Genomic DNA, 230,686 nt, shown 5'->3' with positions numbered 1-230,686 from the left:
TGGTCCTCCGCATATTTGGTCATGGTTTCGTCGAGCAATATCTGTGTCGCTGACGTATAGGTCGAAGGTGCGGTCAGCAGATAAGCGACCGCCAGTGCGACGAAGATGACCACACCGGCGAGGATGGTGCGGATGCGACGGGTGATGACCGCCATCAGCCGGTCTAGGTCAATGAAACCATCCTGCTCCTCCTTTGGAAGAGCGCTGTGGAAGGTGAAATTCTTCTGATGCATGGCGACCACCTTGTCGGAGAAGCCTAAATGAATAGCGGCAATGGCCTGCGGCCATCGAGGCCGCAGGCGAAAGTGTGAAGCGGCTTAAGCTGCGGTCATCTGCGCTTCGTGCGAGAGAACCAGGCTTCGGATCGAGTCGTAAACGAGACCGCCAATGTCCGCGCGTGCCAGCGCGAAGGCGACGTTCGCCTCGATAAAGCCTTGCTTCGATCCGCAATCGAAAGTCCGTCCGCTATAAGCCTGGGCATGGAAGTCCTGTGTTTGAGACAGGCGCAGCATGCCGTCGGTTAGCTGGATCTCGTTGCCAGCGCCGCGTTCCTGCCGCGCCAGGATGTCGAAGATCTCAGGCTGGAGAATATAGCGCCCATTGAGGTAAAAGTTAGAAGGCGCCTCCGACGGATGCGGTTTCTCAACCATTTTGGTCACACCGAAGCCGTGGCGAACCGGCGCTCCACGGCCGATAATGCCGTATTTCGAGGTCTCTTCCGGCGCACATTCCTCGACCGCGACGATATTGCCGCCGACTTCGTCATAGAGTTCCATCAGCCCGGCCATGCAGCCGCGCAGGCCATGGCAGACCATATCGGGCAGCAGCAGCGCAAACGGCTCATTGCCGATCAGGTCTCGAGCGCACCATACGGCATGGCCGAGGCCGAGCGGCGCCTGCTGGCGGGTAAAGCTGACCGAGCCGGCCCGCGGCAGAAGACGCTCCAGTTCGGAAACCTGCTTTGTCTTGCCCGCTCTATGCAGCGAGGAGATCAGCTCCGGCGTATCGTCGAAATGATCCTCGATTGCCGATTTGTTGCGGCTGGTGACGAAGACGATGTGCTCTATGCCGGCCTCGATGGCCTCGTCGACGGCATATTGCACCACCGGACGATCGACAATTGTCAACATTTCCTTGGGCATCGCCTTGGTGGCCGGCAGGAAACGGGTTCCGTTGCCAGCAACTGGGATGATTGCTTTTCTCACACGATGCTTAGGGTCCATAGCTCTATCCTTTGTTAGAGTGAGGGCCTGCGCCCAAACTGGGGAGGGAGGGGGAGATCGGGGACGCCGACGCGACTTCGCCGCCGCCCTGCAGGACGGTTGTCTCGCCGTTGCCCCGAAGAAGGGCGGCAAGACGACGCAGACGGGCCGCGATCGGCATGCGCAAATGACGAACCGCGCCCGGATTGCAGCAGGCAATTTTCAGCGCGTTCGGTAAGGAACCGTCCTTGATGCTGTCGACAAGCATTAGGAAGGATAGTGTTTCTTTCAGGTTGCGCGTCCGTCGCCGTTGGGCGGCCAGAGCGGCGGCACCGAAAGGATGTGTAGAGAAAAACTTCTGGTCGGCGGCAATCATCGCCTCGACATCTTGCCGCTTCAGCACGCGCGAGATCGAACCTTCGCGAATGTAATAGAGATAACCGGCTGTCGGTTCGACAGCGCAGACGCCGCCTTTAGCCAATGCGGAGGCGAGAAAAATATAGTCCTCGCCGATCCTGAGGGCCTCGTCGAAGCGCAGGTGGTGCTTCTCGAGAAAGGCGCGCTCGAAGACGGGCTTCATGTAGCCGAAATTATGCTCGGAGCGGAAAATCATGTTCGACATGATGAATTTCTGCAGCGTCAGAACCGGCAGGCGCGCGAGTACGGCTTCCGGAAACATCATGCCCGCCGCCTCATCCGCTCCCCTGATAACATCGAGATTGTCGACGACGATCTGGGCCTCGGCCTTTTCGGCCCGTGCAATCAGCCGTGCCATGCGGTCCGGGCGTAGCGCATCGTCGGAATCAAGCACGGCAACCCAACGGCCGCGAGCGGCGTCAAGGCCGGCATTGCGTGCCGCGGCGGGACCGCCGTTACGGGGCATGGCAACGAGCCGAACGCGCGGATCGGGGTGGTTGCCGGCAATCGTCGGGGTATTGTCGCTGGAACAATCGTCGACGACGATCACCTCCATGCTGACGGCACCCTGCGCCAACGCGCTGTCAATGGCGCGCTCCAGAGTGTCCTCGGCGTTGTAGGCTGCGATGACGAAACTGACATCAGGGATGAAATCCGTCATTGCGGTGCTTTCTCCAAACTTCCGTATTGTTCGATTTCGCGGACACCGAACAGGCCGCTGACGACGCCGGCGTGCATGATGCCACGCAGGCCGTAGCGATGGCGCTGCACGGGAAAAGCGGCGAGAAGCGCGGCGGCGGCAAAGCAATAGCCGGATTTGGCGCCAGCCAGCGCGATCGCCTTCCACCGGCGAAGACCGGCCGACGTCTCCAGCAGCATCCGCCCATGCGTCTGCCCCATGCGGAACCGTCGCTTCGTGAGCCAGGCAACCGTTGCCCGCCCACTTGGCACGGGTTCGTAGACCATGGCATCCTCAGCAAAGGCGATCTTCCCGCCCGCCCTATGCATGTGGGCGAAAAATTCCGTATCTTCGCCACCGCTGCGCCCCAGCGCGATGTTGAAGCGGCGGCCGGCAAGCGACGGCGCGTTGCGTCGCAGCAGGGCATTGCAGGTATAGCCCGTGCGGATATCGCCGGAGACCCAGACCGGCAATGTCGAATGGAAATCGCCGCGCCGCATCCAGCCCGGCGCGACGTTCGGATAGACGGCGCTGACGGGGCCGAGCACCGCGTCGGCTCCGGTGGTATCCGCGGTCACCAGCAATTCGGCCAGCCAATCCTCGGATGCGGTCTCGTCGTCGTCGATGAAAGCCACGAAATCGCCGGTCGCATGCTCGAGGCAGGCGTTGCGAGCGATCGAAATGTTCGAAGCGGGGCAATGCACATAGGCAATCTCGAAAGGCACCGCCGAACGCATGGCTTCGACGCGGTGGCGTGCACTTGGCGTCACGTCATTGTCGGCAACGATGATACGGACAGTAACGCCCACAGGAACGGTCAAGACCGCCAGCGACAGCAGCGTCTGATCCAGCTCGGCGCGGCGATAGGTGCAAACGGCGATATCGATCCTCACGGATCGGCGCTCCGGGTTTCGCGTCATGACACCACCTTGCGTGCACGGAAGCTGAAGACTTCCATCCAGAAACCCATCGACCAGGCAAAATGCATAACCATGGCCGAGACGGCGGCGAGAGGTCCGTACGGATTCCGCTCGCCGAGCGCGATCCAGAAGCCGTAGGCAACGCATGCAAAAGCCCAAAGGCTGATGGGAACGACCGCAATCCAACTGAGGATCGCCAGAAACGCGCCGACGGAGATCGGCACCACGGCCAGCGGCAGCATCTGGCGGACGCTCGGCATGCTGCGGTGCTTGAGGATATTGCGGGCACGGCCGCGGCCGTAGCCAAGATACTGTCGGAAAAGCGTCGGAACGCTGGAGCGCGGATAATAGGTCATCGCCGTCTTGTCGGTGAGCCAGATGCGGTAGCCGGCCTTCCGCAGGCGATAGTCGAGCTCGGCATCCTCATTGTGGCTGAAGGCTTCGTCATAGCCGCCGACGGCGCGGAAAGCAGTGATGCGCATCAGCGCATGATGACCGTGATCGGCCCAATGCCCCTTGGCGCCTTCGCGGTGCTTTGAGCCGCCATTGCCGAGCTTGGAATTCTGCGCCACCGCCGTCGCCTTCTGGAAAGCGCTAAAGCCCATGGTACGCATGGCGACGACAACCGAATCCGCCCCAGTCGCCTGCGCCTCCTGCGCGAGGATCTGGCAGTAGTCGCTGGGATAATCGCCATGGGCGTCGATGCGAATGAAATAATCGTAGTCGCGGCCAAAGGTTTCGATGGCAAGATTGATCGCAGCACTTTGTAGCCGCTTCGGGTTGTCGAGCAGGAGAATGCGCGGATCGGCTGCGGCGATCTCCTTGACGATGTCGCGCGTTCTATCCGTGCTACCACCATCGGCAACCACGATCCGGGCATCAAGTTCGTCCAGAGCACTACCGAGCTTGGCAATCAGCGGCTCGATATGCTTCTCCTCATTGAGGCAGGGAATAACGATTAAGCAACGCATATCCATGGGAATTCCGGTCTTCATTGCAATCCACCTCTATTGCGATGCATTTGTGGGAGGGCTTTTAATTCGGCGGTTTGGCCACTGGCGCGGGTAAGGGAGGCCAGCCGCTGCACCAATCCTTGGCATTCGGCGCGGTCGGTCATCCATTGCCTGCGGTCCTGCGCGGCCAAGGCGTTGAAAGCGGCGAGGTAGCGCTCCTTATTTATGTCGCCCAGGAGGGCGACAAGGTGCGCAGCATCCGCCTTCTCGAGCGTCAGCCCAATTTTTCGGTTTGCCAGGAACCGTGCGGTTTCAGTGCCATTGAAGGCGATCGGCACGGCGCCATGCAGGCCGCCTTCATAGAGACGGTTCGGCAACAGCCAATTGGAATTCAGCCCTTCTTCGAAGAAGTCGATCGCCCACGAGAACTGCACCTCGCCATAGATCGCCGCGAGATCCTCGGGATTTTTGTAGGGGCCACCGAAGCGCATGAAAGGCGCATCGCGCACGAAGCCATCGAAATCACTGAACTCGGAATAGGCCGGCCGGCCACGCAAGACGATCTCGAAGCGGCCTTCCATCTGACGTGAAAATTCAGCAAGCATTTCCAGTGATTTGCGACAGCGAAGCGCGCCGAACCAGCCGATCTTCCAGGGCTCGTTGGCGGCCGGCAATCGCGGCGCAACGGTAATTTCAGCCCCGATACCCTCGATCGCCAGGACTTTGTTCTCGAGAAGGAGGATCGGCAGGTCGAGGCCCGAGCGAGAGCGGAAATAATGCTCGACAAAGGCCGGCGAACTGGTCAGCAGCAGCGCCGCATCCGCGCCGAAATGGCGCTCGATGCCACGAAGGGCGCCGCCGAAGGCGTCCTTGCGCAGCAGCAGTCGGTGAATATCGAGGCACTCGTAGACAACGGGCATATCGCCGCCGAAGATCGACTTGGCGCGATTGGCCACGGCCAGCATTTCAAGATTGCGGCCGATGATCACGTCTGGCTTTTCAATCGAACGCAGCAATCCGCGCAGTTGCAGAGCAGACTTGGCAACGGCAGCGATACGCTGTGCGAACTGCGCATCACGCGTCCGCCCGAGTTCGATCGGTTCGACACCGTGCACGGCAGCCAACGCGTTGTCATCGCGCCGAAAGCCTGCCAGCGTTACTTTCGCCCCACCCGCCTGCAGCATCAGCACCCGCCTGCGGACGGCGGGGTCGGCGAGATCGTGGACGAAATAGAGAATATGCAGCATGAAAACTTCCGCTCTCGTACCCGGTCGGATGCCAGGTGCCTCGTTTCGTTCGTGTTGCACCACGTTCATTGCTCCGGCTGCGAAATCCGCTTCGCAGCCGGAATGTTTCAGTTGATCTTGCAGGCGACCGATTCCGGGAACTGGCACTTATCGCCCGCTGCCGTGAAGGCAACGCGATCGATCTGCATGGTCGCCGGCCCACCGCCATAGGCGAACTTGCCCATCCAGCCGCTCAACGTGTCTGTGCCCCAAAGGCTGAAGAAGATCTTCTGCGCATGCGTCGGGATCTTCGACGGATCGGTAACCTCCTGGACGAGCTTGCCGTTCAGGTAGTAGCGGAGCCGATCCTTTTCCCAGACGAAGGCGTAATCGTTGAAGCCTTGATCGGCGCCGCCGGCGACCGGGACGAGTTTCTCATTGCCGCCTTTGGCGCCAATATATTGATTGACCTGAACCTGTCCGAGGTTCTTGCCGAGCACTTCGAAATCGATCTCGTCGTGCGGTTTCTTGTCGGTCGGACCTATATAGGTGAAGAAAGCCGAATTAAGGCCGGAGCCGGTCGCGGTGCGATAACGCGCCTCATAGGTGCCGTAGCCATAGGTCTTGGTCGTCTGGATCTCGCCGCAGGCATAGTCCCGTTGGCCGGTCTTGGCCTGGGTGAATTGAAGCTGCAGCATGCCGCCCTCGACACTGACCTCCTTCTTGGACCAGGTGCAGTTCTGGTGCGGGCCGTTGTTCCAGCCATCCGAAACGAACCACCGGCCGCTGTCGATCCGGTCGAAATTGTCGACGAAAGACTTGCCGTTCGGCTGATCCTCCTGCGCGGAAACTGCGCAAGGGATGAGACCGACGCTCAAGACTGCGAATGCAACAAGGTTAAGTCCCCGGGAATGGAAGATCGGTTTCGTCATGTGTCACCTTTACTCGGAGGTTGCCCGCCGGCCATCGGCCAGGGCTTCGACACGCGGCCGCATGCGGCTGCCGGTCAGTAGATTGTAGAAAGAGGGCAGGGCGTTGCGCGCCATGCCGTTGGTCAAAGGCAGCACCGTCAGGGTGATGGCGGCGGCCAGCAGGTAGAAGACGGGATAGAGATCCACGCCGGTTCGGTTCCACAGAATCCAGAGGCTCAGCAGCAGCGGGTGATGGGCGCAGAAGATCCAGAAGCTCAAGCCGCCGGTTTCCGCCAATTGCTGACCAACCTTGCTCTTGATCAGGATTGCCGACAGCGCCCAGAAGCCTGGAATACCGGCGAGCACCATCATATCCCGGCTGAATTCCAGCCATACTGGCGGTTCCGGCGCGGTCAAATAAGCCACTGTCGCCCACAGAATCGCGAGTGCGAGAAAGGCTGCGCCGATGGGGGCCGCGTATCGGTCGATGATGGTTAGATCGATGCGATAGAGGCTGAGATAGATGCCGAAACTGAAGCTGAAGAGGATGGAGTTCCTGAGCACGATGCCAAGCGGTACCGGCAACGCCGCGAGCATCAGCAGAAATACCAGCGTCGGCAGCGGGTAGCGGCGGATCAGTATCGCCAGCAGCGGCGAAAGCAGGATGCAAACGAAGAGATCGCGCAGAAAATAGAGGGGCAAATCAATCGGCGCGCCTTCGGTGGCAAACAGAAGTGTAGCGAGGGTGCGCGGGCTGGCATTCGTCAGATCCGGCAGATAGCCATCGCCGATACCGCTGGCCTGCAGGATCAGCACAAAAAGAAAAAAGGCGCTGTTCCATAGCAGAAATGGCAGGAGAACGGTCCTTGTCTTGCGGCGGACGGTCTTGCCGTAGTCCAGCGAGGCCGCGCCGTGGCGGAAAAGCAAATAGCCGGAAATGGCGCTCAGGCAGGGAACGCCCACGCGAAATAGGCTGTCGCGCAGGAAGACCCGAAGCCAATCAAAGAGGCCATAGGCGCCGTTGAATGGGCTGGAATCCGTATCAAACGGGATATGTACAAATACGATGCCCGAGATGAGCACGATGCGCATGAGATTGATCCGCGAAGACACGTTGGCAGTCACATTCACGATAGCTGTCACCCCTTTTTCGGACCGCTCCCCCCTTGCAGCCGTTTCAACCAGAGCAGACTAGAGCCCGCAGACGTAAGCTAGGGCGATCTGGCGAAAGGAAATATGGCACTGCAGCAAAAAACCGGGGTATATGGCCTCACAGACGTGTCCTGGCGCGATGAAAGAGATGAAGAAACATCTAATTCAATCGGATTAATACCTATGGAAGTGGTTGGTTTAAAACGATTTTAAGAGTGGTATAATGTTAACGCGATAGCGTGGAATTACACGCTGCGGCAGCACCAAATTTTTTTCCACCGGCCGAGGATTTTTTTGCATTGCCGCAGATCGCACGATCAATCGTGATCAAAATAGGGCGATGATGCAAGCTTATTGAGAAAATGCGAATAAGATCACTCACTTATGGGTTGCGATTTCGTTTTCGACCTTCTGCTTGAGCCGACGAAGGTTACGATGTCGACGATGGCAAATGCTCTCGTTCTCGATAAAACGCACTCTCCGTCATTGTTCGGAACAGATCGGGCACTAACTGTTGAGGCCACGGCGACATCCTGTCTTTCGGGACCGGCTGAAAATTCAGCGATGGAGAGTGTCGAAAAGCGCATGGCGGTCCCTATGAAAAGGGGCCACAAACTCTTTATTGAAAACCGTAAAGGCTCGAAAATGGCGTCGATCACGATTGTTATTCCCTTCTACCAGAGGCAGACAGGCATTTTGCAGCGTGCATTGACATCGATATCCAAGCAGGTGTTTCAGGATTTCGATATCCTCATTGTCGACGATGAATCGCCGCTTCCGGCAGAAAACGAGCTTCAGGCGCTTAGCGAAGAAGAGCGGGCGCGAATTACGGTTATCCGTCAGGCCAATGCGGGACCGGGTGGCGCACGCAATACCGGCCTCGACAACGTGCCGGCTTCAAGCCGTTTTGTCGCCCTCCTGGATTCCGACGACGAATGGGCGCCGCAACATCTCAGCAACGCCTTCGAAGCACTGACGCGGCACGATGCTGATTGTTATTGGGACTCGATCGAAGGGGGCGAGGAGTTCTCCTACCATTTCAGCATGGCGGAACTGGCAAAATCAGTGAATGCCACCCGTCTCTCCCAAACGCCGTCGCTTATCGAAGTTCCTGATATCGCCAGCGTCATGCTGAAAGATTGGAGCTTTCTGCATCTCTCCTGCATGGTGATCGGCCGACCACTGTTCGAGAAAATCCGTTTCGAGGCCGCATTGCGGCTGGCGGCAGAGGATGTGTTGTTCTTCTGCGACTGCATCCTGGCGGCCAAACGCGTGTTGTTGTGTGAAGATACCGGCGCGCTGCGTGGCGAAGGCATGAATATCTTTCACAGCATTGATAATGATTCACCGCAATTCCTCCGGCAGCAATTCAACACCTGGACCGCGCTTAATACGCTGGAACAGCGGTTCTTGCGCCGGCCGCAGGATATAGCGGCCATTCGCGCCTATAAAAACCGCGCCCGCAAACAGGCGCTGTGGAGCCAGGCGCGGCAGTTGCGGCGCAAGCGTTTGCCGCAACTTGGGCTACTGGCGCAATGGGCGTGGAAAGACCCGGCAATATTGCAGAGTGCGGTGCAGCTTGCCGCGGGCAAGTTGGCGCCCTAGTTTTCGCACCTGCAGCAAAGCTGTCCATACCTGTTACTGAAGAGCCAACGTATGTTCAGCTATTATCTACATCACCAAGGAGACCTGCATGAAGCCGTTCCACTGGGAATCCACCCATGGTAATTTCGGTGACGATCTCAATCTCTGGCTCTGGGATTTCCTGCTTCCCGGCCTGCGCGACGTTCATAAAGAAACACTGCTGGTCGGTGTCGGAACCGTACTCAACACCCTGATCCTGCCGCTCGACGGCCACAAGCTCGTGATTGGCAGCGGCTTCGGCTACGGCTCGCTTCCCGACATGAGCGACAGGACCAAGTGGGATATCCGCAGCGTTCGCGGCCCGCTGACGGCGGAAAAGGTAGGCCTTCCGCAGGACATGGGCGTCATCGATCCGGCCGTGATGGTGACCGAAATGCCGGAATTCAAAAACCTGCCGAAAAGTAATCGCCGCACCTTCGTCCCGCATTGGGAGTCGGCGGCAGCGGGCCTATGGCCGGAGATCTGCAAGACCGTCGGCCTCTCCTATCTCGACCCCCGCGGCGAGGCCAAGGCCGTGATCCGCGAGATTGCGACCTCCGAGCTGATTGTCGCCGAGTCCATGCATGGCGCAATCCTGGCCGATGCCTTCCGGGTACCGTGGATCGCCGTCAGTACGTCACGGGCGATCAATAGCTTCAAGTGGAACGACTGGGCTCGCTCGCTCGGCGTCACCTATGCGCCAAAACACATTCCGGTTTCCACCCGCGCGGAAGCGATTGCCAAGGGTGCCCGGTTCTGGGGCGTCGGTTTCGAACGGGACGAGCACGCCACCGAAGAGCTGGAGAAGCACCGGCATGGGGGAACGGTGGTCCTTGCCGATCCCGAACAGACCCGCCTCAGGGTGATGGCGAAGCAGGCGCTTGCCGTGCCCTCGGCGCTCGCGCTTTGGCAGGCCAGCAAGGCGAAGCCGCAATTGAGCGCCGACGCCGCCCTTGCCAGCCGCAAGCAACGCTTCTTCGACGTTATCGAAGGCGTGCGCCGCGACTACTTCTGATAGCGAGAAGCATTATTCAGGAGCGGCCTGCAGCAGATAGCGCAGGCCGTTCGTTCCCGAATGCGCGATCGGCACCCCGCCGCCCTTCCGGAAACGTTCCGTTTTGTCGGCAAGAATGCCGCCGGCAATGGCCGGAATGGCGGTGGGCTTGCCCAATGCGTAAGAGGCGGCCGCTGCCAGGCCCGATTGTCCCTTGATATCGAGAAAGCGCCGCAGCTCATAGCGGCTGCGAACATGCTGCTCATGGCGGCGGATGGCGGCTGCGTCGGCCGGGGAAAGCCCGCCGGCTGACAGGATCGCCCGATCGGCTTGGTAAAGCCGATGCAGATCCTCGGTGCGATGCTGGCCGCTCAGGGAGTTGCTGCGCACCACTGCGCCATAGCCGCAGCTATGGATGACCTTGTAGCGTGCAGCCTTTGCAAGCGCCCGTACGTAGAGATCGTAGTCCTCACCGAGGCGCAGGGCTTCGTTGTAGCGCAGGCCATGAGCATCCAAAAACGATCGGCGCATCAACGGCTTCAGGAAGCCGATCTCGCCGCGCCGGACGCCGCGCTTGGAAATGTTGCCTTCGACAAAGGCGACCAGATCGAGAAAACGCGGCTTCGGATCGAAATGATCGAGCATTGTAATCGCATCGGGAACCGTATCGGCATTGACGAAAGCGATGTTGTCAGCGACGAAATCCCAATCGTCGCTTGCGAGCAACGGCTTGAACCGCCCTGGAAAAAAGAAATCATCGGCATCGAGGATGCTGATCAGGGGAGCGCGCGAAACCTCGATCGCATGGTTGCGTGCTGCCGCTGGGCCGCGATTTTTCTCGAATTCATGGATGATCAGACGCCCGCTGCCGTCGTCCGCGAGGCCGGCGGAGGCGGCGGTGCCATCTATCGAGCCATCGTCGATAACAACGACTTCTGCCACTTCGGGCTCGCGAAGTGCAGAAGCGACGGCAAGGCCAATGGTGTCGCTGGCATTCTTCGCGGCAATAATTACACAGACATTGTTTTCGGCACTGTCAGTCACATCAGCCTCCATTATTCCGCGGGAGACTTAGGACGACATCAGCCATAGGCAAGCACGTCACCGTCAAAAGATCCGCTGGCGGCGACCTCAGGGGTTGAAGCGTTCGGAGCGATTGAGATTTGAAGCGTGTAGGCCGGTGACCTTTTCGTCATCACGCAACGATGTGGCAGCCGTGTTTTGACGCAGCAATGCCTGTCGCGCAGTCCGCTCCTTCCATACGAGGAAGAGGATGCCAATAAAGTAACCGATCTGCAGTAGCACGGCGCAAATTACCGTTTCGACCAACGTGGTCGAAAAAGAATGCGTCAGGAAGTAGGTCGCGATGGCAAATACCGCCAGGGCGCCGAGCATGCTGATGAAAACGCGTGGCGCATACATGGCGTTACCTCGCGCACACAGTCATCAGGAAAAGAGCGATCAAGGCCTTGCCTCCCTTAATAAGACCCACAAGCCAAATATATTTAATGAATCTTTTAGATTCAACTAAATGACCGCGGTCCGTTTACGATTTTGAACGAATACGACTTTAGCGCATCACCTGTTAAAACTACTCCTCCATAATACGTGCAATTGCAGCCCATATGTTTTCTCTTTCTCCATATTTCTTATTAAAGTTGTCCAGTTTGTAAATATATACAATTTTAATGACCTTAGTGATCGGACGCGGCCGAGCCAGAATTTAATCAATTCAATCAACTTTTATTACAAAGTTCGGCCGTCGCGAGCGGCAATATGTGCGCCGCAATATGGTGTTGCAACGCAATATTTTCGGTGAAAAATCAAGATTGCGCATGAACGCTCAAGAGTGAGCAAAGCCTATTCCAACAAGACCGGATGAACAAATCCGCGCTATAGCCGTTAACATTCTCTCCCATCGCCATCCGTAACGTAAGATGCGCATTTTTTAGCCGTCTATACAATACATTCTTTAGTATAAATATTATATAAGGAATGTCTAAACTTAAGAAATCTAATGCATCGGGGGTAAAACCCGACCCCGATTCCGTGTCGCCACAAAAATTTGGCTTAAAAAATCATAATCGCCACCTACACTCCTCACTGCATAGCCCTAACTAGGCGACCGAGACATTTCCGACCAATTCGCCAACATGAATGGAGTCATCTCTATGAAGTCTGCGACGAGATCGGCCACATCGGCTTTTTTCAGCGCTCCGGAACGTGACGTCTTTCCGCCAACAGGTGGATTCTTGAAGAGGACGTTCGACGTCACCACTGCATTAACGGCGCTGATTTTCATCAGCCCCATCTTCCTTATGCTTATGCTCCTGGTAAAGCTTTCGGATCGGGGTCCCGTTTTTTACGGACATCGCCGCATCGGACACAACGGCAAGACCTTCCGTTGCCTGAAGTTCCGTACCATGGTCGTCGATGGCGACAAGGTTCTGAAGGCCTATCTGCAGGCCAATCCCAGAGCAATGGAAGAATGGCGTGCAACACGCAAACTGCAGGACGACCCCCGCGTCACCCTTGTCGGCGCGGTGCTTCGCAAACTCAGCCTCGACGAGCTGCCGCAGCTTATCAATATCATTCGCGGTGAAATGAGCGTCGTCGGCCCGCGTCCTGTCGTCGAAGACGAACTGGAGCTCTACGAACACGCAGCGATCTACTACCTCCAATCCCGCCCGGGCCTGACAGGCCTCTGGCAGGTGAGCGGTCGTAACGACGTGTCCTATGCCAGCCGTGTTGCCTTCGACACCCACTACGTCAAGAACTGGTCTCTGAGCAGCGACGTGGTCATCATCGCCAAAACCATTCCCGCGGTCTGCCTATCGCGTGGCAGCTACTGATGGCGAACGCAGATACCGCAGCGAAGCGCCTGCGGTTTTCCCGCAAGTGCGGGCTGCATCCAATAACTGGAAAGATCCTGCATGATTGAAATTCAGTCTCCTGGTAAGTCCGTTGGCACGGCTACACCTTTTCGTTGCGCAGCTCTTATGCTTCTCAGCCTCTGCATGCTGTCGGGTAATGCCGGTGCCGATAATCTTCCGGGATATCACCTGGGAGTCATGGACAAGCTGCACATTCGCGTTGCCGAATGGCAGACGGCGGAGGGCTCGGTCCGCGATTGGTCGATGATATCAGGTGATTACACCGTCGGCCCCTCCGGCTCGGTTTCCATCCCCTTCATCGGTGACATGCCGGCCAGCGGCAAGACGACGGACGAAATCGCCGAAGCGATCGGCGTCGGGCTGCAAAAACAATTCGGCCTGCGCGATCGCCCCTCGGCTTCCGTAGAGCTTTCGCAATTCCGGCCCATCTATCTCACCGGCGAGGTTCAGAATCCGGGCCAATATCCTTTCGTGCCCAACCTCACTGTCCTTAAGGCGGTCAGTCTTGGCGGCGGCCTGCACCGCGCCGATGCCGGCCAGCGCTTTGCCCGGGACTACATCAATGCCAAGGGCGATGCCGTCGTCCTCATGGCCGAGCGTGGACGCCTGTTGATCCGCAAGGCGCGTCTTCTGGCAGAAGTCGCCGGCAAAGATCAGATCGATGTTCCGCCGGAGCTGCAGAAATTGCCACAATCGGCCGACCTGCTCGCCAGCGAAGAAGCCCTGATGAAAACGCGCGGCGAGCGCATGAAGACGCAGTTGCAGGCGCTGGCAGACTTGAAGGTGCTGCTGCAAAGCGAAGTCGAGGCGCTGGGGAAGAAGACCGATACGCTAAGCCGCCAGCTCGACCTGGCCAAGGCGGACCGCGACAAGGTCGAAAGTTTGGCCGAAAGAGGGTTGGAACTTGCCTCCCGCAGGATTTCGGCCGAACAGCGCGCCTCCGACGTGGAGACCAACCTGCTGGATACCGACACGGCATCGCTGAATGCCAAGCAGAGCATCAGCAAGGCCGACCAGGATGAAAATACGCTGCGCAACGACTGGCAAAATTCGCTCGCGCAGGATTTGCAGGACACCGATACCCAATTGGAAACACTGCAACTCAAGCTCTCCACCAGCCAGGCATTGATGCAGGAAGCGGTCGCGCAATCGGCCGATGCCAGCAATCTCGATGCCAACGGGCATAGCGTCAATATCGTCTATGCCATCGTGCGGGATGATAACGGGCAGCCGAAGGAAATTCCGGCCGATGAGAACACCCAGGTCCTGCCTGGCGACCTCATCAAGGTCAGCGCCGGTCTTGCCATGCGTTAAGGAGGGTCGATGCAGATCGCGAAATCGACCTTTATTCGTCCAGGGAGCAACGCCACCTACGGTATGGTGGCGGTTGCGCTCTCTTTCTTCGTCTTCGCTTATTCCTCCCGCTTCGGGCAGGCCTCTATTCTTGCCTACTATGGCCTCTGGTTTCCGCTGGTCCTGATCGGCTATCGCAGCACGCTCGGCAACTATCAAAAGCAGCTCTGGCTCTTCGCCTTCGGCGTGTTTACCTGCCTGTCGATCTTCTGGTCTGCCGTGCCATCCATTACGGCACGCGCTGCGATCCAGTACATGACGCACATCATCTGCGCATTGATCGCCATGCGCACGCTGGATATTCGCACTCTCACACGCGGCGGGATTGCCGGCGTGGGCCTCGTGCTGCTCTATTCGATCCTCTTCGGCTATTACGCCTATGACCCGCTCGACGGCACCTACAGCTTCGTCGGCGCCTTCGACTCGAAGAACCAGCTCGGCTTCTACGCCTCGCTCGGCATTTATTTCGCCTTCGCCGCCGTCTTCATCCTCGGCGAGCGCCGCATCTGGCTGCTGGGCGGTGGCATTGCCGGCCTGCTGTCCGCCTATTGCCTGCTCGCCTCGCAATCGGCGACCTCGGTTTTGACCACAGGCTTGGTCGTCGTGCTCAGTATCGGCATGCGGGGCATCCTGTTCCTGTCGCCTCGGCAGCGTAAGAGGCTCTTTGTCGTTTTGGCCGTAACCGGTTTGGCGGTCGCTGTCGCCGGTGTCAATTTCGGTGGCGTTGACCTCGTCCTCGGTGCCTTCGGTAAGGACTCGACGCTGACGGGTCGCACCTATTTGTGGCAACAGGGCATCGAAGCAATCTGGCAGCATCCCTTCTTCGGCGTCGGCTACCAAGCCTATTGGGTACAGGGCTTTTCAGAGCCGGAGCGCTTGTGGGACGAATTCTACATCGCCTCTCGCGCTGGCTTCCATTTCCACAACACCTTCATCGAAACGACCGTCGAGACCGGCCTGATCGGCGTCTGCCTGCTCATCGCGATCCTGCTCACCGCCGTCATCGGCCATATCAAGCGGTTCCTGAGCGACATTAGAAATGATGAATCCTATGTTCTGCTCGGCGTTGCGACGCTGCTTCTGATCCGCGCCTTCGTCGAGATCGACATTCTCAATCCATACCATGTCGGCTCATTCCTGTTTTACTTCACCGCGGGCAAGCTGACGATGAAGACGCGGGCGCCGAAGGCCGCCCCGCTCATTCCCGACGATCGGATGGAGTTTACGCCATCGATGAATTGGGAGCCGCGGATCAGCAGATGAAGACCCTCTACGGCATTCAATATCTGCGCGGCTTTGCCGCTCTCGCCGTGGTCCTGTTCCACGCCGCAGAGCGCACCGGCAGCCATTTCCGCATTGGAGCGGCTGGCGTCGACGTCTTTTTCGTCATCAGCGGTTTCATCATGTGGACGATGAGCGAGCGCCGGCCGGTGACGCCATTGCGTTTCCTGCTCGATCGCTTGCAGCGCATCGCCCCGTCTTACTGGATCGTCACCAGCATCATGATCGCGGGTGGGCTTGCCGGCCTGTTTCCGAATATGAAGCTGACGGCCGGGCATGTCTTAGGCTCGCTGTTCTTCATCCCCGTGCGCTCGCCGAGCAATGGAGAGATCTGGCCGGTTCTCGTGCAGGGATGGACGTTGAATTTCGAGATGTTCTTCTACGTCATCTTCGCCGCGACCTTGCTGTTGTCGCGCCGTCTGCAGCTTGCCAGCATGGCCGGCGTCTTCCTTGCGTTCGTCATCGCCGGCAACATTTTCAATCCGCAATCCTCCCTGTTTATCACCTATACGCAGCCAATCATCCTTGAGTTCGTCGCCGGTGCAGTCCTTGGCCGGCTGTGGCTAGCGGGGAGGACGCCGGGCGCCGGCCTTGGCCTTGCCTTGGCGATCGCCGCGTTGTCGGGTTTTGCCGCCATCGAGCTTATCGGCCTCGACTTCAATGAAGTGACATGCGCACCGCTCGCCGTGGCGCTCGTGCTTGGCGTGGTATCGCTGGAGAGAAGCGGTAAGCTGCCAAATATTCCGCTGCTCACCTATCTCGGCAACAGCTCCTATTCGATCTATCTCTGGCACACGCTGGCGATCTCGGTGGTCATCAAAATGGTTGCATCCACGCAGATGCCCTACGACGTCGCGACGTTCCTCGGCGTCATCTCGGGTACCTTACTCGGCATCTGCGCCTACGAAGCGGTCGAAAAGCCGCTCCGCAATCTGTTGAGGAACTTGAGCTGGCAAAGGTCACGCCCATCGCCGGCGTGATCGATGCTCAAACCTTGGTCTCGATCTGATGCCGGATGTCATTCGCTAGGGGATGCAAATCCCTCGATGTCGAGGGGCCGACGAGGCTATAGCCATGCCGTCGCTCGCCCAGGTGACGCCGGTAGCCGCATCTTCGAAATGTTTGACCACGTGATGCCAACGTGAATCGGCGAGCCATTTCGGCCCGCCGACATCGTCATTCGATTTTGATAGTCCTCAGAGACGCCGCCGCCGCAACTGATCGAAATAGACGATCACGATGATCAGCACGCCGGTGATGATGCGCTGCCAGAAGGAATTCAGGTTCAGCAGGTTGGCGCCGTTGTTGATGGTGGCGAGGATGAAGGCGCCGATCAGTGGGCCGTAGACGGAGCCGACGGCGCCGAAAAGGCTGGTGCCGCCGATGACCGAAGAGGCGATTGCCTGCAATTCCCAGCCATCCGCCTGCGTCGCATTGCCGATGGCGATGCGCGAGGCGAGCAGGACACCGACGAAAGCGGCGCAGGTGCCTGACAGAATATAGGCGAGGTAGATCATCCAGGTGACGTTGACGCCGGAGAGGCGCGCGGCTTCGCGGTTCGAACCGACGGCGAAGAGATAGCGGCCCCAGCGGCTGAGATGCAGGAAGATGAAAGCCGGTATCGCCACGAGGATGACCATCCAGAACAGGCTCGGAATCCCCAAGAAATCGGCGACGGCGAAATTGGTGAAATCGTCGTTGACGATATTGATCGTCGAGCCGTTGGTGATGAGCAGGCCGATGCCGCGCAGGGACGTCAATGTCGCCAGCGTGATGATGAACGGCGGCAGGCCCATGCGGACGATGCCGAAGGCGTGGAATGCGCCGATCAGCACGCCGAAAGCCAGCGTAATGAGAATGGCGGCGGAAACCGGAAATCCGGCCTGCAGCAGCCAGGCGATGATAACGGTGCAGAAGCCGACAATGGCGCCGACGGATAGGTCGATGCCCGCCGTGATGATGACGAAGGTCTGGCCGAGGGCCAGGATCGCCGTCATCGAGCCCTGGCGCATCAGGTTGGTGATGTTGAGCGGCGTCCAGAATTTGTCTGTCCAAAAGCCCAGGACGACCCAAAGAGCAAGTAGAAGAAGGATCAGCGTCAAGCTGAAGAGGATATTCATCTTGCGCCGCGGTGCGACGGTGGGGCCTTCTGTAGTATTGGCGGCCATTGTTGTTCTCCCTCTTTCTATCCTTATCTTATGTGTCGTTCAGACGCCGATCGCCTCGCCGAGGACTTCCTCATGCGTGGCAGCGTGAAAATCATGGCTGGCGACGAGCTGGCCGCGGCGGAAGACATGGAGCCGGTCGGCGAGCTCGTAGACTTCCGGTAGGTAGGACGAGATGACGATGATGCCCGCGCCACCCCGCAAGAGCTTGGCGAACAACCGGTAGATCTCCGCCTTGGTGCCGACATCGACGCCCACGGTCGGCTCATCGAAAATGAAGAGCTTGGCGCCGTGGCTGAGCCACTTGCCAATGACGACCTTCTGCTGGTTGCCGCCGGACATGGCCGAAACGAGAACCCGCCGGCTCGGCGTCTTGATGCTGAGATCGCGTATCTGCCGATCGGCATTGGCCGCTTCGCTGCTATTGTTGATGATCGGCCCCTGGCTCAGTCGCTTAAACACCGGCAGGTTGATGTTGAGTCCGATCGGCAGGTTGAGGCAAAGCCCCTGATCGCGGCGGCTTTCCGGCGCGAGCGCAATGCCGAGGTCCATGGCATCCCGCTCGCTGCGAATATCGACCTTCCGGCCCTGCCAGTAGATCTCGCCCGCAGACAGTGGCTGACGGCCGTAAAGCCCAAGCGCGAATTCGCTGCGGCCGGCGCCGATCAAGCCATAGAGCCCGACGATCTCGCCGGCCCGGACGCTCAGGGAGACATTTTCAAAGCCGGGGCCGGAGAGACCGCGGGTTTCCAGGATGGTCTCGCCGATCGGAATCTCTTCCTTATGATAGATCTGCTCGATCGAGCGGTTGATCATCAGCTTGATCAACTCGTCCTCATTGGTCTCGCCGACCGCGCGCGTGCCGACATGGGTGCCGTCACGCAGGACCGAGACACGGTCCGCCAATTCGAAGACCTCTTCCATACGGTGGCTGATATAGACGATGGTGACGCCCTCGGCCTGCAGGCGGCGGATCAGCTTGAAGAGCTGCGCGGATTCTTTGCGGGTAAGGTAAGCCGTCGGCTCGTCGAAGATCAGGAATTGGGTACCGCGCATTGCGGCGCGGGCGGTGGCTACGAGCTGCTGCTGGCCGATGGTGAGCGAGCTTAGCAGCGCGGCTGCCGGCAGGCCAAAGCCAAGATCGTCAAGCACGGTCTGCGCCAGCTTCTCCATCTGCTTCTTGCGCATCAGCCCTAAGCGATTGACCTCGTCGCCGAGAAAAAGATTGGCCGCGACGGTCAGATGGGGGCAGAGCACCACCTCCTGATGCACGGCATTGATGCCGCGGGCGATCGCCTCGTTCGGATTGGAAAGTCCGACCGGATGACCGCACCAGAATATTTCACCCGCCGTCCTGGTGATGACACCGGTCAGGAGTTTGATAAGTGTCGACTTGCCGGCGCCGTTTTCGCCGACGATGGCGTGGATTTCGCCCGCCAGAAAGGTGATCGTCGCGGGCTTCAGCGCCTCGACATAGCCATAGCGCTTCTGCAGCCCCCTGAGTTCGAGGATGGGCGAACCCGCCGGAACGCGGTTTGCTTCCGTCCGGATATTGTCATCGTGTCGATGACTGATCTCTTCGAGGTTCGTCATGGCTCTCCTCCCTTAACCGATCACTCGCTCCGTTCGTCTCCGCAAACGAAGCTGGAATGAAAACAGGCCGCGCCCGGCCTCCCAGGCGCGGCCCTCAGCTCGTTACTTGACCTTCGGATTGATCAGGGCGTCGATCTTCGGATCGCTCATATTCGCCTTGGTCACGAGGTTTGCGCCGGTGTCGACATTAGCCTCGACCTTTTCCTTCTTGGAGGCGGCTAGCGCCGTCTTGATGCCGTCATAACCCATACGATAAGGGTCCTGGACGACGAGGCCGGCGAGAACGCCGGACTTCAGGAAGCCGACGGTCTTGTCGTCATTGTCGAAGCCGATGACCTTGATCTTGTCGCCGAGCTTGTTTTCGGCAATCGCTTGGCCGACGCCCTGCGCCATGATCAGGTTCGAGGCGAAGACGCCGACAAGCTTCGGATTGGCCGTGATCAGGTCGGTCATGATGTTGAGGCCGGTCGTGGCCTGACCGTCGGCATATTTATCGGCGACGACCTTCAGGCCAGGATACTTGCTCTTGATCTCGTCCAGAAAGCCCTGGCGGCGCTGATCGAGTGAGCCGACACCCGGCAGGCTGGTGATGATGGCGACTTCGCCTTCTTCCTTGCCGGTCATACCCTTGATCGCTGCGGCAAGACCGTCAGCGGCGATGCGTCCGCCGGCCGTATTGTCGGTCGTCAGGAAGGATACGAAGGCTTTGGAATCGGCGGCCGAGTCGATACCGACCACTGGCACGGACTTCGCGGCCTCATCCACCGGCTTGCCGAGTGCTTTGCGTTCGGTCGGCGCGATAACGACGGCTGCCGGTTTGCCGGCAACGGCGTTTTCGAGAATGCTGATCTGACCGTTGATGTCGGATTCCGACTGGGCGCCGAGTTCCGGCACCTTGACGCCAAGATCCTTGCCCGCCTGGCGAGCGCCGGCAAGAACGATCTGCCAGTAGAAGGATGTCGTATCCTTGACGATGATCGGGATGGTCACATCGGCCGCGAAGGATTGCACCGGCATGGCGACGGCAATGATCGCCGCGCCGGCAAGACCGGCAAAAGTGCGGCGGGACAGAAGGGATTTGGCGATGTTCATTGATTTCTCCTCTCAACGCGCTCTGCTCCTGCACACCGGCCGTTGAACGCTTGCGGCTCGGTATCGTGAGCCCTGACGGGCTCACGCATCGCGGAGATGTTTGTTGCGCAATCCTCATATTTTTCGGGACCACGCGGTACCATCCACGCCAAAACAGGCTTTCCTCCTCCTCGGAGCCGCCTCTCGCGGCGGCCCGATAGCTCCTTATTCTTTTTCAAACCCGGACAGCTTCGTCTCCCAAGGGTGGCGCGACCAGGGTCAATCCTTCGAATTCCGCATAGAGGCTGGCCGGAAGCTCAGGCTCCACGAGCTGCATATTGCGGATGAGACTTTCCGGTTTCGCTGTGCCGATCAGCACCGAAGCCACGGACGGATGGCGAAGCGGAAACTGTATTGCCGGTGCGGCAAGCGGCAGGCCATGGCGCTGGGCGATATCTTCCATCGCCTTGACCTGGGCCAAAACGTCCGTTGTCGCCGGAAGATAATCGAAATGCGCGCCGGGCACGGGGCCGGTCGCAAGAATGCCGGAATTGAAGACGCCGCCAACCACAAGCGACGTGCCTTTCCTCTCGCAGAGCGGCAGCAGCTCAGCCACCGCCGAACGGTCGAGTAGGGTATAGCGGCCAGCGAGCAGGATACAGTCGATGTCCGCCTCACGCATGACGTCGAGGCAGATCGGTACCTCATTGACGCCGAGACCATAAGCCTTGATCGCGCCCGAGGACTTCAGCTCCTCCAATGCCTTCAGCCCGGAGCCCAGGAACTGGCCGAGATGGTGCTCATTCAGCGCCTTGCCATGGGTGTAGCCGCCGATATCGTGAACGTAGAGAATGTCGATGCGGTTGAGGCCGAGGCGGGCATAGCTGAAGTCGACCGACCGCATGATGCCGTCATAGGAATAATCATAATCCGCATCGAAGGGCAGGGGGTCGACATAGCCGTAGTTCGGGACCTTGTCGCTCGCAACCGGCCGCATCAGCCGCCCGACCTTGGTCGAAAGGACATAGCTGTCTTCCGGCTGGTCGCGCAGGAAATCGCCGACGCGGCGTTCACCGAGACCGAAGCCGTACCAAGGCGCAACATCGAAATAGCGGATACCGCTATCCCACGCCGCCTGCAGGGTGTTCATGGCCTGGTCACGTGGGCAGGTGCGGTAAAGACCGCCGAGCGCTGCGGCCCCGAAACTGAATTCGGTGACCTCCAGGCTTGTCCTGCCGATTCTTCTCCTCTTCATCACCTCTCCCTTGTGATGGCATGCATTACCTATTTAAAGCGTCGCTCCGAGGTGCCAGGGAACGAACTCGTTGTCGCCATAGCCGAAGGTTTCGCTTTTCGTCTTCTTGCCCGACGCAATCTCGATGATCAGTTCGAAGATCTCGCGGCCTTTGCCCGATATCGTCGCCTCGCCAGTGGCTATGGTACCGCAATCGATATCCATGTCCTCTTCCATAGATCGGTAAAGCGCCGAATTGCTCGACAGCTTGAACGAAGGCGCTGGGCGAGAGCCAAAACAACTGCCGCGACCTGTCGTGAAGGCGATCATATTCGCTCCGCCTGCCACCTGGCCGGTTGCCGAAACTGGATCATAACCGGGCGTGTCCATAAAGACGAGGCCATGGTCCGTTACCCGTTCGGCGTAGCTGTAAACGGCTGTCAGGGGCGAGCGACCGCCTTTGGCCACAGCGCCGAGCGACTTTTCCAGAATGGTCGTAAGCCCGCCGCGCTTGTTGCCGGGTGAGGGATTATTATCGAGCGAGGCGCCGTGCATGGCGACATATTTTTCCCACCAGTCGATTTTCGCATCGAGTTTGGCGGCGACCGCGTCGCTGATCGCGCGGCTGCGCAGCAAATGCTCCGCACCGTAGATTTCCGAGGTCTCCGACAGGATTGCCGTGCCGCCCGCAGCCGCCAGCAAATCGGCGGCAGCACCCAGCGCCGGATTGGCGGTGATGCCAGAGAAACCATCGGAGCCACCGCATTGCAGGCCGACGATGATCTCGCTGATCGAGATGGGCTCGCGGCGAGCCTGACCGACTTCCTCAGCGATCTCCTTCAGGACACCCATGGCGAGCGCCACGGCGCGGCGCGAGCCACCGGCATCCTGAATGTTGAAATGCCGCTTGCTGGCGCCGGCGCCGCTCTGGCCATAAAGCGTGAGCTGGTTGACCTCGCAGCCGAGGCCGATCATCAGCACGCCACCAAAATTCACATGACGGGTGTAGCCGGCAAGCGTGCGATGCAGCGTCTGCATGCCGTCGCCGGTCGAACTCATGCCACAACCCTGGTCGTGGACGATCGGCACGAAACCATCGATGCCGTCATAATGGGGCAGGAGCGTCCGGTTTGCCTCTTCTGCAATGGCGCGGCAAACCGTGGTGGAACAGTTCACACTGGCAATGATGCCGATATAGTTGCGCGTTGCCGCCCGGCCGTCGGCACGGCGAAAGCCCATGAACGTCCGAGCCTTGTCGGCCTCAGTTGCTGCTTCCGGCGCCGCGTTGGCGGTCGCAGCAAGGCGGTCATTTTCGAAGTGAAGGTTATGGCTGTGGACATGATCGCCAGCCTTGACCTCGGCTGTCGTGCGGCCAATCGCTTGGCCGTATTTCACGACGGGCATGCCGATGGCGATGTCTTGAATGGCGAACTTATGGCCGGGATCGATCTTGTCGCGTGTCACAACCCCATTGGCGACCGTAGCACCAGCCGCAATCGCCGCCGTCGCCACCGCAACATTGTCGCCTTCCGACAGAAGGATCCAAGGTTGGCTGTTCAATGTCCTCTCCCTGAACAATCTTGTTTTTCGGCATTGGCTTGGGGACCATTGCCGATTGATTTTGTTTTTTATCTACAATAAACATTTTGGTGTCAACGAGGAAATCGCTCACCAACCTGGGAGGAGGTCGGGCGCGACAGGAGAGGACACAATCGCGGCGCATCCGGCGGCATTCCCGAATTTGACTGCCACTCGATCATGGGTCAGACATCGCCGTCGACGTGGGGCCGCGGACTATAAAAGAGGGGGAAAATGGCGAGACAAAACACGCTCTTCAAGGATGCGTATAATCGCTATGTCGCCGGACTGAAGCTGGACGCCGCCTTGCCGACCGAGCCTGAAATCGCTGCCGAACTTGGCATTAGCCGCAGCACGGCGCGCGCCATTCTGCTGCGTCTAAGTGACGCTGGCATCATCCGCTGGAACAAGCGGCAGAAGACCGTGCTGCGTCAGCCGACCGAAGCCGATTTCTTTCCGGAAGAAGAGACCAATTCGCTGCACGACATCATCGAACGCAGCTTCATGCTGCGCATCCTCTCCGACGAAGCGCAGCCCGGAATGCAGATCAACGAATTGGAACTGGCGCGCGAGATCGGCACGGGAACGTCTGTCGTGCGCGAATTCCTCATCCGCTTCAGCCGCTTCGGTCTGATCGAAAAGCGACCGAACAGTCATTGGATCCTGAAGGGGTTTACCAGCGAATTCGCTCTGGAGCTTGCCGAGGTGCGCGAAATGTTCGAGCTGCATTCGGCTGCCGAGTTCGGGCGCCTGCCGGCAGGACATCCGGCCTGGACCGCTCTGGCGGCCATCAAGCAAGAGCACTATGACTTGCAAGAGGATTTCGAGGCGCGTTATCGCGATTTCTCGCAGCTCGACGAGCGCTTTCACCTTCTCATCCATCGCGCCTCGAACAACCGCTTCATCGCCGATTTCTACGACGCGATCGCCATCGTTTTTCACTATCACTATCAGTGGAACAAGGCCTTCGCCCGAGAGCGCAATGCGCGCGCCATCACCGAACATCTCGATTATATCGAGGCGTTGCAATCCCGCGATCCGGAGTGGATCGACAGGGCTTGCCGTACCCATCTTGCCTCAGCGCGACAGACGCTGCTGCAATCCATTCCGCAGAATGCAAGCGAGGCTGCAGGTTCAAGCATTCCGAATATTCGAGGTTAAAAAGTATTTCGCCAGCGCCGCGTTTAAACGGCACCGGCGAAGCTTATTGGCACAAAGCTGATACTATCTCACGAATTCCCTGATCTTGTAGGCGACTTCCGTCCGGTTCGTCGCATTCAGTTTCTTCATGATATTGCGGATGTGTACTTTGACCGTGCTTTCGCAAAGGTCCATTTCATAGGCGATAATCTTGTTGGCCTTGCCGCGCCGAAGAGCTTCGGCGACGACGACTTCACGCGGCGTAAACAGACTGTCGGCGCAGCGTGTTCCGCTGGTTACAGAGGCGATGACCTCCTTGGCAGCGAGAATGCTGCTGGCCGGCACGAACACGCCGCCTGCACGGGCGAGCGCTACGGCTTCGGCGGCGACATTGATTCCGACGCTGGTCGGGATGTAACCGCGAGCGCCGCATTCCAGCGCTTTGAGAAGTTGCGCAAGTTCGTCGCTCTCAGCCCCGACAATAACGGGGCTTGCCTTGAACCTCTCCGCAAGGGCGGAGATCTTATCGCAGACGTCTGCATCCGAAACCTTGCGTCCGCCGATCATGAAAAGAATTGCGGACGGTTCGCTCTGCATACGGCGCTTCTGCCATTCTTCGAATGATCCGACGGTGACGATATTCATGCTTTCGTCATATTCCGTCAGGCTCCGGGACAGGCATTCCCTGTCCAAAGCTCGGGCATCGATTAGGAGAAGATAGTCCTCGCATTCGTCGGTACTTACCGCGCCTGCCGCGGTGAAAGCCCGCAATGAATCCGACGCGCGGACTGAAATAAGACGGGTTGCTGTTTCTGTCCCAAATTTCTCATTCGCTAAAGACTGCCTGTCCATGGCCGTTACTCCTTACTCCACACTTGGCCTCTATTCTTCAGAATCCATATGAGTAGGTATTATTTCAAAGTAACTGAATAGATATACCGAACCAAACCGATAAATTTCGTGTTGACTCATAGCATTCCTCCTGTCCTTGAAATGTAACTTACCTGATCACAAGAAGGATAATCGCTGATTCTATTTAGTCGGACATTAACATATGTTAATAAAGTCTAAAAATATTCGCCTCACGATTGTTATCGACTTGAAATAACGCGAGCGCGCTCGCGCCGGACTTTAAATCATATGCGGCGTGAAATAGGTTTCGTCGAAATCGACGAGTTCCGCGAGCTTGTGGCGGTCGAGAAATTCGACGATGCCATTGCGGAACGACAAAAGTCCGCCCAACCTCATATCCCTGAGGACGCGGTTGATATGTACCGTCGACAGGCCGACGGCATCGCCGATATCGGCTTGCGTCAGCGGGCATTCGAAACCATCGAAGTTCGGCTTTAGCCGCGACGGACCAAGCCGGGTCGCCAGCTCGAGCAGCAGGTGGCCAGTGCGCTCCAGAGCGTCACGGCGGCCGATATTGGCGAGCCGCTCGGACATGCGCGCCTGCCGCCGCATCATCTCGGTGAGTACGATGCGATAGAGTCGCGAAGAAACGTCCAGGGTTGTATGGGAGGTGAAATCCGGGAATTCCATGACGGTGACTTTGGAGAGAGCCTGTACCGTCTCGCGCGCCAGTTCTACCGAAGGAGTGGAGATCATGTCACCACGGAGCGCAAACTCGATGACGATGCGCGTGCCGTTCGGCAGCATCTTACTGGAAACCGCCCATCCGCTGACGAGAAAAAGCAGACGCGGCGTATCGTCGTCATAATCGTAGATGGTTTCACCGGGAGCATATGTGCGCGGAATGCCGCCCGTCAGTTCTGATTTCTGACGATATAGATCAGGACTAACAGTCTGTAGACGCCCTATGGAAACCTGCGTTGTCATACGTGCCCCCGAACCAAATACCATATCGGGAAGGTTCTCAATAACCTGTCCCTTGAAGGTATATCACGTTACGTATGGCAAGTATATAGCACGCAACTTTCGGCGTGGCTCGTAGTCTATATTGATTATGTGAATTCTCTTCGAAATCACACGGCGATTAATTTGCCTGTCATATGATTAAAGCATCTAACATCGCTCATTATACATGGTAATTACCCCGGAATTTCTTGGTATTAATTCGATGCCGCCGCGCGATGATCATTTCGTATTACGGAGGACATCTCGGCGGCGATATTCTGATCCCTCCGGGTGAGATTCCGACGCATATCGGCAATTCCAGCTTCTGCCTCGGCCATAATCACCCGATGGTGGTGCGATTCGATTCCTTCCGAATCGGCCGCCCTTAACAATCGAGCAATATCAGATACCGACGTCCCGCTGCCGTTGAGGAAGTAGGACTGCCGGCCAACCGATCGGAAGAAGCCCTCGACCTTCTTGTCCCAGCCCAGCCCGACATGAGGAATCCCCAGGGAATAGGCGGCGATACAGGCATGCAGCCGATGGGCGAGGATGACATTGGCCGACCGCAGGATCCGAATCAGCTCTTCCGGCGCGCGTGGACGCGGGGCGAGCTGCAGCGCGCCGGATAGGGCGAGACGGTGCATCAGGACCTCGTCCATTATTCGTTGGGCGAAGATCTGGTCCTCGCTGGCGCCGTTGCAGAACAAGCACACGCGATATCCATCCTGCACCAACAGTCGAATGAGATCCCGATATTCGGCGATGTCCTGCAGCGGAATGGCAGAGGCCTTCTGGCTGGCATGCCGTTGCAGAATGACCGGCTCCGTCACGCACAGGCCGATGATTGGCCGGCGCTTCGGCGACGCTGGACTGCAATCATCACTGACGAGCGTCCGTGCGAGCAATCCTGGATCGTGAACGATCTTCGCTTCCGGCCCATTAGGAAAGTGCCGGCGCCAACTGTCTTGGGCGAAGCTGTCGCGCACCGAGAGGTGGACGAGATTGGTCTGCTTCAGCCGGCCAAAGAGGCGCGCCGCCGGTGCGGACCAATGGCCGCTGACACCGACTGCATAGATCGCCAATGGCCGATTGTGGCGCCGGACGCTATCGAGCACGGTGCCGACTTTCAGGGGGAAATTGAGATCGTCATCTTGAAAGAGATTGCCGCCGCCAATCACCACCGCATCCGCGGCAGCGATCTTGGCATCCCATCGGCCTCGCAATTTCCGAAGCGAGCGTCCGAGAACATAGCCTACGGCCCAACGTCGTGCGAAGCCGGGCAGCCGGTGCAGCACCTTCAGCGCCTGCTGACGCCGGCCGCTTCCTCCGCTCGTCCCGAAACCTTCCCGTCCGGCGAGATCGATCGTCTCCACCTCGATATGGCCGCCTTCCTTGGTCAGCCCAGCCTCGACGCATTGCGCCAGCAGACCGTCTCCAAGATTTTCGCTGTATTTGACGTTGAATACGACAATCTTCACGGCAATCTCCCGACAATACCAATTTGCCGCATGCGCGCCGCCGGCGCGTCGTGCGCGCGAACCAGAGATGGGACCGTGAGGGCGGAGACGCTGCCTGCGAGAATGTAGAACATCAATCCGAGATCATAGACGGTGCCTGACGTGGCCGCGGACACCAGCACGGTGATGAACCCGGCCTTGGCGGCCCGGGCAACGGCCGCGGCTTCCCGGGATGGCAGGTTCCTCGGCCGGGTATCGGCTTTCAGGATCAGCAGCACGAAGAGCGCAAAGATCAGCGCGCCGGGAATGCCGAGATTGGAAAGCAGCACGAGGCCGAAGCTCGATGCACGCGCGCTGCCCAATCCCGCGCCGAAGCCTTGGGTGTCGATGAATGTCTGATAGGCCATGGAATTCCACATGAAGCGCTCGCGACCGGACTGGCTGTCGGCTTTCGAGAACAGCATCTCGTCGAGGAAGTCGTGCAAGCCGTTGGCAAGATCGGGCATGGCGATCAGGACGAAGAGAATGACAAGCGGCATTGCCGCCATGATGGCGACGATCATAACCGGCCGCCCGGTGCCTGGTTCGTTGCGCGAAGCCAGGAAAGATTGCAGGCAAAGCACCGGCAAGACCAGGCCAAGGCCGACGAGGGCTGTTGCCGATGTCGAGAGGATCAGGGCCACCAGAAGCAGGCCGGCGATAATGCCGGTGGCGCGGGATCTGATGCCGCTTAGCCATAGACTGGCCGTCATTGCAAAAAGTACGAGCGTGAAATCCGCAAAGGCCGACGCTTCAGGAAATGTCCCCGAGATCCGCTTCAGTCCACCTTTCTCGGCATTGGTCAGCAGCGCATAGTTGGCGGTTCGCACGAAACCGAGAAGGAATTCCGTGTGACTGAAATAAGTAATAATGTCAGCAAGGGCGAAGCCGAGATTGACGCTGGCGACCACCAGCATTCCATTGATCAGATTGGTGGGAGTGCCGCCTTTGCGAATGAAGGCAAAAGTGGCCGCAAAGCAGACGAGGCCACCAATCGCATAGACGGATTGGGTGATATTGTTTGACGAAAACTTCAGCGGCACCAGCGAAATGAAGTTGCGCCCGCCTACCGCCCGCTCGACGGTCATCGTCTCCGTCATGCCCTGGAACAGCCGCGGGAAAAAGACGGCTGTTGCCAAGCCGAAGAGGGTCAGCACCAGAAGGCAGAAACCGGGACGCGGCGGCGCCAAGGCAGCAAAAAGCGGTCCTTCGCCATAGGCCAGGAACAAGCGCACGCCGAAGAACAGCAAAAAAAGGCTCGGCACCAGAACCGATGCGCCGCCAAGGCCCGGCACGCTGAAGGCGGCAGCCGCGCCGAACACCGTAGACAGGATCATGACGGTAAACGACCATCGAACGGGCGCAGCCAGCATGGCCACGCCGACGACAAACGTTAGTAAACCCATGAAATTCATATGCCGTCCGCTCCGAAATATCGTCTATTTCATCAGGACAAAAACTATCACGGCGCCGGCTGGCTTGTATTTCCGCCGCGCTTAAGCCCTTTGGGGTACCGCATAAACCGAAATGGGTTCTGTACCGGATAGGCGCCGCCGCGTTAGCGTCAGAGTATGGATCATTTGTTCAAACATAGACGACCATGGTCGATCGGCCGCCGCGGATTTCTGCGTGCAGGCTTTGGCGCCACGCTTGCATTGCTTGGCAGCGATCTTGCCGCGCAAGCGGGCGACACGGGAGACGCGCTCGACATTAGCAATATGACGCTGACCTTCGAGGATAATTTCGACAGCCTCAGCGTCTCACCCTGGGGGCCGGGCACCCGCTGGATCGCGCACACACCCTGGAACGGTGATTTCGGCGGAGCGCGCTTTACCGACCCCAAGGGCGATTTCCCCTTCAAGACGGAAGACGGCATGTTGCGCATCACGGCGGCGCGCGACGGCAAAGGCGAATGGCGCTCCGGTCTGCTCGCTTCGGTCGATGCGAAGGGCAATGGCTTTTCACAGGAATACGGCTATTTCGAAATGCGCGCCCGCTTGCCGGACGGCCCCGGCGTCTGGCCGGCCTTCTGGCTGATCGGGAAGGACCGCTCGAAATCCACGGCCGAAATCGATGTCATCGAATATTATGGCGACAAGCCGGGTGCCTATTCCTCTACCGTGCATGTCTGGCACCGCGGCGGCAAGCATGAGTCCGATTTTTCGCGCATCAATGTCTATGAAACGACAAGCCCGACGGACATGCACACCTACGGCGTAAAGATCGATACCGATTTCATACGCATGTATTTCGACGGCAAATTCGTTTGGAAGACCAAAGTCCTGCCGGAACATCGCCAGCCGATGTATATTCTTTTGAATCTGGGCATCGTCGACAGCGTCACCAAAATGGTCGCCCCGGATCCCTGCTTCATGTTTGTCGACTATGTCAGGGCCTATCAATTCAAATAGGCGCCTGGCCTTGGTGCATTCTCTCTGCAGAGGCGCCCGTAGTCTGCACTCCTTGATATGAGCGGAAATAAAGAAACTTCCTTTTGAGGCGGGGTGCGTTCGCACGACCCGCCCAATCTTCTTCACCCGTAATGCTTTTGGCCAGCTCGCGGCCGCCTCGGCGGCCTCCTCCGACGAAATGTCTACGTCGGCTAAGGCTTAAGACTTTCGTTGAGGAGGGCAGTCATCCCAATGATCAACTGGTGATTTTCCGGCAGCGTGAAATTCTGCAGGCGACGATAAGGCACAGATATCGTGCCGTCGCAGGCAGCAAACGTAGCCCGGAGCACAGCGATGATCGATTTCGATTCTGAAGAGAAAGCCAATTCTCCCGTAATCATGCATTACGACCGAGACCGCAACCTTCATGACATGGTGCATGAACAGGCCCTGGCCGCGCCGCACGCCACCGCTGTCGTTTTCGGCGATTCGGCACTCAGCTACCGCGAACTTGACCGGCTCTCCGACTCATTGGCGGCCTATCTCGTAAAACTCGGCATCCGCAAGGCCGACATCGTCGGCCTGTTCCTGCCGCGTAGCCTCAATGCCATCGTCTGCAAGCTCGCCATTCTCAAGGCCGGCGGCGCCTATCTCCCCCTCGATCCTGCTTTTCCGATCGAGCACCTCGATCACGTCATCGGCGAATGCGAGCCGAAGGTGGTCTTTGTCGATTCGGCCTATGGCGACAAGATCAGCATCGTTCCCAGCATGCGCGGCCGCGTCATCGAGGCGAGCGCCATCATTGCGGAAATGACCATCCGTCCGCCCCAGCCGCGGCCTTCCGTCAAGATCGGCGGCGATGATGTGGCCTATGTCATGTACACCTCCGGTTCGACCGGCCGCCCGAAAGGCACCGCGATCGCACATCGCAGTATCGCCCGCGTCGTCCTGGATCAGACCTATGTCGAATTTCGGCCTGATGATGTGGTCCTGCACACCGCAACGATCGCCTTCGACGCCGCGACCCTGGAGATCTGGGGGGCATTGCTCAACGGCAGCAAGCTTGTCGGCATGCCGGATACCAGCTTCTCCGTCGCTCGGCTCTGCAACCTCATACGCGAAACCGGCGTCAGCATCATGTTCCTGACGACAGGGCTCTTCAACGTCTTTGCCGACCACGCGGACGGCGACCTGCCGCAGCTTCGCCATGTCCTGTTCGGCGGCGACGTCGGATCGGCGGTTCATGCGCGCCGTTTTCTCGACCGCTTTCCTGGCTGCAAGCTCACAAATGCCTATGGACCGACCGAAACGACGGTTTTCGCGACAGCATTCGAAGTGCCTCCGAATTTTTCCGGGCAGGAATTGCCGATCGGCAGAGCCATCGCGCATACGGGCATTGCCGTTCTCGACGAGGAATTGCGGGAGGTCCCGTACGGGACCGAGGGGCAGTTGGCGATATCGGGCGACGGGCTTGCGATCGGCTATTTCAAACGTCCGGAGATGACCGCGGAGAAGTTCGTGACGATCGGCACGAACAATGGACAAAAGCGATACTATCTGACTGGCGATCTCGCCGTTCTGCATGCGGACGGCATGGTCGCCTTCAAGGGACGTCGCGACCGGCAGGTCAAGATCAATGGCAAACGTATCGAGCTCGATGAAATCGAGGCCACGCTAAGACGCGATCCGCGCCTTGCCGACGGCATCGTCCTTTGCCACGTCCAAAGCGCGACGCTGAAGCGCATCGTCGCCTACCTGTGCCCCCGTCAGGGGAGCGCAGGTCCCGATTTCGTGCCAAGCGTCATGGCAGCGCTACGCGCGGCACTTCCAGCCTACATGATCCCGAGCGCGGCCGTGGTCGTCGACGCATTTCCGCTGACGCCGGCCGGCAAGGTCGATCGCTCCAAGCTTCAGCCGCCGCCTATGGAGCAGATCGAGATTGCGCCTGATGCCATCGCCAAGAGCCAGACAGAGACACTTCTGACAAGGCTCTGGCAGGACGCGCTGGGCACGGGAAAAATCGACCTCGACAGAAACTTCTTCGACCTCGGCGGAACCTCGCTTCAGCTCATGGAAATCCATGCAGGCCTTGAGGCCGAGCTCGAACGTTCCGTCGACGTCGTTGCCTTGTTCAAGCATCCGACGATCCGCGAATTGGCGCGCCACGTCGACGGCAAGGCTTCGGGTTCGGCACGGGCTATCGCCGCCGCCCAGCGCGCAGCTCTTCAGAGAAAGACCATGTCCCAATTCCGCAGGAGTTCTTCATGACGAGAGATTATGAAACCGGTCATGCCAATGGCGATGAGAGTGATTTCGATAGCAATCAGGATTGGGACAATCAGGATTCGGGCGGTATCGCAATTATCGGCATGTCCGGTCGCTTCCCGGGAGCGCCTTCGGTGGAGGCGCTTTGGCAACTGATTTGTGAGGGGCGGAATGCCTTCTCGCAATTCTCGCCGGAAGAACTCGAAGATGCCTTTACCGACGAGGAGCGCGCGCAGCCGAATTTTGTTCCGGCCCGGCCGCATCTTCGCGATGTCGAGCTGTTCGATGCTGATTTCTTCGGAATGTATCCGCGCGAAGCGGCGCTGACTGACCCGCAGCACAGGGTCTTCCTGGAAATCTGCTGGGAAGCGCTCGAAGATGGCGGCTACGATCCGCAGCGTTACCCCGGAATGATCGGCGTCTTCGCCGGCTCCTCGATGCCGACCTATCTGATCAACAACGTTCTGGGCGATCGCGCCAAGGCGGAGGAATTTACCTCCAACTATCAGATCGGCTGCTTCCAACATCTTGTCGGCGCACTCAACGACACGCTTGCGACACGCATCGCCTATAAATTCAATCTGCGTGGCCCCGCCTTCACGCTGCAATCGGCTTGCTCCACTTCGCTGCTGGCCGTGTCGCAGGCCTGCCAGAACCTGTTGACCTATAGCTGCGACATGGCGCTTGCCGGCGGCGTCTCAATCACCATCCCGCAAAGGCGTGGCTATATCTATCAGGAAGGCGGCATGGCCTCGCCTGATGGCACCTGCCGTCCCTTCGATGCAAACGCTGCCGGGACAGTCTTCGCGAGCGGCGCCGGCGTCGTGCTTCTGAAGCGCCAGGAAGATGCGCTGCGAGATGGCGACCATATCTATGCGGTTATCCGAGGCTATGGCGTCAACAATGATGGCTCCGACAAGGTCGGTTTCGTCGCACCGAGCGTCGAAGGCCAGGCCGAAGCGATTTCGGCAGCCTTTGCCAATGCCGCCGTCTCACCAGCAAGCATCGGCTATGTCGAATGCCACGGCACCGCGACGCCGCTTGGCGACCCCATCGAATTCAGCGGCCTCAAGGGTGCCTTTTCGGAGGATCCGCCCGCGCCGGCAAGCTGCGCGCTTGGATCGGTGAAAGGCAACATCGGCCATACGGACGCCGCCGCCGGCGTTACCGGCCTCATCAAGACCGCGCTTGCGCTGGGCAAGGCGAAGATACCGCCCATGCCCAACTACGAGAAACCGAATCCGCGCATCGATCTCGATCACAGCCCCTTCTACATTCCGACAGAAATGATCGATTGGCCGGAAACGGAAGGGCCGCGCCGCGCCGGCGTCAGTGCGTTCGGTGTCGGCGGCACGAACATTCACGTCATCGTCGAGGAGCCGCCGGTTCTTCGCGACGAGCCTGTCGATGAGCGGGAAAGACCATACCTTCTGCCACTTTCGGCACCCAACGCAGCCGCTCTTTCAGCGATGCGCACCAATCTTGGTGACCATCTTGCCAAGAATCCCGGGCTGCCTCTAGCGCAGGTGACTCATACGCTGCAGACCGGCCGGCGTGAGTTCAATCATCGCCTCGCCATTGCCGCCAGCACCACGGAGGAGGCGATCGATCGCCTGACGGCGGAGCGCTACCAGCCGCTCGTTGCCGCGGATCAACCGCCCGTCGCCTTCATGTTTCCGGGGCAGGGCGCTCAATATGCCGGCATGGGCGCCGGTCTCTATAGCGCGGAGCCGGAATTCGCCCGCTGGATCGACCGCGGCGCCGAGCTCCTGAAGATGACGCTGGGCGTCGATCTGCGCGACTATATCTGCCACACCGGCCCGGTGACCCAGGCCATGGCCGACGAGCAGCGTGAGACGCGCATCGCTCAGCCCTGCCTCTATCTCGTCGAATACGCGCTGGCGCGGCTGTGGTTGAGCCGTGGCGTCAAGCCCTATGCGATGATCGGCCATAGCGTCGGCGAATTCGTCGCCGCAACGCTCGCCAATGTCATCTCCTTCGAAGACGGCTTGCGGCTGGTCGCCAACCGGGGGCGGCTGATGCAGAACCAGCCGCAGGGTGCAATGGTGTCGGTTCGCGCCGATGCCGAAACCGTCGCCATGCATCTGCGGGGCAAGGTCGAGATCGCTGCGATCAATGCGCCGAAACTCTCCGTCATTTCGGGGCCGTTCGAAGATATCGATACGGTCTGCACCGTGCTCGAATCCGCCGGCATTGCCTTCAGCCGGCTGCATACTTCGCATGCCTTCCACTCGGCGATGATGGATGACGCCGTTATTGCCCTGCGCGAAGAGACGGCAAAGACCACTTACGGCACGGCCACCATGCCGTATATTTCCTGCGTCACCGGCGACTGGCAGACCGGCGAACGCGGAACCTCGCCGGACTATTGGGCAACGCATTGCCGCGACGCAGTTCACTTCGCCGATGGGCTCATGACGCTCTGCCGTGGCCGCAAACCGGTGCTCTTGGAAGTCGGCCCCGGCCGAACACTATCGGTCTTTGCCGCGCAGACGATTGCACGTGACGGTGTTGCCGCCATCGTGCAGTCCTTGCCTGAGCATGACCGCGCCTTTGCCGCTTCCGAGACCCTGGCGGAAGCACATGGAAAGCTCTGGATGGCCGGCTACCCGCTGGAATGGCCGGCTCTGCCCGCCAGCGCCCAGCAGCGCCTGGGCCTGCCGACCTACCCGTTCCAGCGCCAGCGTCACTGGATCGATGCGCCGCAATCCTCCCGCCGCGCGGCGAGCCAACCGGCTCTGCCCGCTCAAGTTCCTGTGCCCGCTGCCTCTTTCGCAGCCGATGTCAACCTTGTCGATGAGAACAAAGCCATGAACGTCGTAACACCACTCTCTCTTTCCGATCGCGTCCTCACACTTGAAACCTCCCTGTTGACCTTGCTCAGCGAAATGTCAGGGGAGACGTTGGGGGTCACCGAGCGGGCCGTGACTTTCCTCGAACTCGGTTTCGACTCACTGTTCGTGGGCCAGTTCGCGCAGCGTATTGAGAAGGAATACAAGGTTAAACTCTCCTTCCGTGAGCTGCTCAGCAACATTCCCTCGGTCGCCGATCTGGCACTCCATCTCGACCAGCAGATGCCGCCGGATGCCGTGAAACCAGTCGCGGCACCGGTAGCGGCGCAGGTTGTCGCTCCCGCTGCGCCGGCTGCAGCGGCACCCTCACCAATCGCTGTCCCGGCGGCGCTTCCAGTCGCGCCGATGCCGATGATGTCTGCCGCTTCGCCCGATTTGGCTGCTGTGCTGCAATCGCAGATCCAGCTTGCACAGTCGCTGTTTGCCCAACAGTTGGCGATCCTCCAGGGCGGCACGGCGCTCGTCCCGGCCGCCGCTGCGGCGATCCCAGCAGTTGCACCGCCGGTTTCTGTGCCCGTCATCACTCCTGCTGCCGCGCCTGCCGCTCCAGCAGCCGTCAAGCCGGCGTCGGACACAGCGGAGACCGAATTCGGCACGGAGCGTATCAAGCTCTACCGTCCCGGCGCAAAGAGCCTTGCGCCGGAGATAACCAATGCGAAACGGGCCTTCATCGCCGATCTGACCGCCGCTTATGAAGCGAAGAACGCCAAGTCCAAGGCCTTCACCAAGGCCAATCGCCATTGGCTTGCCGACCCGCGCACGGCTTCGGGCTTCCGCGCCGACTGGAAGGAAATGGTCTTCCCGATCGTCTGCGACCATTCCAAGGGCGCACATATTTGGGATGTCGACGGCAACAAATACGTCGATCTAGTCAACGGCTTCGGGCAGACCGCCTTCGGTCACGCCCCGGATTTCGTCATCGATGCGATCAAGGCCCAGGCCGATATCGGCTTTGCCATCGGCCCGCAAACGCCGCTCGCCGGCGAGGTCGCCGGAATGATCGCCGAAGTGACCGGTCATGAGCGCGTCACCTTCTGCAACACCGGTTCGGAAGCCGTCATGGCCGCCATGCGTCTCGCCCGTGCCGTCACCGGCCGCGACCGCATCGTGGTCTTCGCCAATGACTACCACGGCCAGTTCGACGAAGTGCTGGTCAAGGGCCGCAATCGGGCCGACCGGCCGATCGCCTTGCCGATCGCTTCCGGCATTCCGATGGGCTCGGTATCCAACATGACCGTGCTGCGCTACGGCGCACCGGAAAGCCTCGATTTCATCCGCGCCAATGCTGAGGAAATTGCGGCCGTTATCATTGAACCTATCCAAAGCCGCCATCCGGAATTGCAGCCGATCGAATTTGTTCGTGAGCTGCGTGATGTCGCCACCAAGTCTGAATTCGCCCTGGTCTTCGATGAAGTCGTCACTGGCTTCCGCGTCGATCCCGGCGGCATGCAGGCGATCTGGGGCATCAAGGGCGATATGGCGACTTATGGCAAAGTTGTCGGCGGCGGCATGCCGATCGGAGTCTTGGTTGGAAGCGCACGTTTCATGGATGCTCTCGACGGCGGCCACTGGAATTACGGCGATGACTCCGTTCCCATGACCGCCCCGACTTTTTTTGCCGGCACATTCGTACGTCACCCGCTGGTGCTTGCCGCGGCACATGCCGTCCTGCATCACATCAAGGGTGAGGGTGCGGAGCTTTATGGACGCGTCGCCGAACGAACCCAGGCACTCGTCGCCGAAATGAAGGCGGAACTCGCAAGGCGCGGCATTGCCGATGTCGTTCACGGCTATAAGAGCTGGTTCGCCGCCGACTTCAGCAGCCAGGATTCGCTGGGGTCGCTGTTTTATGCTCAGATGCGCCTGAACGGCGTCCACATCCAGGAAGGCTATCCATGCTTCCTGACCACGGCCCATAGCGAAGACGATTTCCAGACGATCGCCAAGGCCTTCCGCGACACTCTCGACGCGCTGCAGTCGGTGGGAATCCTCGCCCCTGCCGAAGATAAACCAGCCCGATCGGTGGAAACGAAAATACCGGTCGTGGCGCGCGCACCGCGGCCGCAATCCGCACCGCTGACAGAGGCGCAGACGGAAATCTGGCTGGCGGCGCAGGCCGGCGACGAAGCCTCGTGCTCGTTCAACGAATCCTTTTCATTGAAGCTCGAAGGCGCTTTCGACGAGAAAGCGTTCCGCAAAGCCATCGATACCGTCGTTGACCGCCACGATGCCTTCCATATCCGTTTTGATCGCAGCGGTCAGTTCTTCCACTTCATTCCGGATTTCAAACTCGATCTGCCGCTGGTCGATGGTGCTAACGAAGCTCATCTGCGTCAGATCATCGAAGACGAGGCGCTGACGCCGTTCGACCTCGTGAACGGTCCTCTGGTCCGTGCCAGCATCGTGAAGCTCGGTCACGACAAGCATGTCTTCGTCTTCACGGGCCACCACATCGTCTGCGATGGCTGGTCGATCAACGTGTTCGTCGATGAGTTGTCGACGGCTTACGCCGCCTACCAGCAGGGCGACACGCCGCACTTCGAATCGGCTCTGTCCTTCGCCACCTATTCGACCGACTTCGCACCGAAGCCGGAGAAGTCCGGGGCTACGGAGCAATTCTGGCTCGACCAGTTCAAGACGGTTCCCGATCTGCCGGAAATGCCGCTTGATCGGCCGCGCCCGGAATATCGCAGCTTTGCCGGCGGAACCTGCACCGGCTTCATCGGCGAGGAAGTCTATAAGACCCTGAAGAAGGCGGGAGCAAAATCGGGTGCAACGCTGTTCTCCACCCTACTTGCCGCCCTGCAGGTGACGATCTCGCGGCTTTCCGGCCAGGAGGACATCGTCATCGCCATCCCTTCTGCGGGCCAGAGCCTGGTCGGTGACCAGATCCTCGTCGGCCACTGCGTCAACCTCCTGCCGCTGCGTCAGACCGTGACGTCAACAGAATCCTTCGTCACCCACCTGAAGGCAACGCAACAGTTAGTCTTCCAGGCGTTTGAGCATCAGGACTACACCTACGGCACGCTGGTGCGCAAACTCGGGATCAAACGCGACTCGCGGCGCCTGCCGCTCACCGAGATCCAGTTCAACCTGGAGCGGATGGCCGGCGGCGGCGCCTTCGGCAACCTGAAGCCGACGATCGAGCCGAATGCGAAGGCCTTCTCCAACTTTGACATGTTCTTCAACATGATCGAGGCCGCGGATCACATTCGCATCGATGTCGACTACAATGCCGACGTCTTCGACCGCGCCACCATCGAGCGCTGGATAGGCCATTTCTCGACGCTGGCTGCGGCACTCGCGAAAGATATGGAGCGCAAGGTTTCCGAACTGTCGCTGCTGACGGCGGACGAGAAATCCTGGCTGATCGAAAGCCTCAATCATACGGCGATGGACTACAATCATGATGAGTTTGCCTTCTCGCTCTTCGCCCGCAAGGCAGCAGAACATCCGCATGCCGTCGCCGCCGAACATGACGGCCATACGATCACCTACGGCGAACTCGAAACCCGCTCCAACCAGCTTGCCCTCTATCTGCAGATGGCGATCCCCGAACCCGGGCAGCGCATCGCGCTTCTCGTCGAGCGCTCGCTGGAAATGATCGTCGCTCTCTTGGCGGTCATGAAGGCCGGGCACACCTATGTGCCCATGGACCCGGCCCATCCTGAGCCGCGGTTGCGTCAGACTCTGGATATCGCCCGCGTCGGCGGCCTGATTTGCGATAGCGACGAGATGGCACGGCTTGCAGCCTCAGGCACGCCGATCATCCGTACCGACAAGGACGCGAAGGCGATCGGCTCGATGACAGGGGCCACCCTGAAGAGCCTGCCGACTGACACCACGGCTCCGGCCTATATCATCTTTACCTCCGGCTCGACCGGCATGCCGAAGGGCGTCGAAGTGTCCCACCGGGCGCTGACGAACTTCCTCCTTTCCATGGCGAAGGAGCCGGGATTCACCGCCAATGACACGCTGATTGCCGTAACGACGATCTCCTTCGATATCGCCGGGCTGGAAATCTACCTGCCGTTGATATCGGGCGGAAAGGTCGTCGTCGCCAACCGGATGCAGGTGCAGGATGGCTTCGCGCTGGTGCGGCTGATCAATGAGCATAATGCGACGGTGCTGCAGGCAACCCCCACGCTCTGGCAGATGCTGACGGAGGCGGGCCTCAAGGAGCGGCCGAATCTGAAGATGCTCTGCGGCGGCGAACCGTTGCCGAAGGAGCTGGCGAAATCGCTGCTGACGATCGGGGGCGAGCTCTGGAACATGTATGGCCCGACGGAGACGACGATCTGGTCTTCGCTGCAGCGGATCACCGATGCGGATCAGCCGATCACCATCGGCCACCCGATCGCCAACACCCAGCTCTATATTCTCGACCAGAACAACAGCATCGCGCCGATTGGCGTAACCGGCGAGCTGCATATCGGCGGCGATGGCTTGGCGAACGGTTATTTCGACCGGCTTGACCTGACCGAGAAAGCCTTCGTGCCGTTCTGCTTCGCCACCGGCAGGCCGAAGAGACTTTACAAAACCGGCGATGTCGGCCGGCGCCTGGCCGACGGGTCGCTGCAACTGCTCGGACGACGCGACCAGCAGATCAAGCTTCGCGGCTTCCGCATCGAACTCGGCGACATCGAAGCCGTCGTCTCCAAAGCCGAAGGCGTTCGCCAATGCGCCGTCGTTGCGGCGGAGAACCAGAAGGGCGACTGCTCTCTCGTCTGCTATGTCGTACCCACGATCAGCGGCATCGAGCTTTCGCCGGCCAATCTTGCCGCACATGCCAAGGCCAATCTTCCCGGCCATATGGTGCCGAGCTTCTGGGTGACTGAAAGCGAGCTGCCGCAGACTGCCAATGGCAAGCTCGACCGGAAGAGCCTGCAGTTGCGCGGCGTGCCGCAGCGCGAGGCTGCAGTCGTCAAGGTTCAACCCAAGACAGAGACGGAGCGGCGGATCCTGACGATCTGGGAGGAGGTGCTGAACCTCGGAGATATCAGCGTCGACGACAATCTCTACGCGCTGGGTGCCGACTCGCTGACTATCTTCCGCATCGCCGCCCGCATGCTCGACACCGGCCTGCCACTGGAGGCGAAGCATCTGCTGCGTCATCCCTCGGTAGCCGAGCTGGCGGCCTTTGCAGACAGCCAAGGGGAGATCAAGGCTGACCCGGCTCAGTTCCACGTTCCATCATTGAAAGACTTCCGTAACGGCGCACGCCGCGGATTGGAGAGGGCAATATGAGTAGTGTTGAAAACAGCCCCGTAGGCCAGGTTGCCGATCTGGAGATCATCGGCGAGTTTCCCTGCACGCAGACGCAATTGCGCTGCTGGATTCTCGACCAGTTGCTCCCCGGCAATCCAGCGCTCAATGTTGCGGTTCGCTGGGAAATTCGCGGCGCGTTCAAAGCCGCGACCATCGAGGCGGCCTTTCGCAAGGTGATCCAGCGTCATGAGATTCTGAGGACGCGATTCATCGAAAGGGAAGGCCGCCCCTTCCAGCAGGCGGTGGACCGGATCGATTTCAAGATGTCGGTGATCGATCTTCGCAGCATGGCGGCCGATCAGCGCCAGACAAGAATCCTGTCGATCGGCGAGGAGACGGCACAGGCTCCTTTCGACCTTAGCAAGCCCGGGCTCTTTCGAGTCTCGCTGCTGATGGCCGAAAATGACCGCGGGGTTCTCCTCATCACCGCCCACCAGAGCTGCTTCGATGGTTGGTCGATCCGCGTGCTCGGACGGGAAGTGGGGGAAATCGCCGCCGCCATCGATGCCGGCCGGCAGCCTGTCCTCCCTGATTTGCCGCTCCAATATGGCGACTATGCTCTCTGGCAGCAGGAATATCTGCAGAGCTACGGTTTCGAGACGGAGAAGACCTTCTGGCGGGAGAAGCTCACCGGCGCGCCTTACTTCGAAGTGACGCCGGACCATCCGCGCGGCCGTGTGAAGACCAATCACGGCAATATTCTCTCCGTCGCGCAGCCTCTCGCCTTCAGCGAGCGCATGGATGCCGCCGCACGCGCTCATCGCGTCTCGCAATACAGCTACGGCGCCGCCATCATCAGCGCCATGCTGCATCGGCTGACGAATGCCGAGACCGTGATGTTCGGCTCACAGGTGGCAGGCCGCGAACATTCCGATCTCGAAGATCTGATCGGCGTCTTCATCAACAATCTTGTGCTGCGCTTCGATTTTTCTTCCGACATCTCGTTCGCGCAGCATATCCATTCGGTCAGCGAGACGGTGGAGGGGGCGCTGAACCATCAGCGTATGCCGTTCAACAAGCTGGTGGAGCTGATCAACCCGGTCCGCGATCCCTCGCGTAATCCGCTGATCTCCGTGAATTTCAACCTGCAGAAGGCGTTTCTGGAGGATCATCGCTATGGCGGCTTCGAGCTGATCAGCTCGCCGTCGCAATCGCCCGGCGTCATCTACGATCTGAGCTTCATCATGATCGGCCGACCGACGGGCTGGCGCATGTCGATCGAATACAATGCCGATCTCTTCGATGCGCGCACGATCGAAAGCCTGCTGCAGCTCTGGCAGAAGGCGTATGAGGTCGCCCTCGACCATCCCGAGGCAATGCTGTCGTCGCTGACCGTGCCCGAACGGCAAGCAGTTGCTGCCGCCAAGGACGCATCGGCAACGGAGCTTTCCGGGAGCCAGGCTTCGGCCGATACGCCGGTGGCGAAGAAGATGGCTGCGCTGGCGGCCCTCTGGCAGGACATTCTCCAAGTTCCGCAGGTACGGCCGAAGGACGATTTCTTCGCTCTCGGCGGTCATTCCCTGCTGGCGCTGCGGCTGCTGTCGGCCGTGCGGGACAAATTCAACGTCAAGCCGACGCTGGAACTTCTGTTCAAGGAGCCGACGCTCGAGGGCTTTGCCGCCGCGATCTTCGACACGCCGAAGGCGGAGGAACCCGCCGCCGCGATCGCCAATCCCTGGGAAATGATCACCTGCAAACGCGGCACAGGGCCGGCCTCGGTTTATACGCTCAACCATCCCTTCCTCTATTACCGCCTGGCAAACGAATTGCCGGATACGGTGTCGGTTCACAACATCAACATGTTCAATACCGATCTCGGAAATCTGGCTGGTATGCGGCTCGAGGATATTGCCCGCTATGCGGTCGATGCCATGCAGATCGATGTCAGCGCCGGGCCTGTTGGCCTCGCCGGGCTCTGCGTCAACGGGACGCTGGCGATGGAGGTAACCCGGCAGTTGCGGGAGAAGGGGGCTGATGTCAGCTTTACCGCAATCATCGATACATGGGCGCCAGGCTACTTCCGCTCGCTGCCAAAAAGGGAGCAGAAGCGGTGGAACAGGGAGCGGCGCGTCAAACGCCTGGTCTACTTCACGAAGAAGGTACTGTCGGGCCGGATGCCGCTGATCGTGTTCCTCAAGGAGTTCAATTTCTCGCTCGCGCTCCTGAAAATGTTCGGCGTCAAAGCCGGGCAATATTCACCTGACGAAGAGGCCAATGCGGCGGTGACGGATCTGCTGGTGGCGGCTGCGCGCAGCTACAAGCCGGTGCAGAGCAAGGACCCTTCTGTGATACTCTTGCGCAGCCAGGCCAATCATCCCCGCGCTCGCAAGCTGCTGTTCGGCTGGGGCGACGCGGTGGCGGCAGAAACCACCGTTGTCGACATTAAAGGCTGGCATGAGGACTCCGTGGCCGAACTCGCATCGGTCATCTCCAAGAAGTTCGGCGGCGCTTAGGCGCCGCTTCGAAAAATATCCGGCGAAACCGCATAGGAAACGCGATCATGGATATGACCAGGCCTTTGAGGATCGGTGTTCTTGCCGGGCATAAGGACGGCTTTGAGAATTGGGAGCTGATGGTTTTTGACCGGGTTCTTGCCGATCCGCGCTTCGAACTCGTTACGCTGCTCGTTCATCCACGGGCTTTCGGTAACCGGAAGACGTCGTCGCTGTTTGCCTTGGAAGCACGGCTGGAGGGTAAACTGCTAGCCCGGCAGCCTGCCTATATCCCGAAGCATTTCGATGCCGGCCGCCAGCGCGTCGACTATCTCGAAGCCATTGGCGGCCGTAACACGACCAATGGCAGCGTCGCTTCCGCATTACTCAAGCGTCTCGATCTCGATCTGGTCATACGCACTACGCCGGAGGGCTTGCCCGACGATGCGATCCGGGCACTGCCGTTTGGCGAATGGGCCTTCAATTTCTCCGATCAGCGATCGGAACATGTCGATTGGTACAGCTATGCCGATGTCATTGCCAGGGCACCGGTGACGGACCTGACGCTTTATGCCAAGCGCGGCGATGAAACCCAGCTTGCCCAGATTGCTACCTCCTCATTCAACATAAAATTCAGCGCGGCGCGCAATGCCGCTTTCGTGCGGGAGCGTGGCGTGACGCTTTTGATGCGCGAACTTGGGCGTTTGGCCGATACGCGTCAGCTCGACACAACGGTATTGGCGCGCCCGCCAGTCACTTCAGCCCCATCATTCGGCGATCTCTTCCGCTATACCGGCGCATTGTCAGGTTATCTCTCAGCAAAAGCGCTTAAAGCATTGAAATCAAAACTACGCTTCGGTTCGTCCATTTGGACGCTCTATACCGGTCGTGGGCGGATAGATGATTTCGATCCTAGCCAGGCGATCGAAATCCCGCCGACCAGGGGCGACATCAAGGCCGATCCCTTCCTCTTCCAGCATGATGGTGAATGCTACCTGTTTTACGAAGCCTATGCGGATGGCGACCGCAAGGCGCATATCGCCGTTGGCCGCTTCAACGGCGACAAGATTGAGCGGCTCGGCGTAGCGCTCGATTGCCCGCACCATCTCTCCTATCCGTTCGTGTTCCGCGACGGCGACGACATCTTCATGATGCCGGAGGCGCATCAGTCGCACCGGCTCGAGATCTGGCGTTGCACCGAATTCCCATTGAAATGGGAGCTTTATTCCACCGCCCTCGAAGGCCAATCGGCTGCCGACAGCATTCTGACGCGTCACGGCAACAAATGGTGGCTCTTCACCAATCTCTCGGATCATCACGCCTATGAAGATCACTGTAACGAGCTCTATGTCTTCGAGGTCGACGGTCCGGAGCTGAAGCGCGTCGTGCCGCATAAACGCAATCCCGTCGTCATCGGCAGCACCGTGGCCCGCAATGCCGGGCGCATCTTCGAGCGCGACGGCAAGATCTACAGGCCGTCGCAGCGAAATTCCCACGGCCTCTACGGTTATGGGCTGAACATCATGGAGATCGAAGAGCTCACGCTCGATCATTATCGCGAACGCTGCATCCGCACCATCACGCCGGACTTCAAGACCGGGCTTCTCGGCTGCCATCATTTCGATGCAGCGGGCGGGCGCTACATCATGGACGCGAGATTGAGCATTTAAAGCCTGTCGCGCGGGTGATGATCATCAACGAACTGTTCTTGCACGAAATGCTGGACAAAGGCCGCCCAGCGAGGGGAGACAGAACTGATGGACAAGGACGCCGATAATAAGGCCGATCATGTCGGCCCAAAAGGGTTTACGCGCCGGGCGGTGCTCACGACTGGCGGTTCGCTGGCGGCGGTGCAAATCGCCGGCAGGATTGGCGTGGGTGGATTGGCCGCAGCGCTTGCCTCCGGAACGGCCGCGTTGGCTCAGTCGACCAAGCCGAACATTGTTTTTATCCTCGCCGACGATTTGGGCTGGAAGGATGTCGGGTTTCACGGCTCTGACATAAGGACGCCAAATATCGACCAACTGGCGGAGAAAGGCGCCCGGCTTGAGCAATACTACGCCCAGCCCATGTGCACGCCGACCCGGGCGGCGTTCATGACGGGCCGCTACCCGTTCCGCTACGGCATGCAGACCGCCGTCATTCCCCAGGGCGGTACCTACGGCTTGGCGCTCGATGACTATCTCTTGCCGGAAATGTTGAAGGAAGCAGGTTATGCCACCGCCGCGAGCGGCAAATGGCACCTCGGTCACGCCAAAACGGCATTCTGGCCGCGCCAGCGCGGATTCGATTCATTCTATGGTGCTCTGCTTGGCGAGATCGATCACTTCACGCATAAGTCGGCGAACGGCAATGCGGATTGGTACCGGAACAACGAAGCCATCGAGGAGGAAGGATTCGACAACGTCCTCTTCGCTACCGAAGCCGTGCGAGTGATCAACGAGCACGATCAGTCGAAGCCTTTGTTCCTGTATCTGGCCTTCACGTCGCCGCATACGCCCTTCCAGGCGCCGAAGGAGTATATTGAACGCAACAGCCATATCGCCGACGAGAGCCGGCGAAACTATGCGGCGATGATCTCGGTGATGGACGATGGCATCGGCAGAGTCATCGAAGCTCTCGAAACGCGCGGCATGCGCGAGAACACGCTCATTGTCTTTCACAGCGACAATGGCGGCGTGGTCAATGCTTTCTTTGCAGGGGAAAGCGATGTCAAGGGCAAGCTTCCGGCCGACAACGGTCCTTACCGGGAGGGCAAGGGGACGACCTATGAAGGAGGTACGCGCGTCGCTGGCCTGGTCAACTGGCCGGGAAAGATCAAGCCTGGTACCGCCGACGGAATGATGCATGTCGTTGACATGTACCCGACCTTGGCGGCTCTGGCCGGTGCCAAGCTCGGCAAGAACAAGCCGCTGGACGGGATGGACATGTGGCCGATGCTTGGCGAAGGAAAGCCATCGCCACGCAGCGAGATCGTCTATAACATCGAACCAATGACGGCCGCCGTGCGCCAGGACGATTGGAAGCTTGTGTGGAAGGCGACGTTGCCGCCGAAAATCGAACTCTTCGATCTTTCGAAGGATACGTCCGAGACCACAAACCTTGCCGATCAGAGCCCCGAAATGGTCCAGAAACTGCAGGCGCGGATCATCGAGCTCGCCTCACAGATGGCTCCGCCGCTCATCATGCAGGACGCCGTGCGATTGCTTTTGCATTCGGACACGGTGCTGCCCGACGCGGCTGAAATGTTCAATGTCGGAGATTGATGGGCAATTCTTTCGTGGCGGCAAACGCGGTTTTGCGATAGCGACACGCGTAAAATCAAGAACCTAAAGCGCGCGGAGCGAATCCCAGAGATCGCGATGCGCTTTAGGCGTCTCATCCTCCATCCTCATCGCTGCGATAGCGCAGGCCGACCGGACGACCCTTTGTGAGAGCAACAACAGCGCCGGCGAACGTGGCCGGTGTTTCAAGCTCTAGAATCCGCCAGTTGAAAGGCGCTTCCGGATCGCCCTCCAACCGCTCCAATCTCGGTTCACTTGTCCAATCGAATGTTACGTCGAAACTGTCGAGCGCCAGCGAGAGCCCCTCGCCATGCGCCTTGACGAAGGCCTCCTTGCGCGTCCAGCAGCGGTAGAAACCGTCGAGATAGGCCTCCGGCGGCAGTGCCCGCAGGGTCAGGCATTCCTTACGGGAAAAGAAACGGCCGGCGATGTCTTCCTTGAGGAAGCGGATTTCCTCGACATCGATACCAAGCTCGTAGTGATCGGAGATCGCCAGCGCCGCAAGATCGGCGCTGTGGCTCAGATTGAAGTAGAGGGGGGCACCGTCAGGAAGGGCGACGGAAGGCTTGCCGTAGTCGTTATACGTGAAGGACACCTTTTGCGGCGACAGGCCGAGATACTGCCCGAGGATGGATCGCAACCGTCCCCTTCCAACTATGAACCGTTGTCTGTCGCGTTCGCGCACGAAGCGCGCAGCTCTTGTGAGCTCTTCAACGGACAAGAGCGCTGCGAACCCATCGAGCTGAGACGGCGTCGCATCGAGGCTCCAGGTCCAGACGTCGATAACGTCTGGACCGATGACTTCAAAACTAGGTTGTTGCATAGGAGAGCTTGCCGCTGGCGGTCGGGCCTTGGCGAACCATGCGCCGTGCCAAATATGCCATCAGCGCCGCCGGATAGTTCTCGCCCAGGCTGATGCGGCAAGTGCGCTTCAGGATATCCAGCGTCTGCGCGCACATGTCAGGCGTATATTCGATCTTTCGATCCGTCCAATTATAGGGGTTCATTGCAGGGTGGCCGCTGCGCTGCTGCAGCACCGGCTGCCAATTGGTGTAGACGTGGCGGCTGGAATCATAGAGCCGATAGACGCCACGCCTGTTTTCCTCGGCAAACTGTCTGGCGTCGTCGGGCGTTTCGAAGATGACATGCAAGCCGGCGGCGTTGGCGACATCATTGTGCGGACCGATGCGCATCCTGTCACTCTTCGACAGGATCTCGGTCATCATGTCGTAGCGCTTGCGCATCCGTGCAATCATCGGATCGAGCCGCTTCAGTTGGACGCGCAGCATGGCACCCTGGATTTGGCTCGCCTTGAAATTCACGCCGAGCATCGGCGGTTCGTTGGCATTGTCGAGATGGCCGCGAAACAGCGAGCCGATGTCGTGATACATGCGCGCCCGGGCAAAAAGCTGCGGATCGTTGGTGACGACTGCGCCGCCTTCGCCGATGTTCATGTTCTTGAACTGGTTGAAGCTATAGGCGCCGAGGTCGCCGATCGTGCCCGTCCGCTTGTTCTTGTAGGTCAGGCCGACGGCCTGGCACGCATCCTCGATGACAAGGAGACCATGCTCGCGGGCGATGCGCATGATGCTGTCCATGTCGCAGACCATGTTCGACATGTGCACGGGAATGATCGCCTTCGTCTGCGGGGTGATTTTCCGGACGATATCGGCAGGATCCATCGTCAATGTCTGGTCTATGTCGACCAGGACCGGCACAGCGCCGGCGGCCAAAGGCGCCGCGGCGGTGGCGATCCAGGTATAGGCGGGCACCAGCACTTCGTCGCCGGGGCCGATGCCGGCCGCGACCAGCGCCGAAATCAGCGCCCCGGTGCCGCTGCTCATCGTCAGCGCATGCTGTACGCCGAACTTGGCGCAGAAATCGGCCTCGAACCGCAACAGGGGACCGCCTGTGTCGTCGCCATAGCGCGCCAATTTTCCCGACGCAAATACCGGCGCAAGCGCCATCCATTCCCGCAATCCGACTTTAGCCATATCTTCGCTCCCGATGAAATCAGCGGCTCTCGTCTTTGAGCCTAGCGCCCGTTCGCTCTGTTTTCAGCATGGCTTTCCGGCCAGAAAGGCTTGGTGCAGAGCCAATCGACCTATCCAAAATCGGTAGCTCACATACGCATCTATGCCTGATTGGACGATTATCCGCGAAGCCGCGATTCCGATAGAAAAACAAGGAATTGTGGGAGAATGTTATCATGGCGATCCGCGACCTCAGATCAGCCCCGGACAATACGCTGCTACATGCCGATATCGCCATCGTCGGCGGTGGTCCCGCGGGCATCACAATCGCACAGGAATTTGCAAATACGCCAGTTCGCATCCTCGTCATCGATAGCGGCGGCCTCGATTACGAGCCCGAATTGCAGACACTGAACGCGGTCGAAAATATCGGCGAGCCTGTTGCGCGCGCCGGCATCGAGCCGGTTGGGCGCGGTTACAGCGGCGGCTTGGAGTGGTTGAACGAGATACCGGCCTTCGAGCTGCGCAACCGGCTTCTCGGCGGCAGCACTCATACGTGGGTCGGCAAATGCGCGGCCTTCGACGAGATCGATTTCGCAAGGCGGCCGTGGCTGTCGCTGTCCGGCTGGCCGATCGGGCGCGATGAGCTGCAGATAGCACTGGATCGTGCCGGCGACCTCCTCAATCTCGGACCCAATCTTTACGACGAGCGCCTTTATGAACGGCTGCATTCCCGCCCGACCGATCTTGGCATGAACAGCGATCTTCTCCGTCCGTTCTTCTGGCAATTCAGCCATGAGCGGAATCGGCGCGGCGAACCGATGCGCTTCAACAGATGCGCGCGCAAGATCAATGCGACGAATATCGATTTTCTGACACATGCGACGGTGACGGAGGTCGTTCTCGACCACAATGGCCGCCGGGCCACGTCCTTGAATGTGACGAGCCTTGAAGGAAACAAGGCCATCGTCGACGCCAGGACGATCGTACTTTGCGGCGGCGGCATTGAGAATGCCCGATTGCTGCTGGCCTCAAACACGTTGATGAGGTCCGGCATTGGCAACAGCCGGGATGTCGTCGGCCGCTATCTTGCCGATCATCCCCGCACGTCGCTTGCCCGCGTCATCGGGCGCGATATCGATCGGATCGCCCGGCATTTCAATTTCTATGGTCTGTCGCATAAAGGGCGAACGCATTTTTATCTGCAGGGACTGTCTCTCAGTCCGGACATGCAGGTGCGGGAAGGTCTTACCAATTGCGCGGCCTATCCGGTCCAGATCCACGCTGACGACGACCCGTGGGTTGCGCTGAAGCGCGTGGCGCACGGCTCACACCGGACATTGGCGCATGATCTTTCGGCCATCGGACGATCGCCCGGAATGATCGCATCCGGCCTCTACAACAGGCTGATCCGCAAACGCGGCTTGCCGCACCGGTCGACCGAGCTGCGTTTCGACGTCATGGCGGAGCAAAAGCTTGACCCCGAAAGCCGGGTCACGCTTTCGCACACACGTGATCGCTTCGGCAGGCCTCTGCCTCGAGTGGATTGGCAGATAGGATCATGTGAAATCAAGAGCATAAAGCGACTGGCGCAAGTGATTTCAAAGGAATTCGGCCGCATCGGCTTGCCGCGGCCGCAGCTTGCCGACTGGATCGCCATGGATGACGACGGCAGCGCGGCTTTCATGGATATGGCGCATCCATCCTGCACGACGCGCATGGGAACCGATCGCGCCACTAGCGTCGTCGATCCGAACGCGATGGTCCATGGTATCGACGGATTGTTCGTCGCAGGCAGCTCGGTCTTTCCGACGGGCGGCCACGCTAATCCGACATTGATGCTGCTGACGCTGGCAATCCGTCTCGCCGATCATCTCAAGGCGCGGCATGCAATCGAGAGGCCCTATGTCATTGCTGAAGGATTATCGTCGGTCATGGTGAAGACAGTCTGATGTCTCTATTGACCTTCAGGTTCAAGCTGTCTCACCTCGGTGGCATCTTGTCGAATTTCGGCAGTGCAGGATCGAGGTGATCCCAGGCATATCCGGCCGCGGTCCAGGATACCAATTGCGGCTCATAGCGGCTTGGCTCATCGAGGCTTGCCGGCGTGACGATGAACACATCCGGCATGTCGGGAAACGTCATATAGACGGACGAGCCGCATGTCGGGCAGAAGCCGCGCCGCTTCACGGTTCCGCCGTCACCAACGGTCTGCCAGTGCGACGCTTCTCCCTCGACCTTCACCTCAGCCGCAACAAAAGTCAGATGCGATTGATGGCCGGTGCCGCTGTCGCGCTGACATTGCCGGCACTGGCAGTCAACCATGACGGCTGGTTCGCCGGCGATTTCGTAGCGGATCGCGCCGCAGGCGCAGCCGCCGACATAGTGCTTGTTCATGTCGTTCTCCTATTGCTTCAATGCGATGTTTGCGAAGACGCCTCTTCGGCGACCACCATGTCGAGCCTCTTGACCACCTTTTTCCAGCCTTCGCTCATGTTGCGGTAGGCGGTATCGTTCTTCGGAAGCACGAAGCCGGAATGGACGAGGCGCAGGCGCGTGCCCGCCTCGGCCTTGGAGAGGGTGAAGGTGACCACCGTGTCCAGTTTTGAGCCGTAGCCATCATTGGCCGCATGGCCGCCCCTCCAGGCATAGGACAGCCGCTCATTCGGCACGACCTCCAGCACTTCGCAGTGAATGGTGCCGTCCCATTCGCCTGCGGGCGTGGTTTGAAAGGTGAAGTGGCAGCCGGCCACAGGCTCGAAACCCTTCGGCGCCATCAGCCAGCGGCTGATCAGTTCGCCGCTGGTCAAGGCCTTCCAGATTATCGCCGGCGCATGCGGGAAAACTTCTTCGGCCACAATGGCCTGCGTGTCTTTACTCACGGCTTGGTTCATGGGTCGATTTCCTTCAGCAGGTTTCTCAGATCGGCAAAGCGTTCGCGCCAGAAGACGCCATAGTGGCTCATCCAGTCGACCAGCGGCTCCAGGCCATCTGGCTGGGCACGATAATAGACGTTGCGACCCTCGGGGCGCTCGCAGACAAGGCCAGCCTGTTTCAAGGACTTGAGATGTTGGGAGATGGCGCCCTGCGTGACACTGCTGCCGCGGGTCAATTCGACCACGGTGATCTCGTCGGAATTGACGATGCGCTCGAACACGGCCCGCCTCGTGGGATCGGCAAGGGCGCGCATGACGGCAGTTATGGTGTCGGTTTCGATCATGGGAAATCAAATAGCAATGACTAATCAATTAGTCAATACTATTTGATTTGACCCATGTACGAAGGGGCGGCTCTCGCCGCCCCTTCGACTGCGTTCCGGGAATATCTCTAGCCGAGGCGGAAATAGAAGCCGGCGCTTTCGCTTCGTCCCAATTCCGGATGGGTGTCGATGAGGTGAGACAGAGATGGGATCGCCCAACGGTCGACCTGCGTGTAACCGAGCTCTGTCAAATCGCTGAGGAAGGTGGCTTCGTCGCGCATCTGATAAGGCACATAGGCGCCGCTTATTCGTTCCAGCGTCACGACCGTGCCTCTCTTGTGGAGGGCGACCTTGTTGAGGATCACATGCCGGGGCAACGCCGGCAGGCGCTGCAGCAGGCTGGAGAGCGGCACATCCAGATATTGCATCAAGCCTGAGCCCAGGAAAAGCGGTATGCCGGCGGCTTCCTCGATTCGGTCGACGAAGGTGAGGCCGGTCAGACCATCGCGCTCCGCCAAACGCCGTCCAGCGCGGGTGAAGGAGGGAAGATCATAGACGACCCAACGGAAGGAGTCGTCGAACTGCAGTAACGGCCGGAAAGCCCTGTATTTCGTTCCCATATGGCCGCCGGCGTCGATTACACCGTCAACCTCCTGCATCAGGTTGCGCATCCAGAACATAACCGGATAGTCCCATGGCAAGACCTGGCACATTTTGGAAAAGCCGACATTGGTGATTTCCTCGTGGTCGTAACCGGCCATCGGCATGGTCTTGGCGGCGGCAAAGGCAGCTTCGTAGGAACTGTAAGCTCCGGTAAATCGCCGCGGAAATGGCGATAGATACCGCAGGCGCCCGCCGGCCGCACGCAGCGGCGACAAAGACCGGCCAAGACTGCGGACCGTTTCGCCAAGGATCGAGCGCTTGTTCTCTGACAAAGATGCCGTCGCCATTGTCATGTCCTCAACTGGCCTCGAACGGCCTTTCTCGTTTTGAAAATTGTCAGGCCTATCGTCGGCCGACCGCAAAGATCGGGATCGGGATCCCTATCAATTTCTGAAGGATCGCAAGGGTGAGAACGTAGGTCGCTCCGCCGGACACCACTTGGATCGCCAATGTTGCCAGGTGCCGCAGCGCAGACGCTTCGGCGAGATAACCGAGCGAATAGACCGTTGCCGCCATGGCTGCGATGGCAACGGCAACGTAGGCACAGTCGCTGATCACCCGCCTCCATGCGAGGCCGCCATAGTTGCGCTGCAGATGCATCGATACCACAAAGGAAATCAGCGATGCCAGGCATTGGCTCAAAGCCGCCGCCTCGACGCCGAAGGGCGCGAAGAGAACGATCAGGCCGACCGAGATAGCGCCGTTGAGCAACAGCGCGGCAGGCATATGCCTGATATTGCCGGACAGAGAAAGCAGCGGCTCGGTGACATAGCCGGGCGTCAGCAGCACCTGCTTGACCGAGAGGATCGTCACGAGGATCGCTGCCGGCGCCCATTTGTCGCCGAGCACCACGTCGATCAAGCTGGATGAAATCAGCGACAGCCCGAGATAGATCGGCGCCGAGATCGCCATCAGAAGGGTCATGAAGGTGGTCGCGGCGGGACCGACATCGCGGGATGTTTTGCCGTTGGCATCGATCTTGACGGTCGCCCGGCGGAACAACGTCCAGGCGAGCATGCGCGCCGGCTCGCCGATGAGTTCGGAGAAGGCGGCGATGATCCGTTCTGCAACGCGATAATAACCGGCTTCCGCGAGACCGAGAAAGCTGCCGATCGCCAGTGTGCCCGAATAGGAGCGCAGGAAGATGATCAGCCGGTTTGCCAGAATATGACGCGAGAACTCGAGGATTTCGCGCGCGAACGGAAAGGTGAGGCGTGGTTTGGGATACCAACGTGCGACGATGGCAGAGGCGAATACGCCGACGAGCAGTGTCGCAAGCCTTCCCGCCACGAGCGAGAAGACGTTCCAACCAATCCATAGGCCGAGCATAGTCACGCCCAGCCCGATAAGCTCGGATGCGATACGGATTGCCGCCTGTTTGCGCAACTGCCCCCTTGCGACTAGCAGTCCGTCATAGACGACTGAAAGCGACGAGGGCAGGAACCAGCAGCTGAAGAGGCAGAGCAGCATGCCTTCCCAGGGCTGATGGAAGACAAACCAGACCACCGCGGCTATCGAGAGGCCGACGATCGTTATCAGGATTCCGGAGATGACCGAGATCGTGCCGACCTGGTCGAGCTCATCCCGCGTGCACTCCGTTTTCATGATGAACTCGCCCCAGCCGCCCTCGGCAACAACGACGAGCAGGATCACGATGGCGGAACTATAGGCGTAGAGGCCGAATTCGGCAGACTCCAGAACACGCGCTGCGACGAGGAAAACGACGAGCTGCACGACCTGGGAGACGATCTTCGAAACCAAGGTCGAAGCACCGTCGCCGATGACGGACGGCAAGCGCAGGCGAAGCCATCGCGGCAAACCGAATCGGCCGGAAGATGGAGGGGGAAGGGGCATCCCGTCCATCAGCGCACCGCCTGCGTCGGAGAAAAGAAAGGCAAAAACCCTCCGTTTTTCCACCGCTGACTCATCGCGGCCCCATAATATTGTGTGGGTTTCTTTAAGAAAAACCAGATTTTCTTAAGATAAATCATGTAACGTTCCCATTCGGAACACAATCTTGCGCCAAGGGGAACGCTCCAAAAACTAAGCAAACTGGCGTTGAACGGCCTAACGTCACGTAAGTTGCGACCTGGGCCTGAGAAGATGTTTTTGGTTGGTGTTCGCCCAACAGAGGGTTTTTCGTAAACTGTCATGAGACAACATGCAGAACAGGTTATGAAGGACGTCGATCCCGATCGCACGGCAGCCGGGCGCCGGCGCTTTCCGCGCCGGAAATTCGTGCTCCGTTGGCTGCTGATACTGTTTTGTCTCGCGGTCTGGGCTGCGGTCGCCATCTTCTTCATTTGGTGAGTCGTTCCTTTTCATTGCGGGCAAGCAGCACGACGCCGACGGTCTTCCAGAGAATGGCGACGTCCGTCCAGAATGAGCATGCATGGTAGTAGTCGACATCGAACTGTACCCGCTCCTCATAGGAGGTGTCGGCGCAGCGGTTGACCTGCCATAGGCCGGTGATGCCGGGCTGTAGTGCCAAGTAGCAGTACAATTGCGATCCGTAGCGATCGAGTTCTGCGGCCACCACCGGGCGTGGCCCGACCAAGCTCATCTCGCCACGCAGCACGTTGAGAAGCTGCGGCAGTTCATCGGCGCTGCTCATGCGCAGATATTTGCCGAGCCAGTGAACGCGCGGATCGTTCATCAGCTTCTGCGTGGCCAGCCATTCCCTCTTCCGTTCCGGCTCCCGCTCCAGCAACTCAGCCAGGCGCTTGTCTGCATCCTTGCGCATGGAACGGAACTTCAGGCATTGGAACGGGCGGCCCTCTCGGCCGACGCGCGTATGGCGGTAGATGATGGGGCGGCCATCGACCAATAGCAGCGCGATGGCGATTACAAGAAGCGCCGGGGCGAGAAACAGCAGGCCTACGGCCGAAAGCAGTATATCGACGCTACGCTTGGCGCGGCTGCGCCTTGCTGTCTGTTTCAAATCACGAAGCGGTTGCTCATCATGAGCATAGCCATCAAAAGCCGACAGCATCTCTTGAACCTCTCGACATTGCCGAACCGTTTCACAAAGCTGCCAGTTGCCCTCAAGCTTGACAATTGACCCTGCGGGTATTGCCCTAGTCCCATTGACGTAAAGCCGGGAAAGCACGGCTAGGTCGGCAGGTAATTCGTCTACTCAACTAACCGATTGGTGATTGTCCAGCAGCTTCCGGATAGTCCTCGGCGAGGGCAGCGGAGGCGGCCGTGCGCTCGAGAATGCGGTCGTAGAGGGTGATCAGTGCGTCCCGCCAGGAGGCCGGTGTATGGGCAAGACCACTGGACCGGCGCATGCAGTTGACGCTCATCAGGCGGATCAGCATGTTATCGCCTGCAAGGCGGCGCATTGCGCCGGCAAGCGTTTCTACCTTGCCGCTCTGAAAGGTCAGCCCGCAGCCGAGCTCGGCAATTTCGTCGCCGAGAAGCGCCGCGTCTGGAAGGATGACCGGAATACCGCTGGTCACCGCTTCCAGCGCGGCGAGCCCGAAAGGCTCCGGAACGCGCGAGGAAACGACGAGCGCTCGGGCATTGCCGATGATGTCGCGCATCTCCTCCTTGGATTTCCAGCCGTGAATGACCACCTCCGGATAGTCGCGTTCCAGCAGCGCGCGGCCCGCGCCGTCGCCGATGATGTGGAGACTTATGCCGGCAAGCCGCGCCGCCATGGCGGCATCTTCGAATCCCTTTTCCGGTTCGAGCCGACCGACGAAGAAGAAATCGCGTTTCTTCCATGGCTGCATCGGCTGCTTCAGAAAGGGTTCGACCGGATTGCGGATGATCTCGATATTGTCTGTTTCGATACCGCTACGGTCGAAATAGTCGCGCATGCGCTGGTGCACGATGACGATATTGGCCGGCGTTTGATGAGTGGGATAAAAGTGCTCCCGCAGCACATGCCGCGCCGATCGCCAGACCTTCTCGTGATAACCGCGCTTGTCGCACTGCGTCGTCAGGCATTGCATCGACATCGGCGTGAGGCGGCACACATCGTTTTTTCGATAGTTCGCAAAGCCGCCGTTCGGGCAGGATAAGAAATAGTCATGGGCGTGCAGCACGACCCGCTCGCGCACCGGCCACAGCGCCCGAAAGATCGACGGCGAAAGGATCTTCGACCAGCCATGTACATGGTAGATCGTAGCTGGCGTGTCCTTTCGGGTGATGAGATCCTGCAGCGCAGTATAGGCGCTCTTGCTGTATAGTCCGCTGGCGAGGGCGTTCATCCGGCCTTGCTGGGTCAGTGGCAGGCCATCGAGATTGATGGTGTCCAACGCCGGCGGATTGTCGCCGGCGGTGTCGCCGGCGAAATAGGTGACTGGAATTCCAGCGTGTTGCAATAGATCGGCAGAAAGGATCGCCAGATTCGATGCTCCGCCAACTTTGACGGAGCGATCGTTGATGATGACGACCCGATCGGGACGGGGTGGGCTCACGAGATTACTCCAGCGCTTCGACGTTTTGCGGCGCAAGCCTGCCCTTCAGCAGATCGAGACAGGCCATCGCATTGCCCTTCAGCCGTCCCTTGCGGTCGACCCACGGCTCGGGCCGCCAGGCTTTGACGAGGTTGGCGGCTAGGTTGCGGCCGATCTGGATGGACGCGTGACGGACGCTCATGGTTCGCTTGCGCATGAGATAGACGGGATTGGCGATTTGCGAATAACCGAGCCGGACGCCGGCCGAGCGGCCGACCTTCGTGCCGAGATGTACGCCTTCCAACTGCTTGGCGCTGACCACCTGGCCGTAGCGGGCGACGATCCGGCTGAAATCGACATCCTCGAGCCAGCCATAGAAGGGCAGGTTCTCGTCGAAGCGCAGATTGCCGGCTTTGATGATCGTGGTGCGGACCGCCATGTTGCAACCATAGGCGTTGTAGACCGGCTGGAACTGGGCCGTCGGATCCGACCGCCGCCGGCTCTTCGATTCCACCATTCGCAGCCCGTCGCGAACGGAGATGCCGGGGCCGGTGATCCCGTCTGCAAGCACCGTGCCGGTGCACATGACGATGTCCGGATGGAATTGGAACAGCCGTTCCGTCTCCTCGAGGTAGTTCGGCGTCATCAGGAAATCATCATCGACGAAGAGGACGACGTCCGAATCGGGAATGTTGTCGAGGATCCGGTTGCGCTGGCGGCAGAGTCCCCGTTCGGAAATCAGCACGCGCACCGGAAAATCGAGATCGCGCAGGCAGCTCGGATCGATGTCCTCCGGCGAGGCGAGGCAGACGACCACTTCGTCCGGCTTGCGCGTCTGGCGCGCCATATGCGGAAGGATCGAGGACAGGATGTCCCGCCGGCCGGCACTGGCGATGCCGACGACCAGCTTGAGCGGGCGGCCAGCCGGACGGCCTTCGAGCCGCTTGGCGGAAAAGCGGGTTTCGCGCGGCTGCGGCTTGCGCCACCAGTGATGGCGCTCGGCATGCCGGCGCTTTTCGCTGCTGCGGTTGGCGATGATGCCGAGGATATTGATCGGCGTCGTACCAAAGCTTGCAAGCGCGTCGGACAGCCGCTCCACCGTCATCTTGTTGGTATGGCCGACAACGACGACGATGCCTTCGAGATAGGAGCAGATGACGCGTGTATCGGCGGAGTCTTCGAAGGCCGACATGTCGACGATGACCACCTTGTAGCGCCGGCGCAGCAGATCGATTTCCGCCTTGAGCGCCGGCAGATGGCCATAGCGCTGGAATGCGGCAACGGATTTCTCCGTCTCGTCGACCGTGACGACGGGAATGCCGTTGCCATAGGACTGCGACGACAGCCTGTCGATTTCCGGATCATGATCGATCGTTGCGATGGACAAGCCGTTTTCATGTGCGACTGAATAACGCCGCGGCACTTCGTTCATGCGCAGCAGATCCATGCCGAAATCCGCGCCCGATTCCATTGCCACGCCGCTGAGGCGGGCATTGAGGAAATCGGCGTCTACCAGCACCACGGATGTGCCCTCGTTCTGATAGAGCTGAGCGAGATTGGTCGCGATCGTCGTCTTGCCTTCGCCTGTGCCGACCGAAGTGATGCCAATCACCATCGGCGCATTCGGCTGGAAGGCGGAGTCGACCGAATGTTTTACCCCACGCAAGGCTTCGGAAAATTGCGAGTAGGGCGTGTCGAGCACGGATCTCAGCGGTGACATGGTTCGTCGCCACGTCGAGCCACCGCCTACGATATGACCGGGCACGAAGGACGGGCCGGCATAGACAGGCACATGGCCGAGCGAGGTGATGCCGAGTTCGCGCCGCAGCTTTTCGCTGGAGCTGACGCGCCGGTCCATGCCGTCACGCAGCAGCGCCATCCCAAGTCCCAAGGCAAGGCCGAGCATGGCGGAGAAAGGAATGACGATCGAGGATTTCGGCCAGTTCTTCGTCAGCGGCACGGCGGCAGCCGTGACGATGCGGGCATTGCCGAGCGGGAAGGATTCCTTCTGCAGCGCGCCGATCAATTGCTGCAGGATGCTTTCATACATGCGGCGATAGGTCGTTGCGCGGCTCTCCATTTCGGAAAGTTCGACACGCGCCAGGTTCTTGTCGGTACCGGTTTCCGTCAGCGCGGCCAGCTCGTCGTTGAGCAGCTTCTCCCGGGTTTGGGCTACTTCCAGATTGGAGCGATAGACCGCCTGGATGCGGGAAAACTCCTTCTGCATCTCGCTTTTCAGCCGATTGATCTCGTCCTGCGCAGCCGCGATTGCCGGGTTGCCGGCATCGTACCGACTGGTAAGGTTGTTGAGCTTGGTCGTTGCGGTGCTCAGATCTTCCTGCAGTTTCTGTATGCGCGGGTTGTTGATCGTCTCGTCGACATCGCCCTCGACCTTCTCGCCGGCCATAAGCCGGGTGAGCGTCGCAAGCTTGGCGGATTCTGCGGCCGTCTGTGCCCGGGCTGCCAGCGCCTGGCTGCTGATTTCAGACAATTGCTGCTGGTCGAGCGAGGAGGAGGCGCTGATTTCCATGATGCCGTTCTTGGCACGGAACTCTTCGACGCTCATAGCGGCCTCGCGGGCCTGCCGCCCGACCTCGATCAGCCGCGTCTCCAACCATTTAGCGCCGCTTTGTGCGGCGGAGGCGCGCTCGGTCAGCCCCGTGCGGATATAGGCGGCGGCGATCGCGTTCGCCGCCAGTGCCGCCTTACGCGGATCGGTGGAACTATAGCCGATTTCCAGAATGTAGGATTGGCCGACACGGTTGACCGAGACCCTGGAGAGAAACGAGGCCATAGTGCGGCGCATCAGATCGTCTTGGGTCGGGACAGGCTTTACTTCTTCGTCGTGGCTGTGGGTGAAATAGGCGCTGATGCTATGCAGTTTGTCACGCAGGGCTCCCTGCCACGACATGCCCCCGACGATCTCGGGGTCTTCACTGAGATTGAGCTTCTCGATCACCGCGCGGGCGATGGCCTCCGATTTGACGATCTCAACCTGGCTGGCGATTTCCGCAGCCTCGATGATGACCGTGCCGCTGAAGGCGTCCTGGGACGCAATGCGGCCTTGTTCCGGATCCATCACCAGGCGGGTTGTAGCCTGATAGATCGGCTGGGTGGTCATCACGTAGTATGAGCCGATGCCGAGCCCCATCGCGGTAAAGGTGATGAAGATCAGCACATGACGCTGCATGAACCGCCAAATATCGCGAAAGGAAATATATTCGCTTCCGTTTGATCGCTTGGCCTCGGATTGAGCTCCGGGTACGCTTTTACCAATCTCGTGAACTGCCATGATACTTCCGCCCGACCTTGCTTTTGATGGTGGTTATTGGGATTGCGTGGGATCGATCGAGGACAGCACCGTGCCGTCCAGGCTGCCGGAAACGTTGTAGCGAACATCCAGCACATCGCCCGGCTGCACCTCCGTCGTTTCTTGCACCTCGGTTGTGGTGCCTGCATCGCCGCCGCGCGTGATCCAATATTCGAGCGGCTGGAGATCGATCGCCTTCATGCTCTGGGAGCGAGACAGCGAAGCGCCGGCGATCTGCAGCAGTTGCAGCGTCGTGTTGCGCTTCAGCTTGGTGTCTTCGATTTCGGTTTCGGTCGCCTGCAATTGCTGTCCGACCTCGGTCTTGCGCTGCCCTTTGAGGTTCAGCGCATCGCGTTGGGTCTCGCTGAGCTTTTGCTTGGCCTGCATCGAGGCGACGACGAGATCGAGCTTGCCGCTCTGCATGTCAGCGACGACGCGTTCCAGGGAGGTCTTGCGCGAGGTGGTGAGGATCTTGGTGTCGACCAGCTTGGAAATGTCCTGCAATTCGTCCTGGGCGATCTTCACCTGCTCGTCCTGGGATGTCATTTTCTCGTCGAGAATGTCGATCTCGTTGCGCAGCAAGGTTTCGAGCTCGGCGGCAGCTTGAAGCTGTTGGCGCATCGCCTCGGCCCTGGCATTGAAGACATCGATTTCGCTGGTCATGATCTGCTTGATGGCCGAGCCTTCAGGCGCCGCCTTGATTTCCATCGGAAAATCGATGGTCGTCTGGTCATTCAGCTCAGCCATCAACCGGGCGCGCCGAGCGCCGAGCTGCTTCAATTGCAGCTCCATCCGGTTAATCTCGCCGGCATAGCTGATCTGCTGCGCATTGTTGTATTCGCCGGTCGGACTGGTGCGGCGCTCGCGGCCGCCGGCCATGGCAACGGCCTGCTTGACCGTAAGCCCCGGCCGGAATTCCAGCTCGCTTGGCTTCTCGACTGAACCGGTGACGTAGATCATCGGATATTTCACCACTTCGACGGACGCCGTCGGAGCGGTGGCAAGCCCGGTGATCTGCTTCAGCCGATCGCCGATTTCTGCGGAGACACCTACAGTGGTCTTATCGAGGACCGTCATCTCGCCGATCATCGGGATGGAGATCGTTCCGGATTGCGAAACGACATATTCGCCGTTCAGCGCCGTCCATTCCTTATATTCGCCGGTCGCGGCGACCCATTCGACGATCGCTACCTTCATCCGCGTCTGAGGCTTGATGTGATAGACATCGTCCGATGCGGCACTCGCTTTGTCGATAAAGGCGGTTCCCGAAAGTGCCAGGGCAAGGAACAGACCGAGGATGGTGCCCGGCGTCTTCCGGCGGGCTTGTGCGTGAAGAGCAGAAATTGTCAACATGAGGCGCGATCTCGTTTCGTGTCGGTCGCGCCACCGCCAACCCTGCCGCAGCGCTATGGACTGAGATCATCCCTTGAACGCTTTTCGAGTAAATCCCCTGCCGTAGGGTTACGGCTAATCCCTTCTGAGGAAGGAATGGGTGGGGCTCAGCGTTCGGGTAACAGCGAATATAACATTGAGTTTAAACTGTTTTTGGCCGCCTAGACCTTTTGGTCATGACCTTCCACCATTTGGATGCGATGGAGGACCGATGTGGGTTCTGTCGCATTGCCCGCCGCCCGCCAATGATGTCTCGATCAACGGCGGAGGAAGAAGGATGCGGGTAGCCATCGTTCATTATTGGCTGGTGTCGATGCGGGGCGGCGAGAAAGTGGTCGAAGCGCTCTGCGACATGTATCCGGACGCCGATATCTTCACGCTCGTCTATGATGAGAGCCGCGTCTCCGAAAAGATCAGGAAACACAAGGTCACGACATCGTTCCTGCAGCGCATCCCCGGCGCCATCAAAGGCTATCAGTCACTGCTGCCACTGATGCCCTTCGCACTGGAGAGCTTCGATCTCAGCGGTTACGACCTGATCATCTCCAGCGAATCAGGCCCGGCAAAGGGCATTATCCCGCCGCCGCAAGCAACGCACGTCTGCTACTGCCACTCGCCGATGCGCTACCTCTGGGACCACTATCATTTCTATCGCTCCAATGCCGGCCTTGCCTCGCGGCTGATGTTGCCGGTGCTGGCGCCGCTGTTGCGGACCTGGGACGTCAACACCAGCCTGCGCGTCGATCGCTTCATCGCCAACTCCCACCATGTCAGCGCCCGCATCGGCAAATATTACCGTCGCCCGGCAACCGTGCTCTATCCGCCGGTCTCGGTGGACGATTTCATCCCGGCGGCGGCAACGGAGGACTTCTATCTCTGCGCCGGCCAGCTCATTCCCTACAAGCGGATCGACCTCGCTGTCCGGGCTTTTACCAAGATGAACCGCAATCTGGTCATCATCGGCGAGGGCAAGGAAATGGAGAAACTCAAACGTTTGGCCGGACCGACCATCACCTTCCTCGGCCGTGCGCCGTTCTCGGTGCTGAAGGAGAAGTTGGCTCGCTGCCGCGCACTGATTTTCCCGGGCGAAGAGGATTTCGGCATCGTTCCGGTCGAGGCCATGGCCAGCGGCCGTCCCGTCATCGCCTTTGGCAGCGGCGGCGCGCTGGAAACGGTCGTTCCAGGCCTCAGCGGTATATTGTTCGGGGAACAATCCGTGGAAGCGCTTATGGACGCGGTGCATGATTTCGAAGACCATGAGGATGCTTTCCGTCCGGACGTCCTGCGCGCGCATGCGGCTCAATTCAGCCTTCGCAATTTCACGACAGGCATGCAGGCGATAATCGATGAGGAATTGCTGGCACGTAAACCGGTTCTGCCACGCAACGACCGGAGCACCGCTGCCATCCAACGCCTGTTCGAGGGACAGTTCCCCGCGCCGGCAGCGGAAACGCCGCAACGCGTCGCCACGACCGACCCGGTGACGGTGCACGCGCCGACTTTTTGATTTATATTCGGCCACTGGAAGATGTCATTCGAATGCATGACATTGTTCCTCAGCCGAGGGAGGCTGAAATGGCATCGGATGTAATGGTCCAGACTCAAATCGACGCTGAAATCAAAGAACGCGCAGCGGCCGTTCTCGAGACCATGGGATTAACGGTCTCGGATGCCATCCGCATCCTGCTGACCCGTACGGCGAATGAGGGCGCTCTGCCACTCGAACTCGTCAGCAACAGCGCTGTCCACGATGCATGGCTGCGCGCGAAAGTTCTGCAGGCGCTCGAGGATGCCAGACCCGATGTCGATGATGCCGATGAGGAAAGGCATTTTTCCCCAGGGCGAAGGCACGCTTGACGTGCCCGACTATTGAAGGCGGACGCCTCGACGAAGTAAATGCACTTTCCGGGATGCGCCAGCATTCGGAGCGGTGTATGGGATCAGCAAGTCCTGCCGATCTCTTGAGATATCCCCGTTATGCGCCTCAGCAACATTGCCATGTATACCGGTCAGCCGCCGCTTGTTGCCGCGACGGACGCTCTCTGGGCCTATATCGGCGACCGGCTGCGAAAAGCGGGCGTGGCGGATGTCCCCGAGACATTGGAGAAGGGCATCACGCATGACGAGGCCTGGGTGCAGCCTGGGATGCTGCTGGCGCAGACTTGCGGCTTTCCCTATGTCAAATACCTGCGAGGCAGGGTCCAGCTTGTGGCGACGCCGGTCTATGACCTGCCGGGTTGCGATGGCCCGTCGATGCGCAGCTTCATCATTGTTCGCAAGGACTCGGCAATAGAGGCGCTTGCCGATCTTCGCGGACTGACCGCCGCCATCAACGATCCCGGCAGCAATTCCGGCTCCAATCTCTTCCGTGCGGCCATCGCGCCGCTCGCTAAAGGCGGCAGCTTCTTCGGTCGCGTCATCGAAACCGGCGGGCATCTGCGCAGCATCGATGCCGTGACCGACGGCAGAGCTGATGTCGCAGCGATTGACTGCATCACCTTCGGAAACGCCAAACGCTTCGATCCGGACCGTGTCGCTGATATCCGCATTCTGGCGGAAACGGTCAGCGGGCCGGGCTTGCCGTTCATCACCGGCATGGAAACTTCGGCGGAAGAACTGACGCTGCTGCGCCAAATTCTCTCCGGCATCGCAAGCGAGCCCACGCTTGCGGATGTCCGCGATACGTTGTCGTTGTTGCGCTTTGAGGTGCTTGGCGATGCCGATTATGAGGCGCTGGCCGAGCTGGAGCGGCAGGCGATCACGTTGGGCTATCCCGTCATCGCCTGAGCCTGCTTTTAGGCCGTCATTCCACGGCCAGCCCTACCGTTTGCGTCGCAAAGCGCGAGGACGAGACTTCGATGATGATTGCCCCGGCTTCGCCGGTCGCTTGCAGCCAGAAGCCCGTGGTGCCTCCCTGGAAGGCTATCGTCTTCGGGCCGATAACCTTAGCAGGGCCGGTGACCTTGACCGTCGCGACTTCGTTCAGGAAGGGCAGACGGGAGCCTGCTTGGTCAAGCGCACGGACGATGACACGCGTCGTGTCGCGATCACCGGCGCGAAGCGTCAGGCTGTCGGCCTTCACCTCGATCATCGTCGGAAGGGGATTGGCGACCATGTGCAGCGTTGCCACCGCCTTGCCACCAATAAACCCGGTGAAATGCGCGTCCTCCCATTCCATGCCCCAGACGCCCAATTCGTCCTTCGTGAAATGGCGATGGTCGAAGACGACGGGCGGATGCGGCAGATGCGGGAAATTCTCCCGGTCCGGGCTGATACGCTTGACGAGCGAGCCGTAGCGCAACTCGATTTCATCGCAATTCGTGAGCACGATCAGCGGCAGCACGCCGCCGATATTGCGCTCGCCGCGTGCCCATTGGGTCACGGGCTTCATAACGACCTCGTCGGAAGGCTCGCACTGGCTGATATAGGCGTAGGCCGCGAATTTCGGCTCGCGGAACATGTCCATGACGCCGTGATAGCAGATGCGGTCGCCGGAGCCGAAATCGCTATGGGTATTGTAGTCGAACATGCACCAGCCGATGGCGCCTGATATCGACGGGTCGCCATAGGCGGCGTTCAGCACTTCCAGATGCCGGCGCACATGCTCGGCCTGCCGTTGCTCCTGATCGTAGATCTTCGTCGGGTACATGTGGCCGCCGAATTCGGTGATCAGATAGGGCACGTTCTTAGAGAGGCCGGTATTCTCCTGCTGCGATCTGAGAGGTGTGCGCGGGCGGTTGGCGCCCGGCAGCTCCTCGTTGCCGAGAATGAAGTCGTTCATCGTATAGACGTCTTCAAGCAACTCGCTCTCGGTGATGTAGCGCACGCCACCGGTCTGGCGCGTCGGATCGAGTTCGCGGGCAAGCCTGTTGGTCTCGACGTAAAAATCATGGGAATCCTGCGATTCGTTGATGCGAACACCCCAGATGATGATCGAGGGATGGTTCCAGTCGCGTTCGATCATGCGGCGGACGTTGCGGATCGATTCCTGTTTCCACTCTTCGCCGCCAATATGTTGCCAACCGGGGATTTCCTCGAAGACCAGTAGGCCGATGCGGTCGCAATGATCGAGGAACCAGGTCGATTGCGGATAATGCGATGTGCGCACCACGTTGCACTTCAACGTGTGCTTCATGATCTCGGCGTCACGCTCCTGCGCGGAGCGGCCCATGGCATAGCCGGCATAGGGGAAGGCCTGGTGACGGTTGAGACCGCGCAGCTTCAGCTTGCGCCCGTTCAGCAGAAAACCTTCGGCGGTGAACTCGGCGGTGCGGAAGCCGAAATTTACCGCGTACCGATCTGATCCATGGTTGGTTTTCAGCTCGGCATCGATCGTATAAAGCACGGGATCGTCGAGTTCCCACAGCGAGATGCCGGTCAGATTGTCGAAGGCGAAGGTAACGCTGCCGCCCGAGATCTCGGCGACGACCGAGGCCAGCACCGTGCCATCCGCTGCGCAGAGGCGGGTTTCCATCGCGCCGTTGAAGGCGAGGCCCTGCGGATTGGCGATGTCGCAGCGAACGGTCGCGGATTTTGCAGCGGCAAGCACATTGCCGGTCTCGACCTTGATGTTGGCGATCGAGACGGGCGCTGCCACCTTCAGCCAGACATCGCGGTAGATACCGGCATAGGTGAGATAGTCGATACGGCCGCCGAAGGGCGGGATTTCCGGGTTCTCGCTGCCGTCGATCTTGACGGTGAGGAGATTGTCGCCCTCCCGCAGGCGGCCAGTCAGCCGCGCTTCGAAGGGTGTGTAGCCGTCTTTGTGGGCGACGACTTCTTCGCCATTGAGATAGACGACCGCATCGGCCATCGCAGCATCGAACACCAGCGATACTTCGCGCCCGGCGAAATCAGCGCTCCAGGGCAGGATCTTCTGGTAGGTGAAGGCGCGCTGATAGGATTTCTCGTCGAAATAGTTGAACGGCAGCTCAACCGCGGTGTGCGGCAAGGTGACGGGCTTTCCCGCATGAAGGCGGCCAACTTCGGCAAGCGAAAAACCTTCCTGAAAACTCCAGGATTCATTGAAAGCGACAACAGAGCGCATGTTCATTCCTATCGATGGAGCCCGTCGCAGCCTGGACGAACGCGTATTGCTTGGAAAAGGCGCGGTTGCGATGCGAAGCATGGTCGCAGCCGGGCGATATCTATACAGGCCTGTCGCGACGGTGCAACGAAATCGGATCTCGGATCGTCATTTCCCGGTGGTCACCCTCTTGCTCGCGACGCAAAAACCATACAATATGCATACATTCCTTTGGAGATACCGATATGAGCGATGATCAGGCAGCGCCCTTCTGGGCACCCTCTATCAGCAGGGTGGCCGGGCCGGTCTATCTGGCGATCGCCGATGCCTTGCAGGCCGACATCCGCGCCGGCCGCTTGGCGATCGGTGCGCGCCTGCCACCGCAGCGCGCGCTAGCCGAGGCGCTCGGCATCGATTTCACCACCGTCACCCGCGCCTACGCCGAAGCGCGCAAACGGGGTTTGGTGGAAGGCCGGGTCGGGCAGGGGACCTATGTCAGCCAGGGCCGGGCAGCGCCGCCACGCCAAAAATCCATTCCCAGCGGGCTGGTCGATATGAGCATGAACCTGCCGCCGCGCTTCGATGACGAAGCCCTGACGGAGCGGATGTGGCAGGGGATCAGCGGGCTGGAATTCAGCGATGGGCTGGACCTGCTGCTGCGCTACCAACAGCCAGGCGGCGCCGTCCGGGACCGCGCGGCCGGAGCGGAATGGCTCTCAGGCCGGCTGCCCGGTATCGGGCCGGAACGTATTCTCGTGTGCCCCGGCGCTCAGGGCGCGATACTCGCCATCACCCGCATGCTGACGGCCCCTGGCGACACAGTCTGCGCTGAGGCGCTGACCTATCCAGGCTTCCTCTCCGTGGCGGCGCATTTGCGGCTTAATGTTGCTGCTATAGAAACCGACGATAAAGGTCTGATTCCAGAAACTTTTGAGGAGTTCTGCCTCAGTAGGCGCCCAAAGGCGCTTTATTGCAATCCCACCATCAACAACCCGACGACGATCACGTTGCCGCTGTCGCGGCGCAAGGCCATTCTCGACATCGCCGCCCGTTACGATGTCGCTGTTATCGAGGACGATGCCTATGGCGCGCTGCCGATACAGCCGGTCGCGCCGCTGGCGGCGCTTGCGCCGGAGCGGGTCTATCACATCGCCGGCCTCGCCAAGTGTCTGTCGCCCGCGCTGCGCATCGCCTATCTCGCTTTGCCGGATCTGCGCGCGGCAACCAGGCTTGCCGGCGTCATCCGCGCGACCGCCGCCATGGCCTCGCCGCTTTCCGCCGCGATCGCCAGCCGCTGGATCGAAGACGGTACGGCCGAGGCTGTGCTGGCGGCGATCCGCCAGGAGACGAAGGCACGGCAGGCGATTGCGGCGGAATTGCTGCCTGCCGCCAATCTGCTTGTCGATCCGGAAGGCTTCCATGCCTGGCTGCGGCTGCCGTCCGAATGGTCGCGCGGCGAATTCACGGCGCGACTGCGCTCTGCCGGCATTGGCGTCGTCGCGAGCGATGCCTTTGCCCTTGGTCCGGCGCCGGAAGCGGTCCGCCTTGGGCTCGGCGTTGCGGAAGATCGCGACCATCTTCGCCAGAGCCTCGGCATTGTCGCCGATCTGCTGGCAGAGACACCGGCCGCTTCGGCGATCGTCATCTGATCGGACAAATTGCCGCGCCCGTAATAGTCCCTCGAACAATATGCATACAATAATTGACAATGTATGCATATTGTGCCATACGTCTTTCAACAGGACGGCAGGCGGCTTGAGGGTCGCCCACAGTGCCGCCCGGCTTCGGGACGATCCGCATGGGGCGCTTCGCCCGCGAGGCTCTCGGGCAATACGCTCCAAAGCGAATGCCCGGTTCTTGGAAGGGACAAAACAATGTCATCCGAAGATTCATGGCCGCCGCTTCCCCCACTCCAGACCGGTTTGCGCAACCGCTGCCCGCGCTGCGGGCAAGGTCATCTGTTCAAAGGTTTCCTGACGCTCCGGCCGTCCTGCGAGGTCTGCGGCCTCGACTATTCCTTTGCCGATCCGGCCGATGGTCCGGCCTTCTTCGTCATCTGCTTTGCTTGCATTCCAAGCGTCGCGCTTGCGGTCTGGCTCGAGGTGGCTTTCCAAGCTCCTTATTGGGTGCATGCCTTCACGACGCTGCCGTTCATGCTGCTCACCTGCATCCCGCCGCTGCGTCCGTTGAAGGGCTGGCTGGTGGCGAGCCAATATTTCTACAAGGCGGAAGAAGGAAAGCTGGTGCGGCTGGAAACGCCTGGTAACGACGACCTGCATCCGCATTCCGCATAGGCCGAGCTATCTTGTCCGCGCATTCTTGATGTCCTCTCCTGGGCTCCGCACTGCCGCGTACATGCCGGTGGTGCGGAATTCCGTAGGGTTGATGCCGTAGGTGCGCCGGAAAGCTTTCGAGAAATAATTGGCATCGTCGAAGCCAGACATGATCGCGACTTCCTTGACCGGAATGAAGGCTGCCTTGGTCAGGAGCTTGGCGGCCCTCTGCATGCGCTGCTGCAGCACGAATTCCGCCGGCGGCAAACCTTCGCTATCGGCGAAGACACGCGAGAAATGGGCGCGGCTGAGGCCGCTGACCCGCGCAAGATCACTGACCGGCAAAGGCTTGTCGAGATTGGCATCGATATAGTCGATCACCGGCTGCATGGCCGAGCGGTCGGCGGCAACCGCATGCGAGCCGAAGACATCGTCATAGAGCGCCATCGCGGCTTCATAGGCCACCGCCGAGGCAGAGGCTGGCGTCGTGGCGCCCCTTACGAGGCGGAGGCTGCAATCGGCAAGATGATCGATCGTCGACGGCTGCAGTTTCAGGAGCGGTCCGGCGGCGGTGAGGATCAGGCGATGAATACGCAGCGCCTCCTCGCCATTCATCGATATCCAGAAATATTCCCAGCGCTCACCTTTTTCCAACCAGTAGCGATGGTTGTGCGGCACCAGCACCAACAGCGTGTCACCGGCGCCGACACGGTAGTTGCGGTTTTCATAACGCAGCCGGCCGCTGCCGCCGATCGTGTGCTGCAGCACCGTGAAAGGCGTCTGGCCGCGCCTGCGTCCATCCCAATCGTAAGGCTCGTTGTCCCTTATTTCGTAGCCGGCGCTGGTCGGCATGGCGTGCAGCCGGTGGCGTCCACGCGGCAATGAGACGGTCCGCATGGTCTGGCCGTTGGCGATCAAATCTTGCAGCACAAAATTACCCTTGAAAGCATAATAGTTCTCTGGTCGACCCGACGATTATAGGCATAATTCCTCTCAGAAAACAGCGTGCACCTGCCGATGAGGACCGGCAGAAGGAGGAGAAGGTGCTGATTTTACTGTGTCGCGCTGTCTCTGCGATCATAGAATGAAAACACCAGCCTCTTCTCCGCTGCTGATTGTTCGACCGACTTTAAGGTGAGGATCATGAGTTTCAAAATCGCCATCATCGGCGCAGGCAGCGTCGGCTTCACGAAAAAACTGTTCACCGACATTCTCTGCGTGCCGGAGTTCCGGGATGTCGAATTCGCGCTGACCGATGTCAGCGAGCACAATCTTACGATGATCAAGGCGATCCTCGACAAGATCGTCGAGGCGAACAAGTTGCCGACGCGGGTGACGGCCACGACAGAACGGCGCAAGGCTCTCGATGGCGCGCGCTACGTCATCAGTTGCGTGCGCGTCGGCGGGCTGGAAGCCTATGCCGAAGATATCCGCATCCCCCTGAAATACGGTATCGACCAATGCGTCGGCGACACGATCTGCGCAGGCGGCATTCTCTACGGCCAGCGCAACATTCCCGTCATTCTCGACTTCTGCAAGGATATTCGCGAAGTCGCTGAAACGGGCGCGAAGTTCCTGAACTATGCCAACCCGATGGCGATGAACACCTGGGCGGCGATCGAATACGGCAAGGTCGATACGATCGGCCTCTGCCATGGCGTTCAGCACGGGGCCGAGCAGATCGCCGAAGTTCTCGGCGCCAAGGACAAATCGGAGCTCGACTATATCTGCTCGGGCATCAATCACCAGACCTGGTTCGTCGACCTGCGTCTCAACGGCCGCAAGATCGGCAAGGACGAGCTGATTGCCGCTTTCGAGGCACACCCTGTCTATTCGCAGCAGGAAAAGCTGCGCATCGATGTGCTGAAGCGTTTCGGCGTCTATTCCACTGAAAGCAATGGACATCTCTCGGAATATCTGCCCTGGTATCGCAAGCGGCCAGACGAGATCAACAAGTGGATCGACATGTCCGACTGGATCCACGGCGAGACGGGCGGTTATCTCCGCCATTCGACGGAGACCCGCAACTGGTTCGAGACGGAGTTCCCGCAGATCCTCGAGAGCGCCTCGAAGCCGATCGACCCCGCCAAGCGCTCGAACGAGCATGCAAGCCATATTCTCGAAGCGCTGGAGACCAACCGCGTCTATCGCGGCCACTTCAACGTCAAGAATAATGGCGTCATCACCAATCTGCCCGCGGACGCCATCATCGAATCGCCCGGCTTCGTCGATCGCTTCGGCATCAACATGGTGGCGGGCGTCACGCTGCCCGAAGCCTGCGCCGCGACCTGCATTTCCTCGATCAATGTTCAGCGTATGTCGGTTCATGCGGCCGTCAGCGGCGATCTCGACCTGCTGAAACTCGCGGTTCTGCACGATCCGCTGGTCGGCGCCGTATCGACACCGGAAGAGGTCTGGCAGATGGTGGACGAAATGATTGTGGCCGAAGCTCGCTGGTTGCCGCAATATGCCGATGCAGTCGAAGGCGCCAAGGACCGCCTGTCGCGCGGCAAGGTGAAAACCCGCGACTGGAAGGGTGCGGCCAGCCGCAACGTACGCTCGATCGAGGAGCTGAGAGCGGAAAAAGCAGCCGTGAAGCAGGCTGGCTAGCGAATGGACATTCGGGACAGGTTGGCTGCGGCGGGACTTTCAGGAGGAGGCCCGTCGCGCAAAGCCAACCGGTTCCCTTTCGATGGAGGAGTGCGGCGCACCCGCGGGGCGCTCGCGACAATGGGAGAGAGAAAACGATGAGACATTTTCGACCGATCAGCATTCTTGCGGCATTGACGATTGCCACATCCGCGATCGCCATGAGCGCCTACGCGTCCGAACCGACGGTGCCGCCCGTACCGCCAGTTTTCCCGGCCGAAGGCAAGATCAAATATGTGGCACGCGATTCCATCCTGGAGTTCAAGACGCTGCCGGAATATCACGAGCCGGACTGGGTTACCGAGAAATTCGTCAAGACCGGCAAGTTGCCGCCGGTCAAGGATCGCCTGCCGAAGGAACCGCTCGTTTTCAAGACCGGCAACATGCCTGACGGCACCGGCGTCTATGGCGATACGCTGCGCCATGTCATCGGCGGCCGGCCGGAAGGCTGGAACTATGGCGCCGGCCAGACGCAAGGGTGGGGCGGCATCGATATCGGCCTCTCCGAGTGCTTGACGCGCACTGCGCCGCTGTTCCAGGTCGAGGCGAAGGACACCGAACCGCTGCCGAACCTTGCCAAGGGCTGGGAATGGTCGCCGGACGGCCATAAGCTCACCATGCATCTGATCGAAGGCGCGAAATGGTCCGACGGCGTGCCCTTCAATGCCGACGACATCATGTTCTATTGGGAAGACGAGGTCATCGATCCGAACGTTTCGCCGCTCGGCGGCGGCGCATCGCCGGAAGCTTTCGGCGAGGGGACGACCCTCAAGAAGATCGATGATTACACCATCGAGTGGACCTTTAAGGACGCCTTCCCGAAACAATATCTCTACACGATGGCCTATCCCAATTTTTGCCCAGGCCCGTCGCACATCCTGAAGCCGCAGCATCCGAAATATTCGAAGAACACGTATGACCAGTTCAAGAATGCTTTCCCGCCGGAATATATGAACATACCGGTCATGGGTGCCTGGGTGCCGGTCGAGTACCGATCCGATGACATTATCGTCCTGCGCCGCAATCCGTATTACTGGAAGGTCGACGAGAAGGGCAATCAACTGCCTTATCTCAACGAGCTACACTATAAGCTTTCGACCTGGGCGGACCGCGACGTGCAGGCGGTTGCCGGCTCCGGCGACCTTTCCAATCTGGAGCAGCCGGAAAACTTCGTCGCTTCGCTGAAGCGCGCCGCCCAGCCGGACGCCCCTGCGCGTCTCGCCTTCGGCCCGCGCCTCATCGGCTATAACCTGCAGATGAACTTCTCCGCCAACGGCTGGGGCAACCCGGACGCACGTGGTCAGGCAGTCCGCGAGCTGAACCGCAACGAGGATTTCCGCAAGGCCGTGACCATGGCGCTCGACCGCAAGGCGATCGGTGACTCCCTGGTCAAGGGGCCGTTCACGGCGATCTATCCGGGCGGCCTTTCTTCGGGCACCAGCTTCTATGATCGCAACTCGACCGTCTATTATCCCTTCGATCTGAAGGGCGCCAAGGAACTGCTTTCCAAGGCGGGCCTCAAGGACACGGATGGTGACGGCATCGTCAACTTCCCGGCCGGCACCGCCGGCGGTAAGGATGTCGAGATCACGCTCTTGGTCAACAATGACTACACCACGGACAAGAGCCTTGCCGAGGGCGTCGTGGCCCAGATGGAAAAGCTCGGGCTTCGCGTGATCATCAATGCACTCGACGGACCGAAGCGCGACGACGCCAACTATAGCGGCCGCTTCGACTGGATGGTCCGGCGTAACACCACGGAGCTGGCCTCCGTCGTGCAGAACACCGAACAGCTCGCCCCGGTCGGCCCGCGCACGAGCTGGAACCACCGCGCTCCCGAAAGTGGCCAGTTGGACCTGATGCCTTTCGAAAAGGAGATGGTCGATGTTGTCAATAAGTTCACGACCTCGCAGAATAGCGACGAGCGTGTGGCCCTGATGAAGCAGTACCAGAAAGTCTCGACCGAGCATCTCTACAATATCGGTCTGACGGAATATCCGGGCGCGCTCATCATCAACAAGCGCTTCTCGAACGTTCCTCCGGGCACGCCGATCTTCATGTTCAACTGGGCAGAAGACTCCATCATTCGCGAGCGCATGTGGGTCGCGGCCGACAAGCAAGGCAAATACGAGTTGTTCCCGCAGCAGCTTCCGGGTGCGCCGGGCAGCGCTGGCCCGATCAACTAACGGAGCAACGGTAGCCGGCCCCACGGGCCGGCTACCCGCTAACCAAGCAAAAATTCCGGCTGCATCGCGGTGCAGCCGGGCAAGGGTGAACTCAGCCGGTCCGTGCTATCCTCAGGGGATGCAGACCTCCGGCGGCAAGAAGAGAAGCGAACCGTCCCATGTTGCGATTCCTGCTCGTGCGCATAGCCTCTGCCATACCTGTGCTCGTCATTCTGAGCGTGGTGACTTTTGCCATCATCCAGGCGCCGCCGGGGGACTATGCAGATTTCATCCGTTCGCAGTTGATGAACCAGGGCGGCGCGTCCTTCGCCCAGGCTGATGAGCAAGCGCAAATCTACCGTCGCGAACACGGCCTCGATAAGCCGCTGGTCGTGCAATACTTCAACTGGATCGGCGGCATCGTCACCAAGGGTGATTTCGGCTACAGCATGTTCTACAACAAGCCGGTCGCGGATGTCGTCGGCGAACGCTTGCCGCGCACCCTGGCGCTCGCGCTTGTTTGCCATCTCTTCGCTTCCGTTCTCGGCATCGGCTTCGGCATATGGGCCGCTACTAGGCAATATAGCTGGATTGACAGCCTGCTTTCCGGCATCTCATTTCTCGGCATGACGGTGCCGCGCTTCCTGATGGCGCTGATCATCGTTTATATCCTCGTCTTTCAGCTCAACGTCTCGGAAATCGGCAGCTTCTATTCGCCGCAATATGGCGGCGCGCCGTGGTCCTGGGCTAAGTTCGTCGATCTGGTCAAGCATGTCTGGCCGGTCGTGGCGATCGCCACTTTCGGGGGGCTCGCCTACAACATGCGTGTCATGCGCGGCAATCTGCTCGACACGCTGAATGCGCAATATGTCGAGACCGCGCGTGCGAAAGGACTCTCCGGCGGCGCCGTCGTCATGCGCCATGCGGTGCCGAACGCCTTGCATCCGCTCGTCATGTATCAGGGTGTCGTGCTGCCTTATATGCTGACCGGCGAGATCGAAACCGCCATTATTTTCGCGCTGCCGACCGTAGGGCCGGCGATCGTCGGCTCGATGGCGGTCGGCGATGTCTACGTCACCGCCACCTTCATGATGGTGCTGTCGGCGACGCTGATCATCGGCAACATCATTGCCGATATGCTGCTCGCCTTGCTCGATCCCCGCGTTCGCCAACAGGGAGGGATCCACTGATGCTCGCCTTCAGTACATCCGCGCCACCGCTCGATGACAACAAGATCAAATCGAAAAGCGGCAATGAGAGCTACATCGCGCTTGTCTGGCGACGCCTGAAGCGCTCCTGGACAGGCATGGGCGGCCTCATCCTCGTCATCCTCTTGCTGCTGATGTCGCTCTTTGCCGAATTCGTCGCCCCCGACGATCCCAAGGCGACTGACACCGGCTTTGCGCCGCCGCAGGTGATCAGCTTCCATGACAAGGACGGCAATTTCGTCTTCCAGCCGCGTGTCTATGCGCTTGCAGAAACCGATGAGCTTGATCCCGTCACCTTTCAGCCGGTGGTCGGGCCGGACTATAACAATCCGCGTCTGCTCGGTTTCTTCGTCAAGGGCGCGCCCTATAACCTGTTTGGCCTGATCCCTGGCAATCGCCACCTCTTCGGCTCGGTCGACGGCCAGCCCGTGCATTTCCTCGGCACCGACAAGTTCGGCCGCGACGTGCTCTCCCGCGCCATCTACGGCTCGCGCATCTCGCTGATGATTGCACTGACAGTCGTCTTCATTGTCACGATCGTCGGCACCACCGTCGGCATGGTCTCAGGCTATTTCGGCGGTACGCTTGATACCTGGATCCAGCGCTTCGTCGAGCTGGTGCTCGCCTTTCCGCAATTGCCGCTTTATCTGGCGCTGACCTCGTTGATCCCGGTGACGGCGCCGACCAATGTCTTCCTCGCCTTCGTCATCATCGTCATGTCGGCGCTCGGCTGGGCGCAGATGTCGCGCGAGGTGCGCGGCAAGACCTTGGCCTTGGCGCGGATCGATTATGTGCGCGCCGCCATGGCGGTAGGGGCGACGGACTGGCGCATTATCCTGCAGCACATTTTCCCGAACGTGATGAGCCATGTCATCGTGACCGTGACGCTGGCAATTCCGAGCGTCGTACTGCTCGAATCCTTCCTTGGCTTCCTTGGTTTCGCGGTCAAGCCGCCGCTGATCTCCTGGGGGCTGATGCTGCAGGATACGTCGACCTATTCGGTCATCGGCTCCTATCCCTGGATTCTCTCGCCCGTCGCCTTCGTGCTCGTCACCGTCTTTGCATTCAATGCGCTCGGCGACGGTCTGCGCGACGCCATCGATCCCTATTGAGAGGAGACGGACCATGGCTCTCGCACTCGTCAATCCCTTTGCCCCCGATATCAGGCTCGATGCTGCCGGCAAGACCGTGCCGCCCGTCATCGACGCCCGCAATGTCGCCGTCAAATTCAAGGTGGAGGACGGCATCGTCGACGCCGTCAAGGATATCTCCTTCCAGCTCTACCGTGGCGAAACCATCGCTATCGTCGGTGAATCCGGCTCGGGAAAATCGGTGACCGCCCGCACGGTGATGGGGTTGCTTACCAAACGCGCCGTCGTCTCGGAAAAATCCACCGTCAGCTACGACGGCAAGAATGTGCTGAAATTTTCCGAACGCGCCCGTCGGCAATTGCGCGGCGACCGCATCTCGATGATCTTCCAGGAGCCGATGAGTTCGCTGAACCCGATCTACACAATCGGCAGCCAGATCGTCGAGGCAATCCGCGTCCATCGCAGGATCGGCCGCCGCGAGGCAGAGAAGCGGGCCCTGGCGCTGCTGCAGCAAGTCCAGATTCCCGATCCTGAGGCACGGCTCAAGCAATATCCTCATCAGCTTTCCGGCGGCCAGCGCCAGCGCGTGATGATCGCCATGGCGCTCGCCAATGATCCGGATGTGCTGATCGCCGACGAGCCGACCACCGCGCTCGACGTTACCGTGCAGGCTCAGATCCTGAACCTGATCCGCAACCTGCAAAAACAGCTCGGCATGGCGGTGATCCTGATCACCCACGACCTGACCGTGGTCAGGCAGTTCTCCGACTATGTCTACGTCATGCAGCATGGCGAGATGCGCGAGCACAATACGACGGAAGAGCTCTTTGCCCGTCCGCAACATTCCTATACGCAACATCTGCTCGCCTCCGAGCCGAGAGGGCAGGCAAAGCCGTTGCCGCCGGATTGCGACACCATCCTTGAAGGCAAATCCGTCAAGGTCGCCTTCATGCTGCGCCACGGCACCTTCCTCAAACCGGATATGCGTGAACTGGTCGCCGTCGACGGCCTCAGCCTGGAGCTCCGCCGGCACGAGACGCTGGGGCTCGTCGGCGAATCTGGCTCCGGCAAGACCACGTTCGGCCAAGCCCTGCTACGGCTGATCGATGCCGACAGCGGCGAAATCTATTTCGACCGGCAGGCCATCCACGGCCGCTCGCGGGCCGAGATGCGGCCCTTGCGCTCACGCATGCAGATCGTTTTCCAAGACCCGTTCTCCTCGCTCAACCCGCGCATGCCGATAGGCCAGATCATTGCCGAGGGGCTGGTGGTCAACAATATCGGTGCCAACAAGGCGGAGCGGCTGGAGCGGGTGAAGGAAGCACTGGTCAGCGCCGGCATGCCCTCGAATATCCTGTCGCGCTTTCCGCACGAATTCTCTGGTGGCCAGCGCCAGCGCATCGCCATTGCGCGGGCTATCGCGCTCGAGCCGGAATTCATCCTGCTCGACGAGCCGACCTCGGCGCTCGATCTCTCCGTTCAAGCGCAGATCCTCGATCTCTTGCGCAAGCTGCAGGACGAACGGGGTCTGAGTTATCTTTTCATCTCCCACGACCTCAAGGTCGTCCGCGCCCTTTGCCATCGCGTCATCGTCATGCAGCACGGCAAGATCATGGAAGAGGGGCCGGTCGACGACGTTCTTTCCCATCCCAAGACCGCTTACACCGAACGCCTCGTGAAGGCGGCGTTCGAGGTAGCTTCATAAGCATTCAGGAGACTTTCACATGGCAGGCAATCCCAAGATCACCTTTATCGGCGCCGGTTCGACCGTGTTCATGAAGAATATCATCGGCGACGTTTTGCAACGCCCGGCGCTTACGGGCGCGAAAATTGCGCTGATGGATCTCAATCCGCAGCGGCTGGAAGAAAGCGCCATCGTTGCCCGCAAACTGGCTTCGACGCTTGGCGCATCGGCCGTTGTCGAGACCTTTACCGATCAGCGCAAGGCGCTGGACGGAGCAGATTTCGTCGTCGTCGCCTTTCAGATCGGTGGTTACGAGCCCTGCACCGTGACCGATTTCGAGGTGCCGAAGAAATACGGCCTGCGCCAGACGATCGCCGACACACTCGGCGTCGGCGGCATCATGCGCGGGCTTAGAACCGTGCCGCATCTCTGGAAGATCTGCGAGGACATGCTCGCCGTCTGCCCCGAGGCGGTCATGTTGCAATACGTCAACCCGATGGCGATCAACACCTGGGCGATCGCCGAGAAGTTTCCGACGATCAAGCAGGTAGGCCTTTGCCATTCCGTTCAGGGCACGGCAATGGAATTGGCCAAGGATCTCGACATTCCCTATGACGAAATCCGCTACCGCTCGGCCGGCATCAACCATATGGCCTTCTACCTGAAATTCGAGCATCGCCAGGCGGATGGTTCCTATCGCGATCTCTATCCCGATCTCGTGCGCGCCTATCGCGAGGGGCGGGCGCCGAAGCCCGGTTGGAACCCGCGTTGCCCTAATAAGGTCCGCTATGAGATGCTGACCCGGCTCGGCTATTTCGTCACCGAAAGTTCGGAGCATTTCGCCGAGTACACGCCTTATTTCATCAAGGAAGGTCGCGAAGACCTGATCGAGAAATTCGGTATCCCGCTCGATGAGTATCCGAAGCGCTGCATCGAGCAGATCGCACGCTGGAAGAACCAGGCCGACGAATATCGCAGCGCGGACAAGATAGAAGTGAGCCAATCGAAGGAATATGCTTCCTCGATCATCAATTCGATCTGGACCGGCGAACCTTCGGTCATCTACGGCAACGTCCGCAATAATGGCTGCATCACTTCGCTGCCCTATAATTGCGCCGCCGAGGTTCCATGCCTGGTCGACGCCTCCGGCATCCAGCCGACCTTCGTCGGTGACCTGCCGCCGCAATTGACCGCGCTGATCCGCACCAACATCAACGTGCAGGAACTGACGGTGCAGGCCTTGATGACCGAGAACCGGGAACACATCTACCATGCGGCGATGATGGACCCGCACACCGCCGCCGAGCTGGATCTCGACCAGATCTGGTCGCTGGTCGACGAGCTCTTGGCCACCCATGGCACCTGGCTGCCCGAATGGGCGCGCAGCGACCGCAAGGTTCAGGCCGCTTGAAACCACTCTCCCGGTTTTGCGGCCGGAAAGGCCTCGCAGCATCGCTGCGGGGCCTTGCTTTTTTGTCGTCATGGAGAAGGTGAAAATCCAAAGACCTGCTATCCTTCGAGCCGATCCAAGGTGGCAAAGCCTCTCTGCCTGCGCTAAAAAACGGGGTGAACCTGGGAGAGAGCAAACACATGGCAAGTTCTGACATTTTCAGCACGGGAATCTTTGTCGGCCGCATCTGGCGCCCTGATGTTAAAGGCCCGGCTGTCGTCGTCGTCCGCGACGGCGCGCTCTACGACATCACTTCGAAAGACGCGCCGACCGTGCGTGACCTCCTCGAGAAGGACGATCCGGTCGGTTTTATCCGCGCACAAAAGGGCGAAGCCGTCGCCAAGCTCGATAATCTGCTTGCCACCAAAGCCGACCCGTCAGTCGTCCATCTCCTTGCTCCCATCGACCTGCAGGCGATCAAGGCCTGCGGCGTCACCTTCGCCCGCTCGATGCTGGAGCGCGTTATCGAGGAGCGCGCCGCCGGCAATCCGAATCTTGCGGAGGCAATCCGCGGCAAGGTCAGCGCCCTGATAGGCGACAGTCTTCGCAACCTGAAGGCCGGTTCACCGGAAGCTGCCAAGGTGAAGGCAGCTCTGATCGAGGAGGGCGTCTGGTCGCAATATCTTGAAGTCGGCATCGGCCCGGATGCCGAGGTCTTCTCCAAGTCGCAGGTCATGTCCTCTGTCGGCACGGGTGCCGATGTCGGCCTGCACCCGATCTCAAAGTGGAACAATCCCGAGCCGGAAATCGTGCTGGCTGTCGATAGCCAAGGCCGTGTCAAGGGCGCAACGCTCGGCAATGACGTCAATCTCCGCGATGTGGAGGGGCGCTCGGCGTTGCTGCTCGGCAAGGCGAAGGACAACAACGCCTCCTGTTCGATCGGCCCTTTCATCCGCCTGTTTGACGAGACCTATACACTCGACGACGTGCGCAATGCCGATCTCGACCTCAAGGTTGAAGGCGAGGACGGCTATGTGCTGCATGGGCGCTCATCAATGAAGGAAATCAGCCGCGATCCCCTCGATCTCGTCTCCCAGACCATCGGCCGCCATCACCAATACCCGGACGGCTTCGTCCTCTTCATGGGCACGCTCTTTGCACCCGTCGAAGATCGCGACACGCCCGGTCAGGGATTCACCCACAAGGTCGGCGATATCGTCACCATTTCGAACGACAAGCTCGGCGCATTGAAGAACCGGGTGCTGTTGTCGACGAAATGCACTCCCTGGACGTTTGGAACGTCGCATTTGATGCGCAATTTGGCTGGGCGTGGGCTGATTTGATGGAGACGTGAAGGGAGACTCGGCTGCCATAATACCCAGGCGAAAGGAGGTACGGTTTGAGCAATCAAAGGTGATTTGCTACGGCCATGCTTCAGAAACCCAAGTAGCCGCCGCTAGCCTATGGATTGTCGGGGCCAGCGCCTCCAACAAAGCACTCAAAGGCTGTATGGCTGCACAGGGCTTTGCTCCAAAGATCCAACATGTGGTCCAGATCGCCGCGATATCGACACAAGCCGGCGACACTCCGAAACCGTCTTGTCAAGCATAGCGCCGGAGAGAAGCATACCGCTTGTTCTGGGATAGGGCATGCCGTCGTCCCGGAGTATCTCTATGAGGCGATCCAATTCAATCTGTTTCTCACGCTCGGTCATCGCTCTATAGTTCCGATCGCAAAGGATGAAAGCCATGAACACCATGACCTGTCCTTACTGCATCAGAGAATTTGAGCGCGTCGAATACCGAGGACAACGTGACAATCAAGGCAATGAGCCATCCATTATCCGTATGAAGGTTGTAGGAAATATGGGACCGAAGATCCGAAACCTCACCCGCTAAGACATACGTTAGGGGAAAGCCTTCCTTATGTGGTCATGCGATGGAGGTAGCGGCACGCAGCATCATCTCGCCCATAGCTATGAGTAAAGGGAAAGGTGCCCATCAAAGCGGGTGCTTGCGGATGAAGTATGCACTCGCGCGAGACCTGAAAAGGTCGGCTAAATCTCAATGCGTCGACACTGACTGCTGCTGGTTCTGGCGGCTGCGGGCGGCGGTGAGTTCGGAGGTGGTGTGATTGAGGCGGTCGGCGAGGACGCGCATGATTTCGACGGCCATTTCGGGAAAATCGCTGAGCAGTTTCAGGAAATGCTCCTTGCTGATCTTCAGCGCCTCCAGCCGCGACGTCGCCTTGACGGTAGCGGTGCGGGAGACGTCGCAGAGAATGGCGATTTCACCGACGATGGAGTTGATGTCGACTTCGGCGACCTTGATCTCTCCAGCCGGGCTATCGACAAGAATATCAGCAGTTCCGGAAAGAACAACGTAGGCGGCATCGCCCTGGTCGCCCTGATGAAACAAAACTTGACCGGCATTGTAGCTGACGCGATCCGACGTAAATGCCAAAAGCTTCAACTTTGCGGGTGCGATGCGCGAAAAAATCGGCACCCGCTTTAGCATTTCAACTTCGTCTTTCAGAAGCATGAGCTTCAAACCCCCAGTGTCGGGCCCCAGATACCACCGTTGCAATAGGATATTACGATAACAGTTCTTTGAACATACCGTTTTTCTCTAAAAGATCGGTGGAGGTGCCGCTTTCAACCAGGCTGCCGCGATCGAAAACCAGAACGCGATCAAACAGCTCCGCAAAGCCCGGATTCGATAGGACCCAGACGACGGCGGGCGCATATTCGCTTCTGTCGAGCCCCGTCAGGACAGCGCGGGCGATCTGATCCTGAACGCGATGGTCGAGCGCCGGCAGCGGCCGGTTGCAGATGATGTAATCTGCCCGCTTCAGCAAGGCGCGGCCAAGATTGAGTTTCTGCCGCTGCACGTTGGTCAGCCGCTTGCCGCCGGAACCAACGTCGAAATCGAGGCCGATCGACAATACACTATCCTGCATGCCCAGCCGTTCGAAGACATCATACAGGATGGTGTGGATACGCTCGGGCGCATCGGCCTGCTGGTGGGCAATTCGGCCGAAAAGCACGTTGTCCATCAATGTCGCCGAGGCGGTGAAGCGCTCGGGGTCGTAGCGCTCGATCACGCGCGCGAGATCAGCCGGGATATGTTCATGGAACTTGGCGCGCGCCTTGACGATCTTGTCCATCAGCGTCTGCGTCAGGAGACCGAAGCGGTGACGGGGTTCGATGTAGGAGAAGCTGAGGCGGATGATGGCCACTCGCTCATCGGGCGTCGCGGCGCTGAAGCCCTTGCCGTTCAGCTTCTGCAGCAACGCTTCGTATGTCGGGATATCCTCCGCGGTCATGAAGGTGAGTTGCTGGAAGAAGGGGTGATCCGGCGGCAGATCGGTGAAGAGTTCGACGGCGTTCTCGGCGATCTCCAGGCCCATGTCGTAGAGGTCGGTCTCGAGGCCGGTATCCGTAAACAGCTTCTGGAAATAGGGATGAGCGGCGAGCTTGCGGTTGGTCATCAGCGGCCGCTTCAGCGTACCGAACAACAGGTTTTCGCCGACGGTTGCCTGCGGATTGTAGGCGTCGAATTCGAACGGCACGACAAGCCCGTCGAGATTTTCCTCCTGCAGTCTGACGCGTAGCGCCTGGCGCAGCTCGACAATGCGGGAGGTAAGATCATCATGCGCGGTCGTATCGACATTCGAGCGCAGCGCCATGTCGAGAATATCCTGGGACATGGCGACAGCATCGAGAACAGGGCGGATGACCGAGTAGATATCATCCGGACCGGTGGCGCCGGCAGCGCCATAATCGACCCAGTCGCTGCTGAGATCCAGCTCTGGATTGCCGGCGCGCCGTGCCTCTGCCATCTGCCATTTGAGCTTGGTGGCCGCCTCGTCGTCATAGTCGGCCGCGGTCAGCGGCGCATGCTTCAGGCCATAGAGAAGATTGTTGCGCAACGTACCGTGGAAGAAGAAGGTGTCCGACGAGGCATAGGCGATGCGCCGCCCCGTCAGCGATTCCGGCAGTTCCAGCAAGTCGCGGCCATCGATGGAGATGCGGCCGGTATCCGGCCAGACCAGTCGACCGAGCGCTTCGGCAAGGTATTCGCCACCGGCGCCGCTGTCGCCGACGATCGCGACCGTTTCGCCGGGATGGATCTCGACGGAGACGTGATCCAGCACGCGGGCACCGCTGTCGTCGATCACCGTGAGATTGGTTGCGACCAGCGGATGGGTGATGCGGCCGGCGGGCGCGGGCGAGATAACCTGGATCTTCGGTTCGATCAGGCCATCCACGCTGAACTGCTCGACGACCTGATTGTATTTGACCTGCACGTCCTGGCGCGATTGATCCCAGTCGATGAGTTCCTTCAGCGGCCCCGGCAAGTCCTTGTAGGCGTTGATGACAGCCACGAGCTGGCCGATATCGAGCCGGCCCTGCAGCGCAAAGAAGCCGCCGATGGAATAGAACAGGAAGGGCGTGACCTGAGCGAGGAAGTTGTTGATGAATTTCACCAGGAACTTCCACTGATAGAGGTCGTAGCGGATCGAGAAGATCAGCCCGAGACGGTAGGCGATGTCGGCACGCTCCAGGTTGGTGGTATCGTTGGCATGGATGGTGCCTATGCCTTCGACGATTTCGCCGACACGGCCGGACAGTTCGCGCGCAGTGAGCTGCCGTTGACGTCCAAGTTCCAGCAGCCGCTTGCGCATGCGCGGGATGACGACCGCCTGCACTGCGACGATGCCCGCGGCGATCATGCCCAGCCAGAAATTCTGCATGATGATGAACACGAGCGCGGTGATCGCCTGGCCACCGAGAAGCGCCGGCTGCACAAAAGCGTCGCCGGTGAAGCCGCCCATCGGCTCCACCTCGTCCTTGATCATGGTGGCGATTTCGGCCGGCTTCACCCGCTTGAAATGCGCGGGCGGGAAACGCAGCACGCGGTCGATCAGCTCGAAGCGAATGCGGCGCAGCATGCGCTCGCCCAGCCGGCCCTTATAGGTGTTGATATAAAGCTTGAAGAGACCATTGAGGATGACAAGCGCCAGGAAGACCAGGCTGAGCGCGATCAGCATCCAAAAACGGGTGAGCTGCAGGCCCTGAAAGACTTCGAAGTGCCCGAGCACCGGCACGTCGAAAGAAATGTGCATGAAGGTCTGGGTTTGCCCCGGACGCTCGAAACCCTTGCCCTGGATTGGTCCATTGACGATCTGCTTCGGCAAGTCGAAGGACAGAAAGTAAGGGATCATCGAAGCGGCGACGATCGTCAGGATCCAGATTTGCTCCAGCCGGGTATTCGACCAGATGTAACGCGCTAGACTTTTTTCCATCGCTTATTGCATGCTTCCAAATTCAACAGTCTTCGCCGCCGGTGTTGACGCCGATGTTGCAGAGGTGCGGGAGGAGTTCATCGTGAATGCGCGCCCCATCTTGAAAACGAAACGTCGCCCGGTCTTTCGTCCAGGTGCCCTTCCGATTCATTGAATTTTCAATTTATATCACAGGATCGCAGAAAACGAGGGGGCAAAACGATAGGTATTGTGACGGAAGCATTGCTGCAACCGTTATCTCTGGCGAATGACCGCCGAGGTTCGCTCGGCGCCGGCAAGATCGATATCAGGGTTTGACGGTTTTGGCCGCGATAGCGCTGTCTCCACCGCATTGGCGAGCTGATCCGTCGTCAACCCCGCTTCCGGCAAGGCCAGTGCTAGCCCGAGCTTCTCCAGCCGCTCGGCGCGCACCGATTGCTCCGTCTCGCCGCCCGCCGTGAACGGAACCAGGATAGAGCGGCAGCCGGTGACGAGGAGATCGCCGACCGTGTTATAGCCCGCCTGCGAGATTGACAGTTCCGCCCCCCTCAGCAAGGACGGGAAATCCTTGCGGAAACGGACGAGGTCGACATTGCCGGGTGCGTCGCTCGTCAACGCGGCGAAGTCTTGTTCCGGCAGGTTCGGCCCGGTGACCAGCAGCCAGCGGCGATCGACAGCCACGCGACTTGCCGCCTCCAGCGAGGCACGGATCAGGTCGCGCCCGACGGCACCGCCGCCGGCGGAAACCACGATATCGAAGATCTCGGTCGGCTCGGGCGGCAGCGGCGGCGCAACCAGGCCGGTATAGGTGATCTTGTCGGATATGGCTGAGGTGAGTGGAAATGTCTCCTCCAGCCGGACGAAATTGGGATCGCCATGGACGAGAACGCCATCGAAATGATCCCGCAGCAGCGCCACCGTCTCTTCATCGCGCCCCGGCTTCTTCTGCTGCTGCAGGATATCGCGCACCGAGGTGTAGAGTTTCGGCTTCGGATTGGCTCTCGCGACGGCATCGAGCAGCGGCAGGAGTTCGAAGCGCATTTGACGGCGGCCGAAAGGAAATGCCTCGATGATGACGATATCAGGCGAAGCCGTCCGAAAAGCATCCAGCAATTGGTCGCGGCGCGCGGCCAGAAAGTCCTCGCCGACGGCATTTCCCAACTGATCGGCGAGTCCGGAGAAACCGGCGCTGCTGGCCACCACCGGCGGCAGGGTGACGGAGGTGACATCCGGACCAGGAAAGCCGTTCACCGGCACGCCGCCGGTAACGACCGTTACCTCGCAACCATCCTTCGCCATGGCGCTGGCGATACGGCTGGCGCGGGCGAGATGGCCGATGCCGAGCAAGTGCTGAACATAGAAAAAAACGCGGGGGGACGACGTGTGGAGGGGCGTCATGCGGATTTGCGCCATTGCTCTTCTTTTTGCCACTGTTCCTCGAACAGTCGCGTCAATTGCCAGATGCTGGAATGATGGTCGAAATGCTCGCGCACCCGTTTCTCGGCGGCGTCGCCGAGCCGATGGCGCAGCGCCGGGTTGCGTATCGCCCGTTCCATTGCCGCCGCCAGCGCCTTCGGATCTTCCGGCGGCACGACGAAGCCATTTTCGCCATCGGTCAGCAGCTCCGGCACACCGGAAATATTGGTGGAGAGGCAGGCCAGGCGCTGGCTGGACGCCTCGACCAGCACGTTCGGCAGACCGTCGCGGTCGCCATCCGCCGCCACACGGCAGGCAAGGGCGAAGAGATCCGCCTGGCGGTAGTGCGCCAGCACATCCTCCTGCGCCATGGCGCCTTTCCAGGTGATGCGGTCGGTAATGCCCAGTGTCTCGGCGAGCGCCTTCAGCTTCGCCAGCCCATCGCCGCCGCCAATATGGGTAAAGCGCCAATGGAGATCGGCGGGCAGCAGCGCCAATGCCCTCAGCAGCACATCGTAACCCTTCTTCTCCACCGCACGCCCGACGCTGAGCAGCAGAGCGGGTTCCAGTGCCTGCGAACCATCGCGATCGGAGTGGTGGCCTGTGAAGGGCGCGAAACGTGCGAGATCGAGGCCATGATAGCTGAGGTGTACATTCTCGGGCATTGCGGTCAGATCACGCATGTGTTCAAAGCCACTGCGCGTGCAGGTCACCGTCCAGCGGGCGCGTTCGAGCTTTTCCGACAGCTCCCAGTCCGGCGAGGTCCAGATATCCTTGGCATGCGCCGAGCACGTCCAGGGAATACCCGTCATGATGCTGGCATAGGCCGTCACCGAGGCTGGCGTATGGATGAAATGCGCATGCAGCCACTCGCCATTGTCGGGCCATTCATGCGCCAGCACCAGCGCCTGGCCGAAACGTCGAACGCGGTTCGGCGTGATGTCGCGCTTGAGATCGGCCCAGAACTGCCTCAGCAACGGCTTGAAACCGGGCTTTCTGATCCCGGCCAGGAAGGCGCGCAGCACGCGCAACGGCTCGTTGTGCAGATATTCCGGCAGGTAAACGACCCGCGCCTTGATCTCATCATGGACAGGATGGCGCTTCTTGTCCGTCGGCTTACGCATCGAGATCAGCGTCAGGTCGAAGCCGGCTCGCTCCAGGCCAAGCAGCTCCTGTGCGATGAAGGTCTCGGACAAGCGGGGATAGCCCTTGAGAACCACCAGGATTTTTTTCCGCATCGATCGGTTCCGATGCTCTATTCGGCGACGATCGACAGTGGCGGATAGTGGTCGCGGTCGTCAAACCATTCGCCGACGATGCGGGAAATATGGACCAGACCTTCCAGCCGCATGTTCCCGCCGCTCGCCGATGGTGGTGCGCGGGTCGGCAAGCGCTTTAGCGCCGCCGCAAGCTGTTTCGGATCGGCAGACTCCTCCGGCAGCAGCATGTCGACAAGGCCGAGCTCGCTTGCCCGCTGAGCGCGGATCAACTGTTCCTCGCGTGGGCGCGTACGCGGAATGATCAGCGCCGGCTTGTCGAAGGACAGTATCTCGCAATAGGTGTTGTAGCCGCCCATGGCGACGACGCCTTTGGCGCCGGCGATCAGCTCTTCCATCTTGTTGTCGAACTCGATCACCTGCAGACAGGCAATTTTACTCGCGCGCTCTAGCAACTGGTTACGCTCCTTGGCCGGCATGTAGGGACCAAGCACGATCAACGTCTTGTGTTGTAGCGTATTGTCATGCTCGAAAGCGCCGATGACATCGCTGACCAGATCGGCGCCGTCGCCACCGCCGCCGGTCGTGACCAGAATGTAATCCTCGTCAGGCACATGTTCCGACTTCGTGCCCAAGGTGGATACACTACGCTGCAGGAATCCGACGAACTCCATCTTCCGGCGCACGCCGGGCGGCACATCGAGGCCGACAAGCGGATCATGGAAATCCGGCGGGCCATAGACCCAGACGCGATCGTAAAACTGATCGATCTTCTGCAGAGCGTTGTTTTTCTTCCACTCCGCTTCCAACAGGTGCGGCGCGTCCATGACGTCGCGCATGCCGAGCACGAGCGTCGTGCCACGCGCCTTCAGATATTGCAGGGTCTCCTCGACCTCGCCCTTCAGGCCCATCGGCTCCTTGTCGACGATGAAGATGTCGGGCTGAAAGGTCTCCGCGGTGTGGCGGATGATCGACTGGCGCATCTTCAGCGTTTCCTGAAGATCGATATGGCTTGCCATCGACGTATATTCACCGTCGCGCAGTTTGATGACGCTCGGCACCTTCACGAAATCGACTCGCGCTCGATAATCGAAAGCACCGGCGATCGTCGCGCCGGAAACGATCAGGACGTTCAGCCCGCGATAATCCTCGACAAGCGCGTGCGCGATGGTTCGACACCGCCTGAGGTGACCGAGACCGAACGTGTCATGACTATACATGAGGATTCGAGCATCTTCTAAGCGCCGCTTCATGGGCAAAACCTCAGGAATGAAAGTCATTTTCGCACGTTGTCAGCAAACGACGTCCGCGGCCGCTCTTCGAATTGCAACTCATTTCTGGCCACGCTTTCCGCTATTTGTAGGGATCGGCCGCGTCGCGCAAGCCGTCTCCTAAAAAGTTGAACGCCAAAATGACCAAAATTACCGGGACCATCGGGAAAAGGAGCCACGGGTAAAATGCAATGACGCTGACGTTCTTTGCCTCCGTCAGCAGAATGCCCCAACTTGTGATCGGGGGGCGAAGACCGAGCCCCAGGAAGCTCAGCGCGGTTTCGCCAAGGATCATGCTGGGGATCGAAATCGTCGCCGTCGCGATCAGATGCGACATGAAGCCTGGTATAAGATGACGCGCAATAATACGCGGCGAGCTTGCACCCATCAATTGTGCAGCAAGTACATAGTCCTCTTCGCGCAAAGACAAGAGCTTGGAACGAACTGCGCGTGCCAGCCCTGTCCAATCGAGAATACCGAGGATGATGGTGATGCCGAAATAGACGATGATGGGGCTCCAGGTCACCGGCATGATCGCCGCTAGCGCCATCCACAAGGGCAGGCTCGGCAACGACTGCAGCACTTCGATGACCCGTTGGACGAGAAGGTCGAAAACACCGCCATGATAGCCCGCGAGCCCGCCGATGACGATCCCGAGCACGAAGCTGATGGCGATGCCGATCAGTCCGATCGTCAGGGAGATGCGCGCGCCATAGATGATACGGGACAATACGTCGCGACCCAGTCGGTCGGTGCCGAGCAGGAACATTTGGCCGCCGACGGCGGGGCAGACCAGATGGATGTTCGCGTCCACAAGACCCCAGAAACGATAGGCGTCGCCATGACAGAAGAAGCGAATCGGCTGCACGTCCTCTGTCTTGTCGGTATAGATCCGCCGCAGCGTATCGAGATTGAGCGTCATCTTGCGGCCATAGACGAAGGGGCCGACGAATTCGCCGTTGTTGAAGAAATGCACCCTCTGCGGCGGCGAATGAATGTATTCGACATTGCGGGTATGCAGGCCGTAGGGCGCCAGGAATTCCGAAATCAGAATCATGGCGTAAAGCAGCAGCAGGAAGATGCCGGAGGCGAGAGCAAGCTTGTGCCGCTTGAACTTCCACCACATCAGCCGCTTCTGCGAGGCCTGGTAGTAACGCGCCTGACCGGCCGACATGGCCTCGAACTGCTCCGGATCGAAGGCGGCGGTTGAAACGTAATGCTCTAGCGGGGCGCCTGGGCGCGGCAGGGGTGCGTTCACTTTGTACTCCTGCCTTGCAAGCGGATGCGGGGATCGAGGAAGCCGAGGGCGATATCGGAGATCAACACGCCGATAACGTTCAGGAAAGCGAGGAACATCAGGAACGAGCCGGCGAGATACATATCCTGGCTTTGCAACGCCTTGATCAGCATCGGCCCGGTCGTCTCCAGAGACAGCACGATGGCGGTGATTTCGGCGCCGGAAATGATCGACGGCAGGATCGAGCCAATATCGGCGACGAAGAAATTAAGCGCCATGCGTAGTGGATATTTCACCAGTGCCCTGAGCGGGTGCAACCCCTTGGCGCGGGCGGTGATGACATATTGCTTCTGCATTTCGTCGAGCAGGTTGGCGCGCAGGCGTCTGATCATGCCGGCGGTGCCAGCAGTGCCGACGATGATGACGGGAATCCACAGATGCGAGAGGATCGAGCGCGCCTTTTCCCAGCTCATCGGCTGCGATAGATATTTCTGATCCATCAGATGGCCGATGGTGACGCCGAACCAGATATTGGCGAAATACATCAGGATCAGCGCCAGCATGAAATTCGGAATTGCGATGCCGAGCAGGCCGAGGAAAGTCAGGCCGTAGTCACCCCAGCTATATTGATGGGTGGCGGAGTAGATGCCGATTGGGAAGGCGACCAGCCACGTCAACATGATCGTCGTCATCGAAACAAGGATCGTCAGCCACAACCTGTCGCCGACGACCTCCGAGACCGGCAGTTGATATTCGAAGGAATAGCCGAAATCGCCATGCAGCATGCCGGCGACCCAATAGACATATTGCAAGGCAATGGGCTTATCGAGCCCGTATTCGTGGCGAAGATCCTGGATCTCTTGCAGATTGGCACTCTCGCCCTGCGCGCGAAGTTCGGCGATCTGGCTTTCGAAGAAATCGCCTGGCGGCAACTGGATGATGGTGAAGACCAACATCGAGATGACGAGCAGTGTCGGAACCATCACCGCAAGGCGCCAAAGGATATATTTAAACACGCGGTTGATCCTCCTTCAGCCAGAAGGTGTCAGGCATATAGACGCCGAGATAGCAGGTCGGATCGAAACCGTAGAGCGCTTTTTCCGGCACATTCTGCAAACGTGACGCACGCACGACCGGCTGCAGCGTGCCATTGATCAGGCCGATGGAAAAGACCTGATCGGTATAGATCTCCAGCATCTGATGCCAGATTCCGGCCCGCTCGAAGGATGAAGTCGACTCGCCCCATTTTCCCAGCAACTCGACGAGCTTCTTGACCTCCGGCAGATCGGGTGCCGTGCCCTGAGTGCCGCGGGAGAGATAATACATGCCCCAGAGCGGCCATTGCATCTGGTCGTCCATGGTCGGCGCAAGCTGGCCGGGATTCATGTCGGCGGTCGCCACTCCATTGTCGAGGCCGTACCAGATCGACATCATGACGCGCCCGCCCATGGCGCGGCTGCGGAAGATGTCGCGCTGCGATGTGCGGGTGAAGAGCGCGATGCCGACTTTGCGCCAGTGGTCGATGACGAGCTCCAGCACATCGGTGTCGAGGGTGCTTTCGCCGGCGGTCTCAACGGTGATTTCTGCCCGTCGACCATCCGGCAGCAGGCGAATGCCGTCCGCATCTCGCTTGTCGAGGCCGGCGGCATCGAGCAAGGTGTTGGCCTGGGCCGGATCATGGGCGATCCAGGCCTTGGCATATTCCGGCTTGTAGAGCGGGCTTTCCGGCAGCACGGTGTCGGCGCTTTCGGTGCCGAGGCCATAGAAAACCGCCATATTGATCTCGTGGCGGTCGATAGCCAGCGACAAGGCGCGGCGCACCCGCACGTCGCACAACACCTGCCGCCAGACCGGATCGGCGCTATTGAGGTTCGGCATCAGCGCGACGCGCGACCCGCGCGTCGCCTTCCAAAGATTGACCTTGATCGGGTAACGTTTCTCCGCGTCCCTCAGGAAGGTATAGTCGTCGAAATCGATACCGGTCGCCTGCAGATCGCTTTCGCCGGTGCCGGCCTTGGCCGAAATGATCGCGGATGAGCTGACGTTCAGAACAAAGCGATCGACATACGGCAATTGCTTGCCGTTTTCATCGATGCGATGGAAATAGGGATTGCGCTCGAACACGAATTGCTCGGCCGGCGGTGCGGTCGTGTTGTGCCAGGGATCCAGCACCGGCAGCTCGGGATTTTCCTGACGATAAACGCGAGCCATCTTGATGTGCAGGTCAGCGACTTTCTTGACGCGATACTGCTTCATCAGCGCCGAAAGGCGGATATCGTCCTGATATTTCGGATGGAACTGCTTGAGATAATGGCTGGGGCCGACCAGCACCAAGGCCTGCGGCGCGGCAAGATTTGGCAGGAAATACGGATTGGGCTGGTCCCAGCTATAACGCACCGTCACCTCATCGATGACTTCGAAGCGCGGCAGATCGCCATGCGGACGCAGCTCCAGCGCGCCACCGCCCGGCGTCAACTTCTTATTGAGAATGACATCTTCCCACCAGTAACGGAAATCGTCTGATGTGAACGGATGGCCGTCCGACCACTTATGACCCTCACGCAGCTTGAAGGTGAAAATACAGTCGTTTTCAACCGTGTAGGATTCGAGGATATCCGGCTGCAGCGTCAGCGTCTGATCATAACCCACCAGACGGGCATAACCGTAGACATTCATAAGACGCAGATCGTTCTGGCCGCCGATGAGCATGCGTATCGAGCCGCCATAGCGGCCGGGCTCGCGACCGAGTGCGGCGAGATTGATGATACGGGGCATCTTCGGCAGGCGCTGCGCCAGCGGCGGCATCTGGCCGGCCCGCAGCCAGTCGTGCAGGAAGTCGGGTTCATTGTCGGCATCCGCCGCGACAGCCGGCAGCGGCAACACGGAAGATGCAAGAAAACCGAGAAAGGTTCGACGGGTTACCACGTGCGTAATTCCTGAACATCGGCGCCGCGGCGAGCGCGCACGAAATGACCGCCGCCAAGATCGGCGTAGGCGAGGTCACCGCCTTCGTCCTCTGCAAATTGCGGTCCCCAACTCTGCTTGGCGGCCGGACCTTCGGCATTCAAGGCGGAGAAATCAAGCGGCCGGTCGAGATCGGGGAAGGGGACTGCTGCGAGCAGAGAGCGGGTGTAGGGATGGACAGGATCGCGCAGGATGATCTCCCGCGGCGCGATTTCGACGATGCGGCCGCGGGCCATGACGGCGATGCGGTCCGCCATATAGTCGACGACGGCGAGATTGTGCGAGATGAAGAGATAAGTGAGGCCAAGTTCCTTCTGCAAATCCTTGAGAAGATTGAGGATCTGCGCCTGAACTGAGACGTCGAGCGCCGAAACGGGCTCGTCGAGGATCAGGAGCTTCGGCCCGAGCGCCAGGGCGCGGGCGATGCCGATGCGCTGGCGCTGGCCGCCGGAAAAGCTGTGGGGATAGCGGCTCAAATAATGCTGGTCGAGCCCGATCGCCTGCATCAGTCCCTTGACCTTCTCCTTGCGCTCACTGCTGTCGCCATGCTCATGGATTTCAAGGGGTTCGCTTAGAATATTGCGGATCGTCATGCGCGGCGACAGGGATGAAACCGGATCCTGGAACACCATCTGGATCTTGGTCCTGAGTTCCATGAGATCGTCGCCCTTGACCGCCAGCACATCGATCTTGCCGTCGCCGTCGTCGAACGTCACCGAACCGTCATCCGCGCTGACGGCGCGCATCAAAATCTTGCTAATCGTCGTCTTCCCGCATCCGCTTTCGCCGACGAGGCCCAGACATTCGCCGCGGCGGATGTCGAAGCTGACATCGTCGACGGCGCGGAACTTCGTGCCCGCCCGCCGTCCGAACAGCCCGCTTCCTTTCGAGGTATAGGTCTTGGTGAGATTGCGCACCGAGAGCAGCATCTGCGCGGCGTCGCCGTTGGTCTTGGCCGATTTCTTCTTGCCCGAGAACGTGCCGATATTGACCGGCACGTCGCGAAGCGATTTCAGCCGCTCCCCGGGTTTCATGTCGAAATGCGGCACCGCCGACATCAACGCCTTCAGATATCGATGCTGTGGCTGGCGGAAGATCGTATCGACCGGTCCGACCTCCATGATCTCGCCATGATAGATGACCACGACCTCGTCGGCCATATTGGCGACGACGCCAAGATCATGGGTGATCAGCAGTATGGCCATGTTGAACTTCTGCTGCAGGTTGCGCAGCAGGCCGAGAATCTGCGCCTGGATCGTAACGTCCAATGCCGTCGTTGGCTCGTCGGCGATGAGAAGCGCCGGATTGCAGATCAGCGCCATGGCGATCATCGCGCGCTGACGCATGCCGCCGGACAGTTCGAACGGGTACATGTCGAAGGTGCGGTGCGGGTTCTGAAAGCCGACGAGGCCCAGCATCTCCTCGGTCTTTTCGCGCTGCTCGGCCTTGCTGATGGCCGGATTATGGATGCGAAGCGCCTCGCTGATCTGATTGCCAACCGTATGCAGCGGCGAGAGCGAGGTCATCGGCTCTTGAAAAATATTGGCCATACGCGCGCCGCGAAGCTGGCGCATCTCCATGCTGTCGCGTGGCAACTGCAGAACGTCGGTTGTCACGCCATCGAGCGGATCGGTAAAAAGAATGCGGCCCGTTGCCTTAGCCGGTGTCGGCAGGATACCCATGATCGACTGGCTGATGATCGATTTGCCGGAACCGGACTCGCCCACCAGCGCCGTTACCTTACCGGGAAGCACCCGGAGATTGGCGCTTTTGACCACCCGCAACTTGTCGCCGTAGATCGAGAACGAGACGTCGAGGTTCTCGATACGCAATAAATCAGTCCCTGACGCCATACTATAGTAGTTCCCGCTTACACGACCTTATGGCCCCGTATGGCACACTAACGTAGCCCATAACGGGTGTCCAGTTAGTCAAAGGGCTGTGCATCAACCGTTAAAAAACTGTCGCTTTTCCAGTGATCTATAGGAGGATGCTCAACTATGAGCTCCTGAATGTCACTGGATGAACTTCTCGACTTGCTGGCGGTTCTCGAACTTCTTGGCATCCCGGTGCAGCAGGATGACCTGTTCCGCCTCCGACAAGCCGTCGGCGGCCACATCATGAAAGACTTCCGTCGTCCCATTTGCATCGGCTATGGCTTTCGGATGTACGACCGTGAAGCGTTGGCGGACGCCGCGCAATCTCTCTTCGCCGAGCGTTACCCATTCGCCGCCGGTGTAGCCCGCAAAGGCCTGGCTTGCGACCACCTCCGTCGAATACTTTTTGGTCAGCGATTGCAGCCGCTGCACTTCATTGACGGCGGCGCCGAAGGCGGAGAAGGTCAGGCGATCCTTCAGCCCGACATTGCCGAACATGACATTGCCGACATGCAGACCGATGCCGTAGCGCACTTCGCTCAAGCCTCGCGTCTTGCGATCCTTGTTGAGGGCGGCAACACGGCCCTGCGCATGGAAAACGGCTGACAGTGCCGCCTCGCAGGCGACCTTGGAGGGGTCCTTGTGCCGCCCGCAGGGATAGACGGCAAGGAAACCGTCGCCAAGGAAACTCAAGATCTCCCCGCCGTTACGGTTGAACGGCGCAGCGATGGCGTCGAAGAATTCGTTCAGCGTATCGATATAGGCTTGGCGCCCTTCTTTCTCGGCATAGAGGGTCGATTGCCGCATGTCGCCCATGACGAGGGCGGCGCGGATCGTCTCGCCGTCGCCGCGGCGGATTTGCCCATTCAGCACGCGCTTGCCGGCGTCGCCGCCGAGGTAGGTGGTGAGCATATTGTTGGCGAGCTTGCCAAGCACCGCCATCTTGGCGGCCATGGCGAGATGGTTCTGCATGCGCATCAGCGCGCCGATCATCTCCTCACTGAAGCCGCTGATGCTGTCGGTCGACCAAGAGCCCATCATGCCCTGGGCGGAACCGGCGCCGAAAGTCTGCACGAAGGCGATATAGTCGGTGATCTTTTCCTTGCGCAGGTCCTCGAAGACGGGAAACTCCAGCGGCCCGTCGACATCGACGCGACGGCGCAGGTGCAGGAGATTGTTGGAGAGCAGATAATAATAGGGGCTCTGCACGAAGCGCTCCGGCTTGTCGTTCACATGCCGATAGCCTTCGATCGTCAGGCCACCGGCGCGGCGCCAGGTGAAGCCGAGGGCATCATAGAGCGGATGCAGCATCGAAAAGGTCAGATGCACGCGGGCGATCGGCAGGCCTGAAGCGGCGATGCGTTCGCAAAAGCCGCGAACGATGCTCTCAAGATTTTCGCCTGTCAGCGCCGACTGTGTCAGCCATTCGGCGACCTTGTCGAGAAAAATATCGGAAACACTCGAATGAACGGTCATCATCCCGTGGCCTATTCCTTGCAATCCCAAATGCTCCGACCCGGCAACGCGCCATCTACCAAATGATATGGGCGCGGCGTTAAGGTCGTGTCCAAGCATTTTGGCACGGGTCGAATGAGCGAACCATGCAACAGACGACGGCACATTTTCCCAGAAGGTTTGAATTTTGCCGGCGCCGTGAAAGATTTGCTGCGCCTTCTACGCGTCCTGGTGGACACATGGCACAACAAAAAAGGGCCGCCAGAACTGCCGGCTCTCGTTTTGTTCTTGTTTAGATAAGCCTCTCATGCCGCTGAAACAATGGCCAAAAACGATGCGATCCAAGAAAATTTTCCCATAGAGAAAAACCTCATGGTGTGCCGGGCGAGGCCAGCGGTGCATCCAACGCCGGAGAAACGGCGGCACGCAACTTTTCCCGCAATGCCATAGCCGCCATCGCATAGCCGCCGCTGGCCCCGTCGATGAAATGCATGTGATCGCGCATCAGCGGCGTCGGCACGAAACATGTCATCAGTGCGCTTTGCTGCCGATGCAGGCCGTAGCGGCAGACGCCTGCGGCTTCGGCCTCGCGCAACCGAGCTTCAATCCGGGAAAGATGCGCGGCGTCCACGTCGATGGTCATCTTCAGGCCATCGTCGAATTTGCGAAAATCGGAATTTGCGGCAAGGTCACGCCGGTAGATCTTGGCATCGAAGGTTGCCGCGCGAATGCCGAACTTGTCGAGGATATAGATGACAACGATCTGGGCGGCGATCGAAAGTTTCCGCAGCCAGCGATTGGCGACCGACGCCGTTGCGCGGGCCTCGATATCGGCGCCTTCGAAGGCAAGTGCCGGTGTCGGCCCTTCGACCGGCACGGGATGGCCGCCGCGGTTCTGCTCCATGGAAATGGCGATGATATCGGCAACGAGGCGTTGGAACTCGGGGCCGTTGCCGGCAGCATCGGGAACGGCGATGATCGAGACGATCTCGCCATTATGCGCGTCGATCGGATTCCATCGGCAGGAGAGACCGGTCAGATCCGGCCGCGTCTCCTGTGGCGCCGCTTCGACCGCAAAGCGTCCCGCCTTCATCTGCTTTTCCGCCCAGCTTGCGCCGCCGCCGGAAAACATGGCATAGGAGACGAAGTCACTGGGGCTGAAGCGGGCGACGCGCACATCCAGCCCCTCGGCGCGAACGTCCGCCATCGGCACCAGCGCGGTACGCAGGCTGAGCTCCAACTCCTCCGTGACCCATGTCCGCACCGCGGCCAGTGCCTGCCGCACACGATCCTCACCGGAGGGAGGAATGGCCACCAGAGCGCCGTCGCCGCCAAAGACAAAGGGATAGTCGCCATTGTCCAGCGCGTTGAGCACGGCTGAAATCACGCTGGCGCCGGCCATATTGACGGATTTGTAGCGGCCCGATGCGATCGCCTTGGTCGAGCTGACGATATCGGCCACTGCCAGGAGCCAGTCATCGGGAAGCGGCTGATAGTTATTGCTGTCGGTGACGCCTTCGAAATCGGTGAAAACCGACAAAGTACGGAAGAAATCGTCGTTCGATAGATCGGCCATGACATCCCCCTTAAGCGCGCGACGCATATCCCTACAACAACTGCATCGAAAAACCAGCAGGCGGTCGACGCGGTATCATTCGCCATGCTACTCCGGCTGCGGGAGAGACACCACGACGCCAAGGACGTATACGAATGAGCCGCCTGGATAGTTTCATCCGCCGCCTGACCGCACAACGGGATATTCTCAATGCCGTTGTCGATGAGGTCAAAGCGCTGGACGGCCCCGTATTGGAGCTTGGGCTCGGCAACGGCCGCACCTTCGATCATCTGCGCGAGCTTTTTCCGGACCGCCGCGTCGTCGCCTTCGATCGGGCTGCCCATGCCTACGGCTCGTCAATGCCGGAGGACGGCAATCTCGTGCTCGGCGAAATCAAGGACACCGCCAGAGATTTCATCGGTATCGGCGCATCGCTCGCCCATGCCGATATCGGCACAGGTTACGAGGACAAGGACGCGGTGACACTGACTTGGCTGCCCGAAATCATGGCCGGTGTTCTCGCATCGCATGGTCTCGCTGTCAGCGGCCTGCCGCTCGATCATCCCGATCTCGAAGCACTGTCCTTGCCGTCAGGTGTGAAAGAGGGGCGCTATTTCATCTATCGCCGCAGATAGCCGTCAGCGCAGGAACAACACGTCGAACTGGTCGCCTTCGACCGGCAGGTCGGTAACCTTCATCGCCACGCTGCGGTCCTCGAAAAAGACGAGGCATTCGGCGTAATAGCCGGCGAGATCGGCGACGAAGGTGATCGCCTGATCCCGGCCGTAAAAGGTGGGCGTAAACTCCATATAGAGCGGCACTTTGCGGGCCATCAGCGCCTGCATCGACCTGACGGCAACGGGCTCGTAGCCCTCGATATCCATCCAGATCAGCCCGATATCGGCGGCCTCGACGCCGGCATCGGCAAGAATATCGGCGACGGGACGGACGGGTACGGAGATCTTTTCGTCACTTGCGCTCTGGCGAAAGACGCTGCTTTTGCCGTGGTTCTTATGGTTCAGGTAGAAATCGAGCTGTCCTTCGCGATCGCCAGCGGCGCAATTGACCGCCGTGACCATATCCTGCATGCCGTTATCGGCGATATTGACGGACAGAAGCCGAAAATTACGCGGGTCCGGCTCGATGGTAACGATATGGCGATACGCGCCGCTTAGGGCGAAATAGCTGGTCTGAGTACCGATATTGCCCCCGAGTTCGAGTAGCACCGTGCCCATTCTCAGCAGACCGCTCTCGCGCAGAATCGTCAGCAACCGGTCGACATGATCGCGCTCGAAATGGCCTTTGCGAAACACTTTACGGCCGATGTAGTCAGCGGGCGAGAAGGTTAGAACATGATCACCGCAATCGATCGTCATCGTCTTCACGCGCGGGCCGATGGCGCTGATCAAGATCTCACGGCCGAGACGTGTATCGAATAAGCGTGTGGCGATGCGATCCCTGATCTTGCGAAGGGTTCGTCTCCAGTACTTGGCGGTCAAAATCTTACGGTCGGACATGGTGGCCATCCCTACACGCCAAGACGGCCTATGCAAAGCGACCGCTCTCCTCCTTCGGAACGATATAGACGCGCAGAGGCTCGCCGCGGCCGCGAACGGCGATCTCCCGGCTTTCGATGCCGGCGATATCGATGCCGGAAAGGGTCGCCACCGGCTCGGAGAAGACCAGGGCGCGGCTAAATTCTTTGGCGACGCTTTCCAGGCGGCTCGCCACATTGACGGTGTCGCCGATCGCCGTCACGTTCTTGACGTTGCCATAGCCCATCGAACCGACCACGGCCAAGCCAGTATGAAGACCGACGACGACTTCGAGGGGGACCGATAGCTCGTCTGCCAGCTCCTCGCCGAGTTTGCCGATCTCCCTGATGATCTCGGCGGCTGCTTTGAGCGCCTGCCGGTTGGCTTCCTGCGGCGTGGTGCGCAGGCCGAACAGGGCCATGGCGCCGTCGCCGATAAACTTGTCCATCCGGCCGCCATTAACTTCGATGATACGCCCGACGATCGCGAAATAGCGGTTGAGCAGGAAGACGATATCGAAGGGCAGGCGCGATTCGGTCAGCGTCGTGAAATGCCGCAGATCGCAGAAAAAGACGACGATCTCACGCTCGCGGCCGGGGCTTGCCGTTTGGCTGTAGACGGGAATGTTCGATTCCGCCATCGGCGTCAGAAGGGGCAGGACGCTGACGTTTCCTGTCGGACGTAACTGGCAGGCGAGGCGGACGTCCGGCGTGGCGCCGATGCGGTTCAGCGTCTTCTGTTCCAGCGCTTCAGGCGGCGGCAGATTATCCGCGCCCTCGATGATCTGGACGCGGCAGGTGGAACACTGACCCTTGCCGCCGCAGACGGAGTAATGCGGGATGCCGCCGAGGCGACTTGCTTCGAGCACGGTGAAGCCGCGGGGCGCATACACGACTTCGCCGCCGGCATAGCGGACCGCGAACTGATGCTGCCGTTCGCGCAGCTTGCGATGAGTGCGGAAAGCAAAAAGGCTGATGATCGATGCGCTGAAGGCGCCGTAGAAACCCACGCGATATGGCCATATGGCGCTGACCATCTGCCTGCCGGGTATGGACCCGGCTTCGCCATAGCTGCGCATGTCGCTGTAATAACCGCCCCGAAAACCGCGTTCGTCATTCTGCGCCACCTCATGCGACACTGTTCGGCCCATGGCGGCGAAACCGAGCAAAGCGAGAACGGGCAGGACGATGGCGAAAGACAGCATGAGGGGTGCGATAGCCGTATACCAGGAGCGATATCGCAGCCAGAAATGGATACCGATACAGCCATGGATCCAGACGACCACCAGCACGACCGCCTGGCGCACGCCGTTTGCCGGCGATGTGATCCAGAGACTGTGAACGATAGCGCGGTAATTGTCCTGATAGCCGTAGATATCATGCAGGATGCGCGTACCGATGATGTGGTCGATCAAAAGAACCGGAACCAGCAAACCGGTGACGATCTGGAAGGCCTCACCGGCCGGCATGACCAGAGTGCGGCGCTTGTAAAGCATGCGCAGGACGAGCAGGATATGAACGATCAGCGCGCCGTAGAGAAGAACGGTGCCCACCGGATTGCGCCAGACGGCCATGAACCAGTGCTGCGCGTGATCGGCGACGCTCAGCGAAATCAATCCGAGCGAATGATTGGCCAGATGCATGATCACGAAGACGAAAATGATCAAACCGGAGCCGAGGCGGAACTTTCGCGCAAGACGATCGGAGATGATGGGTTTTCTCGCCTCGGTGGTCATCAAATCCAGATCATATTGCCCGTTCACAAAAGAACGGAAAGCGGTTATCGCCTAAATCATCTAGCTCCGATGCCGCATGGTGTCGAGGATGCGGCTTTTGAAGCGGGAGCCTTATTGTCAAGCAACCTGTCGGAATTCAGGCAATTTCCGGGCCAAACTATCACGTTTTTGTCAACTATTCGCTTGTGCCATGAAGATCGCCTTCTATGCTCCATTGAAATCGCCCAATCATCCGGTGCCGTCGGGTGATCGGCTGATGGCGCGCCTGATCATCTCGGCCCTGGAGATGGCAGGACATAAGGTCGAGATCGCCTCCGAGTTGCGCAGTTTCAGGCCGACGCCGGGGGACGCATCGTCTGCCGAGATCGCCCGGAAAGCGGCGGAAGAAACAGATAGATTGCTGGAGAAATGGCGGACAGAGCCGCGGCCGGATTTATGGTTTACCTACCATCCCTACTACAAGACGCCCGACCTGATCGGCCCCCCGGTTACGGCGTCGCTCGGCATTCCCTACGTCACCGCCGAGGCATCCTATAGCAGGCGACATGATGCTGGCGGCTGGGGCGAAAACCAGCGCCTGATCGCCGAAGCCGTACGGCAGGCTGCCGTCAATCTGTGTTTTACCGAGCGCGACCGGATCGGCCTTTTGGACGCCGTTCCCGAGGGGCGCTACGAGCGCTTCCTGCCGTTCATCGATACGGCGCACTTTGGGCCGCCGGCCGATGAAGCCGCTCCGCACCGGCTGATAACCGTCGCGATGATGCGGCGCGGCGATAAGTTCGACAGCTATGTGATGCTCGCACAGGCGCTGGAACTGATCCGGGATCGCGAGTGGACACTGACCGTCATCGGCGACGGGCCGATGCGAGGGGAGGTGCGGACGCTGTTCTCCGCCTTCGATGCCGGCCGCATCACCTGGCTCGGAGAGCGTTCAACGCCCGAGATCGTCACCGAGTTGCGGGCAGGGGGCATCTATGTCTGGCCGGGCTGCGGCGAGGCCTATGGCCTTGCCTATCTCGAGGCACAGGCCGCCGGCCTGCCCGTCATCGCGCAGGCGACCGCGGGCGTGCCGGAAGTGGTGATGGATGGTGTCACCGGGTTTCTGACACCCGAGGGCGATTTGAGCGCCCAGGCCGACGCGATTGCGCGTTTGCTGGACGACGACCAGAAGCGGCGGGCGATGGGCAAGGCGGCCCACCGCTTTGTTCATGACGAGCGGTCGTTGAGCGCCGCTTCGAAACGACTTGAAGCCATCCTGCGAAAGCATTTGGGAGATTCCTACTATGAGCAATAGAGCCGCATGGCAGCCCCTGCGCAATGAATTGCAGCGCTGGGCCGATGCCGGACGAAGGGCGAAACTATGGTTTCGCGACGACGACGCCGTCGAGCCAACCGAGGCGCTCGACCGTCTATTGGCGCTTTCGGATCGCCATTCCGTACCCGTCACTCTGGCGGTAATCCCCGCCCATACCAGCGAGCCGCTGGCGACGCGACTGGCAAGCCAGAAAGATTTGACGGTGACCGTGCATGGCTGGACGCATCACAATTATGCGCCGGACGAGGCGAAGAAGCAGGAACTCGGCCCGCATCGCCCGCACGCGATCATCCTCGATGAACTCCGCCAGGGCTTTGACAAGCTGAAGGTGCTCTACCCCCAGCAATTCGCGCCGATGCTGGTGCCGCCGTGGAACCGGATCGACAAGGCGCTGCTGCCCGGGTTGGCCGCTTTCGGATATCGTGCTGTTTCCGTCTACGGATTGGCAAAGCCGGATCAGCCAATCGCGTTGATCAATACCCATGTCGATATCATGGATTGGCACGGGACCCATGGCGGCTGGCCGCATGCCGAGCTGGTTGGCTATCTCGTGCGGGAACTGCAAAACCGCTTCGACGGCAATAGCGAGCCGATCGGCATCCTCACCCATCACCTCGTCCATGACGCCTTGGCGTGGGATTTCATTGCAACGCTGTTCGAAGAGACGGCTGCACACGCGGCCATCGACTGGCGCCACGTCGGCGACTTCATGGGTCAGCAGCAGCACGCATAATCTTACCCCAAAACCGTTTCTCAGTTTGGGACTGTTGCATTAAAGCTCGAGCAACTGACCGTCAAAGGCGGCAAAGGAGCCTGGGAAGCTCGCTCGCGCATCCCGCTGCATGTCGTCCAGTTCCTTGTCCGTGCGTGCCGGCGCATGGTGGAAGAGCGCGAGACGCTTTGCGCCCGCTTTTTTCGCCAGCTTGACGCCTTCCTTCCAGGTGGAATGTCCGAAGCCTATATGCTTTGCCATCTCGGGCTCGGTGTAGGTCGTGTCGTAGACGGCGAGGTCGGCATCCATCATCAGCGAAAGGACTGCTTCATCCATCTGGCCGGCCATATGCTCGGTATCGTAGACCAGGGCTATAATCCGGCCCGCCCATTCGACGCGGTAGCCGATGCAGCCGCCTGGATGATTGAGTTTGGCCGTATGGATGACGATGCCCGGATGCGGCTTCAGCGTGTCACCGGCCGCGAAATCGCGAAAGTTCATCGTTGCCCGGCAGATATCGGGCTCCACCGGAAACCAAGGCGGCCGCATGAACTGGCCGATCAATTGTCGCGTCGTCGTCTTGCCGGCGAGATGACCCGTCCAGAGATCGACGCTGACCTTCGGATCATAGATCGGGTTGAAGAAAGGCAGACCTATGATGTGATCGTAGTGCGAGTGCGTGAAGAAGACATCGACGTCGCGGACACCTTGCTTGGCAAGTGACAGTGCAGCCTCGCGTGCGCCGGTTCCGGCGTCGAAAATAATGTGCCTGCCGTCATGCCGCAATTCGATGCAGGATGTATTCCCGCCGTAACGCTCGAATTCCGGTCCCGATACGGGGACACTTCCTCGCACACCCCAGAATTTAAGCTCGAAACTATCGTTTTTCATAGAAGTTTTGACACCATTCCCCTTTCCGTCAACGTAAGCACACTTTTCCTATCGTGCGAAGCCAGCAATTTTCGCAAAAGTCAGACTCTCGTGAAAACTAAATCCCGCCGTTTCATCGACGCAAAATGCTTCGGCCAATGTTCAGCAACGGATCGCACAGAGCTAATATAGGTATGATGCGACAAAAAAGGATGAAGCCTCGAACAACAAGTGATGAGCCTCGATGTGAAGCGGTATTCGGTGTTGGCGAGACAGCAGAAAGTCACACCTGCAATGGATGTCGTTGGATTGTTGTCGGTATGCCTTCAGGTCCCAGTCGGCAAGCTCAGAGGGTTGCCGCCGACCTTGCTGCCTGTTCGTAATAGCCCGACAGAGCTCTCAAATGTGATGCCATGTCGGAAAGATCGTCCTGAGAGAGGCCGGAAACCTTGGTCGCTTCGACCAGCAGCCGTTCGCGGATTTCGGAATAGCGCGTCAGTGCCTCCAAGCCCTTGTCGGTTACCTGGATCATCTTTTCCTTACCCGCCTTGCCCGTCTTGACGAGACCGGCAGCCTCCAGCTTCTTCACGGCGTAGTTGGCGACATGGGTGTCTTCGATGTCGAGCACGAGGCAGAGATCGGACAACGTCTTCGGCCGGCCCCGGTGCCGCACCGAATGAATGATCAGAATTTCAATCGGGGAAAGGCTGGGCACGCCGGCAGCCGCCATGCAGCGCACCATCCAGCGGTTAAACGCGTGCGAAAAGAGGATCAATCCATACTCCAGCTCGGAGAGGGCCGGAGAACTGCCAACCGCCAAATGAGCGGATGACACGATCAATTCGCGGGAAGATTTCCGTTCCTTCGACTTGCCCAAAGAGCTCTCACATATCCGGATTGAAGTGCGTCAGGCAGACTATGTGACAAAGGTATTTTGTCAACAAATTATCGATAAGATTCAATTGTTGGCAATCGTCTTTATGCCCCCGGTTTGCCGTAACCGCCGCCGGTCGGTGTGACGACGGTGAAAGCTTCGCCGGCGTCCAGCACCGTATGGGCGGCGCCTATCAACTCCTCGATTGTACCGTCGTTGCGCCGGACATAATTGCGGCCGGTCTGGCCCGGTTCGCCGCCCTTTGCGCCGAACGGCGCGACGCGGCGATGGCCGGAGAGTATCGCAAATTCCAGCTTCTCGCGGGTGCGGATGGTCCGTTGCGTGCCGTTGCCTGCGTTCCACTTGCCGCGTCCGCCGGAGTTCGGGCGAATGTGGAAATCCTCCAGCACGACGGGAAAACGGGTCTCGAGAATTTCAGGGTCGGTAAGGCGTGAATTGGTCATGTGCGTATGCACCGCATCGGCGCCGTTGAAGCCCGGACCGGCCGGCGCGCCGGAGCAGATCGTCTCGTAGTATTGATAAGCGTCATTACCAAAGGTGAGGTTGTTCATCGTCCCCTGTGCCGCGGCAAGCGTGCCGACGGCACCGAACAGGCAGTTGGTGACGGCCTGGCTGACTTCGACATTGCCGGCGACGACGGCGGCCGGATATTTCGGCGTCAGCATCGTACCGTCGGGGATGATGATCCCGACCGGCCTCAGGCAGCCGGCATTCATCGGGATATCGGCTTCGACCAGCACGCGGAAGACATAGAGCACGGCGGCACGGGTCACCGGCTGTGGTGCATTGAAATTGTCGGCGCGTTGCTCCGAGGTGCCGGTGAAATCCACCGTCGCCTCGCGCTTATCTCTGTCGATCGAAATCTTGACGACGATCTTGCAGCCCTGATCCATCTCGTAGCTGAACTCGCCATCCGGCAGGCGATCGAGAACGCGACGCACGCTTTCGGCCGCATTGTCCTGGACGTGGCCCATATAGGCATCGACCACCTCTTCGCCGAAGTGGACGATCATCTTTTTCAGCTCGGCGACGCCTTTCTCATTGGCGGCGACCTGCGCCTTCAGGTCGTTGACGTTCTGCGCCAGCGAGCGCACCGGATATCGGGCTCCGGTCAAAAGCTTCGCCAGCTCGTTTTCGCAGAAGCGGCCGCGATCGAGGAGCTTGAAATTGTCGATATAGACGCCTTCCTCTTCGATATGGGTGGCAAGGGGCGACATGGACCCGGGTGAGATGCCGCCGATATCGGCGTGATGGCCGCGGCTGGCGACCCAGAAACGAATCTCCTTACCGGCATCGTCGAAGACGGGCGTGCAGACAGTCAGGTCCGGCAGGTGGGTGCCGCCATTATAGGGCGCATTGATCAGGAAGACGTCGCCGGGATGAATGACCGGGTTTTCGCGGATGGCAGTCGCGACGGAGGCGTCCATGGAGCCGAGATGTACCGGCATGTGTGGTGCATTGGCAACGAGATTGCCCTCGGCATCGAAGACGGCACAGGAGAAGTCCAGCCTCTCCTTGATATTGACGGAATAAGCAGTGTTCTGCAGCGTCACGCCCATTTGCTCGGCGATGGACATGAAGAGATTGTTGAAGATCTCCAGCATCACCGGATCAGCCTTCGTGCCGATAGCCGTGCGTTGCGGCAAGGCCTTGATGCGGGTCAGAATGATGTGATCCTTCGCAGTCAACATCGCCTGCCAACCATCCTCGATGACAATGGTTTGGTTCGGCTCGATGATGATGGCCGGTCCGGTCACCGTCTGCCCGGGCAGGATCGCCTCGCGCAGTACGACGGCCGCGTCATGGCTTTCGCCCTGGGAATGGAAGGATGTGCGGCGAGTGGCATCGGCTTCGCCTTGACCTGCCTCTGTCCGCTCGGCGTCGACTTCGGCGGCTGCACCTCCGATCGTCTCGACTTCGACCGCCTCGATCACCAGCGGCTTATCCTCGGCGACGAAACCGAAGCGGCGCTTGTGCAGCACTTCGAATTCGCTGCGCAGTCGCGCAGAATTGTCGATCTCGGGGAAGGTGACCTCGACGGCCAGCATCGTATCCGTACCGGCATAGCGAATATGAGCGCGCTCGACGGTGCGGATATCGCCTGTGGCGACGCCCTGCGCCTGTAGCTCCGGCACGCATTCGCCCTGCAATTCTTTGCCCAATGCGGCGATGGCGGCCGGCGCGGTATCGTCAAGCGGCACGCCAAGCGCCTTCTGTCGCGTAGCCCTGATATCGGCAAGACCCATGCCATAGGCCGAGAGCAGGCCGGACATTGGATGTAGCAGAATGCTTTTCATGCCAAGCGCGCCGGCAACCAGGCAGGCATGTTGCCCGCCGGCGCCGCCGAAGCAGTTGAGGGCGTAGCGTGTCACGTCATAGCCGCGCTGCACCGAAATCTTCTTGATCGCCTCGACCATGTTGGCAACGGCGATGCGGATGAAGCCGTCAGCCACTTCTTCCGGGCTGCGGCCATCGCCGATCTCGGCGGCCAGTTCGGCGAACTTGCCGCGCACCGTTTCGACATCCAGGGGCTGGTCCTGGTTCGGCCCGAAGATCGCCGGGAAGAATTCCGGCAGCAGCTTACCGGTCATGACATTGGCATCGGTCACGGCCAAGGGGCCGCCATTGCGATAACAGGCGGGGCCGGGAAAAGCGCCGGCAGAATCCGGGCCGACGCGGAAACGGTCGCCATTAAAATGCAGGATCGAGCCGCCGCCGGCCGCCACCGTATGGATCAGCATCATCGGCGCGCGGACGCGGACACCGGCAACTTCCGTCTCGAAAGCGCGCTCATACTCGCCGTCGAAATGCGCCACATCCGTAGACGTGCCGCCCATATCGAAACCGATGACATTGGCGAACCCGGCCTGTTCGCCGGTCTTGGCAAGACCGACCACACCGCCGGCCGGGCCGGAGAGGATGGCATCCTTGCCCTGAAACATGTCTGCAGCGGTCAGCCCGCCGGACGACATCATGAACATGACGCGCGCGCCCGTGCGAGCAATATCAAGCTCTTCCGAGACTTGGCTAATGTAACGACCGAGCACTGGCGAGAGATAAGCATCCACCACGGTCGTATCACCACGACCGACCAGCTTGACTAGCGGCGAGACCTCATGGCTGACCGAGACCTGCTCGAAGCCGAGACGTCTTGCGATCCTGGCAACGGCTGCCTCATGCGCCGGAAATTTATAGGCATGCATGAAGACGATCGCAATGGCGCGATAGCCTTTGACGCGCAGATCGCGCAACGCCGCTTCCGCCGCCTGCTCGTTGAGGGCGAGCTCCACCGTGCCGTCGGCAAGCACGCGCTCCTCGATCTCCACCACATCATCGTAGAGCGCTTCGGGCTTGATGATTTCGGTTGCGAAGATCTTCTTGCGCTCCTGATAGCCGATGCGCAGCGCGTCACGGAACCCCCGCGTCGTCACGAGCGCCAGACGCTCGCCCTTGCGCTCCAGAAGCGCATTGGTGGCAACCGTCGTGCCCATGCGCACCTCGCCGATCAAGCCGGCGGGGATCGGCTCGCCATTCGTCAGGCCGAGATGTAGACGGATGCCGTAGACGGCGGCGTCGCGATAAGCCTCCGGATTTTCCGAAAGGACCTTCCGCGCGTGCAGTTCACCTACGGGATCGCGTCCGACGATATCGGTAAAAGTGCCACCGCGATCAATCCAGAAATCCCAATGACCCGCTACGCTGCCCGACAAGACCGCCTCCATCAAAACCGCCCGAATTTCGATTATAAAATATCGATAAATCGTCGATGTTTTATCGTCAACGATGAATCCGACTCAAAGCTGATTTGCTGGCGGCAATACCAGGGGGATTGTTTAGTGCAGGCCACCCACGCCAAGCAGGCGTTCAACGGCACTATGATCCTGGGAAAGGGCGTCGGGCGTTCCCTGCCAGGCTAGCCGTCCGCGCTCAAGGATGATCACCTGATCGGCGAAATCGAGTGCGCTCTGAATGCGCTGTTCGACCAGCAGGATGGTCATGTCGCCGGTCTTGGCGAGATTGGCGAAGGCGGCCATCAGTTCTTCGCAGATCACGGGCGCCAAACCCTCCAGTGGTTCGTCGAGGAGGAGCACGGAGGGGCGGCCAAGGATAGTCCGCGCCGTCGCCAACATCTGCTGTTCTCCGCCGGAGAGCTGGTTGCCGAGATTTCTGCGGCGTTCCTTGAGGCGTGGGAACATGTCGTAGGCTTCCTGCAAGGCGGTCTTCGGGCGACCCTTCAAACCGACAGAGAGGTTTTCCTCGACCGTCAGCGTCGGGAAGATGTCGCGCGTCTGTGGCACATAGCCGAGACCGTGATGCGCTCGTTTGGCACTCGGAAGGCCAGTCACGTCGGCCGCCCCCATCCAGATGCGGCCGTCATAGCGGCGCGTCTGGCCGGCGAGTGTTGCAAGCAGTGTCGTCTTGCCCATGCCGTTGCGGCCTAGCACGGCAAGCCGCGCACCGGCGGGAACGGAAAAGGAAACACCTTCGAGCACCCGCGTCGGCCCATAGCCGGCGCACAGATTTTCCACTTCAAGCGGCGTGGCCGGCATTGGCGTAGCTCCCCAGATAGGCCTCGCGTACCCGCGCATCCCTGGTGACGTCGGCGGGCGAGCCGTCGAAAATGATGGTGCCGGCGGCCAGTACGACAACACGTCTGGCGAAGCGGAAGACCAGATCCATGTCGTGCTCGATCATCAGCACGGCGAGATCGCCGGGCAGATCGGCCAGCGCCTGCTCGATGCGGCCGGTATCGCTCTGCGGGACCCCGGCGGCGGGCTCGTCGAGTAGCAGTACTTTCGGCTTCAACGCCATGGCAACGGCGATCTCCAAAAGCCGCTGCTGGCCATAGGCGATTTCCCTGGCCTTGCGATGCATGAGATCGCCGAGGCCCAACGTGCCGAGCAGATCGCTGGTCTCCGTCATAACGTCGCGCATGGCCAGGAAATTGCCGAACATACGGCCGGAGCGGCCGGAGCGCTGCAAAATGGCAAGACCGACATGCTCGGCCGGCGTCATGTCCTGAAAAAGCCGCGTTACCTGGAACGAGCGCACCAGCCCGCGCCGGACGCGGCCGATGGCGTCGACCTTTGTCACTGTCTCGCCGCCAAGACGGACGGCACCAGAATCTGGCCGCAGATTGCCGGTGACCAGATTGACGAAAGTGGTCTTGCCGGCACCGTTCGGTCCGATCAGCGCCACACGATCGCCCGGCGCCATCGACAGGCTGACATCGTTGGTCACAGTCAGTCCACCGAAAGCCTTGTTCAGATGATCAACCTCGAAAATCGCGCTCATGAACGCGCCTCCCGGCTGCGTGCGAGATAGCCTGCGGCCGTGCCATAGATGCCCTTCGGTGCAAACAGCACGACGACGATCAGCAGCAGGCCGACTATGGTCAGCCAATGGAAGGGATTGGCGGCCGAGACATAATCTTCGAACAGCATGAAGATCAGCGTGCCGGCGAGCGCCCCGAACAGGGAACCGGTGCCGCCGAGCACAAGCATGACCAGCGCCTCGGCCGATTGTGTGAAGGAGAGGCTGTCGAGGCCGACAACCTGAGTGGAGATTGCGTTCAGCGCGCCACCGACGCCGGCGACAGCGCCCGAGATGACATACATCTTGATCAGCGCCATCTTTGGCGAGGCGCCCATGGCGCGGATACGCAAGGGGTCTTCCTTGATACCGCGGCAGAGCATGCCGAAGGGTGAGCGCACGATAAAGCGCAGCAGGATCAATATGATCGATAAAAGTGCTACAGCATAGATATAAGCCGTATGCCCATAGAGATCGAATTCGAACAGGCCGAATAGCGGATCGGCGGAGATGCCGGAAAGTCCATCGCTGCCACCAGTCCAATCCGAGGCCTTATTGGCGAATTCGTGGAAGAGATAGATCAGCGCGATCGACAGCACGAGTTGCGGCAAGCCCTGTGCTCTGAGGATGACGATGCCACAGATCAATCCGGCGACCGCACCGCCGACGATGCCGGCAAGCGTCATGACCAGGGGATCGTTGATGCCGTAATGCGCCGATGCGATACCTGCGGCATAGGCGCCGGCCCCGAACAGGGCCGCATGACCGAGCGTCGCCACGCCACAATAACCGGTCACCAGATCAAGCGACAAAACCAGCAGGGCGATGGCAATCAACCGCGTCAGAAGCGCGAGATTGTCGGGAAACAACAGATAACCGGCTGCTGCCAACACGAGGATGATCGCTATGGCGACGGCATCGCGACTAAGTGCCCGGCGTTTGCTGGCGGCAGCGATGGCCGCGCTATCCATGGTCAGTGCCATATCACTTCGCCCTTCCGGCTAGGCCGCGTGGGAAGACACAGACGATGGCGATCACGGTGAGATAGAAGAAGAATTCGCCATATTCCGGCATCAGATAGCGGCCGGTCGTATCGATGCAGCCAAGGACGAGGCAGGCCAGCAGCGCCCCGGAAATGGAGCCGGCCCCGCCGACAGAAACGACCACGAGGAAGGTCACCATATAACGCAGGGCATAATAGGGCTCGACCGGCAACAGCTCGGCACCGACAACGCCGCCGAAAGCAGCAAGCCCGACGGCAATGGCGAAGCTGACGGCATAAACGATCTCCGTGCGTACACCGAGAGCTGCCGCCATCGAAGCGTTGTCGACGGAGGCGCGGAGTTTTACGCCGAACGAGGTCTTCTCGATCGTGTACCACAGCGCCAACGCGACGATCAGCCCGCAGACGATCGCGAAGAGACGATGCGTGCCGATGGTGCGGAAGCCGAGATTGACGGAACCCTGCAGCTCGTTCGGCAAGGGAATGGTCTTCAAAGTCGGCCCGAAGACATAGTTGGCGATACCGATGATGCAGAAGGTGATGCCGATGGTCATCAGCACCTGCGTCAATTCCGGCGCCCCATAGATGCGGCGGTAGAGCAGCCGCTCGATCGGGATGGAGATGATCACCGTGCCCACCACGGCAAGCAGCACCGCAGCCGCATAGCCGATGCCAAGATCACGCGCGGCATAGGAGGCGATGTAGCCACCGATCATGGCGAAGGCGCCGTGCGCCAGATTGACGACGCGCATCAACCCCATGGTGATGGAGAGGCCAATGGAAATCACGAACAGCACCATGCCGTAGGCGAGGGCATCCACTGCTATGCTAAGCACGGTTTGCATGATGCTGGTCCGACTACCTTTTCTGGTCCTGCCTTAATCCTTCTCCACCGGAGCGGACGCAAGCCGCCCGCTCCTGCGCAACCGGGAGAATGAAATGAAGGCAGACCTTATTTCGCTGCGGCAAGGCCCGGATCGCCTTGCTTTTCGAAGGTCTGGATTTCCTTGTTGATGTATGTGCCATCAGCCGTCTTGGCGACCTCGCGCAGATAGATATTCTGCGTGATATGGCGGCTCTCCGGATCGATGATGACCGGGCCGCGAGGGCTGACCCAGGAGAGCCCCTTCACCGCATCGACGGCCTTCTGGGCATCCTGCTTGCCGCCGGTCGCCTCGATCATCTTGTAGATGACATACATGCCGTCGAAGGCGCCGACGGCCGGGAAGGTGAGTTCGGCCGGATTGCCGATCGCCTTGCCCGCGGCAGCGACAAAGGCCTTGTTTTCCGGAGAGTCGTGCGAGATCGAATAGTGGAACGTTGTCTGCATGCCGAGCGCTGCATCGCCGAGTGCCGGCAGGTCGGATTCCTGCGTCAGGTCGCCGGGCGAAAACAGTTTGATGCCGGCGCCTTTCAGGTCGTTTTCGTTGTAGGCCTTGACGAAACCGAGCGTGGTCGGACCCGAGGGCAGAAAGGCAAAAACGCCCTGTGCGCCTGAATCCTTGATGCGCTGCATGATCGGGCTGAAATCATTTGTCGACAGCGGCATGCGGACAGCCTCGACAACCTGGCCGCCTGCCTTCTCGAAGCCTGCCTTGAAGGCATTTTCGGCATCGATGCCCGGACCGTAATCGCTGACGACGGAGATGACCTTATTGACGCCGCTGTCATGCGCAACCTTGGCGATCGGCGTCGAGGTCTGCCAGGTGGTGAAAGACGTGCGCACCACCAGCGGGCTCTTCGTGACGATCGCCGATGTCGCGGCGTTGAAGATCACCATCGGCACATTGGCTTGCTTGAGAATCGGCGTCACGGCCATGGCGTCCGGCGTGAAATAGAAGCCGGCGAGATACCGCACATGCTCCTTGACGACCAGTTCCTGCGCCGAGGATTTCGATTGTGCCGGATCGGCTTGCGGGACATCGCGATAGATCACTTCGATCTCGTTGTCGCCGACCTTATTGCCGTGCATTGCCATATAGGCGTCGATACCGGCCTTGAAGTTCTTACCCTGCAGGGCGAACGGGCCTGAAAAAGGACCGATGACGCCGATCTTGATCGTGTCTGCATAGGCCGCACTGCCCATGGCAATAGCCGCGATCGCGGCCAGAACGAACCGTCTCATATTTTCTCCTCCCGCAGCCAGCCTGCTCCCGGACCAGCTTGCCTTGATGAACCGCTTCAACTGCCAATCTGGCATGTGAAATGGTGATGTAAAATGAAATAAATGCTCGTATTCATAATTTATGAGTTATGTTTCTGGATGACGGAAAGCATAGGGCGAGAAGCGAAATTTTGAAATCGCTATTGTTGAATTCGGTAGGACCAGGTGCTACATAAATCCGTGATCGCCCGAGTATTCAAAACGAGTTGGTTCGGCAAGGCCGCGCGCAAAGCCCATATTTCGGATACCGAGCTTCTAAAGGCGATCAAACAAGTTGCCGAAGGCAAGGTCGATGATCTCGGAGGCGGTGTTTTCAAAAAGCGGTTGAACGACAATATGCATCGCTCGATCATATTGGCAAACGCTGGACGTTTTTGGGTCTACGAATATCTGTTCGCGAAACAGGATCGAGCAAACATCGAAAACGATGAATTGCTCAAATTTCGGAAGCTCGCCAAATCATATGCCAGCCTTTCCGAAGAGCAGCTTCAGCGTTTGGTGGAAATCGGACATTTTGTGGAGATCGGCAATGACAAAAACACGTAAATACAAAAGTGATGCCTTTGAGGCGATCCACACTTCCGCCGAAGCCCTCTACAAGGTTGGCGCGATTGACAAGGAAACATTGCGCTCCTTTGACGAGGATTGCCTTGTTGTTCCGCCAGCGCTCGAGCCAGCAGATATCAAAGCGCTACGCGAACAAAATCACGTCAGCCAACCGGTTTTCGCGCGCTATCTCAATACCAGCGAGTCGACCGTGCAGAAATGGGAAAGCGGCACTAAACGGCCGAGCGGTATGGCGCTGAAACTGCTGGCGATCGTGCAGAAACACGGCCTTGAGGTTCTGAGCTAAGCAGCCGCTCCCAATCGCCTCACGTTGCCGATCAGCTCCCGCGCCAATCGCAGCGATGCAGCCGTCGCCATCGCCATCGGCGGCAATAGCAGCCATTCGAGCGTCCAGGCGGCGCCCGAGCGTTCCTGCTCGTGCACGAGGGATTGATGGATGCCGGAAAGCTGAACGGCGTTGAAGCGGGCAAGCGATACGAGGACTTCGGCGGCGACCGGGTTCTGCTTGTGCGGCATGGCGGAAGAGCCGCCACCGCCGGCGAGCTCGATTTCGTCGCCGGCCTGTGCAAGGAGGGCGATATCCTGGCCGATCTTGCCGAGGCTGCCCGAAATCAGCGAGAACAGACCGGCGAGTTCAGCAACCCTTGCCCGCTGGCTCTGCCATTGCGGCTCGTCAGTGAGGTCAAGCTCCTGTGCCAGCGACGCTCGAACGTCCGCAGCTTTGGATCCGAGCTTGTCCAGCGTGCCGACCGCGCCGCCGAATTGGATTGGAAAGGTCTCCTGCGTCAGCCGATCGCGATATTTGTCCAGCGGATCGCGCCAGGCGCGCAGGCGGTCAGAGACAGTAATCGGAATAGCGGCCTGCATCCGGGTATGGCCCATCAGGCGGTTCGAACCATGCTGCTTGTCGAGTTTTTCAAGCGCCGCCGCAACGGCGAAGAGACGGCCGGCGAGCAGAAAGGCTACCGCCTTCAGACGGATCATCAAGCTGCTGTCGATGACATCCTGGCTGGTAGCGCCGAAATGCACATGCTGCCCGGCTTCGTCGCCGACTGCCTTGCGCAATTGCTTGATAAGATCCGGAACGACGACGCCATCCGTCGCCGTCGCGGATTTGAGGCTGAAAATATCGAGCTGGAAACTGGTAGAGATCTCGGCAATCCGCTGCGCCACCTCCTGCGGGACGATACCGTGCCGCGCCTCGGCTTTCGCGAGCGCCGCCTCAAAGGTAAGCATTGCCCGGATATCGGCTTCTGCCGAAAAGTAAGCGGAGACCTCCTCATCGCCGAGGAGGCCGGAGAGGAACGGGTGATCGAAGGCGGAAATACTCATGGCCTATATATCGAGGAAAACTGTTTCCTTGTCGCCCTGCAAATGCACGTCGAACGTATAGACCGATCCTTCCTTGCGGGCGATCAGGGTGGCGACGCGGTCGCGATGTTCGATGCGGGCAAGCAGGGGATCCTCCGCATTGGCCTCGGCCTCATCCGGAAAATACATGCGCGTATGCAATCCGATATTGATGCCACGTGCGACGATCCAGAGGGTGATATGCGGCGCCATCCGGCGTCCGTCCTTATAAGGAACGCGACCGGGCTTCACGGTTTCGAAGCGGAAAACGCCGTCTTCGGCGCTGGTCGGGCAGCGGCCCCAACCGGTGAAGTTCGGATCGGCCGTGCCGCGCATTTCAGCAGGGCTGTTATAGAGACCGGCACTGTCTGCCTGCCAGATCTCGACGACGGCATCCTTCACCGGCACACCGGCACCGTCTAGAATCCGGCCCTTGAGCGTGATGCGCTCTCCAAGCGTCTTGTCGTTGACCATGGATATGCCGAGGTCGGTGTCGTAGATACCACCGATCTCGCAATAGTTCGGCGTGAGGCCGATATGGACATAGGGACCGGCCGTCTGCGACGGCGTCTCCTTGAGGTAGCCGATTTGCTGCACCATCAGTTTCCCTCCAGCCGGTTTTCGAACAGGGTCGAGCGGCGGCCACGCAGTACGATATCGAATTTATAGGCGCGCGCATCCATCGGAATGGTGTTGCCCCAGTCAAGCGGAGCGATCAGTTGCTCGATAGCCGCCTTGTCAGGGATCGTGCCCACGATCGGACATTTCCAGATCATCGGGTCACCCTCGAAATACATCTGCGTGATCAGCCGCTGCGCAAAGCCGTGACCGAAGATCGAGAAATGAATATGCGCCGGCCGCCAGTCATTAACGCCGTTCGGCCAGGGGTAGGCCCCCGGCCGTACCGTTCGGAAGGCATAATGGCCCTCCTCGTCGGTGATGGCGCGGCCGCAGCCGCCGAAATTCGGATCGATAGCGGCAAGGTAGGTCTCTTTCTTGTGGCGATAACGCCCACCGGCATTGGCCTGCCAGAATTCCACCAGAACGCCAGGAACCGGCCGGCCCCGCTCATCCAGCACGCGGCCATGCACGATAATGCGCTCCCCGATCGCGCTTTCGCCCGGCTTGGCGAAGTTATGGATCAGGTCGTTGTCCAGTTCGCCGAGGATAGAATGCCCAAATACCGGCCCGGTGATTTCGGAGATCGTACCGTCCAGCGACAGCAGCGCCCGCTGCGGCGAGCGCAGAACCGAGGTCTTGTAGCCGGGTGTAAAGGCCGGTGGATGCCAGGCACGGTCGCGGGCGAAAAAAGCGCCGGTCTCCGGTTTGCTATTGGTCTTGTCGGACATGTCTGCCTCGTTTCAGGCCGCTTTCTCGGCGTCCATCTGTTCGAAAACCTGCTTGGCGATCTTGATCGCGTGATTGGCAGCCGGCACGCCGGCATAGATCGCCACATGCAACAATGCTTCGCAGACGTCGTCGCGCGTCGCGCCGGTATTGCTCGTGGCGCGAACATGCATCGCTACCTCTTCATCCTGGCCAAGCGCCGCCAAAAGCGCGATCGTCACGATCGAGCGCTCACGCTTGCTGAGCGTCGGGCGCGACCAAACGTGCCCCCAGGCAGCTTCCGTGATCAGGTCCTGGAATGGCCGGTCGAAATCCGTCGACCCCGACTGGGCGCGGTCGACATGGCTGTCGCCAAGAACGGCGCGTCGCGTCGCCATGCCCTGGAGGTAGCGCTCGGAGGGGTCATTCATGGGCCTTTTTCTCCATGCAAGGCAAAATCGGTGAAAGCGCGGATGACCGCGGTCAGGGCCTCGGGTTGCTCGATACAAGGGATGTGCCCTGCATCCTTGATCACCTCGTAACGCGCATTCGGAATGAGCTTGGCGGTCGACAGCACGAGTTCTGGCGGTGTCGAACCGTCCTGGTCGCCGACGATGCAGATGGTCGGTACCGCAATCTTCTTCGCCGCCTCGGTGAAGTCTGTGTCACGAAGAGCGGCGCAAGTGGCGACATAACCTTCCACCGGCTGGCGGATCAGCATGTTGCGATAACCGCCGAAAGCAGTGTTCTCGGGACGTCGAAAAGCGGGCGTGAACCAGAGTTCGAGCACGCCGTCGGCAATCGACTCGATGCCCTCGGCCTCGACCCTGGCGATGCGGTTGTTCCAACTCTCGACCGTACCGATCTTATGTGCCGTATCGCAAAGGATCAGCGCCCGCACCAAATCCGGCCGCCGCTGATAGAGCGATTGCGCAATCAGACCGCCGACCGAGAGGCCGCAGATGACGGCATCTTTCACCGCGAGCAGATCGAGCAGCCCTGCGAGATCGGTGGCGTGATCCTCCATCGTGTAGGGCATCTGGCCAAGATCGGACAGGCCATGGCCGCGTTTGTCATAGAGAACGATGGCAAAATCGCCTGCGAGCCGAACGATCACATCACGCCAGATCCGGAAATCCGTGCCGAGCGAATTGGCAAAGACAAGCACTGGCTTATCGCCGGCAGCGCCGATGATCTGATAGTGGATCGTGACATCATTGATACGGGCGAACTGCACTGGAAATCTCCTCTAACAACGAGATTGGAGGTTTAATCTGGTTAGGTAAAATGATATTTCTTGGCTTTTCAATAACCTATGAGTTATGAAAACCATGATCGACTCCCGCGTCAAATTCCGCCATCTCCAGACCTTTGTCGAGGTCGCGCGCCAGAAAAGCGTGATCAAGGCGGCCGAACTCCTGCATGTCAGCCAGCCCGCGGTGACCAAGACTATCCGCGAGCTGGAGGAGGCGCTGGGCGTCGCGGTTTTCGAGCGTGACGGGCGCGGCATCAAGATTACCCGTTACGGCGAAGTCTTCCTGCGCCATGCCGGGGCGGCGCTGACTGCGCTCAGACAGGGATTCGACTCCATTTCGCAGGAGCGCTCCGGCGAAGCGCCGCCGATCCGGATCGGTGCCTTGCCTACGGTCTCCACGCGGATCATGCCGCGGGCGATGGAGTTATTCCTGAAGGAGGAAACCTGGAGCCGCATCAAGATCGTCACCGGCGAAAACGCGGTGCTGCTGGAGCAACTCCGTGTCGGCGATCTCGATCTCGTCGTCGGCCGCCTGGCCGGTCCCGACAAGATGGCCGGCTTTTCCTTTGAGCATCTTTATTCCGAGCAGGTCGTCTTCGTGGTGCGGGCAGGGCACCCGCTGCTGGCGGTGAAACAATCGCTGTTTTCCAATCTCGGCAAATACACGGTCTTGATGCCGACGCGCGGCTCGATCATACGTCCCTTCGTCGAGAGTTTCTTGATCGCCAACGGCGTTGCCAGCCTGCCGAACCAGATCGAGACGGTATCGGATTCCTTCGGCCGCGCCTTTGTGCGATCGAGCGACGCCATCTGGATCATCTCCACCGGCGTCGTCGCCAGCGATGTCGAGGACGGTCTGCTCAGCCTGCTGCCGATCGATACCAGCGAGACCAGAGGCCCCGTCGGCCTCACCATGCGCACCGACGCCATCCCCACCATGCCGCTATCGATCCTGATGCAGACGATACGGGAAGCGGCGGCCGAGGTGGCAAAGAAGAGCTAGGCCGTATCAATAGGGCAGGCCGACATAATTCTCCGCCAGCACGGTCGAGGCAGCGCGGGAATGGGTGAGATAATCCAGTTCCGCCTCCTGTATTTTCTGGTCGAAATCGCTGGTGTCGGGAAAACGATGCATCACCGTCGTCATCCACCAGGAGAAGCGCACCGCCTTCCAGACGCGAGCGAGCGCATGGGCTGAATAAGCGTCCAGGCCGGTATTGGAGCGATCCTGATAATGTTCGGCAAGACCCGAGAAGAGATAATGCACATCGCTCGCCGCAAGGTTCAGGCCTTTGGCCCCGGTCGGTGGCACGATATGGGCCGCGTCGCCGACGAGGAACAGGCGACCGAAGCGCATAGGCTCGGCGACGAAGGAACGCAGCGGCGCGATCGATTTCTCAAATGAAGGCCCGGTGATCAGCGCCTCGGCATGATGCGTGGGCAGACGGTGGCGCAGTTCGTCCCAGAAACGGTCGTCGCTCCAGTTCTCGATTTTCTCATCCAGCGGACATTGTATGTAATAGCGGCTGCGCGTCATCGACCGCATGGAGCAGAGCGCAAATCCGCGCGGATGATTGGCATAGATCAGCTCGTGATTGACCGGCGGAACGTCGGCGAGCAGACCGAGCCAGCCGAAAGGATAGATTTTCTCGAAGCTGCGGATCGATTTCTCCGGAACCGATTTGCGACCCGCGCCATGAAAACCATCACAGCCAGCGATAAAATCGCAATCAATATGGTGGGTTACCCCATCTTTCTCGTAGGTGACATAAGGTGAGCTTCCGTCGAAATCATGCGGCTGAACATTGACGGCCTCGTAGATTGTTAAAGCGCCGCTCTGTTCGCGATGTGCCATCAAATCGCGGGTGAGTTCCGTCTGGCCGTAGACCGTGACGCGCTTGCCTCCGGTGAGATCATGGAGATCGATGCGATGATCGCGGCCGTCGAAGGCAAGTGAAAAGCCGTTATGCGGCAAGCCCTCAGCATGCAGACGCGCGCCGGATTTCGCCTTGTCCATCAGCCCTACCGTACCTTCTTCCAGGACGCCGGCGCGAACGCGTCCGAGGATATGGTCCTTGCCGACGCGATCGAGGATGACGTTGTCGATCCCGGCTTCCGTCAGCAATTGTCCCAAGAGCAGACCGGACGGACCTGAACCGATAATGGCGACCTGAGTGCGCATAATGTCCTCCCACGCTTCGTCTTTTTTCCCAATTCTGCGCGGCGGCGAGGGCGCCAACAATGGACATTTCACCCAAGTAATTGCACAAATCGAACATGATGGAGGGAGGTAGCTTTGTCGAAACCAGTGCCGACCTATGAACTCTACGGCGAAAATACGGGAAAAAAGCCGGATTTCTGGCTGCATTGCGAGACAATCCCATCGCGCAGCAGCCTGCATCATTGGGAGATCCGACCACATCGCCACGAAAGCTTCTTTCAGATCCTGTACATAGATGCCGGCTCTGGCGATGCGATCTTCGACGGCGAGAGCCACGCCATCATACCGCCCGCGGTCATCACCATCCCGGCGCGCCTCAATCATGGTTTCCGTTTTTCCAGGGATATCGACGGCTTGGTCATCACCGTGCTGATCTCGCATCTTAAGGCATCGCCGGGTGATCGCAGCCGGCTTGGCGAATGGCTGGCCGCGCCGCATCTGACGCGGCTCAATTTGAGCGATCCAGATGCGGCCTATGTCGCCGGAACCTTGAAGCGGCTCGGCGGCGAGTTCGCCAATCGCCGCAGCGGCCGCAACGACCTGCTCGAAGCCTATCTCACCTCGGCGCTGCTACTGACCGCTCGTCTTTCGCAGCAGGAAGGCGAAGGGCAGGGTGCGTCCGACGAAGGCGAACAACGGATGGAAAAACTAAACGGCCTCATCCAGCGGCATTTCCGCTCGCACGAACCCGCCGCCTTTTACGCCGAAGCGCTCGGTATCTCGCCGACACATCTGAACCGCATCGTGCGCCGCAAGACCGGCCATGGCGCCCATGAGCTCATCGCGCGCAAGCTGGTGGACGAGGCCAAGCGCGAATTGGTCTTTACCTTGGGCAGCGTGCAGGAGATCAGCTATCGCCTGGGCTTTACCGATCCCACCTATTTCTCGCGCTTCTTTGTCAAGCAAACCGGCCAGACACCCCGCGCATGGCGCATTGAGGAACGACAGAGGCTCGGAATGTGAGCAAGGCAATCGAAAATCGGAGTCCAATCACCCGCCCTCGTGCTTCGAGGGACGTGAAGGCTAACGCAGAACCAGCCGCAGCATCTTCTGCGTTTCCCGCAGCAGCGGCAGATAGCGCTCCGCCATCTCGGCAGCGGCAACATAGGCCGCCGGCGCGCCGATATTGATTGCCGCAACCGTCTGGCCGCGATCGTTCTCCACGGGAACGGCAATGGAGCAGAGGCCGATTTCCAGCTCCTGGTCAATGACGGCATAGCCCTGAGCCCGTACTTGGCGAAACTCGGCCATCAACACTTCCGGATCTGTCTTGGTATTCGGCGTGTTGGCCTTGATCTCCGTGCGGGCAAGCACGGCGCGCGCCTCATTTTCCGGCAAGGCGCCGAGCAAGACGCGGCCCATGGAGGCGCAATAGGCGGGCAGGCGGCTGCCGGGCGTGAGGTTGATCGACATCACCCGGCGTTGTGAGGCGCGGGCGATATAGACGATTTCTGTGCCGTCCAGCACCGAAGCGGAAGCGTTGTGACCGGCGCGCTCTGAAAGTTGATCGAGATAGGGCTGGATGATCGTCGGAAGCGGCGTCGCCGAAAGATAGGCATGGCCGAGCCGCAGGATTTTCGGCGTCAGCGCGAAGAATTTTCCGTCATAGTCGGCATAACCAAGTTCGGCGAGCGTCAGCAGCGAGCGGCGCACCGTTGCGCGATCGAGTCCGGTTAGCTTCGACGCCTCGGCGATCGATAGTCTCTGGCGCGTCTCGCCGAAGGCTTCGATTGTTTTCAATCCTTTGGCAAAGCCGCTTACGAAATCAGTTTCACGCATAGTCTTCCTCCAGGTAAGGGCATTTTGTGCGATATATGAACAAAAGTCAAATAACGCACAAATTATTTGACGTTGGTCGCCTGGAGGCGCTTATTGACGCCCATACCACATGACTATTTTGGGAGGCCTCATGGCGAAGATCGTATCGCTTTCGGAAGCGGTGGCGGAAAATGTGCGGGATGGGGATACCGTCGCCATGGAAGGGTTTACCCATCTCATCCCCTATGCCGCCGGGCACGAGGTCATCCGGCAGGGGAAGAAGGATCTTTACCTGATCCGCATGACGCCGGACATCCTCTACGACCAGTTGATCGGCGTCGGTGCCGCGCGCGGCATGAAATTTTCCTGGGGCGGCAATCCCGGCGTCGGCTCGCTGCATCGCTTCCGCGACGCCGTCGAGAACCAGTGGCCGCGGCCGTTGGAGATCGAGGAACATTCGCATGCGGCCATGGCAAACGCCTATGAGGCGGGGGCGGCGAACCTGCCCTTCGCCATGCTGCGCGGCTATATCGGCGCCGACCTGCCGAAGGTCAATCCGAACATCAAAAGCGTGACTTGCCCGTTCACCGGCGAAGTGCTGGCCGCTGTTCCCGCGATCCGGCCGGATGTCACGATCATCCACGCGCTGCGCGCCGACCGAAAGGGCAATGTCTTGCTCGAAGGTATTGTCGGCGTGCAGAAGGAAGCGGTGCTTGCTGCCAAACGGTCGATCGTCACGGTCGAAGAGATCGTCGACGAACTGAACCCGCCATCGCCGAATTCCGTCGTGCTGCCGACCTGGGCGGTAACCTCGGTTGCGCATGTGCCGGGCGGCGCCTTCCCCTCCTATGCGCAGGGCTATTATGCGCGCTCGAACGCCTTCTACATTGCTTGGGACGAAATCGCCCGCGACCGTGACAGCTTCCAGGCCTGGATCAGGGAGAATGTCATGGAAGCCAGGCCGGAAGATTTCGCCAAATATGCAAAAAAGAATGCAGCGTGAGGAGGCAGAGATGACCGATTTTACCCCCACGGAAATGATGACCATCGCCGCGGCGCGTGCACTCACCAATGATGACGTATGCTTCGTCGGCATCGGCGCGCCATCGGCAGCCTGCAACGTTGCGCGACTGACGCATGCGCCCGACATTACGCTTATCTATGAAAGCGGAACCGTCGGCACCAAGCCGGATGTGCTGCCACTCTCGATCGGAGACGGCGAGCTTTGCGATACCGCGCTCTTCACGGTCTCGGTGCCGGAGATGTTCCGTTACTGGTTGCAAGGCGGGCGGGTTACGACGGGCTTTCTCGGCGGCGCGCAGATCGACCGGTTTGCCAATCTGAATACCACGGTCGTCGGCCCTTATGATCATCCGAAGGTTCGCCTGCCGGGCGGCGGCGGCGCGCCGGAAATCGCCAGCAATTGCGGCCAGATCTTCATCACCATGGCGCTCTCCAAGCGTGGCTTCGTCGAAAAGCTGCCCTTCATCACCTCAATGGGCCACGGTGAAGGCGGCAACCATCGCGAACGGCTTGGCATGAAGACGAAAGGCCCGACTCGCGTTATCACCGATCTCTGCATTCTCGAGCCGGATCCGGTGACCAAGGAGTTGACCGTCGTGTCGATCCACAAGGGTGTCACCCGTGAGCAGATATCGGAGAATTGCGGCTGGGCGATCAAGTTTGCCGACGAGGTGATCGAGACGCCGGCGCCCACCGAAACCGAACTCTGCGTTCTGCGCGATATCAACGCACGCACCAAGAAAGCACATGAGGCAGCCTGATGACCGAAGCCTTTATCTGTGACTATATCCGCACGCCGATCGGCCGTTTCGGTGGTTCGCTTTCCTCCGTCCGCGCCGACGATCTCGGTGCAGTGCCGCTGAAGGCGCTGATCGCGCGCAACGGTTCGGTCGATTGGGAAGCGGTCGACGACGTGATCTACGGCTGCGCCAACCAGGCCGGCGAGGATAACAGAAACGTTGCCCGTATGGTGGCGCTGCTCGCCGGCCTGCCGGTTTCCGTTTCGGGCACGACGATCAACCGCCTTTGCGGCTCTGGCATGGACGCCGTTATCACCGCAGCACGCGCCATTCGCTCCGGCGAGGCGGAACTGATGATCGCCGGCGGCGTCGAGAGCATGTCACGCGCGCCCTTCGTCATTCCGAAGGCCGATAGCGCCTTTTCCCGCAATGCCGAAATCTACGACACCACCATCGGCTGGCGCTTTATCAATCCCATGATGAAAAAGCAGTATGGCGTTGATTCAATGCCGGAAACCGGTGAGAACGTTGCCGAGGACTATAAGGTCAGCCGCGAAGACCAGGACGCCTTCGCCGTCCGCTCACAGGCCAAGGCTGCGGCCGCGCAGGAAAATGGCCGGCTAGCCAAGGAGATCACGCCGGTAACGATCCCGCAGCGCAAGGGCGATGCGGTCGTCGTCGGCAAGGACGAACATCCGCGCGCAACGACGATGGAAGCGCTGGCAAAGCTTGGTACGCCCTTCAAGAAGGAGGGCGGCACAGTGACCGCCGGGAATGCCTCCGGCGTCAACGACGGTGCGGCAACTCTGATCATCGCTTCGGAGGCGGCGGCGAAGAAATACGGCCTGACGCCGATTGCCCGTATCCTCGGCGGGGCTGCCGCCGGCGTGCCGCCGCGCATCATGGGCATCGGCCCGGTGCCGGCATCCCGCAAGCTGATGGCCCGACTCGGCCTGAAACAGGAGCAATTCGACGTCATCGAACTCAACGAAGCCTTCGCCTCGCAAGGTCTTGCGGTACTGCGCGAGCTCGGCATTGCCGACGAGGACGCCCGCGTCAATCGCAACGGCGGCGCCATCTCGCTTGGCCATCCGCTCGGCATGTCCGGCGCTCGCATCACCGGCACGGCGGCGCTGGAATTGAAGGAGACCGGCGGACGCTATTCACTCTCGACCATGTGCATCGGTGTCGGCCAGGGCATCGCGATCGCGCTCGAGCGGGTCTGACGGCATCACAGGAATTTGACGGCGGGCGGGCGGGAGTTTCCCTGCCGCCCGCCTTTTGTTTGTGCTGCATGCATTGCCTGATCGCAATTCCGACTGATATTACCAATGCCAATTGCTTTAAGCTTTTACGTTTTTGACATTCAGGAGAAGCTGTCATGGCAGAACTTGCGCAATTACTCGCTTCCGTCCGCATTCCTGATCTCGCCGGCAAGCGGGTGTTGATAACCGGTGCATCGACCGGTATCGGCGCAGCTCTTGCCCGTGCTTTTGCCCAGCAGGGGATGAAGGTCGGCATCCATTTCAACGCCAGCCGTGAACCAGCCGAAAAGCTGGCAGCGGAGATCACCGCCGGCGGCGGCCATGTGCATCTGGTCCAGGGCGACGTCTCGCAGGATGGCGAGACCGAGCGCGTCGTCAATGAGACGGCGGAGGCATTCGGCGGCCTCGATGGCCTGGTGAACAACGCCGGCGGCATGCTCGGTCGTGTGCCGACCTCCGCAATGACCGATGAACATTACGAGCGCGTGATGAATCTCAACGCCCGCTCGGTCCTAGCCGCAACGCGCGCTGCCCATCCCTATCTCAAGAAACAGGGCGGTTTCATCATCAATACTACCTCGATTGCCGCCCGCAACGGCGGCGGCAACGGTGCGATCCTCTATGCCGCCTCCAAGGGCTTCGTTTCGACCATCACCCATGGCCATGCCAAGGAATTCGTCGCCGATAAGATCCGCGTTAATGCCGTGGCACCAGGCGTCATCGCCACGCCCTTCCATGAGCGCTACACCAACGATGAGCAGATGGAACTGCAGCGCAGGACCATCCCGATGGGCTTTGTCGGCACCTCGGAAGATTGCGTCGGCGCCTACCTCTTCCTCGCTTCACCGACCCTTTCCGGCTACATCACCGGGCAGGTCATCGAGGTCAACGGTGGCCAGTTGATGCCGTGAGGCAAGGGCCGGCAATCGACTTCCTGCAGCGGGGAGTAGAACCTATACCCGGCGCGGTCGTTTTAGGCGGCGTCGATATCCATGATGGAGCGTACGCGATATGGCAAAGACGCCCACACGAGACCTTGTAAAGACCTCCGTGCAATTGACGCATCCGGAGCGGATCTATTGGCCGGATGGCGGCGTCAGCAAACAGGATCTGGTCGATTATTACGCGCTTGCCTGGCCGCGCATGGCGCCTTTCGTCGTCGATCGGCCCTTGGCATTGCTGCGTTGCCCGGACGGCATAAAGGGTCCGCGGTTCTTTCAGAAGCATGCTTGGAAAGGCATCAATCCGCATATTGAGGAGATTGCCGATCCCGAGGACAAGGCCGGCGAAAAACTTTTGCGGATCAGGGATTTCGACGGCCTTGTTGCACTAGCCCAATCCGCATCCCTCGAAATCCACCCCTGGGGCACGACAACGGCGCATTGGGAAAAGCCGGACATGATCATCATGGACCTCGACCCCGGCGAGGATGTTGCCTGGAACGCGGTCATTGCGGCGGCTAAGGAAATCAAGGAACGGTTCCAGGCTTTGGGCCTTGCCTCCTTCGTCAAGACGTCCGGCGGCAAGGGATTGCATGTCGTCGCCCCTCTGAAACCGAAGGCTGCGTGGCCGGATGCCAAAGCCGCGGCGGAAGCGATCGCGGAGGGCATGAGCGCCGACAATCCCGAAAAATACCTCTCCGTTGCAGCGAAAGCGAAACGGGCCGGCCACATTTTCATCGACTATCTGCGCAATGGCCGCGGCAATACGGCCGTAGCAGCCTATTCGACCCGCGCAAGACCGGGAGCGGCGATTTCGATGCCACTTGCCTGGGACGAATTGACGGATCGCACCGGCCCGTCGTCATTCACGGTAAAAAATGCAGCCTCACGGCTCGGCGAACGCTCCGCCGATCCATGGGCCGATTTCTTCGAGGCGGCGGAACCACTGAGAAGCTAGAACGCGTTGCAAATGATTTGATCTAGCGCACCAGTGGACTGTCCCAGACGTCAAACAGTAGCGCCTTGAGTTCGGCGAAACGCTCCGGTCCGAGCTCGACGCGCCACTCGTCCTCAATGTCGCGCAATATGTCGACCATCTTCCCGAATGCAGCGTGTCCGCGTTCAGTAAAGCGGACGATGCGCGCGTTGCCTTCGCCTGGAACATCGGAGCGGACAATATAGCCGAAGCCCTCGAGGCTGCGGAGTAGCTGGTTGATGGCTTGTTTGCTCATGCCGGCGCGTTCGGCGATCGTACCCGGCCTTGCCCCGTCCGGTCCTGGAAATTGCAGAACCGCCATATGCGGCAGACGCAGTTCCTCAAAGCCGGTGGCGTTGAGCCCCTTAATCAACCGGCGCTGAATTGCCTGGGCCGGCACGCGTAGCAGGGCCCCTATCAGTATATCTTCGGTCTTCATCGGCAAGCTTTCGTGACTGTTGACATTGACGATCCGGTAAACTTCATTTACTTCTAGACGGTAAATTTAATTTACCGATGGGAGCTTTGCAATGCCACATGAAACCGTTAATCTCCGTGTCAATCCTTCCGACGAAACCATTGGTTCCAAAGGGTTCGCCGTTCGCTTCCTTGTGACTGCGGACAACTCGAACGACAGCATTGCGGCCTTCGAACTCATGGTCCCCGCCGCGCTGCGACTGCCGGCGCCGGCTCACAGCCACAATCACTACGAGGAGACGATCTACGGCCTCGAAGGGGTGCTGACCTGGACGGTGGATGAAAAGCAGATCGACGTCGGGCCGGGGCAGGTACTGTGCATTCCGCGCGGCGCCGTTCATCGGTTTGATAACAACGGCGGCCAGGACGTAAAGGCACTCTGTGTGGTCACACCGGCAGCGATCGGGCCGGAATATTTCCGCGAGGCTTTCGCGGTGCTCAACGCGGCCGCCGGAGGTCCGCCAGATCGGGCGAAAATGGCGGAAATCATGATCCGTCATGGTCTTACGCCAGCGGTGCCTCCGACATAGAAGCTAGTGGGGCGATACCGGATAGTCGAACCGCCTTTCAATAGGATCAAGGGGTGCCGGCATATCGCAACGCTTTACGACAAGTCCTACGCGACGAACGGCACCAGCGCTGGCGTCTCGGCCTTGTAGTCCGTATAGGCTTGGCCGAATGTCTCGCTCATCCAGCGCTCCTCGATGCGGACACGGCGCAGGACGGCGTACAACATGCATGCGATCGCGAGCATCGCGCCGATATGGCCGCGGGTGATTGCAGAGCCGATGACGGCAAGCAGCAGGCCGGAATAGATCGGATGGCGAACGATGGCGTAGGGGCCGGTGCGGATGAGCGCATGATCTTCCTTGACGGTGATCACGCCACTCCAATTACGGCCGAGGTGATAGCGCGCCCAGACGGCGAAGGCGAGGCCGATGACGGTCAGAGCCGCGCCGATGCCGTAATAGATCAGATCTTGCGGGAGGAGCCGGAAGGACAGGAGGCCGAGCCAAGATGGCGGCGCCGCCAGCAAAAAAGCGCCGATCCAGATAGGTGCCGTGTTTGATAGCCGTGACAACGGATCTTCGCTCCGCGTCGTCTTCTTGACGCGGAACGATGCAACAAACCAAATTACTGCCCAAATGCCCCAGCAGACCGGCAGGAACCGAGCCAACAAAGCTGCTTCGCTCATGCCGCATTTTTATCCAATTCGGGATAGTGCCGGAAGATGCCGTCTTCATTAAAAGGAATGCGGCGCTCAGATTTGAGATAGCGGGCGATGTTCGGCCGTTCAGCGACGGCATCATGCAGAGCCGCTAGGTGCGGATATTGAGTGCTCAGTTGCGACGTCGCGCGGGGAAAGGCGTAACGCAATCCTTCGAACATCTGGAATAGAGACAGATCGAGATAGGTCAGCCGATCGCCGAATACATGCGCCGGCCCGTGCGGATTTTGCCGCAGAACGCGTTCGAAATAGCCAAGGAATTTCGGCATGCGGTTATCGATGAACTCGGCAGCGCGGGCCTTGGCCTCCTCCTTCTGCTCCTCATAATATTTTGAGGTGGCGATCGGATGGTGCGTATCGTGCACTTCGGCAACAAGATCGGTGATCGTCAGTTGCAATCCGTTTACGACATGGCGCGCGGCTGGATCCTCAGGTGTGAGCCCAAGTTTCGGACCGAGATACATCAGGATATTGGCGACATGGGAGATGATGAGATCGCCGTCTTTCAGGAAAGGAGGGGCAAGCGGTATATGCGCCTCGGATTTGCTCTTCATCACCGCCATCATCGCGTGAATGCCTTGGCCTTCGCTCGCAGGACCCCGGCAGATGTCGATATAGTCGGCGCCGGCCTCTTCGAGCGCCAAGCGCACAAACTCGCCACGGCCTTGGATGCCGTCCCAGTAGTAAAGCTCATAGGGCATTCAAGAATCCTTCCGTCCCGTTGCAGGTCTATTTCGGTTCGCGGCCAAAATCCTTGCGCAACTCATCCTTGGCGGCTTCGAGCGTCTGTTTCTGCCGCTTGCTGAGATGGCTGCCGGCGCGATTGATATAGAAATTTAGCATCGACATAGCGGAACGGAAGGGGCTGGACTTGCGGCGATCGCTCGCCTCTGCGGAATGCTTGAGAGAGTCGGCAATGGCCTTGGGATCGCGCGATTTGAAGACGCCGTCTTTCAAGTCCAAGGCGTCGCTGTTCTCGGTCACGTCATGTGACCAATTCTTCTTTTGGGATCGGACCATAGCAGGGCTCCTTCCTCAAGAATTTGACGTTAGTGATGAGCGCGGTGCTCGTTGCGTTTGCGCGTTGCAGCGGCCTTCTTTGCCGATGCGGAACGTTCGCTCGCAGAGCGGCTCGCTGATGCCTTGCCGCCGATGCGTCCGCCCTTTTCAGAGGATGCGTGGCTTTCGCTATGGCCTCGGCCGGAGCCGGATTTTTTACCGCCGCCGCTTTCCTTGTTTACGGTCGCCCAGGCACGACGTTCGGCTTCTTCATCGGAAACGCCACGGCTTTCGTAGCTTTCCTCGATATGTTCAGCCTTGCGCTTCTGCTTGTCGGTATATGCGGATTTGTCTCCTCGGGGCATGATGTTTCTCCTTGCTGCCTATGAGAAAACCAACCCAACGCCACGGAAAAAGTTCCGATTTCAGCAGGAATATGGGCGATCAGTTCGAAGCATCTGGGAGGGGAGGGTGCGCCGCGGAGCGCGCATCATCGACCGACGCGGGAAACATGATGCCGACGGAACGGTCGATGATGAAGATCAGAACCAGCGCCGCAAAGAGATAAAGAGTGGCGAGAAGGAGGAGGGATAGCATGGGATTACGTCGATCCAGCCGCCAAGCAGCAGCCTGCCCCGACAGCCAGAACAAAGACTTCAACGCGATTCATGTCGTTATTACCCTGGCGAAGTTCCCTTTTCGCTACGTACCATGGATATGTGACATCTATTCGCGCAGAACGCGAAATTTACCGAAATCCTTGCGAAAATTCGGCAACATGGCGCAACAAGCCAACGGCCCGAACTCAACCCGGGCCGATCATGTCGCCGATTGTCTCACCAACCGCGAAGTTTACGTCAGATCTTCGCGTCACCGGTCTTTTTTGACGCTCGTTTCGTCGCGGCCTTTGCGGTCGCTCCGGCAACGGCCGCAGCCATTACAGCAGCCGCTTGACCCTTTACCTTGGGTTTGGAGTCGGTCTTAGGTTTAGTGTCGACCTTCTCCTTCTTTCCGGCCTTTTTCTCAAGCGCGATGCGCTCGCTGCTCGCCTGTTCCCAATGAACCGTATCACGGCCGGAAGGATATCCTTCTTCCTCCCATATGGCGTAGGCGCGCTTCTTGATCCATTCGTCCCGGGATTCCAACATTGCCGTCCTCCGTTCGCATTATTGAACATGGTTGAAGAAAAAATGCCCGTCTTGAAATGCGGGTTTTCATGCCTTCCCGAGCAGCCGGCATGCCGGCTCTGAGGGACCACGGAGCAAAACTCTCCCTGTCTCAATGCCCAGGCTGCGCCAGGTGCTTCGCTCGTGTACTGTGATGGACGATAGCGAAGCGACCGAACCGCCAATATGGCGAGAGCATAATCGTCATTCAATTTAAAAACATCTAATACACAGTCTTTTCATAGAACGTTTTGTCGACGGGGCCGGGAATAGACCTTGCGATCGATTGCAGCTTTCACGGGCAAAGTTATACTCCCCCCATGTTTGACCTGGTGATTGCCCATTGGGGCCAAATCCTCGCTGTCCTTTCCATCGCCATGGGGGCGGCAGCCGCCATTCATGCGGCGATGACGAAGGAAGAGGTTCGCGCGGCGATCGGCTGGGTCGGCGTCATCATCCTGTCGCCCATCGTGGGGGCTCTGCTCTATGCAGTGGCCGGTATCAACCGTATCCGCCGGGCTTCGCTAACCTCGCAGCGCAACGTCCTGTTCCAGAAGGATGCCTCGGGCGTGCTCGCGAGCTTCGATGCGCAGGGCGAAGTCGTGCGCCGGATCTTTGGCGAGCGCTTCGGATCCATGAAGACGCTTGGCGACCGCGTGGCGCGCTATCCGATGAATACGGGCAATACCATCGAAATGCTGGAGAGCGGCGATGTCGCCTACGCTGCAATGAAAGCCGCAATCGATGGCGCCGAACGCAGCATCCTGCTGGAGACCTATATTTTCGACCGCGATCCAATTGGCCTGCGCATCGCCGATTCGCTGATTGAGGCGGTCAAACGAGACGTCAGCGTGCGCGTGCTGATCGATGCGGTCGGCGCACGGTATTCGGTGCCGAGCATCATGGGCCATCTCAAAGAAGGCGGCGTGCAGGTGGACGTCTTCAACGGCAATGTGATCATCGGCCTCAGGCTGCCCTATGCCAACCTGCGCACCCACCGCAAGATCCTGGCCATTGACGGCCGCATTGCCTTTACCGGCGGCATGAATATCCGCAAGGGTTTCGCCAGGGAGTTCGCCGGGGATCACTGCGCCCGCGACATGCATTTTTGCGTCACCGGCCCCGCCGTCGCCGATCTGTTCAACACGGCCGCCGAGGACTGGCGTTTTGCCACCGGCGAGGCACTCAGCGGTGACCACTGGCGGATTGGGACGCCCGCGAACGAACCCGGCGCGCCGGTCTTCATGCGCGTCATTGCCTCCGGACCCGACCGCAGCGTCGAGACGAACCATAAAATGCTGATCGGTGCATTCTCGGTCGCCCGCACCTCCATCCGCATCATGTCGCCCTATTTCCTGCCGGATCGCGAGTTGATCAGCGCGCTGGTGACAGCGGCAAGACGTGGCGTCGAAGTGGATGTCATCGTGCCGGCGGCCAACAATCTTGTGCTTGTCGACCGTGCCATGACCGCGCAGTTCGATCAGATGCTGAAGGATTATTGCCGCATCTGGCGGGCTGATGGCCCTTTCAATCATTCGAAGCTGCTGACGGTCGATGGCACCTGGGCCTATGTCGGTTCTTCCAATCTTGACCCGCGCTCTCTACGGCTGAATTTCGAAGTCGATCTGGAGGTGATGGACCGCGGCTTTGCGGGCGCGCTCGATGCGCGTATCGGCGCGATCCTCGAAACGGCGATCCCGGTCGAGCTCGGCAAGCTGCGCGCTCGCCCCTTCATCGTCCGCCTGATAGAAAAGATCCTGTGGCTCGGTTCGCCCTATCTCTGAACAAAGTGGCGCGGTCCGTCTTTCTACAAACAAGCCTTTTCACATGACAAGGCCGGCAATCACTCCCTATACTCCTCCTGAAGACGCCGCTCGGCAGGCTTTGACAACGGAAATGGTCAACGGACAGATGCGGAAAAAGAACGAGAGTCTCCGTGCAAGCATTTTCGAAACGTTGAAGAACAGAAAGAAGTCGCGGACGATGCATGCCGGCGAACGAGCACGTCCCGCAGGCACATTGATCGCCTCCTACAATGTTCACAAATGCGTCGGCGCCGATCGCCGTTTCGATCCGGAGCGGATCAGCCGGGTCATCCATGAAATCGATGCCGATGTCATCGGCTTGCAGGAGGCCGATACGCGGTTTGGCGAACGCACGGGTCTGCTTGACCTGCGGCGGCTCGAGCTGGAAACCGGCCTAATTCCTGTGCCCGTGGCGGGTGTCAGCAAGGCGCATGGCTGGCATGGCAATGTCGTGCTGTTCAAGCAGGGTACGGTGCGCGATGTACATCAGATCAACCTGCCGGGGCTGGAGCCCCGCGGCGCGCTCCTTGCCGAAATCGAACTGGCCCGCGGCGGAGCGCTCAGGATCATCGCTGCCCATCTCGGGCTGCTGCATAGCTCCCGTGCCCAGCAAGCGCGTTTGATCGTCGACCTGATGAGAACCGACAATGACACGCCGACCATCCTCCTCGGCGATCTCAACGAATGGCGGCTCGGCGACCGCTCGTCGCTCAACACCTTCCAGGCCGCCTTCGGCCCGCTGCCACCGGCCGTGCCAAGCTTTCCCTCCACCCTGCCGCTTCTGGCGCTGGACCGCATCATGGCCAATCGCCGCGGGCTGATCTCGACAGTGGAGGTTCATGACTCGCCATTGGCGCGTGTCGCCTCTGATCATCTGCCGATCAAGGCAGTCGTCAGCCTGGAAACACTGAGGGCGGAAACAGAGGCGCGGGCCGAATCTGCTTGAAATCGGGCATGCGGCGCTAAGCCGAAAAGGTCGACTGCCGTTTCGATCCATCCCATGAAATCATCCGGGGCAAAGAAGCTAATGCGTTGCGCACTCTGCGCTTCCCATTCATGATGACCTCGATTTCAGATCAGACAATGCGGATTGTTGATGCACATCTTTCTCGTTCGACACGGCGAATCCCTTGGCAACATCAGCGAGCAGGCTTACCGGCAGTTCGGTGATCACAACGTTCCGTTGACGCAGTGGGGCTATCGGCAGGTGCTGGAAGCCGGACGTGTGATCGCCTCCCATCTGAAAGCCCGACCAAGCGCTGAATCGTCAAAACTGAGCATCTGGTATTCGCCTTATCTGAGGACGCGACAGAGCAAGGATGCTTTGCTCGAAGTCCTGCCGAGCGATTTGATCGCGGACGCTCGGGAGGATTACCTGTTGCGGGAACAGGATTTCGGCCTCTTCACCGAAATCTATGATCGTGCCGAACAGAAACGGAAGTTTCCCGAGGAATTCGAAAAATGGGCCAGGCTGCGTAACAACAACGGGAAATTCTATGCAAGGCCTCCCGACGGCGAGAGCAGGGCGGATGTGGCGCAGAGGGTCCGCCTATTCCTCCAGACGGTCATGCACGAGGCTAAGCATGGCAGAAACAATGTCATTATCGTTGGCCACGGCGTCACCAACAGGGCGTTCGAAATGAATTTTCTGCATCATTCCGTCGATTGGTTCGAACGCTCGGACAATCCAGGAAATGCGGATGTCACATTGATCGAGGGCACCGCCACGGAAGGTTACACGTCAATCCTGATCCACAAGGCGGTCGATCGGGCTAAGGGTGAGGAGGGCGAATTGCGGGATGCCTATGGTTCGGAGCTGGTCACCGCGAAGATTGGGTGATGTGGTATGGCCCAAAACAGGGGTCTTGGGCCACAAACAATATCGATAGCGTTCAGCCGTAACGGCCGAAATTCCTGCCGAATTTATCCGCTCAATCCTTCAGCCGGTATTGCTCCAGCGCGTCGCGGTTGATCTCGATGCCGAGACCGGGGCCATCGGGAATGGCGACGACGCCGTTCACATGATCCAGCGGCTTTGTCAGCACGGCCTGGCGGAATGGATTGTGGGTGCGGTCGAATTCCAGGATCGGCGGCCGGCCATTGCGGCGCGGCGGGTCCGGGGGCAGGGCGGCGATGAACTGCAGGCCGGCCGCGATGGCGACACCCGTTCCCCAGACATGCGGAACGAGGCGAACGCCGTTGATGGCGGCCATATCGGCAATCCTGCGCATTTCGCTGAAGCCGCCGGTGCCGCAGATATCGGGCTGGATGATATCGACGGCGCGGGTTTCCAGCGGCTCGCGCATGCCGAAGCGGCCATGCCAGGTCTCTCCGCCGGCGACAGGGATCGGCTGGCCGGCGCGCACCGCGCGATAGGCGCTGAGCTGTTCCGGAACGACCGGCTCTTCGAACCAATCGACGCCGTATTTCGCAACGGCCTTGCCGACCGTGCAGGCTTCCAGCGCGTCATAGCCGTGATTGGCATCGATCATCAGCCGTATATTTGGACCGATTGCTTCGCGCACGGCGCGGATGACGGCGATATCCTCTTCGACATCGAACCCGATCTTGATCTTCACCGCATGGAACCCTTGGGCAACATAGGCGGCGGTTTCGGCGGCGATATCGGAGACCGGGTCGACGCCATCCTTTCGGAAGGAACCGGTGGCGTAGGCCTTTACATCCTCGCGGAAGCGGCCGCCGAGCAGCCGCGACACGGAGGTGCCGTGGTGCTTGCCTTTGATATCCCAGAGCGCGATGTCGATACCGCTGAGCGCCGTCACCGTCAGGCCGCGTTGGCCCTGATCACGTAGGAGATTGTAGAGTTCGAGCCAGATCACCTCCGTATCGCGCGGGTCGCGGCCGAGCAGGCGAGGGGTATAGGCTTTCACCACCGCGGCGTTGGGACCTGCCGGGCCGAGGCATTCGCCCCAGCCGACGGTACCGTCATCGCAGACGATTTCGACGAGGCAATGCTGGCGGCGGTCGAAGCGCATGGAAGCGCTTTCGAAGGCGTGATCCAGCTTATGGTCGAGCAGATGGGTGTGAACAGCGGAGATTTTCATGGGCGGTACGGCCTGATCAGATCATCGAGCATGGCAACTTCCTGTTCGGTCAGGTCGGTCAGCGGTGGGCGAACCGAACCGGCATCAAAGCCGAGCAACCGTACGCCGGCCTTGATGGCCGACACGGCATAGCCCTTCTGGCGGTTGCGGATGTTCATGAAGGGATAGAAGAAATCGATCAGCAGCTTGTTGGTCGCCGCCGTGTCGCCGGCGCGCAGCGCCTTGTAGAAATTCTGCGCCAACGCCGGTACGAAGTTGAAAACGGCCGAGGAATAGGTGGTGACACCCGCACCGAGATAAGCGTCGGCAAAAAGTTCGGCCGTCGGCATGCCGCCGAGATAGGTCAGTCGCTCACCCATCGTCGCGGTGATCTTGCGCACCAGGCCGATATCGCCGGAGCCGTCCTTGAAACCGACGAGGTTCGGGCAGGCATCGCAGAGCCGAGCAAGCGTTTCAGCCGTCAGAATGGAATTGTCGCGATTATAGACCATGACGCCGATCGAAACGGCATCGCAGACTGCCTTGATATGCTGGAACATGCCGTCCTGCGGCGCCTCGATCAGGTAATGCGGGAGAAGTAGGATGCCGTCTGCCCCGGCTTTCTCCGCCGATTGAGCGATCTGAACGGCGATGCGCGTGCCATAACCGCAACCCGCGACGATCGGCGTATCGCCCGCGGCCGCCTTTGCGGCGCTGACGATTGTCGGGATTTCATCCGGCGCCAGCGAGAAGAATTCGCCGGTGCCGCCGGCGGCGAAAAGCACGCTTGCCTTGAAGCCCGAAAGCCAGCCGACATGATCGCTATAGGCAGCGCGATTGAAATTGCCGTCCTTGCCAAACGGCGTCACGGGAAAAGACAAGAGCCCGGCGCCAAGCGCGGCCTTGAGAGCTTGCGGGTCCATGGACACGATGATCCTCCAAAATCCTTCTGAGTTGACGGGATCATAGATGACATATGACAACAGTCAATCTGTTATCATATGTCTATATTCAAGTTCCTCTTCGGATCAGGCTTCGATACCGCTGCTGGCTGCCCTTCAAATGTAGTCGCATTGCCTCGCGTGCGCCGTGTTCATCGCGATCCGATATGGCTTCAGCAATGCGCCGGTGTTCTGCTTGGATCTGCGCCAGATAGTCGGCTGATGCGATTTCGTCCGGTTGGTCCTGCAGGAAGGAGCGGGGAATCGCCCTCTTGCCGGTCAACTCCAGAAACTCACGGAAGCGCGGATTGTTGGTGGCGTCGGCAATGGCGAGATGAAACGCGAAATCGGCCTCCGATGTCGCGATGCCGCGCTCCATGGCATGATCGATATCTTCGAACCGCTCGATGATCGCCTCGTCCTGCGCCGGCGAGCGGCGGGCGGCGGCAAGGCCAGCCGCTTCGGTTTCCACCGCGGCGCGCAATTCCAGCATTTCGATGATGGAGGAGATCCGACCCGGATCGGTGTCCAGCAAGCCCGCGGCGGGGAAGGGCGGCCTTGCGTGAAGGACGAAGACGCCGATGCCGTGGCGCACCTCGACTAGTCCATCCGCACGCATTGAAGCGATCGCTTCGCGAATGACGGTGCGGCTGACCTTATATCGTTCGGTGAGGCCGCTTTCGCTCGGCAATTTTTCGCCAGGCTTCAAGACGCCGCCAAGTATCTCCTGGCGCAGTTGCTGGCCGACAATGTCCACCAGATTTCGCCGGCCCGTCGGCCGTTCGTTACGCTCCCTTGTCTTGATCGCTGCGCTTCTCGGCATTCCGACATCCCCAAGTTTCGAACAGGGAGATTACAGATATATGATGACGAGCGAAAGCCCATATTATAAGTTCCACTTCGATGATACCGATATGGGAGAAAACCATGCTGAAAACTCTGTTGATGACCGGCGCTGCCGGCGGCGTTGGCCAGGCACTGCGGCCGCTTCTTTCGCAGATCGCCGAAACCGTCGTGCTCTCGGATATTGCGCCGATCGACGATCTGCGTCCGAACGAACGCTTCATCGCCTGCGATCTCGCTGACCGCGCCGGCGTCGAGGCGCTGGTCAAGGGCATCGACGGCATTATCCATCTTGGCGGGATCTCTCTGGAAAAGTCCTTCGACCTGATCCTGCAGGGCAACATCATCGGCCTCTACAATCTCTATGAAGCCGCCCGCGCCGCCGGCAAGCCGCGCATCGTCTTTGCGAGCTCCAATCATACGATCGGCTACTATCGCCGCGACGAGCGCATCGACAACACGGTGCCGACCCGGCCGGATTCACTTTACGGGGTCTCTAAGGTCTACGGCGAAGCTCTGGCGAGCCTCTATTTCGATAAATTCGGGCAGGAAACCTTGTCCGTACGCATCGGCTCCTGCTTCCCAGAGCCGCGCAATCCGCGCATGCTGGCGACATGGCTCAGCGCCCGCGATCTGATGACGCTCTGCGACCGCGCCTTTGAGACGCCTCGCCTCGGACACACGATCGTCTACGGCGCCTCCGATAATGACGAACAATGGTGGGACAATCGCAATGCTGCTTTCCTCGGCTGGAAGCCGAAAGACAGCTCCTCGCCTTGGCGCGCGGAAGTTCTGGCGAATGCCGCGCCGGAAGACCCGAATGATCCGGCCGTCATCTATCAGGGCGGCGGCTTTGCCGCCGCCGGCCATCCGGAAGATTGAGAACTAAATGAGATCAGCAATCGTCGGGGCGGTGATCCGCCCCCTTAACCTCAGTCGCCGTTCCGAAACAATTTCCAACGCGTCGGCCTGAAAGCGATGCGGTTGCGGTCGAGCGCGCCGGCCTTGTCCGGCGGCAGCTCGATTTCGACGGGTTCCTGATTGGCGCCGATGTTCATTTCGATATGGCGAGTACCAGCAACACGGCGACTGGAGGTCAACAGTCCGGCGATACAACCGCCATCACCGTCGCGAAGCTCGATATCGTGCGGCCTAAAGTGAAGATAGGCTTCACCATCGGGCTCGTGCGGAGTGCTGAGTCCGAGTGGCCGATCGTCAAACCAGATTTCGCCGCTGGAAATCCGCACCTTCACGCGGTTGGACTGGCCGATGAAGCCATAGACGAAGGGCGAGTTCGGCGTGTCGTAGATCTCATCCGGCGTCCCTACCTGCTCGATGGCGCCCTTGTTGAGCACGACGACGCGGTCCGCCAGTTCCAGCGCCTCTTCCTGATCGTGGGTGACGAAAACGGTGGTGTGGCCGGTACGATCATGGATTTCGCGCAGCCACTTGCGCAAATCCTTGCGGACCTGCGCATCGAGCGCACCGAAGGGTTCGTCCAGAAGCAGCACGTTCGGCTCGACCGCCATGGCCCGGGCGAGCGCCACGCGCTGGCGCTGGCCGCCGGACAACTGCGCCGGGTAGCGCTTTTCGAGGCCGCTAAGCTGCACCAGTTCAAGCAGCTCGAGAGCACGGCGATGGATTTCAGCGCGGGGAGGGCGGCGCGAAGCGGTGCGCACCTTGAGGCCGAAGGATATGTTATCCAACACCGTCATATGGCGGAACAGCGCATAGTGCTGAAACACAAAGCCGATATTGCGCTGCTGCACCGTCTTCTTCGACGCATCTTCATCACCGAAGAAAATCCGACCTTCGGTCGGCGTCTCCAATCCGGCGATCAGACGCAAGAGCGTCGTCTTGCCTGAGCCGGAAGGGCCGAGGAGCGCGATAAGCTCGCTAGAGCGAATATCCAGGGAGACATTATGCAACGCCGGAAAGCGACCGAATTCCTTGCGCAGGTTTTGAACGCGAACTTCCATTAACAATTCCTTCAGTGACGTCGGCTGGCTGCGATCTCTTCGCTATAGCGCATTTCCAGCAGCGTCTTCAGTACAAGTGTGACAAGGGCAAGCAAGGCGAGAAGCGTGGCAACCGCGAAAGCGCCCGAGAAATTATATTCATTATAGAGAATTTCGACCTGCAACGGCATGGTGTTGGTTTCGCCGCGAATATGGCCGGAGACAACCGACACGGCGCCGAACTCGCCCATAGCGCGGGCATTGCAAAGGAGAACGCCGTAAAGCAGGCCCCATTTGATGTTCGGCAAGGTTACGTGCCAGAAGGTTTGCCAGCCATTGGCGCCGAGCGACAACGCCGCTTCCTCGTCGGAATTTCCCTGTTCCTGCATCAGCGGGATCAATTCACGGGCGACGAAGGGGAAGGTGACGAACATCGTCGCCAGCACAAGGCCCGGGACCGCGAACAGAATCTGGATTCCGTGGCTTTGCAGCCAAGGTCCGAGCACGCTGTTCGAGCTGAACAACAACACGAAGACAAGGCCCGATATGACCGGCGAGACCGAGAACGGCAGGTCGATCAGCGTCGTCAGGAATGCCTTGCCCTTGAACTCGAACTTGGCGATTGCCCAGGCGGCCGCGACACCGCAAACGAGGTTCAGCGGCACGCTGATGCCGGCGACGATCAGCGTCAGCCGGATGGCGGCAAAGGTTTCCTCATCCACCAAGGCGCTGAAGAACTCTTCGACACCTTTGCGGAACGCTTCGACGAAAACGGCGGCAAGCGGCATCAGCACCATCAGCGCCAAGAAGGCAAGCGAGATGGCGACGAAAATCCAGCGCGCAAATCTGCTCTCGGTGATGACGGATTGACCTGTGTCGGCGAGGGAAACGGCATCATGCGCCATAGCCGTATCTCCTTCTGCTCCAGGATTGAATGAGATTGATGACCAGCAACATGATGAAAGAGATGATCAGCATCATGGTCGCGATCGCCGTCGCCGCAGCGTAATTATATTCCTCAAGACGGATGACGATGAGCAATGGCGCGATTTCGGAGACGTAGGGCTTGTTGCCGGCGATGAAGATCACCGAACCGTATTCGCCGGCCGCGCGCGCGAAAGCGAGAGCAAAACCGGTGAGGGCTGCCGGCGCGAGGCCGGGCAACAACACGCGGGTGATCGTCTGGAAACGATTTGCGCCAAGCGTCGCGGCAGCTTCTTCCACCTCACGGTCGATCTCCTCCATCACCGGCTGCGCCGTCCGCACGACGAAGGGCAGCCCGACGAAGATCAGCGCGATGATGATGCCGGCCGGCGTGAAAGCGATCTTGATGCCGAGCGGCTCCAGGAACTGGCCGATCCAGCCGTTCGGCGCATAGAGCGTCGTCAGCGCGATGCCGGCGACCGCCGTCGGCAAGGCGAAAGGCAGGTCGACCATGGCGTCAATAATGCGCTTGCCGGGAAAACGGTAGCGCACCAGCACCCAGGCGAGGATCAGGCCAAACACCGCATTGACGATGGCGGCGATGAAGGCGCCGCCAAAGCTCATGCGGAGTGCGTAAAGCGTGCGGACATCGAGCGCGAGGGCCCAAAACTTGGACCAGCCAAGAGAGCTGCTCTTCCACAACAATCCCGAGAGCGGGATGAGAACGATCAGGATGAGCCAAGTCAAGGTAACGCCGAGCGCCAATCCGAAGCCCGGAATGACACTCGGCTGCCTAAACCGCCACCGTTTGCGGGTTATTATATGCATTAAGAATTACTGTCCCGGCTTGTATATCTGGTCGAAGACGCCACCATCGTCAAAGAACTTCGGCTGAGCTTGGGACCATCCGCCGAAATCGTCAATCGTTGCCAGCTTCAAACTTGGGAACCGCGCAATATCCTTGGGGTCGGCCGCTTCCGGCTTGATCGGCCGATAGTAGTGCTTGGCGGCGATCTTCTGACCCTCGTCGGAGTAGAGATAGTTCAGATAGGCTTCGGCAACCTTTCGGGTGCCCTTCGCGTCGACATTGCCGTCGACGACCGCGACCGGGGGATCGGCGCGGATTGAAACCGTCGGAGTCACGATCTCGAATTTATCGGGACCGAGCTCCTCGAGCGAAAGATAAGCCTCGTTTTCCCAGGCAAGCAGAACGTCGCCGAGGCCGCGTTGAACAAATGTCGTGGTGGCGCCGCGAGCACCGGTATCGAGCACCGGTACGTGCTTCAACAACTGCGTGACGTATTCCTGCGCCTTGGCATCGTCACCGCCGTTTGCCTGCTTGGCCCAGGCCCAGGCTGCCAGGAAGTTCCAGCGAGCTCCGCCCGAAGTCTTCGGGTTCGGCGTAATCACCTGGACATCGTTCTTGACGAGGTCCGACCAGTCCTTGATGCCCTTCGGATTGCCCTTGCGCACCAGGAAGACGATGGTCGATGTGTAGGGAACGCTGTTGTTCGGGAACTTGGTCTTCCAGTCGGCTGGGATCTTCTTTGTCGCCTTGGCAATGGCGTCGATATCGCCTTCCAGTGCCAGCGTCACCACATCGGCATCAAGACCGTCGATGACCGAGCGGGCCTGCGCGCCGGAGCCGCCATGCGAAGCTTTGATTTTGATGCTTTCACCCGTGTCCTTCTTCCACTTCGCGGCAAAGGCTTCGTTGAAATCCTTGTATAATTCGCGCGTCGGATCATAGGAAACGTTGAGAAGCGTCGTATCCGCGGCCCAAGTCGGCGCTACCGCTGTGAGCGAAAAACTGCCGATCAGAACTGCGGCGGCGAGAAGCCGCGAAAGCTTTATCGTCTGCATGGTGACCTCCTTCGTTGTGCTTTAACTCTATCAACTTGGTCGTATAAAGTAACGAAGATTGTTCCCGCCGGACCCGATTACATAGAACGACATCCCATAGAATCAAGGAAAGTGAAATCGCATTCCCATCGTTTGGCCGTAATACACTGATAGCGCGTCAGCAGATCGAGTCGGACATGAAAACGGAATAGAGTTCGTCGGCACTTTTTGCCTGGCGCATGGCGGCCAACACGCCGTCAGTTCTGAGCCGCCGGGCGATGGCGGCAAGCACGTTCAGATATTCGCTGCGACCATTTTCAGCGAAGAGCAGGACGAAGGCAAGATCCGTCGGAACGTCGTCGATCGCCTCGAAATCGACGGGATGGCCGAAACGAACCATCAGCCCGCGCGGTCTCGTCATCCCCACGATTGCCGCATGCGGAACGGCGATGCCATTGCCGATGCCGGTCGTTCCGAGCTTTTCGCGAGCCTCCAGCGCCCGCAGCACCGAGCCTTCATCGAGGCCAAGACAATGAGCCGCTTTCGACGACAATATCTGCAAGGCGCGCCACTTGGTCGGCGCGGAAAGGCCGACGAAGACGTGCTCAGGCAGGATGATGGTGGAAAGGTCCATTGTCACTCTCATGCTCGGACATTGATAGTTTTGGCATGGCCTCGCATAGCAGGCCTGTCGCAACAAGGCCGGCGATCGCTCAAACCAGGGGATTACAGCTTCATTCCGGCTCACGCAGGCGATAGCCGACGCCGGTCTCCGTGGTGATGTATTGGGGCTGATCCGGAATCTGTTCTACCTTCTGCCGGAGCTGACGGACATAGACGCGCAGATACTGCACATCCGCCGCCGGACCCCAGACCTGCTTCAACAGGAACTGATGCGTCAGCACCTTGCCGGCATGCTGCGCCAGCACGCGCAAGATGTCATATTCCTTCGGCGAGAGTTTCACTTCCTTGCCGTCGACCTTGACGATGCGCTTGACGAGATCAATCGACAGGCCGCCGGTCTGGAAAATCGCTTTTTCGCCCTGCTGCTGCAGACGGTGGCGAAGCGCGACGCGTATGCGCGCTCCGAGCTCGTTCATGCCGAAAGGCTTGGTGACATAGTCGTCGGCGCCGGTTTCCAGCGCCTTGACAATGCCCGCCTCGTCGGTGCGGCTCGAGAGAATGACGACGGGCATTTGCAATCCGTCCTCGCGCCATTCCTGCAAGAGGTCATGGCCCGGCTTGTCGGGTAGACCGAGGTCGAGCACGATCAGGTCGGGCTGATCCTCCTTTACGGAAAGCCGCGCCGCGGCAGCGTTCTGAGCTTCGTTGACGGCATAGCCTTGCGCGCTCAGGCCGACACGCAGCAATTTGCGGATCGGCGGCTCGTCATCGACAACGAGTATCTTGACGGCAGTCGTGTTCATTTCAGGTCATCCAGCTTGGGAACATCCGTGGGTTTCGGCAGGCGAATGGTGAAGACCGCGCCTTGGCGATCCGTGCGGTTGCCTGCCGTGATCGTGCCGCCCATAGCCTCTATGAAGCCGCGGCAGATAGAAAGGCCAAGACCTGTGCCGGCCCGCACCTGATCGCCCTTGCGCACGCGATAGAAGATATCGAAGACGCGTTCGAGATCGGCGGGCGGAATGCCCTGGCCCTCGTCCATGACGCGGAAAACGATATTATCGATATCGGCCCAGGCCTCCAGGCGAATGGCAGACTCCTCCGGCGCATATTTGGCGGCATTGTCGAGCAGATTGAACAGCACCTGCTCGAAGAGTACGGGATCGACCCGAACCATCGGCAGATCGACCGGAATCTGTACTTCCACGCGATGCCGGGCGAGGATTTTCTCCCCACGCCGAAGTGCGCTGCCAACAATATCGCCGGCATAATGCAAAGCGTAATTCGGCTCCATGGCGCCGGACTCGATCTTGGTCATGTCGAGCAGATTGGCGATGAAGCGGTTCAGTCGTTCGGATTCATCAACCACCGTCGTCAGAAGATCAACCCGGTCCTCATGTGGCAGGGATTCCAGATAGTCGCGCAAGGTGCCGGCAGCCCCGAGGATCGCAGCGAGCGGCGTCTTGAGATCGTGCGAGATCGAGGTCAGCAAGGCAGAGCGCAGCCGGTCGGCCTCGACGGCCAATTTGGCCCGGTCGACATCGGCGACCAGTTGCACGCGCTCGATGGCAAGTGCTGCCTGATCGGCCAGCGCATCGAGAAGGCGCTGCTGCTCCGGCGTCAATAGCGGACCGTCACGGCGGTCGCTGTCGAGGCCGATGACACCGACGGCCGTGCGGCCGGTACGCAGCGGCACATAAAGGCGCTTTGCTCCCGGCAGCGTATCTGCGCCACGCCCGGCGGCATGATTGTGTTCCCAGGCCCAGCGCGCGGCGGCGATATCGGCATCGTCAAGCGTATCGTCAGGCGGATAGCCGGCCTTTACGGCAATCGTGCCATCCTCCGGCAGCAGCAGCACCACACGCACTTTCAGCATCGAAGCGAGCTGGAAGGCCGTCGCCCAGAGCACGTCATCGAGTGTGCCGGTGCCGGCAAGCTTCTTCGAGAAAAGATAAAGATCCTCGGTCGTGCGCGCCCGCTGGCGTGCCGCGGCGGCCTGCCGTTGCACGGTTGCGGTCAGATTGCTGGCGACGATGGCGACGCCGAGGAAGAAGAAGAAGGCGAGCACGCTTTCCGGATCGCTGATCGTCAGCGTATAGCGCGGCGGCAGGAAGAAGAAATTGAAGGCAAGCGCACCAAGAAGGCAGGAATAAAGGGCCGGCCGCAAGCCTTGCGTCACGGCAGAGGCCAGCACCGCCATCAAGAAGACCAGTGCCAGATTGCGGACATCAAGCACCTGGTCGAGGATGACGCAGAAGCCGAGGGCGACGGCGACATAGAGCGTCGCCAGGATGTAGCCGCGAAGCTGGAACGGGGTAGGCGAGGGCGCCGCCCTGACGCCACGGCTTGCCGCCGAGCCTTCCGCATCGCTGCCGGAAATGACATGAACGCTGATGTCGCCGGCCTTGCGGATCAATTCGTAGGAGACGGAGCGCTTGGACCAATCCCGCCATGTTCCGATCTTCGGCGAGCCAATGACGATATGGGTAACATTGTTGCTGGCCGAATGACGAAGCAGTTCTTCGGCGACCTCGCGGCCGGGAATAGTAATGGCTTCGCCGCCGAGTTGTTCGGCAAGCCGCAGCGTCGCTGCTATGGTGTCGCGCTGCGCTTCCGTCAGGCTGATCGACCGATTGGTCTCGACATAAACGGCTGCCCAAGGCGCGCGCAGGCGCGAGGCCATGCGGGCGGCGTAACGCACCAGCGAAGCGGAGCGCGGATGATGGTCGATGGAGACCAGCACGCGCTCGCCTGCGGCCCACGGGCCGGGGATCGCATGCGCCTGCATGTGGGTCAGAAGCTGGTCGTCGACCCGTTGCGCCGTGCGCCTCAATGCCAGCTCGCGCAGCGCCGTCAGATTGCCGGGAGTGAAATAATTGGTTAGCGCTCGCTCGGCTGTCTTCGACACATAGACCTTGCCGTCATGCAGGCGCTTGATCAGGTCATCGGGCGTCAGATCGATGATTTCCACATCGTCTGCCATGTCGATGATCGAATCCGGCACGGTTTCGCGCACACGCACGCGGGTGATCTGCGAAACCACGTCGTTCAGGCTTTCGACATGCTGGATATTCAGCGTCGTATAGACGTCGATGCCGCGGTCCAGCAGTTCCTTGACGTCCAGATAACGCTTCGGGTGGCGGCTGCCCTGGGCATTGGTGTGGGCGAGTTCGTCGACGAGCACGAGGCCTGGACGGCGCTTCAGGATGGCATCGAGGTCCATCTCGTCGAGCGGGCGGCCCTTGTAATCGATATTGACCCGCGGAATGATCTCGAAGCCTTCGAGCAGGGCCTGCGTTTCCCGCCGACCATGGGTCTCGACCACGCCGACGACGACATCGACGCCGTCGGCAATCTTCGCCTTGCCGGAGATCAGCATTTCGTAGGTCTTGCCGACGCCGGGCGCAGCACCCAGAAAGATCTTCAGGCGGCCGCGCGTTTCCTGCCGAGCCTTCTCCAGAAGCGCGTCGGGTGAGGGCCTGCTCAGCGTATCGCGGCTATCGTCTGGCATTGATTATTGCTCTTTCATGACGGCGGAAGTTGAGGTGGCGCTCGCCACCTCAACCCCTTGGTCTCACTGAGTCATAGAAGCATCCAACGCCTGGTTCAATGCCAGGACGTTGATGACAGGTTCGCCGAGAACCCCGAGTTCGCGCGGCTCGATGGCGGCATCGACAATCGTGCGGACCTTGGCCTCATCCATGCCACGCGCCTTGGCGACACGCGGGATCTGGAAATAGGCGTCCTCCGGCGAGATATCCGGATCGAGACCGCTGCCCGACGTCGTAACTAGATCGATCGGGACCGGCACATTCGGATTCTCCGCCTGCAGTTTTGCGACATCGCCCTTGATGCGGTCGAGCATCTTCTGGCTGGTCGGGCCGAGGTTGGAGCCGCCGGAGGACGAAGCGTCATAGCCGTTGGTGCCGGCAGCCGAGGGGCGGCCGTGGAAATAGCGGTCGGAGGTGAAATTCTGGCCGATGAGCGTCGAGCCGATCACCTTGCCGTCCTTTTCCACTAGGCTACCATTTGCCTGGTAAGGGAAGAGCGCCTGGGCGGCACCAGTCATGGCGATCGGATAGAGAAGGCCGGTGACGGCGGTGGTGACGACGATCATGACGATGGCCGGTCTGATTTGTTTGAGCATGACAAGAACTCCTTAGGCGAGGCCCATGGCGGTAACCGCCATGTCGATGGCCTTGATGCCGATGAAGGGCACGATGATGCCGCCGACGCCATAGATCAGCAGGTTTCGGCTGAGCAGGGCGCCTGCACCGATCGGGCGATAACGAACGCCCTTCAGCGACAGCGGGATCAGGGCAATGATGATCAGCGCGTTGAAGATGATCGCCGACAGGATGGCGCTTTGCGGCGTTGCCAGCCCCATGACGTTTAGCATCTTCAGTTGCGGATAGAAGGCGATGAACATCGCGGGGATGATGGCGAAGTATTTGGCGATGTCGTTGGCGATCGAGAAGGTGGTCAGCGCACCGCGGGTCATCAGCAACTGCTTGCCGATCTCCACGATTTCGATGAGCTTCGTCGGGTCGCTGTCGAGGTCGACCATGTTGCCGGCCTCGCGGGCGGCGACCGTGCCGGTGTTCATGGCGACGCCGACGTCGGCCTGGGCAAGCGCCGGGGCATCATTGGTGCCGTCGCCGCACATGGCGACGAGCTTGCCCTGTGCTTGCTCTTCGCGCATCAGCGCCAGCTTCATTTCCGGCGTCGCCTGGGCGAGGAAATCGTCCACGCCGGCTTCGGCGGCGATGGCAGCAGCCGTCAGCGGATTGTCGCCGGTGATCATCACCGTGCGGATGCCCATGCGACGCAGTTCGGCGAAGCGCTCGCGGATGCCGCCCTTGACGATATCCTTGAGCTGGATGACGCCGAGCAGGCGACCATCGCGGGCGACCGCAAGCGGCGTGCCGCCGGCCTTGGAGATTTCATCCGATATCGTCTGCAGGTCGCGGATCGTCTCGCTGTTGGTGCGCGACATCACGGTCGCACCGGCGTCGGAGGCGAAAGCTGCGCTGCCGTTCACATAGGCAAGAACCGCGTCCACCGCGCCCTTGCGGATCGAGGAGCCTTCGATATCGACGCCGCTCATGCGGGTCTGGGCGGTGAAGGGTACGAAGGTTGCCTTCAAGCTGCTCATATCGCGGCCGCGGATCGCGTATTTTTCCTTGGCAAGCACGACGATCGAGCGTCCTTCGGGCGTCTCATCGGCGAGCGAAGCGAGCTGTGCGGCGTCTGCTAAATCCTGTTCCGTCACACCCTTGACCGGGCGGAAGGATGTGGCCTGGCGATTGCCGAGGGTGATCGTGCCAGTCTTGTCGAGCAGCAGCGTGTCGACGTCGCCGGCGGCTTCGACGGCGCGGCCGGACATGGCGAGCACATTAAAGCGCACCAGGCGGTCCATGCCGGCGATGCCGATCGCCGACAGCAGCGCGCCGATCGTGGTCGGGATCAGCGTCACGAACAGGGCGACGAGAACGACGGTGGGGATCGAGCCGCCGGCATAGGCTGCAAAGCTCGGGATCGTCACCGTGGCCAGCACGAAGATCAGCGTCATGCCGGCGAGCAGGATGTTAAGGGCGATCTCGTTCGGCGTCTTCTGACGTTCCGCGCCTTCGACGAGCGCGATCATGCGGTCGATGAAGGTCGAGCCGGCAGCCGCGGTGATGCGGACACGAATCTCGTCGGACAGCACCTGCGTACCACCGGTGACGGCCGAACGGTCGCCGCCGGATTCGCGGATGACGGGAGCCGATTCACCGGTGATCGCCGCTTCGTTGACCGAGGCGACGCCTTCAATGACTTCGCCATCGGAGGGGATGATATCTCCGGCTTCGACCAGGACGACATCGCCGACCTTGAGGCTGGTACCCGGCACCATCTTGTAATCGCTCCGACCATTGCCGGTCAGAAGCTTCGCCTGGGTCTCGGTGCGCGATTTGCGCAGCGACTCGGCCTGAGCCTTGCCGCGGCCTTCGGCGACGGCTTCGGCGAAGTTGGCAAACAGCACGGTAAACCAGAGCCAGATGTTGATCTGGAGGGAGAAGCCGAGATTGCCGCCGCCCGTCAAAAGATCGCGCAGGAAGAGAACGGTGGTCAGCGCCGAGACGACGGCAACCACGAACATGACGGGGTTTTTGGCTAGTGTCCGTGGGTTCAGCTTCTTGAAAGCGGCGCCCACGGCCGGAATGAGGATGCGAGAATCCAAAATACTCGCGGATTTTAACTGGCTCATAAGAGACTCCAGCGTGAAGAGGGACACGGCGGATCGGGATTGCCCGATCAGCCCAGTAAAATTCTGAAGACCACAAGGCCGAGGAACAGCGTGACCATCGCAGCCAGGATGACGTCGGAGGCGCAGGCCATTCGGGCCGTGCCACGCCCCCTATCGAAGGGGCGTGGATCGATGAGCCTTCGAAGCCTGATGAACATGGGCTGCGACATCGCGTTTCCTTAGAAGGTCTGTCCGGCAATCATCGACAGGTGTTCGACGATCGGGCCGAGCGCCAGCGCCGGGAAGAAGGTCAGCCCGCCGACGATCAGGATCGTGCCGACCAACAGTCCGACGAACAGCGGGCCATCTGTCGGGAAGGTACCGGCGGAGGCTGGAACCGTCTTCTTGGCAATCAGTGAGCCGGCAATGGCGAGCGCCGGAACGATGACCAGGAAGCGACCGATCAGCATGACGATGCCGAGCGTGATGTTGTACCAGGGCGTATTGCCGGAAAGACCGCCGAAGGCCGAGCCGTTATTGGCGGCTGCCGAGCTATAGGCATAGAGGATTTCCGAAAAGCCGTGCGGACCGGGGTTGCCGATGGACGCAACGGCGGACGGCAGCACGGAAGCGATAGCGGTGAAGATCAGCATGCCGAAGGGCAGGCAAAGCACGGCAAGCATCGCCATCTTCACTTCCTTGGCCTCGATCTTCTTGCCGAGATATTCCGGGGTACGCCCGACCATCAGGCCGGCAACAAAAATGGCGATGATGACGAACATCAGGATGCCGTAAAAACCGGCGCCGACACCGCCGACGATGACTTCACCGAGCTGCAGGTTGATGAGCGGGATCATGCCGCCGATCGCCGTGAAGCTGCCATGCATGGCGTTGACCGCACCACAGGACGCCGCCGTGGTGATGACCGCAAACAGCGAGGACAGCGTGATGCCGAAGCGGACTTCCTTGCCTTCCATATTGCCGCCCTGGATGCCGAGCGCATGTACCAGCGGATTGCCGGCTGCTTCAGCCCAATAGGTGATGATGACGCCGGCGATGAACAGCACGCCCATCGCACCGAGGATTGCCCAACCCTGGCGCTGATTGCCGACCATGCGTCCGAAGACGTTGGTGAGCGCAGCACCGATCGCAAAGATCGCCAGCATCTGGATGAGGTTGGAGATCGCATCCGGGTTTTCGAAGGGGTGAGCGGAGTTGGCGTTGAAGAAGCCGCCGCCGTTGGTGCCAAGCATCTTGATCGCAAGCTGCGAAGCGACCGGGCCGACGGCGATCGTCTGCTGTGCGCCTTCGAGCGTCGTGGTGTTGACATAGGGGCCGAGCGTCTGCGGCACGCCGAGATAGACAAAGACCAGCGTCATGACGATGCAGGCGGGAAGCAGGATGTAGAGCGTCGCCCGGGTCAGATCGACCCAGAAATTGCCGATCGCCTTGCCGGAAGCGCGCGAGAAGGCGCGGATGAGCGCTATCGCGATGGCGATACCGGTTGCGGCGGAGACGAAGTTCTGGACGGTGAGGCCGGCCATCTGCACGAGATAGGACATCGTGCTTTCGCCGCCGTAGTTCTGCCAATTCGTATTGGTCACGAAGCTGGTGGCGGTGTTGAACGAAAGCTCAGGGCCGATCGAGGCCATGCCGGCAGGATTATAAGGCAGGCTCGCCTGGAACCGCTGCAGGAAATACAGCACAAAAAAGCCGGCGAGGCTGAATAGCAGCATGGAGATCGAATAGGTCGTCCAATGCTGCTCCTCACGCTCATCCGTTCCCGCGATGCGATAAAGTCCCCGTTCCAAAGGACCGAGAACGTAGGAGAGAATCGTGCGCTCGCCCGTGAAGACACGCGTCATGTAACCGCCGAGCGGTTTGACGAGCAGAAGGAGGATCCCGATATAAATCAGAATCTGAAGCCATCCATTGAAGGTCATGGTGGTAACTTTCCCTACCCGGCGCTATCGAATTAGAAACGCTCAGGGCGAATGAGAGCGTAGATCAGGTAAGCGGTGAGAAACAGGGTCACGCCGCCGCCGAGAATGTAATCCAGGAGCATTGGTGTCTCTCCGACTAAAGGCTGTCGCAGGCTTTGGTGTAAGCGACGCACAGGATGAAAAATAAAACACCGATCCCGATAAGAAGAATGTCCATCATTGATCGTTGATCCTTGATTTGTTCTTGTTGAGCGCCGAAATAGACTGAAGGCACCTTCGAAGAAGGCGCCCTTCACATCCTCCCGGCGGGGAGATCATCTTGCGAATATCTCGGACATCAATATGCGGCCGAACAGCATTAAGGTTCGAGACGGCGGGTGGGGGAAAGATATAAAAATCTTATAAATGCCGGGCCTGTGTGGCGGAACGAAACCGTAATGGGACACAAGGTCGAGGCTACCGGCGAACCGCTCCGCAATCCCAGCTTTTCGGGCGTTTTCTTTAACAAAATCAATGAAGTTGCGTGTTTTGACGGAAGGAAGTGCGGGATTGGCCTAAAAAAATGAAATCGGACCGGCACCGACATACCAATATTGGCAGGAGGCGGACGAGCACGCCATTTTCGATATAGAGGAGGGTGAAGCCGTCAGCGACTTCCGACACTCTGGCGACGGCCGGCGCCGCAGCATCTATTGAACTTTTCACCTGAGCCGCAGGGACATGGATCGCCGCTGCGACGTTGCAATCGACCAATCAATGGCAGCAGAACAACGGAAGGCAACAACCTCGCCGCAACGGCAACCAGCTTGGCCGAGATGCCCGGCACGACGAGACGGCGGCCGGATTTGAATCCGCGCCAGGCGCGTTCAGCCACATAAGCCGAATCCAGTTTGGGTAGAATCTTGAATAACGTCGCCCGGCCAGCGCCGGATCTTTCGAGGAATTCCGTGGACACCGGCCCCGGGGCGACACATGTGACGGTCACGCCAGTGCGGCGCAGTTCCTGATGAAGCGCTTCCGAAAAGGAACGCACGAAGCTTTTGCTGGCATAGTATAACGCCATATTCGGCCCCGGAAGGAACCCTGCTATGGAGCCGAGATTGATCACGCCGCCGCGCCGCCGTGCTGCCATTTCCGGCAAAAAACGAAGGGTCAGATCGGTGAGGGCGCGTATGTTGAGATCAACGATCCCGAGCTGATCTTCGATAGGAAGGATGGTTGCCGCGCCACGCAAACCATATCCAGCGCTATTGATGAGAACATCACAGACCAAACCGTTTGCGGACAAGAAATCATGAAGACGCGTCGATGCATCGGACGCGACAATATCCAGCTCCAGTACGTAAGCTTCGCCGCCGGCTTCCCGCACGTCAGCCGCAGCAGCCGCCAGACCTTCCGATGACCGCGCAACAAGCACGACAGCAGCCCGCTCGCGAGCAACGATTTTGGCCATTGCCCTCCCGATGCCCCGCGATGCACCGACGACCACGACTGCAAGGCGCCCCTCTTGCTGAAGGCTCATGTCGCAGTTCCAACGGCGGCCGTGCTGGGCACAGCTTCGCTTTGAGCAAGGGCTCTTACTTCACAGGCAACGTCGTCGTTCAATATCTTTTCGAACCGCTCCAGAGCTCGCGCCACATTGGCCCCGTCCATCACTCTATGGTCGTAGTGAATGCGCACGGTTACCGTTCCGTTCTTGCTGATCGGGCCGTAGTTCAGCAGCGTCGTCAATGGCGTAAGCGGATTGAGGGACTCTGCTCCGAGACCCGAATAGACCGACAGTTGAAACGTGCCAAAAAAGCGTGGCCGTTGTCTGCCGATATTCAACCCAAGCCACATCATCAGCCATCTAAGGGGCCCCGGCAGACGCGCAAATTTCAACATCCGCCGGAATTCCTTTATTTCAAGAACCGGACGTGACCGAGCGGCCGTGGTGAGCGCCTCGAGCTCGGTGATGGATCTCTTCTCGGGGCGCTTTATGAGGCTGAGCAATACGACCCTCTCACCCTCATGTTCGCGCTCATGGGCAATTGAGGCCACGCTTTCCGGGTATTCATAAAGCTGCGCTCTGGGCAACTTGACGTAAGCGCGCCGCAATTCCGGAATCTCGCTGGCAAGAAGCGCGTATCCCTTCAGGAAAAGCACGGTCCAGGACGGCCTCATTGGCTGTGTCTGCATCGCTCTGGCGGCCAGCAGCGGACCAAGATTCATCTGCCGCTGCACCGCAACCCGCGGCACGCCGATCGAGAATCTCATCAAATCTCCGACAAGACGTCGTGATGCTGATAGCTTGACGGTTCGCCCTCGCATGGTGCCACCTCTAATAGAGATAAGGGATAATTCGCTTCGTGCGATCCATATAGGCGCGATAGTCGGGGCCGAAATGTTGCAGCATCATACGCTCTTCTTTGTCTACCCGTAGGAAATAAAGGATTGCAAAGCCCAACAGGCCTGCCAACCCCACCACCCAGTTCGACAGCAAAAAGGCTTGTCCAAGCCCCATGAGCAGGAAAGAGGTGTACATTGGATGGCGGACGAGGGCGTATGGGCCGCTGCAAACCAGCTTGTGCTTTTCGCGGATCTCCAGCGTTATCGACCAGTTCTTGCCGAGCTCCTTATGGGTCCTGCGGAAAACCCACATTGCTGCGAAGGACAAAATCGTTCCAACGCCGACGGCCCATGCATGGGCAGGATAATCGGCCATCCGTGGAATGCCCGTCGCGACATAGATTCCGGGCACAACCGCAAGGCCCAGAAGAGCCGCGGCGAGCCCGATGGTCTCGATCTGTGAGCGTTGATCTTGGATAACCCGTAAACGCTTGGCGCGACGCGCGAATGGATAGCGAATAACGTACCAGGCGACGACCCCGAGCACCCAGATGATTTGGCCGGCCCCTGCTGCCGATGCGGTCAAATTGTTCACCAAAGCCTTTCTGCAATCCGCGATCGTCGACGCACCCCAGCGATACGACCACGCTCGCTCCCCAGTTTCATCGACAATTTAGCGGAAGAATCAAATAGTACCAGAGCAGCTCGCCGACTCGCTGAGATAACGCCTCAAGCCGTGTTTAGCTCTCGAAGCTGCGTAATGAACTGTTGCGGCCTGAGCCAGATACCGGGAGTCTTATATCCCATGTGTCGTGCGATGTTCCCCACCCAGGCATTGCAATTGTCGACCGTTGCTTGCCACAGATGGGAAGTGGCCTGCTGCTTGCGTATGAAAGCAACAACATCAGCGTATTCGGCATCGCTAAGCATGACCCGCCAGCTAGCCGACCTGTACTGTTCTTCCAGGTCACCATCGGTCGCTCCGGTCGTGGCCGGCACCGGTACAAAATGGCCCAAGACGTAAGGCCCAGGATCCGGCGAGGCCGGCGCAAGGCCCGCAACTTCGGGATCGATCATCTTCCCATTCTCGTCGGCGCGTCCAAAGACCACATAGGTATGGCCGTAGGTGAGTGCATAGCGCGAACGAAATTCGATAAAGTGGCCGGCTTTGTTTTGAGCGGAGGCTGTTGCCGGGCCATGGCGGTTGGAAGTGTACCGGGGTTGGGGACTTTTATCTTCCGTCTGGCACGATGCTGTCGCCAACGCCAACAGGATTGCAAGCGAAAGGCCACCCATTCCACGCATCATCGGTACGCTCCATTAGAAAGCCCTGACAAGCGCGGGGCTTGAAGTAAGCGATCAATTCTTCGCCATTGTGATTGTAAGCAGGATCATTTGGCGGGTTTTGGGAGGGGGGGTCTAATCCGGCCCCCCCTCTCATTTAAGGCTAACCTTACTTGTAGACTGCCGCTGCTGCGGGCGGCGGTGCCTTACCCTTTCCTTTGCCAATGTCTGCGCAAGCGCTGAGATTGGCAACGGCTAAAACAGAGATGATTACGATTAGAATTCTGCTCATCAAAGAAGTCCTCTCTCCTCAGGATTGCATTACTTATGGTAGGCAACGAATCAAATAGTAGTCACAACTAACATATAGGCCTAGTGCAGAAAGAACACACTGCGACGGATTATCTGTGTTTTTTTCTAACCTTCTTAAGTTGCCCGTGGTCAAACTGTTGGGGTCGATGAATGAACATTCGATCAGATGACCAGCACCCGCGTCCCTACAGGGGCGCGGCTATAGAGGTCGACAATATTTGAGTTTGTCAGACGGATGCATCCGTTAGACACCGCATGACCTATCGACCAGGGAGCGTTTGTACCATGCAGCCGGAACATAGTGTCATGTCCGTCCTGGTAGAGGTAGAGAGCCGCCGCGCCTAGTGGATTGAGCGGCCCGCCCGGCACGCCGTCCGCATACTGCATCAGACGAGGCTTACGTTGCATCATGTCATCGGTGGGCTTCCACGACGGCCACTCCGCCTTACGTCCGATGGTGGCTTCCCCTTTGAAGCTCAACCCCTCTTCACCAACAGCAACGCCGTAACGCGTTGCCCGGCCACCTTGCTCGACGAAGTAGAGATAGCGCTCCGACGTATTGACGACAATCGTTCCCGGTGGTTCGCCTCCATCGTAAGCTACCTCTTGTCGCCGAAGGCGAGAATCGTTATCCGGGTCCCTCCCAAAGACGTTGTATCCAAGCGGAGGTCCATCCTGCGACCCTGACACGCATCCAGAAATCATCAAAGTCAGACTACCGAGCACCAGCCCCCGGCGCGTGACGCGGCTTTCGTCCATTTCCACCTGCCCAACAATAGATTAGCCCTACGCTCGTCTTTAACATCGCCGCGTTTCAGAAGCCATCACCACATTAGCTGATTCTGATTGAGTGATTTGAGAAACATCGAAAACCGAAAGCTGCATCTGTTATGATGTTGAGCGAGCGGCGTGGGGTCTTACACCGGCTCTACCATTCAGACGGACGAAAAAGAGATCAGGAAGCCGGGTACGGCTCCGCGCGGCTGCAAATGTGCAGTTGTGTATCGTCGAGGAAACCACTTGCATCAACCATCGGCCTCTGCTCGATTAGCACGAACTAAAAGGGGAGGGATATTATGAAGCTAGGCCTCGACGGAAAAGTCGCGGTTGTGACAGGGGCTGGCTCTGGGATCGGAGCCGCTATTTCCCTTCAACTCGCCGGCGAGGGAGCCAAGGTTGTCGTTGCCGATCTTGACGTCGAAGGAGCGCGGCGCGTCGCCGACGAGATTTGCGCGCAGGGAGGCCAGGCTTGTGCCTTTGCAGTCGACGTTTCCGATGCAGAAGCCGTCAAGCGGTTAGTCGATTTCAGCGTCCAGACCTATGGTGGCCTCCATTTAGCGGTCAATAACGCTGGGTTCGATGGTGTGCGAAAGGCAACCGCGGACTACCCGCTCGACCAGTGGCGGAAGTTGATGAGCGTCAATCTGGATGGCGCCTTTTACTGCATGAAATATGAGATCGCCGCCATGCTGTCGGGTGGCGGCGGCGCTATCGTCAACATAGCTTCCATCCTCGGTTCGGTTGGATTGCCCTTTGCATCGGCGTATACGGCGGCCAAGCATGGTGTTGTAGGACTGACGAAGGCTGCCGCAATCGAATACGCGCGAATGGGCATCCGTATCAATGCCGTCGGTCCCGGTTGGATTCAAACGCCGCTTCTGTCGGAGCATTCGGAAGCAACAAGCACCCGACGTATGGAATTACTCCAGCCCATGGGCAGACGCGGAAACCCTGAGGAAGTGGCGGCTCTCGTATGTTTCCTTCTATCGGAACAGGCAAGCTTCATCACTGGGAGCTGCCATCTGGTGGACGGAGCTTATACTGCCCATTAAACACGGTAAAACCGAATCAAAGATGGCGAGCTGCTTTGTGCGGCCAACAAACTGCACAGCCGCCGCCCTCGCAGTGAGGTTGCGCTCCCTAAATATTAAGGATTTTCAGCTATTTCCTTCGACAGCTTGTGAGACTCAGACCGGGGCGTGGAAACGCTACAAGGTTAGGAATAAGCATGGTGGACGGGCGCGCAGGCTTAAGCCAAAGGCGTCTGTGCCAGACTAACCTCAGGTTTCCAACGCTCGGCTTCTGCAGCCTTGCGCATCTTTGATCCTCTGATGCGGCTAGTCCGGTTTTTGGCCGGCACACGGGCGGAAGGACGGTGTGTACGGAGGGATGACAACATTGCGGGAAGACTATCGAAGCCAGCGGAATGGCTATCTCGACGCCCCATTGTTTTCTCCGGAACAGTGGCTCAGCTCCCTGACGCCAACCGCCGTTTGGCGACTACTGATCCTCAGCTTAATCTGTATGGCAAGCTTGGATTGGCTTTTCCGGACCAGCGGCATTCACAATGTCGGCCTGCTCTATATGCTGCCAATTTGTGTCGCGTGCTGGCGTTTCGGTTTCAAAACTGGGATGAGCATCGCGGTCGCGGAAATCATATTGTCGGTTGCGACCACACTAGGAATTTCCGGTCATCTCGACGCAAACGCGATGGTCGAACTGGTAATGCAACTTATCAAGTTCGGATGTGTCGCTGGTGTCGTGACGCGCTTCCGGCAAAGTTTCGACCGGGAACGCCTCCTCGCGCGGCGAGATTGGATGACAGGAATTTTGAACCGGCAGGAGTTCCAACGCCAGGCTGAAGCAATGCTGTCATCGGCAACGACGCGCAATCAGTCTTTGCTACTTGCCTATTTCGATCTCGATGGCTTCAAGGCCGTTAACGATCGGTTCGGACACCAAGCAGGGGACCGGCTCCTGCAATGCCTTGCAGAAGAGGGGAAGGCACTAATCGGCTTGGAGGACTGTTTCGGACGGATAGGCGGCGACGAGTTTGCCATGTTGATAAAGCTATCCAAGGCAGAGTGCGCACCAGAAGTGGCTGAGCGGTTGCACGCGGGATTCATGGCGGCATTGGAGAGCACTGGCCACAGTGTCACATGCAGCATGGGCGCGGTAGTCGCCCTTCCTGGTGACAGCGCTTCGCTGCACGAGCTGATGCGCCAGGCTGACCAGCTCATGTATGCGGTGAAACGCGATACGAAAGCTGGCTTCAGCTTGGCGAGCTGTACTCCTCCGTCTGACTCTGAATCCTTGCTGTCTCCAAGACGTCAGACATGCTCGGCATCATAAGGCGACGGATGTTTTCACGTCGAGGGTGGCGGGATCACCCAAACACGGTAAGTGGATTGGGACTTTGTAAAACCGGGCTGAGGATCGGATTGAACTGCCTGAAAACGCTGGGTTTTTTGCGGCGGTTAGGGGGCATCTCCCGGATTAAACCGGCTCTAGTCTCGGATTGTATTTTCGCCGCAAATATTCAGGCATTTTCCGGGCGTTTCCTTGAAATTTGATTCGCTCCTGAATTGGCCAACACCTTGGTGTTCGGTGATGAACTCCCGACCATTCGCATGGAATTTCAGCCGTAAGGACGCAGCTGGTGCTCGACCGGCACCATTTTCGATGATTTCGTCTTTGCGGGATCTCGCCTCACAACCTGACACATCTGTCGAATTGCTCTTCGCCTGAGCAATAAGAGCCCAACGTAGCATCGAAGGCGTCATTGCGGGAAAAGGGTGGTCGAAAATGATATCTGCTGAAGAGTGAGTGCTGAAATAAATTGATGGAAAAGATGGAGGCGGCAACTGCCACGACACCTAAGCGCACCGTCAATTTGGCGGTCGATTACGGAGGGCTGGTCCAGCACAGGGATGGTTGAGTTCAAAGATGAGTTAAGTTGATCGGTCCGCGCCGATCATACTCCTACGACCTCTTTCATGATCGAAATGATGTCGCGGTACCCGGGATCGTTTTCGAACTCCAGTACCTCGGCAGCCAATCGCCCGAAGACCATTGGCAACGATTTTTTCCCTCGCGGCATCGAACGCGAAGCGATCTCGCGGAGCACTTGCTTGACCGCTGGCAGTCCGGAGCCGGTTACCGCGATACCCTCACGTCCTGCATCTACCCACCCTGACGCTGTGAGCGTTTCCAGATCAGGTTCAGTTCCATGACGGATTACCGCACCTAAGGTTTCGGTAAAGTGGATCGCGGCCTGCAGTGGAAGTCCGTCAAGCCAGGTGTAGCCGCCAGCGCTCTGCATGATACGCGACGACAAATAGTGCTCGAACGGCGACGACGCGAGCTGAGCTGTAGAGCGCTCGATCAGCTTAAAGTTCTCGCGTACCACCCAGAAAAAGTCTGCGCTGTCCTGCCAGGTCCGCCCCCTGAACGTCATTAGCTGGCAGTCGTGAACTGGGCAGCAGCGCATTGATTTGAGCATCCATTGGACTTTCGCAAAAGTGCGCGTGAAATTGCCTTGCTGCCCCACACCTTCGATCACACACTGGGGGCAGAGTCTGCAACGGAGCGGGTCGACGAACCGCCTCGCGAAGAGATGCCCATTGACAACGACATTGCATCCGACCTGCGTGGCGAGCCCGTCAAAGAGTCGTGCCGGGGAGATTCCCGTGATCTCGGCGAAAACCTGCACGTCCCGGTGCTCGCCATTCATCAATCCACGGAAACTGAATTCAAAAAGCTCCGCAAAATAGGATGCGGACCTCACGCCGTAGGCCGCCGCCAACCTGGAGCAAAAGCTCCCAATGGGTTCTCCCGCGTTGAATTTCACTACTGGCTGGATGGTGCTCAAAGGCCGAGTACCTTTGCTTGTCGGCGATGCTCTTTCTGCCAGAGGCGGTCGGCATCACGAAGCTTCGCCAGACGAGGCGTGATCTCGCTCCAGTGCGCGACGGAAAAGATGTTGTCGAGGGGGCCGCAGCCTGAGAAATGGCTGTACGCTTTCTTGAAGTGCTCATCGGTCACGATCGCGTGGTCGTCCCAAATTGCAATTTCGGTGGCTGCGCGGATGATCTGAGTGATCGTTCCAAAATCGTGCTCGCCAGCGTGCCCCAGGCGCTTGATGAAGTCTGGGTCATCGTGGAGCGTGGTCTTGAGGGAGGCATGCTCCGTAATGATCGTCTTGGCTGACCTGAACCGCCTTGGTGGGCTCTCCGGGCATGGTTGCAGTAAAGTCTATTCCAACGTCCCCTGACGAGCTGTGGTCGATGACCAAATATCCTTTGGAGTTGAACAGCTTCATCATCAGTTTTTCAAAAAGATAGCCAGTACGGGCAGAAGCGGGGATCGCAGGCATTTGAAAACTCTCAGTTTGACAATGTGAGGAGATTTCCGGCGTGAATACCGGGTACAAAAATTTCTTGACCTGTCAGCTCGCAGGCGATCTCGTCTAAGAACTGAATTGGAGCTGTCTTGATAAATTCGGCCAGGAGCCAGTTTCGCTGGGTTTCGAGCAGTTTCGAGAGCTTGAGCGGATCGTATCTCGAAAGTTCGCTTAGACGGTGCATATGCCTACGTTGAGGCTTTGGGGAGAAGCGGGCAATTGGAATATTTGTGTCTGGGCATGGACACCGGGGCCAGGACCAGGCGATTTCACAAAGAAGCTGACGTCGTTGGACGACGTTTTGCAAAATATCGTCAGCTATTTTTTCGACCCGAACGATGAGCATTTCAAAGAGGTAGAACTTGCTCGCCGCGACAGGAAGCGGAGAGGTTAGATTTGGAGCCATTCTTGCTCTCGGAGGCGCAACGTTGATGGCGGCCGACGTAGAGACAAAGCAAGCTTTTGAGCGCGAATAATCATTATTCCATGGAGATCGAATTCCGTTGGGATGGATGCTTCGGATGGACAGATCCCTGCCGTGGGTGCGGTTTCATTCGCTACCAAGCTCAAAGCGATACCCGGGGAATGACGTCGACGAAGGGATCCTTCTCGGTCGAGCATATATTCTTGGCAGTGCGGTATTAGGACAGGACGCCGATTGCTGGCTGGTTGAATGCCGACCACAAGGGCTGAACCCTCCGCTTTGGCGTGTTCCTTTGAAGGGAGCGGTATCGACGACATTTGCAGATGGAGACGAAGGCACCCTTTGGTGCGCCCATGTATCCATGACCCATTGGCGGCAGGGCGCTTTCGACTCCATGTTGCTCGCCATCGCAGACGAGAAGACGGGACCGACGCTTTGGATGGATCGGCAAACAGGAAGGATTTTTGCCCCATATTACAGCGGTTTCGACTTGTTCCCATCATCGGCAGACGAGGTCGAACAGTTGAGAACGGCCTATCGAGATTGGCCGTCTTCTCACCCCAAGGGGTTGTGACAACAATGGCCGCAGTGTGCAACGTCGGGCTTGGCATTACATGGCAGGTGCAGACATCAATGACCTAAAGACCAAAGACGCAACAGAAACTGGATCGTCAAGCCCACGACAACCACTGCGCTCACCACAAAAGTGATCTTCCGCCCCAGCTTTATTTGTTTTTCACGCATTTCGACCGCCGATAGCGGTGCCTCAGAATTGGATCGCAATCTGGTTCGTTTTGCATTCAACCAGAAAGTATCGAAAACGGCGGCGCTCACGACAACTGCCAACGCGACTTCAAACGCTGTGGCGCTGAAACGTCCACGAAAATACAGCAAAAGGCTGATCGCAGCCAAACTGAAGCTGCTTAAAGCTAACGTTCGAAGAAGGTCACGACCTCTAATTTCATTGAGCATTGCCAAACCTCAGAAACCAACGTGCCAATGAGAGTGGAAAATGTGGGATGGATATGCAATCGATAATTGATATTCCACTTGCGTATGCGGCGCGATGGTAAACGTCAGCTTATTGATGTTGATGCGCTTAGTTACGTGAGACTTGGTCTCCTCAGGAATCAAGTAAGTTGTTCAAGGTGAATAAGTCACCGCTTACCGATCTCGACGCTATGCCGACGACATTGATCGAAAGGCACGTCTGTAACGTCATCGGAGGCGCAATTGGCTCCGCAAGAATTTGACGTGCTCTTCTAAATGCATAGGCTGTCTGCAACGCGAAATGGGAGGTCGTTGCGATCATGTGCAATCTGTATCGCATGGAGGACAAGGACTGGGTCGCCAAATGGGCTCAGGACGCTGAGAGCCTGATCAACCTGATGCCCGCCTATCAGATGAACCCGGATCAGATGGGGCCAATCGTCCGCAACACAGCCGATGGCCGCAAGCAGCTTGCGCACGCGCGGTGGGGATTGCCGTCGCCGTTTTTCGCGATCAAGCAGGCGGCTGAAGCCCGAGCGGAGAAACTGCGGCAGAAAGGCAAGCCGGTCGATATGGATATGCTCATTCGGATGGAGCCGGATAAAGGCGTCACCAACATCCGAAATCTCAACCTCCCACATTGGAAGAAATGGTTCGGCGTCGAGAATAGATGCATCGTGCCGGTGACCAGTTTTGCCGAACCGGACCCTGCCAGCAAGGACGAGGGTGGCAACACGCCAAACGCCTGGTTCGCTCGCGATGAGAGCAAGCCACTGATGTTCTTCACAGGCGTCCACGTTCCCCAGTGGACGAGCGTCAGGAAGGTCAAGGACGGCCCGACGACCGGCGACCTCTATGCCTTCTTGACGACCGATCCCAACGATGTCGTGAAGCCAATCCATCAGAAGGCGATGCCGGTTTTGCTCCTGACGAAGGAAGAAACAGATGTCTGGATGCGGGCACCATGGGAGGAAGCGAAGGCGCTGGCCCGGCCACTTCCAAACGATATGATCATGGTATCGTCACGGGAATCGTACGGTTCGACCATCGTCACCAGCTCCGGGGAGCCGATGTCGCAGGCAACGTTGCTCTAAATCACGTGACGAGATTTCCTTGCTGCATCGAAGTCATGGGCGGATCGATTGAAAGCTGTTTTGTCGCCATACTAGCCATCAGCTCGAATGCCGACTGGTCACTCTGACATAATATCCGTCGGGATCGGAAAGACACTATCGAGCACCGCGTGGAGCGATTGAAACAGGGTTTCGGTGCACGCTCGATATCACAGCTCGTCGCAATTTCCATTGCTGCACGCATCGAGGGGAAAAGCATGAGAACCTGGCCGTTGGCAAATTGTGCCGAGGACGCGGGTGCCGAGATCGACGCCTAATCTTCGGAGTGTATCGGGAAACGTGTTTCCCTAAATTCTCATCCACACCTTCCGCAGCCGGGTTCCGAGGCATTCGGCAAGCTGCTGATCCTGGTCGCTTGTCGTGTTGGCGATATTAGGATTGCGAGCCTCCAGCGCAAAGCGGCCGAACGCAGCGGGCCAGATATAGCGTAAATCGTTCAACGAAACGTTGGTGCCGCAGCAAGGGGTCTTGATGTTGAGATTTTCAAAGCGATTGGCAGAAGCTGCATCCATGGCGCTTTCCCACCACAGTTCAGCATCCGCGCCGCAAGCGCTGCACTCGACGCCCGACCAGTTCTGAACAGGGTGGTAGAACGTGACCTCGTCTTCGAAACTTGCTTCCACGCTATCTGCCCCTGGCGCGATCAATTTTAGCAACGACACAGCTCTGTCAGCGTCACTAGGAGAGGGCTGCCAGTGCGGGTCGTCTGAAATGAACAGCAGGAAATTGTCGGACAATGTTGTTCCCCCGAAAATCCACGGTAGCGGCGTGTCACTGGTGACCGATGAAGCCGCTAAATCCACCAAATATCCAAACTATAAGTAATATGACGGTTATCAACGCGACAAAAAGGATCCGGTTGAGGATGGCCTGTCGCCTTGCAGTCTTCTCAGATATGACCTGATAGGCCTTCTTGTGCGCTTCTTCAGCGTCACGCATGTAGCTTCTGGGCCCCAAGCTTTTTCCAGGGCCGACAGCATTGACGAGGCCACACGCTATTATGATGACGAAAAAAAGCAGATACGGGAACATCGTGGCGTCCAGCGTTATCTTTGATGCTCAAATGCATTTTGGCTAAGCCAGGGCATTAACCCCTATCCGATTATCTCGTCACCAATCGTCAACAGAACGGTCAGTGGTCAAACGCCGATCTGAATACGCTACTCGGCACTGAGAAGCATACAGCTAGGTAGGCCGGTTGCGCGAGGTCGAAACTAAAGAGCCATGCTCAAAGCGTGATTGAGAGCCACGGCCATCTAGTCTTGTAGTCCTGACATTTCCTGAGAAATGGGTCCATTTGAGGGTTTTTTGGATTGATGCGTAGAGTGCCGTTCCGCATGTCGGCGAATCCGTCCGGAGCATAGACCTCGCCACTTCCGATGCCGATTCCGAACTGGGGACAGGTGATTAGGTAGCGGTCAATGCCGTCTTCAACTCGCGTCAGCGGTGGACAAGGGGAACCGAATTTCTGTGGGTACCAGAGGTGAACACGGGCCTGTTGCGTAAGATTACTGCACTTCGACGCTTTCCGCCGTTCGTGAGTTTTCTTCATCTTGATGGGTGTCTCACCGCTTCAGCTCTTTAAATCTCGATCCGAACTTCAGAGGGTGGCGGTACCCTCAATGCATGTCGTTACTTCACCGCCAATCCAGATTTCCTTGCCCAGCTGGTGAACATGGACGCGGCCCGCTCGTCCGAGAACGGTACCTTGGCTCGCGACATATGAAGATGGAGCGATCCCGCTTCCGATCAGCCATTGGGCGAGACCAGCATTCAGGCTTCCGGTGACGGGATCTTCAAACCCGGCGGCCGTGAAGGCGCGAACCTCGAAATCGGCGTGACGTTCGTCCTCTCCAGTATTCCAAGGCGCTACAACCCCGACCCGCAATCCGGATATCGCTGCAAAATCCGGTCGCAGCGCCAGAACCTCCTCTCGCGAACGTAGCAGTACCGCGAGCCATCCCGGGCCGTTATCCACCCAATTTGCATCGATAACGGCACCCTCCGCCAAATGCAGTCCCCCGATGACCCGGGTCAGAATCTCCCGTTCAACAGGTCCACGACGACGTAAGGCCGGAGCGGCGAAGGAAAGACGATTGCCGTTGCGACGAATGCGGATCAGACCGGCTTCGCATTCCTGCACGATCTCGCTCCCACTGGATTTACCACCGGACGCCAACCATACTTGGCAGCTCCCCAAAGTAGGATGACCGGCGAATGGAAGTTCACCTATCGGTGTAAAAATACGGACGCGATAGTCCGCCTTGTCCGTCGTCGGTTGGAGAAGGAAGGTTGTCTCGCTGAGGTTCGTCCAGTTGGCGAAGGAAGCCATCTGGCTATCTGTCAGTGTGTCTGCGCCGACGACGACGGCTAGCGGGTTGCCCCGCAGAGCCTGAGACGAGAAAACATCTACTTGCTGGAATAAAAATTTAGTGGGGCTTTTCGTCAAAACATATTCTTTCTGTGTCAGATCGTATTTCAGATCATCAGGCGGCTGCAGTCGGCAACTCTCACGACGCGCTGTGGTAGCATCGGGTATGCGGGAGTAGCCAGGGTCGCTACGACAGCGAAGCACCGACATTGCGGCTATGAAACCACATCCCTTAGCGGTCCCGACAATTTCCACACCTAATTCGCATCGCAGACCTCGATTGTTTTGATATCCCCCGCGTGCTGACGTGGGGGATTGACCCCCCAATGTATAGTGCAATTATCGGATGCCATAAGCAGTGAGAGGTTGATATGTCTATCGCTACTTTGCCTTCGCCGCCCTATTACGTCGTTTGCTTTTCGTCTCAACGGACTGAAGTCGAAGACGGGTATGGTGACATCGGCGCTGCGATGGTTGACCTGGCAAAGCAGCAACCTGGCTTTCTCGGTTTCGAAAGTGCTCGCCGTACTGATGGCTTCGGAATTATCAACTCATATTGGAAAGACGAGGAGAGCATCCTGGCATGGAAAGCAGTTGTCGATCATGGCGAGGCTCAGCGTCGGGGCAGGGTAGACTGGTACACACGGTATGAAATCCGCGTCGCACTCGTTCAACGGGCCTATGGGTTTGAAGCACCGCCAAGGAATACCCAGGTTTCTCCTGGATAAGGCATTTAGCGTAAGCGCGGTTCCTTGCCTAAGATTGTGAGATGTGGCCCAGGTTTGGTCGAACGAGGGAGACATTCTCGACGTCAATTCCTCAGCGGCAGGTATGTCATGGCAGATAGTCAGTTTCAGCAACTGCAAGCCGTCGTTAACGAAAGTCAGCTGTTGTCACCGCTGCTGCAGCGCTGGCGTGAGATCGCGCTTCCGGACGCCTGGCTCGTGGCCGGTGCAATCGCTCAGACGGTCTGGAACCAAGCTTTCGGCTTTGCGCGGGATCAGGGCATCAATGACATTGATATCGTCTACTTTGATGCGAGCGACCTTTCCGAGGACGCGGAAGCAAAGCATGCCGCTCGAATCCGAACTGCCTTCTCCGATCTGCCCATCTGGATCGATGTGAAAAATGAGGCACGGGTTCACCTCTGGTATGAGGCGAAATTCGGATATCCAATCGAGCCGTACAAATCGACTGTCGACGCCATCGCTACGTTCCCGACGACTGCGACGGCGGTCGGGATGCGTCCCCACAATGGCGGTTTGGAATTATGCGCCCCGTTCGGCCTTTCCGACCTTCTCGGCGGCGTTGTCCGTGCGAACACAAGACAGATCACACGGGAAGTGTACGAGCGGAAGGTCGAACGGTGGATCAATGTCTGGCCAAATCTCACGGTCGTGAGCTGGGTTTAGGCGCATGCGGCGAAGTCAAAAATGATAGAACTGGCTACCGATCTTGACAGGCAGCGCTCGGCGCTCCGAGTGAAAAGGTGTGGCATCATAATTGGAACGGACTGATAGATGACAGAGGCAAGCACCATCGCGCTCAATCCACGGCAACTCCACGCCAAGGCCTGGGCCGAGGAGTACGAACTCATCGACCGCCAGCTTTCTCCTCTTGGCTTGCGAGCAATGGATGAACTGCGTTTGCGGCCAGCGGAAACCGTGATCGACGTCGGTTGCGGAACAGGGCAAACGCTCCTGCAGTTGGCAGAGCGTGTCGGTCAGCACGGACTGATCTACGGTATAGATATCTCGGAACCGCTTCTGCGGGTCGCCGGTCAGCGCACAAGCAAATTTGAAAACGTGCAGTTGATTGAAACTGACGCTGAGGTGTTGGATTTGCCATCCGGCAGTGCGGATGCGGTTTTCTCACGATTTGGCGTGATGTCACTCGTTGATCCTGTCGCCGCGTTCTCCAATTTCCATCGTTTGTTGAAGCCAAAGGGTAGGCTTGCATTCTGCTGCTGGCGGCCCTTTCGATGCAATGAACTGGATAGATTCCCATTGCATTCGGCGGGATTTCAATCGCCAGCCGACGAAACCCCCTTTAGCTTTTCGGACCCCGAATATGTCAGGACCGTTCTCGCGTCCGCCGGGTTCAAAGATGTCGTAATCGCGCCTTACGACGAAGCGGTTACGAGCGGTGACGTTGATGCGATGACACGCGTGCTGCTGAGCGTCGGCCCGCTTGGTAAAATCGCTCGCGAAAATCCTTCGATCAAGTCGGCGGTCGAACCCAAATTGCGAGAAGCTCTCGCGGGCCTGGGCGATCCGTCCAAGGTGGAATTGGTCGCCTCGGTGTGGATCGTAACGGCGAGGGCATGAAAGATGGTGGGCAAGGTGAGCTATGTCGCCGCATGCCAAGTTTGGGGCCAGTCCGGCAGGAAAAGGATTAAATGGCGAACGCTGCAAATGCCACTTTTTAGAAGGCTGTCACTCATACTTCGCGAAAATGCTCAAGCATCCGATGCTGTTCGTTCGGTTGCCCAAATGGTCCGAGTCCATCCCACAGGTCGGGCGCATCTAGCTTGCCGAGCAGCATAAGACTGAGGTCGTGGGGGGACTGCTGGTCGAACCGAAACCAATCTTCCACGCGACCCGTTTCGCGAACAACGACGCGTCTTCTGCGAGTCGGATTCAAATCCCACGCCTTCACTTTATTCGGTCCAATCCGTTCGCCCCAGGGGGTGACGACCCCATCGGGCGGACAACGCGCAATTTCCACGAGAAACCCACCGCCGTTTCTGTCGAATTGAAAAGTGAGAAGATCAATGGACTGCACGCCAATTCTACGAAAATGAGGGAAACTACCTGTGAAGCCGGTGCGACGTATGCACGGCACCACAGAGGCCAGCAATTCGCGCACCATCTCCGTCCTCGATACACTCATTTAGCGATCCCTCTCATACAGCAAACGACGTCAGCGTCGATTGGAACGCATAAACGCTCTCCGCGCTACACAACATCAGTCTACCCGTGCATGAGAGCAGGGAAAACCGTTGCCATCACCGCGCGGCTGCCATCAAAACTGGCCATTTCTCCTTGCCGTCCGCCTCGGCATAAGTGGGGAGTTTTACTTCGGCACTTTTGTTGGGAAAATTCATTCGGCGGTGTTGCGGCTGTGGTGGAAAGGCCGGTCAAAGAATCTAATGCCGACGCAGATGACCGGGAACGGCCAAGTTGGTCGCAATAATCCGGCGCACAAGGATATCTTTTAATTTGGATATTCGCTGCAGGCCGTAAATGATAGAAAAAAGCCAAACTCCCTCTTCTCTAAGAGGCTGTCATCGAGGTGGGTAACATAGCGTCCGAAGACGCAGGAAAAAACATGGGTATTGCCGTAAGTGGAGTTATTTTCGCTCCGATAACAGATTTTGACGTTTCGGTCTTGAACAGAGCTTTTGCACTCAATTTACAGAAGATCGAAGGCAAACTTCATCTGCTAAGAAATCCGACGTTTGACCCCAGGAATAGGGGAGATTTCATCGTACATTGCAGACGCAATCATATTTGTATTATGAATACGGATGTTGCTGATGATCTTTTATTCAAAAACGATCTTACTTCCTACCATTTGCTTTCGTCCGCATTTCCGACCATCGAGAGGATGATCTTTTTCTGCCTTTATGATTCCGGCGGCTCCTATGGCTATTCCGCTTTCGCGCACGGGGAACTACTCCGCCGCAAAGTGTACACCGTACATGGGGGGCACGTTGATAATGGCACTCCGCTTCCCGTCGAGGAAAACTGGCAACCGTCCGTTTTAACAGATCAGGAAATTATAGATCACGGTGTCGAAGATGGTGACGAGCGGCGTTTCTTCCGCCACGTGACGAGCGGCACAGTCGCTGACGATACAATGGTGAATAGTTACCTCGTCGACGAACTGCTTCAGGCTGAATACGGCTGGTCGCCCTTTGATGACGGTCAGCCAACGGAATATGGATACTACAGAACCGCCGAAGCGGTGCCCTCGCTAGCTTCGTTTGAACAGGAGAAGGCGCTTAAGCGTCAGCCCATGCCCAGTTCGATCAAGAGCCTTTTGAGAAGATGGCTTCGCTAGAGAGGCGCTACAGGTAAGCCCGTGCCAAAGTCCTTCTCTCCCGAAATGCTCCCGTACTGAGAGGCCGATGCTGTCACTATAGCGGGCGTTCCGCACGGACCATGAGGAGGAACGCTCCTAAATCGCGCCACCGTGCGAAACGAGGTATGGTCTCACAGGCCTCCGGCGTCGGCTGTGGCTCACGGACTTTACAGATCCGCAACCCTGCGTCGCTGACACCATTTAAGTAGTCACTGATAGTTCGAGGAAAGCGAGGGATTGCGAACGGGAGAACGTCTTCATTGTTCAATCCCGCGCCGAAGCGCCAGCTCTCGACAAAATTGGTCTGATCGAAATAGCGTGATGCCACCAATCCGGTTGTCTTGCCGCTCGCATCCTTCTGCCATTGCAGGCCGGGCGTGATGAAGCATGGATGCAAGATGCTGAAGGCGACAAATCCGCCCGGGCGCAGCAGCCGGAACGCCTCCCGCATCGCAGCCGGGAAATCCGGTCCGTCCATGAGCGCCATCGTGGAAAGCACGGCGTCGAAGGAGCTATCGGCAAACCCGGTATGCTGGTTATAAGAGGAAACCCTGTACCGAACGCCGAGCGGTTGACGGGCCTCAGCTTCCTTCGCATGGCCGATCATCTGTTCGGATAGATCAATGCCTGTCATCCGGGCTCCCATTGAGGCGAACCGTCTGGTGTTGGAACCTTCGCCACAACCGAAGTCGATCACATCCAAACCGCTGATCGAAGGCAAAAAATCGAGGAAGGCGGGGAGGGTGAAATGATCACGATAGACGTCGTATCCGCTGCGGACGTCTATCGTCCACTGGTCGGCAGTCTTATTCCAATGGCTAGCCACATCCTCGTCGGAAAGTGCGGTCACGTTTTGCTCCTTGCGGAATTGGTTGACGCCTTCGTTACGGTCAATGCAACGTAATCGGCTGATCATTGCCTGACGACAACACGTTGGCCACCTCCAAAAAACCTGCCGCCTGCATTAAAAGTTCGATGCCAAACATGGTGGAGGCAATCTCGCTTGCGTTAGCCTCCAAGTCATTGGCAACATCGTCCAGCATTTCAACGATATCGACACGTCCGTCCGCAGCCATCGTTATCGAAGCGGAGCGAAGTTGGACTATGTAGCGATCAATTATTTTGAGGCGTTGCGCCTCATTCAATCCTTCGAAAATCTTTCTGCTGTTGCTATCGCTATACATCGAGGCCTCGAATTCAAAGCTGATCTCTGTCTATTCCGTGCAGCAGTTTGCTATTCGACATGGTATCGGCATCCAAGGACATGCCAACACCGAAATCATCGGTCAATGCCAATCGAGGCCCGCCATTCTTCGAGCGCTTGGCTGATAATGTTGAGTTCAAGCGAACCGAAACTCGCGTTTACGAAATCTCTCATTGTCTCTCCTACAAGACGACACAGAAATGGGCGTCGTCGACGCATGTTTCAAACCGCTCCTCAGCATCGAGTGGCCCGTAACAATATTTAAGGCTTATCCCGTTCGCTCAGGGAGTAACCATATTTAGGTTTTTTGCATGACATACCGTCGCCGACGCCTTAATTGCGGTCGGCTTGGCCAGTTCCCTTTTTCCGGTCATTTGCCGACGCAATTTTGCACCGGGATAGTCGTCCACCTCACCGCAACCCGCAACGGTAGTGAAATGTCAGGAACACGCTATTTCATTCCACAAATTGCCGCAGCGGCAATAACGGCAGTTCTAAGCGTTTATTCCTTTGCCGCCGCTGATGCGCTCAAAGTTCTCGGCAAGCCCTTCTTGGATGCCACAATCAATGGACTGACATTGCGCTTCAGAGTGGATGGCACGCTTCTACTGTCGCGTGTTGGCGGCGGGAACCCGCAGTCTTTTGAATTGTCCGCTGGTCGTGCGGCGAATGGTCGAGACGCAAATGCGGCACGCGATCTTCTTGCGCCGAGAACTGAACCCGTCGAACTCGACAAGATCATTTTTGAAGTTGCATCCGACTGCCAGTCACGACCCGACAACCACTATCCCTGGTGCGCTTTCTCTAAGGTTGGCTTTCAGCCAAGCATCTTCATCGACAAACTTAATATTTTCGCCCCTGTTACATATCGGAGCGAAGGCGTTCCCGCAGATTCGTCAGTTCTGGATTGGATCGCACATAGGCGTGAAACCGACGAACTGATTTCTGATAAATTTAGGCTTGACGTGTTGAGCAACTCCGAGCGCGAGGAAATATATTGCTTAAACGAAATTTTCCCACGGAATTGCAAATACAGACTTTCAATCGACAACAAGGTTGTCGCTGAATTCATTATCCACGAGCGTTACCAGAACGAGGGTGAGCTATCGCTCTTTCGCGAGATTGCCCCACATATAGTTCAATTTTACATATCGGTCCTTCAATAAGACGACGAAATCGAGTCTCCTTTCTCCAAATCAGTTGCCCTCAAATGGTGTGATTTAGGCCAGAAGCGGTTTGTGGGACGCGACTCTCTCGTCCACTGGAGAGGTGGGAATTCAAGCGCAGCGGTCAGCGATTCATGGTTCGAGCCATTATCCAGAACGACATCGAGGCAGCTCATCAGCGATTCCGATCATGCCGCAACAAAAGCGAGTTTCATGCGCTACGGCGCTACATCTCAGCGATGCCGTATGTCGCTCTTACACTATCTGCGGTATATCCCTGTGCAAACGGGATAAGCCATAAATATTTTTACCATGAGCTGCGATCTTCGCGGCGGGTCGCGCTGCCAAAATGCTCGGCTTCGGGCAGGTATTGGTTTTGCGTCACCTGCCCGAGATTGGCCGGTAACCCGGAACTTGCCGCCATTAAGCGGTGACCGAGCCGACAGTCCGCTAAATTTTGCAGTTAGAAGGTTCAAATCCTATGCCGACATTGGTCGAAATCGTTCCTTACGATCCGAATTGGCCGAGGCACTTTAGCGACGCGGAAGCTGTTTTGAGAAAGCTGCTCAGATCCACCGTCATGGTAATCGACCACGTCGGAAGCACGGCCATCCCGCATATGCCAGCCAAGCCGATCATTGATATCGACATCACGTTATCCAGTTTGTGCGCCGTCCCTAGCGCGAGCCTGTGCCTCGTTGACGCTGGCTACGAAGCTCGCGGAAATCGGTATGACGACAACGTGTGGGCATTCTTGCTGAAAAGCTCTGTACCCAAGCTTCGGGTTTATCTTTGCCCGCCGCAAAATCGCACTCATGAGCAGCGTTTGATATTTCGCGACTACCTGCGTGAGCATGGCGATGTTGCGCAGGCGTATTCGGATTTGAAAGAGCGCCTTGCGGAACGGTTTCCATACGATGGAGATCGCTACACGTCAGAAAAGCGTGAGTTCGTTCAAGAGATAGTGAGTAGGGTGCAGGGGCAGCCGCGATGACCGGGTTGGTGAAAGGTGAGCCTACGACCGGGACGCGCCCGAGAGCAGTCATTCAAGCGTCATCGTTCCCGCCGATGCTTTCTGCGGCAATTCAAACGAAGGAACAGCATCGGATGCCGAACATTAGACCCGCGCTAATCTCGGAAGCCGACATTCTCACCGAGTTGTGCCTTCGCGCGAAAGCCGTGTGGGGTTACGACAAGGCGTTCATGGAAGAGTGTCGGGCCGAATTGGCCCTTAGCCCCGAAAAGATAACCGGTTCGCTTGTACAGGTGGCGGAAGTCGACGGAAGAATCGTTGGGGTAGCCCAGGTGTCGTTGAAGGGCGACGACCTTGCTGAGCTTGAATCCTTATTCGTCGATCCGGAAATTCAGCGATCAGGAATTGGACGTGCTCTGTTCGACTGGGCGATAGCCGCCTGTATAGACCATTCTGTCAAAGCCATCCTGATAGAGTCCGACCCCGGTGCGGCTCCCTTCTATCGCCGGATGGGTGCGAAAGACGTCGGCCATGTTCCCTCCGGCTCCATACCGGGTCGCGTGATCCCGCAGCTTATATTCGATCTCAGCGAAATTTGAAGGCTGCAATTCGCTGAGAAGCGACTTGGGCTTGATTTGGCTCGGCCAGTAAAAGTTTAGCTAGTCCTATTCGTCTACCTTTGCGTGTCGTGTGGGATGATGGTCGCAATCGAAGGCTATCACACGCGGCGGATTTTTATGAGCGGGAAGTCTAAAAGCATCTGGTGGATTTTGGCGGTAGCCGTGGTGCTCGCCCAAGTTTTCAAGGTACACTCAACCTATTCCAGCCCGACGCCGCTCTCGATGGCAAAGTGGTTCGACTGGATTATGTCATTTCCCGAATGCGCGATTGTTTGCCTCTTTGCAGCGAGAATCCCGGTTGGATCCGTCTTCTGGTGGCGTATCTATTCGTTCGTATATCCGTTCTACGTGTTGGTGGTCCTTTACGTCTGCGTAAGCCTCTATCTTTTTCGATTTATCCCCGAGGGCCATCCCATTCCTTACGGTATCGCTTTAGGCATCGTCATTTTGATGAAGGTCATGTCGTTTCAGGCGATCTGGCAATATGCTCGCGATAATAAAATGTGGCGATACGCAACATCCTGAGATTGCCGGGCTCGCCCAGAAGCCGTCATACGCCGGTCGACTTTCATCGTCACATTGAACCAAAGTCGATGAATGGAGGGTGACGCGTGAAACACAGTTTTCCAGATGGCGCGTGTGAAAGCATTGATTCTGAACAGTGGGGATGGCGGGCATATCTGTTAGCTAAAGCTCAAGAGGCAGCCACCGAATTTGGCAGCATCAGCGCGGTCGTCGTTCACCGGGGGAAGGTAGTTGCGAGTGCAGGAGCCCTTGAAGAAAAGGTTCTGATCCGTTCAGTCAGGAAGAGTTTTCTCAGCGCCCTGATCGGGATCGAGGTAGAGCGCGGGCGCATACGCTTGGACGATACGCTGCAAGATCTGGATATCGATGACGTAGAAGGTCTGAGCGATATCGAAAGGCAAGCGACGGTCAGGCATCTGCTGCAAGCCCGTTCGGGCGTCTACCATCCGGCGCTGGCTGAATCGAAGGAAATGCAGGCATTGGGAAAACCGCCACGCGGCAGCAAAGCGCCTGGTTCTCACTGGCTCTACAACAACTGGGATTTCAACGCTCTCGGAACGATCTACGAGCGGGCAACAGGCCATTCGGTGTTTGAAGGCGTGTATCGCGACATCGCGTTGCAGATCGGAATGGAGGATTTTGTCCCTTCAGACGGAGCCTACCTGACGGGTGAACAATCCAATCATCCTGCTTTCCATATGCACATGACCAGCCGTGATCTGGCACGTTTCGGCTGGCTCTTCCTGAATCATGGCAATTGGAACGGCGTTCAAGTCGTGCCTAAGGAATGGGTACGGGAAAGCGTCAGGGCTCATTCGTTTGATGGCACCAACGGGTACGGCTACATGTGGTGGACAACGGGCCATGATGGTGAAGCGCAAAGCACGCAGACTTCTATCTATCGCAAGCATTTACCGCCGTTCCGGTATTTCGCTCATGGTGCTTTTGGCCAGATGATCGCTGTCATGCCGGAAAAAGAAGTGGTCATCGCTCACGTCGCCCAATCGCGGCAGCGCACTGCTGAGGAGAGCGTGAAATTGTGGGAGTTCGTTTCGCTCGTCATGGAGGCCTTTGCTTCCGGCGAATAACGTGCCTTGCAACTCTACTCGGTCAACCAAACCTGCTAAGGCTGACTTTCTTATTCAGCGGAGGTCGTCACTTGCCTAGCTTGCCAACTCTATCAGCGTTCGTGTTCCTCGCTTTTGGCATGGCCCTCATTCCGGGACCAAATATGCTTTACCTGATATCGCGTTCGATATGCCAGGGCCGCATTGCGGGCTTCGTTTCCCTTGGTGGGGTTGCGCTTGGCTTTGCGATCTACATGGTATGCACCATCTTTGGCATCACGGCGGTCGCCCTGGCCGTTCCCCACGCCTACGATGCGCTACGGCTAGCGGGAGCTGTGTACCTTTTGTATCTCGCCTGGCAAGCGGTCCGACCTGGCAATAGAACGCCCTTGGCAACACGGCGGCTGCCGCCCGATAGCCCCCGGAAATTATTCACCATGGGTCTCGTGACGAACCTTCTGAATCCTAAAGTAGCAATGCTATATCTGTCTTTGCTCCCGCAATTCATAAACCCCGCCCAGGGCGGTGTGCTGCAGCAATCGATTAGTCTTGGGATCACTCAGATCGTTGTTGCCGTTAGCGTACATGCGACAATAATTGCTGGCGCCGGATCATTTGCGGCTTTCCTCGCACGCCATTCGGGTTGGATCGGTATTCAGCGGTGGCTGATGGGGACCGTTCTCGCGAGCCTCGCTATTCGAATGGCCCTGGACAGTCGACGTTGAAAATCGCTCCAAGAGGCCGCAAACCGCGTTGAGAACGATAGTTTCGTTTTCGCACGGTCTGCGGGTCTGCGAGCTACTAGAGCAACCGCATAATGGAAATTGAACTCCAGCCTCTATATGTGGAAACCAGAAGGCATTTTGCTGCCATCTTGGAAGAGGCCAGTGCGTGGCAAAAAGAACGCGGCTCAGAAGGCTGGAATTACCCTTTTGACGATGCTTGGCTCTTGCCCCGAATAGAACGGCGCGAGTTGTTTCTTGTATCCTTTGGAACGGAGCCGGTGGCTGCCTTTCGCATCCTTTTGGAGGATCGCCCCTATTGGGGTGAACGCGAAATGGGAGACAGCATCTACTTGCATACCTTCGCTGTTCGCCGGGCTAAAGCCGGTCTCGGAATTGGTGAGGCTGTCATTGAAAGGGTTGTCGCTATGGGGCGAGAGCGCGGTCGGGCAAAGGTTAGGCTTGATTGCTCTCTGTCCAGCTTCCGGCTTATTGCCTATTACGAGCGCAATGGCTTCGTCTCCGTCGGAAACATCTTCATCAACGGGAAGATGATGAACCTAATGGAGCGTCTGATTTCCTGAGTATCCTGCAGACCGCCGAACCCGGCGGTGACGAGATCGAGCCCATCCACGAAAGCCTGAGGGGAGCATACCTCAATGCAGGACCAGGCTTTTGGTCCGAACGCGCCGTTGTTTGGGCGACGGGCTCGGGGAGTTTCCCATTCGCCAAAGTTGCAAACCGCGTCGCAGTACGACAGAATTACCTTGAGGGCCTCATCCTACGGAACTAACGATGCTCGACTTCGAAGCACGATATTCTACTCCACAGGTCGATACGATTGAGCGGTTCATCAGTAAGAATTATGCGCTTGCAGGCTCGGTTTCTTGCAGAATGCTCCAGCGCGGCTTGAACGACGTTTATCTCGTCATTGCAAGCGACGGCGGGCGTTATGTCTTTCGCCTTTCCCACCAGCGTTCGCGTGGTCCAGCCGATGTGAAAACCGAAACGGCTTTCCTGACACACCTTTCGCAGTCCGGAGTTCCGGTCTCCGCGCCCATTCCGACACGCGACGGCACTTTGTTTCTTACGGGAAATGCGCCGGAGGGGCCGCGCGAGGGAGTGCTTTTCGGGGCAGCCGACGGTCGCGACGCAAATGCGACAGACGCTGGCGATGCTTGGGCCAACGGTGAAACTCTTGCCCTAGTGCACAATGCCGCCGAGACATTCCCGATTGAACAGACGGTGTATCGTCTTGATCTCGAACACCTGCTGCACCGACCGCTCGCGCGAATACGCGATAGTGGAATAGTGGAAGACGCCGAAGTCCTCAGCGATCTTGAAAATATCGCCGCACGGACAGCAAAGGCGATTGAAACGTTCAGTAATCTGACCTGGACGTATTGCCATGGGGACTGCCACGGCTTCAATTCGCGTATCAATGATGCTGGCAAAGCAGTATTTTTTGATTTTGATGATGGTGGTCCAGGATACCTTGCTTACGATTTGTCGGTTTTCCTGTGGGCGAAAATATCCTTTGGTCGGAAGTTGGCCACTATGTGGGACGCGTTCATCAAGGGATATCGAGCAGTTCGGCCGATAGCTGCAGACGACTACGAAGCAGCCCATCGATTTGTGATCGTCCGTCACTTTTGGCTCATGGGCGAATACGCCAGCCGAGCACAAGAGTGGGGCGACAACGCTGTCGGTTGGGTTGCCCGGGAAGCAAATTTTCTCAGAACATGGGAGAGCGAGCAATTAGTTGATCGCCTGTTCTGAAAGTTATCAGTGCAGTCAAGAAGGGGAATGCTACCCACCTCCGCAGAGGGGAAGCCATTGTGACAGAGCGCCAGTCTTTCGACCTCGCAGCTTATCTCGATGGAATTGAGACGAGACCCTGTTTCATCTGCCGTTGCGTCGGCAATGATCCGGATTTCTTTCATCATCGTGTCTACGAGGACGCTGATACGATCATTTTCTTGAGTAAGTATCCGACGCTGCAGGGGTATTGCCTTGTATGTCCTCGTGAACATCGCGAAGATCTCTCCCAGCATCTCACAAAGATCGAGTACCTTCGCTTGCAGGAACTGGTGTATGTCCTGTCTCGCGTCCTGAAAAAGATGTTTGATGCAGAGCGCATATACGTTCTCTCGCTCGGCAGTCGACAGGCAAACAGCCATCTCCACTTTCATGTTGTACCCCTGCCGGAAGGTGTTCCCCTGGCAGAGCAACAATATCATGCGCTAATGGTCGAGAATGGCATCTTGCGTATCGACGAGGACGAAATGGCCAACATGGCTCGGCGCATTGGCGCAGAGTTCATCGCGGAGCTTGCCAACCAAGACGACGGCCTAGCGGTAAGTCAGATTTCAATTTGAATAGACCGCCATGTGGCCCAGCCACCTACTCAAGGTGGAATCGGAGCCGATAATGACGCTGAACTGCCTACAGCGAGTACGTTGTCGGCGCTTTCCTCCTTGGAAATATTTTCGTGAAGCATTGTATACACGCAAACATTGCGGATTTCCCGATTTTCTGACACGTCGTCAATTCAGGCGCAGAACGGTCGTTTAGGCCCTTTCAGTTTCTAGGTACCACTCCTGCCATGCCCTGGTTAGCGACGTGACATCTCGTTCTCAACCCATTGTGCGTACTCTTTTAGCTGTTCTAGCAAAGCCTCCGCGTCAGCGAGAAGCATGAAGCGTCCACCATATTGAGCCAAGTCTTTATTTCCCAAAATCCGCGTTAATCTTGTTTCCTGAGCCTTCGGGAGCCGATTGCCTAAAGCATCGCGCAGGGTTTTAACGACGGCAGCATGATCATTCTGATTTATCTTATTTGCAAAAGTCGCTGTGAGCGCATCGGTATATGCGATTGCTGCATTCACAACCGAGGCTGCGATTGGATTTCCGAGGGTTCCGGCTTTGGCGCTATCAACTTGGACCTGGGCGGCTTCCAAAAATCCCCTGGCAATTACGAGGCGGTTTGCACCATGATGGGCGTCAGACGGTTTGGAAGAGCCGCTTCTGGTCACTGTGTTCCTCACTTCTCATCTATGAAATGGATTCCGGACGAGGTCCAATGACTACCAGGGCTTCCTTTAGAAACGCTTTCCACAATGGGTCGTCGCTCTGCCGCAATCTTCTTAGATCACTTGTGGAAAGGGTATTGATCGATGGCGAAAACAACAGTTCTTCCCCTTTGGCGGAGAGAAAGTCGATACTTCTAGTTTGTATTGCGTCGGTCTTGTCGTCCGCGACTATCAGCGCGACGTCCAAATCGCTGGAAATAGTATCCTCTTTTCTCGCAACGCTTCCAAAAATCCATGCCGCCAACACCTTGTCTCCAAAGAGAGATGCACATTCCTTTATGGCGTCGAGAATGTCTGCAAAGCGCTTTTCTTCGGCCTCGAACAGCACTTGAACGGAACCAAAAAAAGGTGAGCTTTGGTTGAGACTGAAGAGTCGTACCTGTCCAGTTCCAACCTCCTTTGTGATCTGAAAATCTGTTAGGGTGGCCAGAGCGCTCAGGACTGGGGGACGAGACAATCTTGTTCGACGCATGAGATCACGAACACTCAACTGACCGCCGTGATGAAACAGTTCACGCATCAAGCGCACGTTGATCTCGCTTCCGAATATGGATGTGAGTGGAAAACGCAACGCGCTCTCCCGTGCCGCCTTTGCCATTGAAGTTATCCCATAAGCATATGTTTACAATCGTCAGCATATACTTATCATCGTAAGCATATAAATTCAATGACGGTCGCATCTCAAGGACCTTGGGCGTTCATCGACTTGCGAAGGGTTAACTCCCCTCTGAAGAACCCTTTAAGGCTTGGACGGCATTGCCCTGACGGGGGCGCATGCATCATCCGTGGCAAAAGCGGGCGTCATTTTGGCGATGGGGGCGCACATGGCAAGTGCCGCCATCAGAGCCATGACGTGCTTTTTCATGAAAGTCTCTCCTCCCAACCCCAGCGTCAATCATGGAAATACCAGAGGTGGTAAAAGCTGTCACGTCGCCGACGAGAGTTATGGTTGCCCATATTGCCGTGCGATCCACCACTTGCTGCCTTGATTGAGATTGATAGCCAATATGCGTGTCCGCTTACCTCAACTGAAAGGCCGCCGCGTTCATTCCGCCTGAACAGGTTTAGATGCACCGGCCCCTCGTGCGAATACGCGATAATGGAATAGTGGAAGACGCAGACGTACGCAGCGATCTTGAAAATATCGCCAGGCGGACCGCAAAGGCGATTGCCCAGCCTTCAGAGAATGATGTTTGCAGTTTACTCCTCGGCCATCCCCTGACAGATTGCAGCATGTTCGAAAGCATCTACCTAAACAATGGCTCAGGCTCGTTCACATTTCCCGACGGAGCAGCAGGATCCCGCAAATCCTTGCGCATTTTCTATTTCTGCCCGGGAGTCATCACAGATGACACTCGCATCGTTTTTGGAATGCACGGACTGGATCGGAAAGCGTCGGAATTTCGTGACGTTCTCGCAGCCCCGGCCGAGCAACTTGGTGTAATTGTTCTGGTGCCGGAGTTTGACACGGAAGCGTTTCCCGATGTCTACGCTTATAACTATGGGAACGTCAGGACAGGGACGCCGGACGCTGCCATTCTGCCGCGCGAGCTGTGGTCATTCGGCATTATCGAGCGAGTATTCGAAAATGTCCGAACTAGCCTTGCTTCTAGCCAGTCAAGTTTTGGATTGTTCGGCAATTCGGCAGGGTCGCAATTCGTATTGCGCTATCTGTCTCTTAACGAAGCGGGGCTCGTCAACCGCGCGGTAGCTTCGAACAGCGGCATCTACATGCTACCGGATTTCAATGTCGAATACCCAAACGGTATGGGCGGTCTCGGTCTGGATCAGTCCTCGCTAAAGCGCTACTTTTGCCGTCCTTTGACAATCCTCGTTGGTGAAAAGGACGCAGACCCGACCGCATTTGATCTACCTCGGAGTGACGAGGCCATGGCTCAAGGTCTGCACCGGCTCGCGCGGGGCCGATGGTACTTCGATCTTTGTCAAAGCCTTGCGACCGGACTAGGCGAAGAACTGTCCTGGCGGTACGAAATCGTAGCCGATGCCGGTCATGTGGATCAGAGAATATTTGATCGCGCCCTCAGCATTTTGGCTGAGTGATCTCCGGTAAGATTGCTTACAGCAGCAGTGAATGACCGCATGGGCCGCAATTGAGGAAGCTCCTCTCGATCGCCAGCCTATGCTGCTACGTGAGCAAGGGCCTGTTCACTCCCGACGGGACCTGATGGCACATGATTGCCGGGCGTCGATCAAAGTGACAAGCCGAGCCCGTCAAGCTGTAACAGCTTGTTGATCTTTTTTCATTTCATCAATGGCATCCATCAGAGAGTCGATGGTGGACGTGCTTTCACCCTGCTTGCTGAAGCTATCCTTCACCCCCAGAGCGGCATTCTTGAGGTCATCGTAAGATAGGTCAGTGTCGCCACCACCCGGGTTCTCAATATCCTGCACCCCCTTGCCAAGGTCGAACATCTGCCAAGCTGCGTTCAATTGGTCCGTCTCGCTCGCGGGAGGAGGATTGCCGTTGTCATCCGTGATATACGTCAGATCACCGGTATGAACTAAATTGTAACCGGTCAATTCTCGAAACTTCGCAGTGTCATTGACCGTGAAATTCGAAACTGTTCCGTCGCCGGTTGCGTCAGACTGAGTGCCATTTTGCTCCGCGATCAATCCCTTTGCCATCCATTCGTGGATGTCGCCAGGACTACCATCGGCGTTGTCTGTCCAAGTATAGGTGCCATTCTCGTTCAATGTTGCGTTGTCTTGGACGGACTCATCCTGGAGCAGGTTTTGGAAAAGGGTGTTCTGAGGTGAATGATAATCCGCTAGCTGTTGATAGAATGCATCGCTCTGCGAACCAGAGGATTTAGATGAACTAGCCGACTTGCTGGAGATGTGAATTAGCCCCCGAAAGGCCCGGACATGCTCCACCACTTAGCTAAGTGGGTAGGAGTAATGTTGGTAATATGACTAGCAGCAATTTTAAGATGGAAGTCCTCTCCGGGCCGGAACGTCGGCGGCGTTGGAGCACGGCAGAGAAGCTCGCGATCATCCACGAAACCTATGAGGCGGACGCGACGGTGAGCATCGTCGCGCGTCGACACGGTATCCAGCCGAACCAGTTGTTTGCGTGGCGCAAGCTGGCGTCCCAAGGGGCACTGACGGCGACGGCCGCCGAGGAGGAGGTCGTTCCGGCTTCCGAATACCGGGCGCTTCAGGCCCAGGTGAAGGAGTTGCAACGCCTGTTGGGCAAGAAGACGATGGAGAGCGAAATCCTGAAGGAAGCCCTCGAAATCGCCGGTGGCCCAAAAAAACATCTGTTGCGCTCGCTCTCTTCCGAGGGGATTTTGGAATGAAGACCGTCTGCGAAACTTTGGGTGTCGCCCGCTCGAATATCGCCGCGCGCGCCGCAGGCTCCCTTCCAAAGCCAGAGGACGCCCGCCACTACCTGATCGTGAGCTGCTGGAGGACATCAAGGCCGTCATCGCCGATACGCCTACCTACGGCTATCGGCGTGTCCATGCCATCCTGCGTCGGAATGCCCGGAAACTGGGGCGTTCGTGGCCCAATGCCAAGCGTGTCTACCGGGTGATGAAGCTGCACAATCTGCTGCTGGTGCGTCATACCGGAGCGGTCAATGATCGCCTTCACGACGGCCGGGTCGCCGTCGAGCGTTCAAACATCAGATGGTGCTCCGACGGCTTCGAGATCGGCTGCGACAACAAGGAGAAGGTGCGCGTCGCCTTCGCCCTCGACTGCTGCGACCGCGAGGCAATCGCCCATGTCGCCACCACCGAGGGCATCAAGAGCGAAGACGTGCAGGACCTCGTGATCACCGCTGTCGAGAACCGCTTCGGCCGCATCAACATGCTATCCGAGCCCATCGAATGGCTCACCGACAACGGCTCCTGCTTCATCGCCAGGGACACGGCATCCTTGCTCCGCGACATCGGCATGGAACCTTGCTGCCGATTCCGATGAAGCCGCCCCTTTGTTCCGAGATGATTGCGCCCCTTGATTCCGGGATGATCTCGCCCCTTTTTAGTGGGGTCTGCAGGCGATGATTGTTGTCAGTTCATTTAGGCAGGGTGTCAAGCTTTTCGGGGCAGGTTTCGGCGTAGGCTATCGCCGCTCAATTCGATGCGATGAGCGTTGTGAACGAGGCGATCCAGTATGGCATCGGCGTAAGTCGGGTCTCCTATGACGCCATGCCATGCCGATACGGGAAGTTGGCTGGTGATGATGGTTGATCGGCGGCCGTAGCGATCTTCGAGGATTTCGAGGAGGTCGTGCCGGGCTTGTTCGTTGAGCGGTTCGAGGCCCCAGTCATCTAGGATCAGGACTTGAACATGGCCCAAAGTCCGCTGCAGCCGGGCATACCTGCCATCGCCCCGAGCGAGCGCAAGCTGGGCAAATAGCCTTGGGACACGCTGATAGAGAACGGAGCGATCGTCTCGGCAAGCCTTGTGGCCGAGAGCGCAGGCTAACCAGCTTTTCCGACACCCGAGGGTCCGCAAATGGCCAGATTGTCATGAGCGTTGATCCAGTCGCCGCCGAGCAGCTTCATGAAGAGCGCGCGATCAAGGCCGCGCTCGCTGCGATAGTCGACATCTTCCGGGGTGGCCTGGTGGCGAAGCTTGGCAAACCTGAGGCGTGCGGCAAGCTTACGATCGTAGCGGGAACTCCACTCCCGTTCGAGCAGCAGTCCTAGCCACTCGGCGTGCGAGAGATGTTCGGCTTCGCCGTTGGTGACGAGCTCCCCGAAGGCCTTTGCCATGCCGGCCAGGCCCATGGAATTGAGTTTATCGAGTGTTGGATGCGCAAGCATTCTTCGTTCTCCTTAGTGGTAATAGCGAGGTCCGCGGATGTTTTCGTGATGGATCGGTTCATGCGAAGCCGGTCCATTGGTGGAAGCCGTTCGATCAAGATGATTGTCGAGGATGGAGCGCACCGAACCGTAGGTCCGGGCCCCGATCTCCAGTGCACGGCTGCAAGCAGCGTTCACTCTGTCGCGGCCAAAGCTTTTGTTCAGGCGGATAATTCCCATGCAGGCTCGAAAGCCCTGCTCCGGGTGCGGCCTGTCGGCGAGGATCTTCTCGCACAGCAACGCACCTCCGGCCCGATGGAAGAGGCCTCGCGTTGAATGCGTTCGATCGTCCAGTCGGCAAAGCGGCGATGGGCTGAGGGCATGTGATCGGGAATCGTCGTGTGTTTGCCATTGCCGCTGGAGCGGCGATGGGCGGCTATTCGCTCGCCTTTGTGGAAGATCTCGATCGTATTGGCGGTGATGCGCGCCTCGACCTGCTCGCGAGCGAAGCGATAGGGAACGGAGTAATAGTGCCGCTCGATCTCGACGTGGTAATCCAGCCCGGCACGCCGGATACGCCATTCCGCAAAGACATAGCGTTCCACAGGCAATGGCCTTAAAGCGGGCCGGTCGAGCTCTTCGAACAATTGGCGGCGCGTGACGCCAACCCGGCGCAGGACACGCCTGTCGTTCAAATCATATAGCAAGTCGGCAATCGCCGCATTGACCTCGGCCAGGCTGTGGAAGGTGCGGTGGCGAAGGCGGCCCAGCAGCCAGCGCTCGACGATACGAACCGCAGCCTCTACTTTCGCCTTGTCGCGAGGACGGCGTGGCCGCGTCGGCAGGACGGCGCTGCCATAGTGGGTTGCCATCGCACAATAGGTCCGATTGACTTGGGGATCGAAGTGGCACGCCTTGATGATCGCCACCTTGGCATTGTCGGGAACCAGCAAGGCTGGCGCACCGCCGAAGAACTCCAGCGCCTGGATATGGCATTCGATCCAGTCGGGAAGCGTCTCGCTCCACCGGGCATGTGCATATGAAAGGCTCGACGCGCCCAGAACCGCCACGAACAGATGGGCTTGTCGGGTCTTGCCGGACAACCGATCGACAATCACCGTGACCGTGTCGCCGGCATAATCGACGAACAGCTTGTCGCCGGCCATATGATCCTGCCGCATCGTCACCGGCAGCTTCAGAGCCCAGCCCCGGTAGAGGTCGCAGTAGCGACTATAGCGATAACCATCCGGATGACGGCTGATGTATTCGTCCCAGAGGATCTGCAGCGTCATATGCTTGCGCTTCAGCTCGCGATGGACCTGTGCCCACTCCGGCTCAGGAGCGCGACGGTGCCCAATCTTCGTCCCGGCCGCCTTGTAAAGCGTTGCCTCCAGGACTGTATCGTTGACGTCGTCGCCGAGAGGCCACGACAGCCCGGCTACCGCCGCACGCCGTAGCGTCTCGCGCACCGTCGAGGGCGCAGTTCCAACCCGCACCGCAATCGACTTGTGCCCAAGTCCTTGCTCAAAACGATATCTCAGTATCTCGCGGACACGCCGCATCTCCAATCTCTCCGCTGGCATCCCGTTCCTTCCTCGTCAACGTCGAAGGAAGAAACTTCACACCTGCAGACCCACCCTTGCCAGACGCCTCCAAGGGGGCGGCATCATCTCGGAACAAGGGGGCGACTATTTCTCGGAATTGGGGGGCGACATCATTTCGGAATCAGGGGGCGGATTGCCTCGGAATTTGCAACCTTGCACGACACCGGTGCGAAGCCCGCAATCGAACGGCATGGCCGAGGCGTTCGTCAAAACCTTCAAGCGCGACTACGTCTCGGTGAATCCAACCCCCGACGCTGAAACCGTCATCGCTCAACTGCCGTTCTGGTTCGAGCATTACAACAATCTTCACCCGCACAGTGCTTTAGGATATCAATCGCCGCGCGAGTTCATCAGCTCGCAATCTCAAACCTGAGCATGTCCGGTCTTTTGGGGGCAACTCCAAGATGTCCGCACTAGATGAAAAATATGAGTTTGCAATCTGCATTGTGAATTCCCGCAATTGAAGCCCAACCGCATAACGCGAAGTCCGTCATAGTTGCGTTTACTGTAAGTGGTGCAAGCTTGCGTCAGGCTGAAGTAGCGACATTGTAGCCAGCACCAAATGCAGGCCTTCTCACGAAGGTCATAGATCCCCGGATGGGTTAGACATGCTTAGGAAAGCGACGATTGACGACATCGCAGATCTGAAATTCGTTCGGTCATCTGTCTTCGAGAATATCCTCAGCAATCCGTCGAAGGTCACAGATGATGACTATAAGTGGTTTGTGAAAAATCCCGGTATTTTCGTCTGGGAAGAGCAGGGATCTATTGTCGGATTTTCTGCAGCTGACCCGCGCGATGGTAACATTTGGGCGCTCTTCGTCATGCCCGGCGTTGAAACCAGAGGCATCGGGTCACGCCTTCTTGCAGAGGCTTGCGTCTGCCTGCAGTCTGCGGGCATCAAACGCGCATGGCTGACCACTGATCCAAGCACCAGAGCCGAACGGTTTTATCGAGCGGCAGGTTGGGAACACGTCGGTGAGAAGGACAACGAACTTCTGTTCCAGCGATCACTTTTAATGATCCGGCAGAATGAGTCTGGCTAGGGCCGATGGCAGCGTTGGTGGTGGCATTTGTTACTCAAGGCAAGGAATTGTGCAGAGTATAAATTCTCCGTTAGCGATACTACTATTTCGGGTGCTGACAATCATTGACTCAAATAGCGCTAGCATGATCACGCTACCGGAAGTGCAAGGGCTAAGGCTGGTTTTGGCGGCTGGAGGAATCTCTTCCCGTCCGGATCATCCAGGCAAATTGCGCTGTACCCGGAGCTTTGGCCCGGCACCATTCAAACAGCGAGCCGCAGAGTTACAGAAACAATGAAGCATCCAAACGCAATCAATAAAATCACCAAAATCGCGACAATTGGCTTAGCGCTGACAATGGCGCTGGCTGGCTGCACGACATCCTCACCACCGCCAACATCGGCAGCGCCCGTCCCGAGCGGCAAGACGGATGTTGCCATAAAGGCGTTCAAGGAGCTTTGCCTGCAAACGGCGCCGTCTTTTGCAGCCGGTATCCAGGGTGCCAAACGCTACGGCGTCACCTTTCTCGATCTCGGCGGAGAGCAAAGTGGCATGACCAAGGATGAGTCAATGTCCGTGCAGATTAAGCCTGGCAAGGAATGTGCGATCACCAGCCCAAACCGTGCGGACCCGACTTTGCATCAGCAATTCCTGAGCACCGTCGCAGAATTTGCGGACAAGGTTCCGCAAGACGACAAGCCCAATCAACCCTTTGTCGCGACAATTAAAGGCAAGCGCTTCATCTTCCAGCATGACCGCAAAGGTGGTGAAGCCTACGTGATGCTGAATCCGGAGAAATAGCTGTCCGACATGCAAGCTGGCGGAGTGCTCCACCCCGCCAGTGTCATTTTTACCCGGCCGTCCGTAAGCAATATAGCTATCAGCATAGCGGCTGGTTCGAGTGTCTACGGCGTGCCGCTGACTCAGGAGAACATCGTAATCATGCGAGTTTTTGATTTATCGGACGTCCCGCCCGGCACCCCATACGAACAGCTTGATGCCCACGAAGCAATGCGGGGTCTCAGCACTAGACGTGTAGAAGCCGTCGGCTGCGCAAGTTCCACCTTGGTTTGCTGTGAACCCAGCCATGCATTTGCAGAAGCTGCCCGCCGCGCCTTTTACGATCATCACCCTTTAGTCGTTCGACCGGACGATATCTGGTTTTGCGTTGCTCAAGGCTTTGCAACCCACATCTCGCTGAATAGCGAAGCGCTACGTTCGCAGTTTGTCGCACACGAAGGTCAAAAGGTACTTCAAGTTTCGCGTCCGGATTTCTTTCTCGGGCAGGATAATCCCTGGCCGGAGCTGTTTTCGGCATTTTCGAAACAGATCATGCAAAGCATTCCGCAGATCAGAGATGTTCTGGGCGTTCGTTTTTCGACGACGACGGACATGGAAGCAGCAGCGTTTGATCTGTGCTGGATGGACGCTTTCAAGGACTACTTCGAATATGAGGCACGGTGCGGTTGCGGCATTCCCCAGATTATTCTCCATGGAACGCCCGAAGATTGGAACTCGATGGTTCCTCGTTTGCAGCAGATGGCCCAGTACGGACTAGAGGAATGGTGTGCAGCGCTCGGCCCCGTTCTGGAGAAAATCGCCGATACGGCGGCAGGCAAGATTGATCACGAATTCTGGCTATCGTTCTTTCGCTACCTGGCAGGTTCCGGTCCCGCCGAACTCACGGGCTGGATCGTCACCTTGTTCCCTTATCTTGTTGACTGGCGTACGGGAGCGCTTGGGCCGAACAAGTATCTGTCGGCATGGCGCGAGCGTCTCGAACGCTCGTTGGCCCGTGGCGGGCTTGATTGGATGACAGAAACGGAGGGGCCGGGCATAGGTGCGCTCCCGCAGTCGCTCGCGAGCGCTCCACTGCGGTTCGTCGACGTTCGCGATGAAAGCGAAACGAATTTGAGGCTGGTCGCGGGGATGTTCGGTGTTGCCCAAGCACCGGAAAACAATGCCTTGTCCGCGTCCTTCGGCTGGTCCGTGATCTATGATGACGCCGAGGTCCGGTCTCGCCGTGAGTTCGTGCAGATAACATCCTAGCCTAGTGCTTGAAGCGGTGAAGGGCGCTTACCATGGCGACGTCGGCGGGGAGGACAGGAAAATCGTAATAAGCCTGAAGGGGGTGATGCCCGGAAATGCTAACCGGCTTCTGCAGCGGTGATAGCTGGGCTGCATCGGGTGGATCGAGGCGAAACCGTCAAAACAAGGTCTCTTGTTCACAGATAATAAGGCCGTGGCACGTCCGGCATGTCGTCGTAGGCGCGGAGAACTACCTTCAGCGGTGTCAGTGTCGGATCATCATGCCAGTAGACGATCTTTAGCCAGGTCGCCGCCCGTATGTACTGACCGCCGCCGATCCATGTGTCCTGCAGATTTGCCTGCAACATTCTGCGACCGGCATCCAATAGGTCGTTCTTGTCAAATTGCGCTCGGCCGAGTTTTTGCAAGCAGAGCGCATAGGCGAACTGCCGTGGTTGCAATGGCTTTTTGAGCGACGGGATTTTGGGCGCGAGGTGTCGCTCATACTCCTCGATGCCAGCCTCGTATTGGCCAGCCTGAAAGCTGAAGGCCATGAAATTATCGAGAAGTCCGTCTGTCAGAATTCTCCCCTTGCTGAATGGCAGGCCTTTGGCTTCTTGGGGAACGAAGCGCTGCAGCTTGTAGTCAAATTTGTCGGGTCCCAGCACCTTGATGAAGCCCGTTCGCATGTATTGGGCTTGCGCGTCCTGAGCCACCTTCCACGTAGCTTCGTCGTTTTCTCCATGACACATCCATCGGCCAATGGCTTTGGCACAATGCAGGGTGCGTCGGTGAATGTTCGGGTCGGGGCCGAACCTTTCTTCTTCTCCGCCCTCGATGGCCTTGTCCAGCCATTGCAGTGCACGCGGCAGCACGGGCGCTATTTCTGTCTCCAGCCACAGCAGCCAGCATAGGATGACCTGCGCAAGATGTTCGTTAGCGTAATTGCCCATCGGCTTCTTTTCATCATATTGCGTCTCCAGATAAAACCGGAGGGGAACCTCGTCGCGCAGACAATTGCGCCGCAATGCAATCGGATCAAATTTAGGCATATTCGTATCTTTCCGGTGGAGCGCTCAACGCGCTGATGCCTATCGGCTTTGGTTCTCTGGCTTTGAGCCAATCGACAAACGGCGACATAGCTATGTGGCCTCGCCGCAAATCTCGATAAGCGTACCGTCTTCGAGATCGGCCTTGCCCAGCCCAACGACGAGAAAGCCCTCATTTAAGATGGGCGCGAGAGAGTGTTGATGAAGCCGGTCCTTGACGGCGGTAGCTTCCCGGACTTCCTTACCTGGAACATGCAACATTGCACGGAGCCTGACGCCGACGGGAAGATCGGACGTCCCTTCAAGGATGATCATCGTCCCCTTACGACTCTCAACACCAAACACTCCTAAAATTTTGCGCACCCATCGTCCTCCTGAGCAGTCCGCGTTTGCTCCGACAGACTCATTCTAATGGCGGTCGGACTATTCCTGCAGAGCATTGGGTATGGCTCGGTGATCCTCCCCTGACGGGTTGCCGAGGATTGAGATCTATATGGCATGCATCCTGGCTCCCTTTGCAAAGTCCACGGCGCTTCGCGAATGACCGGTCGAGGAATAGGTCTAGCGGTACAATCTTAACGATAGGCTTTGAGGCTCGTTAAATACCGCCCCGATATAAGACGGCGCAGATCGCAAGGAGGGGACATGCTCTGGAAGTTGTTAGCGGTTTGTGTTGTCTATGCTCAACTGTCTGCCATCACGGACGTCTACAGCGGATCGTGGGTTTTTTCTCCGATGAATCTGGTGGCATGGGTGTCGTCGTTCCCGGCTACGGTCGCAGTCTGTTGTTACGTCTTTAAGTTTCCAGTTGGTCAGCAAAAATACTGGCGGGGTTTCGCATGGCTCTATTGCGCCTACGCATTGATGCTGGCCGCCCTTGTATTGGGACATGATATGCGGCGGTGGTTCTACGGGCTTGGCGCTGACCCAGTCGGTTCGTCCGTCATGCTTGCGACGATCCTGACCGTATTTGTCTTCAAGTGGCTTGCCATTTGGCGCTATGGGCATGAGAAAGCGATCTGGACAGACGTCGACGAGAGCGGACCGGATTTTCTTTCGAGCGCCCCGCTAACGGGGTTCTTCGGCTTGTTGCGCCGCCGTCGGTCATTGCAGTTCCATATAGCTGTCTTTGCAGTTTTCGTGCTTACCTTTGTTTTCAAGCATCCCGGTTCCAGGGAATCTGATCGCCGCCTGTACGAAGCTTTGGGTCCAGTCGCCTATTATTACGTGATTAAATCGATCCAAGGTGTGATGACGTTAATGGCTGGGTTTTGCGTCGTGCATGAATTCGCGACATTGCGGCGACGTGAACGCCAGTCAGAAAAAGAGCCGGTATTGGCTCAAATTGATCCAACAGTCGCCGCTGGTCCCGGCGACGGAATGAACGACGAAGCGCAAAAGGAAGTTCTCGCAAAGGCTTAGATGGAAAATCTGGGATGGCATCAGCGCCTTTTGAAACGTATCGAACAGCGGCGCACTACAGCATGCGCTGCTGGCAGATTGTAAAAGACGGAATGCCGATATCCCCTGCCGCCAGGCCGTTAGAGCTTACCCCATCACCGTATAGGAATTGACTTACAGCGGACGTCGGCGGTCCGTATCGTCAGGGGGACGCCATGGCGACACTTAGGATTTACGATCTCAAGCAACACGTCCTCGCTCTTGATCTCAGAGACTTACTGCGGCTTTTGGCACCTCGGTCTTTGGAGGCAAATTGGACGGTTTCAACCGTTAAGTCGTCCAAACCTGGGCACGAATGGTTCGAGGCTACAGGTGATGGCGGCGAACAACTGGAGGAATTGGCGCAGAACGACGCCCAGCTTTCAGGCTTCGATCTCGCAGCCTTAGCGGAGAAGACGCAGCAGGTTATCTGGGGCGAGTTTGTCGGGTCGGGACCGATGCAGTCAGACAAGACATGGGTTACGATCCGGGCCGTCGACAGCACGTTTTACGAGATCGATACAGACGATGAGACGGTGCTGAGGAAGATCAGCTCGACCTACAAAGACGTCCGAACTGGGGAGGCTGCGATTACATCATGGCTTGTGGACCGTCCCGGTGAATGATGGCAGCCACACACGGACGGCAGCCAGAGCAAGGAAAGCAGCGAACGACCTTGCCGTTTTATCATAGCGAGTGGCTACGCGCCGAAACTCACGAGCCGGTCCTGATCACGGTACGGTGCACGTGACCGTGGCCAGTACGGACTGCCACCTTTGCGGCCGCCCTTATGATGTAGCTATTTTAGTGTTTTGCATTGCCCAGTTTTTGAGACGCAGGCCATTGGGAGTTAACTCGTGAAGTCGCGACGCCGACTGAGGATAGGCCAGATCGGCACGGCAATTGATGCTTGGAGGGCCATATGAACGTATTTGAAACGGCGATGCAGGCGACCAGCACGGTTCTGGCAAGCCGCTTCCCCGGCTATTCATTTGCGTTTGCCTCGGGGTCGATCATACGCGGCGAGGGGACGAAAGGCTCCGACATCGATCTTGTCGTGGTCTTTAATCGGCTCGAAACCGCATGGCGTGAAGCCTTTATCGAGGGAGACCTTCCGTTCGAAGTGTTCGTTCAGGATCCGGAGACATTGAGCTGGTTTTTTGAGAGCGACATTGGCCGAGGCTATCCCCTCATCATTCATATGGTCGCCACTAGCCAAATATGGGGGCCAGATCCCGGCAAAGGTCAGATCTGGAAGGAATATGCGGCCAGTGTTCTTCGCGCCGGTCCACCAGAGTTGACGGGCGAGAAGCTGAACACTTTGAAGTATCAAATCACCGATCTTCTGGACGATCTGAATGGCGAGAGAGCGGGATCGGAGTTACGAGCCATTACCGCCCAACTCTATCAGCCCTTGGCCGATCTCATGTTATTGGGGCGAGGGACGTGGTCGGGGAAGGGGAAGTGGATTCCACGATTGCTCCGAGAGTTGGAACAAAGCTTGGCCGATAGGTTCGATGATGCCTTTCGGCAGGCGGCTCTTGGGAAAGTCGAGGACCTTCGCAATTTGACGCTCGCGGAACTGAACAAACATAGCGGCCCGTTCTTCGCGGGCGATAAGCGCATGGCATCGGAGCAGGCAAGACGGCCGAGTCTTGTGGACATGGCCGCGTTGTAAGCGAACTCAACCAGGTTTCCGGATGGACATGGGTAAATTTCATTCCACATTTTCCTCTGTTGGAAACAAAGAGGATTTCTCCCCTGAAGCCTGGAGGGGCTATTTCGACCCTGCGTGTTCTGCACAATGGGCAGAAGATCTAGGTGGCTCCATTCAATTTCTGGATGAAAGTGGAGATCGATACTCTCTTATTATGAATTATAGGAGGGGAGAAGGAATTTCGATGTCATATGATCGCTACAACAGCGGTGATTTCGGTCGAAACTTCTCAATGATCTCCCCAGTCTGGTGCGATAAGCAAGGAAGGATTTGATATTTCGAATAATGGAGCTACCGTTCCCAAAAATAGTCATCTCTCCTGGGATATCGCGCGAGCCGTGGTCGAAGATTTTCTTCGTATTCCTGAGAAGAGACCCATTTCTGTCGCTTGGGTTGGCGCGGAAAATTTGGACTGGCCGGAGGGTTATTGAAGGACGTGAACCCACAAAGCTCCGCAAGCCGCCTACTTGATGAACTCCAACACCGTAGTCGCGCCGCTCTGCAGGTCTACGCCAATGCGATAACAGCTCCAAGTATTGGCAATAAGGTCTTTGCCGTCCCAGGATATCTCGGTGAAGCAGTCCGGCACGCTTTTAATCGGAGGGGCAGCTTTCCAAAGAATGTTGCCCTCTAAGTCTAGCCTTACCAGGTTGTAGCTATCCCCCATATCGCTCCAGTCATAGAGCACGATGCTCCCCCCGTTTTTCGGAAGATCAACATGGTTCAGTACTCGGCCAGACATAAGTGCCTCATCGTTCCGTAGCGTTCCGGCGATACCGTGCAATCGGACATCTGCTTCTACCTTGAACACTTGGCAGGTCTGCGATGTTAATCAGCCTAGTATCCACGTCACCTCCCGTTGACTTGTCGCTGCATGGTTCGGACTGGCATCTCCTCGCGTCAGCCCAGCTTAGTGCGAAACAGACTTGGCTCGGCGCTTCCATGGAAACATTAAGCAGATTTCTCCTGCCGAGCAGTCGGTTGCCGAGAAAACAATAGTCTGGCCCTGTCACCACCGCGTGGCGGCGACAGGGCGAGCCGCTGGCACACGGATGGCGATAGGTGCCAGTGGCATGGGCGAAACCCCATAGCATACAAATTCCACGAGAGAAATTGCGCCCTCGCTCACACGGCGGAACCGTAAAAGCGTTGTCAACTCAAACCAGCTTCGGTGAGGTGGCGACATTTACCTGCTCGGTCATGATCGTCCGAAGAAGGGCAGCCACCAGCCTGTCGCATTTTGCATCCGTTCCGACGATGACGCGAAGATAATTTGACTAGAGTATTGGGGAAATGCCGGATCGCCTTGCCTCAACGTCCGTCTTCCAAATCCTCTTTGGTAAAGACGGCATGGACGGGGAGTTGTGAAACTCCTTGGATCTGGGGCTTGCCGTCACCGCGCCAAATGGCGCAGACGACGGCAAGCACATTTGCCTGTTCAGCGACTGCCAACTGGAAAGCATGTTCTACCGCCCCGCCTGTCGTAATAACGTCTTCGATGAATGTAATGCGGCGATCAGAAACATCCTGTCCCTCGACGGCATGGCATGTCCCATAGGTCTTCGCCTGCTTGCGAACAAATGCGGCCGGTAGGCCCGTTTCTAGGGCCGAGACTCAATCAGCCGAGCGCAAGCTTCAGATATAGTCGGCACCTTGGCCATCCCGGAGATATCCGAACACACGAAAACCTTGAGGCGTTTCCTCGCCCGGGACATGGACTTTCCTGAGTGCGGATCGGACAAGATCACGCTGATAGGGTGTTTCAACGTGAATATCGACGTGGACGATGTCTTCGTAACCGCCTTCTCTAAAGTGGTAGAACCATTCCCGATCAGGCCCGTAACGGTGGCCGTTGGTAGAAAGCGTGCTCCATGCAGGGGGCGGGCTCAGCGCATACATCTCCAGCCTGAGTTCGTTCCATTTTGTGTTGTTCATCACCGGGTTGAGCATGGCGCTGCCTTTCAAAGCCAGAATGATATCATGGTTGCCAACGCCACTGCCGACAGGAAATTGCGGCCAGTTTGTCGTATCGGGTAGCAACACGACTAAAATCCTTGAGGCGGCAAAAGGCGTTCTCGATCAGATGCCGCGCCCGATATCGCTGCTGGTCATAGCGACAAGGGCTTCTTTCGATTATGTCGACCCGGAATGACTGGGGGCGCTTGTTAGTTCGCAGCGAGCGGCGCAATTTGTCCGCGTCATATGTTTTGTCTCCTAGCAGGTAACGTATCGGGCCAGCGCGTTCGAGCAAGGGTTGGAGCGGCTTTTACATCACTGACGTTTCCTGCTGTCAGCATAAGAGCATACGGGCGGCCGATCACGTCGGAGAGCGCGTGAATTTTGGTCGTCCAACCGCCGCGAGACCGGCCGATGGCCTCTTCTTGCCGCCCCCTTTTGCAGCAAATGCTGCCCGCTGAGCTTTGACATAAGTGCTGTCGATGGCCGTGCTCTTGGTCACTGCGCCAGTTTGAACGAGAGCATCGAGCAACTTGAGCCAAAAGCCTCGCCGTGACCAACGATTGAAGCGATTATAGACTGTCGTTGGGGGCCATAAACGGCCGGACAATCACACCAGCGGCAACCAACCTTCAGAACGTGGATGATGCCCCAAATTATCCGACGGTCATCTACTCGCCGTGCACCTGACTGGTTCTTGGGCAAGTGCGGCTCCATTGTTGTCCACTCGTCGTCAGACAGCCAAAACAAAGCCATTTCGTATCTCCAGCTCAACGCCCCATGACGATCTCGATATAAAGGAGAAGGAAAAAGCCCGAGAGCGCATAGGAGATTTTGAAGCCATCTCCGTGGCGATGCGAGTGTTCCGTACCGGCAACATTCATTTATTGGTCAACCAGTTTATCTGCGCTGCTGTGCAATGGAGGGATGCGATAGACAACCGAGCGATATTTCGAGTTCGTGCGCGTTTCCGCAATCTGGCCACCATATGCTTCGGCAATCCGTCGGCTGGCAATGTTATCCTCGGCGACCGGATATTCGAAATATTCAACGGCGACGTTTTGGCTTGCCCATGCAGCTACAGCCCCAACCACTTCGCCGCCAAACCCCATTCCATGGACGTCGTATCGAAGCCAAATGCCAATTTCTGGGGTGCCAGATTGGACAGCGTGTAGGCCGACAAGCCCAAGGCAGCGGCCGTCTCTTTTCTCGCGTATGACAAGGTGGAAGTCGGACCGGCTCTCGATTGCGGGTAGCCATGTTCGCCAGACGTCAGCGAAGTCTGCCAGTGAGGCCGGAGGATCCCATGCCATGAACCGCGTCACCTTCGGCGAAATGCAAGAGAAAACCTCGACGGCGTCCTTCGGCATAAAAAGCCTGATGACAGTTCGGGTTGATGAGATTTCAATGTCCACCATCTGCGCCTCAGCGATCCCGCATAAGTCCACCACCCGTTTTAGCAGACATCGCCATCCCGATCTTGCCACAGATGCAATTTTAACGATAGATGATGGGCCGCGTTAACAGCCAATTGGTATTCAGCGCACAAATGCCAAGGGCAACTTGCATCTAGATTGCGTTCCAGCACGATCTTTATCGCAAATACCTCTGATCGGAATTGTCGCGGAGTAGGAATGCGAAATGAAACTTACGAAAGGGCTTTTGATCATTGCCATCCTCCCGTTGTTTCTTTCCGGCTGCGGCGGAGCGGTCAAGGGTCTGCAGGGTGGTGTTGCAAAGCTAGGGGAGGGCATCCGAATAGCCGCTGCGGCCCCTTATAACAAAGTCGGGAACGAATGGCGCGGCAAACCAATCTCGAAATTCCAGGAAAAGTTTGGGGCACCGACGAACCGCAGCAACGCTGGCGAAGCCACAGTGCTAACCTGGCAGCGATCTCGGGTAGTGCGGATACCCGCCAGGACATATATCGAGCAGACGGTGACCTTGAACATGGTAATCACGAAGCACCGCTACGTTCCGGAGCATGATGACGACGTATCCTGCACCCTTGCGCTCACTGCAAAGGACGGAGCTGTTGCTCAGGTGAAGACGCTGGATGATGTGCCGGTACCCGTTGGCGAAGATGGGTTGTTTCCGGCAAGCACCTCGGCGTGTCAGATTGTCTTTGGATCATGAGAGTCGCTTGTTTATCCAGCGGATGTAGGCTTGCGCCATCTTGCCACAACGTCAGTCTGGGTGGCACATCGCAGCGCGTTCTTAATAAGCACCGGCTCTACCACAGACAGTAATAGTAGTGCCCGATGAAATGATCTACGGAACGGCACTCTCGAAGTGTAGTCGGTAGCGTATCGGTCTCATCATAGGTCAGCGAGACGTTTAAACCTCCGAAACTGCCCCAATCGAACTGATGATACCGCTTCCCGTCGTCGGGAAGCTTGGACAATTCTTCATCGAATTGATGAACTACCGTTGCAAAAGCAATGAGATTCCCTACGTAGTTCGTCGCATAAACAATCTTCAACGGGGCATACGCAAGCGCCATCAGAAACAGCGGCACGACCGCCAGCGATGCGGCACCACGCCATCTCCTCTTCAAAACGCTCTGAAAAAACCGCAAGAGGGCAAGGCCAGCACATAAGAGCGGAACTACGGCAACGAAAGCCGCGATTGCCATCATCAGGCTGGAGATGCTCATCATCGTGAGAATCGCCAATGCCCCGATGACGACCATGGTCGGCCATATTACGAACCGATCAGCCGGGACGGGGCTTCTAGGGATGACCCCAGACTGTTCAGATTGGGCGCTGTTGCGGAAATTATGCAATTCGTCGGACATGGGCGGCACCTTGCAGACCAACTACGATCCATTCCTAAATAAACGATCCACCTCGGCGGCCATCTCGCGGAAGCATTTTCACGAAGTCATCGAGGGTCAGTGGCAGCCATGAAATAAACCGAGATTGATAGGTGCGATACAATTTCCAAGAAAAAAGAAACTTTACCCCAAAGGAATTTAACTTCGATCCGAGCATGGTTCTGCTCCGAGATACCCTAACCATTTTTCGTTGGAAAACCACGCCAAATCCAAACGACACCGTCGTACCAGTCTATCGCTTGCCATATCTGCGAATTGTTTTTGTACTTCTCACGCCAGGGGCTGAACACGGCTCCCCAAATAGCCGGTACCAGCGCAAGTGGTATGATCACGAAGACGTCGGGATACAGATACCAGCCTAACCCGGATATCCCCACGAGTGACAGTCGATATGCAAGCAAATGTCGTTGGACGAAGTTTCTCATTGAAAGCATGTACGTGCTGAACTTTTGTAGGCAAACCCAAACCGTTCATTCGGCCAGGCGATTTTGTCCCAGTGGAACCTTATGTCCATTCCAAAATTACTTCGAAATTTCGCGATCATCTTCACTGTGACTTTTACCTGCGGTGCGCGTGAATCGCGCTGAAGATCGCCCCCGTTTTCATCATCGGGAGGCGATGCTTTTGCTACTGGCTTGATAATTGGCGAGCGCGTTACACCGGTTTGGACGGTCCTTGGGGCACTACTTTCTCCGGTCGTGAGTACGCGTGCGAACACCCCGTCCACGCCATTTAGGTCCTGTTGACAAAGTAGGCGACTGTCAGTTCTGGCGTCGTCATTCCTCGCCTCTGGCAATAACTCTGAGAAAAAAACGCTCATATTTTTCAAACATAGATAAGGCCCACTCGCCGATAGCGACTTCTTCTTGTGAAAGGCGGCGCGTGTAATCTTTCACATATCGAATGTCGCCATCACTCAAAACCTCACCGCGATGAGTGATATGAGGTGTCAAATCTGAAAATCGTAGATACATAAAAGAAAATATTATAAGGTGTGGCTTTCCGATAGACTTACAATACGAAGCAATTTCGTTGACCGCCTTTTGAACTATGACAATATCCTCGAACCTCCGAGCACGCTCAAGCCTCACGAACATTAGGAAAAGGCGCTTGTCACTGAAGATGATTCTTCCATCGTGAGAATTCTGCACGCCATGCGTCTTTAGTTTTTTTCGGGTGAACTCGTAAATCGACATGTGGCAGCAGTTTCATCATGCATCGTAATGGGTGGTAGCGCTTGAGGCTCTGCTTTACACTACATCAACACTCCGAATTGATTACAACCCCTGGATTGCGAAAGAGCGGAAGCCAAATCCTGGCTGCTGCGATTGATGGAAACGCCAAATATGATTTTGCGGTTTTGTCATATCGCGTTGCGATCCTCCGAGACTGTTTAAGAAGGTTGAACATTCGCTCAATACGGTTGCGATCCTTATACGCTTTAAAGTCGCAAGAAGGCGGGTCTTTGCGGTTTGCTTTTGGCGGGATAACCGGCCGAATGCCGTGGAACAGCAACTCTTCCCGAAGGGAATCGCCATCGTAACCCTTGTCGGCGAGAAACGAGCTTGGTTTGCCAACCGGCATGGCCAGTAATTCGGGAACGGCGTTGTAATCCGAGGTCTCGCCACCCGTCAGGATAAAGCCAAGAGGACGTCCCTGACCGTCTTCGCGGGCGTGGATTTTGTCGTAAAGCCGCCGCGTGATCGACCAACAGCCTCCTTATGAGTTCCCCTTTAGCGCCCGCTGTCTGCGAATGGCTGCGAACCGTGGTGCTGTCAATCTATGTTGCCAGTTGTCGGTCAGTCCAAGCTCGATAAGCGTTTCCAGAAGTGCGTCCCAAACACCTTGTTCGGCCCAGCGGCGGAAACGAACATAGACCGAATTCCATTTTCCGTATCGCTCGTGCATATCGCGCCAGGGACAGCCAACGCGCAGAACATGGAGCATGCCATTGAAAAAGCGGCGGTTGTCATGCGAGGGCCGAGATTTGCGACCACACTCAGTCGGCAATAGCGGTTCTACTATGGGCCATTCCTCATCACTCAAATCGCCTCGCGCCATGGCCTGCCTCCTAAAAAGCAGTCTTGAATCACGCCTTAGCTGATTTGGGAATCCACTTTGTCAACAGGACCTAGCACCAGAGGCAAGATAACACGGCCGTCCGCAGTGTTCTGTCGGGGGAGCGTTTAACCTACGCGCTCACTATTGCCCGTTCAAGTGCATCAAGCTGCATGCCGCGCTTGTGCTCTTAGGCATTTCCAATTCCACGGCAACAGATCATCCAGCCGTTGGTTGGGATGGTCGCAAGCACCCGGCAAAGACCGCATCATTGGCTCAGAGAGAGGAAGCAAGCGATTCCAGTGAAGCGCTGGTCGTTTAGTTTTGATGTCGTGGGCACATTGCATATATCCTGGTGCTTGCATGCGCCAGAACACAAACTACGGTGCGTCACCGAGGGCAATTCACGGAGACACAGTGATGGATGCGAAATCCTGGCGTATCATCTTTGGAGCGACCGCATACACAACCAGCACGTTGAGCGCTGGCGGTTTTGCTCTCGCGGAAGTCCAGGCGCTGTCGCCCCCGCGTTTGATGGAAGTTTGCAGTTCCGAAACTGTCGCAGAGGCGACTGCAAAGGGCAACCAACTTGGTTGGGACGCGATACCTGCGACGGACCCGGACACGGTTAAATGGCGACAGAGCTTCATGTCGTACAACGGCGGTACGGTCGATGTCGTTGGTTGGCGAAAAACCTCAACTGAAAACGAAGAGTTAATCTCGTTTTGGGTAGCGCAAGGTCCGAATGCTCACACAGCATGTGCCTATACGGTCAAAGTCGCTGCCGGACTCCTGGACGCCTTGATCGAACTTCTCGGCCGTCCATCAAATCTGGACAAAAATGAAGTGGCAACAACTGCTCTGTGGAAACGGGGTTCACAAGAGATTTCGTTCGCCCAGGTCGGTTCGGGCGCAGAGGTGGTCATTTCCCCTTGAGACGCAAGCCTGTCGTCGCAAAACAGTAAGCGGTGCCCCAATCACACCTTGTGGCAGCCTAGATAATGCCGCGAGAATAAATTCTTTGAGCATGATTGATCGAACCGTTATCTCGAATCGGTTTTCTGAACTGATTTGATGGGTGATTGCCAAGTCAACCTCGGGATGAAAACAAACTCGCCAGACAGGGTGATAAATGCAGAAGCGATGGCAGGAAATCGTCGAACTTTCGGAGCTTTGGGCTTTTAACGGCCTCTGGGCCTTTGTTCGAGACGAATACAAGATCTTCGACGAAGCGCGTCGGGTTTTTCTCGGCATAGTCGAAGCTCTACTAGATCAAAAAAGGATAAAACTTTCAAAAGATGGTTCGTTGCTCAAGGCTTCTATCGCTGAGCAGATTTCGCTTCTGGAGCAATCTTTGCCAATAGACCGCCGCGCCATGGTGCTTGGGAAGACGGAGGCTCTTTTATCCACGGCACAAGACGATTTTGACAAAATGTCAGAGGATGCAAAAATCAACGAGGAAACTCTGTGGTTCTTTCGCGACGAATGCCCTGCGGCGGTAGTGTGGATAAGAGACGACGGCTCCGAAGAGTGGACTTGATGCCGTTGCTCCTCAGTAACCTGTCGTTGTTTTTTCTGCCCAACGGCGATATTTATTAAACGAGAAATTGTTTGGACCGACACGCGGATAGGAAAGTAAGGGTGCTAAATAGCCTATTGCGAGCCGTTGATAACAAAGTCCGGGCAAATATCTACTATCCCGACGCCATTCAATGCGGTTCGTGTAGCCATCAAGGAGTGGCATTCAGCCCAATCACGGTGCCCACTGACGATGGCCTGGCGATCCGGGGACTCGCAAGCGAAATTCCCGCTGAGGCGAAGTGCTGCGTGTTGTTTTTCCATGGCAATGGAGGCTGTGCCGCCACGCGTGCGCATCTTGTCGCACCTTTTTTCAAACTTGGCGCTCAGGTCGTCGTGGCAGATTACCGTGGGTATGGCGGCAATCCGGGGCATCCTACAGAAATGGGGTTGATGCAGGATGCGAGAGCGTTTTTGAAGTTTGCCATCGACCATTCTGAGCTTCCACTGATCATTGTCGGCCATTCGCTTGGCGGCAACATCGCAGTCCAGCTTGTCGCCGAGAAAAGCGACAGCATCGCTGGCCTCATTACGGTGGGAACGGTGGCTTCTGTCGCTGCGCTGGTCCCCGCAGTTATTCGACGCTTTGTATCGGACAAATTCCTGGCAATTGAAAAAGCGAGCGAAATCAAGATTCCCTGGACGATTGCACACGATGTAGGTGACCCAACGGTCTCGCTGATGAACTCCATCGTCCTGAGCCAGGCGAATATTGCGAACCGTCATATGAAGCTGATAACGCTCAATAATCGAGCACATGATTTCGCTTCTGATAATATCGGCAGCATCTTGCTCGATCATATCGCGAGCTTACACATCCCCGCCCCAGGTGGAAATTCAGGTTATGTTGAGGCTCCTTTGCCAAATTAGGTTCTCTTGACAAAGCCGCCAATGGCGTCGAGCCCTGCGGCACGACTTCTCGCCAAACCTGAACCGAGATGAATGATGCAAGTATTAATTCCCCAAGAGGCTTTTCCGGAGATAGGAACGGTCGAAAACCCTGCTGTGTTCTATGACGGGAATGACGCCCTCGTGTGCTATGAGGCATCAATACGTTCGGGAGGCGGCAATGTCGTTCTCAAGTTCGGAAGGATTACCGATTTCCGGATAACCCCCGTCAATATTGAGGGCCTAAGGGAGTGTAGGTACCCGGTCAATCCGTGGGCCTTCAACGAGGTAATCGGCGGCTTGGAGACTACCAGATGGCGCTCCCTCAAGCCACGGCTTTGGCTTATTTCTTTCAATGATATCATGATCGAAGTTCTCTTTGAGACAGTTGCGGTTATCGGCCACCATGCTGAGAAGGTGCACCCACAAAAAACATTGCTAATCGCTCTAAGCGGGCTGAAAGGGAGCGGTATGGCCGTTTAATTAGGCTTGGCACTCCCATATCACTTACAACGTGATTCAATGCTGCCTTTTACGAGGCGACCGGCGGTAGGCGACCTGAGCGACAGAACGGGGACGCAAGTCGCGTCGCTCCCATGACAATCGTCGGTTCTTCGATGGGATGCTCTATGTGTTGCGTTTCGGCTACCCTTGGCGTGACATGCATGAGTGTTAGGCCTGAGGGCTGAGCAAGGCGTCTGGGACGTATCCTTTGAAACGCTCGCAGAACTTGCGCTGACCGACGATTGACAGCATATGATCGACAGCACGACAGTCCGGACCCACTCGCAAGCCGCTGGGGCTAAAGGGACTTACAAGGGGCTTTTGGTAGATCACGCGGCGTGAATTTGCTTTCTCTATTTGTCCAATGGTGGCGTGCTGCCGGATGCAGGTAAGCGCCGTCCCAATACACCCTTTATCTACTTGTCGAGTTCTGGCCAGGTCACCTTCTCCTGAAAGAGCCTGTCGACCACGCCAGCATTTGCAAAACGAAGGATCATTCCAGCTTTCGCTCCAAGTCATCGCCGTTGGCTGAAATCGCTCATATACCCCATGTCTTCACGATCTGCGTCTGCAATCCACCGGAAGGCGGCGACGTCAAAACCGTCGTAATTGTTTGATGGCTGAAATCTGCCGCGACCTCCGTTGCAGCTACCTCACAACGCTCTCGATCGTAAGCGGTTAGCCGACGGCGTCTGGTTTGAAGTTCCATGGCATGAGCAGCTCAATATCAGCGGCTGGCCAGCGATTTGCGATGCGGGTGAGCGTTTGAGATAGCCAGGCAAGCGGATCGACATTGTTCATTTTTGCCGTCTGCAGAAGTGTGGCGATCGTCGCCCATGTCTCTCCGCCGCCCTCGCTGCCGGCAAAGAGACTATTCTTCCTCGTAATGGTTTGGGGCCGGATGGCACGCTCGACTATGTTGGAGTCGATTTCGACGCGGCCGTCCGTCAAGAAGTGCTCCAGCGCCTCCCGGCGTGTCAGGCCGTAGCGTATCGCCTCAGCAGTCTTGGACTTTCCGGAGACTTTGGAGAGTTCCTTCTCCCACAACTGGAAGAGATCGGCGACAATGCCAGCGGACGTCTCCTGACGGCGCCTCGCGCGCGTTTCGGCATCACTGCCGCGGATCTCGTCCTCGACCTTCCAAAGTTCCGTCATGGCTGTGATCGACGCCGTTGCAGCGTCATTAATGCCGCCGACATGCAGCTCGTAGAACTTTCGGCGTAAATGTGCCCAGCATCCGGCAAGCTTGATCGTTTCATTGCTGCCGGACTTGGCGCGCTCCTTGAGCATGCTGGTATAAGCCGAGTACCCATCCACTTGCAGGATGCCGCTGAACCCGGCGAGATGACGCGCGACACACTTGCCACCCCTGCTGTCTTCGAAGCGATAGGCAACCATCGGCGGGCCAGACCCGCCAAACGGTCGGTCATCGCAAGCGTAGGCCCATAACCACGCCTTCATCGTTCTACCAGAGCCGGGGACCAGCGTCGGTAAGGTGGTCTCGTCTGCAAAAACCCTCTCTCCGGCTTTAATGCGTTCCAAGATGTAATCCGCCAAGATCCGCAGCTCGAAGCCCAGATGCCCCATCCATTGGGCCATCAAAGAGCGGCTGAGAACCACGCTGTCGCGCAGATAGATCGCCTCCTGGCGGTAGAGCGGAAGACCATCGGCGTATTTCGACACGGCGATATAGGCCAGCAACCGTTCGCTCGGCAGCCCACCTTCGATGATATGCGCGGGCGCCAAAGCCTGCAGCACGCCGTCACGTTCGCGGAAGGCATATTTCGGGCGGCGTGTGACGATGACCCTGAACTTCGGCGGTATGACATCAAGCCGCTCGGATCGGTCCTCGCCGATCAGAACCTTTTCCAAGCCTTGGCAGTCGTCGGGGATCTCCGGCTCGATCACTTCCTCGATGCGTTCGAGATGGGCGGCAAAACCTTTGCGTGGCCGCGCCTCCTTTTTGGCCGCTCTTTGCCCACTTGGCCGAGCTCGCTGTCAATCGCCGCAAGGCCAGTCTCGACCTCCTCAAAAGCGAAGTCTATCTGCTCGTCGTTTATCGCCAGCCGCAGTCGCTCGGAGCGCGTACCGTTTTGGGCCCGCTGCAAAACCTTCAAGATCGCCGTCAAAGTGGTGATCCGCTCGTCGGCTTTCTGTTGGACAGCCTTCATTCGGGCAATTTCGGCGTCAGTCGCAGCCTTCTCTGCGTTCAAAGCAATGATCATCGCTTTCAGCGCATCGACGTCGTCAGGAAGGTCTGGACCGGGTAAAACCATGCGCGTAATAGAGCATAGAATCAGCCGATTTCCCAACACTTACAGCAACATGATTCAACTTGCCGCACATCGTCATCAGCCGATCGAAAGTGGCCGGCGCACCTTGGCGGGGCGGATCTTTTTCCAATCCATTCCGGCTAGAAGTGCCATTAATTGCGCATGATCGAGACGGACGCGGGTAGCAGACGGGACAGGCCAGCAGAAGCCATTTTCTTCGATTATTTTGTACCTCACAACAGAATGCAGCCACTGCCAACGCAGATACGCAGTTAGTGCGGGTGACGCATCCGTTTCATCCTTTATTCCCACGGCAGTTGCCGTGCGTCGGCAAGCGCTACAACCGGCATGGTGAACGCCTTTTGCTGCAGACCGAGGACACCACTGTTTGGTCGGTTCCTCCGCAATGGACTGATCTTGTGAGCTTGGATCCTGAGGTCGTCATGAGCAACGGGCGATCGCTCTTGCGGGTAGTCGACTTAATGGAGTTGGCCACTCTGGTGAAGCGCCTTTCGAGCAAATCGGGGCCGGGCTGACGTGCGGAAGTGTAAGGATAAATATGCCGCATTTGTAAAGTGGATTATGCCGCAAGAGGTCGCTTTTATGAGAGGTTACGCCTGCAAATACAAGATATCTCGTCAAATAGACCATAAGCATCGTCTTGACGAGGCAGCAAAATGCGTCATAATTAGCATTACGCTAACACCGCTTCATGTCCTCGGAGCCATCGATGTCTGCGAAGTACGACAGCAAGCGCACAAAGACGGATGGCCTCATCGAAGAGGGCACGTTCAATCCCACCCCCGAGAAGGTGCGCGATCCAAAGTTTCGGGGCAGCGAGTTCTTCGATCCGCACGACGCCGTGCAGGTCAAATACGAGATGCTGCGTCGCGTCTCCATCGACAAGGTGTCGGTGACGGAGGCCTCCGACGAGTACGGTGTTTCCAGGCCAACCTACTACCAGGCCAAGGTGAACTTCGATATGGCCGGCATTGCCGGACTGGTGCCGACGAAGCCGGGGCCCCGCGGTCCCCACAAGATCGACGACAAAGTCCTGGCATTTCTGCAGGCGCAGCTCGCCCCAGGAGAACCCGTTCGCGCCCGGGAACTGGCCAAGCTGCTCCGCCAGGAACTCGATATCGAGCTTCATCCCAGATCGATCGAGCGGGTTCTAAAAAAAAGCGGCACGTAAACATTGCCGCGACGGCGGCATGCCCGATCCAACCGTCGACCATCGCGTCCCAGTACGAGGTATTGCGCAAGGCAGCCCTCGGCGCAGCGCTGCCGCTTATGGCCCGTAGCGGCCTGATGCTCTTTCTGCGCCGGGGGATGTGGGGATGGGTTCAGGCGCTGACCGCAGCAGCAAGCACTCCGCGAGAGCAGAATTACCCATCGTCATTTGCTTGTCCGCTGCACGGCGGACACAGCGCCGTCGTTCACGTCCTTGCGACAATCGCCATGAGCACCAACGATCGGAGGTCACCATGAATGTACATCTCAAAGTCCAGCCTCATCACCTCGAACGCGGCGCCTACCTCTACATCCGCCAGTCTTCCATGCGGCAAGTCGTTGAGAACGTTGAGAGCGCCAGGCGGCAATATGCGCTTCGGGGACGCGCTGTCGCCCTCGGCTGGCGCGACGAGCAGATTATCGTCATCGACAACGATCAAGGAGAGTCCGGTGCATCGGCGGCGTGGCGCGAGGGGTTTCAGCGGCTGGTCAGCGATGTCGGCATGGGGCATGCCGGGATCGTCATGGGCCTGGAGGTCTCCCGTCTGGCGCGCAACAATGCCGACTGGCAGCGTCTGCTGGAGATCTGTGCCCTTGCCGACACCCTGATCCTCGACGAGGACGGCGTCTATGATCCGGCAAGTTTCAACGACCGGCTCCTGCTCGGCCTGAAGGGAACAATGAGTGAGGCCGAGCTGCATGTGATCAAAGCCCGGCTGCGCGGCGGCATTCTCAATAAGGTGCGGCGCGGCGAGTTTCGTTGCCTCCTACCGACCGGGCTGGTCTATGACCATTTCGGCAATGTGACTCTTGATCCAGACATGCAAGTCAGAGAAACGATCATTCATTTCTTTGAGATGTTCTCTCGCCTCGGGTCCGCCTCCCAGACCGTCAAGGTCTTTCGCAATGAAGGCCTATTGTTTCCATCGCGCCTACACAACGGCGGCACGCTATTTCGGCCGCTGACCGCATCGACGGCGATGCGTGTCCTGAACAATCCGCGCTACGCTGGCGCCTATACCTATGGCCGACGACAGTTTCGACGCACCATCGACGGCAAAAAGACTCTGCGTGCGCGCGACATTGATGACTGGCCGGCCTGCATTCCCGATGCTCATCCCGGCTATATCAGCTGGGAGCGACATCAGGAGAATCTGAAGATCCTCAAGGCGAATGGCCGTGGATTTGAAGCGGCACGAGCTTCAATCCCAAGGGAGGGACCGGCACTGCTGCAAGGCCGGGCCGTGTGTGGGCAGTGCGGCAGCCATCTTAGGGTTCGCTATGCGGCGCGACGTGGCCGGCAGGAAGCCTGGTACATTTGTAATCGTGCCCGCATTTATCGTGCGGAGCCTATGTGTCAGTCGATCGCTGGGCCTCCCGTCGATGAAGCCATCGGTATGCTGATTGCCGAGCAGATGACGCCGGCGGCCGTCGAACTCGCTCTCGAAGTCCGCAAGGAGATCCAAGCCCGGCATGAAGAAGCAGACCGGCTGCGCTGTCGCGCAATCGAACGCGCCCAAACGGAAGCCGAGCTCGCTCAGCGCCGCTTCATGCTTGTCGATCCTAGTAACCGCCTCGTCGCCGACACGCTCGAAGGTGAATGGAACGAGAAGCTTCGCACGCTGGCCAGTGCCCGCGAAGAGCGCGAACGTGGCCGAGAGCACGATCAATTCATCCTCGATAAAGCTGTCCACGAACGGTTAGTCGCGATGACGGCCGACTTCAACCAGCTCTGGAAAGATCCGGATACCCCAAGCCGCGAACGCAAGCGATTGCTGGCCCACATCATTGAGGATGTCACTCTCTTAAAGTTGCCAGCGGAAGGAACCACTAAGCTTCACGTTCGCTTCAAGGGCGGCAAAATCCAGACGCTCACCACCATGAACCCAAAATCCTCTCCTCAGCAGATCAAGACAAAGCCCAGCATCATTGAACTGGTCGATAGGCTTCTCGACGATTACATTTATCCCGAGATCGCCGAGATTCTAAACGAGCAGGGGCATCGCCCAGGTGGAACCGCACGTCGCGGCTGCCAGGACGCCCGCTTTACACCCCTCAAAGTCGCCTATCTCATCCACGAATATAAGCTGCGATCACGATATGATCGACTGCGACAGCGGGGAATGCTGACAAGACAGGAAGCGGCAGTGCATCTCAATATCAGCGAGCAAACCGTCGCCAGATGGGCCAAATTTGGCCTCATCACCAGACATGCCTATAACGGGCACTATAGCCTGTACGAAATCGCCGATGGAGACCTGCCGCAAAAGCAATGCAGTCGATGGAATCCACTCGAAGATCGCGCTGCTGCGTATCGACAAATGCAAACCGAGCCAAGAACATCAACTGGCGAGGAAAGAGGTGTAGTATGAACGCCGATCGTTGGCGTAAAGGCAGACCCCACTGCCGTCCCACCAAACAATGCGGATCCGGTCTGCACGTTTCGAGCGGAATACATAAAGAGCACCGTTAAAGGGGTCGAGGCCGCCATCGCGCACCAGGGCCATCAGCGAGGCCGCGCCTTTGCGGAAGTCAACCGGTTGGCACGACACATAGACCACGACACCCGAAGCGATCATGCTTGCCGTACCGCCCTGACGATGCCGCTCAGCAGCGCCGGATCGATCGAAGCGCTGACGCGAAGTGTCGTGTCGCCCACCTGGATCTCGACAGTGTCCGTCCGCACCGCCTCGAAACGAGTAAAGGCCTCATCGTTTTCGGTTGCTCTCAACCGCTGAACCGAACCAGATGCAAGGGCTACGCGCCGCCATCCAAAGAGCTGCGATGGGTCCATTCCATGGGCACGCGCGACCGCAGAGACATTTGCGCCCGGAGCCAACGCTTGCTCCAGGATCAGAGCTTTCGCCTCATCTGACCACGACTTCGGTTTCCGCCGCGTTCGCACCGGCTCCGCCGTCAGAATTTCGAACGTACGATCATGATTCATATCTTCACTCATAGGATTCCCAGCATGATTCATGCTGAAAATGAGCGATTTCGCGTCTCCATGCTACGTGGGATGGCCTGTCCGCTTACTCTCGATCTTCATCGCTGAAATCCGAGTCCACCATAAATTCCAGGACAATGCCGGTCGTTCCAGCCGCACGCAACAGCGGCCAATGTGGGCGAGACTGCCCTTAGCAATGCGCGTTGGACACTGAGCCGAAGCGTTATTTCTCGATCCGGTGCCGACATAAGACCTCTCGTCATAAAGCGATTTCACGGCATCATTGCCCGCGACTTTGTCAACAGGGCCAGCTATTTCACGAGGCGTTTCGTCTAATGAAATTCGTGAAGAAGCCCAGCTTATGGTAGTCCGAATATCAGATGCAGAACTTGCTAGGGAGTTTTGCGAAACGCATGGCGGATTTTACAAACAAGATGAACGCTACTCCAAACGACGTTGATCACAATCGCATGATTGCACTGATTGCCGAGAAGCGTCTGCCTGAGTTAGGTCTGGTACGAAAGGGGAAATCCCGCTTGTGGTACAAAGACAATGGCTGGTGGATATCCCTTGTAGAATTTCAGCCAAGCGGTTGGGATCGGGGCACCCATTTGAATGTGGGCATGACATGGTTATGGAATGCCAAGGGCTATTTCTCATACGACCAGGGTGGTCGCCTCGGATCATTTACGAAAGCAGGGAACACGGAACTCTTTACCGAAGAGGTCGAAAAGCTCGTCGCTTTTGCCGTCGCTGAAATAAGCGCCTTTCGGCGACGATTTTCATCGATTGAAGCTGTGGCTGCTGATCTCGCACGATCAGAAAAAATCAGCATCTGGGACCATTTTCACGCAGGTGTTAGCGCCGGTCTCGTGAAAGATAAGAGCGCTTCGTGCGCGGAGTTCGATAAGGTGATGTCAGCATCCGCTCACGCGCCGTGGGTACGTGAGTTACAATTAAAAGCCGAAAATTTCTCGAAGGCAGTAATGTTTCAAGAGGACTTCCAGAGCGCAATTGAACGCGAGATTGCTAAGGCACGCAATCTCCTAAAGCTTCCGGCTCTAGCAAACCCGTTAGCGCCGCTCCTGTTAACGTAGGATTGCACCATGAAATCGCGAAAGACGGCGAGTTCTGCTCGGATAGCCACATTTCGGGTCCGATAGATAACTTGTTGAGGATATGCGTCCAAGCCAGGCCAGCGAGAACGTCCATGTCTCAGTCCTTCCGGCCGTCGCGAGGACATGGCAAGCCATTTAACGCCGCCGAAAGCAGCGATTTGATATGGGAGAGCGTTGCGCGTGGGAACGATCAGCTTGAGACACGCTACGGCGTCGCGAATGCGGAAATTGTCGCGAACGACAGTCGGAGGTCGGAGGGGTTAACGCGCCCCGACCACTGCAATCACTCAGAGCGCTCGAACTTCGGCAAGCCGCTTCACCGCGTACTCGTCCCTCCAGCAGACGGTGGCTTCCCATGCGGCTGACGCTTGCGCGGCAATATCATATGCGCCCTCGTCGAGATCAGCAGCGTTTTCGGGCAGCACCAGGTCAAGGTCGGGGACGTCGACATGTGACTCATCCCAGTCGATTAACGCGACGCGATCTGCTGTCATGCGGACGTTGCCAGGGTTGTTCGGGTTGCCGTGGACAACGCAAGTCTGACGCCCGATTAGCCGCGCCCATGCTGCTCTACATCGGATAACGCCCTCGGACGGCATCGCGGCAAGGTTGACCCTCGTTCCGGTTTCCGCATGCAGGAGATCGGTTGACGATTTCCAACCGGGGCGTTGTGGCCAGCCGTGCGTCAAACGATGCAGCTCGCGCAGCGTGTCGGCGACGCGACGCCAATCGGACACGGTCTCGGGTGGCCCGCCCTGCAGGTACTTCATCACCACCAGACCATCCGAGAACAATCGACCGTCTATCGTCGGGATCGGCACTGGAACGGTCATACCTTCGCGGTGGAGGTGCTGAAGCAGGTCAGTTTCCCATGCGAGATCAGCGTCGGGCCTGGATCCAAGGCGACCGACCGCGATCCGCCCGCCGATGCGAATGCTCCACACGTCGTTGGCAACTCCACCAGCGAGTGGTTCGATACGAGCCGCGTCTTCACCCCATTGTCTGAGTGCTTCCCATCCCATTGGCGATATCCTCGCGCCTCGATCAAATCAACCAGCGGAATAGAGAGCGTCTACGACACCACGACGTCCGCCAATGGCGCGATCCGGCTGAGACATTCATCGCCGCTGGGAGAGTCATCTTTCAGCTGCAGCTATGTCCGATACTCCGTCGCGAGGAGACCCATCATCAGGTCGTCATGCCACACGCCGTTCACGAAAGCCGTTTCCCGCTCGCGTCCTTCCACCACGAAACCACATTTTTCATACGCACGGATCGCACGGGCATTATAAGCAAGGACCCTTATCCCGATGCGATGGAGCTTCAGCTCCGTAAAGGCATACTGTATCAGAAGGCGGATCGCTTCAGTTCCAAATCCTTTTCCGAGCTGGGCTGGATCATAAATGGCGACGGCCATCGATGCCCGGCGGTCCTGAACATGAAAGCTATGAAGTTTGATTTCCCCGATCAGACGTCCATCGGTCTCGATTATCCAGGCGTGACCGTTTTCAGTTTGCGCCTGAGCCCACTTGTGGGCTGCGTCTATGGTCATTGGCTTTGCGTCTGTTCGGCTTACCCCAAACATTTCGGCGATATCGACATCTGTCCCCAGCGCGAGCCGGGCTTCAGCGTCTTTGAGAGAGGCGGGCCTTAGCTGGACGTTTGCACCTTTTAAAATAACCACAGCGCCATCCGATGCCAGAATTGATCCAACTCCACTTTAGACAAACGTGGTCGTATGGCAACGTCCGGTAGTAACCCACTCCGGTTAAGCCCGTCGGCTGCTCCGAAGCATGGCGCGATCCAAGTCTCGTGGAGGATCAACTTTGCGGTAATGTCATTTGGAGCAGCGGAAACGAGATTCTTGTTTGTGGGGGTGCTATGTCAGGTTGGATACAGAGGTTCTTTCGTGGCCATTCATCGAAGGCAAACGCGGTTAATCCGTCCGGTGATGCGGCGGTCAACCTGGCTGCACACACTGAAGTCAATCTCGAACCAAAGTTCGTCATTGACGATCCGGCGGTGCTTCCCGTCTGGTTTGATTTCCCCGCGCATCACACTAGACCTGCCACCTATGACGGGGTTTTCTGGGAGATCGAACCATGGGGGGAATATCTCTACTATCTTGCTGGCGCGTTTCAGAAAAATCATAAGGGACTTCTGCGTTTCGGCACCGCTCCATTGGAAATCCGCGCGGAACGCAATTTTGAGACCGAAGTCATAAGCATAGGCTTACAGGATGCGGATCGCGTGCAAGCGCAGGCCCGCAGCGGCGAGCCTTGGCGAGGAATGACCGTGGGGGATGCCTGCCATCTGTTGCTACCGGCAAAGCGTTCATTGGGCAGTGAGTCTTGGATCGGAGCATTCAAAAACAGCTCTTCAGATATCCTGGTGGGGCGCTCGCACTTATCGCTCGGTCTCCGCTCTGAAAAGGGTGAACCCTATGTCGATATCATCTATCAACGGCACTACCCAAGCGCGACAGATGACCAAGAGCCATTCCTCTTTGAGGTCAAAACCCATTGTCGGCTCCCTGACGTCTTGGTCGATGACATTATCAAGCTGCATAACGAGGTTACTGCCAACTATCGCGAACTGCCGCCGACGCGTGTGAGTGGCGCAATCAAAATGTGAGCTAGTCACCACCTGGCCCGTTGAAACGGCATTTGAATCGATAACTCACCGTGAGCGGATCCCGATGACATAAGTGGTATCAATATGATGAGATAAGGATCGTCGATCCGCCAACGGGGCAATACTCCCAACTCCGTCCAAATCCCAAAACTTAACCCTGGCCGCAAGAGAAGGTTGCATTGCGACGCCCCGGAGTTCTAGTGTCTCGGTGCCCTGGGGAGCTTTGCATGTCGTGTTTGTCTCGCATTCTTTTCGCCCTCGTTGCGAGCGCCAGCATCGCATCGAATTGCTACGCCGATAGCCCTAACTATTCTGGCACCGGCTTTGCTGTGACAAGCGATGGATGGGTGCTTACGAATGCCCACGTCATTGAAGGATGCACGCGCATCGAGGTGAAAGGGAAGGGCGATGCGACGGATCCCCGTGTCGACGCCAACAACGATCTTGCCCTCATAAAAATCGCCGCTCCTGAGCCGTCGAAGCCTATCATCTTTCGTCGAGCACCGACGAGGCTTGGTGAAGATCTCGTTGCCATGGGCTATCCGCTCGCTACCCTGCTGGCGGACTCTGTCAAGGTAACAACTGGCAACGTCAACGCGCTTGCAGGGCTTCGAAACGATACGAGATACATTCAGATATCAACGCCGATCCAGCCCGGGAATTCCGGTGGCCCAGTGGTTGACCGCGACGGATTCTTGATGGGTATTACGAGTGCAACGCTTTCAAAGGAGACCGCCGACCAGATCGGCATTACCGCGCAGAATGTGAATTTTGCGATACGGGCTTCGGTCGCCGATCTGTTCATGCAGTCGCAAAGTATCGAAGGCCAATCCGGCGACCGAGCCGCAGATCAGCAACCGATTTCAACGGCCGATCTCGCCGAAAAATTATCGCCGTCGGTGTTTCAAATCCTCTGCTATGGAAAGCCGGAAGTTCAAGCGGCCCCCAAACCTCCTGAGGCTTCGACGAGCCTTCCGGTTCAGCCCACCGCTACCGCCCTGATCGACGCCCGTGGTTATGACGCGATTGGCTTCGATTATCGGACGCTGAAAGACGTCACCTACGCCGCTTGCCATCAGATTTGCGAGGGTGACGACCGCTGCAAGGCTATAACTTACAACACAAAATACGGTGTCTGCTTTCTAAAAGACAACGTGGTCGCATTGATCAGAAATGGTGACGCCATTGCGGCGTACTCATCTGCCAAGGCAGCCAGCGTCATAATGTCGGATTTCACCAGCTATTCAGGTATGGATACTCCCGGTGGCGACTATAAACGGTTGCGCGATACGAACTACCTTGAGTGCTTCACCACCTGCATCGGTGACAACGCTTGCAAGGCATTCTCCTATATCCCCAAGAAGTCGGAATGCTGGCTCAAGGATTCGCTGGGACGCCCGCGCATCACGAAAGGGGTTGAGTTGGGCGTGAAGTAGGCGCGAATGACTGCAGTCATGTTTTCGTTATCACAGTAGCAAGGTCGGAAAATTCTGCTATTTTTGCGGTGATCACCGTGCGTTTCCAACAACTAAAGTATAGCTGTAAACACATGTTCCTAATATTTCTTGGATTTTCAGAGGTAATACCTGATGAGTGACACGCGTCCGTACGCGATTAAGCTAAACTCCGGGACAAAAATTCGGCTTAATTCAATATACCAAACCTATACCTACGCAGGTCTGATGATGGGGGTTCCTAACGAGTATTACAATAAACGTATGGTCGAGCGGGCCGGTACGTTCACGGACTGGCCTGAGGTTGCGGATCCTAGTGTCTTGACACCACAGGAGACATTTCTTCCCGAAGCTGAGGTACCTGACGGCTTCCCATCGGAATTGGGACGCCCGGCGCGGCTTCCGCATGTATTTTGTAGGGCTCTTTTCCACGGCGTGAGCCGCAAGGATCGTGATGAACATCTGACGGCTATGGTTATACATTGGTGGCAGGATGAGTTGGCCATGCCAATTAGCGATGTAGCAATTGAGCAAATCCGCGAACTGGATTGGGATGTTTTGGCTATAGGACTGACGGATTAGTGTCGAATGCGTGGTCGGAAGGAGCCGGGATGCCGTGAACGCACAACTAGCCGCATCGAGCGTCGAGAGTTCTGAGGAGAAGTGAAGAGTTCATGCCGGTTGGGCAGAAATCGAAGCCCTGACGTTTATCTCGAAAGAGTGAAATGGAATTTCAGAATATTGATGAGCATGTTCTCGCAATGATCGAAATGGCGTCCAGAGAGCCACCCATGCCAATTTCATCAGATGACGTATTGGGGTGGGTAGGTAGCCTGTCAAACCATGACTTTTTTAGCTCAGTCGGTTTGCGTATCGCTCGAAAATACCGCGCGGGAACCGTCAACTATTCAGTATGCGACTCGATTATGAACGACCTCTGGTCTGTTCTGGTCGGCCACTTGGAGGAGCATGCGCTCCCGTCGCCATTTTATGAAATCTATATTGCGTTCGATGCAGGTGAATATCATCGGATGGCGGACTACAGCGATGTCCCGGAACGGGATTATACGGTTCCGATGATCGACAATATTCTCAGAAATTTTCCCTGATAGCTCGAACCCCCTTCGCAACGGTCGCCCGTAGCCTGGGGATGCTACGCATTGTTTGGTTCGCACACTGGGTTTGGTTGGAAGGGCGTTGGCGCGTGAAATGGCTATCGAAATTGCTCATATTTGTGGGCCTGATCTTCGCGGTGATCGCGAGCCTCGCGGTGTGGCAAAGAATCGCCGCCACTGAAGATGAATTCAGCTATCGCGTTGAGGCAATCTTCGACGAGAATGGAACGCCCGTCGTCGGTTCCAACGTCGTGCACATTACCGTGCGCCGTAACATCCCCTGTATCGGAATGTGCGGATACACCATTGCAGTTCAAGGTCAGGCAATTCCCGTCAGGTTCTCCAACGGAAAATATGTGTTTGTTCTACTTGGCGTGGCCGACCACTCGTTTAGAGCCGGAAACATGCCGTTTCAAGCGTTTGGGGCTCTGCCGCCATTTAAAAAAATAAGTGAACTTCCCAGTAAGCCATTGAACGTGCCGCCGGAGTACCTTCCCACAATCATCTACTTCACCGATATGGCGGATCCCGAGAGCGCCGTCATCGCCAACCAGGACAATCTTCAAGCTTTGGTGGGGGAAGATGTGCGCCTAATGAACATATCGGTGAAACTGACGGACGACCCAGTTTCAACGGGGATCGATCAATTGCTTCCCTGGGCCAAAAGGCGGGAGGTCATACAGAAGTCGAACGAGAATATATCGACGCCAAATTTTGGCTATCCAGAAACAGACAGCAATTCGAAGCCATTGAAATCCGATTATCCACGGTTTCTTGAAAGGAACGACTGGTAATGGACGGAGGCTTCGTGGGCGACATCCTTACCGGGAGTCAACGGCACGGCAGGCAATGCATGCCGCCGCAAGATGACCTCTCCGGGAAGCGATGGACGTGTAGCGCTACCGATGACTACGGCCACAACGACCACCAGCAAATCTAAATTCCGCAGCCAATCCTTTGCGGGCAGCCTCTAAGGGTACGCGACCGTTTCCGAACTTTGTAGGCTTTTCGGGATCACCAAGCACCAGCGAGTAAATTGCCGACAAGCGGAACGATCCTGGTTTTGCCCTGCTGATCTCGAACCGTGATTGATGCCTGCATTTGCTTCGGAGATTTCCGAAACCAGTTCGTGGCAACAGTTGCAAGGTCTCCGATCATCGGATGCTCACGCCAATCTGCAAAGCGCAGGGTCATTGCTTCAGGCTCAGAATGATAGAAGAAATCTCCCGAATGGAGGAGATCGTTGATAGACGGAGCCATCGCTGAAAGCGGCCGCTGAAACATCTTCGAAGGCACTGCCAGACCCGCTGCCCTCTCGGAGAACGCTGGGGCCATGAAGTCGATTGCCCATCCGTCCGCTTCGACCCAGCAATGAAAGTTTTCACCAGCGCCTGAGACATAGCCGTCTTCGCGGTGGTCTGCGAAAAGGACGCGTTTTCCGTCAAAATTGTAGGCGGCGAGACCACCCTTCGGCTTCGCTTTCATTTTGTAATGATGTTCGAGGATGAAGGCTCCGAACGTGCTGAAATACATGGAAGCCGTGGCGGGATTGGCATTTTCGTTGACCAACAGGCTATTGATGACCCTGTAAATCCGATAATAGTCGCTCTGCTTGATCAACACGGCGGTTCGCCCCTCAGTCCATGATGTACGCCGCTCCCTAGATGACGGCGGCTGCGATGTAAACGACGCATGTTGGCTTTTGCGGTAACCGGTGGTGACGCTCACACTGGCGTTCAACAGCAATGCCGAGAAAGGATTTGAACCTGAACGGGCATGGCAACATGCACTTGTAATTGCTCAAGGCAACGGCAATGGATCACGTATGTCGCACGTCCGCGACGACACCTCAAAAAAATCAGTTCGGTTGAATCGCCATATGATTGCGGATAGCGGAGCTGATACCGCCGCTTGCGCCGACGAAGCGACAGCTCAACTGGCTTCCACCGTCCGCCCATACCACCTCTGCTCCTTCGGATTATAAATCCCGGGAATTGAGTGGTACTTATTGATCAACATGAAATCCTTGACGTTCATCGTAGCAATAGCTGCGCCACGCGCAATGGCCACGGCAGCGATTTGGATGTCTTGGCTCGTTCGAGGTGTCGCTGCACCTCGTCGCGGCAGGCGCAGACCATTTAAGCGTCGGTCGCCCTCCAAGCGGCCCCATGCTTCCAAGATATCAATTGTGGGCTCAATCACCGGCAATTGAAGAAGTTTGTGGTACCAATTGCTGAGCCTCGCGGCTTTCGCCGGGTCGGAGGCGGCGATATTTGCGATCCCGACCCGTGCTTCGAAGAGCACTGCGGCGGGGATGTAATATTCGTCTGCCATCTCCAAGAAATCCAGAACGGCCGGATCGGGGCGGGGCTTGGTCGCTTCACTGACCACGCAGGTATCTAGCAAGAATGGCAACATCAACCTTTCTCCTTCTACACTCGGGTCTGAAAAGTTGCGCCCCATTGGGCTTGGTTATAATCCGCAAGCTGCGCGGGCTTTGAGTGCCAGCGATGCTCAATCGGATTATAAATGCCGGGCAGGGGGAAATATTTATTGATCAACGCGAAACCTTCCACCTCCATTGTTGCGATTGGGAGTTGGGTCACTAAGGCGGTCGCCGCTATGTGGATGTCGTGCCCCGTTCGAGACGGCTTGCCGTTTTTGACGTGAAGCTTCAGGCTTTGGAGTCGTGGATCAACGTCAAGCGCTGCCCAGACCTCCATCATCTTTACGGTCGTATGCTTGACAGGAATGCGGCTTCGAACGATGCGCAAGTACCACTCTTGCTGAGCTGCCGCTCTAACCGGATCGACAGCATCAGTTCGCGCTATATCAGCTTGCAACTCGACGAGCGCTCCTCCAGGAATGTAGAAGAGTTTCGTTTCCTCAATGAATGAAACCACAGCCGCATTGGGTCGTCGCTTTCGCAACTCCCGCAATACGCAGGTGTCTAAGAGGAATACAGCAGACATTATGCGCTCCCGTCAGGCGGGGCGAAGGTGGTGACACATCGCTAACAAAAAGATAACAGAGTGATGCGAGATTTTATATCGCAACCATGAAATTTATAATATATTCATGCGCTTGCACGACGGCCTTCATCAGCCGATGATTGGCTCCGTAAAGAGTGATGGTGAGAAACGATGCGTCCTAAGGAAATCATCGAAATTACTGACCGCGATACCGAGGTTCGCGCCTTTTTGCGGAAACTTCGCGCGGCTGGGTCGTTGTCCGTCAAGTTGGATGATGACGCCTTCACGATCTGGACTTCTTCCGATGTGGTGACCGACAAAGATCGCGATTTCCTTACGCGCGGCGGTCCAGACGAAGAGTAACGTCAGCTTAGCTGGCTGAAGCCGAGCCCACGATTGTCATAACCAAGACTTCGACGATGCCTGGTCAGGCAGCTTGCCAAACGTGCAGTGCGGCTAGCATCACGTCTTTGTCGACCGGAACCTGGTCCAGCAGTCCTGAAGTTCTGTCCTTCTTCCATTTCCACAATTCGGCTTCGTGGAGGCATTCGAATTGTGTCGAATGGGAAGTTGGGCCGCGCTACGGTCCACTTTAGGCCAAAATGCCATACCTTGGGCCATACTTGGTTCCGTTTTTACAACTTCTCGCTGATATTTCTGAAAGATTTTAGTTCCATAAGACACATTATGCACTTTTAGGTTTGCGCGGGGGTACATTCTATTTCCAAGTGCGACATGCCAATGATTTCAATGACTTCACTTTGGAGATTTTGGCATGTCCCGATGCTATCAGCAATTGACCCTCGCCGATCGTCGTCGCCTTCATCATCTTGTCGAGCGCAAGGTGCCGATCAACGAGATGGCCCGCCAGCTCGGTCGTCACCGCTCGACCATCTATCGTGAGATCAGGCGCAACACGTTCCATGACCGCGAGCTTCCCGAATACAGCGGCTACTTCTCGACGGTTGCCGATGACATTGCCAAGGAGCGACGACGGCGCTTGCGAAAGCTTAGACGCCATCCGCATCTGCGTCGTATGGTGATTGAGAAGCTGGAGGCCTACTGGTCACCGGAGCAAATCGCCGGCCGTCTGCTGTTGGACGGCCTGAGCCTTGTTCGCATTTGCAAGGAGACGATCTACCGCTTCATCTACGGCAAGGAGGATTACGGGCTGGGGCTTTATCGCTATCTGCCGGAGGCGCGCCGCAAGCGCCGCCCCCGTGGCTCCAGAAAGCCACGAAATAGCGTGTTTCCCGCCAGTCATCGGATATCGCAACGACCTGATTTTATTGGCAATCGGACGAGGTTCGGTCACTGGGAAGGCGACCTTTTGATCTTCGAACGCGAGCTCGGTCATGCCAACCTCACCTCATTGGTCGAGCGCAAAAGCCGCTACACCGTGATGATCAAGAACCAAAGCCGACACTCCCGTCCGATCATGGACAAGATCATCGCAACATTCTCTCCTTTGCCAGCCTTCGCACGCCAGAGCTTCACCTTCGACCGCGGCACCGAGTTTGCCGGATTCAGGGCTTTGGAAGATGGGATTGGCGCGCGCAGCTGGTTCTGCGATCCCAGTGCACCCTGGCAGAAGGGAGCCGTCGAAAATGCCAACAAGCGCATTCGTCGCTTCATGCCAGGCGATACTGATCTTGCAGCCGTCTCTCAGCGCGACTTGATCCACCTTGCCCGCCATCTCAACGACCAGCCGCGGAAATGCCTCGGCTACAAAACGCCAGCGGAAGTGTTCCTGGCGCATTTGCATGAGGAGGGGTGATCCCCTACCCTAAACGCCGGCATGATGCACTTGGATGAGCTTCTCCACGGGGGTGGGTTTAGGCGTTTCGTCAGGTATCCCTCTCGTAGCGATTCAGCCAATCTCGTCGCGGTCTCACGATGCGACCGGAGCCGCATCGTTCCTTGTCGAAACTTTCCGGCGCCTTCGGATTGACGCCTCCTGACGCCTCCCAGCGGGCGCGTTCTTCAGCCGCTGCAAAGCGAGAAATCGACTCGCGATTCCCTGGATCGCCGTCTGCCAGCATTTCCGCCACCAATTTGACGATTTGCGGGACGGCAACGCTCGTTCCGCTCATGGCGATCACAGACCCGCTTCTCGATCCGGCCCCGAGAATGCCGTTGTGAACCCGTGAATCGTCACTGACGCACGCCGCGTCCGGTCCGACGCGATGAGAAGGCTCGTTGCGGGTTGGCGCGACCGGACCGCCGGCTGCATATTTTGGCGGGGTGAGATCCTTCTGCTGGACCCCGCCGACCACGATTGTTTCATCTCCGGTAGCGATGGCGTTGATGAGGCCGCCTCGCCTGATGATACAAGGATTGCCCTTGTCATCCACGTCCACCACGTCGCCGGTTATAGGATCGAACCGACGATAGCAGTCTGCCTCGAAATAGGATTGCCGACCACGGCGCGAATATCCGTAGATCACATCGACCCATTGAATCCATGCTTCCAGCTCCTGTTCGGGGCGCAGGCCGGAGTTCGTGATGATGACCTTCCAAACTCCTGCCGGCGCTGTCGCGTCGCCCGCCGCGGGGTTGTCGAGGGGTCGCAAGCGCGCCGTGGGTTGCAGCGAGATGATAAAAACGCCCCGTTTCGTGGGAGACGAACGAAAGGCGTAATGGGCACACGCGACGACATCGTCGTTCGAGACTAGCTGGACTCCCGAGCCCACCTCTTCCTTGAGGGGCGGACTCCGTAGCCCAGACGGTGTTTCGACGGCTACGGTCACCCGGCTCGCACCCGGCTTTCCTAGATCGTACGGCAACCAGATTTCCATCTGGGTTGGCGTACTATCATCGGGCTGAACGCGCCATTTGAGAGACACCGGAGTGCGGGTCCCATTGAATTTAACCGCGGCGTGGCATCGCGAAAGATTTGCATTACCAGCGGGCAAGACAATGCGCAGCGGTGCGCCCCGCTTGGTAACAAAACCGTCGAGAGCTTGCTCGAGATCGAGAGTGCCGTCGTGCGGTCCTGCGAGCATGCCATAGCTGAAATTGATGACAACCGGCAGCGGCCGCCATGAGTCGTCAGCCAGGTGACCCTTTCCTGCGAGCCGATCTGCTCGATCGAGGATGTATTTGATCGCGGCCGTCGCAAATGTCTTGAGGTTCGAACCGGAGGTATCCGCCGTCACCGAAACCGGAAGCTGAACGGCGATGATCGGGCGGTTCATTGGCGCGTCGACTGGATCGTAGCCGGCCGCCTGATCGAGTACATGGGTGCCGTGCGATAGTCGCCAGGCCGCGGCCTTGTGGTCGGGATCACGAAAGTCGATCAGACCTGCTTCTCGATAGAGCCCCTCCTCGTCAATCAGCCCTGTTTGGTCGTAGGCCTCCAAGAGTTTGTCGATACCTCTGTGCCGCGGCTGATCGAGTTTACATATCTCGCTTCCGAAATCGACAGTTGAACCGTTATTGTCAAAGATGCCGTCCTGACGCCAGACATATTGAACACGTGAGCTGCCGTCAGCGAGCCGAAACCGCTCATGGGCAAAAGCGATTCCATCATCGATGATGCCAATAACAACTGTATCCTTCGGCCAATGGCCAGGGGAGAAGACCGGTGGAGGGACAGGTTTCGATGCTGGCGTGCGGCTCTTCCAGTGTTTGGGCAGCGATTTCGAATTGAGGGGTAGGCTCATGTCGATCTGTTTCGCGGTCGTGCGAATTTGGCCGAATGGCCCCTCCCCGCGTGCTAGGTCATCGAACACGGCTCTTCTCACAAACGCGATCATGTGTTGGCCCTTTGTCGCATCATGATAGAGAGACGGTACGAAGACTCCACTTTCCCACCCGCCTTGCTGAGCATCGACCCTATGAAAGGTCCTCATCATGTCCACCATGGATTCGTCGAGCGGACCGATCGTACAGGGGATCAAGACGTCATCATGACCCCGTGAAAAATCACGAAAGCCAGGCCCGAGAACCCAATCGGCGTTAGGATCTATCCCTTCGATTCGGCAATAGCTGTGTTCAAGGTCGGTTTTTCGCCATTCCATGATGGCTTCTCCCTCACTGTTGGGTTGGAACCAGGGCGATCAGGACCACTCGGCTAGCGCCTTCTCCCACAGCCAGTCGAGGATAGAAGAGGCGGCTCCAAGTTTGTAGCGGCCCAGCTCCGCGGCGCATGGAGACCTCGTATCCGGAGCAGTTTGCCGCTGCTGCCGAACGTCGTACCATCCTGTCCAATCGAAATCGGCATCTCCCGGATAGGCTTCGCCGTTGAAGGACCAGGCATAGAAGTTGGCCGCCCCACTAAACCGACGGCAGAAATATTCGCCTAAGGTCAAACCCAGGAGCGCACCCGCCGCGCTGTCGACTGGAAAGTGCACCCCGGCTACCTGCCGATTAACAGCAACCCGCGCCGCCTGCCGAAGCAGTTGGACAGCATAAATGTCCTGCTCGTAGACGGGATTGGACGAAGCCCGGAGAAGCCGCACCAGTACGATGGCCATCGCAAAGGACTCAGTCGAGTGGCCGCTGGGAAGACTGCCGTGTTCCGGCGTAAGGATCATTGGCTGTATCTGTGGCGAGTATTCGATTGGCCGTCGGCAGGCGAGCGCGTGCTTCATGCGAAATTCGACAAACTGAGCGAGCCGGAAGACGGCCCCTAACAGTTCAAGCGTCCAACGCGCACGGTCTGGGGCAATGTATGCGATGGAAGCCAGGAATGCGGCCGGTCCATCGCGTTGCGCCAGAATTTCGGTGACTCGATCCGCGCGCAAATCGGCATAGTTCGCAACAAGCTCAAGTTGGCCACGGAAAACTTGCTCAGTAGGCCGGACCATTCTGACGAGCGGACGATAGGTGACCTTTGGCACGGCGTCGTCCGGGTCAAACTCAACGTCCAAATGCCAGACATTCATGCTTCCTGGAGAAGCATCCGTACCCTGAGAGAAGCCAATGCGGGAATGAAGCTCGAAGTCGACGACCTGCTCTCGCCGTTCCTGAGCCCACCTGGCCATGTTGCCAGAATCTTCGAGATCAAGCTCCGGAGGCACCGCTTCAGGCCGGCGAAAATTGCCGACAATTCCGTCGCGATTGTTTATCAGCGCATCAGCGACCAGCGGCGCGTCCGTTCCGAAGAAGACGTCATCCTCCTCACCGTGTCCGCCATGTCCGCCGTGGCCGCCATGACCGCCGTGTCCACCATGCCCCCCTTGCGATGCCTGCGGTGATATGTTGCTCATTTGCCCATCCCCCTGTTAATGCATCCCTTATTGCGGCACTCCAGCTTTTAGCAGTACGTCGGCGATCAGCTTACCGATTGAGAAAGCTGCGCCTGGCGTGCGGTCCAGGTACCCGCCAACCGTGAATGCGGGCTCCAGCCTCAATAGCTCACGCGCGGATTCTCGCGCTTCCTCATGCATGCCGAGCTGCCACTGTGCCACGGTGAGAACCCGCCAAGTCGAGGTGTGCATTCGGTTCGCGCGCAGAGATCGATTGGCAAGTTCCAAGGCGCGAGCGTAGTTGCCTGCCGTCAGGTTTGCTGACGCGGCCAGCGAATCGTAGAAAAACCGATGCAGATCGAGAGGGGACAGCATAAGCGCCAGCTCCGTATCCCTCACCGCTTGCTCTCCCTCGTCACAAAAGGCGTGCATCATTCCTCTCAGCAAGAGGGCCAGCGCGTCACTCGGGTTGGTGTGAATGGCAAGGTTGTAACGTTCCCGTGCGATATCGAAATGCCTGAGGAGGTTCATATGCACGAAGCCATCAACCGCGAGGGCGAGCGAAAATTCTGGATCAGAATCAAGAGCGCGTTTTGTCAGATTGAGCGCTCGGTGGGCATCATCCATGACGTCGTCGGACCAGCCCTGCTGCACGCGAAGGACATGCCACTTCGCCAACCATGCTTGCGCGAGTGGCTGATACGATCCGCGCTCCAAGATCGCCTCCAGCATTGTGCGGGCGTCGCTGAAGTCCCTAAGCCTCAGGCGATGCATTAAGGTAATGGCGCCCATGAGCAGCGCATAGCTTTCAAGGGTCGGAAGCGGCTGCGAGCGCGTACGCAGCAGTTCGCGTGCCATGATCGCATTGCAGATTTCGGCAACTACGTGACTAACGATTTCTTGGTCGCCCTCGAGAATTCCTATGATCCGCTCCGTGAGGCGATTCTCCCAAACGATTTGCCCCGTCTTTGTTTCTACCAATTCCGCGTCGAGACATACGCTGTCGCCGGTCACGCTGCAGACCCCTGAGACGGCGTAGTTTGCGTGCAGATGCAGTCTCACCTCGTCGAGGTTCAGTCTGCGTCCTGCGAAAGCGGTCGTTGAGAGCCGTGAAATAACGTTGAGTTCCTGCATACGACACAGAGCGCGGATGATTTCGTCGGCCAAGACCTCGCCCAGGATCCCCTGTTCTGCAGCTTCGCCCCGGACGGCGAAAGGGATGACCGCGAGCGTTGGGCGCAGTTCTCCTAGCGACCAGTGCGACTGGACGATGGGATGGGGTCCCGGCGGTCCAATTCTGAAGGCGCGTACGGGGGCCTCGATGTTCTTCAGATAGCACTCGCCCAGATCCTCAACGTCGGCATCGAGGTGAGGCGTCAATTGTCCCCGCGCGCGCAGAGACGACGATTTCGCCCGGACCGGCGAGGCCCATGAGCCTGGCGGCGAGGTTCACGCCACGTCCGTAGAGATCTTGGTGCGATATGATCACATCGCCAACGTCGATGCCTGCGCGTAGCAGTATCTGACTATCGGGCGGCTGTTCGGCGTTGTCGCGAGCACTCGCATTTTGGATCTCAAATGCTGCCGAAGCTGCCGCCTGCATATTCTCGAATTCAAGAAGCATTCCATCACCGAGATGCTTGACGACGCGCCCCCCCGATCCGGGCAGAATGGAGTTCTCGATACAGTCCATCATGCGGAGCCAACGCAAGACGGTGCCTTCTTCGTCATGTTCAATGAGACGAACGGAATCCACGACATCGATGAATAGAACGGCTCGCGACGCGTGCCCCAACTCGCTTGCGTTCATGTCGCTGCTCTTTTCAGATAGAGTATATGCAGCAATGCATATACGTGCTTTTCCGAGAATCCCGATAAGGATGAAGTTAAGAGCGTTGGACCCCGAGTACCCCAGAAATGGTACACAACATCACGTAGTATTGATATCACCCACAACGTACCGCCTTTGGGTTAGGTCACGCACTGCTGTGTTTTTTGATCCCGGAACGCAAGAATTTCGCCCTCCCCCTTCCTATTTCTCAATGCGCCAAGATCCGTCCCAGTCGTGGGATGGTGGTTTTGCTTTCAGGTTTTCGATGCGAGCAAGCAGGCCGAGCGATGGTCCGTCATCCGGTATTATCTCCAGCGATGCCTTGAGCGCGCCAAGCGCGTCATCCCATCGACGTTCTCGGTATGCCGTGAGCGCTTCCCGATAGGAGTCCCGTAATGCCATCCGTTCCGGCGTCAGTTCGCCACTGCGTCCAAGCACCTCAAAAATGACCTCCGGACGAGTTTGGCCAGCGACGACGATCCGATCGATCTCCCGAAACTCGAGTGCGGTAGCCGCCGCAGCGATTGTTTTCTCGCTGACCAGATTGCGGGTGCCGTAAACCTTATTTGCGCCTTCCAGGCGGGAGGCGAGATTGACCGCGTCACCCATCACCGTGTAACTCATCATGATGTCAGAGCCGATGCTTCCGACCAATGCTTCACCCGTCGCGACGCCTATCCGCAAATCGCATTTCTCGATCGGCGTGCCGCGAACGCCGAGCAAGTCGGGGATTTCCCGCCGTAGCGTCTCAATACGGTCAATCATGTCCAGAGTGGCCAGACATGCCAGCCGCGCGTGATCTGTCTCGTCCACGAACGGAGGGCCCCAATAGGCCATGATGCCGTCGCCTATATATTTGTCGATGATCCCGCGGTTGGTCCGGATAGGCTCGGACATGAGGGAAAAATAGCGGTTCATAACCTTGACCAGACCTTGCGGCATCAAGCCTTCGCTCAGGCTCGTAAATCCCCTGAGATCGCAGAACAGCACCGTCATCAACCGACGCTGACCTTCGGCCGCGGTCAAGTTTGGGCGATCGATGAGACCTTCCACGACGCGGGGATCGATGTATTTGCCAAACGTTTCCCTGACGCGCTGGTTGTCGCGCAACTGAACGACCATTCGATTGAACGCAGCCGCCAGCTCTCCGATTTCGTCGCGCGTCGTTACAGCGATAGGTTGATCGAGATGGCCGGCCTCGACGGCACGCGTTCCCTCCAGCAGCCCCCGAACCGAGCGAATGATGCCACCGCTGACAAGGTTGGCGAAGATCAATCCGAGGACGGCGGCAAGCAGCGTGGCGATTGCAGAGATCAGGACTGCTTGAGACTGCTCTTTCCTGATCGTTGCGATGGCGCCATGGCTCACTTCCAGCATCTCCTGACGGAGGGTGTCGATCCTTTGATCGAGTTCGTCCCGGAGTGCGTCGACGCGCGGAAGGCGATCTCTCACGCCGGCAAAGTCCCGCGCATCGAGGAATGAAAGCAGTTCCCCTGTCTCCTTGCGCAGCAGACTGCGGCCATCACTCAACAGACTATCGATCCGGCTATCGACGCGCGCCAGTGCCGCGTTATCCGAGGGCGTATTCGTATCTGAGATGACCGCATTGATGAGGCTGCGCGTAGCCTGCGCCTCGCGGTCGACTTCAGCGCCCTTAGCGTCGTACATCTCCTTGCGAGCTTTATATCCGATCTCGTCAGGTGGATCCTGCATCTTTGCGATCACCATGCGACGCAGCGCCAGCGCTCTTTCAAGCGACAGAACATGGATCCGCATCAGATGCTCGTTGGCAGGATTATACCTTTCCGTCAGCTCATCGAGCAGATGGCCGAGCCGCCCAACCATCACCATCGACAGTACAGAAGTCGCCATCATCAGGACGATCAAGCCGGCAGCGATCGCGACGATCCGCCTTCGGATCGACTGCTTGATCATCGAGCCGGAAATTTTCCTTAGGTTCTGAAGAATGAGAGAATTTGAAATGTCTAATCCCCCCGCGCGCACACTCAAATTCCGCCTGGATTGTCGTAGCACAAAGCCGCTTATGGTTGAAGATTAACCCGGAGGAGTAGCTTCGCGGCGGGTTCGACAAACGAAGCGATTAGGCCAAGGGGCGGCGATATTTTGTGGGGCCGTGAGGTCGATGGCGGCAGGTTGATGGCGACAATTTGCCTGCAGCGCCATTCTGCTCTTTTCGTCGAGGCTAAAGCCGGCATAGGTTGGCCGGATCAAAATTTAGAGAAGGCTGGAGCTCCATGGCAACGCATCATTTTACTCCGACGGCCTATCACAACGTCATTGGGTCTCTTCCCCCGGCTTTGCGCATCGCCGACGGAGACACTGTCGTTACGCAAACGCTCGATGCCGCCGGCTACGACAAGGAGGGCGTCCAGCGGGCTTCCGGCCCTAACCCGATGAATGGTCCGATTTTTGTCGAAGGTGCGGAACGGGGCGATTCATTGAAGGTCGAAATCCTCGCCATGGTGCCGACACGCGACACAGGTTTCACCCGAAGCGTCGTTGCCGGCAATGTCGTTGACCCGGAAGACGTACGGACGCTGCCGCCGGGCGAAAAGGTCATCTGGCAGATCGATCGTCAGGCATTGACGGCCCGGCTTGCGGAGCCGGTCGCTGGCCTTGAGTCTTTCGTGTTGCCGCTGTCGCCGATGATTGGCTGCTTCGGCGTCGCCCCCTCGCTCGGCCAGGCCATATCCACTGCCACCAGCGGCGAATTCGGTGGCAACATGGACTACCGGCTGCTCGGGCCCGGCACGACGATCTGGTTTCCCGTCTCTGCGCCGGGCGCCCTCTTCTTCCTTGGCGATTGTCACGCCGTACAAGGCGACGGCGAGATCGTCGGAACCGGCATCGAGACCACCTTCGAAGTGACGGTGCGGCTCAGCGTCGAAAAGAAAAAGATCGTCTGGCCGCGTGGCGAAACGGCAGACGACATTTTCACCGTCGGCAATGCCCGGCCGCTCGACCAGGCGCTGCAGCATGCAACCAGCGAAATGCTTAGGTGGCTGACCTCCGACTACGGCCTCGACAAGACTGCCGCCAGTCATCTGCTTGGCCAAGTCGTGCGTTATGATGTCGGCAATGTTTTCGATCCGGCCTATACGATGGCCTGCCGCGTCTCCAAGGCTTGGCTGTCGCGGCGATAAGCTTTCGGGCGGTCAACTCGCGTCCAGCGATTGATCCCGCCTTTGGCGGGATACGTTCATCTCCTGCCGCTCCTGTGCCATGCTGCTGACAGCGGCGCGTAGGCTCGGATGACGGGACATGAAGAGATTGAAGTCGCGGCGTTCCAGAACCAGGAATTGGCAGAAATCGACCGCCACCACATCGGCGGTGCGGCGTGCGCCGGTTAACACCGCCATTTCGCCGAAGAAGGAACCGGCGCCGAGCGGAATCTCGTCGTCTTCGAGCTGCACCTCGACCGCGCCGGACGCAATGAAATACATGCTGTCGCCCCGGTCGCCGGTGCGGATGACGCGATCGCCCGGCGAGGCGGACCTTGGCCGGAAAAGCAGCAGAAGTTCTTCCTGGGCGCTTTCGTCGAGCTCGGCGAACATCGGAAACGTCTCGAGCAACTGCTCGATCTCCAGGTGATGCTGACGGTCCCTCTCCTCGCGCTCCTGGCTGATAATAGCCAGCTCGCGGCAGAGGCGATCGTGCTTTGCCGAACCATAGCCGGCCATGCGCACCGGCCACCGGGAAAAGGCCGATTTTTCCAGCTTCTCCACGGCAAGGAAAACCAGCGGGTTGATCGTGATCGACAGAATGGCACCGGCAAGGATCAGATCCTGCCCTTCGCGCGGCAGCAGACCCAAGGAGACGCCGAGACCGGCCAGGATGAAGGAAAACTCGCCGATCTGGGCAAGTCCTGCCGAAACGGCAAAACCCATGCTGGCGGGATAACGCAGCAGCAACACGACGCAGAAAGCAATCAGCGACTTGCCGACAATGATAAGGGCGAGCACTCCGAGGACCATCAGCGGTTCGCGCACCACCACCGACGGATCGAAGAGCATGCCGACGGAAACGAAGAACAATACCGAAAAGGCATTCTGCAACGGCAGTGAATCGGCCGCCGCTCGATGGCTGAGATGGGACTCGCTCATGATCAGACCGGCGAAGAAGGCGCCGAGCGCGAAGGAAACGCCGAATATCTCCGCCGCCCCGAAGGCGATGCCGAGCGCGATGGCCAGAACGGAAAGCGTAAAGAGCTCGCGCGAGCCCGTGCGCGCGACGGAGGTCAGCAGCCAGGGAACGATCTTTGGGCCGATGAAGATCGCGACGGCGGCAAAAGCCGCCACCTTGACGAGGGTAATGCCTATGGTCAGCCAGATCGGGCCGCTGCTTGCGTGCGTGCCCACACCGGCGTGGCCGCCAAGAACGCCGGCAAAGGCCGGCAACAGGACGAGCGCCAGCACCATCGCCAAATCCTCGACGATCAGCCAGCCGACGGCGACGCGGCCATTGGCGGAGCTGACCAGATTGCGCTCTTCCAACGCCTTCAGCAGCACAACGGTACTGGCAACGGCAAGGCTCAAACCGAAGACCAGGCCGGCTCCGAGGTCCCACCCCCACAGCGAGGTCAGGGCAATTCCCAAGAGGGTCGCGATGGCGATCTGGCCGATGGCGCCGGGAATCGCAACCCCGCGCACCGCGAGCAGATCAGCCGCCGAAAAGTGCAGGCCGACGCCGAACATCAAGAGGATGACGCCGATTTCGGCGAGCTGCGACGCCAGAGCGGTATCAGCGACAAAACCCGGCGTCGACGAGCCGATCATCACACCGGCCACGAGATAGCCGACCAGCGGTGGCAGGTGCAGCCGGTCGGCGAGATAGCCGAAAATGGCCGCAAACACGAAACCGGCGGCAATCAGTGCTATCAATGCGACGTCGTGCGGCACGGCGGCCCTTCCCGTTTTGCGGCGTTTACCGCCTCGTTCCCTCTGTTCGATACTACGCTAGCACCGCTTTTGCGGGAACGTCTACCGGTTCGGGCATGATCGCGAAAGGGCAGATGGTGTTTTCAGACAGGATCATGCTGCGCAAAAGACAAACCCGCCGCGCCATTTATATGACGCGGCCGCCAACAGCAGGTGCTTACTGATCCAGGACGATCTGCAGCTTGACGTCGCTCGGCCGTGCTTCCACGGCCCGGTCGAAGGCTTCGATCGACTGTTCGAATTTGAAGGTTTCGGAGATCAGCGGCTTTAGATCGACGCGGCCGGACGCGATCAGCGCGATGGAGCGCTCATATTGATGCGCGTAACGGAAGACGGTCTCGAGGCGGATTTCCTTCGTCGATGCCGTGGAGATATCGAGACCGACCGGGGCAACCGGCAGACCGACCGCGACGATAACCCCGCCCGGACGCGGCAGTTCCATCACCGTTTCCCAGGCCTTCGGCGAGCCGGAGCACTCGAACACGACATCGGCGCCCCAGCCGTCCGTCAGGCGCCTGACCTCTTCGACCAGGTTCTTCTCGCGGATATTGACCGGGATGACGCCCTGATATTGGGCGGCGATATCGAGCTTCGGCTGGGCAAGGTCGGCAACGATGGCGCGAGCGCAGCCGCCGGCAAGTGCGGCGATCGCAACCATGGTGCCGATCGGGCCGGCGCCGAGCACGACGGCGGTATCGCCGGGCGTGATCTTCGCCTTCGTGGCCGCCTGCATGCCCACCGCGAAAGGCTCGACCATCGCGCCTTCGGCGAAGCTGACATTGTCCGGCAGCTTGAAGGTATAATTGGCCGGATGCACGACGAAGGGCGTCAGCACGCCATGGATCGGCGGCGTCGCCCAGAAGGTGACAGCCGGATCGACGTTATACATACCGAGCCGGCTGGCTTTGGAATTGGGATCGGGAATACCGGGTTCCATGCAGACGCGGTCACCGACCTTCAGATGCGCGACGCCGGCGCCGACTTCGACGACCGTGCCGGCCGCCTCATGGCCGAGTACCATCGGCGCATTCACGACGAACGGACCGATGCGCCCGTGCGTATAATAATGCACATCCGATCCACAGACGCCGACCGTATGAATCTTGATCTTCACCTCACCCTGCCCGACCTCTTGCGGCAGGTCGATATCGCGTAACGCCAGCTCATGCTGACGCTCCAGTACCAGGGCACGCATCTTGCTCATCACGTCATTCCTCTGTTCGGAAACAATCTCCCATCCCCGCACAGCCGCAGGGACATCCTCAACCGTTATATAGCCATGACCATGGTCACAAAACGACCTTTCTGCGAAGCAAGAGGCAAATAGATACCGCTCCATACAGAGCGAACCCCTCGTCAATCCAATGCATTAGGCGGCACTTGTTAAAGGTCATTCTATTATTCGTATTGACTAGAGCTTGATTTTGTTGCCTTTTAGCGCGCACGGAACGGGGAGACATGTAAAATGGTATATGACTGGACCGGTCAGCGCACGCGCCGCTTAAAAATGTTGCGTGCCGCAAGCATAGCAGTGCTTCTTCTCCTTTTGATCGCCGTGCCCACTCTTCTCTTGCGCTATAACCTTATCAACTATCATTTTTGAGCCGCCGGGCGGCTGCGGCCCACCCTGCATACTCCTGCCGAAGGCGACCGTTCAGGCCGCCTTTTTCGCGTTCGGTTTCGGCTTGCGCGAGACATTGTCGCCGGCCTTGGCATCGAGCGGCAGGCAGTCCAGCACGGCCAGCAGCGCGATGATGCCGAGCATGATGAAAGCCAGGCGAAATTCGATCGCTGCGATCCCGCCTACCCCGAGCGGCGTGCTGACCGCCTGGCCAATACGGATGCCGATGGCACCCACGGCGATCCCCATACCCGTGGTCACCTGAAAAGCCGTGCTGAACAGCGTGTTCGCGCCCGTCATCTGCTGCGGCGGGATGTCGGCAAAGGCAATGGTGTTCAGCGCCGTGAAATGCATCGACCGGCACATGCCGCCGATGAACAGGACCGGGATGATGAACCAGAGCGGCGTATCGGCCGAAAACAGCGCGCAGGCGGCGATGAAGATCGCATTGAGGATGCCGT

The 230,686-nt window shown here is 58.3% G+C and carries 216 protein-coding genes and 6 pseudogenes (2 of these 222 running past the window's edge); 92 read left to right on the top strand and 130 right to left on the bottom strand.

The features are described from left to right. From QA648_RS25450 to QA648_RS25415, 8 genes are all read right to left on the bottom strand, one after another. A protein-coding gene (locus QA648_RS25450) for a polysaccharide biosynthesis tyrosine autokinase (RefSeq protein WP_283054171.1) crosses the window boundary here: on the bottom strand, positions 1–233 show its beginning. The gene continues 2,107 nt to the left of window position 1, outside the view; the window shows 233 of its 2,340 coding nt (coding positions 1–233); its start codon is at positions 231–233; the stop codon falls past the left edge of the window. 84 nt (positions 234–317) lie between these two features. Further along, positions 318–1,223, bottom strand: coding sequence for a UTP--glucose-1-phosphate uridylyltransferase (locus QA648_RS25445; RefSeq protein WP_260305025.1), 906 nt, complete (start codon positions 1,221–1,223; stop codon positions 318–320). A gap of 4 nt (positions 1,224–1,227) precedes the next feature. Next, a complete protein-coding gene (locus QA648_RS25440; protein ID WP_283054170.1) occupies positions 1,228–2,280 on the bottom strand; it encodes a glycosyltransferase family 2 protein in 1,053 nt (350 codons plus the stop codon). Then, positions 2,277–3,218 (bottom strand): glycosyltransferase family 2 protein, encoded by a 942-nt coding sequence (locus tag QA648_RS25435; protein WP_283054169.1) that lies wholly within the window; start codon positions 3,216–3,218, stop codon positions 2,277–2,279. The genes QA648_RS25440 and QA648_RS25435 overlap by 4 nt, the downstream gene beginning before the upstream one ends. Continuing rightward, positions 3,215–4,213 (bottom strand): glycosyltransferase family 2 protein, encoded by a 999-nt coding sequence (locus tag QA648_RS25430; protein WP_283054168.1) that lies wholly within the window; start codon positions 4,211–4,213, stop codon positions 3,215–3,217. Before QA648_RS25430 ends, QA648_RS25435 begins: the two co-directional genes overlap by 4 nt. Continuing rightward, positions 4,210–5,418 (bottom strand): glycosyl transferase family 1, encoded by a 1,209-nt coding sequence (locus QA648_RS25425; protein ID WP_283054167.1) that lies wholly within the window; start codon positions 5,416–5,418, stop codon positions 4,210–4,212. The genes QA648_RS25430 and QA648_RS25425 overlap by 4 nt, the downstream gene beginning before the upstream one ends. A gap of 107 nt (positions 5,419–5,525) precedes the next feature. Further along, positions 5,526–6,329: a glycoside hydrolase family 16 protein gene (locus QA648_RS25420; protein ID WP_260305030.1), complete on the bottom strand. Its 804-nt coding sequence runs from the start codon at positions 6,327–6,329 to the stop codon at positions 5,526–5,528. A gap of 9 nt (positions 6,330–6,338) precedes the next feature. After that, positions 6,339–7,451, bottom strand: a complete 1,113-nt coding sequence (locus tag QA648_RS25415; RefSeq protein ID WP_283054166.1) for an acyltransferase — start codon at positions 7,449–7,451, stop codon at positions 6,339–6,341. Between the two features lie 654 nt (positions 7,452–8,105). On the opposite strand from QA648_RS25415, the gene QA648_RS25410 reads away from it, so the two are divergent. Beyond that, positions 8,106–9,065, top strand: coding sequence for a glycosyltransferase family 2 protein (locus QA648_RS25410; protein ID WP_283054269.1), 960 nt, complete (start codon positions 8,106–8,108; stop codon positions 9,063–9,065). A gap of 88 nt (positions 9,066–9,153) precedes the next feature. Further along, positions 9,154–10,098 carry a polysaccharide pyruvyl transferase family protein gene (locus tag QA648_RS25405; RefSeq protein WP_283054165.1) on the top strand — a complete coding sequence of 315 codons (945 nt, stop codon included), beginning with the start codon at positions 9,154–9,156 and terminating at the stop codon, positions 10,096–10,098. 12 nt (positions 10,099–10,110) lie between these two features. Here QA648_RS25405 and QA648_RS25400 read toward each other — a convergent pair whose 3' ends face one another. Then, the gene (locus tag QA648_RS25400) at positions 10,111–11,121 is read right to left on the bottom strand and encodes a glycosyltransferase family 2 protein (RefSeq protein ID WP_260305033.1); all 1,011 of its coding nucleotides are present in this window, start codon (positions 11,119–11,121) and stop codon (positions 10,111–10,113) included. A gap of 87 nt (positions 11,122–11,208) precedes the next feature. Next, complete coding sequence (locus tag QA648_RS25395; RefSeq protein ID WP_260305034.1) at positions 11,209–11,499, bottom strand: exopolysaccharide production repressor protein; 291 nt, start codon at positions 11,497–11,499, stop codon at positions 11,209–11,211. A 749-nt stretch (positions 11,500–12,248) separates the two neighbouring features. On the opposite strand from QA648_RS25395, the gene QA648_RS25390 reads away from it, so the two are divergent. The 4 genes from QA648_RS25390 to QA648_RS25375 all read left to right on the top strand — a co-directional run bounded on the left by QA648_RS25390 (position 12,249) and on the right by QA648_RS25375 (position 16,585). After that, positions 12,249–12,929 (top strand): sugar transferase, encoded by a 681-nt coding sequence (locus tag QA648_RS25390; protein WP_260305035.1) that lies wholly within the window; start codon positions 12,249–12,251, stop codon positions 12,927–12,929. Positions 12,930–13,094: 165 nt separating this feature from the next. Continuing rightward, the gene (locus tag QA648_RS25385) at positions 13,095–14,285 is read left to right on the top strand and encodes a polysaccharide biosynthesis/export family protein (protein ID WP_283054268.1); all 1,191 of its coding nucleotides are present in this window, start codon (positions 13,095–13,097) and stop codon (positions 14,283–14,285) included. Positions 14,286–14,294: 9 nt separating this feature from the next. Beyond that, on the top strand, positions 14,295–15,587 hold the full coding sequence (locus QA648_RS25380) for an O-antigen ligase (RefSeq protein ID WP_260305036.1): 1,293 nt from the start codon (positions 14,295–14,297) through the stop codon (positions 15,585–15,587). Next, a complete protein-coding gene (locus QA648_RS25375) occupies positions 15,584–16,585 on the top strand; it encodes an acyltransferase (protein WP_283054164.1) in 1,002 nt (333 codons plus the stop codon). Before QA648_RS25380 ends, QA648_RS25375 begins: the two co-directional genes overlap by 4 nt. Before the next feature lie 216 nt (positions 16,586–16,801). Here QA648_RS25375 and QA648_RS25370 read toward each other — a convergent pair whose 3' ends face one another. The 5 genes from QA648_RS25370 to QA648_RS25350 form a co-directional block, all read right to left on the bottom strand. Next, positions 16,802–17,773 (bottom strand): ABC transporter permease, encoded by a 972-nt coding sequence (locus QA648_RS25370; protein WP_104826629.1) that lies wholly within the window; start codon positions 17,771–17,773, stop codon positions 16,802–16,804. A gap of 39 nt (positions 17,774–17,812) precedes the next feature. After that, entirely contained in the window at positions 17,813–19,363 is a 1,551-nt protein-coding gene (locus QA648_RS25365) for a sugar ABC transporter ATP-binding protein (protein ID WP_283054163.1), read from the bottom strand. A gap of 102 nt (positions 19,364–19,465) precedes the next feature. Next, positions 19,466–20,455 carry an ABC transporter substrate-binding protein gene (locus QA648_RS25360; protein WP_104826631.1) on the bottom strand — a complete coding sequence of 330 codons (990 nt, stop codon included), beginning with the start codon at positions 20,453–20,455 and terminating at the stop codon, positions 19,466–19,468. A 214-nt stretch (positions 20,456–20,669) separates the two neighbouring features. Next, positions 20,670–21,689, bottom strand: coding sequence for an aldo/keto reductase (locus QA648_RS25355; RefSeq protein WP_283054162.1), 1,020 nt, complete (start codon positions 21,687–21,689; stop codon positions 20,670–20,672). Positions 21,690–21,722: 33 nt separating this feature from the next. After that, positions 21,723–23,228 carry an altronate dehydratase family protein gene (locus tag QA648_RS25350; protein ID WP_283054161.1) on the bottom strand — a complete coding sequence of 502 codons (1,506 nt, stop codon included), beginning with the start codon at positions 23,226–23,228 and terminating at the stop codon, positions 21,723–21,725. A 252-nt stretch (positions 23,229–23,480) separates the two neighbouring features. Here QA648_RS25350 and QA648_RS25345 point away from each other — a divergent pair, with 252 nt between their 5' ends. After that, entirely contained in the window at positions 23,481–24,407 is a 927-nt protein-coding gene (locus tag QA648_RS25345) for a GntR family transcriptional regulator (protein ID WP_283054160.1), read from the top strand. A gap of 63 nt (positions 24,408–24,470) precedes the next feature. On the opposite strand, the gene QA648_RS25340 is transcribed toward QA648_RS25345, so the two are convergent. The 4 genes from QA648_RS25340 to QA648_RS25325 form a co-directional block, all read right to left on the bottom strand. Beyond that, on the bottom strand, positions 24,471–25,031 hold the full coding sequence (locus QA648_RS25340; protein WP_311319463.1) for a response regulator transcription factor: 561 nt from the start codon (positions 25,029–25,031) through the stop codon (positions 24,471–24,473). Positions 25,032–25,517: 486 nt separating this feature from the next. After that, the gene (locus tag QA648_RS25335) at positions 25,518–26,225 is read right to left on the bottom strand and encodes a Crp/Fnr family transcriptional regulator (protein WP_283054159.1); all 708 of its coding nucleotides are present in this window, start codon (positions 26,223–26,225) and stop codon (positions 25,518–25,520) included. A 233-nt stretch (positions 26,226–26,458) separates the two neighbouring features. After that, positions 26,459–27,724: a polysaccharide pyruvyl transferase family protein gene (locus QA648_RS25330; protein ID WP_283054158.1), complete on the bottom strand. Its 1,266-nt coding sequence runs from the start codon at positions 27,722–27,724 to the stop codon at positions 26,459–26,461. Continuing rightward, the gene (locus QA648_RS25325; protein WP_283054157.1) at positions 27,721–29,157 is read right to left on the bottom strand and encodes an O-antigen ligase family protein; all 1,437 of its coding nucleotides are present in this window, start codon (positions 29,155–29,157) and stop codon (positions 27,721–27,723) included. Before QA648_RS25325 ends, QA648_RS25330 begins: the two co-directional genes overlap by 4 nt. Before the next feature lie 165 nt (positions 29,158–29,322). On the opposite strand from QA648_RS25325, the gene QA648_RS25320 reads away from it, so the two are divergent. The 6 genes from QA648_RS25320 (at position 29,323) to QA648_RS25295 (ending at position 46,236) form a co-directional block, all read left to right on the top strand. Next, positions 29,323–30,153 (top strand): glycoside hydrolase family 16 protein, encoded by an 831-nt coding sequence (locus QA648_RS25320; protein WP_260305045.1) that lies wholly within the window; start codon positions 29,323–29,325, stop codon positions 30,151–30,153. Positions 30,154–30,486: 333 nt separating this feature from the next. Next, positions 30,487–32,400 carry a non-ribosomal peptide synthetase gene (locus QA648_RS25315; protein ID WP_283054156.1) on the top strand — a complete coding sequence of 638 codons (1,914 nt, stop codon included), beginning with the start codon at positions 30,487–30,489 and terminating at the stop codon, positions 32,398–32,400. Further along, positions 32,397–40,517 (top strand): non-ribosomal peptide synthetase/type I polyketide synthase, encoded by an 8,121-nt coding sequence (locus QA648_RS25310; protein WP_283054155.1) that lies wholly within the window; start codon positions 32,397–32,399, stop codon positions 40,515–40,517. Before QA648_RS25315 ends, QA648_RS25310 begins: the two co-directional genes overlap by 4 nt. Beyond that, positions 40,514–42,991: a condensation domain-containing protein gene (locus QA648_RS25305; RefSeq protein ID WP_283054154.1), complete on the top strand. Its 2,478-nt coding sequence runs from the start codon at positions 40,514–40,516 to the stop codon at positions 42,989–42,991. The genes QA648_RS25310 and QA648_RS25305 overlap by 4 nt, the downstream gene beginning before the upstream one ends. A gap of 47 nt (positions 42,992–43,038) precedes the next feature. Then, positions 43,039–44,640, top strand: coding sequence for a hypothetical protein (locus QA648_RS25300; protein WP_283054153.1), 1,602 nt, complete (start codon positions 43,039–43,041; stop codon positions 44,638–44,640). An 87-nt stretch (positions 44,641–44,727) separates the two neighbouring features. Beyond that, the gene (locus QA648_RS25295) at positions 44,728–46,236 is read left to right on the top strand and encodes an arylsulfatase (protein ID WP_283054152.1); all 1,509 of its coding nucleotides are present in this window, start codon (positions 44,728–44,730) and stop codon (positions 46,234–46,236) included. 112 nt (positions 46,237–46,348) lie between these two features. Here the strand turns inward: QA648_RS25295 and QA648_RS25290 are convergent, their stop codons facing one another. Together QA648_RS25290 and QA648_RS25285 are read right to left on the bottom strand one after the other, a co-directional pair. After that, on the bottom strand, positions 46,349–47,077 hold the full coding sequence (locus QA648_RS25290; RefSeq protein ID WP_283054151.1) for a 4'-phosphopantetheinyl transferase superfamily protein: 729 nt from the start codon (positions 47,075–47,077) through the stop codon (positions 46,349–46,351). Next, the gene (locus QA648_RS25285) at positions 47,064–48,248 is read right to left on the bottom strand and encodes a DegT/DnrJ/EryC1/StrS family aminotransferase (protein ID WP_283054150.1); all 1,185 of its coding nucleotides are present in this window, start codon (positions 48,246–48,248) and stop codon (positions 47,064–47,066) included. Before QA648_RS25285 ends, QA648_RS25290 begins: the two co-directional genes overlap by 14 nt. Positions 48,249–48,463: 215 nt before the next feature. Between QA648_RS25285 and QA648_RS25280 the strand changes: the two genes are divergently transcribed. Beyond that, on the top strand, positions 48,464–50,179 hold the full coding sequence (locus QA648_RS25280) for a GMC family oxidoreductase (RefSeq protein ID WP_283054149.1): 1,716 nt from the start codon (positions 48,464–48,466) through the stop codon (positions 50,177–50,179). A 31-nt stretch (positions 50,180–50,210) separates the two neighbouring features. On the opposite strand, the gene QA648_RS25275 is transcribed toward QA648_RS25280, so the two are convergent. From QA648_RS25275 to QA648_RS25255, 5 genes are all read right to left on the bottom strand, one after another. Then, positions 50,211–50,624 carry a GFA family protein gene (locus QA648_RS25275; RefSeq protein WP_283054148.1) on the bottom strand — a complete coding sequence of 138 codons (414 nt, stop codon included), beginning with the start codon at positions 50,622–50,624 and terminating at the stop codon, positions 50,211–50,213. Positions 50,625–50,641: 17 nt separating this feature from the next. After that, positions 50,642–51,121 carry an SRPBCC domain-containing protein gene (locus QA648_RS25270; protein WP_104826647.1) on the bottom strand — a complete coding sequence of 160 codons (480 nt, stop codon included), beginning with the start codon at positions 51,119–51,121 and terminating at the stop codon, positions 50,642–50,644. After that, entirely contained in the window at positions 51,118–51,447 is a 330-nt protein-coding gene (locus tag QA648_RS25265; RefSeq protein WP_104826648.1) for a metalloregulator ArsR/SmtB family transcription factor, read from the bottom strand. Before QA648_RS25265 ends, QA648_RS25270 begins: the two co-directional genes overlap by 4 nt. 107 nt (positions 51,448–51,554) lie before the next feature. Then, positions 51,555–52,376: a methyltransferase, TIGR04325 family gene (locus QA648_RS25260; RefSeq protein ID WP_283054147.1), complete on the bottom strand. Its 822-nt coding sequence runs from the start codon at positions 52,374–52,376 to the stop codon at positions 51,555–51,557. A 55-nt stretch (positions 52,377–52,431) separates the two neighbouring features. Continuing rightward, positions 52,432–53,952, bottom strand: a complete 1,521-nt coding sequence (locus tag QA648_RS25255) for an oligosaccharide flippase family protein (protein ID WP_283054146.1) — start codon at positions 53,950–53,952, stop codon at positions 52,432–52,434. A gap of 312 nt (positions 53,953–54,264) precedes the next feature. Between QA648_RS25255 and QA648_RS25250 the strand changes: the two genes are divergently transcribed. Beyond that, a complete protein-coding gene (locus QA648_RS25250) occupies positions 54,265–54,399 on the top strand; it encodes a hypothetical protein (protein WP_260305052.1) in 135 nt (44 codons plus the stop codon). Here the strand turns inward: QA648_RS25250 and QA648_RS25245 are convergent. From QA648_RS25245 to QA648_RS25230, 4 genes are all read right to left on the bottom strand, one after another. Next, entirely contained in the window at positions 54,389–55,081 is a 693-nt protein-coding gene (locus tag QA648_RS25245; protein WP_283054145.1) for a sugar transferase, read from the bottom strand. The two genes, QA648_RS25250 and QA648_RS25245, sit on opposite strands and share 11 nt — an antisense overlap. Positions 55,082–55,229: 148 nt before the next feature. Next, positions 55,230–56,516 carry a glycosyltransferase family 4 protein gene (locus tag QA648_RS25240; RefSeq protein ID WP_260305053.1) on the bottom strand — a complete coding sequence of 429 codons (1,287 nt, stop codon included), beginning with the start codon at positions 56,514–56,516 and terminating at the stop codon, positions 55,230–55,232. A 4-nt stretch (positions 56,517–56,520) separates the two neighbouring features. Beyond that, positions 56,521–59,787 carry a Wzz/FepE/Etk N-terminal domain-containing protein gene (locus QA648_RS25235; RefSeq protein ID WP_283054144.1) on the bottom strand — a complete coding sequence of 1,089 codons (3,267 nt, stop codon included), beginning with the start codon at positions 59,785–59,787 and terminating at the stop codon, positions 56,521–56,523. 33 nt (positions 59,788–59,820) lie between these two features. Next, positions 59,821–61,158, bottom strand: coding sequence for a polysaccharide biosynthesis/export family protein (locus QA648_RS25230; RefSeq protein WP_104826652.1), 1,338 nt, complete (start codon positions 61,156–61,158; stop codon positions 59,821–59,823). 316 nt (positions 61,159–61,474) lie between these two features. Here QA648_RS25230 and QA648_RS25225 point away from each other — a divergent pair, with 316 nt between their 5' ends. The 3 genes from QA648_RS25225 (at position 61,475) to QA648_RS25215 (ending at position 63,984) form a co-directional block, all read left to right on the top strand. Continuing rightward, positions 61,475–62,704 carry a glycosyltransferase gene (locus QA648_RS25225; protein WP_283054143.1) on the top strand — a complete coding sequence of 410 codons (1,230 nt, stop codon included), beginning with the start codon at positions 61,475–61,477 and terminating at the stop codon, positions 62,702–62,704. 68 nt (positions 62,705–62,772) lie between these two features. After that, the gene (locus tag QA648_RS25220; RefSeq protein WP_104826654.1) at positions 62,773–63,054 is read left to right on the top strand and encodes a type II toxin-antitoxin system RelB/DinJ family antitoxin; all 282 of its coding nucleotides are present in this window, start codon (positions 62,773–62,775) and stop codon (positions 63,052–63,054) included. A gap of 120 nt (positions 63,055–63,174) precedes the next feature. Further along, the gene (locus tag QA648_RS25215; RefSeq protein WP_283054142.1) at positions 63,175–63,984 is read left to right on the top strand and encodes a PhnD/SsuA/transferrin family substrate-binding protein; all 810 of its coding nucleotides are present in this window, start codon (positions 63,175–63,177) and stop codon (positions 63,982–63,984) included. Between the two features lie 16 nt (positions 63,985–64,000). Here QA648_RS25215 and QA648_RS25210 read toward each other — a convergent pair whose 3' ends face one another. Further along, positions 64,001–66,244, bottom strand: a complete 2,244-nt coding sequence (locus tag QA648_RS25210) for a glycoside hydrolase family 2 TIM barrel-domain containing protein (RefSeq protein ID WP_283054141.1) — start codon at positions 66,242–66,244, stop codon at positions 64,001–64,003. A gap of 224 nt (positions 66,245–66,468) precedes the next feature. Between QA648_RS25210 and QA648_RS25205 the strand changes: the two genes are divergently transcribed. Both QA648_RS25205 and QA648_RS25200 read left to right on the top strand, forming a co-directional pair. Then, complete coding sequence (locus QA648_RS25205; RefSeq protein ID WP_283054140.1) at positions 66,469–67,872, top strand: PLP-dependent aminotransferase family protein; 1,404 nt, start codon at positions 66,469–66,471, stop codon at positions 67,870–67,872. A 225-nt stretch (positions 67,873–68,097) separates the two neighbouring features. Next, positions 68,098–68,517 carry a DUF983 domain-containing protein gene (locus QA648_RS25200; protein ID WP_104826658.1) on the top strand — a complete coding sequence of 140 codons (420 nt, stop codon included), beginning with the start codon at positions 68,098–68,100 and terminating at the stop codon, positions 68,515–68,517. A 6-nt stretch (positions 68,518–68,523) separates the two neighbouring features. Here QA648_RS25200 and QA648_RS25195 read toward each other — a convergent pair whose 3' ends face one another. Next, a complete protein-coding gene (locus tag QA648_RS25195; protein WP_349254325.1) occupies positions 68,524–69,393 on the bottom strand; it encodes an AraC family transcriptional regulator in 870 nt (289 codons plus the stop codon). Between the two features lie 246 nt (positions 69,394–69,639). Here QA648_RS25195 and QA648_RS25190 point away from each other — a divergent pair, with 246 nt between their 5' ends. The 8 genes from QA648_RS25190 (at position 69,640) to QA648_RS25155 (ending at position 80,581) form a co-directional block, all read left to right on the top strand. Next, positions 69,640–71,106: an alpha-glucosidase/alpha-galactosidase gene (locus tag QA648_RS25190; RefSeq protein ID WP_283054138.1), complete on the top strand. Its 1,467-nt coding sequence runs from the start codon at positions 69,640–69,642 to the stop codon at positions 71,104–71,106. A gap of 137 nt (positions 71,107–71,243) precedes the next feature. Continuing rightward, the gene (locus QA648_RS25185) at positions 71,244–73,331 is read left to right on the top strand and encodes an ABC transporter substrate-binding protein (RefSeq protein ID WP_283054137.1); all 2,088 of its coding nucleotides are present in this window, start codon (positions 71,244–71,246) and stop codon (positions 73,329–73,331) included. Positions 73,332–73,489: 158 nt separating this feature from the next. Further along, positions 73,490–74,500, top strand: coding sequence for an ABC transporter permease (locus tag QA648_RS25180; RefSeq protein ID WP_104826662.1), 1,011 nt, complete (start codon positions 73,490–73,492; stop codon positions 74,498–74,500). Further along, a complete protein-coding gene (locus QA648_RS25175; RefSeq protein WP_283054136.1) occupies positions 74,500–75,630 on the top strand; it encodes an ABC transporter permease in 1,131 nt (376 codons plus the stop codon). The genes QA648_RS25180 and QA648_RS25175 overlap by 1 nt, the downstream gene beginning before the upstream one ends. 13 nt (positions 75,631–75,643) lie before the next feature. Then, positions 75,644–77,314 (top strand): ABC transporter ATP-binding protein, encoded by a 1,671-nt coding sequence (locus QA648_RS25170; RefSeq protein WP_283054135.1) that lies wholly within the window; start codon positions 75,644–75,646, stop codon positions 77,312–77,314. 19 nt (positions 77,315–77,333) lie between these two features. After that, a complete protein-coding gene (locus QA648_RS25165) occupies positions 77,334–78,704 on the top strand; it encodes an alpha-glucosidase/alpha-galactosidase (protein ID WP_283054134.1) in 1,371 nt (456 codons plus the stop codon). 179 nt (positions 78,705–78,883) lie between these two features. Then, positions 78,884–80,026 carry a fumarylacetoacetate hydrolase family protein gene (locus QA648_RS25160; RefSeq protein WP_283054133.1) on the top strand — a complete coding sequence of 381 codons (1,143 nt, stop codon included), beginning with the start codon at positions 78,884–78,886 and terminating at the stop codon, positions 80,024–80,026. 405 nt (positions 80,027–80,431) lie between these two features. After that, complete coding sequence (locus QA648_RS25155; RefSeq protein WP_283054132.1) at positions 80,432–80,581, top strand: hypothetical protein; 150 nt, start codon at positions 80,432–80,434, stop codon at positions 80,579–80,581. 165 nt (positions 80,582–80,746) lie between these two features. Here QA648_RS25155 and QA648_RS25150 read toward each other — a convergent pair whose 3' ends face one another. The 11 genes from QA648_RS25150 to QA648_RS25100 form a co-directional block, all read right to left on the bottom strand. Next, positions 80,747–81,223 (bottom strand): cyclic nucleotide-binding domain-containing protein, encoded by a 477-nt coding sequence (locus QA648_RS25150; protein WP_104826668.1) that lies wholly within the window; start codon positions 81,221–81,223, stop codon positions 80,747–80,749. Positions 81,224–81,275: 52 nt separating this feature from the next. Next, on the bottom strand, positions 81,276–83,990 hold the full coding sequence (locus QA648_RS25145) for an ABC transporter ATP-binding protein (RefSeq protein WP_283054131.1): 2,715 nt from the start codon (positions 83,988–83,990) through the stop codon (positions 81,276–81,278). A 234-nt stretch (positions 83,991–84,224) separates the two neighbouring features. Next, positions 84,225–85,382, bottom strand: coding sequence for a glycosyltransferase (locus QA648_RS25140; protein ID WP_283054130.1), 1,158 nt, complete (start codon positions 85,380–85,382; stop codon positions 84,225–84,227). Next, complete coding sequence (locus tag QA648_RS25135) at positions 85,364–86,623, bottom strand: glycosyltransferase (protein ID WP_283054129.1); 1,260 nt, start codon at positions 86,621–86,623, stop codon at positions 85,364–85,366. The genes QA648_RS25140 and QA648_RS25135 overlap by 19 nt, the downstream gene beginning before the upstream one ends. 17 nt (positions 86,624–86,640) lie before the next feature. Further along, complete coding sequence (locus QA648_RS25130) at positions 86,641–87,855, bottom strand: glycosyltransferase family protein (protein ID WP_104826671.1); 1,215 nt, start codon at positions 87,853–87,855, stop codon at positions 86,641–86,643. A 100-nt stretch (positions 87,856–87,955) separates the two neighbouring features. Continuing rightward, complete coding sequence (locus QA648_RS25125) at positions 87,956–89,131, bottom strand: ABC transporter permease (RefSeq protein WP_104826672.1); 1,176 nt, start codon at positions 89,129–89,131, stop codon at positions 87,956–87,958. Beyond that, the gene (locus QA648_RS25120) at positions 89,128–90,126 is read right to left on the bottom strand and encodes an ABC transporter permease (protein ID WP_104826673.1); all 999 of its coding nucleotides are present in this window, start codon (positions 90,124–90,126) and stop codon (positions 89,128–89,130) included. Before QA648_RS25120 ends, QA648_RS25125 begins: the two co-directional genes overlap by 4 nt. After that, the gene (locus tag QA648_RS25115) at positions 90,119–92,035 is read right to left on the bottom strand and encodes an ABC transporter substrate-binding protein (RefSeq protein ID WP_283054128.1); all 1,917 of its coding nucleotides are present in this window, start codon (positions 92,033–92,035) and stop codon (positions 90,119–90,121) included. The genes QA648_RS25120 and QA648_RS25115 overlap by 8 nt, the downstream gene beginning before the upstream one ends. Beyond that, positions 92,029–93,927, bottom strand: a complete 1,899-nt coding sequence (locus QA648_RS25110) for an ABC transporter ATP-binding protein (RefSeq protein ID WP_283054127.1) — start codon at positions 93,925–93,927, stop codon at positions 92,029–92,031. Before QA648_RS25110 ends, QA648_RS25115 begins: the two co-directional genes overlap by 7 nt. Positions 93,928–94,089: 162 nt before the next feature. Continuing rightward, on the bottom strand, positions 94,090–95,430 hold the full coding sequence (locus QA648_RS25105) for an adenylate/guanylate cyclase domain-containing protein (protein ID WP_199773648.1): 1,341 nt from the start codon (positions 95,428–95,430) through the stop codon (positions 94,090–94,092). 346 nt (positions 95,431–95,776) lie between these two features. Beyond that, entirely contained in the window at positions 95,777–96,982 is a 1,206-nt protein-coding gene (locus QA648_RS25100) for a DUF3095 domain-containing protein (RefSeq protein ID WP_283054126.1), read from the bottom strand. A 134-nt stretch (positions 96,983–97,116) separates the two neighbouring features. Between QA648_RS25100 and QA648_RS25095 the strand changes: the two genes are divergently transcribed. Then, positions 97,117–97,596 carry a class I SAM-dependent methyltransferase gene (locus QA648_RS25095; RefSeq protein ID WP_104826677.1) on the top strand — a complete coding sequence of 160 codons (480 nt, stop codon included), beginning with the start codon at positions 97,117–97,119 and terminating at the stop codon, positions 97,594–97,596. Positions 97,597–97,599: 3 nt separating this feature from the next. Here the strand turns inward: QA648_RS25095 and QA648_RS25090 are convergent, their stop codons facing one another. Further along, positions 97,600–98,478, bottom strand: coding sequence for an FkbM family methyltransferase (locus QA648_RS25090; RefSeq protein WP_283054125.1), 879 nt, complete (start codon positions 98,476–98,478; stop codon positions 97,600–97,602). A gap of 28 nt (positions 98,479–98,506) precedes the next feature. Then, on the bottom strand, positions 98,507–100,231 hold the full coding sequence (locus tag QA648_RS25085; RefSeq protein ID WP_283054124.1) for an adenylate/guanylate cyclase domain-containing protein: 1,725 nt from the start codon (positions 100,229–100,231) through the stop codon (positions 98,507–98,509). A gap of 190 nt (positions 100,232–100,421) precedes the next feature. Here QA648_RS25085 and QA648_RS25080 point away from each other — a divergent pair, with 190 nt between their 5' ends. Beyond that, positions 100,422–101,525, top strand: coding sequence for a glycosyltransferase family 4 protein (locus QA648_RS25080; protein WP_283054123.1), 1,104 nt, complete (start codon positions 100,422–100,424; stop codon positions 101,523–101,525). After that, complete coding sequence (locus tag QA648_RS25075; RefSeq protein WP_260305055.1) at positions 101,515–102,279, top strand: polysaccharide deacetylase family protein; 765 nt, start codon at positions 101,515–101,517, stop codon at positions 102,277–102,279. Before QA648_RS25080 ends, QA648_RS25075 begins: the two co-directional genes overlap by 11 nt. A 39-nt stretch (positions 102,280–102,318) precedes the next feature. On the opposite strand, the gene QA648_RS25070 is transcribed toward QA648_RS25075, so the two are convergent. The 8 genes from QA648_RS25070 to QA648_RS25035 all read right to left on the bottom strand — a co-directional run bounded on the left by QA648_RS25070 (position 102,319) and on the right by QA648_RS25035 (position 112,464). Continuing rightward, positions 102,319–103,149, bottom strand: coding sequence for an MBL fold metallo-hydrolase (locus tag QA648_RS25070; protein ID WP_260305056.1), 831 nt, complete (start codon positions 103,147–103,149; stop codon positions 102,319–102,321). A 325-nt stretch (positions 103,150–103,474) separates the two neighbouring features. After that, positions 103,475–104,005: a winged helix DNA-binding protein gene (locus tag QA648_RS25065; RefSeq protein ID WP_104826682.1), complete on the bottom strand. Its 531-nt coding sequence runs from the start codon at positions 104,003–104,005 to the stop codon at positions 103,475–103,477. 101 nt (positions 104,006–104,106) lie between these two features. Continuing rightward, entirely contained in the window at positions 104,107–107,745 is a 3,639-nt protein-coding gene (locus tag QA648_RS25060) for a hydantoinase B/oxoprolinase family protein (RefSeq protein ID WP_283054122.1), read from the bottom strand. A gap of 111 nt (positions 107,746–107,856) precedes the next feature. Further along, a complete protein-coding gene (locus tag QA648_RS25055) occupies positions 107,857–108,573 on the bottom strand; it encodes an ABC transporter ATP-binding protein (RefSeq protein ID WP_283054121.1) in 717 nt (238 codons plus the stop codon). Then, positions 108,554–109,318, bottom strand: coding sequence for an ABC transporter ATP-binding protein (locus QA648_RS25050; protein ID WP_283054120.1), 765 nt, complete (start codon positions 109,316–109,318; stop codon positions 108,554–108,556). The genes QA648_RS25055 and QA648_RS25050 overlap by 20 nt, the downstream gene beginning before the upstream one ends. After that, entirely contained in the window at positions 109,315–110,319 is a 1,005-nt protein-coding gene (locus tag QA648_RS25045) for a branched-chain amino acid ABC transporter permease (protein ID WP_283054119.1), read from the bottom strand. The genes QA648_RS25050 and QA648_RS25045 overlap by 4 nt, the downstream gene beginning before the upstream one ends. 1 nt (position 110,320) lies before the next feature. Next, the gene (locus QA648_RS25040) at positions 110,321–111,184 is read right to left on the bottom strand and encodes a branched-chain amino acid ABC transporter permease (RefSeq protein WP_283054118.1); all 864 of its coding nucleotides are present in this window, start codon (positions 111,182–111,184) and stop codon (positions 110,321–110,323) included. Positions 111,185–111,291: 107 nt separating this feature from the next. Beyond that, positions 111,292–112,464: an ABC transporter substrate-binding protein gene (locus QA648_RS25035; RefSeq protein WP_283054117.1), complete on the bottom strand. Its 1,173-nt coding sequence runs from the start codon at positions 112,462–112,464 to the stop codon at positions 111,292–111,294. A gap of 219 nt (positions 112,465–112,683) precedes the next feature. On the opposite strand from QA648_RS25035, the gene QA648_RS25030 reads away from it, so the two are divergent. Continuing rightward, on the top strand, positions 112,684–113,049 hold the full coding sequence (locus QA648_RS25030; protein WP_283054267.1) for a type II toxin-antitoxin system RelE/ParE family toxin: 366 nt from the start codon (positions 112,684–112,686) through the stop codon (positions 113,047–113,049). Then, positions 113,033–113,356 carry a DNA-binding transcriptional regulator gene (locus tag QA648_RS25025; RefSeq protein WP_283054116.1) on the top strand — a complete coding sequence of 108 codons (324 nt, stop codon included), beginning with the start codon at positions 113,033–113,035 and terminating at the stop codon, positions 113,354–113,356. Before QA648_RS25030 ends, QA648_RS25025 begins: the two co-directional genes overlap by 17 nt. Here QA648_RS25025 and QA648_RS25020 read toward each other — a convergent pair. The 5 genes from QA648_RS25020 to pcaD are packed head-to-tail and all read right to left on the bottom strand — an operon-like array spanning position 113,353 to position 116,983. Further along, on the bottom strand, positions 113,353–114,402 hold the full coding sequence (locus tag QA648_RS25020) for a 3-carboxy-cis,cis-muconate cycloisomerase (RefSeq protein ID WP_283054115.1): 1,050 nt from the start codon (positions 114,400–114,402) through the stop codon (positions 113,353–113,355). The two genes, QA648_RS25025 and QA648_RS25020, sit on opposite strands and share 4 nt — an antisense overlap. 3 nt (positions 114,403–114,405) lie before the next feature. After that, on the bottom strand, positions 114,406–115,017 hold the full coding sequence (pcaG, locus tag QA648_RS25015; protein WP_199773659.1) for a protocatechuate 3,4-dioxygenase subunit alpha: 612 nt from the start codon (positions 115,015–115,017) through the stop codon (positions 114,406–114,408). Between the two features lie 2 nt (positions 115,018–115,019). Then, the gene (pcaH, locus tag QA648_RS25010) at positions 115,020–115,769 is read right to left on the bottom strand and encodes a protocatechuate 3,4-dioxygenase subunit beta (protein WP_104826692.1); all 750 of its coding nucleotides are present in this window, start codon (positions 115,767–115,769) and stop codon (positions 115,020–115,022) included. 12 nt (positions 115,770–115,781) lie between these two features. Continuing rightward, positions 115,782–116,177 carry a 4-carboxymuconolactone decarboxylase gene (gene pcaC / locus QA648_RS25005; RefSeq protein ID WP_104826693.1) on the bottom strand — a complete coding sequence of 132 codons (396 nt, stop codon included), beginning with the start codon at positions 116,175–116,177 and terminating at the stop codon, positions 115,782–115,784. Then, entirely contained in the window at positions 116,174–116,983 is an 810-nt protein-coding gene (gene pcaD, locus QA648_RS25000) for a 3-oxoadipate enol-lactonase (RefSeq protein WP_283054114.1), read from the bottom strand. The genes pcaC and pcaD overlap by 4 nt, the downstream gene beginning before the upstream one ends. Before the next feature lie 94 nt (positions 116,984–117,077). On the opposite strand from pcaD, the gene pcaQ reads away from it, so the two are divergent. Then, complete coding sequence (gene pcaQ, locus QA648_RS24995; RefSeq protein ID WP_104827876.1) at positions 117,078–118,004, top strand: pca operon transcription factor PcaQ; 927 nt, start codon at positions 117,078–117,080, stop codon at positions 118,002–118,004. Positions 118,005–118,010: 6 nt separating this feature from the next. Here the strand turns inward: pcaQ and pobA are convergent, their stop codons facing one another. Further along, entirely contained in the window at positions 118,011–119,183 is a 1,173-nt protein-coding gene (pobA, locus tag QA648_RS24990) for a 4-hydroxybenzoate 3-monooxygenase (protein ID WP_104826695.1), read from the bottom strand. Positions 119,184–119,297: 114 nt separating this feature from the next. Here pobA and QA648_RS24985 point away from each other — a divergent pair, with 114 nt between their 5' ends. Next, the gene (locus tag QA648_RS24985) at positions 119,298–120,185 is read left to right on the top strand and encodes a helix-turn-helix domain-containing protein (RefSeq protein ID WP_283054113.1); all 888 of its coding nucleotides are present in this window, start codon (positions 119,298–119,300) and stop codon (positions 120,183–120,185) included. Between the two features lie 60 nt (positions 120,186–120,245). On the opposite strand, the gene QA648_RS24980 is transcribed toward QA648_RS24985, so the two are convergent. Then, a complete protein-coding gene (locus tag QA648_RS24980; RefSeq protein ID WP_104826697.1) occupies positions 120,246–121,001 on the bottom strand; it encodes an IclR family transcriptional regulator C-terminal domain-containing protein in 756 nt (251 codons plus the stop codon). A gap of 130 nt (positions 121,002–121,131) precedes the next feature. On the opposite strand from QA648_RS24980, the gene QA648_RS24975 reads away from it, so the two are divergent. From QA648_RS24975 to ligD, 5 genes are all read left to right on the top strand, one after another. Beyond that, a complete protein-coding gene (locus QA648_RS24975; protein WP_283054112.1) occupies positions 121,132–121,983 on the top strand; it encodes a CoA transferase subunit A in 852 nt (283 codons plus the stop codon). A gap of 10 nt (positions 121,984–121,993) precedes the next feature. Next, positions 121,994–122,764 (top strand): CoA-transferase subunit beta, encoded by a 771-nt coding sequence (locus QA648_RS24970; protein ID WP_104826699.1) that lies wholly within the window; start codon positions 121,994–121,996, stop codon positions 122,762–122,764. Continuing rightward, entirely contained in the window at positions 122,764–123,969 is a 1,206-nt protein-coding gene (pcaF, locus tag QA648_RS24965; RefSeq protein ID WP_283054111.1) for a 3-oxoadipyl-CoA thiolase, read from the top strand. Before QA648_RS24970 ends, pcaF begins: the two co-directional genes overlap by 1 nt. 155 nt (positions 123,970–124,124) lie before the next feature. Beyond that, positions 124,125–124,919, top strand: a complete 795-nt coding sequence (locus tag QA648_RS24960; protein ID WP_283054110.1) for an SDR family oxidoreductase — start codon at positions 124,125–124,127, stop codon at positions 124,917–124,919. 100 nt (positions 124,920–125,019) lie between these two features. After that, positions 125,020–125,907 (top strand): non-homologous end-joining DNA ligase, encoded by an 888-nt coding sequence (ligD, locus tag QA648_RS24955; RefSeq protein ID WP_283054109.1) that lies wholly within the window; start codon positions 125,020–125,022, stop codon positions 125,905–125,907. A gap of 22 nt (positions 125,908–125,929) precedes the next feature. On the opposite strand, the gene QA648_RS24950 is transcribed toward ligD, so the two are convergent. After that, positions 125,930–126,364 (bottom strand): MarR family winged helix-turn-helix transcriptional regulator, encoded by a 435-nt coding sequence (locus QA648_RS24950; protein WP_283054108.1) that lies wholly within the window; start codon positions 126,362–126,364, stop codon positions 125,930–125,932. Positions 126,365–126,455: 91 nt separating this feature from the next. Here QA648_RS24950 and QA648_RS24945 point away from each other — a divergent pair, with 91 nt between their 5' ends. Beyond that, positions 126,456–126,932 carry a cupin domain-containing protein gene (locus QA648_RS24945; protein ID WP_283054107.1) on the top strand — a complete coding sequence of 159 codons (477 nt, stop codon included), beginning with the start codon at positions 126,456–126,458 and terminating at the stop codon, positions 126,930–126,932. 86 nt (positions 126,933–127,018) lie between these two features. Here QA648_RS24945 and QA648_RS24940 read toward each other — a convergent pair whose 3' ends face one another. The 6 genes from QA648_RS24940 to QA648_RS24915 all read right to left on the bottom strand — a co-directional run bounded on the left by QA648_RS24940 (position 127,019) and on the right by QA648_RS24915 (position 129,777). Then, a complete protein-coding gene (locus tag QA648_RS24940; RefSeq protein ID WP_283054106.1) occupies positions 127,019–127,597 on the bottom strand; it encodes an isoprenylcysteine carboxylmethyltransferase family protein in 579 nt (192 codons plus the stop codon). Next, a complete protein-coding gene (locus tag QA648_RS24935; RefSeq protein WP_283054105.1) occupies positions 127,594–128,331 on the bottom strand; it encodes a glutathione S-transferase in 738 nt (245 codons plus the stop codon). Before QA648_RS24935 ends, QA648_RS24940 begins: the two co-directional genes overlap by 4 nt. 28 nt (positions 128,332–128,359) lie before the next feature. Beyond that, positions 128,360–128,650, bottom strand: coding sequence for a DUF3175 domain-containing protein (locus QA648_RS24930; RefSeq protein WP_283054104.1), 291 nt, complete (start codon positions 128,648–128,650; stop codon positions 128,360–128,362). 29 nt (positions 128,651–128,679) lie between these two features. Beyond that, positions 128,680–128,994, bottom strand: a complete 315-nt coding sequence (locus QA648_RS24925; protein ID WP_104826708.1) for a plasmid stabilization protein — start codon at positions 128,992–128,994, stop codon at positions 128,680–128,682. A gap of 79 nt (positions 128,995–129,073) precedes the next feature. Further along, positions 129,074–129,226: a hypothetical protein gene (locus tag QA648_RS24920; protein WP_283054103.1), complete on the bottom strand. Its 153-nt coding sequence runs from the start codon at positions 129,224–129,226 to the stop codon at positions 129,074–129,076. A gap of 260 nt (positions 129,227–129,486) precedes the next feature. Continuing rightward, positions 129,487–129,777 (bottom strand): DUF2934 domain-containing protein, encoded by a 291-nt coding sequence (locus tag QA648_RS24915; RefSeq protein WP_283054102.1) that lies wholly within the window; start codon positions 129,775–129,777, stop codon positions 129,487–129,489. A 338-nt stretch (positions 129,778–130,115) separates the two neighbouring features. Here QA648_RS24915 and QA648_RS24910 point away from each other — a divergent pair, with 338 nt between their 5' ends. From QA648_RS24910 to QA648_RS24900, 3 genes are all read left to right on the top strand, one after another. Further along, positions 130,116–131,579: a phosphatidylserine/phosphatidylglycerophosphate/cardiolipin synthase family protein gene (locus QA648_RS24910; RefSeq protein ID WP_283054101.1), complete on the top strand. Its 1,464-nt coding sequence runs from the start codon at positions 130,116–130,118 to the stop codon at positions 131,577–131,579. Between the two features lie 127 nt (positions 131,580–131,706). Further along, positions 131,707–132,546, top strand: a complete 840-nt coding sequence (locus QA648_RS24905) for an endonuclease/exonuclease/phosphatase family protein (RefSeq protein WP_104826712.1) — start codon at positions 131,707–131,709, stop codon at positions 132,544–132,546. A gap of 150 nt (positions 132,547–132,696) precedes the next feature. Then, a complete protein-coding gene (locus tag QA648_RS24900) occupies positions 132,697–133,440 on the top strand; it encodes a phosphoglycerate mutase family protein (protein ID WP_283054100.1) in 744 nt (247 codons plus the stop codon). Positions 133,441–133,531: 91 nt separating this feature from the next. Here the strand turns inward: QA648_RS24900 and QA648_RS24895 are convergent, their stop codons facing one another. From QA648_RS24895 to QA648_RS24885, 3 genes are all read right to left on the bottom strand, one after another. Continuing rightward, positions 133,532–134,665: a mandelate racemase/muconate lactonizing enzyme family protein gene (locus QA648_RS24895; RefSeq protein ID WP_283054099.1), complete on the bottom strand. Its 1,134-nt coding sequence runs from the start codon at positions 134,663–134,665 to the stop codon at positions 133,532–133,534. Then, positions 134,662–135,567 carry a 5-dehydro-4-deoxyglucarate dehydratase gene (gene kdgD / locus QA648_RS24890; RefSeq protein ID WP_283054098.1) on the bottom strand — a complete coding sequence of 302 codons (906 nt, stop codon included), beginning with the start codon at positions 135,565–135,567 and terminating at the stop codon, positions 134,662–134,664. The genes QA648_RS24895 and kdgD overlap by 4 nt, the downstream gene beginning before the upstream one ends. 88 nt (positions 135,568–135,655) lie before the next feature. After that, entirely contained in the window at positions 135,656–136,408 is a 753-nt protein-coding gene (locus QA648_RS24885; protein WP_283054097.1) for a FadR/GntR family transcriptional regulator, read from the bottom strand. A gap of 104 nt (positions 136,409–136,512) precedes the next feature. On the opposite strand from QA648_RS24885, the gene QA648_RS24880 reads away from it, so the two are divergent. Then, complete coding sequence (locus QA648_RS24880; RefSeq protein WP_283054096.1) at positions 136,513–137,310, top strand: NAD(P)-dependent oxidoreductase; 798 nt, start codon at positions 136,513–136,515, stop codon at positions 137,308–137,310. A gap of 50 nt (positions 137,311–137,360) precedes the next feature. Here QA648_RS24880 and QA648_RS24875 read toward each other — a convergent pair whose 3' ends face one another. From QA648_RS24875 to QA648_RS24790, 18 genes are all read right to left on the bottom strand, one after another. Continuing rightward, positions 137,361–138,407 carry a sulfate/molybdate ABC transporter ATP-binding protein gene (locus QA648_RS24875; protein WP_283054095.1) on the bottom strand — a complete coding sequence of 349 codons (1,047 nt, stop codon included), beginning with the start codon at positions 138,405–138,407 and terminating at the stop codon, positions 137,361–137,363. A gap of 11 nt (positions 138,408–138,418) precedes the next feature. Next, positions 138,419–139,291, bottom strand: coding sequence for a sulfate ABC transporter permease subunit CysW (gene cysW, locus QA648_RS24870; RefSeq protein ID WP_104826718.1), 873 nt, complete (start codon positions 139,289–139,291; stop codon positions 138,419–138,421). After that, positions 139,281–140,138 carry a sulfate ABC transporter permease subunit CysT gene (cysT, locus tag QA648_RS24865; protein ID WP_104826719.1) on the bottom strand — a complete coding sequence of 286 codons (858 nt, stop codon included), beginning with the start codon at positions 140,136–140,138 and terminating at the stop codon, positions 139,281–139,283. The genes cysW and cysT overlap by 11 nt, the downstream gene beginning before the upstream one ends. Positions 140,139–140,144: 6 nt before the next feature. After that, a complete protein-coding gene (locus tag QA648_RS24860; RefSeq protein ID WP_283054094.1) occupies positions 140,145–141,173 on the bottom strand; it encodes a sulfate ABC transporter substrate-binding protein in 1,029 nt (342 codons plus the stop codon). 157 nt (positions 141,174–141,330) lie between these two features. Next, positions 141,331–141,786, bottom strand: coding sequence for a PTS sugar transporter subunit IIA (locus QA648_RS24855; RefSeq protein WP_283054093.1), 456 nt, complete (start codon positions 141,784–141,786; stop codon positions 141,331–141,333). Between the two features lie 100 nt (positions 141,787–141,886). Continuing rightward, positions 141,887–142,579, bottom strand: coding sequence for a response regulator transcription factor (locus QA648_RS24850; protein ID WP_104826722.1), 693 nt, complete (start codon positions 142,577–142,579; stop codon positions 141,887–141,889). Then, positions 142,576–145,287, bottom strand: coding sequence for a sensor histidine kinase KdpD (locus QA648_RS24845; RefSeq protein ID WP_283054092.1), 2,712 nt, complete (start codon positions 145,285–145,287; stop codon positions 142,576–142,578). Before QA648_RS24845 ends, QA648_RS24850 begins: the two co-directional genes overlap by 4 nt. 63 nt (positions 145,288–145,350) lie before the next feature. Further along, a complete protein-coding gene (gene kdpC, locus QA648_RS24840; RefSeq protein WP_104826724.1) occupies positions 145,351–145,923 on the bottom strand; it encodes a potassium-transporting ATPase subunit KdpC in 573 nt (190 codons plus the stop codon). Between the two features lie 12 nt (positions 145,924–145,935). Then, positions 145,936–148,026: a potassium-transporting ATPase subunit KdpB gene (gene kdpB, locus QA648_RS24835; protein WP_283054091.1), complete on the bottom strand. Its 2,091-nt coding sequence runs from the start codon at positions 148,024–148,026 to the stop codon at positions 145,936–145,938. Between the two features lie 47 nt (positions 148,027–148,073). Continuing rightward, the gene (locus tag QA648_RS24830; RefSeq protein WP_283054090.1) at positions 148,074–148,235 is read right to left on the bottom strand and encodes a hypothetical protein; all 162 of its coding nucleotides are present in this window, start codon (positions 148,233–148,235) and stop codon (positions 148,074–148,076) included. A gap of 9 nt (positions 148,236–148,244) precedes the next feature. Further along, the gene (gene kdpA, locus QA648_RS24825) at positions 148,245–149,948 is read right to left on the bottom strand and encodes a potassium-transporting ATPase subunit KdpA (protein WP_283054089.1); all 1,704 of its coding nucleotides are present in this window, start codon (positions 149,946–149,948) and stop codon (positions 148,245–148,247) included. A 32-nt stretch (positions 149,949–149,980) separates the two neighbouring features. Further along, on the bottom strand, positions 149,981–150,070 hold the full coding sequence (gene kdpF / locus QA648_RS24820) for a K(+)-transporting ATPase subunit F (protein WP_034509905.1): 90 nt from the start codon (positions 150,068–150,070) through the stop codon (positions 149,981–149,983). A gap of 524 nt (positions 150,071–150,594) precedes the next feature. Continuing rightward, positions 150,595–151,470: an SDR family NAD(P)-dependent oxidoreductase gene (locus QA648_RS24815; RefSeq protein WP_283054088.1), complete on the bottom strand. Its 876-nt coding sequence runs from the start codon at positions 151,468–151,470 to the stop codon at positions 150,595–150,597. Beyond that, complete coding sequence (locus QA648_RS24810) at positions 151,467–152,258, bottom strand: hypothetical protein (RefSeq protein WP_104826728.1); 792 nt, start codon at positions 152,256–152,258, stop codon at positions 151,467–151,469. The genes QA648_RS24815 and QA648_RS24810 overlap by 4 nt, the downstream gene beginning before the upstream one ends. Before the next feature lie 10 nt (positions 152,259–152,268). Beyond that, positions 152,269–152,862, bottom strand: a complete 594-nt coding sequence (locus tag QA648_RS24805; RefSeq protein WP_104827878.1) for a protein-S-isoprenylcysteine O-methyltransferase — start codon at positions 152,860–152,862, stop codon at positions 152,269–152,271. 143 nt (positions 152,863–153,005) lie between these two features. Beyond that, positions 153,006–153,584, bottom strand: a complete 579-nt coding sequence (locus tag QA648_RS24800) for a hypothetical protein (RefSeq protein ID WP_104826729.1) — start codon at positions 153,582–153,584, stop codon at positions 153,006–153,008. A gap of 145 nt (positions 153,585–153,729) precedes the next feature. Then, positions 153,730–153,852 (bottom strand): ABC transporter, encoded by a 123-nt coding sequence (locus tag QA648_RS24795; protein ID WP_283054087.1) that lies wholly within the window; start codon positions 153,850–153,852, stop codon positions 153,730–153,732. A gap of 182 nt (positions 153,853–154,034) precedes the next feature. After that, positions 154,035–154,631: a L,D-transpeptidase gene (locus QA648_RS24790; protein ID WP_283054085.1), complete on the bottom strand. Its 597-nt coding sequence runs from the start codon at positions 154,629–154,631 to the stop codon at positions 154,035–154,037. A 317-nt stretch (positions 154,632–154,948) separates the two neighbouring features. On the opposite strand from QA648_RS24790, the gene QA648_RS24785 reads away from it, so the two are divergent. After that, a complete protein-coding gene (locus tag QA648_RS24785; RefSeq protein ID WP_283054084.1) occupies positions 154,949–155,704 on the top strand; it encodes a glucose 1-dehydrogenase in 756 nt (251 codons plus the stop codon). 346 nt (positions 155,705–156,050) lie between these two features. Continuing rightward, entirely contained in the window at positions 156,051–157,004 is a 954-nt protein-coding gene (locus tag QA648_RS24780) for a GGDEF domain-containing protein (RefSeq protein WP_283054083.1), read from the top strand. Between the two features lie 622 nt (positions 157,005–157,626). Here the strand turns inward: QA648_RS24780 and QA648_RS24775 are convergent. Then, a complete protein-coding gene (locus QA648_RS24775; protein WP_283054082.1) occupies positions 157,627–158,523 on the bottom strand; it encodes a TniQ family protein in 897 nt (298 codons plus the stop codon). 137 nt (positions 158,524–158,660) lie between these two features. On the opposite strand from QA648_RS24775, the gene QA648_RS24770 reads away from it, so the two are divergent. After that, positions 158,661–158,861, top strand: coding sequence for a hypothetical protein (locus tag QA648_RS24770; RefSeq protein ID WP_283054081.1), 201 nt, complete (start codon positions 158,661–158,663; stop codon positions 158,859–158,861). Positions 158,862–159,037: 176 nt separating this feature from the next. Here the strand turns inward: QA648_RS24770 and QA648_RS24765 are convergent, their stop codons facing one another. Next, entirely contained in the window at positions 159,038–159,460 is a 423-nt protein-coding gene (locus tag QA648_RS24765; protein WP_283054080.1) for a YaaC family protein, read from the bottom strand. 115 nt (positions 159,461–159,575) lie between these two features. Here QA648_RS24765 and QA648_RS24760 point away from each other — a divergent pair, with 115 nt between their 5' ends. Further along, positions 159,576–160,052 (top strand): hypothetical protein, encoded by a 477-nt coding sequence (locus QA648_RS24760; RefSeq protein WP_283054079.1) that lies wholly within the window; start codon positions 159,576–159,578, stop codon positions 160,050–160,052. A 56-nt stretch (positions 160,053–160,108) separates the two neighbouring features. On the opposite strand, the gene QA648_RS24755 is transcribed toward QA648_RS24760, so the two are convergent. Then, a complete protein-coding gene (locus QA648_RS24755; protein ID WP_283054078.1) occupies positions 160,109–160,450 on the bottom strand; it encodes a hypothetical protein in 342 nt (113 codons plus the stop codon). Between the two features lie 338 nt (positions 160,451–160,788). On the opposite strand from QA648_RS24755, the gene QA648_RS24750 reads away from it, so the two are divergent. After that, positions 160,789–161,562 (top strand): SOS response-associated peptidase, encoded by a 774-nt coding sequence (locus QA648_RS24750; RefSeq protein ID WP_283054077.1) that lies wholly within the window; start codon positions 160,789–160,791, stop codon positions 161,560–161,562. Positions 161,563–161,888: 326 nt separating this feature from the next. Here QA648_RS24750 and QA648_RS24745 read toward each other — a convergent pair whose 3' ends face one another. The 4 genes from QA648_RS24745 to QA648_RS24730 form a co-directional block, all read right to left on the bottom strand. Next, entirely contained in the window at positions 161,889–162,338 is a 450-nt protein-coding gene (locus tag QA648_RS24745) for a hypothetical protein (protein WP_283054076.1), read from the bottom strand. Between the two features lie 34 nt (positions 162,339–162,372). Beyond that, positions 162,373–162,633 (bottom strand): hypothetical protein, encoded by a 261-nt coding sequence (locus tag QA648_RS24740; RefSeq protein ID WP_283054075.1) that lies wholly within the window; start codon positions 162,631–162,633, stop codon positions 162,373–162,375. 196 nt (positions 162,634–162,829) lie between these two features. Then, on the bottom strand, positions 162,830–163,153 hold the full coding sequence (locus QA648_RS24735) for a nucleotidyltransferase family protein (protein ID WP_283054074.1): 324 nt from the start codon (positions 163,151–163,153) through the stop codon (positions 162,830–162,832). Positions 163,154–163,201: 48 nt separating this feature from the next. Continuing rightward, positions 163,202–164,050 (bottom strand): PhzF family phenazine biosynthesis protein, encoded by an 849-nt coding sequence (locus QA648_RS24730; RefSeq protein ID WP_283054073.1) that lies wholly within the window; start codon positions 164,048–164,050, stop codon positions 163,202–163,204. Positions 164,051–164,343: 293 nt separating this feature from the next. On the opposite strand from QA648_RS24730, the gene QA648_RS24725 reads away from it, so the two are divergent. The 3 genes from QA648_RS24725 to QA648_RS24715 all read left to right on the top strand — a co-directional run bounded on the left by QA648_RS24725 (position 164,344) and on the right by QA648_RS24715 (position 166,299). Next, positions 164,344–164,700: an antibiotic biosynthesis monooxygenase gene (locus tag QA648_RS24725; RefSeq protein WP_283054072.1), complete on the top strand. Its 357-nt coding sequence runs from the start codon at positions 164,344–164,346 to the stop codon at positions 164,698–164,700. A gap of 108 nt (positions 164,701–164,808) precedes the next feature. Beyond that, positions 164,809–165,384 (top strand): nucleotidyltransferase family protein, encoded by a 576-nt coding sequence (locus QA648_RS24720; RefSeq protein ID WP_283054071.1) that lies wholly within the window; start codon positions 164,809–164,811, stop codon positions 165,382–165,384. 108 nt (positions 165,385–165,492) lie between these two features. After that, positions 165,493–166,299, top strand: coding sequence for a methyltransferase domain-containing protein (locus QA648_RS24715; protein ID WP_283054070.1), 807 nt, complete (start codon positions 165,493–165,495; stop codon positions 166,297–166,299). A 112-nt stretch (positions 166,300–166,411) separates the two neighbouring features. Here QA648_RS24715 and QA648_RS24710 read toward each other — a convergent pair whose 3' ends face one another. Further along, a complete protein-coding gene (locus QA648_RS24710) occupies positions 166,412–166,843 on the bottom strand; it encodes a DUF4304 domain-containing protein (protein WP_283054069.1) in 432 nt (143 codons plus the stop codon). A gap of 459 nt (positions 166,844–167,302) precedes the next feature. Here QA648_RS24710 and QA648_RS24705 point away from each other — a divergent pair, with 459 nt between their 5' ends. Then, the gene (locus QA648_RS24705) at positions 167,303–168,037 is read left to right on the top strand and encodes a hypothetical protein (RefSeq protein WP_283054068.1); all 735 of its coding nucleotides are present in this window, start codon (positions 167,303–167,305) and stop codon (positions 168,035–168,037) included. Positions 168,038–168,113: 76 nt separating this feature from the next. Here the strand turns inward: QA648_RS24705 and QA648_RS24700 are convergent, their stop codons facing one another. Further along, on the bottom strand, positions 168,114–168,908 hold the full coding sequence (locus QA648_RS24700; RefSeq protein WP_283054067.1) for a class I SAM-dependent methyltransferase: 795 nt from the start codon (positions 168,906–168,908) through the stop codon (positions 168,114–168,116). A gap of 40 nt (positions 168,909–168,948) precedes the next feature. Continuing rightward, positions 168,949–169,242, bottom strand: a complete 294-nt coding sequence (locus QA648_RS24695) for a hypothetical protein (protein ID WP_283054066.1) — start codon at positions 169,240–169,242, stop codon at positions 168,949–168,951. A 331-nt stretch (positions 169,243–169,573) separates the two neighbouring features. Between QA648_RS24695 and QA648_RS24690 the strand changes: the two genes are divergently transcribed. The 9 genes from QA648_RS24690 to QA648_RS24650 all read left to right on the top strand — a co-directional run bounded on the left by QA648_RS24690 (position 169,574) and on the right by QA648_RS24650 (position 176,713). Further along, positions 169,574–170,428 (top strand): hypothetical protein, encoded by an 855-nt coding sequence (locus tag QA648_RS24690; RefSeq protein ID WP_283054065.1) that lies wholly within the window; start codon positions 169,574–169,576, stop codon positions 170,426–170,428. A 481-nt stretch (positions 170,429–170,909) separates the two neighbouring features. Further along, positions 170,910–171,422 (top strand): GrpB family protein, encoded by a 513-nt coding sequence (locus tag QA648_RS24685; protein WP_283054064.1) that lies wholly within the window; start codon positions 170,910–170,912, stop codon positions 171,420–171,422. Beyond that, the gene (locus tag QA648_RS24680) at positions 171,419–172,000 is read left to right on the top strand and encodes a GNAT family N-acetyltransferase (protein WP_283054063.1); all 582 of its coding nucleotides are present in this window, start codon (positions 171,419–171,421) and stop codon (positions 171,998–172,000) included. The genes QA648_RS24685 and QA648_RS24680 overlap by 4 nt, the downstream gene beginning before the upstream one ends. A gap of 96 nt (positions 172,001–172,096) precedes the next feature. Continuing rightward, positions 172,097–172,546, top strand: coding sequence for a hypothetical protein (locus QA648_RS24675; protein WP_283054062.1), 450 nt, complete (start codon positions 172,097–172,099; stop codon positions 172,544–172,546). An 86-nt stretch (positions 172,547–172,632) separates the two neighbouring features. Beyond that, positions 172,633–173,634, top strand: coding sequence for a serine hydrolase (locus tag QA648_RS24670; RefSeq protein WP_283054061.1), 1,002 nt, complete (start codon positions 172,633–172,635; stop codon positions 173,632–173,634). A gap of 71 nt (positions 173,635–173,705) precedes the next feature. After that, positions 173,706–174,338 carry a LysE family translocator gene (locus QA648_RS24665; RefSeq protein ID WP_283054060.1) on the top strand — a complete coding sequence of 211 codons (633 nt, stop codon included), beginning with the start codon at positions 173,706–173,708 and terminating at the stop codon, positions 174,336–174,338. Positions 174,339–174,430: 92 nt separating this feature from the next. Then, positions 174,431–174,919: a GNAT family N-acetyltransferase gene (locus tag QA648_RS24660; RefSeq protein WP_283054058.1), complete on the top strand. Its 489-nt coding sequence runs from the start codon at positions 174,431–174,433 to the stop codon at positions 174,917–174,919. A 211-nt stretch (positions 174,920–175,130) separates the two neighbouring features. Further along, a complete protein-coding gene (locus QA648_RS24655) occupies positions 175,131–176,114 on the top strand; it encodes a phosphotransferase (protein ID WP_283054057.1) in 984 nt (327 codons plus the stop codon). Positions 176,115–176,173: 59 nt separating this feature from the next. Next, complete coding sequence (locus QA648_RS24650; protein WP_283054055.1) at positions 176,174–176,713, top strand: HIT domain-containing protein; 540 nt, start codon at positions 176,174–176,176, stop codon at positions 176,711–176,713. A 236-nt stretch (positions 176,714–176,949) separates the two neighbouring features. Here QA648_RS24650 and QA648_RS24645 read toward each other — a convergent pair whose 3' ends face one another. The 3 genes from QA648_RS24645 to QA648_RS24635 form a co-directional block, all read right to left on the bottom strand. Further along, positions 176,950–177,369: a hypothetical protein gene (locus QA648_RS24645; protein WP_283054054.1), complete on the bottom strand. Its 420-nt coding sequence runs from the start codon at positions 177,367–177,369 to the stop codon at positions 176,950–176,952. Positions 177,370–177,388: 19 nt separating this feature from the next. Then, a complete protein-coding gene (locus QA648_RS24640; RefSeq protein ID WP_283054053.1) occupies positions 177,389–178,024 on the bottom strand; it encodes a DUF294 nucleotidyltransferase-like domain-containing protein in 636 nt (211 codons plus the stop codon). 141 nt (positions 178,025–178,165) lie between these two features. Beyond that, the gene (locus QA648_RS24635; RefSeq protein ID WP_283054052.1) at positions 178,166–178,291 is read right to left on the bottom strand and encodes a hypothetical protein; all 126 of its coding nucleotides are present in this window, start codon (positions 178,289–178,291) and stop codon (positions 178,166–178,168) included. A 242-nt stretch (positions 178,292–178,533) separates the two neighbouring features. Here QA648_RS24635 and QA648_RS24630 point away from each other — a divergent pair, with 242 nt between their 5' ends. After that, complete coding sequence (locus QA648_RS24630) at positions 178,534–179,487, top strand: hypothetical protein (RefSeq protein ID WP_283054051.1); 954 nt, start codon at positions 178,534–178,536, stop codon at positions 179,485–179,487. A gap of 171 nt (positions 179,488–179,658) precedes the next feature. Here the strand turns inward: QA648_RS24630 and QA648_RS24625 are convergent, their stop codons facing one another. Next, the gene (locus tag QA648_RS24625) at positions 179,659–180,141 is read right to left on the bottom strand and encodes a hypothetical protein (RefSeq protein WP_283054049.1); all 483 of its coding nucleotides are present in this window, start codon (positions 180,139–180,141) and stop codon (positions 179,659–179,661) included. Between the two features lie 215 nt (positions 180,142–180,356). Between QA648_RS24625 and QA648_RS24620 the strand changes: the two are divergent. Beyond that, positions 180,357–181,356: pseudogene (locus QA648_RS24620) on the top strand (IS3 family transposase); the annotation flags it as partial. A gap of 125 nt (positions 181,357–181,481) precedes the next feature. Here the strand turns inward: QA648_RS24620 and istB are convergent. Together istB and istA are read right to left on the bottom strand one after the other, a co-directional pair. Further along, positions 181,482–182,218, bottom strand: a pseudogene (istB, locus tag QA648_RS24615) (IS21-like element helper ATPase IstB). 12 nt (positions 182,219–182,230) lie between these two features. Then, positions 182,231–183,759: pseudogene (gene istA / locus QA648_RS24610) on the bottom strand (IS21 family transposase). Between the two features lie 187 nt (positions 183,760–183,946). Between istA and QA648_RS24605 the strand changes: the two are divergent. From QA648_RS24605 to QA648_RS24590, 4 genes and pseudogenes are all read left to right on the top strand, one after another. After that, positions 183,947–184,174, top strand: a pseudogene (locus QA648_RS24605) (integrase core domain-containing protein); the annotation flags it as partial. Positions 184,175–184,409: 235 nt separating this feature from the next. Continuing rightward, positions 184,410–184,847 (top strand): GNAT family N-acetyltransferase, encoded by a 438-nt coding sequence (locus tag QA648_RS24600; RefSeq protein ID WP_283054048.1) that lies wholly within the window; start codon positions 184,410–184,412, stop codon positions 184,845–184,847. A gap of 273 nt (positions 184,848–185,120) precedes the next feature. Further along, positions 185,121–185,627 carry a hypothetical protein gene (locus QA648_RS24595; RefSeq protein ID WP_283054047.1) on the top strand — a complete coding sequence of 169 codons (507 nt, stop codon included), beginning with the start codon at positions 185,121–185,123 and terminating at the stop codon, positions 185,625–185,627. Positions 185,628–185,768: 141 nt separating this feature from the next. Continuing rightward, entirely contained in the window at positions 185,769–186,875 is a 1,107-nt protein-coding gene (locus tag QA648_RS24590) for a DUF4419 domain-containing protein (RefSeq protein WP_283054046.1), read from the top strand. Positions 186,876–187,051: 176 nt separating this feature from the next. Here the strand turns inward: QA648_RS24590 and QA648_RS24585 are convergent, their stop codons facing one another. Further along, complete coding sequence (locus QA648_RS24585; protein WP_283054045.1) at positions 187,052–187,906, bottom strand: hypothetical protein; 855 nt, start codon at positions 187,904–187,906, stop codon at positions 187,052–187,054. A 90-nt stretch (positions 187,907–187,996) separates the two neighbouring features. Further along, the gene (locus tag QA648_RS24580) at positions 187,997–188,266 is read right to left on the bottom strand and encodes a hypothetical protein (RefSeq protein ID WP_283054044.1); all 270 of its coding nucleotides are present in this window, start codon (positions 188,264–188,266) and stop codon (positions 187,997–187,999) included. Positions 188,267–188,548: 282 nt separating this feature from the next. On the opposite strand from QA648_RS24580, the gene QA648_RS24575 reads away from it, so the two are divergent. The 3 genes from QA648_RS24575 to QA648_RS24565 all read left to right on the top strand — a co-directional run bounded on the left by QA648_RS24575 (position 188,549) and on the right by QA648_RS24565 (position 191,021). Next, complete coding sequence (locus QA648_RS24575) at positions 188,549–189,325, top strand: hypothetical protein (RefSeq protein ID WP_283054042.1); 777 nt, start codon at positions 188,549–188,551, stop codon at positions 189,323–189,325. A gap of 194 nt (positions 189,326–189,519) precedes the next feature. After that, positions 189,520–189,969 (top strand): hypothetical protein, encoded by a 450-nt coding sequence (locus tag QA648_RS24570; RefSeq protein WP_283054041.1) that lies wholly within the window; start codon positions 189,520–189,522, stop codon positions 189,967–189,969. A gap of 296 nt (positions 189,970–190,265) precedes the next feature. Continuing rightward, positions 190,266–191,021 (top strand): nucleotidyltransferase domain-containing protein, encoded by a 756-nt coding sequence (locus QA648_RS24565; protein WP_283054040.1) that lies wholly within the window; start codon positions 190,266–190,268, stop codon positions 191,019–191,021. 502 nt (positions 191,022–191,523) lie between these two features. On the opposite strand, the gene QA648_RS24560 is transcribed toward QA648_RS24565, so the two are convergent. Next, a complete protein-coding gene (locus QA648_RS24560; protein ID WP_283054039.1) occupies positions 191,524–191,871 on the bottom strand; it encodes a hypothetical protein in 348 nt (115 codons plus the stop codon). Between the two features lie 563 nt (positions 191,872–192,434). Here QA648_RS24560 and QA648_RS37055 point away from each other — a divergent pair. After that, positions 192,435–192,653 carry a hypothetical protein gene (locus QA648_RS37055; protein ID WP_349254321.1) on the top strand — a complete coding sequence of 73 codons (219 nt, stop codon included), beginning with the start codon at positions 192,435–192,437 and terminating at the stop codon, positions 192,651–192,653. Between the two features lie 42 nt (positions 192,654–192,695). Here QA648_RS37055 and QA648_RS24550 read toward each other — a convergent pair whose 3' ends face one another. The 3 genes and pseudogenes from QA648_RS24550 to QA648_RS24540 form a co-directional block, all read right to left on the bottom strand. After that, on the bottom strand, positions 192,696–192,959 hold the full coding sequence (locus QA648_RS24550; RefSeq protein ID WP_349254324.1) for a hypothetical protein: 264 nt from the start codon (positions 192,957–192,959) through the stop codon (positions 192,696–192,698). A gap of 62 nt (positions 192,960–193,021) precedes the next feature. Beyond that, positions 193,022–193,772 (bottom strand): annotated as a pseudogene (locus QA648_RS24545) (IS5 family transposase). Between the two features lie 128 nt (positions 193,773–193,900). After that, positions 193,901–194,386: a GNAT family N-acetyltransferase gene (locus tag QA648_RS24540; protein ID WP_283054265.1), complete on the bottom strand. Its 486-nt coding sequence runs from the start codon at positions 194,384–194,386 to the stop codon at positions 193,901–193,903. Here QA648_RS24540 and QA648_RS24535 point away from each other — a divergent pair. After that, positions 194,328–194,540, top strand: a complete 213-nt coding sequence (locus tag QA648_RS24535; protein ID WP_283054344.1) for a hypothetical protein — start codon at positions 194,328–194,330, stop codon at positions 194,538–194,540. The two genes, QA648_RS24540 and QA648_RS24535, sit on opposite strands and share 59 nt — an antisense overlap. Before the next feature lie 117 nt (positions 194,541–194,657). Then, positions 194,658–195,152, top strand: a complete 495-nt coding sequence (locus tag QA648_RS24530) for a hypothetical protein (RefSeq protein ID WP_283054038.1) — start codon at positions 194,658–194,660, stop codon at positions 195,150–195,152. A 97-nt stretch (positions 195,153–195,249) separates the two neighbouring features. Here the strand turns inward: QA648_RS24530 and QA648_RS24525 are convergent, their stop codons facing one another. The 4 genes from QA648_RS24525 to QA648_RS24510 form a co-directional block, all read right to left on the bottom strand. Further along, positions 195,250–195,813: a hypothetical protein gene (locus QA648_RS24525; RefSeq protein ID WP_283054037.1), complete on the bottom strand. Its 564-nt coding sequence runs from the start codon at positions 195,811–195,813 to the stop codon at positions 195,250–195,252. Between the two features lie 815 nt (positions 195,814–196,628). After that, entirely contained in the window at positions 196,629–197,048 is a 420-nt protein-coding gene (locus QA648_RS24520; protein ID WP_283054035.1) for a hypothetical protein, read from the bottom strand. A gap of 64 nt (positions 197,049–197,112) precedes the next feature. Further along, positions 197,113–197,487, bottom strand: a complete 375-nt coding sequence (locus QA648_RS24515) for a transposase (RefSeq protein WP_283054264.1) — start codon at positions 197,485–197,487, stop codon at positions 197,113–197,115. 84 nt (positions 197,488–197,571) lie between these two features. Next, a complete protein-coding gene (locus tag QA648_RS24510; protein WP_283054033.1) occupies positions 197,572–197,913 on the bottom strand; it encodes a transposase in 342 nt (113 codons plus the stop codon). Positions 197,914–198,330: 417 nt separating this feature from the next. On the opposite strand from QA648_RS24510, the gene QA648_RS24505 reads away from it, so the two are divergent. The 5 genes from QA648_RS24505 to QA648_RS37050 all read left to right on the top strand — a co-directional run bounded on the left by QA648_RS24505 (position 198,331) and on the right by QA648_RS37050 (position 201,052). Next, entirely contained in the window at positions 198,331–198,846 is a 516-nt protein-coding gene (locus QA648_RS24505) for a hypothetical protein (RefSeq protein WP_283054032.1), read from the top strand. Between the two features lie 196 nt (positions 198,847–199,042). Further along, positions 199,043–199,450: a DUF596 domain-containing protein gene (locus QA648_RS24500; protein WP_283054031.1), complete on the top strand. Its 408-nt coding sequence runs from the start codon at positions 199,043–199,045 to the stop codon at positions 199,448–199,450. 101 nt (positions 199,451–199,551) lie between these two features. After that, the gene (locus tag QA648_RS24495) at positions 199,552–200,358 is read left to right on the top strand and encodes an alpha/beta fold hydrolase (protein ID WP_283054030.1); all 807 of its coding nucleotides are present in this window, start codon (positions 199,552–199,554) and stop codon (positions 200,356–200,358) included. A 72-nt stretch (positions 200,359–200,430) separates the two neighbouring features. Then, positions 200,431–200,859, top strand: a complete 429-nt coding sequence (locus QA648_RS24490; RefSeq protein ID WP_283054029.1) for a hypothetical protein — start codon at positions 200,431–200,433, stop codon at positions 200,857–200,859. Positions 200,860–200,998: 139 nt separating this feature from the next. Beyond that, positions 200,999–201,052, top strand: a complete 54-nt coding sequence (locus tag QA648_RS37050; RefSeq protein WP_349254323.1) for a hypothetical protein — start codon at positions 200,999–201,001, stop codon at positions 201,050–201,052. A gap of 506 nt (positions 201,053–201,558) precedes the next feature. On the opposite strand, the pseudogene QA648_RS24485 reads toward QA648_RS37050, so the two are convergent. Beyond that, a pseudogene (locus tag QA648_RS24485) lies at positions 201,559–203,156 on the bottom strand (IS66 family transposase). Between the two features lie 727 nt (positions 203,157–203,883). Between QA648_RS24485 and QA648_RS24480 the strand changes: the two are divergent. Both QA648_RS24480 and QA648_RS24475 read left to right on the top strand, forming a co-directional pair. Next, positions 203,884–204,345: a helix-turn-helix domain-containing protein gene (locus QA648_RS24480; protein ID WP_283047261.1), complete on the top strand. Its 462-nt coding sequence runs from the start codon at positions 203,884–203,886 to the stop codon at positions 204,343–204,345. Between the two features lie 292 nt (positions 204,346–204,637). Continuing rightward, positions 204,638–206,755, top strand: a complete 2,118-nt coding sequence (locus QA648_RS24475) for a recombinase family protein (RefSeq protein WP_283047264.1) — start codon at positions 204,638–204,640, stop codon at positions 206,753–206,755. On the opposite strand, the gene tnpB is transcribed toward QA648_RS24475, so the two are convergent. Then, positions 206,726–206,962 (bottom strand): IS66 family insertion sequence element accessory protein TnpB, encoded by a 237-nt coding sequence (gene tnpB, locus QA648_RS24470; protein WP_283054028.1) that lies wholly within the window; start codon positions 206,960–206,962, stop codon positions 206,726–206,728. The two genes, QA648_RS24475 and tnpB, sit on opposite strands and share 30 nt — an antisense overlap. Next, positions 206,959–207,330 (bottom strand): transposase, encoded by a 372-nt coding sequence (locus tag QA648_RS24465; RefSeq protein ID WP_240535525.1) that lies wholly within the window; start codon positions 207,328–207,330, stop codon positions 206,959–206,961. Before QA648_RS24465 ends, tnpB begins: the two co-directional genes overlap by 4 nt. 413 nt (positions 207,331–207,743) lie before the next feature. Between QA648_RS24465 and QA648_RS24460 the strand changes: the two genes are divergently transcribed. Next, a complete protein-coding gene (locus QA648_RS24460; RefSeq protein ID WP_283054027.1) occupies positions 207,744–208,427 on the top strand; it encodes a hypothetical protein in 684 nt (227 codons plus the stop codon). Between the two features lie 308 nt (positions 208,428–208,735). Here the strand turns inward: QA648_RS24460 and QA648_RS24455 are convergent, their stop codons facing one another. Together QA648_RS24455 and QA648_RS24450 are read right to left on the bottom strand one after the other, a co-directional pair. Continuing rightward, on the bottom strand, positions 208,736–209,470 hold the full coding sequence (locus QA648_RS24455) for a phosphotransferase (RefSeq protein ID WP_283054026.1): 735 nt from the start codon (positions 209,468–209,470) through the stop codon (positions 208,736–208,738). 131 nt (positions 209,471–209,601) lie between these two features. Then, positions 209,602–210,132, bottom strand: a complete 531-nt coding sequence (locus QA648_RS24450) for a GNAT family protein (protein ID WP_283054025.1) — start codon at positions 210,130–210,132, stop codon at positions 209,602–209,604. Positions 210,133–210,329: 197 nt separating this feature from the next. On the opposite strand from QA648_RS24450, the gene QA648_RS24445 reads away from it, so the two are divergent. The 5 genes from QA648_RS24445 (at position 210,330) to QA648_RS24425 (ending at position 214,445) form a co-directional block, all read left to right on the top strand. Beyond that, entirely contained in the window at positions 210,330–211,082 is a 753-nt protein-coding gene (locus QA648_RS24445; RefSeq protein ID WP_283054024.1) for a hypothetical protein, read from the top strand. 227 nt (positions 211,083–211,309) lie between these two features. Beyond that, the gene (locus QA648_RS24440; RefSeq protein WP_283054023.1) at positions 211,310–212,518 is read left to right on the top strand and encodes a trypsin-like peptidase domain-containing protein; all 1,209 of its coding nucleotides are present in this window, start codon (positions 211,310–211,312) and stop codon (positions 212,516–212,518) included. A gap of 153 nt (positions 212,519–212,671) precedes the next feature. Continuing rightward, the gene (locus QA648_RS24435) at positions 212,672–213,118 is read left to right on the top strand and encodes a hypothetical protein (RefSeq protein ID WP_283054022.1); all 447 of its coding nucleotides are present in this window, start codon (positions 212,672–212,674) and stop codon (positions 213,116–213,118) included. A gap of 143 nt (positions 213,119–213,261) precedes the next feature. Continuing rightward, positions 213,262–213,645 carry a hypothetical protein gene (locus QA648_RS24430; RefSeq protein ID WP_283054021.1) on the top strand — a complete coding sequence of 128 codons (384 nt, stop codon included), beginning with the start codon at positions 213,262–213,264 and terminating at the stop codon, positions 213,643–213,645. 95 nt (positions 213,646–213,740) lie between these two features. Further along, positions 213,741–214,445, top strand: a complete 705-nt coding sequence (locus QA648_RS24425; protein WP_283054020.1) for a hypothetical protein — start codon at positions 213,741–213,743, stop codon at positions 214,443–214,445. A 220-nt stretch (positions 214,446–214,665) separates the two neighbouring features. On the opposite strand, the gene QA648_RS24420 is transcribed toward QA648_RS24425, so the two are convergent. From QA648_RS24420 to QA648_RS24410, 3 genes are all read right to left on the bottom strand, one after another. Continuing rightward, positions 214,666–215,274: a DUF2026 family protein gene (locus QA648_RS24420; RefSeq protein ID WP_283054263.1), complete on the bottom strand. Its 609-nt coding sequence runs from the start codon at positions 215,272–215,274 to the stop codon at positions 214,666–214,668. Between the two features lie 309 nt (positions 215,275–215,583). Beyond that, complete coding sequence (locus QA648_RS24415; RefSeq protein ID WP_283054019.1) at positions 215,584–216,069, bottom strand: PIN domain-containing protein; 486 nt, start codon at positions 216,067–216,069, stop codon at positions 215,584–215,586. Positions 216,070–216,083: 14 nt separating this feature from the next. Beyond that, the gene (locus QA648_RS24410) at positions 216,084–216,623 is read right to left on the bottom strand and encodes a type II toxin-antitoxin system VapC family toxin (protein WP_283054018.1); all 540 of its coding nucleotides are present in this window, start codon (positions 216,621–216,623) and stop codon (positions 216,084–216,086) included. Positions 216,624–216,794: 171 nt separating this feature from the next. Between QA648_RS24410 and QA648_RS24405 the strand changes: the two genes are divergently transcribed. Together QA648_RS24405 and QA648_RS24400 are read left to right on the top strand one after the other, a co-directional pair. After that, on the top strand, positions 216,795–216,986 hold the full coding sequence (locus tag QA648_RS24405) for a hypothetical protein (protein WP_283054017.1): 192 nt from the start codon (positions 216,795–216,797) through the stop codon (positions 216,984–216,986). 412 nt (positions 216,987–217,398) lie between these two features. Next, entirely contained in the window at positions 217,399–218,400 is a 1,002-nt protein-coding gene (locus QA648_RS24400) for an IS30 family transposase (RefSeq protein ID WP_283051097.1), read from the top strand. A gap of 70 nt (positions 218,401–218,470) precedes the next feature. On the opposite strand, the gene QA648_RS24395 is transcribed toward QA648_RS24400, so the two are convergent. Both QA648_RS24395 and QA648_RS24390 read right to left on the bottom strand, forming a co-directional pair. Continuing rightward, on the bottom strand, positions 218,471–220,645 hold the full coding sequence (locus QA648_RS24395) for a hypothetical protein (protein WP_283054016.1): 2,175 nt from the start codon (positions 220,643–220,645) through the stop codon (positions 218,471–218,473). A gap of 39 nt (positions 220,646–220,684) precedes the next feature. Further along, positions 220,685–221,512, bottom strand: coding sequence for a phosphatase PAP2 family protein (locus QA648_RS24390; protein WP_260305061.1), 828 nt, complete (start codon positions 221,510–221,512; stop codon positions 220,685–220,687). Between the two features lie 45 nt (positions 221,513–221,557). Between QA648_RS24390 and QA648_RS24385 the strand changes: the two genes are divergently transcribed. Next, entirely contained in the window at positions 221,558–221,824 is a 267-nt protein-coding gene (locus QA648_RS24385; protein WP_260305062.1) for a hypothetical protein, read from the top strand. A 39-nt stretch (positions 221,825–221,863) separates the two neighbouring features. Here the strand turns inward: QA648_RS24385 and QA648_RS24380 are convergent, their stop codons facing one another. The 3 genes from QA648_RS24380 to QA648_RS24370 form a co-directional block, all read right to left on the bottom strand. Continuing rightward, positions 221,864–223,195, bottom strand: coding sequence for a tetratricopeptide repeat protein (locus tag QA648_RS24380; RefSeq protein WP_283054015.1), 1,332 nt, complete (start codon positions 223,193–223,195; stop codon positions 221,864–221,866). Continuing rightward, complete coding sequence (locus QA648_RS24375) at positions 223,167–223,625, bottom strand: adenylate/guanylate cyclase domain-containing protein (RefSeq protein ID WP_283054014.1); 459 nt, start codon at positions 223,623–223,625, stop codon at positions 223,167–223,169. Before QA648_RS24375 ends, QA648_RS24380 begins: the two co-directional genes overlap by 29 nt. Before the next feature lie 222 nt (positions 223,626–223,847). Beyond that, positions 223,848–225,581: an adenylate/guanylate cyclase domain-containing protein gene (locus tag QA648_RS24370; protein WP_260305231.1), complete on the bottom strand. Its 1,734-nt coding sequence runs from the start codon at positions 225,579–225,581 to the stop codon at positions 223,848–223,850. 320 nt (positions 225,582–225,901) lie between these two features. On the opposite strand from QA648_RS24370, the gene QA648_RS24365 reads away from it, so the two are divergent. Beyond that, on the top strand, positions 225,902–226,810 hold the full coding sequence (locus QA648_RS24365) for an acetamidase/formamidase family protein (protein ID WP_283054013.1): 909 nt from the start codon (positions 225,902–225,904) through the stop codon (positions 226,808–226,810). 12 nt (positions 226,811–226,822) lie between these two features. On the opposite strand, the gene QA648_RS24360 is transcribed toward QA648_RS24365, so the two are convergent. The 3 genes from QA648_RS24360 to QA648_RS24350 all read right to left on the bottom strand — a co-directional run. After that, complete coding sequence (locus tag QA648_RS24360) at positions 226,823–228,565, bottom strand: cation:proton antiporter (RefSeq protein WP_283054012.1); 1,743 nt, start codon at positions 228,563–228,565, stop codon at positions 226,823–226,825. A 196-nt stretch (positions 228,566–228,761) separates the two neighbouring features. Beyond that, on the bottom strand, positions 228,762–229,808 hold the full coding sequence (locus tag QA648_RS24355; RefSeq protein ID WP_283054011.1) for an NAD(P)-dependent alcohol dehydrogenase: 1,047 nt from the start codon (positions 229,806–229,808) through the stop codon (positions 228,762–228,764). Between the two features lie 450 nt (positions 229,809–230,258). Further along, positions 230,259–230,686 carry the 3' portion of an MFS transporter gene (locus tag QA648_RS24350; RefSeq protein WP_283054262.1) on the bottom strand. Its footprint extends 1,027 nt past the window's final position, so the window shows 428 of its 1,455 coding nt (coding positions 1,028–1,455); the start codon falls outside the window, past its right edge; it ends in the stop codon at positions 230,259–230,261.

It is taken from the genome of Rhizobium sp. CB3171, from assembly GCF_029714265.1.
Classification (GTDB): domain Bacteria; phylum Pseudomonadota; class Alphaproteobacteria; order Rhizobiales; family Rhizobiaceae; genus Rhizobium.
The sequence above is the reverse complement of the archived record's forward strand: the minus strand, read 5'-3'. Positions and strand labels throughout refer to the sequence as shown.

Bases quoted from the DNA above. Each gene is read 5' to 3' on its own strand.
- QA648_RS24405 (WP_283054017.1), top strand. From the start codon at position 216,795: ATGCGTCCTAAGGAAATCATCGAAATTACTGACCGCGATACCGAGGTT.
- QA648_RS25080 (WP_283054123.1), top strand. From the start codon at position 100,422: ATGAAGATCGCCTTCTATGCTCCATTGAAATCGCCCAATCATCCGGTG.
- QA648_RS24830 (WP_283054090.1), bottom strand. From the start codon at position 148,235: ATGTCGCAGCCCATGTTCATCAGGCTTCGAAGGCTCATCGATCCACGC.
- QA648_RS24900 (WP_283054100.1), top strand. From the start codon at position 132,697: ATGCACATCTTTCTCGTTCGACACGGCGAATCCCTTGGCAACATCAGC.
- QA648_RS25175 (WP_283054136.1), top strand. From the start codon at position 74,500: ATGCTCGCCTTCAGTACATCCGCGCCACCGCTCGATGACAACAAGATC.
- QA648_RS24725 (WP_283054072.1), top strand. From the start codon at position 164,344: ATGTCTATCGCTACTTTGCCTTCGCCGCCCTATTACGTCGTTTGCTTT.
- QA648_RS25295 (WP_283054152.1), top strand. From the start codon at position 44,728: ATGGACAAGGACGCCGATAATAAGGCCGATCATGTCGGCCCAAAAGGG.
- QA648_RS25200 (WP_104826658.1), top strand. From the start codon at position 68,098: ATGTCATCCGAAGATTCATGGCCGCCGCTTCCCCCACTCCAGACCGGT.
- QA648_RS24845 (WP_283054092.1), bottom strand. From the start codon at position 145,287: ATGCCAGACGATAGCCGCGATACGCTGAGCAGGCCCTCACCCGACGCG.
- QA648_RS24765 (WP_283054080.1), bottom strand. From the start codon at position 159,460: ATGGCTCCAAATCTAACCTCTCCGCTTCCTGTCGCGGCGAGCAAGTTC.
- QA648_RS24390 (WP_260305061.1), bottom strand. From the start codon at position 221,512: ATGAATGTCTGGCATTTGGACGTTGAGTTTGACCCGGACGACGCCGTG.
- QA648_RS24850 (WP_104826722.1), bottom strand. From the start codon at position 142,579: ATGAACACGACTGCCGTCAAGATACTCGTTGTCGATGACGAGCCGCCG.
- QA648_RS24705 (WP_283054068.1), top strand. From the start codon at position 167,303: ATGGGTATTGCCGTAAGTGGAGTTATTTTCGCTCCGATAACAGATTTT.
- QA648_RS25035 (WP_283054117.1), bottom strand. From the start codon at position 112,464: ATGAGACGGTTCGTTCTGGCCGCGATCGCGGCTATTGCCATGGGCAGT.
- QA648_RS24510 (WP_283054033.1), bottom strand. From the start codon at position 197,913: ATGGCGCGAGGCGATTTGAGTGATGAGGAATGGCCCATAGTAGAACCG.
- QA648_RS25180 (WP_104826662.1), top strand. From the start codon at position 73,490: ATGTTGCGATTCCTGCTCGTGCGCATAGCCTCTGCCATACCTGTGCTC.
- QA648_RS25095 (WP_104826677.1), top strand. From the start codon at position 97,117: ATGAGCCGCCTGGATAGTTTCATCCGCCGCCTGACCGCACAACGGGAT.
- QA648_RS24920 (WP_283054103.1), bottom strand. From the start codon at position 129,226: ATGCTATCCCTCCTCCTTCTCGCCACTCTTTATCTCTTTGCGGCGCTG.
- QA648_RS24885 (WP_283054097.1), bottom strand. From the start codon at position 136,408: ATGCCGAGAAGCGCAGCGATCAAGACAAGGGAGCGTAACGAACGGCCG.
- QA648_RS24945 (WP_283054107.1), top strand. From the start codon at position 126,456: ATGCCACATGAAACCGTTAATCTCCGTGTCAATCCTTCCGACGAAACC.
- cysW (WP_104826718.1), bottom strand. From the start codon at position 139,291: ATGGCGCATGATGCCGTTTCCCTCGCCGACACAGGTCAATCCGTCATC.
- QA648_RS24505 (WP_283054032.1), top strand. From the start codon at position 198,331: ATGGATGCGAAATCCTGGCGTATCATCTTTGGAGCGACCGCATACACA.
- QA648_RS24800 (WP_104826729.1), bottom strand. From the start codon at position 153,584: ATGATGCGTGGAATGGGTGGCCTTTCGCTTGCAATCCTGTTGGCGTTG.
- QA648_RS25245 (WP_283054145.1), bottom strand. From the start codon at position 55,081: ATGCTGTCGGCTTTTGATGGCTATGCTCATGATGAGCAACCGCTTCGT.
- QA648_RS24635 (WP_283054052.1), bottom strand. From the start codon at position 178,291: ATGAAAAAGCACGTCATGGCTCTGATGGCGGCACTTGCCATGTGCGCC.
- QA648_RS24375 (WP_283054014.1), bottom strand. From the start codon at position 223,625: ATGAACGCAAGCGAGTTGGGGCACGCGTCGCGAGCCGTTCTATTCATC.
- QA648_RS24935 (WP_283054105.1), bottom strand. From the start codon at position 128,331: ATGCCCTATGAGCTTTACTACTGGGACGGCATCCAAGGCCGTGGCGAG.
- kdpC (WP_104826724.1), bottom strand. From the start codon at position 145,923: ATGCTCAAACAAATCAGACCGGCCATCGTCATGATCGTCGTCACCACC.
- QA648_RS25365 (WP_283054163.1), bottom strand. From the start codon at position 19,363: ATGACGAACCTCGAAGAGATCAGTCATCGACACGATGACAATATCCGG.
- QA648_RS25290 (WP_283054151.1), bottom strand. From the start codon at position 47,077: ATGCAACAACCTAGTTTTGAAGTCATCGGTCCAGACGTTATCGACGTC.
- QA648_RS25140 (WP_283054130.1), bottom strand. From the start codon at position 85,382: ATGGCGCAAATCCGCATGACGCCCCTCCACACGTCGTCCCCCCGCGTT.
- QA648_RS25055 (WP_283054121.1), bottom strand. From the start codon at position 108,573: ATGCCGGCCACGCCGCTTGAAGTGGAAAATCTGTGCGCCGGCTATGGG.
- QA648_RS24455 (WP_283054026.1), bottom strand. From the start codon at position 209,470: ATGGGATGGGAAGCACTCAGACAATGGGGTGAAGACGCGGCTCGTATC.
- QA648_RS24525 (WP_283054037.1), bottom strand. From the start codon at position 195,813: ATGTCCGACGAATTGCATAATTTCCGCAACAGCGCCCAATCTGAACAG.
- QA648_RS24710 (WP_283054069.1), bottom strand. From the start codon at position 166,843: ATGGTGCGCGAATTGCTGGCCTCTGTGGTGCCGTGCATACGTCGCACC.
- QA648_RS24520 (WP_283054035.1), bottom strand. From the start codon at position 197,048: ATGTCGATTTACGAGTTCACCCGAAAAAAACTAAAGACGCATGGCGTG.
- pobA (WP_104826695.1), bottom strand. From the start codon at position 119,183: ATGCGCACTCAGGTCGCCATTATCGGTTCAGGTCCGTCCGGTCTGCTC.
- kdgD (WP_283054098.1), bottom strand. From the start codon at position 135,567: ATGGACCCGCAAGCTCTCAAGGCCGCGCTTGGCGCCGGGCTCTTGTCT.
- QA648_RS25300 (WP_283054153.1), top strand. From the start codon at position 43,039: ATGGATATGACCAGGCCTTTGAGGATCGGTGTTCTTGCCGGGCATAAG.
- QA648_RS24690 (WP_283054065.1), top strand. From the start codon at position 169,574: ATGACATACCGTCGCCGACGCCTTAATTGCGGTCGGCTTGGCCAGTTC.
- QA648_RS24715 (WP_283054070.1), top strand. From the start codon at position 165,493: ATGACAGAGGCAAGCACCATCGCGCTCAATCCACGGCAACTCCACGCC.
- QA648_RS24860 (WP_283054094.1), bottom strand. From the start codon at position 141,173: ATGCAGACGATAAAGCTTTCGCGGCTTCTCGCCGCCGCAGTTCTGATC.
- QA648_RS24660 (WP_283054058.1), top strand. From the start codon at position 174,431: ATGGAAATTGAACTCCAGCCTCTATATGTGGAAACCAGAAGGCATTTT.
- QA648_RS24685 (WP_283054064.1), top strand. From the start codon at position 170,910: ATGCCGACATTGGTCGAAATCGTTCCTTACGATCCGAATTGGCCGAGG.
- QA648_RS24440 (WP_283054023.1), top strand. From the start codon at position 211,310: ATGTCGTGTTTGTCTCGCATTCTTTTCGCCCTCGTTGCGAGCGCCAGC.
- QA648_RS24750 (WP_283054077.1), top strand. From the start codon at position 160,789: ATGTGCAATCTGTATCGCATGGAGGACAAGGACTGGGTCGCCAAATGG.
- QA648_RS24975 (WP_283054112.1), top strand. From the start codon at position 121,132: ATGGCGAAGATCGTATCGCTTTCGGAAGCGGTGGCGGAAAATGTGCGG.
- QA648_RS24785 (WP_283054084.1), top strand. From the start codon at position 154,949: ATGAAGCTAGGCCTCGACGGAAAAGTCGCGGTTGTGACAGGGGCTGGC.
- QA648_RS24880 (WP_283054096.1), top strand. From the start codon at position 136,513: ATGCTGAAAACTCTGTTGATGACCGGCGCTGCCGGCGGCGTTGGCCAG.
- QA648_RS24480 (WP_283047261.1), top strand. From the start codon at position 203,884: ATGTCTGCGAAGTACGACAGCAAGCGCACAAAGACGGATGGCCTCATC.
- QA648_RS24535 (WP_283054344.1), top strand. From the start codon at position 194,328: ATGAACCGCGTCACCTTCGGCGAAATGCAAGAGAAAACCTCGACGGCG.
- pcaC (WP_104826693.1), bottom strand. From the start codon at position 116,177: ATGAATGACCCCTCCGAGCGCTACCTCCAGGGCATGGCGACGCGACGC.
- QA648_RS25225 (WP_283054143.1), top strand. From the start codon at position 61,475: ATGCGGGTAGCCATCGTTCATTATTGGCTGGTGTCGATGCGGGGCGGC.
- QA648_RS25325 (WP_283054157.1), bottom strand. From the start codon at position 29,157: ATGAATTTCATGGGTTTACTAACGTTTGTCGTCGGCGTGGCCATGCTG.
- QA648_RS24740 (WP_283054075.1), bottom strand. From the start codon at position 162,633: ATGTTCCCGTATCTGCTTTTTTTCGTCATCATAATAGCGTGTGGCCTC.
- pcaF (WP_283054111.1), top strand. From the start codon at position 122,764: ATGACCGAAGCCTTTATCTGTGACTATATCCGCACGCCGATCGGCCGT.
- QA648_RS24735 (WP_283054074.1), bottom strand. From the start codon at position 163,153: ATGAAGAAAACTCACGAACGGCGGAAAGCGTCGAAGTGCAGTAATCTT.
- QA648_RS24815 (WP_283054088.1), bottom strand. From the start codon at position 151,470: ATGAGCCTTCAGCAAGAGGGGCGCCTTGCAGTCGTGGTCGTCGGTGCA.
- QA648_RS25145 (WP_283054131.1), bottom strand. From the start codon at position 83,990: ATGGAAAAAAGTCTAGCGCGTTACATCTGGTCGAATACCCGGCTGGAG.
- QA648_RS25420 (WP_260305030.1), bottom strand. From the start codon at position 6,329: ATGACGAAACCGATCTTCCATTCCCGGGGACTTAACCTTGTTGCATTC.
- QA648_RS25045 (WP_283054119.1), bottom strand. From the start codon at position 110,319: ATGGCACTGACCATGGATAGCGCGGCCATCGCTGCCGCCAGCAAACGC.
- QA648_RS24530 (WP_283054038.1), top strand. From the start codon at position 194,658: ATGAAACTTACGAAAGGGCTTTTGATCATTGCCATCCTCCCGTTGTTT.
- QA648_RS25135 (WP_283054129.1), bottom strand. From the start codon at position 86,623: ATGCGGAAAAAAATCCTGGTGGTTCTCAAGGGCTATCCCCGCTTGTCC.
- QA648_RS24915 (WP_283054102.1), bottom strand. From the start codon at position 129,777: ATGTTGGAATCCCGGGACGAATGGATCAAGAAGCGCGCCTACGCCATA.
- QA648_RS25345 (WP_283054160.1), top strand. From the start codon at position 23,481: ATGGCGAGACAAAACACGCTCTTCAAGGATGCGTATAATCGCTATGTC.
- QA648_RS24490 (WP_283054029.1), top strand. From the start codon at position 200,431: ATGATGCAAGTATTAATTCCCCAAGAGGCTTTTCCGGAGATAGGAACG.
- QA648_RS24475 (WP_283047264.1), top strand. From the start codon at position 204,638: ATGAATGTACATCTCAAAGTCCAGCCTCATCACCTCGAACGCGGCGCC.
- QA648_RS25445 (WP_260305025.1), bottom strand. From the start codon at position 1,223: ATGGACCCTAAGCATCGTGTGAGAAAAGCAATCATCCCAGTTGCTGGC.
- QA648_RS25270 (WP_104826647.1), bottom strand. From the start codon at position 51,121: ATGAACCAAGCCGTGAGTAAAGACACGCAGGCCATTGTGGCCGAAGAA.
- QA648_RS24940 (WP_283054106.1), bottom strand. From the start codon at position 127,597: ATGAGCGAAGCAGCTTTGTTGGCTCGGTTCCTGCCGGTCTGCTGGGGC.
- QA648_RS24445 (WP_283054024.1), top strand. From the start codon at position 210,330: ATGTCAGGTTGGATACAGAGGTTCTTTCGTGGCCATTCATCGAAGGCA.
- QA648_RS24925 (WP_104826708.1), bottom strand. From the start codon at position 128,994: ATGCCCCGAGGAGACAAATCCGCATATACCGACAAGCAGAAGCGCAAG.
- QA648_RS24810 (WP_104826728.1), bottom strand. From the start codon at position 152,258: ATGCGAGGGCGAACCGTCAAGCTATCAGCATCACGACGTCTTGTCGGA.
- QA648_RS25060 (WP_283054122.1), bottom strand. From the start codon at position 107,745: ATGGAGGCGGTCTTGTCGGGCAGCGTAGCGGGTCATTGGGATTTCTGG.
- QA648_RS24760 (WP_283054079.1), top strand. From the start codon at position 159,576: ATGGACAGATCCCTGCCGTGGGTGCGGTTTCATTCGCTACCAAGCTCA.
- QA648_RS24355 (WP_283054011.1), bottom strand. From the start codon at position 229,808: ATGAGCAAGATGCGTGCCCTGGTACTGGAGCGTCAGCATGAGCTGGCG.
- QA648_RS24410 (WP_283054018.1), bottom strand. From the start codon at position 216,623: ATGTCTGCTGTATTCCTCTTAGACACCTGCGTATTGCGGGAGTTGCGA.
- QA648_RS25390 (WP_260305035.1), top strand. From the start codon at position 12,249: ATGAAGTCTGCGACGAGATCGGCCACATCGGCTTTTTTCAGCGCTCCG.
- QA648_RS24540 (WP_283054265.1), bottom strand. From the start codon at position 194,386: ATGCCGAAGGACGCCGTCGAGGTTTTCTCTTGCATTTCGCCGAAGGTG.
- QA648_RS24655 (WP_283054057.1), top strand. From the start codon at position 175,131: ATGCTCGACTTCGAAGCACGATATTCTACTCCACAGGTCGATACGATT.
- QA648_RS25250 (WP_260305052.1), top strand. From the start codon at position 54,265: ATGAAGGACGTCGATCCCGATCGCACGGCAGCCGGGCGCCGGCGCTTT.
- QA648_RS24600 (WP_283054048.1), top strand. From the start codon at position 184,410: ATGCTTAGGAAAGCGACGATTGACGACATCGCAGATCTGAAATTCGTT.
- QA648_RS25410 (WP_283054269.1), top strand. From the start codon at position 8,106: ATGGCGTCGATCACGATTGTTATTCCCTTCTACCAGAGGCAGACAGGC.
- kdpA (WP_283054089.1), bottom strand. From the start codon at position 149,948: ATGACCTTCAATGGATGGCTTCAGATTCTGATTTATATCGGGATCCTC.
- QA648_RS24905 (WP_104826712.1), top strand. From the start codon at position 131,707: ATGCGGAAAAAGAACGAGAGTCTCCGTGCAAGCATTTTCGAAACGTTG.
- QA648_RS24465 (WP_240535525.1), bottom strand. From the start codon at position 207,330: ATGAATCATGATCGTACGTTCGAAATTCTGACGGCGGAGCCGGTGCGA.
- pcaQ (WP_104827876.1), top strand. From the start codon at position 117,078: ATGATCGACTCCCGCGTCAAATTCCGCCATCTCCAGACCTTTGTCGAG.
- QA648_RS25100 (WP_283054126.1), bottom strand. From the start codon at position 96,982: ATGGCCGATCTATCGAACGACGATTTCTTCCGTACTTTGTCGGTTTTC.
- QA648_RS25160 (WP_283054133.1), top strand. From the start codon at position 78,884: ATGGCAAGTTCTGACATTTTCAGCACGGGAATCTTTGTCGGCCGCATC.
- QA648_RS25355 (WP_283054162.1), bottom strand. From the start codon at position 21,689: ATGAAGAGGAGAAGAATCGGCAGGACAAGCCTGGAGGTCACCGAATTC.
- QA648_RS25375 (WP_283054164.1), top strand. From the start codon at position 15,584: ATGAAGACCCTCTACGGCATTCAATATCTGCGCGGCTTTGCCGCTCTC.
- QA648_RS25405 (WP_283054165.1), top strand. From the start codon at position 9,154: ATGAAGCCGTTCCACTGGGAATCCACCCATGGTAATTTCGGTGACGAT.
- QA648_RS24960 (WP_283054110.1), top strand. From the start codon at position 124,125: ATGGCAGAACTTGCGCAATTACTCGCTTCCGTCCGCATTCCTGATCTC.
- QA648_RS25130 (WP_104826671.1), bottom strand. From the start codon at position 87,855: ATGAAGCGGCGCTTAGAAGATGCTCGAATCCTCATGTATAGTCATGAC.
- QA648_RS24720 (WP_283054071.1), top strand. From the start codon at position 164,809: ATGGCAGATAGTCAGTTTCAGCAACTGCAAGCCGTCGTTAACGAAAGT.
- QA648_RS24565 (WP_283054040.1), top strand. From the start codon at position 190,266: ATGAACGTATTTGAAACGGCGATGCAGGCGACCAGCACGGTTCTGGCA.
- QA648_RS24595 (WP_283054047.1), top strand. From the start codon at position 185,121: ATGAAGCATCCAAACGCAATCAATAAAATCACCAAAATCGCGACAATT.
- pcaH (WP_104826692.1), bottom strand. From the start codon at position 115,769: ATGTCCGACAAGACCAATAGCAAACCGGAGACCGGCGCTTTTTTCGCC.
- QA648_RS25040 (WP_283054118.1), bottom strand. From the start codon at position 111,184: ATGCAAACCGTGCTTAGCATAGCAGTGGATGCCCTCGCCTACGGCATG.
- QA648_RS25110 (WP_283054127.1), bottom strand. From the start codon at position 93,927: ATGGCGTCAGGGACTGATTTATTGCGTATCGAGAACCTCGACGTCTCG.
- QA648_RS25275 (WP_283054148.1), bottom strand. From the start codon at position 50,624: ATGAACAAGCACTATGTCGGCGGCTGCGCCTGCGGCGCGATCCGCTAC.
- QA648_RS24675 (WP_283054062.1), top strand. From the start codon at position 172,097: ATGATGGTCGCAATCGAAGGCTATCACACGCGGCGGATTTTTATGAGC.
- QA648_RS25425 (WP_283054167.1), bottom strand. From the start codon at position 5,418: ATGCTGCATATTCTCTATTTCGTCCACGATCTCGCCGACCCCGCCGTC.
- QA648_RS25090 (WP_283054125.1), bottom strand. From the start codon at position 98,478: ATGTCCGACCGTAAGATTTTGACCGCCAAGTACTGGAGACGAACCCTT.
- QA648_RS24435 (WP_283054022.1), top strand. From the start codon at position 212,672: ATGAGTGACACGCGTCCGTACGCGATTAAGCTAAACTCCGGGACAAAA.
- QA648_RS25395 (WP_260305034.1), bottom strand. From the start codon at position 11,499: ATGTATGCGCCACGCGTTTTCATCAGCATGCTCGGCGCCCTGGCGGTA.
- QA648_RS24695 (WP_283054066.1), bottom strand. From the start codon at position 169,242: ATGTATAGCGATAGCAACAGCAGAAAGATTTTCGAAGGATTGAATGAG.
- QA648_RS25360 (WP_104826631.1), bottom strand. From the start codon at position 20,455: ATGAACATCGCCAAATCCCTTCTGTCCCGCCGCACTTTTGCCGGTCTT.
- QA648_RS25265 (WP_104826648.1), bottom strand. From the start codon at position 51,447: ATGATCGAAACCGACACCATAACTGCCGTCATGCGCGCCCTTGCCGAT.
- QA648_RS25085 (WP_283054124.1), bottom strand. From the start codon at position 100,231: ATGACCACCGAGGCGAGAAAACCCATCATCTCCGATCGTCTTGCGCGA.
- QA648_RS24550 (WP_349254324.1), bottom strand. From the start codon at position 192,959: ATGTATGCGCTGAGCCCGCCCCCTGCATGGAGCACGCTTTCTACCAAC.
- QA648_RS25025 (WP_283054116.1), top strand. From the start codon at position 113,033: ATGACAAAAACACGTAAATACAAAAGTGATGCCTTTGAGGCGATCCAC.
- tnpB (WP_283054028.1), bottom strand. From the start codon at position 206,962: ATGATCGCTTCGGGTGTCGTGGTCTATGTGTCGTGCCAACCGGTTGAC.
- QA648_RS25310 (WP_283054155.1), top strand. From the start codon at position 32,397: ATGACGAGAGATTATGAAACCGGTCATGCCAATGGCGATGAGAGTGAT.
- QA648_RS25340 (WP_311319463.1), bottom strand. From the start codon at position 25,031: ATGAATATCGTCACCGTCGGATCATTCGAAGAATGGCAGAAGCGCCGT.
- QA648_RS24370 (WP_260305231.1), bottom strand. From the start codon at position 225,581: ATGATCAAGCAGTCGATCCGAAGGCGGATCGTCGCGATCGCTGCCGGC.
- QA648_RS24970 (WP_104826699.1), top strand. From the start codon at position 121,994: ATGACCGATTTTACCCCCACGGAAATGATGACCATCGCCGCGGCGCGT.
- QA648_RS24575 (WP_283054042.1), top strand. From the start codon at position 188,549: ATGCTCTGGAAGTTGTTAGCGGTTTGTGTTGTCTATGCTCAACTGTCT.
- QA648_RS25440 (WP_283054170.1), bottom strand. From the start codon at position 2,280: ATGACGGATTTCATCCCTGATGTCAGTTTCGTCATCGCAGCCTACAAC.
- QA648_RS24910 (WP_283054101.1), top strand. From the start codon at position 130,116: ATGTTTGACCTGGTGATTGCCCATTGGGGCCAAATCCTCGCTGTCCTT.
- QA648_RS25435 (WP_283054169.1), bottom strand. From the start codon at position 3,218: ATGACGCGAAACCCGGAGCGCCGATCCGTGAGGATCGATATCGCCGTT.
- QA648_RS25070 (WP_260305056.1), bottom strand. From the start codon at position 103,149: ATGAAAAACGATAGTTTCGAGCTTAAATTCTGGGGTGTGCGAGGAAGT.
- QA648_RS25195 (WP_349254325.1), bottom strand. From the start codon at position 69,393: ATGCGGACCGTCTCATTGCCGCGTGGACGCCACCGGCTGCACGCCATG.
- QA648_RS24570 (WP_283054041.1), top strand. From the start codon at position 189,520: ATGGCGACACTTAGGATTTACGATCTCAAGCAACACGTCCTCGCTCTT.
- QA648_RS25150 (WP_104826668.1), bottom strand. From the start codon at position 81,223: ATGCTTCTGAAAGACGAAGTTGAAATGCTAAAGCGGGTGCCGATTTTT.
- QA648_RS25050 (WP_283054120.1), bottom strand. From the start codon at position 109,318: ATGAGCGCGATTTTCGAGGTTGATCATCTGAACAAGGCTTTCGGTGGA.
- QA648_RS25285 (WP_283054150.1), bottom strand. From the start codon at position 48,248: ATGGCTAAAGTCGGATTGCGGGAATGGATGGCGCTTGCGCCGGTATTT.
- QA648_RS24590 (WP_283054046.1), top strand. From the start codon at position 185,769: ATGCGAGTTTTTGATTTATCGGACGTCCCGCCCGGCACCCCATACGAA.
- QA648_RS24430 (WP_283054021.1), top strand. From the start codon at position 213,262: ATGGAATTTCAGAATATTGATGAGCATGTTCTCGCAATGATCGAAATG.
- QA648_RS25260 (WP_283054147.1), bottom strand. From the start codon at position 52,376: ATGGCGACGGCATCTTTGTCAGAGAACAAGCGCTCGATCCTTGGCGAA.
- QA648_RS24895 (WP_283054099.1), bottom strand. From the start codon at position 134,665: ATGAAAATCTCCGCTGTTCACACCCATCTGCTCGACCATAAGCTGGAT.
- QA648_RS24415 (WP_283054019.1), bottom strand. From the start codon at position 216,069: ATGTTGCCATTCTTGCTAGATACCTGCGTGGTCAGTGAAGCGACCAAG.
- QA648_RS25165 (WP_283054134.1), top strand. From the start codon at position 77,334: ATGGCAGGCAATCCCAAGATCACCTTTATCGGCGCCGGTTCGACCGTG.
- QA648_RS25385 (WP_283054268.1), top strand. From the start codon at position 13,095: ATGCTGTCGGGTAATGCCGGTGCCGATAATCTTCCGGGATATCACCTG.
- QA648_RS25170 (WP_283054135.1), top strand. From the start codon at position 75,644: ATGGCTCTCGCACTCGTCAATCCCTTTGCCCCCGATATCAGGCTCGAT.
- QA648_RS25430 (WP_283054168.1), bottom strand. From the start codon at position 4,213: ATGAAGACCGGAATTCCCATGGATATGCGTTGCTTAATCGTTATTCCC.
- QA648_RS25305 (WP_283054154.1), top strand. From the start codon at position 40,514: ATGAGTAGTGTTGAAAACAGCCCCGTAGGCCAGGTTGCCGATCTGGAG.
- QA648_RS24980 (WP_104826697.1), bottom strand. From the start codon at position 121,001: ATGCGTGAAACTGATTTCGTAAGCGGCTTTGCCAAAGGATTGAAAACA.
- QA648_RS25020 (WP_283054115.1), bottom strand. From the start codon at position 114,402: ATGAGTATTTCCGCCTTCGATCACCCGTTCCTCTCCGGCCTCCTCGGC.
- QA648_RS25075 (WP_260305055.1), top strand. From the start codon at position 101,515: ATGAGCAATAGAGCCGCATGGCAGCCCCTGCGCAATGAATTGCAGCGC.
- QA648_RS24875 (WP_283054095.1), bottom strand. From the start codon at position 138,407: ATGGAAGTTCGCGTTCAAAACCTGCGCAAGGAATTCGGTCGCTTTCCG.
- QA648_RS25215 (WP_283054142.1), top strand. From the start codon at position 63,175: ATGCGCCTCAGCAACATTGCCATGTATACCGGTCAGCCGCCGCTTGTT.
- QA648_RS24930 (WP_283054104.1), bottom strand. From the start codon at position 128,650: ATGGTCCGATCCCAAAAGAAGAATTGGTCACATGACGTGACCGAGAAC.
- cysT (WP_104826719.1), bottom strand. From the start codon at position 140,138: ATGCATATAATAACCCGCAAACGGTGGCGGTTTAGGCAGCCGAGTGTC.
- QA648_RS25205 (WP_283054140.1), top strand. From the start codon at position 66,469: ATGAGCGATGATCAGGCAGCGCCCTTCTGGGCACCCTCTATCAGCAGG.
- QA648_RS24855 (WP_283054093.1), bottom strand. From the start codon at position 141,786: ATGGACCTTTCCACCATCATCCTGCCTGAGCACGTCTTCGTCGGCCTT.
- QA648_RS24585 (WP_283054045.1), bottom strand. From the start codon at position 187,906: ATGCCTAAATTTGATCCGATTGCATTGCGGCGCAATTGTCTGCGCGAC.
- QA648_RS24755 (WP_283054078.1), bottom strand. From the start codon at position 160,450: ATGCTCAATGAAATTAGAGGTCGTGACCTTCTTCGAACGTTAGCTTTA.
- QA648_RS25370 (WP_104826629.1), bottom strand. From the start codon at position 17,773: ATGGCCGCCAATACTACAGAAGGCCCCACCGTCGCACCGCGGCGCAAG.
- QA648_RS24395 (WP_283054016.1), bottom strand. From the start codon at position 220,645: ATGGAATGGCGAAAAACCGACCTTGAACACAGCTATTGCCGAATCGAA.
- QA648_RS24400 (WP_283051097.1), top strand. From the start codon at position 217,399: ATGTCCCGATGCTATCAGCAATTGACCCTCGCCGATCGTCGTCGCCTT.
- QA648_RS25280 (WP_283054149.1), top strand. From the start codon at position 48,464: ATGGCGATCCGCGACCTCAGATCAGCCCCGGACAATACGCTGCTACAT.
- QA648_RS24680 (WP_283054063.1), top strand. From the start codon at position 171,419: ATGACCGGGTTGGTGAAAGGTGAGCCTACGACCGGGACGCGCCCGAGA.
- QA648_RS25155 (WP_283054132.1), top strand. From the start codon at position 80,432: ATGAACACCATGACCTGTCCTTACTGCATCAGAGAATTTGAGCGCGTC.
- kdpB (WP_283054091.1), bottom strand. From the start codon at position 148,026: ATGAGCCAGTTAAAATCCGCGAGTATTTTGGATTCTCGCATCCTCATT.
- QA648_RS24950 (WP_283054108.1), bottom strand. From the start codon at position 126,364: ATGAAGACCGAAGATATACTGATAGGGGCCCTGCTACGCGTGCCGGCC.
- QA648_RS25105 (WP_199773648.1), bottom strand. From the start codon at position 95,430: ATGATGACCGTTCATTCGAGTGTTTCCGATATTTTTCTCGACAAGGTC.
- QA648_RS24640 (WP_283054053.1), bottom strand. From the start codon at position 178,024: ATGGCAAAGGCGGCACGGGAGAGCGCGTTGCGTTTTCCACTCACATCC.
- QA648_RS25255 (WP_283054146.1), bottom strand. From the start codon at position 53,952: ATGGACGGGATGCCCCTTCCCCCTCCATCTTCCGGCCGATTCGGTTTG.
- QA648_RS24770 (WP_283054081.1), top strand. From the start codon at position 158,661: ATGGCTGTACGCTTTCTTGAAGTGCTCATCGGTCACGATCGCGTGGTC.
- kdpF (WP_034509905.1), bottom strand. From the start codon at position 150,070: ATGCTCCTGGATTACATTCTCGGCGGCGGCGTGACCCTGTTTCTCACC.
- QA648_RS25335 (WP_283054159.1), bottom strand. From the start codon at position 26,225: ATGACAACGCAGGTTTCCATAGGGCGTCTACAGACTGTTAGTCCTGAT.
- QA648_RS25230 (WP_104826652.1), bottom strand. From the start codon at position 61,158: ATGTTGACAATTTCTGCTCTTCACGCACAAGCCCGCCGGAAGACGCCG.
- QA648_RS24460 (WP_283054027.1), top strand. From the start codon at position 207,744: ATGGCGGATTTTACAAACAAGATGAACGCTACTCCAAACGACGTTGAT.
- QA648_RS24385 (WP_260305062.1), top strand. From the start codon at position 221,558: ATGAAGCTCGAAGTCGACGACCTGCTCTCGCCGTTCCTGAGCCCACCT.
- QA648_RS25185 (WP_283054137.1), top strand. From the start codon at position 71,244: ATGAGACATTTTCGACCGATCAGCATTCTTGCGGCATTGACGATTGCC.
- QA648_RS25380 (WP_260305036.1), top strand. From the start codon at position 14,295: ATGCAGATCGCGAAATCGACCTTTATTCGTCCAGGGAGCAACGCCACC.
- QA648_RS24365 (WP_283054013.1), top strand. From the start codon at position 225,902: ATGGCAACGCATCATTTTACTCCGACGGCCTATCACAACGTCATTGGG.
- QA648_RS25235 (WP_283054144.1), bottom strand. From the start codon at position 59,787: ATGGCAGTTCACGAGATTGGTAAAAGCGTACCCGGAGCTCAATCCGAG.
- QA648_RS24790 (WP_283054085.1), bottom strand. From the start codon at position 154,631: ATGGACGAAAGCCGCGTCACGCGCCGGGGGCTGGTGCTCGGTAGTCTG.
- QA648_RS25210 (WP_283054141.1), bottom strand. From the start codon at position 66,244: ATGCGCTCTGTTGTCGCTTTCAATGAATCCTGGAGTTTTCAGGAAGGT.
- QA648_RS25220 (WP_104826654.1), top strand. From the start codon at position 62,773: ATGGCATCGGATGTAATGGTCCAGACTCAAATCGACGCTGAAATCAAA.
- QA648_RS25315 (WP_283054156.1), top strand. From the start codon at position 30,487: ATGATCGATTTCGATTCTGAAGAGAAAGCCAATTCTCCCGTAATCATG.
- QA648_RS24795 (WP_283054087.1), bottom strand. From the start codon at position 153,852: ATGAGCAGAATTCTAATCGTAATCATCTCTGTTTTAGCCGTTGCCAAT.
- ligD (WP_283054109.1), top strand. From the start codon at position 125,020: ATGGCAAAGACGCCCACACGAGACCTTGTAAAGACCTCCGTGCAATTG.
- QA648_RS24500 (WP_283054031.1), top strand. From the start codon at position 199,043: ATGCAGAAGCGATGGCAGGAAATCGTCGAACTTTCGGAGCTTTGGGCT.
- QA648_RS25190 (WP_283054138.1), top strand. From the start codon at position 69,640: ATGAGTTTCAAAATCGCCATCATCGGCGCAGGCAGCGTCGGCTTCACG.